General features: G+C 36.5%; 211 protein-coding genes, 2 tRNA genes, 1 pseudogene and 2 riboswitches (1 of these 216 cut by a window edge). Of the genes and pseudogenes, 117 read left to right on the plus strand and 97 right to left on the minus strand.

The genetic code is table 11. The annotated features are described in order from the left end of the window. Positions 1-580 precede the first annotated feature (580 nt). Both ACQ76T_RS21920 and ACQ76T_RS21925 read right to left on the minus strand, forming a co-directional pair. Complete coding sequence (locus ACQ76T_RS21920; protein WP_431345333.1) at positions 581-742, minus strand: bacteriocin-like protein; 162 nt, start codon at positions 740-742, stop codon at positions 581-583. Between the two features lie 298 nt (positions 743-1,040). Then, positions 1,041-1,991 carry an isopenicillin N synthase family dioxygenase gene (locus tag ACQ76T_RS21925; protein ID WP_431345334.1) on the minus strand — a complete coding sequence of 317 codons (951 nt, stop codon included), beginning with the start codon at positions 1,989-1,991 and terminating at the stop codon, positions 1,041-1,043. 84 nt (positions 1,992-2,075) lie between these two features. Here ACQ76T_RS21925 and menD point away from each other — a divergent pair, with 84 nt between their 5' ends. Further along, the gene (gene menD, locus ACQ76T_RS21930) at positions 2,076-3,752 is read left to right on the plus strand and encodes a 2-succinyl-5-enolpyruvyl-6-hydroxy-3-cyclohexene-1-carboxylic-acid synthase (protein WP_431345335.1); all 1,677 of its coding nucleotides are present in this window, start codon (positions 2,076-2,078) and stop codon (positions 3,750-3,752) included. On the opposite strand, the gene ACQ76T_RS21935 is transcribed toward menD, so the two are convergent. Next, complete coding sequence (locus ACQ76T_RS21935; protein WP_431345336.1) at positions 3,749-4,375, minus strand: aminotransferase class IV; 627 nt, start codon at positions 4,373-4,375, stop codon at positions 3,749-3,751. The two genes, menD and ACQ76T_RS21935, sit on opposite strands and share 4 nt — an antisense overlap. Beyond that, positions 4,359-5,336 (minus strand): aminodeoxychorismate synthase component I, encoded by a 978-nt coding sequence (locus ACQ76T_RS21940; protein ID WP_431345337.1) that lies wholly within the window; start codon positions 5,334-5,336, stop codon positions 4,359-4,361. Before ACQ76T_RS21940 ends, ACQ76T_RS21935 begins: the two co-directional genes overlap by 17 nt. A gap of 44 nt (positions 5,337-5,380) precedes the next feature. Here ACQ76T_RS21940 and ACQ76T_RS21945 point away from each other — a divergent pair, with 44 nt between their 5' ends. From ACQ76T_RS21945 to ACQ76T_RS21960, 4 genes are all read left to right on the plus strand, one after another. Continuing rightward, entirely contained in the window at positions 5,381-6,106 is a 726-nt protein-coding gene (locus ACQ76T_RS21945) for a hypothetical protein (RefSeq protein ID WP_431345338.1), read from the plus strand. A 72-nt stretch (positions 6,107-6,178) separates the two neighbouring features. After that, complete coding sequence (locus ACQ76T_RS21950) at positions 6,179-6,913, plus strand: beta-carotene 15,15'-monooxygenase (protein WP_431345339.1); 735 nt, start codon at positions 6,179-6,181, stop codon at positions 6,911-6,913. A gap of 9 nt (positions 6,914-6,922) precedes the next feature. Then, positions 6,923-7,999, plus strand: coding sequence for an AI-2E family transporter (locus ACQ76T_RS21955; RefSeq protein ID WP_431345340.1), 1,077 nt, complete (start codon positions 6,923-6,925; stop codon positions 7,997-7,999). Between the two features lie 11 nt (positions 8,000-8,010). Continuing rightward, positions 8,011-8,247 carry a DUF3820 family protein gene (locus ACQ76T_RS21960; RefSeq protein ID WP_431345341.1) on the plus strand — a complete coding sequence of 79 codons (237 nt, stop codon included), beginning with the start codon at positions 8,011-8,013 and terminating at the stop codon, positions 8,245-8,247. 72 nt (positions 8,248-8,319) lie between these two features. Here the strand turns inward: ACQ76T_RS21960 and uvrB are convergent, their stop codons facing one another. The 3 genes from uvrB to ACQ76T_RS21975 all read right to left on the minus strand — a co-directional run bounded on the left by uvrB (position 8,320) and on the right by ACQ76T_RS21975 (position 12,598). Then, on the minus strand, positions 8,320-10,311 hold the full coding sequence (uvrB, locus tag ACQ76T_RS21965) for an excinuclease ABC subunit UvrB (RefSeq protein WP_431345342.1): 1,992 nt from the start codon (positions 10,309-10,311) through the stop codon (positions 8,320-8,322). 143 nt (positions 10,312-10,454) lie between these two features. Then, positions 10,455-12,224: a M56 family metallopeptidase gene (locus ACQ76T_RS21970; protein ID WP_431345343.1), complete on the minus strand. Its 1,770-nt coding sequence runs from the start codon at positions 12,222-12,224 to the stop codon at positions 10,455-10,457. A 2-nt stretch (positions 12,225-12,226) separates the two neighbouring features. Then, a complete protein-coding gene (locus ACQ76T_RS21975) occupies positions 12,227-12,598 on the minus strand; it encodes a BlaI/MecI/CopY family transcriptional regulator (protein ID WP_422695039.1) in 372 nt (123 codons plus the stop codon). Between the two features lie 105 nt (positions 12,599-12,703). Between ACQ76T_RS21975 and ACQ76T_RS21980 the strand changes: the two genes are divergently transcribed. Then, positions 12,704-13,921, plus strand: a complete 1,218-nt coding sequence (locus ACQ76T_RS21980; protein WP_431345344.1) for a PQQ-dependent sugar dehydrogenase — start codon at positions 12,704-12,706, stop codon at positions 13,919-13,921. An 86-nt stretch (positions 13,922-14,007) separates the two neighbouring features. On the opposite strand, the gene ACQ76T_RS21985 is transcribed toward ACQ76T_RS21980, so the two are convergent. The 8 genes from ACQ76T_RS21985 to ACQ76T_RS22020 form a co-directional block, all read right to left on the minus strand. Further along, complete coding sequence (locus tag ACQ76T_RS21985) at positions 14,008-16,449, minus strand: TonB-dependent receptor plug domain-containing protein (RefSeq protein ID WP_431345345.1); 2,442 nt, start codon at positions 16,447-16,449, stop codon at positions 14,008-14,010. Positions 16,450-16,605: 156 nt separating this feature from the next. Beyond that, on the minus strand, positions 16,606-17,769 hold the full coding sequence (locus tag ACQ76T_RS21990) for a pyridoxal phosphate-dependent aminotransferase (RefSeq protein ID WP_431345346.1): 1,164 nt from the start codon (positions 17,767-17,769) through the stop codon (positions 16,606-16,608). 2 nt (positions 17,770-17,771) lie between these two features. After that, positions 17,772-18,848, minus strand: a complete 1,077-nt coding sequence (locus ACQ76T_RS21995; RefSeq protein ID WP_431345347.1) for an FAD-dependent monooxygenase — start codon at positions 18,846-18,848, stop codon at positions 17,772-17,774. A 281-nt stretch (positions 18,849-19,129) separates the two neighbouring features. Further along, complete coding sequence (locus ACQ76T_RS22000) at positions 19,130-20,506, minus strand: tryptophanase (protein WP_431345348.1); 1,377 nt, start codon at positions 20,504-20,506, stop codon at positions 19,130-19,132. Positions 20,507-20,601: 95 nt separating this feature from the next. Further along, positions 20,602-21,219 carry a DUF502 domain-containing protein gene (locus ACQ76T_RS22005; protein ID WP_422695045.1) on the minus strand — a complete coding sequence of 206 codons (618 nt, stop codon included), beginning with the start codon at positions 21,217-21,219 and terminating at the stop codon, positions 20,602-20,604. A 25-nt stretch (positions 21,220-21,244) separates the two neighbouring features. After that, a complete protein-coding gene (locus ACQ76T_RS22010) occupies positions 21,245-21,823 on the minus strand; it encodes a tRNA-(ms[2]io[6]A)-hydroxylase (protein WP_431345349.1) in 579 nt (192 codons plus the stop codon). A 74-nt stretch (positions 21,824-21,897) separates the two neighbouring features. Beyond that, positions 21,898-22,986 carry an acyltransferase family protein gene (locus tag ACQ76T_RS22015; protein WP_431345350.1) on the minus strand — a complete coding sequence of 363 codons (1,089 nt, stop codon included), beginning with the start codon at positions 22,984-22,986 and terminating at the stop codon, positions 21,898-21,900. A gap of 117 nt (positions 22,987-23,103) precedes the next feature. Then, positions 23,104-23,994, minus strand: coding sequence for a metalloprotease (locus ACQ76T_RS22020; protein ID WP_431345351.1), 891 nt, complete (start codon positions 23,992-23,994; stop codon positions 23,104-23,106). Positions 23,995-24,178: 184 nt separating this feature from the next. Between ACQ76T_RS22020 and rplU the strand changes: the two genes are divergently transcribed. From rplU to ACQ76T_RS22040, 4 genes are all read left to right on the plus strand, one after another. Beyond that, entirely contained in the window at positions 24,179-24,550 is a 372-nt protein-coding gene (gene rplU / locus ACQ76T_RS22025) for a 50S ribosomal protein L21 (protein WP_422695050.1), read from the plus strand. Between the two features lie 28 nt (positions 24,551-24,578). Next, entirely contained in the window at positions 24,579-24,836 is a 258-nt protein-coding gene (gene rpmA, locus ACQ76T_RS22030; RefSeq protein ID WP_431345352.1) for a 50S ribosomal protein L27, read from the plus strand. Between the two features lie 175 nt (positions 24,837-25,011). After that, entirely contained in the window at positions 25,012-25,179 is a 168-nt protein-coding gene (locus ACQ76T_RS22035) for a bacteriocin-like protein (RefSeq protein WP_431345353.1), read from the plus strand. A 190-nt stretch (positions 25,180-25,369) separates the two neighbouring features. Continuing rightward, positions 25,370-26,587: a T9SS type A sorting domain-containing protein gene (locus ACQ76T_RS22040; protein ID WP_431345354.1), complete on the plus strand. Its 1,218-nt coding sequence runs from the start codon at positions 25,370-25,372 to the stop codon at positions 26,585-26,587. A gap of 78 nt (positions 26,588-26,665) precedes the next feature. On the opposite strand, the gene ACQ76T_RS22045 is transcribed toward ACQ76T_RS22040, so the two are convergent. The 4 genes from ACQ76T_RS22045 to ACQ76T_RS22060 all read right to left on the minus strand — a co-directional run bounded on the left by ACQ76T_RS22045 (position 26,666) and on the right by ACQ76T_RS22060 (position 34,490). Further along, complete coding sequence (locus tag ACQ76T_RS22045) at positions 26,666-29,197, minus strand: DUF5686 family protein (RefSeq protein ID WP_431345355.1); 2,532 nt, start codon at positions 29,195-29,197, stop codon at positions 26,666-26,668. A 761-nt stretch (positions 29,198-29,958) separates the two neighbouring features. Continuing rightward, complete coding sequence (locus ACQ76T_RS22050; protein ID WP_431345356.1) at positions 29,959-30,759, minus strand: hypothetical protein; 801 nt, start codon at positions 30,757-30,759, stop codon at positions 29,959-29,961. Between the two features lie 175 nt (positions 30,760-30,934). Further along, positions 30,935-31,008: transfer RNA gene (locus ACQ76T_RS22055), tRNA-Asn, on the minus strand. 281 nt (positions 31,009-31,289) lie between these two features. Continuing rightward, positions 31,290-34,490, minus strand: coding sequence for a S41 family peptidase (locus ACQ76T_RS22060; protein WP_431345357.1), 3,201 nt, complete (start codon positions 34,488-34,490; stop codon positions 31,290-31,292). 397 nt (positions 34,491-34,887) lie between these two features. Here ACQ76T_RS22060 and ACQ76T_RS22065 point away from each other — a divergent pair, with 397 nt between their 5' ends. Next, entirely contained in the window at positions 34,888-35,145 is a 258-nt protein-coding gene (locus ACQ76T_RS22065) for a transposase (RefSeq protein WP_431345358.1), read from the plus strand. A gap of 77 nt (positions 35,146-35,222) precedes the next feature. On the opposite strand, the gene ACQ76T_RS22070 is transcribed toward ACQ76T_RS22065, so the two are convergent. The 3 genes from ACQ76T_RS22070 to ACQ76T_RS22080 all read right to left on the minus strand — a co-directional run bounded on the left by ACQ76T_RS22070 (position 35,223) and on the right by ACQ76T_RS22080 (position 37,415). Further along, positions 35,223-35,296: transfer RNA gene (locus ACQ76T_RS22070), tRNA-Asn, on the minus strand. 81 nt (positions 35,297-35,377) lie between these two features. Next, positions 35,378-36,868 (minus strand): RIP metalloprotease RseP, encoded by a 1,491-nt coding sequence (gene rseP / locus ACQ76T_RS22075; protein WP_431345359.1) that lies wholly within the window; start codon positions 36,866-36,868, stop codon positions 35,378-35,380. A 106-nt stretch (positions 36,869-36,974) separates the two neighbouring features. After that, positions 36,975-37,415 carry a DUF6646 family protein gene (locus tag ACQ76T_RS22080; protein ID WP_431345360.1) on the minus strand — a complete coding sequence of 147 codons (441 nt, stop codon included), beginning with the start codon at positions 37,413-37,415 and terminating at the stop codon, positions 36,975-36,977. Positions 37,416-37,648: 233 nt separating this feature from the next. Between ACQ76T_RS22080 and ACQ76T_RS22085 the strand changes: the two genes are divergently transcribed. Then, a complete protein-coding gene (locus ACQ76T_RS22085) occupies positions 37,649-38,401 on the plus strand; it encodes a nitrilase-related carbon-nitrogen hydrolase (RefSeq protein ID WP_431345361.1) in 753 nt (250 codons plus the stop codon). Between the two features lie 45 nt (positions 38,402-38,446). Here ACQ76T_RS22085 and ACQ76T_RS22090 read toward each other — a convergent pair whose 3' ends face one another. The 3 genes from ACQ76T_RS22090 to ACQ76T_RS22100 are packed head-to-tail and all read right to left on the minus strand — an operon-like array spanning position 38,447 to position 40,551. Next, positions 38,447-38,746, minus strand: a complete 300-nt coding sequence (locus ACQ76T_RS22090; protein ID WP_431345362.1) for a thioredoxin family protein — start codon at positions 38,744-38,746, stop codon at positions 38,447-38,449. A 13-nt stretch (positions 38,747-38,759) separates the two neighbouring features. Continuing rightward, positions 38,760-39,137, minus strand: a complete 378-nt coding sequence (locus ACQ76T_RS22095; protein WP_431345363.1) for a rhodanese-like domain-containing protein — start codon at positions 39,135-39,137, stop codon at positions 38,760-38,762. A 4-nt stretch (positions 39,138-39,141) separates the two neighbouring features. Then, positions 39,142-40,551, minus strand: coding sequence for an MBL fold metallo-hydrolase (locus ACQ76T_RS22100; RefSeq protein WP_431345364.1), 1,410 nt, complete (start codon positions 40,549-40,551; stop codon positions 39,142-39,144). Positions 40,552-40,898: 347 nt separating this feature from the next. Here ACQ76T_RS22100 and ACQ76T_RS22105 point away from each other — a divergent pair, with 347 nt between their 5' ends. From ACQ76T_RS22105 to ACQ76T_RS22165, 13 genes are all read left to right on the plus strand, one after another. Beyond that, positions 40,899-42,425: a helicase HerA-like domain-containing protein gene (locus tag ACQ76T_RS22105; protein WP_431345365.1), complete on the plus strand. Its 1,527-nt coding sequence runs from the start codon at positions 40,899-40,901 to the stop codon at positions 42,423-42,425. Between the two features lie 161 nt (positions 42,426-42,586). Beyond that, positions 42,587-43,810: a 3'-5' exonuclease gene (locus tag ACQ76T_RS22110; protein WP_431345366.1), complete on the plus strand. Its 1,224-nt coding sequence runs from the start codon at positions 42,587-42,589 to the stop codon at positions 43,808-43,810. A 260-nt stretch (positions 43,811-44,070) separates the two neighbouring features. Continuing rightward, on the plus strand, positions 44,071-45,273 hold the full coding sequence (lysA, locus tag ACQ76T_RS22115) for a diaminopimelate decarboxylase (protein WP_431345367.1): 1,203 nt from the start codon (positions 44,071-44,073) through the stop codon (positions 45,271-45,273). A gap of 310 nt (positions 45,274-45,583) precedes the next feature. Continuing rightward, a complete protein-coding gene (locus ACQ76T_RS22120; RefSeq protein WP_431345368.1) occupies positions 45,584-47,317 on the plus strand; it encodes a thiamine pyrophosphate-dependent enzyme in 1,734 nt (577 codons plus the stop codon). 131 nt (positions 47,318-47,448) lie between these two features. Further along, positions 47,449-47,931 (plus strand): hypothetical protein, encoded by a 483-nt coding sequence (locus ACQ76T_RS22125; RefSeq protein ID WP_431345369.1) that lies wholly within the window; start codon positions 47,449-47,451, stop codon positions 47,929-47,931. A gap of 3 nt (positions 47,932-47,934) precedes the next feature. Further along, positions 47,935-48,354 carry an energy transducer TonB gene (locus ACQ76T_RS22130; RefSeq protein WP_431345370.1) on the plus strand — a complete coding sequence of 140 codons (420 nt, stop codon included), beginning with the start codon at positions 47,935-47,937 and terminating at the stop codon, positions 48,352-48,354. Between the two features lie 115 nt (positions 48,355-48,469). After that, positions 48,470-49,195: an energy transducer TonB gene (locus ACQ76T_RS22135; RefSeq protein WP_431345371.1), complete on the plus strand. Its 726-nt coding sequence runs from the start codon at positions 48,470-48,472 to the stop codon at positions 49,193-49,195. Positions 49,196-49,306: 111 nt separating this feature from the next. Further along, positions 49,307-50,743, plus strand: a complete 1,437-nt coding sequence (miaB, locus tag ACQ76T_RS22140) for a tRNA (N6-isopentenyl adenosine(37)-C2)-methylthiotransferase MiaB (protein ID WP_431345372.1) — start codon at positions 49,307-49,309, stop codon at positions 50,741-50,743. Between the two features lie 9 nt (positions 50,744-50,752). Beyond that, on the plus strand, positions 50,753-51,268 hold the full coding sequence (locus ACQ76T_RS22145) for a hypothetical protein (RefSeq protein WP_431345373.1): 516 nt from the start codon (positions 50,753-50,755) through the stop codon (positions 51,266-51,268). Further along, complete coding sequence (locus ACQ76T_RS22150) at positions 51,240-52,037, plus strand: tetratricopeptide repeat protein (RefSeq protein ID WP_431345374.1); 798 nt, start codon at positions 51,240-51,242, stop codon at positions 52,035-52,037. The genes ACQ76T_RS22145 and ACQ76T_RS22150 overlap by 29 nt, the downstream gene beginning before the upstream one ends. A gap of 36 nt (positions 52,038-52,073) precedes the next feature. Further along, positions 52,074-53,363 (plus strand): sigma-54 interaction domain-containing protein, encoded by a 1,290-nt coding sequence (locus ACQ76T_RS22155; RefSeq protein WP_431345375.1) that lies wholly within the window; start codon positions 52,074-52,076, stop codon positions 53,361-53,363. Positions 53,364-53,415: 52 nt separating this feature from the next. Further along, a complete protein-coding gene (locus ACQ76T_RS22160; protein ID WP_431345376.1) occupies positions 53,416-53,970 on the plus strand; it encodes an LptE family protein in 555 nt (184 codons plus the stop codon). A gap of 1 nt (position 53,971) precedes the next feature. Continuing rightward, positions 53,972-55,981, plus strand: coding sequence for a hypothetical protein (locus ACQ76T_RS22165; protein WP_431345377.1), 2,010 nt, complete (start codon positions 53,972-53,974; stop codon positions 55,979-55,981). A gap of 45 nt (positions 55,982-56,026) precedes the next feature. Here ACQ76T_RS22165 and ACQ76T_RS22170 read toward each other — a convergent pair whose 3' ends face one another. The 4 genes from ACQ76T_RS22170 to ACQ76T_RS22185 form a co-directional block, all read right to left on the minus strand. Continuing rightward, positions 56,027-56,626, minus strand: coding sequence for a DUF4126 domain-containing protein (locus ACQ76T_RS22170; RefSeq protein ID WP_431345378.1), 600 nt, complete (start codon positions 56,624-56,626; stop codon positions 56,027-56,029). A 204-nt stretch (positions 56,627-56,830) separates the two neighbouring features. Continuing rightward, on the minus strand, positions 56,831-57,202 hold the full coding sequence (gene rnpA, locus ACQ76T_RS22175; RefSeq protein ID WP_431345379.1) for a ribonuclease P protein component: 372 nt from the start codon (positions 57,200-57,202) through the stop codon (positions 56,831-56,833). 17 nt (positions 57,203-57,219) lie between these two features. Further along, positions 57,220-57,945: a tRNA threonylcarbamoyladenosine dehydratase gene (locus ACQ76T_RS22180; protein ID WP_431345380.1), complete on the minus strand. Its 726-nt coding sequence runs from the start codon at positions 57,943-57,945 to the stop codon at positions 57,220-57,222. After that, on the minus strand, positions 57,938-58,564 hold the full coding sequence (locus ACQ76T_RS22185) for a TatD family hydrolase (RefSeq protein WP_431345381.1): 627 nt from the start codon (positions 58,562-58,564) through the stop codon (positions 57,938-57,940). The genes ACQ76T_RS22180 and ACQ76T_RS22185 overlap by 8 nt, the downstream gene beginning before the upstream one ends. A 96-nt stretch (positions 58,565-58,660) precedes the next feature. Between ACQ76T_RS22185 and ACQ76T_RS22190 the strand changes: the two genes are divergently transcribed. The 11 genes from ACQ76T_RS22190 to ACQ76T_RS22240 all read left to right on the plus strand — a co-directional run bounded on the left by ACQ76T_RS22190 (position 58,661) and on the right by ACQ76T_RS22240 (position 69,458). Beyond that, positions 58,661-59,290, plus strand: a complete 630-nt coding sequence (locus tag ACQ76T_RS22190; protein WP_431345382.1) for a TetR/AcrR family transcriptional regulator — start codon at positions 58,661-58,663, stop codon at positions 59,288-59,290. A 103-nt stretch (positions 59,291-59,393) separates the two neighbouring features. Next, entirely contained in the window at positions 59,394-60,389 is a 996-nt protein-coding gene (locus tag ACQ76T_RS22195) for an outer membrane protein assembly factor BamD (protein WP_431345383.1), read from the plus strand. Positions 60,390-60,431: 42 nt separating this feature from the next. Next, entirely contained in the window at positions 60,432-60,755 is a 324-nt protein-coding gene (locus tag ACQ76T_RS22200; RefSeq protein WP_027372958.1) for a DNA-directed RNA polymerase subunit omega, read from the plus strand. A gap of 122 nt (positions 60,756-60,877) precedes the next feature. Beyond that, the gene (gene coaBC, locus ACQ76T_RS22205) at positions 60,878-62,083 is read left to right on the plus strand and encodes a bifunctional phosphopantothenoylcysteine decarboxylase/phosphopantothenate--cysteine ligase CoaBC (RefSeq protein ID WP_431345384.1); all 1,206 of its coding nucleotides are present in this window, start codon (positions 60,878-60,880) and stop codon (positions 62,081-62,083) included. Between the two features lie 36 nt (positions 62,084-62,119). Next, positions 62,120-63,025 (plus strand): DUF4835 family protein, encoded by a 906-nt coding sequence (locus ACQ76T_RS22210; protein ID WP_431345385.1) that lies wholly within the window; start codon positions 62,120-62,122, stop codon positions 63,023-63,025. Between the two features lie 95 nt (positions 63,026-63,120). Next, positions 63,121-64,770: a DNA repair protein RecN gene (locus tag ACQ76T_RS22215; RefSeq protein ID WP_431345386.1), complete on the plus strand. Its 1,650-nt coding sequence runs from the start codon at positions 63,121-63,123 to the stop codon at positions 64,768-64,770. Between the two features lie 125 nt (positions 64,771-64,895). Continuing rightward, on the plus strand, positions 64,896-66,362 hold the full coding sequence (locus ACQ76T_RS22220) for a DUF5687 family protein (RefSeq protein ID WP_431345387.1): 1,467 nt from the start codon (positions 64,896-64,898) through the stop codon (positions 66,360-66,362). Between the two features lie 3 nt (positions 66,363-66,365). Beyond that, positions 66,366-67,091 carry an ABC transporter ATP-binding protein gene (locus ACQ76T_RS22225; protein ID WP_431345388.1) on the plus strand — a complete coding sequence of 242 codons (726 nt, stop codon included), beginning with the start codon at positions 66,366-66,368 and terminating at the stop codon, positions 67,089-67,091. A 133-nt stretch (positions 67,092-67,224) separates the two neighbouring features. Continuing rightward, positions 67,225-67,785: an RNA polymerase sigma factor gene (locus ACQ76T_RS22230; protein ID WP_431345389.1), complete on the plus strand. Its 561-nt coding sequence runs from the start codon at positions 67,225-67,227 to the stop codon at positions 67,783-67,785. Further along, positions 67,772-68,389 carry a hypothetical protein gene (locus tag ACQ76T_RS22235; protein ID WP_431345390.1) on the plus strand — a complete coding sequence of 206 codons (618 nt, stop codon included), beginning with the start codon at positions 67,772-67,774 and terminating at the stop codon, positions 68,387-68,389. The genes ACQ76T_RS22230 and ACQ76T_RS22235 overlap by 14 nt, the downstream gene beginning before the upstream one ends. A gap of 28 nt (positions 68,390-68,417) precedes the next feature. Then, complete coding sequence (locus ACQ76T_RS22240; protein ID WP_431345391.1) at positions 68,418-69,458, plus strand: outer membrane beta-barrel protein; 1,041 nt, start codon at positions 68,418-68,420, stop codon at positions 69,456-69,458. An 85-nt stretch (positions 69,459-69,543) separates the two neighbouring features. Here the strand turns inward: ACQ76T_RS22240 and fumC are convergent, their stop codons facing one another. Next, complete coding sequence (fumC, locus tag ACQ76T_RS22245; protein WP_422695092.1) at positions 69,544-70,938, minus strand: class II fumarate hydratase; 1,395 nt, start codon at positions 70,936-70,938, stop codon at positions 69,544-69,546. Positions 70,939-71,248: 310 nt separating this feature from the next. Between fumC and ACQ76T_RS22250 the strand changes: the two genes are divergently transcribed. Both ACQ76T_RS22250 and ACQ76T_RS22255 read left to right on the plus strand, forming a co-directional pair. Continuing rightward, a complete protein-coding gene (locus ACQ76T_RS22250; protein ID WP_431345392.1) occupies positions 71,249-72,856 on the plus strand; it encodes a fumarate hydratase in 1,608 nt (535 codons plus the stop codon). 93 nt (positions 72,857-72,949) lie between these two features. After that, positions 72,950-73,234, plus strand: coding sequence for a hypothetical protein (locus tag ACQ76T_RS22255; protein WP_185126878.1), 285 nt, complete (start codon positions 72,950-72,952; stop codon positions 73,232-73,234). A gap of 93 nt (positions 73,235-73,327) precedes the next feature. On the opposite strand, the gene ACQ76T_RS22260 is transcribed toward ACQ76T_RS22255, so the two are convergent. After that, positions 73,328-74,200 (minus strand): helix-turn-helix transcriptional regulator, encoded by an 873-nt coding sequence (locus ACQ76T_RS22260; RefSeq protein WP_431345393.1) that lies wholly within the window; start codon positions 74,198-74,200, stop codon positions 73,328-73,330. Positions 74,201-74,355: 155 nt separating this feature from the next. On the opposite strand from ACQ76T_RS22260, the gene ACQ76T_RS22265 reads away from it, so the two are divergent. The 17 genes from ACQ76T_RS22265 (at position 74,356) to ACQ76T_RS22345 (ending at position 100,941) form a co-directional block, all read left to right on the plus strand. Next, positions 74,356-76,440: a T9SS type A sorting domain-containing protein gene (locus ACQ76T_RS22265; protein WP_431345394.1), complete on the plus strand. Its 2,085-nt coding sequence runs from the start codon at positions 74,356-74,358 to the stop codon at positions 76,438-76,440. Between the two features lie 76 nt (positions 76,441-76,516). After that, positions 76,517-78,763 (plus strand): T9SS type B sorting domain-containing protein, encoded by a 2,247-nt coding sequence (locus ACQ76T_RS22270; protein ID WP_431345395.1) that lies wholly within the window; start codon positions 76,517-76,519, stop codon positions 78,761-78,763. A gap of 143 nt (positions 78,764-78,906) precedes the next feature. Continuing rightward, positions 78,907-81,741: an alpha-amylase family glycosyl hydrolase gene (locus ACQ76T_RS22275; protein WP_431345396.1), complete on the plus strand. Its 2,835-nt coding sequence runs from the start codon at positions 78,907-78,909 to the stop codon at positions 81,739-81,741. Positions 81,742-81,837: 96 nt separating this feature from the next. Continuing rightward, positions 81,838-81,943: riboswitch (SAM riboswitch) on the plus strand. Between the two features lie 92 nt (positions 81,944-82,035). Continuing rightward, the gene (locus ACQ76T_RS22280; protein ID WP_431345397.1) at positions 82,036-84,483 is read left to right on the plus strand and encodes a TonB-dependent receptor plug domain-containing protein; all 2,448 of its coding nucleotides are present in this window, start codon (positions 82,036-82,038) and stop codon (positions 84,481-84,483) included. A gap of 7 nt (positions 84,484-84,490) precedes the next feature. Beyond that, positions 84,491-85,789, plus strand: coding sequence for an APC family permease (locus ACQ76T_RS22285; protein WP_431345398.1), 1,299 nt, complete (start codon positions 84,491-84,493; stop codon positions 85,787-85,789). Between the two features lie 127 nt (positions 85,790-85,916). Then, positions 85,917-87,002 (plus strand): peptide chain release factor 1, encoded by a 1,086-nt coding sequence (gene prfA, locus ACQ76T_RS22290; RefSeq protein WP_422695101.1) that lies wholly within the window; start codon positions 85,917-85,919, stop codon positions 87,000-87,002. Positions 87,003-87,082: 80 nt separating this feature from the next. Then, complete coding sequence (locus ACQ76T_RS22295; RefSeq protein WP_431345399.1) at positions 87,083-87,754, plus strand: hypothetical protein; 672 nt, start codon at positions 87,083-87,085, stop codon at positions 87,752-87,754. Between the two features lie 88 nt (positions 87,755-87,842). Further along, entirely contained in the window at positions 87,843-89,945 is a 2,103-nt protein-coding gene (locus ACQ76T_RS22300) for a prolyl oligopeptidase family serine peptidase (protein ID WP_431345400.1), read from the plus strand. A 137-nt stretch (positions 89,946-90,082) separates the two neighbouring features. After that, positions 90,083-93,181: a reprolysin-like metallopeptidase gene (locus ACQ76T_RS22305; protein ID WP_431345401.1), complete on the plus strand. Its 3,099-nt coding sequence runs from the start codon at positions 90,083-90,085 to the stop codon at positions 93,179-93,181. A gap of 139 nt (positions 93,182-93,320) precedes the next feature. Further along, positions 93,321-95,441 carry a methylmalonyl-CoA mutase gene (scpA, locus tag ACQ76T_RS22310; RefSeq protein WP_431345402.1) on the plus strand — a complete coding sequence of 707 codons (2,121 nt, stop codon included), beginning with the start codon at positions 93,321-93,323 and terminating at the stop codon, positions 95,439-95,441. 44 nt (positions 95,442-95,485) lie between these two features. Next, on the plus strand, positions 95,486-95,881 hold the full coding sequence (locus ACQ76T_RS22315; RefSeq protein WP_431345403.1) for a hypothetical protein: 396 nt from the start codon (positions 95,486-95,488) through the stop codon (positions 95,879-95,881). After that, a complete protein-coding gene (locus tag ACQ76T_RS22320; RefSeq protein ID WP_431345404.1) occupies positions 95,847-96,464 on the plus strand; it encodes a M28 family peptidase in 618 nt (205 codons plus the stop codon). The genes ACQ76T_RS22315 and ACQ76T_RS22320 overlap by 35 nt, the downstream gene beginning before the upstream one ends. 408 nt (positions 96,465-96,872) lie before the next feature. Then, entirely contained in the window at positions 96,873-97,613 is a 741-nt protein-coding gene (locus tag ACQ76T_RS22325; protein WP_431345405.1) for a hypothetical protein, read from the plus strand. 27 nt (positions 97,614-97,640) lie between these two features. Beyond that, complete coding sequence (locus ACQ76T_RS22330) at positions 97,641-99,032, plus strand: RtcB family protein (protein WP_431345406.1); 1,392 nt, start codon at positions 97,641-97,643, stop codon at positions 99,030-99,032. A 170-nt stretch (positions 99,033-99,202) separates the two neighbouring features. Continuing rightward, positions 99,203-99,748, plus strand: coding sequence for a hypothetical protein (locus ACQ76T_RS22335; RefSeq protein WP_431345407.1), 546 nt, complete (start codon positions 99,203-99,205; stop codon positions 99,746-99,748). A 1-nt stretch (position 99,749) separates the two neighbouring features. Further along, the gene (prfH, locus tag ACQ76T_RS22340; protein WP_431345408.1) at positions 99,750-100,448 is read left to right on the plus strand and encodes a peptide chain release factor H; all 699 of its coding nucleotides are present in this window, start codon (positions 99,750-99,752) and stop codon (positions 100,446-100,448) included. Further along, positions 100,435-100,941 (plus strand): hypothetical protein, encoded by a 507-nt coding sequence (locus ACQ76T_RS22345; RefSeq protein ID WP_431345409.1) that lies wholly within the window; start codon positions 100,435-100,437, stop codon positions 100,939-100,941. The genes prfH and ACQ76T_RS22345 overlap by 14 nt, the downstream gene beginning before the upstream one ends. A gap of 49 nt (positions 100,942-100,990) precedes the next feature. On the opposite strand, the gene ACQ76T_RS22350 is transcribed toward ACQ76T_RS22345, so the two are convergent. Further along, positions 100,991-101,278, minus strand: a complete 288-nt coding sequence (locus ACQ76T_RS22350) for a c-type cytochrome (protein WP_431345410.1) — start codon at positions 101,276-101,278, stop codon at positions 100,991-100,993. A gap of 25 nt (positions 101,279-101,303) precedes the next feature. Next, positions 101,304-101,597 carry a c-type cytochrome gene (locus ACQ76T_RS22355; RefSeq protein WP_431345411.1) on the minus strand — a complete coding sequence of 98 codons (294 nt, stop codon included), beginning with the start codon at positions 101,595-101,597 and terminating at the stop codon, positions 101,304-101,306. A gap of 196 nt (positions 101,598-101,793) precedes the next feature. Here ACQ76T_RS22355 and meaB point away from each other — a divergent pair, with 196 nt between their 5' ends. Continuing rightward, positions 101,794-102,786, plus strand: coding sequence for a methylmalonyl Co-A mutase-associated GTPase MeaB (meaB, locus tag ACQ76T_RS22360; RefSeq protein ID WP_431345412.1), 993 nt, complete (start codon positions 101,794-101,796; stop codon positions 102,784-102,786). On the opposite strand, the gene ACQ76T_RS22365 is transcribed toward meaB, so the two are convergent. Continuing rightward, complete coding sequence (locus tag ACQ76T_RS22365; protein ID WP_431345413.1) at positions 102,783-103,331, minus strand: DUF4251 domain-containing protein; 549 nt, start codon at positions 103,329-103,331, stop codon at positions 102,783-102,785. The two genes, meaB and ACQ76T_RS22365, sit on opposite strands and share 4 nt — an antisense overlap. 107 nt (positions 103,332-103,438) lie before the next feature. Between ACQ76T_RS22365 and ACQ76T_RS22370 the strand changes: the two genes are divergently transcribed. Together ACQ76T_RS22370 and ACQ76T_RS22375 are read left to right on the plus strand one after the other, a co-directional pair. Continuing rightward, positions 103,439-104,245 carry a M48 family metallopeptidase gene (locus tag ACQ76T_RS22370; protein ID WP_431345414.1) on the plus strand — a complete coding sequence of 269 codons (807 nt, stop codon included), beginning with the start codon at positions 103,439-103,441 and terminating at the stop codon, positions 104,243-104,245. Between the two features lie 88 nt (positions 104,246-104,333). After that, on the plus strand, positions 104,334-104,645 hold the full coding sequence (locus ACQ76T_RS22375) for a hypothetical protein (RefSeq protein ID WP_431345415.1): 312 nt from the start codon (positions 104,334-104,336) through the stop codon (positions 104,643-104,645). 39 nt (positions 104,646-104,684) lie between these two features. On the opposite strand, the gene ACQ76T_RS22380 is transcribed toward ACQ76T_RS22375, so the two are convergent. The 11 genes from ACQ76T_RS22380 to ACQ76T_RS22430 all read right to left on the minus strand — a co-directional run bounded on the left by ACQ76T_RS22380 (position 104,685) and on the right by ACQ76T_RS22430 (position 114,850). Beyond that, positions 104,685-105,296, minus strand: a complete 612-nt coding sequence (locus ACQ76T_RS22380; RefSeq protein WP_431345416.1) for an outer membrane beta-barrel protein — start codon at positions 105,294-105,296, stop codon at positions 104,685-104,687. Beyond that, complete coding sequence (locus tag ACQ76T_RS22385; RefSeq protein ID WP_422695118.1) at positions 105,280-106,095, minus strand: ABC transporter ATP-binding protein; 816 nt, start codon at positions 106,093-106,095, stop codon at positions 105,280-105,282. Before ACQ76T_RS22385 ends, ACQ76T_RS22380 begins: the two co-directional genes overlap by 17 nt. Then, positions 106,095-106,847, minus strand: coding sequence for an MlaE family ABC transporter permease (locus tag ACQ76T_RS22390; protein ID WP_431345417.1), 753 nt, complete (start codon positions 106,845-106,847; stop codon positions 106,095-106,097). The genes ACQ76T_RS22385 and ACQ76T_RS22390 overlap by 1 nt, the downstream gene beginning before the upstream one ends. A gap of 106 nt (positions 106,848-106,953) precedes the next feature. After that, positions 106,954-108,324, minus strand: a complete 1,371-nt coding sequence (locus tag ACQ76T_RS22395) for an exopolysaccharide biosynthesis polyprenyl glycosylphosphotransferase (RefSeq protein WP_431345418.1) — start codon at positions 108,322-108,324, stop codon at positions 106,954-106,956. A gap of 42 nt (positions 108,325-108,366) precedes the next feature. Further along, on the minus strand, positions 108,367-108,996 hold the full coding sequence (locus ACQ76T_RS22400; protein WP_431345419.1) for a 7-carboxy-7-deazaguanine synthase QueE: 630 nt from the start codon (positions 108,994-108,996) through the stop codon (positions 108,367-108,369). Positions 108,997-109,003: 7 nt separating this feature from the next. Next, complete coding sequence (locus ACQ76T_RS22405; RefSeq protein WP_431345420.1) at positions 109,004-109,888, minus strand: bifunctional 5,10-methylenetetrahydrofolate dehydrogenase/5,10-methenyltetrahydrofolate cyclohydrolase; 885 nt, start codon at positions 109,886-109,888, stop codon at positions 109,004-109,006. A 52-nt stretch (positions 109,889-109,940) separates the two neighbouring features. Then, entirely contained in the window at positions 109,941-111,581 is a 1,641-nt protein-coding gene (gene pgi, locus ACQ76T_RS22410; RefSeq protein WP_431345421.1) for a glucose-6-phosphate isomerase, read from the minus strand. A gap of 199 nt (positions 111,582-111,780) precedes the next feature. Beyond that, entirely contained in the window at positions 111,781-112,386 is a 606-nt protein-coding gene (locus tag ACQ76T_RS22415) for a hypothetical protein (protein ID WP_431345422.1), read from the minus strand. Continuing rightward, positions 112,376-112,810 carry an RNA polymerase sigma factor gene (locus ACQ76T_RS22420; protein ID WP_431345549.1) on the minus strand — a complete coding sequence of 145 codons (435 nt, stop codon included), beginning with the start codon at positions 112,808-112,810 and terminating at the stop codon, positions 112,376-112,378. Before ACQ76T_RS22420 ends, ACQ76T_RS22415 begins: the two co-directional genes overlap by 11 nt. Positions 112,811-112,910: 100 nt before the next feature. Further along, positions 112,911-113,786 (minus strand): TraB/GumN family protein, encoded by an 876-nt coding sequence (locus ACQ76T_RS22425; protein ID WP_431345423.1) that lies wholly within the window; start codon positions 113,784-113,786, stop codon positions 112,911-112,913. A 152-nt stretch (positions 113,787-113,938) separates the two neighbouring features. Next, the gene (locus ACQ76T_RS22430) at positions 113,939-114,850 is read right to left on the minus strand and encodes a DUF4349 domain-containing protein (RefSeq protein WP_431345424.1); all 912 of its coding nucleotides are present in this window, start codon (positions 114,848-114,850) and stop codon (positions 113,939-113,941) included. A 207-nt stretch (positions 114,851-115,057) separates the two neighbouring features. On the opposite strand from ACQ76T_RS22430, the gene ACQ76T_RS22435 reads away from it, so the two are divergent. Continuing rightward, a complete protein-coding gene (locus ACQ76T_RS22435) occupies positions 115,058-116,416 on the plus strand; it encodes an acyl-CoA dehydrogenase family protein (RefSeq protein WP_431345425.1) in 1,359 nt (452 codons plus the stop codon). A gap of 62 nt (positions 116,417-116,478) precedes the next feature. Here the strand turns inward: ACQ76T_RS22435 and ACQ76T_RS22440 are convergent, their stop codons facing one another. Further along, positions 116,479-116,856 (minus strand): DoxX family protein, encoded by a 378-nt coding sequence (locus ACQ76T_RS22440; RefSeq protein ID WP_431345426.1) that lies wholly within the window; start codon positions 116,854-116,856, stop codon positions 116,479-116,481. A 154-nt stretch (positions 116,857-117,010) separates the two neighbouring features. Between ACQ76T_RS22440 and ACQ76T_RS22445 the strand changes: the two genes are divergently transcribed. Beyond that, positions 117,011-117,262, plus strand: coding sequence for a bacteriocin-like protein (locus ACQ76T_RS22445; RefSeq protein ID WP_431345427.1), 252 nt, complete (start codon positions 117,011-117,013; stop codon positions 117,260-117,262). 97 nt (positions 117,263-117,359) lie between these two features. On the opposite strand, the gene ACQ76T_RS22450 is transcribed toward ACQ76T_RS22445, so the two are convergent. Then, entirely contained in the window at positions 117,360-118,472 is a 1,113-nt protein-coding gene (locus tag ACQ76T_RS22450) for an AI-2E family transporter (RefSeq protein ID WP_431345428.1), read from the minus strand. 195 nt (positions 118,473-118,667) lie between these two features. Continuing rightward, positions 118,668-121,073 (minus strand): endopeptidase La, encoded by a 2,406-nt coding sequence (gene lon / locus ACQ76T_RS22455; RefSeq protein ID WP_431345429.1) that lies wholly within the window; start codon positions 121,071-121,073, stop codon positions 118,668-118,670. Between the two features lie 261 nt (positions 121,074-121,334). On the opposite strand from lon, the gene ACQ76T_RS22460 reads away from it, so the two are divergent. From ACQ76T_RS22460 to serS, 11 genes are all read left to right on the plus strand, one after another. Next, on the plus strand, positions 121,335-123,488 hold the full coding sequence (locus ACQ76T_RS22460; RefSeq protein WP_431345430.1) for a SurA N-terminal domain-containing protein: 2,154 nt from the start codon (positions 121,335-121,337) through the stop codon (positions 123,486-123,488). A 129-nt stretch (positions 123,489-123,617) separates the two neighbouring features. After that, the gene (locus tag ACQ76T_RS22465; RefSeq protein WP_431345431.1) at positions 123,618-124,568 is read left to right on the plus strand and encodes an MlaD family protein; all 951 of its coding nucleotides are present in this window, start codon (positions 123,618-123,620) and stop codon (positions 124,566-124,568) included. 8 nt (positions 124,569-124,576) lie between these two features. Beyond that, on the plus strand, positions 124,577-125,908 hold the full coding sequence (locus ACQ76T_RS22470) for a 4Fe-4S dicluster domain-containing protein (protein ID WP_431345432.1): 1,332 nt from the start codon (positions 124,577-124,579) through the stop codon (positions 125,906-125,908). Positions 125,909-125,997: 89 nt separating this feature from the next. Next, entirely contained in the window at positions 125,998-126,783 is a 786-nt protein-coding gene (locus ACQ76T_RS22475; RefSeq protein ID WP_422695135.1) for a (Fe-S)-binding protein, read from the plus strand. A gap of 18 nt (positions 126,784-126,801) precedes the next feature. Beyond that, positions 126,802-127,938, plus strand: coding sequence for a hypothetical protein (locus tag ACQ76T_RS22480; protein ID WP_431345433.1), 1,137 nt, complete (start codon positions 126,802-126,804; stop codon positions 127,936-127,938). Between the two features lie 108 nt (positions 127,939-128,046). After that, entirely contained in the window at positions 128,047-128,535 is a 489-nt protein-coding gene (locus ACQ76T_RS22485) for a hypothetical protein (RefSeq protein ID WP_431345434.1), read from the plus strand. A gap of 97 nt (positions 128,536-128,632) precedes the next feature. Continuing rightward, on the plus strand, positions 128,633-129,766 hold the full coding sequence (locus tag ACQ76T_RS22490; RefSeq protein ID WP_431345435.1) for a glycosyltransferase: 1,134 nt from the start codon (positions 128,633-128,635) through the stop codon (positions 129,764-129,766). 5 nt (positions 129,767-129,771) lie between these two features. Beyond that, positions 129,772-131,025: a polysaccharide biosynthesis C-terminal domain-containing protein gene (locus tag ACQ76T_RS22495; RefSeq protein WP_431345436.1), complete on the plus strand. Its 1,254-nt coding sequence runs from the start codon at positions 129,772-129,774 to the stop codon at positions 131,023-131,025. Positions 131,026-131,170: 145 nt separating this feature from the next. After that, entirely contained in the window at positions 131,171-133,069 is a 1,899-nt protein-coding gene (asnB, locus tag ACQ76T_RS22500) for an asparagine synthase (glutamine-hydrolyzing) (protein WP_431345437.1), read from the plus strand. A gap of 128 nt (positions 133,070-133,197) precedes the next feature. Then, positions 133,198-133,623, plus strand: a complete 426-nt coding sequence (locus ACQ76T_RS22505) for a hypothetical protein (protein WP_431345438.1) — start codon at positions 133,198-133,200, stop codon at positions 133,621-133,623. 65 nt (positions 133,624-133,688) lie between these two features. Then, positions 133,689-134,957, plus strand: a complete 1,269-nt coding sequence (gene serS, locus ACQ76T_RS22510; protein ID WP_431345439.1) for a serine--tRNA ligase — start codon at positions 133,689-133,691, stop codon at positions 134,955-134,957. A gap of 54 nt (positions 134,958-135,011) precedes the next feature. Here the strand turns inward: serS and ACQ76T_RS22515 are convergent, their stop codons facing one another. The 9 genes from ACQ76T_RS22515 to ACQ76T_RS22555 all read right to left on the minus strand — a co-directional run bounded on the left by ACQ76T_RS22515 (position 135,012) and on the right by ACQ76T_RS22555 (position 144,593). After that, positions 135,012-135,749: a hypothetical protein gene (locus tag ACQ76T_RS22515; RefSeq protein WP_431345440.1), complete on the minus strand. Its 738-nt coding sequence runs from the start codon at positions 135,747-135,749 to the stop codon at positions 135,012-135,014. A 21-nt stretch (positions 135,750-135,770) separates the two neighbouring features. Beyond that, on the minus strand, positions 135,771-136,496 hold the full coding sequence (locus ACQ76T_RS22520) for a sulfite exporter TauE/SafE family protein (RefSeq protein WP_431345441.1): 726 nt from the start codon (positions 136,494-136,496) through the stop codon (positions 135,771-135,773). Continuing rightward, positions 136,487-136,939 carry a FixH family protein gene (locus tag ACQ76T_RS22525; RefSeq protein WP_431345442.1) on the minus strand — a complete coding sequence of 151 codons (453 nt, stop codon included), beginning with the start codon at positions 136,937-136,939 and terminating at the stop codon, positions 136,487-136,489. The genes ACQ76T_RS22520 and ACQ76T_RS22525 overlap by 10 nt, the downstream gene beginning before the upstream one ends. An 11-nt stretch (positions 136,940-136,950) precedes the next feature. Continuing rightward, positions 136,951-138,405, minus strand: a complete 1,455-nt coding sequence (ccoG, locus tag ACQ76T_RS22530; protein ID WP_431345443.1) for a cytochrome c oxidase accessory protein CcoG — start codon at positions 138,403-138,405, stop codon at positions 136,951-136,953. A gap of 94 nt (positions 138,406-138,499) precedes the next feature. Beyond that, positions 138,500-139,381, minus strand: coding sequence for a cbb3-type cytochrome c oxidase N-terminal domain-containing protein (locus tag ACQ76T_RS22535; RefSeq protein WP_431345444.1), 882 nt, complete (start codon positions 139,379-139,381; stop codon positions 138,500-138,502). Positions 139,382-139,390: 9 nt separating this feature from the next. Continuing rightward, positions 139,391-139,591: a cbb3-type cytochrome oxidase subunit 3 gene (locus tag ACQ76T_RS22540; protein WP_422695152.1), complete on the minus strand. Its 201-nt coding sequence runs from the start codon at positions 139,589-139,591 to the stop codon at positions 139,391-139,393. Between the two features lie 18 nt (positions 139,592-139,609). Beyond that, positions 139,610-141,871 carry a cytochrome-c oxidase, cbb3-type subunit I gene (gene ccoN / locus ACQ76T_RS22545; RefSeq protein ID WP_431345445.1) on the minus strand — a complete coding sequence of 754 codons (2,262 nt, stop codon included), beginning with the start codon at positions 141,869-141,871 and terminating at the stop codon, positions 139,610-139,612. 21 nt (positions 141,872-141,892) lie between these two features. Beyond that, entirely contained in the window at positions 141,893-142,105 is a 213-nt protein-coding gene (gene ccoS, locus ACQ76T_RS22550; protein WP_431345446.1) for a cbb3-type cytochrome oxidase assembly protein CcoS, read from the minus strand. Between the two features lie 109 nt (positions 142,106-142,214). Continuing rightward, complete coding sequence (locus tag ACQ76T_RS22555; protein WP_431345447.1) at positions 142,215-144,593, minus strand: heavy metal translocating P-type ATPase; 2,379 nt, start codon at positions 144,591-144,593, stop codon at positions 142,215-142,217. 88 nt (positions 144,594-144,681) lie between these two features. On the opposite strand from ACQ76T_RS22555, the gene ACQ76T_RS22560 reads away from it, so the two are divergent. The 11 genes from ACQ76T_RS22560 (at position 144,682) to ACQ76T_RS22610 (ending at position 153,448) form a co-directional block, all read left to right on the plus strand. Then, complete coding sequence (locus ACQ76T_RS22560) at positions 144,682-145,395, plus strand: Crp/Fnr family transcriptional regulator (protein ID WP_065396420.1); 714 nt, start codon at positions 144,682-144,684, stop codon at positions 145,393-145,395. Positions 145,396-145,458: 63 nt separating this feature from the next. Next, a complete protein-coding gene (panB, locus tag ACQ76T_RS22565) occupies positions 145,459-146,274 on the plus strand; it encodes a 3-methyl-2-oxobutanoate hydroxymethyltransferase (protein WP_422695156.1) in 816 nt (271 codons plus the stop codon). Between the two features lie 3 nt (positions 146,275-146,277). Then, complete coding sequence (locus tag ACQ76T_RS22570; protein WP_431345448.1) at positions 146,278-146,595, plus strand: hypothetical protein; 318 nt, start codon at positions 146,278-146,280, stop codon at positions 146,593-146,595. A gap of 11 nt (positions 146,596-146,606) precedes the next feature. Continuing rightward, on the plus strand, positions 146,607-147,284 hold the full coding sequence (locus ACQ76T_RS22575; protein WP_431345449.1) for an RluA family pseudouridine synthase: 678 nt from the start codon (positions 146,607-146,609) through the stop codon (positions 147,282-147,284). 84 nt (positions 147,285-147,368) lie between these two features. After that, a riboswitch (TPP riboswitch) is annotated at positions 147,369-147,465 on the plus strand. A gap of 57 nt (positions 147,466-147,522) precedes the next feature. Continuing rightward, positions 147,523-147,729: a sulfur carrier protein ThiS gene (gene thiS, locus ACQ76T_RS22580; RefSeq protein WP_431345450.1), complete on the plus strand. Its 207-nt coding sequence runs from the start codon at positions 147,523-147,525 to the stop codon at positions 147,727-147,729. A gap of 24 nt (positions 147,730-147,753) precedes the next feature. Further along, positions 147,754-149,565, plus strand: a complete 1,812-nt coding sequence (gene thiC / locus ACQ76T_RS22585; protein WP_431345451.1) for a phosphomethylpyrimidine synthase ThiC — start codon at positions 147,754-147,756, stop codon at positions 149,563-149,565. Next, entirely contained in the window at positions 149,562-150,167 is a 606-nt protein-coding gene (locus ACQ76T_RS22590; protein WP_431345452.1) for a thiamine phosphate synthase, read from the plus strand. Before thiC ends, ACQ76T_RS22590 begins: the two co-directional genes overlap by 4 nt. A 39-nt stretch (positions 150,168-150,206) precedes the next feature. Next, on the plus strand, positions 150,207-150,821 hold the full coding sequence (locus ACQ76T_RS22595; protein ID WP_431345453.1) for a thiamine phosphate synthase: 615 nt from the start codon (positions 150,207-150,209) through the stop codon (positions 150,819-150,821). Further along, on the plus strand, positions 150,818-151,594 hold the full coding sequence (locus ACQ76T_RS22600) for a thiazole synthase (RefSeq protein WP_431345454.1): 777 nt from the start codon (positions 150,818-150,820) through the stop codon (positions 151,592-151,594). The genes ACQ76T_RS22595 and ACQ76T_RS22600 overlap by 4 nt, the downstream gene beginning before the upstream one ends. A 10-nt stretch (positions 151,595-151,604) precedes the next feature. Next, positions 151,605-152,723: a 2-iminoacetate synthase ThiH gene (thiH, locus tag ACQ76T_RS22605; RefSeq protein ID WP_431345455.1), complete on the plus strand. Its 1,119-nt coding sequence runs from the start codon at positions 151,605-151,607 to the stop codon at positions 152,721-152,723. Between the two features lie 14 nt (positions 152,724-152,737). After that, complete coding sequence (locus tag ACQ76T_RS22610) at positions 152,738-153,448, plus strand: HesA/MoeB/ThiF family protein (protein WP_431345456.1); 711 nt, start codon at positions 152,738-152,740, stop codon at positions 153,446-153,448. 217 nt (positions 153,449-153,665) lie between these two features. Here the strand turns inward: ACQ76T_RS22610 and ACQ76T_RS22615 are convergent, their stop codons facing one another. The 3 genes from ACQ76T_RS22615 to ACQ76T_RS22625 are packed head-to-tail and all read right to left on the minus strand — an operon-like array spanning position 153,666 to position 156,256. After that, positions 153,666-154,796 carry a pyridoxal phosphate-dependent aminotransferase gene (locus tag ACQ76T_RS22615; RefSeq protein WP_431345457.1) on the minus strand — a complete coding sequence of 377 codons (1,131 nt, stop codon included), beginning with the start codon at positions 154,794-154,796 and terminating at the stop codon, positions 153,666-153,668. Further along, a complete protein-coding gene (locus tag ACQ76T_RS22620; RefSeq protein ID WP_431345458.1) occupies positions 154,797-155,555 on the minus strand; it encodes an NTP transferase domain-containing protein in 759 nt (252 codons plus the stop codon). Beyond that, on the minus strand, positions 155,552-156,256 hold the full coding sequence (locus ACQ76T_RS22625; protein ID WP_431345459.1) for a LicD family protein: 705 nt from the start codon (positions 156,254-156,256) through the stop codon (positions 155,552-155,554). The genes ACQ76T_RS22620 and ACQ76T_RS22625 overlap by 4 nt, the downstream gene beginning before the upstream one ends. A 164-nt stretch (positions 156,257-156,420) precedes the next feature. On the opposite strand from ACQ76T_RS22625, the gene ACQ76T_RS22630 reads away from it, so the two are divergent. Both ACQ76T_RS22630 and ACQ76T_RS22635 read left to right on the plus strand, forming a co-directional pair. Beyond that, entirely contained in the window at positions 156,421-156,657 is a 237-nt protein-coding gene (locus ACQ76T_RS22630) for a hypothetical protein (protein WP_431345460.1), read from the plus strand. Between the two features lie 68 nt (positions 156,658-156,725). After that, positions 156,726-157,529, plus strand: coding sequence for a GLPGLI family protein (locus tag ACQ76T_RS22635; protein WP_431345461.1), 804 nt, complete (start codon positions 156,726-156,728; stop codon positions 157,527-157,529). Between the two features lie 134 nt (positions 157,530-157,663). On the opposite strand, the gene ACQ76T_RS22640 is transcribed toward ACQ76T_RS22635, so the two are convergent. Beyond that, positions 157,664-159,889, minus strand: coding sequence for a TonB-dependent receptor domain-containing protein (locus ACQ76T_RS22640; protein WP_431345462.1), 2,226 nt, complete (start codon positions 159,887-159,889; stop codon positions 157,664-157,666). A 67-nt stretch (positions 159,890-159,956) separates the two neighbouring features. Further along, a complete protein-coding gene (locus tag ACQ76T_RS22645) occupies positions 159,957-160,799 on the minus strand; it encodes a DUF5694 domain-containing protein (RefSeq protein ID WP_431345463.1) in 843 nt (280 codons plus the stop codon). Positions 160,800-160,990: 191 nt separating this feature from the next. On the opposite strand from ACQ76T_RS22645, the gene ACQ76T_RS22650 reads away from it, so the two are divergent. Continuing rightward, on the plus strand, positions 160,991-161,998 hold the full coding sequence (locus ACQ76T_RS22650) for a sensor histidine kinase (protein WP_431345464.1): 1,008 nt from the start codon (positions 160,991-160,993) through the stop codon (positions 161,996-161,998). Continuing rightward, complete coding sequence (locus ACQ76T_RS22655) at positions 161,991-162,668, plus strand: LytR/AlgR family response regulator transcription factor (protein WP_431345465.1); 678 nt, start codon at positions 161,991-161,993, stop codon at positions 162,666-162,668. The genes ACQ76T_RS22650 and ACQ76T_RS22655 overlap by 8 nt, the downstream gene beginning before the upstream one ends. A 102-nt stretch (positions 162,669-162,770) precedes the next feature. Here ACQ76T_RS22655 and ACQ76T_RS22660 read toward each other — a convergent pair whose 3' ends face one another. Further along, complete coding sequence (locus ACQ76T_RS22660; protein ID WP_431345466.1) at positions 162,771-165,038, minus strand: aconitate hydratase; 2,268 nt, start codon at positions 165,036-165,038, stop codon at positions 162,771-162,773. A 320-nt stretch (positions 165,039-165,358) separates the two neighbouring features. Then, complete coding sequence (locus ACQ76T_RS22665) at positions 165,359-168,142, minus strand: bifunctional aconitate hydratase 2/2-methylisocitrate dehydratase (RefSeq protein ID WP_431345467.1); 2,784 nt, start codon at positions 168,140-168,142, stop codon at positions 165,359-165,361. A 311-nt stretch (positions 168,143-168,453) separates the two neighbouring features. Between ACQ76T_RS22665 and ACQ76T_RS22670 the strand changes: the two genes are divergently transcribed. From ACQ76T_RS22670 to ACQ76T_RS22710, 9 genes and pseudogenes are all read left to right on the plus strand, one after another. Next, positions 168,454-169,224 carry a WG repeat-containing protein gene (locus ACQ76T_RS22670; RefSeq protein ID WP_431345468.1) on the plus strand — a complete coding sequence of 257 codons (771 nt, stop codon included), beginning with the start codon at positions 168,454-168,456 and terminating at the stop codon, positions 169,222-169,224. Positions 169,225-169,456: 232 nt separating this feature from the next. Further along, on the plus strand, positions 169,457-171,574 hold the full coding sequence (locus ACQ76T_RS22675; RefSeq protein WP_431345469.1) for a TonB-dependent receptor: 2,118 nt from the start codon (positions 169,457-169,459) through the stop codon (positions 171,572-171,574). Positions 171,575-171,795: 221 nt separating this feature from the next. Continuing rightward, positions 171,796-172,551 carry a hypothetical protein gene (locus tag ACQ76T_RS22680; protein ID WP_431345470.1) on the plus strand — a complete coding sequence of 252 codons (756 nt, stop codon included), beginning with the start codon at positions 171,796-171,798 and terminating at the stop codon, positions 172,549-172,551. Then, entirely contained in the window at positions 172,536-173,081 is a 546-nt protein-coding gene (locus tag ACQ76T_RS22685; RefSeq protein ID WP_431345471.1) for an acyl-CoA thioesterase, read from the plus strand. The genes ACQ76T_RS22680 and ACQ76T_RS22685 overlap by 16 nt, the downstream gene beginning before the upstream one ends. Before the next feature lie 74 nt (positions 173,082-173,155). Then, positions 173,156-173,542: pseudogene (locus ACQ76T_RS22690) on the plus strand (GxxExxY protein). A 45-nt stretch (positions 173,543-173,587) separates the two neighbouring features. Continuing rightward, positions 173,588-174,517: a 2-hydroxyacid dehydrogenase gene (locus ACQ76T_RS22695; RefSeq protein WP_431345472.1), complete on the plus strand. Its 930-nt coding sequence runs from the start codon at positions 173,588-173,590 to the stop codon at positions 174,515-174,517. Between the two features lie 254 nt (positions 174,518-174,771). Next, entirely contained in the window at positions 174,772-176,034 is a 1,263-nt protein-coding gene (locus ACQ76T_RS22700; RefSeq protein ID WP_431345473.1) for a serine hydrolase domain-containing protein, read from the plus strand. 25 nt (positions 176,035-176,059) lie between these two features. Continuing rightward, positions 176,060-177,832, plus strand: coding sequence for an Ig-like domain-containing protein (locus ACQ76T_RS22705; RefSeq protein WP_431345474.1), 1,773 nt, complete (start codon positions 176,060-176,062; stop codon positions 177,830-177,832). A 4-nt stretch (positions 177,833-177,836) separates the two neighbouring features. Further along, positions 177,837-178,295 (plus strand): heme-binding domain-containing protein, encoded by a 459-nt coding sequence (locus tag ACQ76T_RS22710; protein WP_431345475.1) that lies wholly within the window; start codon positions 177,837-177,839, stop codon positions 178,293-178,295. Positions 178,296-178,450: 155 nt separating this feature from the next. Here ACQ76T_RS22710 and ACQ76T_RS22715 read toward each other — a convergent pair whose 3' ends face one another. The 5 genes from ACQ76T_RS22715 to ACQ76T_RS22735 all read right to left on the minus strand — a co-directional run bounded on the left by ACQ76T_RS22715 (position 178,451) and on the right by ACQ76T_RS22735 (position 182,762). Beyond that, positions 178,451-178,963: an NUDIX hydrolase gene (locus ACQ76T_RS22715; RefSeq protein WP_431345476.1), complete on the minus strand. Its 513-nt coding sequence runs from the start codon at positions 178,961-178,963 to the stop codon at positions 178,451-178,453. 42 nt (positions 178,964-179,005) lie between these two features. After that, complete coding sequence (xerD, locus tag ACQ76T_RS22720) at positions 179,006-179,920, minus strand: site-specific tyrosine recombinase XerD (protein ID WP_431345477.1); 915 nt, start codon at positions 179,918-179,920, stop codon at positions 179,006-179,008. Positions 179,921-179,926: 6 nt separating this feature from the next. Next, positions 179,927-180,349 (minus strand): deoxycytidylate deaminase, encoded by a 423-nt coding sequence (locus ACQ76T_RS22725; protein ID WP_431345478.1) that lies wholly within the window; start codon positions 180,347-180,349, stop codon positions 179,927-179,929. A gap of 52 nt (positions 180,350-180,401) precedes the next feature. Then, positions 180,402-181,169, minus strand: a complete 768-nt coding sequence (locus tag ACQ76T_RS22730) for an enoyl-CoA hydratase/isomerase family protein (protein WP_431345479.1) — start codon at positions 181,167-181,169, stop codon at positions 180,402-180,404. Positions 181,170-181,274: 105 nt separating this feature from the next. Beyond that, entirely contained in the window at positions 181,275-182,762 is a 1,488-nt protein-coding gene (locus ACQ76T_RS22735) for a catalase (RefSeq protein WP_431345480.1), read from the minus strand. Between the two features lie 133 nt (positions 182,763-182,895). On the opposite strand from ACQ76T_RS22735, the gene ACQ76T_RS22740 reads away from it, so the two are divergent. From ACQ76T_RS22740 to ACQ76T_RS22785, 10 genes are all read left to right on the plus strand, one after another. Next, positions 182,896-183,846: a LysR substrate-binding domain-containing protein gene (locus ACQ76T_RS22740; RefSeq protein ID WP_422695185.1), complete on the plus strand. Its 951-nt coding sequence runs from the start codon at positions 182,896-182,898 to the stop codon at positions 183,844-183,846. Between the two features lie 234 nt (positions 183,847-184,080). Further along, on the plus strand, positions 184,081-185,361 hold the full coding sequence (gene metK / locus ACQ76T_RS22745; RefSeq protein ID WP_431345481.1) for a methionine adenosyltransferase: 1,281 nt from the start codon (positions 184,081-184,083) through the stop codon (positions 185,359-185,361). 82 nt (positions 185,362-185,443) lie between these two features. Further along, positions 185,444-185,935, plus strand: a complete 492-nt coding sequence (locus ACQ76T_RS22750; RefSeq protein ID WP_431345482.1) for a hypothetical protein — start codon at positions 185,444-185,446, stop codon at positions 185,933-185,935. A 189-nt stretch (positions 185,936-186,124) separates the two neighbouring features. Continuing rightward, on the plus strand, positions 186,125-186,715 hold the full coding sequence (locus ACQ76T_RS22755) for an RNA polymerase sigma factor (protein WP_431345483.1): 591 nt from the start codon (positions 186,125-186,127) through the stop codon (positions 186,713-186,715). A gap of 47 nt (positions 186,716-186,762) precedes the next feature. After that, positions 186,763-186,897 carry a hypothetical protein gene (locus ACQ76T_RS22760; RefSeq protein ID WP_431345484.1) on the plus strand — a complete coding sequence of 45 codons (135 nt, stop codon included), beginning with the start codon at positions 186,763-186,765 and terminating at the stop codon, positions 186,895-186,897. Between the two features lie 20 nt (positions 186,898-186,917). Further along, positions 186,918-187,613 (plus strand): YjjG family noncanonical pyrimidine nucleotidase, encoded by a 696-nt coding sequence (locus ACQ76T_RS22765; protein WP_431345485.1) that lies wholly within the window; start codon positions 186,918-186,920, stop codon positions 187,611-187,613. A 296-nt stretch (positions 187,614-187,909) separates the two neighbouring features. Continuing rightward, entirely contained in the window at positions 187,910-188,359 is a 450-nt protein-coding gene (locus tag ACQ76T_RS22770; RefSeq protein ID WP_431345486.1) for a PepSY-like domain-containing protein, read from the plus strand. A 49-nt stretch (positions 188,360-188,408) separates the two neighbouring features. Continuing rightward, on the plus strand, positions 188,409-188,618 hold the full coding sequence (locus tag ACQ76T_RS22775) for a hypothetical protein (RefSeq protein ID WP_431345487.1): 210 nt from the start codon (positions 188,409-188,411) through the stop codon (positions 188,616-188,618). 184 nt (positions 188,619-188,802) lie between these two features. After that, on the plus strand, positions 188,803-189,474 hold the full coding sequence (locus ACQ76T_RS22780; protein WP_431345488.1) for a response regulator transcription factor: 672 nt from the start codon (positions 188,803-188,805) through the stop codon (positions 189,472-189,474). Further along, the gene (locus ACQ76T_RS22785; RefSeq protein ID WP_431345489.1) at positions 189,474-190,757 is read left to right on the plus strand and encodes a sensor histidine kinase; all 1,284 of its coding nucleotides are present in this window, start codon (positions 189,474-189,476) and stop codon (positions 190,755-190,757) included. Before ACQ76T_RS22780 ends, ACQ76T_RS22785 begins: the two co-directional genes overlap by 1 nt. A gap of 82 nt (positions 190,758-190,839) precedes the next feature. Here the strand turns inward: ACQ76T_RS22785 and trpS are convergent, their stop codons facing one another. From trpS to ileS, 9 genes are all read right to left on the minus strand, one after another. Beyond that, on the minus strand, positions 190,840-191,808 hold the full coding sequence (trpS, locus tag ACQ76T_RS22790; protein ID WP_431345490.1) for a tryptophan--tRNA ligase: 969 nt from the start codon (positions 191,806-191,808) through the stop codon (positions 190,840-190,842). A gap of 110 nt (positions 191,809-191,918) precedes the next feature. Then, the gene (locus ACQ76T_RS22795) at positions 191,919-192,779 is read right to left on the minus strand and encodes a hypothetical protein (protein WP_431345491.1); all 861 of its coding nucleotides are present in this window, start codon (positions 192,777-192,779) and stop codon (positions 191,919-191,921) included. Between the two features lies 1 nt (position 192,780). Next, entirely contained in the window at positions 192,781-193,491 is a 711-nt protein-coding gene (locus ACQ76T_RS22800) for a hypothetical protein (protein WP_431345492.1), read from the minus strand. A 27-nt stretch (positions 193,492-193,518) separates the two neighbouring features. Next, positions 193,519-194,163, minus strand: coding sequence for a SanA/YdcF family protein (locus ACQ76T_RS22805; protein WP_431345493.1), 645 nt, complete (start codon positions 194,161-194,163; stop codon positions 193,519-193,521). A 14-nt stretch (positions 194,164-194,177) separates the two neighbouring features. Next, positions 194,178-194,816 carry a lipoprotein signal peptidase gene (locus ACQ76T_RS22810; RefSeq protein ID WP_431345494.1) on the minus strand — a complete coding sequence of 213 codons (639 nt, stop codon included), beginning with the start codon at positions 194,814-194,816 and terminating at the stop codon, positions 194,178-194,180. Continuing rightward, positions 194,816-195,007, minus strand: coding sequence for a DUF2683 family protein (locus tag ACQ76T_RS22815; protein WP_422695199.1), 192 nt, complete (start codon positions 195,005-195,007; stop codon positions 194,816-194,818). The genes ACQ76T_RS22810 and ACQ76T_RS22815 overlap by 1 nt, the downstream gene beginning before the upstream one ends. Positions 195,008-195,023: 16 nt before the next feature. Beyond that, the gene (locus ACQ76T_RS22820; protein WP_431345495.1) at positions 195,024-195,269 is read right to left on the minus strand and encodes a DUF6576 domain-containing protein; all 246 of its coding nucleotides are present in this window, start codon (positions 195,267-195,269) and stop codon (positions 195,024-195,026) included. Between the two features lie 79 nt (positions 195,270-195,348). Beyond that, complete coding sequence (locus ACQ76T_RS22825; RefSeq protein ID WP_045501318.1) at positions 195,349-195,729, minus strand: TraR/DksA family transcriptional regulator; 381 nt, start codon at positions 195,727-195,729, stop codon at positions 195,349-195,351. A gap of 58 nt (positions 195,730-195,787) precedes the next feature. Beyond that, positions 195,788-199,243, minus strand: coding sequence for an isoleucine--tRNA ligase (gene ileS, locus ACQ76T_RS22830; protein WP_431345496.1), 3,456 nt, complete (start codon positions 199,241-199,243; stop codon positions 195,788-195,790). 426 nt (positions 199,244-199,669) lie between these two features. On the opposite strand from ileS, the gene ACQ76T_RS22835 reads away from it, so the two are divergent. The 3 genes from ACQ76T_RS22835 to ACQ76T_RS22845 all read left to right on the plus strand — a co-directional run bounded on the left by ACQ76T_RS22835 (position 199,670) and on the right by ACQ76T_RS22845 (position 203,489). Continuing rightward, positions 199,670-201,355 carry a M23 family metallopeptidase gene (locus tag ACQ76T_RS22835; protein WP_431345497.1) on the plus strand — a complete coding sequence of 562 codons (1,686 nt, stop codon included), beginning with the start codon at positions 199,670-199,672 and terminating at the stop codon, positions 201,353-201,355. A 74-nt stretch (positions 201,356-201,429) separates the two neighbouring features. Continuing rightward, positions 201,430-202,722 (plus strand): phenylacetate--CoA ligase family protein, encoded by a 1,293-nt coding sequence (locus ACQ76T_RS22840; RefSeq protein ID WP_431345498.1) that lies wholly within the window; start codon positions 201,430-201,432, stop codon positions 202,720-202,722. A gap of 158 nt (positions 202,723-202,880) precedes the next feature. After that, the gene (locus tag ACQ76T_RS22845) at positions 202,881-203,489 is read left to right on the plus strand and encodes a hypothetical protein (RefSeq protein ID WP_431345499.1); all 609 of its coding nucleotides are present in this window, start codon (positions 202,881-202,883) and stop codon (positions 203,487-203,489) included. 41 nt (positions 203,490-203,530) lie between these two features. On the opposite strand, the gene ACQ76T_RS22850 is transcribed toward ACQ76T_RS22845, so the two are convergent. Continuing rightward, positions 203,531-204,781, minus strand: coding sequence for an NAD(P)/FAD-dependent oxidoreductase (locus ACQ76T_RS22850; RefSeq protein ID WP_431345500.1), 1,251 nt, complete (start codon positions 204,779-204,781; stop codon positions 203,531-203,533). A gap of 98 nt (positions 204,782-204,879) precedes the next feature. On the opposite strand from ACQ76T_RS22850, the gene ACQ76T_RS22855 reads away from it, so the two are divergent. The 8 genes from ACQ76T_RS22855 (at position 204,880) to ACQ76T_RS22890 (ending at position 213,444) form a co-directional block, all read left to right on the plus strand. Beyond that, complete coding sequence (locus ACQ76T_RS22855; protein WP_431345501.1) at positions 204,880-206,400, plus strand: HAL/PAL/TAL family ammonia-lyase; 1,521 nt, start codon at positions 204,880-204,882, stop codon at positions 206,398-206,400. 82 nt (positions 206,401-206,482) lie between these two features. Further along, a complete protein-coding gene (gene fabG, locus ACQ76T_RS22860) occupies positions 206,483-207,214 on the plus strand; it encodes a 3-oxoacyl-ACP reductase FabG (protein WP_431345502.1) in 732 nt (243 codons plus the stop codon). A 1-nt stretch (position 207,215) separates the two neighbouring features. Then, on the plus strand, positions 207,216-208,436 hold the full coding sequence (locus ACQ76T_RS22865) for a beta-ketoacyl-[acyl-carrier-protein] synthase family protein (RefSeq protein WP_431345503.1): 1,221 nt from the start codon (positions 207,216-207,218) through the stop codon (positions 208,434-208,436). A 4-nt stretch (positions 208,437-208,440) separates the two neighbouring features. Continuing rightward, positions 208,441-208,695, plus strand: a complete 255-nt coding sequence (locus tag ACQ76T_RS22870; protein WP_431345504.1) for an acyl carrier protein — start codon at positions 208,441-208,443, stop codon at positions 208,693-208,695. A 115-nt stretch (positions 208,696-208,810) separates the two neighbouring features. Continuing rightward, entirely contained in the window at positions 208,811-209,695 is an 885-nt protein-coding gene (locus ACQ76T_RS22875; protein WP_431345505.1) for a lipid A biosynthesis acyltransferase, read from the plus strand. A gap of 173 nt (positions 209,696-209,868) precedes the next feature. Continuing rightward, a complete protein-coding gene (locus ACQ76T_RS22880) occupies positions 209,869-211,386 on the plus strand; it encodes a phytoene desaturase family protein (protein ID WP_431345506.1) in 1,518 nt (505 codons plus the stop codon). A 10-nt stretch (positions 211,387-211,396) separates the two neighbouring features. Beyond that, on the plus strand, positions 211,397-213,082 hold the full coding sequence (locus ACQ76T_RS22885; protein WP_431345507.1) for a C45 family autoproteolytic acyltransferase/hydolase: 1,686 nt from the start codon (positions 211,397-211,399) through the stop codon (positions 213,080-213,082). Beyond that, the gene (locus ACQ76T_RS22890; protein WP_431345508.1) at positions 213,079-213,444 is read left to right on the plus strand and encodes a hypothetical protein; all 366 of its coding nucleotides are present in this window, start codon (positions 213,079-213,081) and stop codon (positions 213,442-213,444) included. Before ACQ76T_RS22885 ends, ACQ76T_RS22890 begins: the two co-directional genes overlap by 4 nt. Before the next feature lie 44 nt (positions 213,445-213,488). On the opposite strand, the gene ACQ76T_RS22895 is transcribed toward ACQ76T_RS22890, so the two are convergent. The 17 genes from ACQ76T_RS22895 to ACQ76T_RS22975 form a co-directional block, all read right to left on the minus strand. Continuing rightward, the gene (locus ACQ76T_RS22895) at positions 213,489-214,661 is read right to left on the minus strand and encodes a DUF2062 domain-containing protein (RefSeq protein ID WP_431345509.1); all 1,173 of its coding nucleotides are present in this window, start codon (positions 214,659-214,661) and stop codon (positions 213,489-213,491) included. Between the two features lie 4 nt (positions 214,662-214,665). Beyond that, positions 214,666-215,142, minus strand: a complete 477-nt coding sequence (locus ACQ76T_RS22900) for a hypothetical protein (RefSeq protein WP_431345510.1) — start codon at positions 215,140-215,142, stop codon at positions 214,666-214,668. Further along, entirely contained in the window at positions 215,139-215,519 is a 381-nt protein-coding gene (locus ACQ76T_RS22905) for a 3-hydroxyacyl-ACP dehydratase (protein ID WP_431345511.1), read from the minus strand. Before ACQ76T_RS22905 ends, ACQ76T_RS22900 begins: the two co-directional genes overlap by 4 nt. A gap of 4 nt (positions 215,520-215,523) precedes the next feature. Then, positions 215,524-216,123 (minus strand): porin family protein, encoded by a 600-nt coding sequence (locus ACQ76T_RS22910; RefSeq protein ID WP_431345512.1) that lies wholly within the window; start codon positions 216,121-216,123, stop codon positions 215,524-215,526. Between the two features lie 7 nt (positions 216,124-216,130). Beyond that, a complete protein-coding gene (locus tag ACQ76T_RS22915; protein WP_431345513.1) occupies positions 216,131-216,766 on the minus strand; it encodes a hypothetical protein in 636 nt (211 codons plus the stop codon). Then, entirely contained in the window at positions 216,732-217,358 is a 627-nt protein-coding gene (locus tag ACQ76T_RS22920) for a LolA family protein (protein WP_431345514.1), read from the minus strand. The genes ACQ76T_RS22915 and ACQ76T_RS22920 overlap by 35 nt, the downstream gene beginning before the upstream one ends. Beyond that, a complete protein-coding gene (locus tag ACQ76T_RS22925; protein ID WP_431345515.1) occupies positions 217,355-218,107 on the minus strand; it encodes a polysaccharide deacetylase family protein in 753 nt (250 codons plus the stop codon). The genes ACQ76T_RS22920 and ACQ76T_RS22925 overlap by 4 nt, the downstream gene beginning before the upstream one ends. Positions 218,108-218,257: 150 nt before the next feature. Beyond that, the gene (locus ACQ76T_RS22930; RefSeq protein ID WP_431345516.1) at positions 218,258-219,319 is read right to left on the minus strand and encodes a beta-ketoacyl synthase N-terminal-like domain-containing protein; all 1,062 of its coding nucleotides are present in this window, start codon (positions 219,317-219,319) and stop codon (positions 218,258-218,260) included. Beyond that, positions 219,316-220,515 carry a beta-ketoacyl-[acyl-carrier-protein] synthase family protein gene (locus tag ACQ76T_RS22935; protein ID WP_431345517.1) on the minus strand — a complete coding sequence of 400 codons (1,200 nt, stop codon included), beginning with the start codon at positions 220,513-220,515 and terminating at the stop codon, positions 219,316-219,318. Before ACQ76T_RS22935 ends, ACQ76T_RS22930 begins: the two co-directional genes overlap by 4 nt. Before the next feature lie 85 nt (positions 220,516-220,600). Further along, positions 220,601-220,858 carry a phosphopantetheine-binding protein gene (locus ACQ76T_RS22940; protein WP_034692439.1) on the minus strand — a complete coding sequence of 86 codons (258 nt, stop codon included), beginning with the start codon at positions 220,856-220,858 and terminating at the stop codon, positions 220,601-220,603. Between the two features lie 87 nt (positions 220,859-220,945). Then, on the minus strand, positions 220,946-221,485 hold the full coding sequence (locus tag ACQ76T_RS22945) for a 3-oxoacyl-ACP synthase (RefSeq protein WP_431345518.1): 540 nt from the start codon (positions 221,483-221,485) through the stop codon (positions 220,946-220,948). 10 nt (positions 221,486-221,495) lie between these two features. Continuing rightward, entirely contained in the window at positions 221,496-222,638 is a 1,143-nt protein-coding gene (locus tag ACQ76T_RS22950; RefSeq protein WP_431345519.1) for a beta-ketoacyl synthase N-terminal-like domain-containing protein, read from the minus strand. Then, positions 222,635-223,063, minus strand: a complete 429-nt coding sequence (locus tag ACQ76T_RS22955) for an acyl-CoA thioesterase (RefSeq protein ID WP_431345550.1) — start codon at positions 223,061-223,063, stop codon at positions 222,635-222,637. The genes ACQ76T_RS22950 and ACQ76T_RS22955 overlap by 4 nt, the downstream gene beginning before the upstream one ends. A 75-nt stretch (positions 223,064-223,138) precedes the next feature. Next, entirely contained in the window at positions 223,139-224,407 is a 1,269-nt protein-coding gene (locus tag ACQ76T_RS22960) for an ABC transporter permease (RefSeq protein WP_431345520.1), read from the minus strand. Then, entirely contained in the window at positions 224,394-225,152 is a 759-nt protein-coding gene (locus ACQ76T_RS22965) for an ABC transporter ATP-binding protein (RefSeq protein WP_431345521.1), read from the minus strand. Before ACQ76T_RS22965 ends, ACQ76T_RS22960 begins: the two co-directional genes overlap by 14 nt. Before the next feature lies 1 nt (position 225,153). Further along, on the minus strand, positions 225,154-226,149 hold the full coding sequence (locus tag ACQ76T_RS22970; RefSeq protein WP_431345522.1) for a BtrH N-terminal domain-containing protein: 996 nt from the start codon (positions 226,147-226,149) through the stop codon (positions 225,154-225,156). 62 nt (positions 226,150-226,211) lie between these two features. After that, entirely contained in the window at positions 226,212-226,616 is a 405-nt protein-coding gene (locus ACQ76T_RS22975) for a hypothetical protein (RefSeq protein ID WP_431345523.1), read from the minus strand. Positions 226,617-226,974: 358 nt separating this feature from the next. On the opposite strand from ACQ76T_RS22975, the gene ACQ76T_RS22980 reads away from it, so the two are divergent. Then, a complete protein-coding gene (locus ACQ76T_RS22980) occupies positions 226,975-229,887 on the plus strand; it encodes a M16 family metallopeptidase (RefSeq protein ID WP_431345524.1) in 2,913 nt (970 codons plus the stop codon). A 415-nt stretch (positions 229,888-230,302) separates the two neighbouring features. Here ACQ76T_RS22980 and ACQ76T_RS22985 read toward each other — a convergent pair whose 3' ends face one another. Next, positions 230,303-230,686 carry the 3' portion of an ABC transporter permease gene (locus tag ACQ76T_RS22985; protein WP_431345525.1) on the minus strand. 60 nt of this gene lie beyond the right edge of the window, so 384 of the gene's 444 nt are visible here — the last part of the coding sequence; its start codon lies off the right edge, out of view; it ends in the stop codon at positions 230,303-230,305.

Consider the following 230,686-nt stretch of genomic DNA (forward strand, 5'->3'; position numbering starts at 1 on the left):
CAGAAGTTAAGCCCACCAGCGCCGATGGTACTGCTAACGCGGGAGAGTAGGCCGCCGCCAGTTTTTATTTTATTTTTAAAAAATCCTTTATCTTAACGATAAAGGATTTTTTTGTTATATACAATACAATCCTCTCTTCCTTTCTTCTTTTCTATACTTAAACACTCCTATACCCATATACTCACATACTCCTATACCTATAGCTAAAGATCTCAATACTAAGGAATGTGTCGTTTATGATCTGACCTGTTCTTTTTCTTCCCGCTTCTTCTTTGTCTTTACCTTATTACTGATCGATCTTCCACCAAACTCTCACTCCGTAGGAGTTTAAACTAATATATTACTTAAACATTAAGGTTTTCTTCAACTAAGACATATTTATAGCTTCATATAAGCTTGAAAATACATCGATAGCACCTTTTCATTAGTCTTTGATCGGAAACTGAGTAACAAGCGTTAAATATAGCTTATTTAGACTACGTTAGTTTTATATAAAATCTTATTCAAATACCTCAAGGAATGCTCACAGAAAAACCGCTCCAAAAGAAGCGGCTTATCTATTACATTTTGATTTTCAATCTTACATATCATTGTTGGTATCCGGGCATTTGAAATCATCGCTACATCCAGCGCAGATGATTGTTCCATTGCAGTAGTACATGCAGAACTCTGGTTCAGGAAGTTTAGCTCCTCCGGAAATGTTTTTTAATTGGCCTTTTCTTAGTTTTTTTAAATTTTTCATATTGTTTTAATTAAAGTTTTGATAGTAAAGTAAAATTAGTTAAAATAATTTTAATTCAATGCATTATTTTATGTTAAAAAACATTTTTAATTAAATATTTTCTATGAATACTTGAATTTCATTGAGCAAGAATGTTCTTGGACCCTCAAAATTTTGAAGAATCTATTAATGAAAAGGTTTGAAAATACCAGGATCTGAAGTACCTGTATTAGTCATTGGAAAAGGTGATTGTGTAATCTTTTCTGTATAAGTAACAGAAAAATAAAAGCCAGTAATAATAAATTACCGGCTTTATTTTTTATTTCTTAATCAAGCCTAGCTCGATGAGTCTTTCATGTAAGAATTCTCCTGCTGTTGTATCTTCATATAACTTAGGGTTATTCTCGTCTACACAGTTTTCAAGTGCGTTTAAAGACATTGCACTGATGGGATGCATAAAGAAAGGAATTGAATACCTTGAGGTCGTCCACAGCTCTCTAGGTGGGTTTACCACTCTGTGAATGGTAGATTTCAGTTTGTTGTTGGTATGTCTTGAAAGCATATCTCCAACATTAATCATCAATTCATCCGCCTCTGCAATAGCATCAATCCATTCTCCGTTGTGATTCTGAACCTGAAGACCTTTACCCTGTGCTCCCATTAGGAGCGTAATAAGGTTAATATCTCCGTGTGCAGCTGCTCTTACAGCATCATCCGGTTCTTCTGTGATGGGTGGATAGTGAATGGGTCTTAAGATTGAATTTCCTTCTGCGATTTTATCATCAAAATAAAACTCATCTAAACCAAGGTGTAAGGCTAACGCTCTAAGGACATACTGCCCTGTTTTCTCAAGCATTTGGAAGGCCTCTTTACCTACCTCGTTGAATTTTGGAAGTTCATCAACGATGACATTGTCTGGATACTCAGCTTTGTATTTTGAATCATCAGACAGATACTGTCCAAAGTGCCAAAACTCTTTTAAGTCTCCTTTTTTGAAACCTTTAGCAGTCTCTTTACCGAATCCTACATATCCTCTTTGGCCACCAATTCCTGGAATCTCATACTTCTGTTTTGTTTCCACTGGTTGTTCAAAAAAGTTTTTCACCTCTCCATACAAATCATCTACTAGGTTGTCATCAAGAAAATGGCCTTTTAAAGCAACAAAACCAATTTCTTCATAAGCTTTTCCGATTTCATTTACAAATTTCTGTTTGCGTTCCGGGTTACCCGAAAGGAAATCACGCAGGTCTACACTAGGTATTTTATCCATTTTTAGAAATTTACGAACAGCAAAATTACATTTTTTTTAAATTAAATGATTTTAAAATCATTTTTTATAAGTTAAATTTGCTGTATGAAAAAATATTCTTCTAAGAAAAGTATCCAAATACTTGCACATCTTCTTCAGCAGTACGGAATTGCAGACATCGTAATTTCTCCAGGTTCAAGGAATGCTCCTTTGGCGATTCACTTTTCAGAAGTGGATAGTTTCAACTGTTATAGTATTGTAGACGAAAGAAGTGCTGCGTTTGTAGCAATAGGGATGGCAAAAAGTGAGAAAAAACCTGTTGCAGTAACTTGTACAAGTGGTTCGGCTGTAGTTAACTACTATCCTGCCGTTACAGAAGCTTTTTATCAGAATATTCCGCTTTTGGTGCTTACTGCGGATAGACCAACCGATTTTGTGGATATTTTTGATGGTCAGACGATCAGACAGAAGGACGTTTTTCATCAGCACTCTTATGGTGATTTCCAACTTGTGGAAGACAGAGAAGAGAATGCAGAAGATATTAATTTTGATACGATTAAAAAAGCAATAGAACTTTGTTTTGAAAAACAGGGACCAGTTCATATCAATATCCCTTTAGAGGAACCTTTATATGAACTGGTTTCGGAGCTTCCTACTTTTCCTACCGTTGAAAAGACAATCAAGCATAAAGAATATGAAATCCCATCCAATTTGGTGGCAGACTGGCATACGTCTCAAAGGATCATGGTGTTGGTAGGAACAAGAGAATATAGCCCCGAGTTGGAAAATCAACTGAGCCAATTGGTAAAAAACCATTCTGTGGTAGTGTTGAGTGAAGCCAATTCCAATTTATATCATGAGAAGTTTTTCAGACATATAGACCGCTATATTTTTAATTTCACTGAGGCAGATTTTAAAACATATGCTCCTGATCTTTTAATTACTGTGGGTCAGAATGTGGTTTCAAAAAAAGTGAAGCAATTCTTAAGAAGTGCAAGACCCAAGCAACATTGGCATTTGGATGAAGTTTGGCAGCCGGATACCTATTTTTCACTAACTGAAAAGATTGAAGTAAAACCGGAAGTTTTCTTTTCCAAGCTTTTAAAATATATCAACCTTGAGCCAAGACCTTATTATAATCTTTGGGATGTTTTAAGGGATAAAAAAGATGCAAGGCATGAGCAGTTCATCAATACGGTTGAGTTTTCAGACTTTTATTTTTTCAATAAAGCATCACAGACAGTACCGGAAAATTATAACATTCATTTTTCAAATTCTTCGGCTATCCGCTATGCGCAGCTCTTTGATTTTGGCAAAAGAAAAATGTACTGTAACAGAGGAACAAGCGGTATTGATGGGTCAACATCTACTGCGATGGGATTTGCCATTAAAAATGCTAACCCAACCTTACTTATTACAGGAGATCTGAGTTTTTTCTATGATATCAATGGTCTTTGGAACCAATACATTCCTCCGTTTGTAAGAATTATGATCTTCAATAACGGAGAAGGAAATATCTTTAAGATTATTCCAGGACCAGGAAATGCCAATCCAAATACACTGGATGAGTTCATTGCCACCAAGCACAGAAAAAATGCAGAACAGCTGGCTAAGCACTTTGGATTCTCTTACATCAAAGTAGAAGAGGAAGTAACTTTAGACAGGGTAATGGAGAACTTTTTCAAGCCGGATTCGCAGCCGAAAATTCTGGAAGTCAATACGCATGGTAAAAACAGCGCAGATATCCAGAAGGCTTATTTTAACTTCATGAAAGAAGGCTAAAGATCCAGATATTCATCGCTTCCCGGAAGGTTGATAATTCTGTCAATAGGATAAATAAACATATCATCGAAATCATTCAAAGCATTGATGATTTGGAAGTGCGTAAACTGCTTTATATTCTGTAGCGTGATCTCCGCTTCCTTGATCTTCTTTTGCTTCAAAAGATGCTGTCTCTGCACACCATTTAAAAGGTATGTGGTTGGGGTAAACCATTCCTTACCTTTTAGAAATAAAATATTGGAAAAAGACGTATCGGTGATATGATTGTTTTTTACAATGATAATTTCTTCAGATTTAGACTTCATTTTCATCTTATCAAGTTCCTTGCGGTCTTCAAATTTGAAAGAATAATCAAAACTGTTATTTTCTACCAGCTTAAAATCCTGAATCTCAGGAATAGCATAGGGAATCATCTGAGTACGGAATCTTTTGTCCAGATCGTAAGCAATTCTCAGTTTGAAAAGCCCATCTTCGTCATGTTGCAGATTTTTATAAATTTTGGACAGATCAATAGAACCTTCTTTCCCGAAGTTGGAGAATGTTTGGTTCACACGTTTCTGATGTAGGTCCAATAGAAAAATTTCCTGATCTTCTACTTTAATGCTTTCAATGAATTGGGACATAGATTTTATTTTTCATTTCCTGATATTCGTCTTCTAATTTACTCATGTGCGTTATTCCGCCTCCGCTCTTGAAATACAGTTGATCTCCTTCTTTTTCAATATAGCGTATCATTACACAGCTGTCTACGTTTTCACCATCGAACCAGCCGCAAACTCCTGTATAATATCCTCTTTCATAGCCTTCAGCATCCAGAATTATTTCCAGAGTTTTAGGTTTTGGTGCCCCTAAAATAGAGCCTGCAGGAAGCAATTTTTGCATAATACTTCCCAGTTTTCCTTCAAACTCAGGTTTTATATTTCCTGAAATTTCAGAACTCATTGCATAGAGATCTTTTTGACGGGTTTTGATAAAATCAATATGTTGAAACTTGTCAACCTTTACCTCGTCAGCAACCATACTCAGATCGTTTCGCAACAAATCTACGACAGTATAATGTTCAGCTTTTTCCTTTTTATCACTCTTCAGTATTTCTGCTGCATTTTCGAGAGAGGCATCAATCGTACCTTTCATGGGATAGGTCCGAATTTTACCGTCAACAATCTTCACAAAAGTTTCCGGAGAAAAAAATACAAAAAAATCTTTATAAAAAACTTTATACTTCGCATTTGAGTGATAAAAAATTTCCTCAAGGCTCAAATTGGTCTCAATTTTAGTTTTGCGGGTATAATTAACTAGGTAAGAATTTCCGAGACGAATATTTTTCTGAACTTTATCAAAACCATTTTTGAAGCTCTCCAAGCTCTCCGGAAAAGATTTCCATTCTACTTTTTTGTCTAGTTTGTGTTCTTTTTTTATGTTTGAAAATTCTTGAAAATCAATTAGTAAGCCTGATTTTTCAATTTCATTTTCCGTATAGGTTTCAACTTTCTCAGAGAGGAAGTCGATAACGAAGAAAAAGGGAACCTTCTGCAGAGAAAGCTCATCCATTTCCATAAATTTTTGATGATTCGTAGAAAACATTCGGCAAAAATAATTATTGATGTTTACTTTTGCATAAAATTTTTATGATGCAGCGCAAATATCCTCAGAAACCGGGAATAGATTTTATATTGAAGCAGGCTTTTTTTTACTGGAATAAAACACTGGTTTTTCAGTTGATGTTTTCAATTTTTTATTTTGGAGTCTTCCTTACCGTTATTTTTGTAGCGGACTTGAAGTATAATGTAATCAACGAATATATTGAGACTAGCAAATACATGAAAGATGGAATGGCAGCGTACGGATCACAATATTTGAAGATGGTTTCAACGGAAAATTTTCAACATTTTTCTCTTCTACTAGTAGGAACTACTATTTTTTTATATCCTCTTAATCTTGGATTTTATCAAATATACAGGAAAATTGACCTTAAGGAGAAACTTGAACTGAGAGATTTACTTGTTGGATATAACGGACTTAATTTTCTGAAATACATTGGATATTATATTTTCTGGTTTTTTATCTACAGATTTACAATTCCTACCGTTTTGCTGGCGGTTATTTGGGTGGCAGTGACCATATTTGTTGCTCCTCTGATGTTTTTTACCGATAAAAGGATTTTTGAAGCCATTTCTCTGAATTTTAAAGCACTTAGAATGTATTTTACAGAAATCATGGTGTGTATCATGGTTGCTTTGCTGTTTAAGTATTTGGGTTTCATGTTGTTTATTGTAGGTGGACTTTTCACATTTCCGTTCTGGAATGCCATGATTTATTCTTTATACAAGACCGTTTTTTCGGAGAAGGGCTAAAATTCAGTAAGGTTTAATATGTTTTGTTACCAAAAAAAAGTAAATTTGGTAAAATCATTAAATATTTAAACTATGTCTGAATTTAACGAATTTGATCAGCAGGGTTCTGTACCGAACAGGGAAACCGGATCAATTATTTCTCACGCTTTCGAAATGTATAAAGGGGTTTTTGGCTACGGTGTGGTTGCCATGATCGTTTATTTGCTGGGTGGATATGTCATCCAACTTATTTTCGGAGTAGATTCTGCTTCTATGGTAGAAGAAATGAGAAGTTCCGGAGGAAAATTTAACTATTGGAGTATGCCGGGTGTTCCCCTATACACAGGTACCTCATGGCTTTTTGGACTGTTGTTGAGTCCTTTGTATGTTGGATTGATTTATATGGTGAATAAGTACAATACCAAAACTCCTATTGAGTTCTCTGATTTGTTTATAGGGTACCGTCAGAATTTTGTCAATATTTTGATTTACAGTTTTCTATCTGGAATCATTTCATTAATAGCTCTGGCATTGTGTGTATTGCCTGTCATTTTTGTGTATCCTTTACTTTTAATAGGATACCCAATCCTTTTGTTTGAAAATGCCTCTGCAACTGATGCTTTAAAGAAGTCATTCAATATTGCAAAAGAAAACTATGGAATATTCCTGTTAACAGCTTTTCTGGGAATGCTGATTTCTGTAGCAGGTGTTATTCTTTGCGGAATTGGTATTATTCTTACCGCTCCATTCATGATGATTGTAATGTATTCTACTTATTGTGCATTCTTAGGAAAGCCAAGACAGATCATGTATAACAAAGAAATCTAAAAACAGAATATGAATAAAGAGAAACAGATAAGCAGTGTTGCGATCAAGCAAATTTCGTTGCTGGCTATTATTTTAATACTGGCAGGGTTGATCTGTTTTAATCTTGCATTATTCATCCCTTCGGTTTTGGGAGCCATTACCATTTATGTAGTCTGCAGGAAGTATAATTTTTATCTCCAGGAAGAAAAGAAATGGAAACCTTCACTTGCAGCATTTGCATTGATGTTTGCAAGCCTTATTGTTCTGATATTGCCCATTTATTTTATCACCGACCTTATTATTGATAAACTGGGAAATGCACAGGCATACATGGCTAAGTTCAATATTTTTTTAGATAAAATACACGATTATATTGATAAGAAAACAGGATTTGATATTCTGAGCAAAGAGAATATGAATAAACTGAAGGACTTTATAGGAAAGTTCTCCACTTCTGCACTCAGCGGAACCTTCAATACTCTTACCGTGGTAATGTCTATGTATTTTATTCTGTATTTTATGTTGGAAAGGCCAAGGCTGTTTGAAAAAATTCTCACTTCTTCTGCTCCATTAAAGAGATCCAACGTTTCTTTAATAGGTGAGAAAATGAGAAAACTGATCATGGCCAACGCTATCGGAATTCCTGTAGTCGCCATAGGTCAGGGAATAGTCGCTCTTATTGGATATCTCATATTTGGAGCTCCGGGGGCCGCTTTACTTTTTGCTTTGACGGCCGCGTCTTCAGTTATTCCTGTAGTAGGGACAGCGATTGTATATGTTCCGGTATGTATTTTTATGATTGCTGAAGGAAATACCGGCCAAGGAATTGGTTTGGCTATTTACTGTGTAGTAGTGGTTGGGCTTACAGATAATCTGCTTCGTTTCACGCTACTGAAAAAGCTGGAAAATATACATCCTTTAAATACCGTATTCGGAATTATCATGGGAATGAACCTTTTTGGCTTTATGGGACTTATTTTCGGGCCTATTCTGATCTCTCTTACCCTTCTTTTGATTCAGGTGTATAGAAATGAATTTTCGGACGAAGACGCACCTCCTGATTTGGAATTACCCAATCAAGATGATTTAAGTGAAAGATTAATTTAATTATAAAAAACGTGGAAGGAGTAAACCCGGAAATATTAAAAGAAATATGTGTTGTGAAAATGCCTTTTGGAAAACACGAAGGTACTGTGCTGGTGGATCTCCCTGTAAGCTATCTGGAATGGTTTAATCGTACCGGAATGCCGAAAGGAAAATTAGGAATGCAGCTTTCAACGGTCTATGAGATTAAGATTAATGGTCTGATGGATTTGCTGACACCTATTAGAGCAGCAATAAGAAACGGAAGATAGAAAAATATACCCGCTTAAAAAAAGACTCGGCGGCATCGAAGATGCCGCCGAGTCTTTTTTATATTCAATGAATTATGATTTCAACGCTGCAATTTCGTCTCTAAGTTTAGCTGCTTTTATAAAGTCGAGATTTTTCGCAGCCGCTTCCATTTCTTTCTGCTTTTGCTCAATCATTTTATCAATATCTTCACCGGTGTAGGAGGCTTTTGTTTCAGCCACTTTCTGCATGATTTCCTTTTGCGTGTATTTTTCATCAGGGAAATCTTTGCTTCTTCCTACCAGATTTTCAGAGATCTTTTTATTTAAGGCCTTTGGCTTTAATCCGTGATCTTCATTATACTGCATCTGTTTTGCACGGCGGTATTCTGTTTCATCCAAAGTTGCCTGCATAGATTTTGTAATCTTATCCGCATACATGATGGCTTTTCCGTTTACGTTTCTTGCTGCACGGCCAACAGTTTGGATCATAGATCTTCGGCTTCTCAACATGCCTTCCTTATCCGCATCTAGAATAGCTACAAGGGAAACTTCAGGTAAATCGAGACCTTCTCTTAAGAGATTGACTCCAATTAATACATCAAAAAGTCCCAAACGCAGATCCTGCATGATCTGAATACGCTCAAGAGTTTCTACATCAGAATGAATATATCGGGTTCTGATTCCGAATTTTGTGAAATATTTGGTCAGTTCCTCAGCCATTTTCTTAGTTAAGGTCGTTACCAGTACTCTTTCATCAGCATCAGCTCTTTTCTGAATTTCTTCCATTAAATCGTCAATCTGATTCAATGAAGGTCTTACTTCGATGATAGGATCTAAAAGTCCTGTAGGTCGGATGATCTGTTCAATATAAGCTCCTCCTGTTTTTTCCAGTTCATAGTCTGCTGGGGTTGCCGAAACATATATTACCTGATTCTGTATTGCTTCAAATTCTTCAAATTTTAAAGGTCTGTTGTCCATTGCAGCCGGAAGTCGGAATCCGTACTCTACCAAGGCTTCTTTTCGGCTTCGGTCACCACCATACATGGCATGAACCTGTGGAACTGTTACATGGCTTTCATCAATAACCATTAAGAAATCTTTAGGGAAATAATCAATCAGACAGAAAGGTCTTGTACCAGGCAATCTGCCGTCCAGATATCTTGAATAGTTTTCAATTCCTGAACAATACCCCAATTCTTTAATCATTTCAAGATCCAGCTCCGTTCTTTCCTGAAGTCTTTTAGCTTCCAGAGGTTTTCCGACTTCGCTAAAGAAATCTACCTGTTTTACCATATCGTCCTGAATCTCTTTAATGGCTCCATTTAAGGTTTCTTTGGAGGTAACGAAAAGATTAGCCGGATAGATCTGTATCTGGTCAAAATTATCTTCTACATTTCCTGAGACCGGATCAAAACTTTGAATTTTTTCAATCTCATCTCCAAAAAACTGAATTCTGATCGCATTATCAGCATAAGCAGGAAAAACATCAATGACATCTCCTTTTACCCGGAAAGTTCCTCTTTGAAATTCACTCAGAGTTCTGGCATATAATGCATTTACAAGAGAGTGAAGCAGTGCTGTTCTGGTTACTTTTTCACCAATGGCTATAGAGATGAGTGATTTGTGGAATTCGGTTGGATTTCCGATACCATAAATACAGGACACAGACGCTACAATTAAAACATCCCTTCTCCCGGAAAGAAGACTTGCCGTTGCGGAAAGACGCAATTTTTCAACTTCTTCATTGATGCTCAAGTCTTTTTCAATATAAGTTCCTGTTGTGGCAATATAAGCTTCCGGCTGATAGTAGTCGTAGTAACTCACAAAATATTCTACCGCATTTTCAGGGAAAAATTCTTTGAATTCCATAAAAAGCTGAGCAGCCAGGGTTTTGTTGTGTGCGAGAACAAGAGTAGGGCGCTGAACATTTTTTACAACATTGGCAACCGTAAATGTTTTTCCGGAACCTGTTACCCCAAGAAGCGTCTGGTATTTTTCACCAATTTCGATTCCGGCGGTAAGTTTATCAATAGCCTGAGGCTGATCTCCGGTAGGTTTATATTCTGATTGAAGCTTAAAATCCATAGGAAAGAATGTATACAACAAAAGTACGAAAGAAATTTTGAGACCGTATACAGTTTTGATAGTCAAAAACTATCATTCCTTGTTTGAGTGTTTCTTACTCTTATGATAAGAAAAAATAAAGCGCTGAAGAAGCGCTTTAACTGTTATGGACGAACAAAATTCATTGTTGCCGGAATTTTTAATACTGACGCAATGGGCTTGCCATCTTTTGTAGCGGGTTTCCATGTTGTTTCATTACTGATGGTGCTGATTGTTTTAAGGAATTCCTTGTTGAAAAGATCATTGTCACCGGAAGTTGTAATATGGGTCGCTTTACCTGTTTCATCTATGTGAACATAAGCAGTCGCCTTTATTTCTCCTTTCAGAGGATCAAGAGCGGTAACGTCCATATCTTTTCCTATTTTCTTACGAAGATCTGCCATTCCGTTTGGATATTCTGCATTGATAAAGCTTTTGTCTTCCTGTATATTTGTGTTTTTACCTTCATTGTTTTCACTTATGCTTTTCATCCTTGGAATTATTGTATCTGACTCCTTTTTTAATCCCTTTCTTTTGAAGCCCATTATAACAGATGATTTTCCTTCTTCTCTGCTTTTTTCAAAATAAGCAGGAGTCATTAAACCTACCTGATAGGATTGAGGATTTTTTGCTGTTCTGGCATTGGGATAGATTTTGCTGATATAAACATTCGAAAAATCATGGGGAGTATAATTTTTTAGATCTCTGTTTTCTATTTTTTTTGAATCAATCCAGACGGTATAATTTTTCTTGTCTAAAAATGACTTCAGTTCATTTTCTGTCGGAATTCTTTTTTTCAGTTCAGGGAGCGCAAAGAAAGTGATCTTCTGCTCATTTTTCTGATTTTCATTGAGTAATGAATACAGCTCACGAAGCCTTTTCTTGTCACTTTCGGTGACCTTATTTGAAAACTCTGTATATTTTTCCTGTTTCAAAAGGTCAGCATATTTTGCCAATATGTCTTTGAATTCCTGGTACGGATCCTGACCTGCAATTTGGGTAGGTATCTCTGCTATTCTTTCAGAAAGAAGAACTTTTGGAGAATTACCTGCGTAGGTTCTTTCGGAAAATAATGCAACTGCTGAAATTAAAACGGTGATTCCTGCTGTTTTCTTGAGCAGACTAAACTTCGATTTTTTTGCTTTCATCATAATAAATCTTTTTTTGGTGTTATTAAAATTAAATGAATGACTTAAGGATGGATTTTGTTGACTGATAATCTCTTCAAGAATCAGATTCTGATAGTCTGTAACATTGAACTGACCTTTAAGGACAGATTCATCAGCTAAAAACTCATGGTTGGTAACAATGGCTTTTCTGTACAAGAATAATGCAGGATTGAACCATGTGAATATTTTCAAGAGGTCTATCAACAGAAGATCGATGCTGTGCTTTTGATCGATATGGCTTTTCTCATGAAGAAAAATTCTCGGATCAATAGTATTGTTCTTCAGATAAATCTTTCCCATATAGATGGTATTCCAGAAACTGAAAGGAGAATGATTTTCCTCTGTAATGATGATATTACAGTTCTGATAGGTTTGTTTTTTACCTTTAATTTTTTTGATTGACAAAATGGCTAAAATGCTTTTAATCAGCAAGAAAAATGTTATTGTGACATAGATGATGCCTATTACATTCATCCAGTTAAAACTTTCCTGTACAACCGGTTGTACAAAGGTAATTTGCTCGGCAGCTTCTTCGATGACTAACTGAGGTTTTTCTTCTACCTGAGGAACACTGATCGTAATAAATGGAATGATATACGACAAAACGACAGATGACAGTAAATAAAACCGGTTGAATCTGTACATTTTCTCTTTTTCCAAAAACAGGTAATATACTGCAATGAAGATGGAAGAGCACAGAATGATTTTCAGAATTATAGCAAACATGATTATTCTTTTATCTGTTCATCGATAATATCACGAAGTTCTTTCAACTGTTTTTGGCTCAGCTTCGTATTGGACGTGAAAAATGAAGCAAACTGAGTGACAGAGCTGTTGAAAAAACGGTCAATCATAGAAGTCATTTCTTCCTTGAAATATTCCCCTTTTTCCACTTTTGGATAATATTCACGGGAATTTCCATAGAGTTTGTATCCTACCATCTCTTTGTTCTGCATTCTTTTCAATAAAGTTGCGATAGTAGTAGCAGCCGGTTTAGGTTCCGGATAGGCGTCTAGAATATCTTTCATGAAAATCTTTTTTTTCTCCCAAAGGATTTCCATTAGAATTTTCTCAGAGTCAGTGAGTTTAATCTCTTTCATTCTACAAGTTTGTAATTTGTTCTACAAATGTAGAATAAAAATTTAATTACACAAATTTTATGGCATTATTTTTCCATTCAATTTTTGTCACTTAATCATAATATTATGAAAATCAATCAATTTTACATTCCATTTCTAACCGTTTTTTTTATTTTGTCTTCATGCGAAAAGAATCCCGTAAACGCCCAAAAGATAGGTAAAGACGGAAGTGTGGAAACAGAGAAGCCTAATTCTGAATATGAGCCCGCTTTTAAAGGACAGACAAGAGCTAAAGCATTAAAAACCAATACCCCGTACAACATAGAGATTCTTAATACAGAACTCGGAAGGCCTTGGGGTATTATTAATTTGCCAGACGGAAAATTTCTTATAACGGATAAAAGAGGTTACATGAATGTTGTTTCAAAAGACGGTAAACAGGTTTCTAAAATAGAAGGCTTTCCGAAAGTAGATTCGAAAGGGCAGGGAGGAATGCTGGATGTAGCTCTCGATCCTGATTTTTCAAACAATACTATGATTTATTTCAGTTTTGCCGAGCCTTTTGGAAAGGGAAACTTAACCTCTGTAGCAAAAGGAAAATTATCTGAAGATCTAAAAAGTATTTCCGAAGTGAAAGTAATCTTCCGTGCAGAGCCTTCCTATGATGGAGATAAACATTACGGAAGCCGCCTGGCTTTCGATAAAGATGGAAATCTTTTCGTAAGTACGGGGGAAAGATCTGATAAAGTGACTAGAGTATACGCTCAGAAAACAGATAATTATTTAGGTAAAATTCTTAAAATAACAAAAGACGGCAAACCTGCTCCGGGAAATCCGTTTATAGGTAAACAAGGATATAAACCTGAAATCTATGCTTATGGTGTCCGAAATCCACAGGGGTTGGCCATAGATCCTCAAGGAAATCTTTGGGATGTGGAAATGGGGCCGAGAGGTGGAGATGAAATCAACCTGATTCAGCCGGGGAAAAATTATGGTTGGGGAGATGTTACCTATGGAATTGAGTATTCTGGTGATAAAGTAGGAAAAGGAATTACCCAAAAAGAAGGAACAGAACAGCCGGTTTATTATTGGGATCCTGTAATTTCTCCAAGCGGAGTTACTTTCTATACCGGAAATATAGAAGAATGGAAAGATAATCTGTTTATCGGATGTTTAAGCGGAGAACATATTGACCGCATCGTGATGAAAGATCGTAAAGTTGTAGGAGAAGAACGTCTTTTAGCAGATCAAAATGAACGTTTTAGGGATGTTTTGAATGGAATAGACGGAAATCTCTATGCTGTAACCGATAGTGGTAAGCTGTATAAGATTTCCAAAAAGTAAAACCCTACTACCTTAGTTATGTAGAATAAAAAAAGAGCAGCCCTGAAAAAAGAGCTGCTCTTTTTTATGAGGTATTGAGAAATAGATTAGAATTTAAAATTAAGCCTTGCAAAAACCTGTCTTCCTGCAAATCCCATTTGTACAGGGTCAAAGATTCCTCCGGCTTCTGTATTTCCTGAGGTTACATGAGCACTTTGTAAAGTAGGATATCTGTTGAACAGGTTTTTACTTCCGATGGTCAGATTTAATTTTTTTGAAAATTCATATCCGAAAGAAAGGTCGGTGGTTACTTTTGGGTTATATACCTGTTCAGAATCATCATAACCTATCAATGTTACCTTATCAAACCTTACAAGCTGTAAGTTCGCGTTGAACTTATTAATTTTATAATTGAGATTGAGGTTAATTTTAGTTTTCGGAGCCGAAGCCAGAATAAAAGCTTTTTCTCTTGCACTTAAATAAATATCTTCTTTTCCTTTCAGTTGCTCTGAAGTATTGACATTGGTGATCTCCATATCGTTGTAATTTCCTGCTAAAGTAGCGGTAAGCTTCCCAGGACCTATAATTTCATTATAACTCAAAATAAGGTCAATCCCTTTAGTTTTGGTATCTATAGCATTAGAGAAAAACTGCGCCTGATCGATATAGGAATACTGGCTTTGTATAGAAGCTGGAAAATCATCCTTGGTGAAATACCCCGTCAAAACAATTCTGTTTTTTACACGAATATAATATCCATCTACTGTTGCCGTGAATTTTCCGGTGTTGAAGGTAAATCCGGCACTTCCATTGACGGAGGTTTCCTGCTTTAGCTGAGGAATACCCAAACTGTTGGCCAGATCACTGTCATTAGAAGCCAGCTGAATGGTTACCAGTTGGCCTCCCTGGAAATTGGTAAACTGCTGACTATAATATTTCTGAGCCAAAGAAGGAGCCCTGAATCCTGTAGAAACAGATCCCCGGAATGCAAATTGAGGAGTGAAAGCATAACGGGTGGCAAATTTACCATTTAGTGTACTTCCGAAATCGTTATAATTTTCGAATCTTCCGGCAGCACTGATCATCCAGTTTTTGGTAATATCAAGCTCAGTATCTACATAAGCTGCAAAATTGTTTCTGCTTTTACCTATATCAGTAGAATAACCGGGAAAACCTTGTGAACCTCCCGGTCTGACGTCGCCGCTTAATGGATTGGTCACCAGCAAGTTTTGAGGAGTTGAAGGCGTTACAATATTTCCATTAACATCATACATCGCATAGGAAGCTTCTTCACCTTTAATAATATTGAATTTCTCATACCGGAACTCAGACCCAAAAGCGACATTAAGCCCTTCCAGTACTTTAAACTGTCTGGTTGCATTAAAGCCGGTTGTGTTCTGTAGCAGAGAATGCCCACCTGCATCAAAGCTTGTAGGTGACTTTGTGCCCAAAGTAGCATTGATCGTATTATTGATGTTATAAACAAATCTATTGTTTCCAAAGGCATTATAAACATCCACTTCCCAATTCGCTACTTTAAATTTTAAACCATTATCAAAAGTAAAATCTGTGATGTTGGTATCTTCAATCGGGTTGAATCCTGTTGGATAGACTTCAGGAATATTTCCGTCGGCATCTGCAGATCTTGTCCATGCATATGCTTTGGTGTTTCTGTGCGAAAACCCCTGACGTGAATAGAATTTTAATCCATCAGATAAAGGAAGTTCAATATTTCCGAAAAAATAGATATTCTGGGCTTTGGCATCTCCAAAACGTTGTCTTGGTGCCGGAGAAGGATCGTTGTAAATGGCAGGATTAGCATTTCTAATGGCGTATTCCTTATTAATAAACTCAGCCGTAAAGTTTCCAAAACCTCCTTTAGAACCTATTTTTGTACCCAGATTTCCGCTGAAGTCAAAAGTTCCGCCATCTATTTTATGATCAGAAACCACATCATTATTTCCGGGACTTTTGAAAAGATTCATTCCGTAGAATGCATTTCCTTCAAAACCTTTATCGCGATCATTGAGAATAACGTTGATTACTCCGGCAATAGCATCCGATCCATACTGGGCGGAAGCTCCATCACGAAGAACTTCAACTCTTTTTATAGCCCCAATCGGTATGGTGTTCATATCATATCCTGTATTTCCTCTTCCTTTGGTTCCGAAAAGATTGATCAAGGAAGATTGGTGATATCTTTTCCCATTGAGAAGCAGAAGGGTTTGGTCGGGTCCGAGACCTCTTAAAGTAGCTGGATCTACAGCATCCGCACCATCTGATCCCGATTGTTTGTTGGAGTTGAAAGAAGGCGCTGAGAACTGTAATAGCTGGTTTACTTCTACCTGTCCTGTAGCCTGGCTTACCTGTTTGATATCAATAATATCAATGGGAACCGGAGTATTGGTAACGGTTCTTTTTTTGTTCCTGCTTCCGGTGATGGCTACCTCATCGATCTTTGATTCTTTGGTGAGCGTATCCTTTACCTGTTGGGCATATGACATCGTAGAGGCCCCAAGAAAGATGATGCTAATGTGTTTTATCTTCATATTGATAAATTTGAGTGGTGATTTCGTCAAATTTATCAATATTTATTTTTAAATCGTTACTTAATTTAAATATTCGTTATTAATGTATCAATTGTTTTGGTATTATCGTAAATGATGAAAAAAAAATAATAAATTCATGAGAATCAGTGAAAAATTTTAATGCTGAAAACTGGTTATGATTCTGTTAATTCCTTCTTCTAAAATTTCCTTTGAAGTAGAAAAGCAGATTCTGATATGTCCTTCAGCTCCTTTTCCGAACCATCTTTCCGAACCCGGTACAATAGCAACTTTTCCATGTTGTAAGACATGTTGGGCAAATTCATCACTGGACATCCCGTTTTTGATTTTGGGGAAAAGAACAAAAGTAGCTTCAGGAAGACTTGGTTGAAGGATTTCAGAGGCACTCAGCAAATTGAAAGCAAGATCACGATTATTCTGTAAATGATTTAGAAAGTCCTTATACCAAGGTTTTGCTCTTTCTAACGCAACACTTCCTGCAATTTGTGATAGTGTAGAAACACCTTCTATAGTAGAATTAAAGTTTGATTTTTCTGTAAAGTCTTCCAGAATCTCCTGGTCATTACATAACACAGCTCCGATCCTTAAACCTGCAATTCCAAATGATTTTGAAAATCCATACACTGTGAAGCTTTTCTTTCTGGCTTCTTCGGAAACCGATGAATAGGTATAGAAATCTTTGTTGTCATAGATAATGTCACTCCAGATCTCATCACTCATCACCCACAGATCGTGAGCAGAGGCAATCTCAGATATTTTTTTCAGAGTTTCTTTAGAATAAACCTTTCCCAAAGGATTGTGAGGGTTACATATGCTAATCAGTTTGGTCTTAGAGCTGATAGATGAGGTGAGTTTTTCAAAGTCAATTGCTCCTGTTGTGGTATCTACCGGACAAAGTACAATTGTTCCCCCTGCGGTTTCCACCGATTTTTTAAACAGAAAATCAACAGGATCAAGAATTATAGCTTCATCACCGGGGTTCAGAACATACGATGCAATCAGGTACATTCCCTGAGCGGCACTGTTTACTGCAAGAACATTTTCAGGAACGAAATCTCCGTGTTTTTCTTTATTAAAATGCTCCGCAACACTTTTCTTAAATTCAGGGAGCCCTGAAAAAGGTCCATAGCTCAGATAACCGTCTTTTATATACTCTATAATGCCCTGTTCTATTTCAGGGGCTATTCTGAAATCCGGGTCTGCCGCTGTGAGAGGAATAATTCCGTCTTCCAGGGTAGCCCATCTTCCGTTATAGGCTTTTCTTTTTAATGCTTCAAAGTTGATATTGTTATTGGTAAACATTTTTATTTATATGATATGGGTAAAATATTAGGAGACTGTTGGTTAAGCGGGAGCAGAAATTGGTTGAGTAAAGTTCTGCCATTATGGATGTGAATCTCTACTTCCGGTTTTCTTTCTGCTTCATATTTACTGAAAGCTTCTGTTGTTATTTTTTCGTTAACTAAATGTTTAGTCAGAGCAGCAGAATCTTTTAAGGCTGAGGTAACTCCCTGGCTGGTAAAGGGAATGAGAGGGTGGGCAGCATCCCCAATGAAAACAATATTATCTTTATAAAAAGGATTTAGGTTTTCAAGTTCGTACACACACCACAAATGAATGTTTTCATAAGTTGATTTATTGAGAATGGAGGTCACTAAAGGATCCCACTCCGTAAAAATCTCCAGCATATAGGATCTTAAATCTTCCGTTGTGTATTCACCTATGTTATATTTTTCGTTGTCAAATTGTGAGTACCAAAGAATCGTATCATGAGAAAGCTTAAGGATTCCGAAAGTAAGGCCGCCTTCTTCATGGTGGAATTTCATGAAATCATTTTCAATAGAATCTGCAATTTCTTTATTGTGAATGATATTTACGACTTCATTTTCTCTTACCTGCCGCATTTTTTCATCTTTAAAAAGATCTCTTCTGATACGGCTTTTAGAACCATCCGAAATGATGGCTATATCTGCATCTATATAAGTTCCATCACTTTTTTTCAGCCTTCCTTTTTCTTTATCACATGGGGTAACAGTTTCTTCATATGAAATTTTCTCAGGAGAAATATTCTGCGTTAGAAGATTAATCAACGAATGCCTTGAGATGGCAAAAACATGATCCAGTTCCTTTTCTGCCAGTATCTTACCAGTATGGGAATATTGTATGTATTTTTTCAGAAAACTACCGTTTTCAAGCAGTTGTGAGCGGTCAATAATTTGGGAAAGATAATCCATTCCTTCATGAGGAATAAGGAAGCCATGTCCTGCAAGGTCTTCTTTTCTTCTTCTTTCGTAAATATGATAATCTATGGTATGTTTTTCTAAGTAATTCGCCATGCTTAAGCCGGATATACCAGCGCCCACGACAGCAATTTTGTTCATTTTCGGAATAATGGATTTTTCAGGTTGGTGTTTAAATACTTGGGTTATCCGTTTTATTGGATCCTTGTTCCTGCAAAAATAAATTAAAAAGCGGCATTATTTTAAAAAATGAATCAATTTAATTTTAGACTATTGATAATTAGAATAGAAGGTATAAGATGTATTCTTGTTCTGGGAAGTATATTACGTATAATAATTCGTATTTAGAATAGGAGAGTTATTTTCTGCCAAAGAAGAAGATAATGAATAAAAAAAACCGGAAAAAATTCCGGTTTTTTTTATTAAGCTTTTTCAAGCTGAACGGTAAAGTGTCTTAAAATTTCCGGTTCCCAGGTAATTTTGTATCCTTTTGCTACTTCTTCCCGTCTTTCATACACGTTTTTGATTGCAGCAGCAATATAATCCATATGATTATTGGTATACGTTCTTCTAGGGATTGCCAGACGTACCAGTTCTAGCTTAGGATAACGGTTCTGTCTTGTTTCAGGATCTCTGTCGGCCAATAATGTTCCGATTTCTACCGTTCTGATCCCTGCTTCTTTATAAATCTCAAGACCTAAAGTTTGTGCCGGATATTCTTCACGGGAAACATTTGGAAGGAAATTTAAAGAATCGATGAATACAGCGTGTCCTCCGATAGGTTTTTGAACAGGAATGCCGTATTCAATCAGTTTATTTCCAAGATATTCAACCTGAGAGATTCTGCTTTCAAGGTAAGCAAATTCTGTAGCTTCATCAAGACCAACAGCCAATGCAGCCATATCTCTTCCTGCCATTCCTCCATAGGTGATGAATCCTTCATAAATAATTGTGAAATTGGAGGCTTTTCTGAAAACTTCTTCGTTATTCAAAGCAATAAATCCTCCGATGTTTACCAGTCCATCTTTTTTAGAACTCATAGTCATCCCGTCTCCGTATGAGAAAATTTCTTTACAGATGTCCTTGATGCTTCTGTTTTCCTGTCCGGCTTCTCTTTTTTTGATGAAGTAAGCATTTTCTGCAAACCTTGCTGAATCAAAGAATACAGGAATTCCGTATTGATCAGAAAGGGCCTTTACAGCTTTCATATTCTCTAAAGATACAGGCTGACCTCCTGAAGAATTACAGGTAATAGTAATAAGACAGAATGGGATATTTTCTTTTGGATGACTTTTATAAACTTCTTCAAGTTTTTCAAGGTTGATATTTCCTTTGAATGGGTGAAGATCATTAATATCAAAAGCTTCATCTATTGTACAGTCGATAGCGTGAGCTTTTCTGAATTCAATATGGCCTTTTGTAGTATCGAAATGTGAGTTTCCGGGAACTACATCACCTTCTTTTACCAATACTGAGAAAAGAACGTTCTCTGCAGCTCTTCCCTGGTGAGTTGGTAATAAATATTTGAATCCCGTGATTCTTTCCACTGTTTTTTGTAATTGCTCGAAAGAGCGTGATCCGGCATAGCTTTCATCTCCCGTCATCAGCGCAGCCCACTGTTTGTCGGACATTGCTCCTGTTCCTGAATCGGTAAGCAGGTCGATGTATACCTGTGAAGATTTCAGATTGAAAAGGTTATAATTCGCTTCTTTAAGCCACTGTTCTCTTTCTTCTCTTGTAGATTGGTAGATTTCTTCCACCATTTTAATGCGGAAAGGTTCCGCGTACGGTAAATTCATGAGTTAAATTATGTTTTAAATTGTTGTATAAAGAAAATAGGTTTGAAAATAATTTTTCAAATTCATCAAAGTATATTCAGTAGGGGGAGAAGATGTTACTCCGGAGCCTTGAATATATTTTCATCAGAATGGAATCCGGCTACACCGCCGCTTACTGCAAACTTCATGGCAGAAGCAGCTGTCATTCCCACTACAGGTTTGATGTTTTTTTCTTCAGTAACAATTACCCAGCCCGAGATCGCGTAAGAATGGGGCAGGTATACCGCAACGTAATTATGCTTGTCAACGTCCGACATTTCTTTTTGAGTTAAAAAACCGATTCTCCATATTTCGGGATTTTCGTTGGTTTTTACCCATACAGGATCGTTGAATTTTTTCTTATCACCTACAAATGAAGACATTACGTCTTTAGTTGGAGTGTAGATATGTTTTACTCCCGGAGTTTTCTCCAGCAGGCTATCCATGGTGTCGAAAAAGAATCTTCCCACCACAAATTTGTTTCCAAGAAAGCCTAAAATAGCTGTAAATAATATAATTGAAACAAAGACAAGCCCTGGAAACTGTTGAGCCATGGAGGGGATAAGATTGTCGATAGCACTTACAACATACCAAATCACAAAAATGGTAAGTCCAATAGGACCAATAATCAATAACCCCTGAAAAAAGTTTTTCAGAAATAAATTGGCTATATTTTCAAAGCTGGACTTTTTCAATGTATATTCTTTACTGTTTTTTATTTTAACCGTGAATGGTTTCCTTATTTCCGAATGATTGGATAATACTGGCCTCATATTCCAGCCATTCTTCCCAGCGGTCATTTACTTTTTCCGGTTCTCCAAGCTGTCTTGCAAACCCAATGAAAGTGGTATAATGATTTGCTTCGGAAATCATAAGTTCTCTGTAAAAAACTTTCAGTTCTTCATCTTTAATGTTTTCAGTAAGAACTTTAAATCTCTCGCAGCTTCTGGCCTCAATCATTGCAGCAAAGAGCATTTTGTCTACGATGAGGTCTTCTCTGCTTCCCTGAATGATAAATTTAGCAAGCTGGTTGACATAGTCATCTTTTCGGGCTCTTCCAAAGGTATAGCCTCTTTTTTTGATGATCTCATGAACCTGATTGAAGTGATCAAGCTCTTCCTGCGCAATGGCAAGAAGTTCTGTAACGATCTCAGGATATTCCGGAAGCATTGTAATCAGGCCAATGGCGTTGGTAGCTGCTTTTTGCTCACACCATGCATGATCCGTTAAAATTTCTTCAATGTTTCCTTCTGCAATATTTGCCCACCTTGGATCGGTAGGAAGTTTCAACTTAAACATGTTGTAAAATTTTTGTAAATTTAAACAAATTGAAGCAAGAAAAATGACTTTATTTCAATTTGAGCCTTAAAGTCTTAAGAAGCGGTCTTTCTTCTTAGGAATTCCAAAATATTCCAACCCAGAGTATCTATTTTTTTCAGTCCGGCTGAGATAATGAAGGCTAGAAGAATATTAATACCATAAATGATAATCATTAAAAGCCACCATGGCATATGCTCTTTTAAAGGAACTACTATAAAATAAACCAGTGAAGAGCTGATTCCCTGTGCGAAATAGAAGAAAATAGCATTTTTGCCAATATGGGTTATAAAGCTTTCTTTGTTGATCTTTAATCTGTTATATAAGGTAAATAACGTTGCCAATGAGAACAGAGTCCAAATGATGTATGGGATTTGGGGTGGGAATTTATTTTTATTGATCTTGTAAAAGATTTCACTTCCGTAATACCAAAACATCCATACCAGAGCGAGGGTAACTATACTGTAGATTACAGGAATCATCTTAGTAGGGATTTTCTTTCCACGCATTCTGTTTCCTATTAAAAACACGGCAAGATAGAAAGCTACATATCCTACCTGACCGGATGGATAATATTCCGGGAAAATATTGAATAAAAGGGTTAAAGCAATGCACAGCACAATAAACCAATGGATATGTTTTGGGAAAAATCTTAAAATTAAAACACCGAATACTGTAAGGATAAAGTATACTTTTAGATACCAAAAGCTTCCCATTACTACTGGAAATGTGTCTGCATTGGTGTACTGATGAAGATACCAATTCCCCAAGTTTTGCCATTGAGGATATTCCGAAATACTTGTAGTGGAATATTTGGATCCAAAGGTTGAATAGAAACTCTGCAACCATTCCATAGAAAAAAAACTCAGCCCGAATACCTTAAAGAAGTAATCCATAAAGAATAGAAATGTTACAAAGATCATATAGGTAATCTGCAGTTTTAAAAGGCGGTACAATGTTTTCTCAATATTGGCACCTGAAGTGATCCCACTAAGAGCATAAAAAAGAGCCACATCAAAAACAAGAGAAAAAACTCTTACTTCAGCCGGAATATAAAATTGTCCGGACCAGAACGCCGTATGGATGAATATGATGGATAATGTTGCTAATCCTTTGGCAAAGTCAATATAAAGGTCTCTGTTCATTCGTATTGGAATATGGTTCAAAAGTAAATAAACTTCTCTTATTGTTCAAAACAAAAAAAGAGGTGGAACATTACTGCCCACCCCTTTCTTAAATATGCTAAAAATGAATGTTTACGTTTATTTAAGGTTTTTGAATTCCTCTGCAGAAATTTCTCCTGACTGAATTTTTCTTAATTCATCAATATATTGACTCATATAAGCATCAATTTCAGGACTTACCGTGTTCTTAGCCATTTTATAACTTCCATTCAGAACTCCCTGATAGTAATAGAAGAAATTGTAATCGAAATTGGAGGCATTAAGATCATACTGTCCTAAAAGAAATCCTAAACGAACTGCTGATCTCCTTTGTGCGGGAGTTCCATGGTGGTTCGGGCTTGAGGTCTGATAATCTCCGATACTTTGGGCAAACTCATAAGCGGCTGCGATTTCTGAGAAGTTGGTTTTGTTGTAACCGTTTGGTCTTCTCAGATAATATCCTGCGAAACCATCTGCTTCCAGTTCGTTCGGTCTTGCCGTATTTTCGTTGACAGAAGGAAGCCCGAAAATGTACTGCAACTGATGTCCGTATTCGTGGGCAAGGATCATTGCGTTTACAATATCTCCTCCTTTTGATTTTGCATCATAATAAATGGCGTATCCGTAGTAAATTTTTCCATTACCATATGAGATGGCATTGTAAGTGGAATTGAAGTTGGAAGGATCGTCTACATATTGTAGAACAGGATTGCTTCTTCCCCAAAGGCTTGCAATTTTGGTCATCTGACCATTCATAAAGTTGGTGTCTGCAGAATTTTGAAGTCCAGACTTCAAAATAGCTGAATTGCTCCAGTTGTTGTCTACATAATAGCAGACCTTTTCACGTTCTCCGGGTTGTTCGATTTTTGCATTCAGTGTTTCTTGCTGTGGAAGAACAGCTTCGTCCATTTTGTCATCGCTGCAGGCAGCCAGTGTTGTAACGGCCAATGCGCCTGCCAATAATAGACAGAAATTCAAGTTTTTTTTCATATAAATATTCAATTTGGTCAAACGAAGGTATGAAATAATCTCTTAACTGTGAATATTTTATTGTTAAAAATTATTCAAAGCATAGTGAGAAGATGGTTTATGAAAAAATATTGTTTTGATTGTAAGTTAATTAGAAATTAATTTGTATATTTGCACCTCGAAATAACTAAAAATTTTATAAACAATGTTTGCAATTGTAGAAATAGCAGGGCTTCAATACAAAGTTGAGAAAGACCAGAAGTTGTTTGTAAACCGTTTAAAAGGAGATAAAGGAGGAAAAGTTTCTTTCGATAAAGTTCTTCTTACTGTAAACGGTTCAATCACTGTAGGCGCCCCAGCTGTAAGCGGTATCACTGTAGATGCAGAGATCTTAGACCACGTAAAAGCTGATAAAGTAATCGTTTTCAAAAAGAAAAGAAGAAAAGGTTACAAAGTGAAAAATGGTCACAGACAATCTTTAACTCAAATCGTAATCACTGGTATTACAGGATTTGATGAAGCTAAAAAACCAGCTAAAAAAGCAACTAAGAAAGTTGAAGCTGAAGACGCAGAATAATTTATAAACCAAAAAACCTTAAAATAAAATGGCACACAAGAAAGGAGTTGGTAGTTCCAAGAACGGTAGAGAGTCTCACTCTAAAAGATTAGGTGTGAAGATTTTCGGAGGACAAGAAGCTATTGCCGGAAACATTATTGTTAGACAAAGAGGTACTCAGCACCACCCAGGTGATAACGTGGGAATCGGTAAAGACCACACTTTGTTTGCTCTAATTGATGGTAAAGTAGTTTTCAGAAAGAAAGCAAACAACAGATCTTTCGTATCTGTAGAAGCAAACGCATAATTAGAAGCGTTTTATAAAAATTAAAGTCTCAGCATTGCTGAGACTTTTTTGTTTTTAAGTTAATAAAAAAGTGAAATTCCCTCATTGATTATCTTTCTGTAGTGAAATATTTATATATTTGTCATAATTGAGTGCTGATTTGATTGAAAAAACTAAAAACTAAAACGAAATATCCATGAAAAATCTTAAAAAATTAAACAAAAGGAATTTGAAGCAAATCAGTGGTGGAGTAGCAGCCAGCTGCCCTTCGATGTTTCAGTCATGCGACGAATGGTGCAGATGGTCCCCGTGGCAGAAATCTCATTGTATATTGTCTGAGGCTTGTACAGAATGTTTAGAGTAAGTAATCTGTAGAAAAGATAGTCTGAATAATAACTGTTCAGATGTTCAATAATAAAGATAGATAATAGTTTGAAATGCTGTGACTTCTCTGAGGTTACGGCATTTTTGAATTTTAATTGAATTTTAATTTTTACCCGTTCAGTGAAGTCAAAAGTATTATAATTTTGTACCCCATTTTAAATAACTTGAACATGAAAGGTAAAATGATACTAATGCTTGGTTTGCTGGCTTCTGTAAGTTGGCAGGCGCAGCTAAAAGTTCTCTTTGATGCTACTAAAGCGGAATCTGCAGGAAATGCTGATTGGGTGATTGATGCAGATGTCCATAACCTTAACTTTAACGCTACCGGAGTTACAACTTCAGGATCGGAATCTAACCCACAGAGATTTCCGACTCCTGCACAAAATACAATTACAGCTACTACTCCCGAAACCTATTGGCAGGGAGCTTTGAGCAACTGGGGAATAGATCTTGTTAAACAAGGATATATTGTTGAAACATTGCCTTACAATGGCAGTATTACTTACGGGAATTCGTCTAATATTCAGGATCTGTCAAATTATAAGGTTTTTGTGATAGATGAGCCCAATATTAAATTCACCGATTCTGAAAAAACAGCTTTATTAAATTTTGTAGCCAATGGAGGAGGACTTTTTATTATTTCTGACCATAATCAAAGTGATCGAAATAATGACGGTTGGGATTCTCCTAATATCTGGAATGATTTTTTTACCAACAATGGGGTTGTTGCAAACCCATTTGGAGTCAGTTTTGATTTGAACAGTGTATCTCCGTCCACTTCGAATTTTGCTCCCATAAGTATGAATCCTGCAATTTTAGCAGGACCACAGGGAACTCCAACCCAAATGAAGTACTCCAGCGGAGCAACGATGACCCTTAATAAAAACAGTAATCCATCTGTGCAGGGACTGGTCTTTACTTCAAGTGCATCCAATACCGGAAGTACAAATGTAATGTTTGCTACAGCAACTTATGGAAATGGAAGAATTTGTGCTTTGGGAGACAGTTCTGTTCCCGATGACGGCACAGGGGATCCTAATGATACGCTCTATAATGGATATTCAAGTGATGCTAACGGAAATCACAGGCCGCTTCTGGTAAATGCAGTCATCTGGCTTGCAGGTTCAGGCTCATCTAACCTGAATGTTCAGAATGTGATAAAAGAGAAGAATGCAGAAGTGTATCCTAATCCTGTAACAGATTATATTTATATCAAAAATAATACATTCAGTACTTACAGATTAATGGATGAAACAGGTAAAACCCTTTCTTCAGAGTCATTACAGGAAAACAGTTCTATTAATGTTAAGAATCTTCCTGCAGGTATATACTACCTGTTGTTACAATCAGATAAAGAGGTGAAATCAATCAAAGTAATGAAAAAATAAAGATTGAATATATAGCTTTTTAATATAAGACCCGGCGGCTTCGAAGAAGCCGCCGGGTCTTATTAAATATTTTTTTTCTTAGAAACCTACCTGGAATCCTGCTTTCACACCAAATTTTGAAATATCAGGCCTGTCAAGATAATTTCCTCTCCAGTTAAAATCTACTCTGAAAATTCTCAGGTTACCGATTCCAATATTTTCAATACCGAAACCATATTCATAATAGATATGCTCGCTTGGAGCTGAATATCTGAAACCTTCCACATTGATAGCTTTAGAAGCGTCACTTAAAGTACCATATGCGCCTCGTATAAAAGCGACTTCCCTAAGCTTTAGCTTTTTGATTAATGGAATGTAAGAAAGTATCTTACCATTAAAATGATGCTCAAGGTGAAGTGTGGTATAAGCGTCTGCAACAAATTCATAATAGTTCAGCTGAGAAAAGGTATTAGGTGCTAAACCATATGATAAATTAGCTGGAATAATATTCTGTAATGCTAAAGGAACGGTATTAAAGTTTTTTCCTGCTTCAAAATTGACAATCATTTTTCCCAGGCTTCCAATTAAGAATGGTTTATACACCATAAATTGTAGCTTGTCATAATTAAAATCGGCATTGAAAAGCCCCTCAATTCCTCTTGTATATCTTAGAACAATGGTTGGAGCAAGATTTCTTGCCTGATATCTGTCTATTCCGGTTTGTGAGAATTTAGCTCCCGGCTTGGCAATTAAACTGATCGTTACGTGAGAATCATTTACCGTCTTTCTCAGATTTCCGTCCTGATAATACATAAGGTTGAATTTCTCAGGAATTGCAGATTTGATGCTTTGCATAACCCCGTCAATTCTTATCTGGAAATTTTTCCAGGGCTCAATAGCAGCAAAAACATTAGTTTGGTTTACAGAACTTAAAGAAATGTTTTCTCCTCTTGCAAAGAAAGTACTTGAAGACAGATTTCGCGAAGCAAGCCCGTCACCCGATGTAAGCTGTCCCCCCAGCTGAACAATATCTCTGCTGGTTCCTGCTCCGATCATAAAACGGTTAAGTCTGTTGAACATATATCGTGCATCCACACCATATTTTACCTGATGGTCTTTGAATCCGTATGCGGTATAAAACTGTACTCTCCAAGGGTCATTCAAACCAAAATAAGATCTTGCACCTAATCGGATTCTGTCTCCTTCTACCACATTCCTTCCGTATATCGAGAAGATGGGGCCGATATCGATCCCTCTAAAGGCATTATAATAACGGGAACCAAGCGTTTCAAACAATTTTACCATTCGGTTGAATTTCGGGGTCTGCTGTAGCTGATCAAGCATGTTGTAGACTCCTTGTTCGGCTTTAGATAAGGTGTCAGGTCTGGCTTTTGTCCAGTAAGCTTCATCTTTATCTGTAAACTTGTCTTCGTATTCTTCTTCTGTACGTTTAAATACTTTAGGATCAAGAGGTTTGTTGAATTGATAATCAGAATAATCTACCGATCTTTTCGCAATAATGCTTTTGGAGCCTTTCTTTTTTGAAAAGGGGCTCATTTCAAACTCTGTAATTAGCTTTTTAGGAAGAAATGTCGCATCGTCAGGATTATCGTATTCCACCTGGGTATACACACTGTTAACAAAATTGACATTGATTTTCTGCGTTGATCTTAATGTAGCTCCCAGAATAGCATAAGTGTCCGTATCAATATAAAGATTTCCCTGGAAGGCAAGGACGTCTTTTCTTTTGGGCTGATATCTGATCTGAAAAGCTTTTTCGCCACGAATACTAATAGTGTCTGTCAGGGTGTAGTCATAGGTTCCGAAACCATCACTTCCTGCCGGGCTTTGAAACCCTATGTCGAAATAATTCAGCGTATTATCGTAAATATTGATATCCCGGTATAAGTTTTTAGCTGAAACAGTGATTACCTGATTGTCCTGAAATCCCGAAGTTTTCTGGGCAATCAAAGTTCTTTTACTGTCTTTATCCGGTCTGTTTTTCCCGAAATTTTCATATACAGCTTCATTCAGGAAGATAGGAAGTCCAAGCTTTCCACTGGCTGTAGAATCAGCATAGCTGAAAATAAAGTCCAGTTTGTTGAAAATCTTCTTTTTCATGAAAGTACTGTCCAGATTGTTGAGATCAAACTGGGTTTTTTCATACTCTTTGAAGGAGTAGGTGTCAAATTTTTCTAACCCGTTATTTCTTTTCTGTGCCCACACTTTTTGCATGATGGCATAAGCGGGATTCTCTTTTTTATTTTTGTATTTCGTTTTTCCACTTTGAAGAACAATTTCCTGAATATCACTTACTTTCGCCTGGGAAAGCTGTACAAAAATGTTTTCTGTATTTTCAGGAGTTATGTCCAGGGTTTCAGGAGTATAGCTTTTTCTTGCGAACTTTAATTTGTGAATAATGCTGTCTGATTGAACAATGAAACTGCCGGATGTTGTGGTAAGAGAAGGCTTTGTACTGTTATTGACAAAAATATCAACTTTACTGAGTTCTTTATTGTTTTTTTCATCCACAATTCTACCGCTGACACGGTTTTGTGCATAGGCTGAGCTCGTAAGGATCAGGAGGAAAAATATAAAATAGTGCTTTTTAGGGTTATTATTTAACATCATTCGTTTCTTCAGGCAATTACCACAAACAAAAAGTATGCAGATTATTTAAAAAAATATATAAAAAAATAAAATATTTCTATTCTTACATATAAACGGCAAATGTAACGAAAATAATATAGTGTGTACTAAAATAAATAAGAAATTTTTACGCTTAAAATATAAAGTATCAATGCATTAATGCCCAATAAAAAGATTTCTTTTTGACGAGTTATCTTCTTATTAGACATTCATGAATGATGTAAGTTTTTGTGCTTGAGGATTACTTAAGATCTTGAATAAAAATCCTCCAAAGAAATACAGGAAAACGGATGTACCTTTTAATTTGATTTGATGATTTTATTCTTCAAATACAAGTATTTTCCGTTGGCAGTACCAAAAACCAGATCCGGATGACCGCTTTTTTAACGTATCTGATGCTTTAAGTTCCGAGGAAACAGGTTCTTTAAGCCACGTGAAATTGAAATCTTCTTTAGAATAATCAGAACGGTTAAAGTCTACAGTTTAGCCTATTTCCCAGATTTTATCCATTGTTTTTTCATCAAAATACAATAAGGCTTCCAAATAAGAATCTGAAGGACCGGTTGCTCTTCCTTCTGAATTGTCCACAAATCTGTATTTGAATTGAGCTTTTTCCGGTTTGAATTTTGACAAGTCAATAGGCAGATTCAAAAAACACAACATTTATTAAAAATTATATGTAATATTCAATAAAAAATATCTGGGAATTATCTGAGCATTAGTAGTATTAATAGAGTAATCATTTATGTCAATTTCGGTAATACTTCTTTTGTTGAGTAGTTTTTTGCAAAAAAAGATAGCTCCCAACTTCTATTAACTGCATATTTTATTGTACTATCAATAAATATATAATTTGTTTTCTTGTCAATATTTGGAAGGAAATAATCAATTCCAGAAATAAGAGAGACTTTTCTGAAAGGTTTTGCTATAATTTTAAAACTATTATTAAATGATTTCAAAATATTCTTTTCACCTGCCTCAACTTTGGTAGTATTGATGTTGTAAGTAAACTTATTTTCAAAGTTTATTTTTAAATCAAAAACTGTTCTCCATGAAAAATCGTTAATAACTGAATTGTTATTTATTTTTCTAATTTCGGAATTGTTAACAATATTTTCATAATTTGAAAATGAGACATTCGAACCCAATTTAATTACACTATCTAAAAAAGAAAAATATTTGTCATAAGAAAAATCCAATCCATAAGTATTTCTTGTATTAGGGGAATAAAAATACTTATAGCTTGTTAGATAAGGAGCAATATTTATTTCTGAAAAATAATTGCCTTTATCGTTAGTATAATATAACCCTAAATTAAAATTTAATTGCTTATATAAATCATTTATTACATAACTTAATCTGCTATTAAATGTTTTTTGAATTTCCAGAGGTGTTACGTTACTAATAACGTTTCTGTTACTTATAAATACAGGATTCATGATTAACTTATCCTCTGAAAAAGGTTTTTGACCATAACTAACTATCCCATTAATTAAGGATATATCATTAATTTTATATTTTAAGTATAGTTTTGGTTCAAACAAAAGCTTATTTTTTTCAAAACTTGTAGCGTTTATGTTTTGTTTTTGATAAGATTTTATTTTAAGATTTTTTAAACACTGATATTTTTTGTTAGAAACGGTGGAAAATTTTTGTCTACCTTGACCTTGATAAAAATAAAAAGCACCTACATTGCTGTAAGTGCTTGATTTTAAGTAGCTCCTCCTGCTGGGCTCGAACCAGCGACCCTCTGATTAACAGTCAGATGCTCTAACCAACTGAGCTAAGGAGGAATGTCCTTTGTTTTAAGTGGTGCAAATATAATAGGAATATTCGTTCGAAGCAAGTTTTTATCCTTTATTCTGGGGCTTTTTGTCTAAAAGTATTGAAATTCAATAAGAAATATTTTATTTTTTTTTATTCGAAGTCTGATGATCCTTGGTGTCACCCTGAAAATGGAGTCATGACATTTACAAAAAAACATTGACTATCATATATTCTTTAGATTCTAAAGGGATGATCCTAAAATAAAGGATAAGAAATAAGACCTGCATTTTTGCAGGTCTTATAATCATTATTTCTTCAAATCTTTCAGTATCTCCTGAATGGCACGGTTTAGCTGAGGGTCATTCCCTTGCTGTCGATCCATAAAGGTGTTTTTAATGTAAATATCAGGTTTTACTCCTGTCTTTTCCAGATTCTGGCCGTCCAGGGTATAAGTTCCCCAGGAAGGCAGCCTGTAGGAAGATCCGTCTACAAGTCCTTTTGCAGAAGTGAAAATAATCCATCGATAGGTATCCTGCCCGATAATTTTTCCTAATTTCAGCGCCTTGAAACCGGCAGCAGTCATTTCAGCATCACTTAATGAAGCTTCATTAATAAGCAGAACAATAGGTTTTCCGGAAGGAGCAAAATTAGGTTGAGTCGTCATTTTTCCTTCACGGTATTTCCATTGAAGGTAAGGTCTTTGAGAAAGGAAATTCAAAACTTTGTCATGAACGTTTCCTCCTGTATTGTAGCGCAAATCGAGAATAACGGCATCTTTCTGATTTTCCTGTTCTACCATATCTAACAGGAAGCGATCCAGCTCATCGGTAGACATGTTTTTCATGTATGAATAGGCTATTCTATTGTTGCTGAGTTGATTAACTTTTTGTTTGTTATTAAAGATCCAGTCGTCATAAAGCAGTCCTTTTAATTCTGCATTGGAAATCGGATGTACTTTTGTTGTTATGTTTTTACCAGAGCGGTTGAGTACAAGAATAAGCTCATCCTGTTTTTTAGGACTTGTAAAATAAATTTCGTTATTCTCCTGAATATCAATATTTTTCCCGTTTACAGAAACCAGTTGATCTCCCGGTTTGATGTCTACGCCAGATCGGAAGGCAGGAGATTTTCGTACAATGCTTTCTACGGTATAAGGCTGATCTTGTTTGAAGATAATTCCTGTTTCATTGGTGAAATAGTTCAAGTATCGGGTTTCCTCTTTTCCCATTGAAGAAAATCCGATATGAGAAGAGTTGAGCTCACCTAAAAGATCATTCAATAAAATCCTAAGATCATTTCTGTTGTGTACATAAGGAAGATATTTTGCGTACTGTTCTTTTTTGGTTTTCCAGTTGATGCCGTGGAAGTTCTCGTCATAGAAATTTTCTTCTACACCGGTCCAGGCTTCACTATACATTTGGGTGAATTCGGAGGCAAGATCTTTATCAAAGGTGTACTGAATATTTACTTTTTCAGGTTTTAGAGCGGCAAGGGTTGTTTTGTAGACGTTTCCTTCTATAAGCGCAAAAATGTTTTTTTCACTCTTGGTAATGTAATACGCTGCTTTGTCGAAAACCTTTTCGGATTTAGCAGGTTCAAAATCTGTGAAAACTTTTTTATAGAGCTGTCGCTTCCCATTATCCTGATTGGAATTGAACAATAAGATTTCTTTCTTGTCATCAACGAAAACAGCCGGATCTTCCTGATACCCATATCGGTCGGTAACAAGTTCTATTCTTTCCAGCGTGTATTCTGGATTAACTTTTATCTCTTTTACAACAGGCTCTTTATCTTTCTCTTCCTTTTTGTCTTTATCCTCTTCTTTATTTTCGCTTTCTTTTTTATCTTTTTTGGTTTTGTTGTCTTTTTCGGTTTCGGAAGGTTTGGTGTCCTTTTTTTCTTCCTTGAAAAGGCTGTCGAATTTTTCAGATTTGTAAGGTTCGTCAAACCAATCCAGAGCCATACGGTAAATGTTGGATTTCTGCATTCCTAAAGGATAAGACGGGTTGGTTCTGTCGCTTGCAAAATAGATATATTTCCCGTTTGGTGACCATACAGGATCTTCCTCCGAAACACCAGTATTGGTAAGGTTGATAGTCTGTTCTTTTTTGATATTGTAGATGAAAATATCCAGTTCGAAATTCCTTTTTGCGGAGAACAAAACATATTCATTATTCGGAGAGAACGAAGGAGTTGAGTTTTGGAACGCCCATATCTCGTCTTTTACAATGGTTTTGGAATCAAAGTTCTTTAAATCCATCAATCTTACTTCGTCACGTCCACTTAAGTAAACTGCCTTTGAGAGATCGCTGTTAAGAGTGATGTTGCGGTTATTTCGAGAATCATGAGTAAGCTGTTTCAATTGGCCTTTTCCGTCGGCAGAAATACTGAACCAGTTTTGATATCCTTTGTCAGTCTGATTGAAGATTAGCGTACGGTTGTCTTTCAGCCATTTCACTTCCATAGCGCGTTCTTGACCATCGGAAATCTGTTGGGTGAATTTTCCTTCGATGTCTGACACAAAAACGATCCCTCGGCTGATAAATGCTATCTTTTTACCATCAGGAGAAACGTTATAGTAAGAAATATTGTTTTCTACACTAAAATTTTGAGCCTTTTCCAGAGTTTTGTTGGCGTTAAGGCTGACGTTTAGAAGTTTTGTGTTCTTTGTTGCTGCGTCATAAATGTAAAGCTGATAATCTTTTTCAAAGATCACTTTAGAACCGTTCGCTGCAACGAAAGGTTTTTTTATAGAAGTATCAAACTGAGTTAAAGCTGTCTTTTTGCCGTTTTCAATTTTATAAAGATTGTATTCATTATTGTTCTCATCAGAAATGAAATAAATAATACCATTTTTATCTACAGTTGGGTTAAAATCCTTTCCTTCGTAATTGGTGTATTGTTTGAAAGAATTGCTTTTGGGATTATATCCTAAGATATCAGGATTGTTTTCTCCTTTATAGCGCTTACGGTGTACCTGGTTAGCACTCTCAGAAGAACTTGTAAAAAGGTATTCCCCTGTAGGAGTTTCTGCAAGGCCGTTGGTGTTATTAAAGTAGTTATTAAAAAGCTTTTGTGGAGTTTTTCCTTCAATAGTCGTTTTAAAACTTCCAAAGTTATTGTTTCTGCTGGAGGTAAAATAAATGGTTTTGCTGTCCCAACCCCAGCTTTCCATTTCGTCTTTTCCTGTATGAAAGGTTAACTGTTTGATGTTTCCTCCTTCTGCTGGCATTACAAAAACATCGTAATTCCCATATTGATTGGAACTGAATGCAAGCCATTTTCCGTCGGGAGAGATTCGGGGATTTATTTCCTCACCATCTAGAGCGGTAATTCTTGATGCGTTACCTCCATTGGAATCTGCTTTCCAAATGTCTCCATCGTAAGCAAAGTAAGCGGTTTTTCCATCCGGGCTTAAAGAAGGGCTTGATAAAAAATAAGATTTTTCCTGTGCGGAAGTTTGTATAATAGCAAAGGCTGTTAATAACGAAATAATAGTTTTCTTCATGAGATAGTTTGATAGTCTTGAATATCTATAGGAATACTTGCGGTGCAAAAGAATTCTTGTACTGTAAAAATAACAATAAAGTTGCAAATATTTTGCTTTACTTTTATTTAAAAGCGATGCGTATTATCTTATATAGTTGGAAAATGCTATAAATGTTGGATCAGCCTCAAAAGCTGGAGGAATATTGTATTCATGGAATTTTATTTAACGCAAAGTTTTTAGCCTTTTATCTCCTATTTTCAAAGGAGCAAAGGGTGGGATCAATGAAATTGATTCTTTCTAAGCAAATGTACATTCACTAAGCTTCTTCAGCGACAAAGTCGCCGTTCTTTGTTTCCTAAAATAAAACATTTGAATCATCATCTTTGCGATTAAAAAATAGATCAATCACAAAAATTTGGGAAGAAAATCTGTAGCGGTGACCACGCTGATGCATTGGTTCAGAAATGTGGAAGAAGCAGATTTAAAATCATTTCCCATTTTAAAGAAGACTATAATACATCATTACAGAGATATTCTAAATTATTTTGATGAAAGAAGCACTAATGCAGCGGCTGAATCTTTCAATGCTAAAATTAAAAACTTCAGGATGCAGCTCAGAGGCGTGAAAGACAGAACATTTTTTCTATTCAGATTAACCAAACTTTTTGCTTAGCCCTCAACTTTTAAACCTGATCCACGAAAGTCACATTAGGGCATAAAAAAAGACCTACATTTCTGTAAGTCTTTTTGCTCCTCCTGCTGGGCTCGAACCAGCGACCCTCTGATTAACAGTCAGATGCTCTAACCAACTGAGCTAAGGAGGAATGTCCTTTGTTTTAAGTGGTGCAAATATAGGACGAATATTTATACCCTACAAATATTTTTAAGAAAAATTTTCAAAAAAATTATAATTTCCCTGTGAATACCTTGAAGATATCGCTTCCGAAGATCAGTAACATCAAGCCTAACAGGAAGATAACTCCGATCATCTGTGCGTTTTCCAATACCTTTTGTGGAACTGGTTTTCCTACAATAATTTCATATAAAGTAAATAAAACGTGTCCACCATCAAGTCCCGGAATAGGAATCAGGTTAAGGAATGCCAACCATACAGAGAACATCGCTGTAAAACTCCAGAATGCAGTCCAGTTGATAGTAAAGCTTCCGTCAGCACTTTTATCTACAGGCATATTTTTTACAATAGCAATAGGACCTCCTACGTTTTTATACCCCTGAACTTTAGAGTTGAACATGATCTTGAATTGTTTAACCTGTGCAGTTAACGCTTCAATAGTTCTGGTAAACCCTCTCGGAATAGCTTCTCCGAAAGAATATTTCTTATTGGTTACAATATTTTTGGCGATGCTTTTAGTGTCAATAGCGATACCCAGTTTTCCGTTTTTATCAACAGAAACGTTAGGTAAGGTTTGTAAAGCACCGTTTCTTTCTACATCTACAGTAATCGTTTTTCCTTTGTTTTCAGCTAAAAGAGTGCTTACTTCATCAAAGAAAGCCGCTTTTTTTCCGTTGATACCCACAATTTTATCACCTTTTGCCAGACCTGAAGCCTGAGAAGAAGGAGTTGCCAATGAGTCAACCACCATTGAAACTCTCGGAGTTATATACAGTTTTGCCTCTTTTTGCTTAAGAACTTCTGCCACACCGTCAGCATTTACCGGGAAAGTAACTTCCTGTCCGTTTCTGTTTACAGTAACATGATCTCCTAACAGAATATTGATTGAAGTATTTTCTAATCTTTCTGCAGGTTTCCCGTCTACGCTGATGATTTTATCACCATTCTGGAAGCCCATTTTCTTTCCGGCTTCAGTTGCTTCAATACCGTTGCTAAATTTGGTAATATCCGTATAGGTTTCTCCTTTAAAGAAGGAAAGGCTGCTGTAAATTAACCAGGCAAGGAAAAAGTTAACCGTTACCCCACCCAGCATAATGATAAGTCTCTGCCAAGCTGGTTTTGATCTGAATTCCCATGGCTCTGCAGGTTTTTTCATCTGTGCAGTATCCATGCTTTCATCTACCATTCCGGCAATTTTTACATATCCTCCGAAAGGAAGCCATCCAATACCATATTTGGTTTGTTCAGGATGTTTTCTCCAGTCGTTATCCGGAAGTTTTGATATATCGATAGGAACTTCTTCCTTCTTTCCGTTCACCTCAATTACTTCAGAATCCGGAAGGTTCTTTGACAAAAATTTGTACTGCCATTTTCCGTTGATTTTCTTCATCGAGAATAGGGAGAAATATGGATCAAAAAACAGGAAAAACTTCTCTGCTCTGGTCTTGAACCATATTGCCGGTAAAAAGTGCCCAAGCTCATGAAGAAGCACAAGTATAGAGATGCTCAGAATGAACTGAAAGAGTTTGATTGCTATTTCCATTAATAAATTTTAGATTTTAATTTGCAAAGGTAACAATTATCAAAACTATGCCAAATAAAAAAGCCTCCCGAAACGAGAAGCTTTGTCATATTTAAAGACTATTTGATTATAAATTGAAGGAAACACCCAGACTTCCGTTATTACCCACCTCTGCAAATACTCCTATTTTCTCTGTAAAGAAGTAACGGGCTCCAATATGAGCGCCTATTCCAAAGTCTCTTCCCAGAACTCCAAGATCAACACCCGGGTAAATGTCCCATTTTGCCGGAAGATTAAGAGCATCCTGTAAATGGAAGTTCAGTCTTCCGAAAACAAAAACACGATTGTCTTTATCGTTATTCTTGTAATTATCAAAATAACCGTTGATTCCGGCTCCTACTGAAATGAGTTTGTTGAGTCCATAGTCATACGTTCCCGTTATTCCTGTTCCATATCCCCACGCACTCAGACCCAGCTGAATTTTCTGATCTCCCTTTCCTGTCCATGCCTGTGCATTGGCCGTTGCTCCGAAAAAGAATATCATCACCATAAAAAACAATTTCTTCATAAATTTTTTAATTTTTAATGATATTAATAAAGACTAGCATCATCAAAAATGAAACCGAAAGTTGCTGTGAACCGTAAAAATGAAGGACTTTAATACATATTAAGAATTTTATTTTCTCTGAGAAAGACGGCGTAGCTGAATATTTAATCCTGAGGATAAGCTTTCTTTAATCGAGAGAAAAGCCGTATTTTTATACTTCAGATTTGAAATAATTTTAAAAAAGAATAAAAAAGATGAAAGTTGTAGGACTTAATTTGGATATCATCTGGAAAAATAAAGCAGAGAATTTTAAACATATAGAAAATGAGCTTCAACATATTGAAGCAGATCTTTTTATACTGCCGGAGATGTTTTCAACAGGTTTCTGCATGGATGCTGCAGAAGTTTCAGACAGAAATGAGGAGTCTCTTGAATTCTTAAAAAAACTTTCGAAAGCAAAAAATGCTGCATTTTGTGGAAGTGCCCCTGTTGAGCAGGATGGTCACTTTTACAACAGAATGTTTTTTGTACAACCCAATGAAGATCTTTCTTCCTATAATAAAAGGCACTTGTTTTCTTTTTCAGGAGAAGATAAAGTGTATACTCCCGGAAATGAGAGGGTAATTGTGGAATATAAAGGAATCAGATTTTTACTGCAGGTTTGCTATGATCTTCGCTTTCCTGTTTTTGCAAGAAATAATGATGATTATGATGCGATCTTATACGTAGCCAACTGGCCGGAGAAAAGAGTAGGAGCCTGGGAACATCTTCTAAAAGCAAGAGCTATTGAAAATCTTGCTTTTGTATTTGGGCTAAACAGAATAGGTACAGATGGAAATAATCTCTTCTATCAGGAAAGTTCTCATTGCTTCTTTGCAGATGGAGCGGAAATATCCCGTAAGGATGGAAATCTCATATTTGCAGACCTGGATATGAACGAGTTAAAAGATTTTAGAAATCATTTTCAGTTCCTGAATGACAGAGATGATTTTTCTATTCAATTATAAATAAAAAAGGCTGAGATAGTAAAAACTCAGCCTTTTTTATTTTGATTACATATATTGTTGCAAAAGATGGGTAAGGGTATTAACATCATGCACACCACTTTCTTTCCATAGCAATTCTCCTTGTTTGAAAACAGCCAGAGTAGGTACTCCGCGCACTCCATACTCAGCTGCTATAGCCGGATACTGATCTACATCTATCTTAATAATTCTGGCACCTTCGCCAATATTTTCTTTTACGGTATTAAGAACCGAAGACTGTACTTTACAAGGTTGGCACCAGGTAGCGAAAAAGTCGATAAGTACCGGTCTTTCGGAATTAATGATTTCCTGAAATTTTTGTGACATTTTTTGTAGGGTATTAGTTTGTTTTTTTATCTGTTTCGTTCTGAATAGCCTTTACATTCTTCCAGGTTGTACCGTCATAAGCTTCTATTCCGTTTTTCTTTAAAATGATCACGGCCTGATCTGCCTGTATCCCTTTATTACAGAAAACAACAACTTTTTTGCCTTTAAGGGCTTCTATGTTATTCTGAATTTCGGACAATGGGATATTAACCGCATTGTTAGCTGTTCCCGCAGCATATTGTTCAGGAATTCTAACATCTACTAAAGTAACATCTGAGCTGTTTACAATCTCTCTAATGTTTGTCTGTGAAACATAAGTTGTCTGATTTGATTTACAGGAGGTTACCATAAATGTGGCCGCTAAAATAAGTCCGAAAAATTGAATTTTCATAGGGTTATGACGTTTTGGATTGGCATACAAAATCCGAAGTAGGCAATTTTTCTGTTTTTTTGATTCCGTTGAAGCCTCCTTCTATTTCAGTGAAATTTCTGATTCCGTGTGAGTTAAGTATGCTTGCTGCAATCATGCTTCTGTATCCTCCTGCACAATGAAGAAAGAAATGCTCAGAATCGTCAATCGTACGCGCCCAGTCGCTGATAGCGTCTAATGGTTTGTTATAAGCGTTGTCAATATGCTCTGCAGAATATTCGGTCAGTTTTCTTACATCTATTACTTTAGCATCTGGTGTAAATTCTTCTGCAAACTCGGCAGGAGTAATTCTTTTGATTTCGTCTGTTTCGTGACCCGTATTTTTCCAGGCTTCAAAGCTTCCCTGTAGATACCCTACAACATTATCAAAACCTACTCTGCTTAGTCGGGTGATTACCTCTTCTTCTGTTCCTTGGTCAGTTACCAATAATAACGGGTGCTTTACATCTACAATTAGAGTTCCTACCCATGGGGCAAAATCTCCTTTTAATCCGATATTAATAGAATTGGGCACGAACCCTTTGTGAAAGTCTGCAGCTCCTCTTGTATCTAAGATTAAAGCTCCGGTTTCTTCTGCCAATGCTTCGAAATCTTCAGGAGCAACAGGCTGTAGACCTTTATCCATTACAACGTCCAGACTTTCGTATCCTCCTTTGTTAAGGGCTACGTTCATTCCGAAATATTTTGGTGGAGCAGTCAGTCCGTCAAGAACCTCTCTGATAAAAGATTCCTTATCTGGCTGGTTCAGCGCGTAATTTGTTCTCTTCTGATTTCCTAAAATGTCTACCGTTTCCTTCTGCATATTTTTTCCACATGCAGAACCAGCACCGTGCGCTGGATATACCGTAACGCTGTCATTCAGCGGCATAATTTTATTTTGAAGACTGTCATACAAAATTCCGGCAAGATCTTCCTGAGTAAGATTGGTTGCTTTCTGAGCAAGATCCGGTCTTCCTACATCTCCTAAGAATAGAGTGTCACCTGTAAAAATAGCGGTTTCAATACCATTCTCGTCAATCAAAAGGTAAGTGCTGCTTTCCATAGTATGTCCCGGAGTGTGCATTACCTTAATTTTCACTTTTCCTACCTCAAAAATTTGGTCATCCTCTGCAATGATAGCTTCAAATTCAGGAGCCGCAGTAGGTCCATACACAATAGGAGCACCCGTTTTTTTGCTTAAATCCAGATGTCCGGAAACAAAATCGGCGTGAAAGTGAGTTTCAAAAATATATTTTAACGTGACATTGTCTTTTTCCAGACGATCAAGATAAGGTTTCACCTCTCTTAAGGGATCAATAATCACAGCTTCATTCTCTGATACAATATAATAGGCACCCTGAGCCAGACAGCCCGTATATATTTGTTCAATTTTCATTGGGGTCTTTTTTTAATTAGTTAAAGATACAAAGTATTAGATAAATTCTAAATGAAATGTTAAATTCCATTGATAGTTTCTTTCAATACTTTGTTAAACGTGCGTTTAATGCGCTTTATTTTTCAGCAAAAAGAATGCCTTACAGAATGCTAATTTGAAAATGCTGTTTTTTATCATGTTCATGCATGGAGGGCAATACGAATTATCAAAGAAAAATAGGGTGGTTTGAAATTTGCTTAAATTGCCGTCGATAGTTTTTCCAAAGGGCAGTACAAGAAGTTCCCTGGGAAATTGTATTCGATATTTTACAAAAACATTTATATTTATAAGTTTAAAAAAACGATCAGATGGCAGATAAAGCACAATTTATTGAAGAATTAAATGCAAGATACACTCCAAAAGGAGAACATATTATATTAGGAAAAGGAATGCTGGACGGTGAGGTGGTACCGGAGGTAAATGTGACCATTCCTTTGAAAACAATCAACCGCCATGGGCTTATTGCCGGAGCAACCGGAACAGGTAAGACCAAAACCCTGCAGGTATTTGCAGAACAACTTTCTCACGCAGGAATTCCCTCTCTTGTTCTAGATATCAAAGGTGATTTTTCTGGGATTGCGGAAGCTGGCCAGATGAATTCCATTATTGAAGAAAGGTACGCAAAAACACAGCTTCCTTATACTCCGCAAGGTTTTCCGGTAGAACTGATGAGTATTTCCGGAGGAGAAGGAGTGAAGTTGAGAGCTACTGTTACAGAATTTGGTCCTGTTTTGCTCAGTAAGATTTTAGAACTTAATGATACACAACAGAGTATTATGTCTATTGTCTTTAAATACTGTGATGATAAAGGCCTTCCTTTGATTGATCTGAATGATTTAAAGAAAGTGTTACAATATGTAACAGACAATGCACAAGGAAAAGCTGAGCTTGCAGCCAACTATGGATCGATTGCATCAGCTTCATTAGGCGCTATTTTAAGATCAATTGTTGCTTTAGAGCAGCAGGGAGCAACAGCGTTTTTTGGCGAATTAAGCTTTGATGTACAGGATTTATTAGAAAAAAGAGACGGAAAAGGCGTCGTTAATATTTTAAGAGTAGCAGATATACAGAATAAACCTCAGCTGTTCTCTACGTTTATGCTTTCACTTTTTGCGGAGATCTATATGACTTTTCCTGAAGAAGGAGACAGCGGAAGGCCAAAACTGGTATTATTTATAGATGAAGCTCACCTGCTCTTTGATGAAGCATCAAAAGCTCTTCTTTCACAGATTGAAACAATGGTGAAGCTAATCCGTTCCAAAGGAGTCGGGATCTATTTTATTACTCAGATTCCCGGAGATGTTCCTGAAAATATATTATCCCAGCTGGGATTAAAGATTCAGCACGCGTTGAGAGGATTTACGGCAAAAGATAAAAGAGAAATCACCAAAGCTGTAGAAAATTATCCTACCACAGAATTTTACAATGCTTCCAGTCTCATTCAGAATATGGGAATCGGAGAAGCTTTTGTAACAGCTTTGGATGAAAAGGGAATTCCAACACCTTTAGCACACACTTATCTGATCTCTCCGGAATCCAGAATGGATATTTTAAGTGCAGCAGAAGTTTCTGAGCTGACAGCAAAATCAGCAATGGTTGCTAAATATGAAAAAACGGTTGATCCAGAGTCTGCCTACGAAATATTAACAGCAAGAATGGAGCAGGCTGCCCAGAATCCCGCACCGACTCAAAAAACAAGACCGGTGAAAGAAGAGCCGGGAATGTTTGAGCAAGTACTGCAAAGTAAAGCTGGAAGAACTTTTACCAATACCTTAATGCGTGAAGGGGCAAGAGCAATCCTCGGAATGTTTGGTCTTGGAGGTCGTAGAAGGTAGTTTTAAAGTATATTATAAAGTTATCTGTTATGTTTTTGATATATTTTTTGTTAATTTAGCAGGTTATCTTTACTTTAATAGGATAAAATAGGACCTGATTTTATTGAAAAATAAAACAGTGTTTTGATAAACATGACAAAAAAGCAGTTAATAGAAATTCAATGTATTCAATTATAGACATAGAAAGTAATGGTGCAGGTTATAGAAATGAATGCATTATAGATATAGCCATCTACAAGTATGATGGTCAGAAAATTACGGATCAGTTTATATCACTTGTCAACCCCGAAAGTGATATCACTCCTTTTGTACAAAAACTGACCAGTATTACCCCGAAAATGGTTAAAACTGCCCCGAAATTTCATGAAATAGCCAAAAGAGTGATTGAAATTACAGAAAATACAACTCTTGTAGGACATAATATCGATTTTGATTATAGAATGCTTCGTCAATCATTCAAAAGGCTTGGTTATGATTTTAAGATCAATACATTAGATACAATTCCGCTGGCCAAAAAACTGATCCCGGATGAAGTAAGCTACTCATTGGGAAAACTGGTGAAATCATTGGGAATTCCTTTGACGAATCATCACAGAGCTGATGGAGATGCACGAGCTACTCTGGAGCTTTTCAAATTGCTGGTTTCGAAAGATATTCAGAACGAGATCATCCAAAAACAGCATGAGGAATCTAATGCCAAAACGTACATCAACAAAATTAAGGAACTTACACAGGATTTACCGAATGAAAAAGGTTTTGTGTATTTTCAGGATGGAGTGGGAAGAATTATTTTCTCTGATTATGTTCAGGATATCAACAAGTTTTCGAAGAAAGTTTTCAATTCCAAATCCAAAAAATGGGAACAGCTTCAGAAGGATGTCGAACAGGTCAATTTTGAACTGACAGGAACAGATATTATCGCCAAACTGATTCTAAATTCGAAAAACATTAAAAAGAAAGAAGTTTTACCTTTTGGATTATATTTCAGAAACACTAAATATGTTGTTGAAAAAAATAAACTGAATAAAACGGAAAAACCGGTGTTGAAATTCAGATCATTTACACAGGGCACAAAAGCCGTTCAGTTCATAGGTTCTCAGGAAGAATTTAATGATGTTTCTGCATTGATACAAAAGATAGAATTCCGAAAAAGAAATGAGCTTTGGTTGGGAACGGGACGAAAACTAGGTGAGAAATTATTCCTGATCATAGAAAACGGGAAAGTAGTTTCTTTCGGTTTTTACGAGCTGTTTACACAGATCCAGACTTTAAGCAAACTGGCAAAGCTGAAAATAGACCTTCCGTTATCTTCTGCAGATTTGAATAATGAATTACAGCTGGCGCTCCTTCGTGGTGATTTTGAGACATTACCATTGCCGAAATAATAGAAAAATCTTCACTTTTCCTACTAAGGCATAGTGAAGTACTTTTCAAATCAATTTTCAGGAAATAAAAAATAAATAGTATTTTTGCAAAAAATAAATAGAAGCAATGCAAAATTTTAAACAAATTAAAACTGGTAAAAAGGGAGCTGTAAGGTTCTCTAAGGTTTGGAATATTTAAAAGAGTTGTCTTGCATAAAAAATAATCAATGTGGCAGACTCTTTTTTTAAGAATCTGCCTTTTTTTATGTTAAAATGAAATTATGAATTCACAAGAATTATTAAAGATTGCCAATGAGTTTGGCACACCAGTGTACGTTTATGATGCGGAATCGATTAAAAATCAATACGAAAAACTGACATCATCTTTCCTAAAACACACAAAGTTCTTCTATGCGGCGAAGGCGTTGACAAACATCAACATCCTGAAATATGTCAAGAAACTGGGTGCATCTTTAGATTGTGTATCTATTAACGAGGTTAAACTTGGATTAAAAGCAGGGTTTGCAAAAGAAAAGATCTTGTTTACTCCCAATTGTGTTGACTTAGCAGAGATAGAAGAAGCAATGACTTTTGGGGTTCATATTAACATTGATAACATTTCTATTCTTGAGCAATTCGGGAATAAATATGGAAATACTTATCCTATCCTTGTAAGAATCAATCCGCATATTTTTGCAGGGGGGAACTATAAAATCTCAACTGGCCATATCGATAGTAAATTCGGTATTTCTATTCACCAGGTTCGTCACATCGAAAGAGTAATGAAAAGTACCAACCTGAATGTAGAAGGTCTTCATATGCATACGGGAAGTGAAATCAAAGATCCGGATGTTTTCCTTCAGGCCCTTGAAATTATGCTGGATCTTTCTGAGAATTTCCCTAATCTGAAGTATCTTGATATGGGAAGCGGTTTCAAAATTCCTTATCAGGACAGTGAAGAAGAAACAGATGTGAAAACATTAGGAAAAAAAGTAGAAAAAGTAATCTCTGAATTCTCAAAATCTACCGGGAAAAAATTTGAACTATGGTTCGAGCCAGGGAAATTCCTGGTTGGGAAAAGCGGATATCTATTGGTAAAAGCTAATGTTATCAAACAAACAACAGCTACTGTTTTTGTTGGAGTAAATTCAGGATTCAATCACCTTATTCGTCCGATGTTTTACGATTCTTACCATATGATTGAGAACCTTTCCAATCCAAAAGGAGCAGAAAGAATCTATACTGTAGTAGGAAACATTTGTGAAACAGATACATTCGCCTGGGACAGAAAATTAAACGAAGTAAGAGAAGGAGATATCCTTGCTTTCCATAATGCGGGAGCTTACGGTTTTGAAATGAGTTCTAACTTCAATTCAAGACTGAAACCTGCTGAGGTTCTATTCTTAGACGGAAAAGCTCACCTGATCCGTAAAAGAGATGAGTTTGAAGATTTATTAAGAAATCAGATTGAAGTAGTGATCTAAACTTACACCATAATAGATAAGCAGCCACCTTTTTCAGGTGGCTGTTTTGTTATAATGCTGATGGGTTGATAGAGGAATAAACCTATGAGGTTTAAAGAAAAAGTTGTAAACAGAGCAAAAAAATCCCTGGAATAATGTAAATTTTTTTGCTGCAAAAATATCGGGCGTTATGATAAAATTACAAAGTTTTAACATTGACATGGAGTGAGGATTTCAACTTTATTAGCTAAATTTGATAGAAATAGAAATGGTAAAGATCCTGTTTTTATCATTTTTCATCAGCAAACAATCACCAAAAAGATATTAAATTATGGCTAAAAATATAGCAGAGCAAATTGTTGAAATACTCGAAAATGCCAATGTGAAAAGAATTTACGCAGTAACAGGAGACAGCCTTAATCATCTCAATGTTGCAGTCAAAAAAAGCAGTATTCAATGGATTCATGTACGTCATGAAGAAGTGGGAGCTTATGCAGCAGCTGCAGAAGCTGAATTGGATGGGTTAGCTGTATGTGCAGGAAGTTGTGGTCCGGGGCACGTTCATCTCATTAACGGAGTTTACGAAGCCCATCGTTCTCATGTCCCTATGCTGGTTATCGCTTCCACCATTCCCAGCGACGAAATGGGGATGGATTATTTTCAGGAAACCAATACCATAAAATTATTTGACGATTGTAGCTATTATAATCAAATGATTACACGTCCGGAGCAGGTGCAGAGAACTGTTCAAACTGCTATTCAACATGCTATTTCTAAAAAAGGAGTGGCAGTAATAGGTCTTCCAGGTGATGTTTCAGAACTGGAGGCAGAAGAAACAACAACCTCTACCCAGATATTTAAAACCAATCCAGTGATTCGTCCATCAGATGAAGAACTGAAAAATTTAGCCTCTCTCATCAATGAAAGTAAAAAAGTAACCCTTTATTGTGGAATAGGAGCTGCTGGAGCAAGTGGGGAAGTGATCACTCTGGCTAAACTACTGAAAGCTCCGGTAGGGTATTCATTCCGAGGAAAAATGGATATCCAGCCTAATAATCCAAATGAAGTGGGTCTTACTGGTTTGCTGGGGTTTCCTTCAGCCTATCATGCCATGCATGAAGCAGATTTGGTGATTTTACTTGGGACAGACTTTCCGTATCAGAAGTTTATGCCGGTAAAAAATAAAATTGTTCAGATAGATGAAAGTCCTGAAAGATTGGGCCGAAGAGCGAAACTGGAACTGGGACTTACGGGAGATGTGAGAGAAACTATCATCGCTTTACTTCCTTTGCTGAGCGAAAAAACAGATGTGCATTTCTTAAATGAGCAACTGGCATTTTATGACAAAGTAAAAGAAAACCAGTTGGAATATGTGAAAGATTTTGGCAAAGAAAATGCTATTCAACCGGAATTTGTAGCCCATACACTGGATAGATTGGCTGATAGGAATGCCATTTTTACCGTCGATACAGGAATGTGCTGTGTTTGGGGAGCTAGATTCATAACAGGAACCGGTCAGCGAAAAATGCTGGGATCTTTCAACCATGGTTCAATGGCGAATGCAATGCCTATGGCTATTGGAGCTTCATTGTCCCATCCCGAAAGACAGGTGATTGCCATGTGCGGAGATGGTGGTTTGTCTATGCTTTTGGGAGATATGGCCACCATTTTTCAATATAAACTTCCTATAAAGCTGATCGTTTTTAATAACAGAACCCTTGGAATGGTAAAATTGGAAATGGAAGTGGGCGGTATGCCCGATAATGAAACGGATATGGTAAATCCTGATTTTGCAATGGTTGCCCACGCAATGGGATATCCGGGGAAAAATGTTCATTTACCGGAAGAGGTGGAAAGTTCTATAAGAGAATGTCTGGAGCATAACGGGCCTTATCTTCTTAATATCTTCACAAATCCTAATGCTTTAGCCCTTCCTCCGAAAATTGAATTTGATCAGATCATGGGAATGACAAAATCTATGGCTCAGCTGATGCTGGGTGGAAAAATGGATGAGGTCTTTGAAACCGTGAAGAGTAACTATAAGCATATCAAAGGTTTGTTGTGATAATCTTCACTTTTATAAAAGATAAAACAATTCTATTTTTGAAAACTTCATATTTTGTGTGAAGTTTTTCTTTTTTATACATGAAGTAAATATTTACCTTTGTTTTATTATTAAAACTAAAAAATAAAATTATGAAAACTATATTTTTCTTTTTAGCATTATGTGTAGGTACTTTTTCATTTGCACAGGATCAGGAAGATAGAGATGATTCTTTCATCAGAGATAGCAATAAAAACATTTTAAAAATAGATATCAAAGAACCCTTTATGCAGATTGCGGTAAAGTGTGCAGATTTCAAACCTGCAAGTTTTGATGGTGGAGTTGCTGCTTACAAAAATATATTGAACAAGTATATGTACGCTTATCTAAACTCAGATTTCTATTCGCTGACGGGAGATTTTAGTTTCACATTAAAAGTAGATTCTACTGGTAAAGTTATTGATGTAACCGGAATGCCAAAAGTGGAGAACAGTAAAGTCTTTTTTGATGATATGCAATATGTCGTAAGAAGAATTAAAAAGAACTGGACTCCGGCATCTTGTGGAGGACAGCCTGTCGCTTCTCAGATAAAAGTGAAAATGAGTTTCTCTTCCATTGCAACTGATATTGACTAATACATGAAAAAATACCTTTTAATTTTGCCTTTATTGCTTATCAGTGGTAAAGGCTTTTCTCAGGAAGCGAAAGCTCAAATACAGGTTGAGAAAGGTGAAGATTTCAAAAAGGCAGAATTTCCCGGTGGAGAAGAAGCTTTTAAAAAGGAATTCATGAATATGGTCTATGCTTATATTGATGTTGCTTTGTATGCTATTCAGGGAGAAGTTACTTTTCTGTTTAACATCAATTCAAAAGGGAAGATTGATAAAGTGGATATTATGCCCAGGTTCAAAAATGATGAATCATTTATTGATGATATGAAATTTGCCCTTAAAAAAGTAAAAGGCAAATGGCAACCTGCTACTAAAAATGGAACTCCTGTAGATTCTAAACTTATTATGAAAATCAGATTCCAGAATAACGTCTATGATCATGATTAAAAAATAATTTTTTTTGTTAAACAGGTGGAGTGAGTAAATTTTAACTGTATTACAAGGTTAATTTTATCCAAACCATCTGAAAACTATACACCATCTGAATAATTTGAATTGAATAATGAAGAATGTTTTTATTGCGCTATTTCTAGCTTTCGTTTCTGTTTGCCATGCACAAATATTGGATGAATATCCCGAAAAGCAGAGTTTTTATGAAGGGGGAACCGTTAATTTCTATAAAGACGTCCATGAATATCTTGTTAAGAATAGGTTTAAAGAATGTGATGAAAAGGAAATTTATCAGCCTAGAATCATAATAACAGATAAAGCGGAGGTTAAATTTATCAAAGACGCAGATACTGCAAACATTGCAAGAAACAAATGCGCATATGATCTTTCCAAAGAAATTCTTAAAAACCTAACCAAGTGGAAGCCGGCTGAGGTAAAGGGCTGGAAAGTTGGTGCCATCACAGAATTTATTCTATACCCTAAAGATGTAATGAGCAATTATCAGCCTGGCTATAACGCAGCTAGGTTTATAATACATGCTAAATATCCTGAAGGGGTCAAGGCTTTTGATACATTGTTTCATGACAATTTTATGACAATTTTTGCGGATTACCAGCTGAATGGAAAAGTAAATCTGGAGTTTTATATTGGTAAAGACGGGAATATTGTAAACCCGAGGATTTTTCCGGAAGTTGATAACAGGAAATTCATCAATGATTTTATGCGAACGCTATCGAGAATGAAAAAGCCTTGGATGCCAGCTTTTTATAAAGATCTTCCCATTCTTGAAAGAATTTCATTTCCCGTAAATTTTTCTGTAACATTTACTGAAAGATAATCCTGACATTCTGTCACAATATTTTGTATCTTTGCAGACTTATCTGTTCGTAGTTTAAAATTAACGAAGCAAATTCTTGTGTTTTAACCTCCGAATCTTAAATTGACTATCGTGCAAGAAAAATATATAGACGAAACCAAACAAGGTGAAGCGTTTGCTATTGCGGAAAGACCGGAGAACTCTAAAAAACTTTTTTTAGAAAGTTACGGTTGCCAGATGAACTTCTCAGATTCTGAAATTGTTGCCTCCATTCTTAATGAGCAGGGGTACAATACAACGATGAAAGTGGAAGAAGCAGATTTGATCTTGTTGAATACCTGTTCTATTCGTGAAAAAGCAGAGCAGACTGTAAGAATGCGTCTTTCTCAGTTTAAAAACCTAAAGAAAGAAAAACCGAATATGACGGTGGGGGTTCTGGGATGTATGGCTGAAAGATTAAAAACCAAATTCCTGGAAGAAGAGCAATTGGTTGATCTTGTTGTGGGGCCAGATGCGTACAGAGATTTACCCAATCTTCTGAAAGAAACTGAAGACGGTAGAGATGCCATCAACGTAATTCTTTCAAAAGAAGAAACCTATGCAGATATTAATCCTGTTCGTTTAGGCGGGAACGGAGTTACAGCTTTTGTAACCATTACCAGAGGTTGCGATAATATGTGCACATTCTGTGTAGTTCCTTTCACCAGAGGAAGAGAAAGAAGCCGTGATCCACATTCTATCCTTGAAGAATGTAAAGATCTTTGGAACAGCGGATATAAAGAAATTACCCTTTTGGGACAAAACGTTGATTCTTATCTTTGGTATGGAGGAGGTCCCAAAAAAGATTTTGCCAAAGCTTCTGAAATGCAGAAAGCTACTGCTGTAAACTTTGCTCAGTTACTAGATTTGGTAGCTAAAGCGGTTCCTGAAATAAGAATCCGATTCTCAACTTCCAATCCTCAGGATATGAGCCTGGATGTATTCAGAATGATGGCAAAGCATGATAATATCTGTAAATATGTACACCTTCCTGTACAGAGCGGAAGCAATAATATGCTTGAAGCTATGAACAGACAGCATACCCGTGAAGAATATTTAGACCTGATCAGAAAAGCAAAAGAAATTGTTCCTGAAGTAGCATTCTCTCAGGATATGATTGTTGGATTCTGTAACGAAAGTGAAGAAGATCACCAAGATACCCTTAGCCTGATGAAAGAAGTGGAATATGACTACGGTTATATGTTTGCTTACTCAGAAAGACCGGGAACTCCTGCTCACAAGAAAATGGAAGACAATATTCCGGCTGATGTGAAGCAAAGACGTCTTGCTGAGGTAATTGCTTTGCAGGGAGAACTTTCCAGACAAAGAATGAAGTCTTACGTTGGAAGAATGCACCAGATTTTGATCGAAGGAACTTCCAAGAAGAACGAAAATCAGTGGAAAGGAAGAAATTCTCAAAACGCAGTATGTGTCTTTGATAAGCTTGAAGGACAGAAAATAGGTGACATTGTGGATGTTTTTGTATATGACAACACGCAAGGCACACTTTTAGGGAAAATTGCAGAATAAAATAAAGTTTTGATCAAAGCGGTTTACTTCTTTACCCTGTTCTTTTCTGTTCTGATGTCCTGTCAGACAGAGAAAAAGGTGAGTAAATACCCAAATACCGTAGGCGATATTGCATTTGATGAAAAACTGGATGAACCGGGTTTTAAAAAATGTGGAGCAGGAAAAGATGCTCCTTTTAGCTTTCAATATTACCGCGGAAAAGGATTTGACTACAAGGGAGAAAAAATTGCGATTGTTGAAAAACTTGAAAAAGAAAATATATATTCCAAAAAAAAGATCAACGGTTTTGTTACCGTAAGATTTTTAGTAAATTGTGAAGGAAAAGCGGGCTTATTTAGACTGAAGTCTATGAATTCCGATCTAAAAGAAGAAATTTTAGATGAAGAATTGCAAAATAAGCTGCTGAATTTCACAAAATCATTGGATGGCTGGACATCGAAGGAGATCAAGGGTTTTAAAGTAGATTATTATCAGTATTTAACCTATAAAATTGAAAATGGAAAAGTTTCAGAGGTATTACCTTAGCTTTTTGTTACTTATCGTTTACACCAATACTATTGCACAGGTCAACTGTAACGCAATAGAGGGTGAGAACTGCAAAAAAGCTTGTGAATTATACAACTGGGCTTCAGATTTACAAGGCTCCGAAGAATCTCAGGAAGGTTTTGATAAAGCCATTGCGCTATGTCCCGATTTCTCCAATGCTTATATGGAAAAATCAGTTCCATATCTTAAAAACGGAGATTTTATAACATGGAGGATCCTCATAGATAAAGCTGTTGATCTGGATCCAAAACTCTATTTGGGATACAGAGGGTGGTGTAAGTTTCAGTTTCTGCGAGATTACAGTGGTGCAATTCAGGATTTAGAATCTCTAAAGCAATATTACCCTGAAGATGTAGGAAGATCTCAAAACGGAGACTATAACCTGGATGTGGTGAGAGCCATGTCTTACAGTGCTTTAGGGCAGAAGGAGAAAGCCACAGGAATCATAGAAAAGCTGCTGGCAACAAGAGGCTATGTCAAAGGCATGTTCGATCACTACCAGCTGGGAGTAACCTATTTCGAACAGGGAAAATATGACAAAGCCCTTGAGAATTTTGAAAAACAGAGCAAAGAATACAACTTTGCTGAAAACATATACTTTAAAAGTAAAGTTTCTAAAATCAGAAACAAAGATTATTTGGATTTAAAAACGTTGGCACTCAAGACGTATGATGAAGGCAAGACCATGAAAGATGTCTACACTCATCATTTTAACAAAGTCTACAGAAAACAGATAGAAGAACTGTAGATTATTAGTATTAAATCAATAATCAAAAATTTACTTATGAGCAACGAGCTTCAAAATATAAAAAACCGTTTCGGAATTATCGGGAATTTTCCGGCACTCAACAGGGCGTTGGAAAAATCAATCCAGGTAGCACCTACAGACATCTCCGTTCTTGTTATCGGAGAAAGTGGGGTGGGAAAAGAATTCATTCCGAAAATCATCCATTCAGAATCTAAAAGAAAGCATCAGCCATATATTGTGGTAAACTGTGGAGCGATACCTGAGGGAACAATAGACTCTGAATTATTTGGACACGAAAAAGGTGCTTTTACAGGCGCTACAGCTACCAGAAAAGGATACTTTGAGGTAGCAGACGGTGGAACGATCTTTCTCGATGAGGTGGGGGAACTTCCTCTACAGACTCAGGTTCGTCTTTTAAGAGTCCTGGAAAGCGGAGAATTTATGAAGGTAGGATCTTCTCAGGTACAGAAGACAAATGTAAGAATAGTGGCCGCTACCAATGTTAATATGATGAAAGCTATTCACGATGGAAGGTTCCGTGAGGATTTGTATTACCGTCTGAATACCGTTCAGATTGATATGCCGCCTTTGAGAGAAAGAAAAGGAGATATTCACTTATTATTCAGGAAGTTTGCTATAGATTTTGCGGAAAAATACAGAATGCCTGAGTTGGAGCTTGAGCAGAGTGCGGTTCATTATATAGAAAACTATTCTTTTCCGGGAAACGTCCGCCAATTAAGAAATCTTGTTGAGCAAATGACCGTTGTGGAGAGAAACCGAAATATCACCGCAGAAAAGCTTGCTGAGTATATTCCTATGGAAACTCATCTCCCAATGGTGGTAAACACACAAAGCGCTCCTAAGCAAAATGATTTCGGAAGCGAAAGAGAAATCATGTACAAGATTCTTTTCGATATGAGAAATGATATTAATGATTTAAAATCATTAACTTCGGAATTGATCAAAAACAGAGGAACTGCCGATCTAAGCAATCATGAAAAAAATCTGATCAATAGGATTTATACTCCTGAAACTCAGCCACAGGGAAACTCGGGATCTTTACTGTATTTTGAAAATAATAACGAAGCTCCAGCTGTTCAGACGCCGACTATTATTTCTACCCCTGAAGACAGTTACGAAGATATTGAAGATATTGAAATTGAAGAAAACAGACCGGAATCTCTCTCTCTTCAGAATAATGAAAAAGATTTAATTATCAAAGCTTTAGAGAAGCATAAAGGTCGCAGAAACAGAGCTGCAGATGAATTAGGTATCTCACAGAGAACATTATACAGAAAAATAAAACAGTATAATCTGGAAGATTAAAAAGTGAACACTTTATAGATTCTGGAAAGCAATTATACTTAATAAATACAAAATGAATAGTAATATCAAAAATATTAATCCGAGAAAGGCGATCGTCATAGTGATGCTTTTTGCATTGCTGGGAGTGTTGAATTCATGCTACAGTTTCACAGGAGGAGGATCTCTGACAGACGAAAAAACCATTCAGATTAATGAGTTTCCTAATAATGCATCCCTTGTAAACCCTGCATTATCACAGCAGTTTTCTACCGATATTCAAAATAGGTTTCTGCAGAGAACAACGTTGAAGGGAACGAAAGAGAACCCTGATATTCTGGTAGAAGGGGAAATTTCAGATTATTCCATCAGCCCTACCACTATCAGTTCCGGTACACAGACAAACTCTGCGGGAGGCGTTATACAGCAAGCTCAGAACAAACTTACGATTACCGTAAAAGTACATTATGAAAATAAAGTACGCCCGGAAGCAAGTTTTGATAAAACGTATACAGACGAAGCGACTTTCAACAGTAACTTGTCACAAAGTGATATTGAAACCTCACAGGTGAAAATTGTTACTGAAAGAATTATAAATAAGATATTTAACGACATTGTAGCGAATTGGTAAGATGAATCCCAGAATTTTAGAATTAATAAAAAATCCGAAAAATATTCAATCAGAAGACCTTACTCTTTTGAAAGAAGAGATTCATGCCTTCCCTTATATTCAGAATATCAGGGCACTTCACCTGTATGGAGTGCATCTGTATGAAAAAGAAAGCTATCAGAAAGAACTTTCTATTACTGCAGCTTATACTACAGATAAAAAGATTCTGTACCAACTGATTAACGGAAAGATTAGGCCGCAATCTAAACCGGAACCTGTTACAGAAAAACAACCTGAAAGAGCTGTTGAAAAACCTTCTCAGTATATCGCTAAAAGTAAAACTTTTCCTATTCAGAGAGAAACTGAAATTCCTGCTGAAACACCTGTTGAAAAAGAGGAAGATGCATGCTTATTGCCCGCTAAGACAGAGGTTGCTGCCATCTATATAAATGGAGAACGAAACCGAATCCTATTCGAAGGAGAAGAAAACTTTTTGGATGAGCAGAATGCTGAAACAATAGATCTTGAATCTACCTTGGAGTCAGGAACATTAGTTACTCAGAAAGCGGAACCTGTAAAAGAACCGGAACCCGTTCTTGAAGAAAAAGAAGAGGTACAGGAAACAGTACAAAAAAATGTAGGTGAAAACTTTACCCCGCAAATAATTATTGATGAAGAGGAAATTACTTCAGAATCTGAAGTAATAAAAGTTGAAGAAGAAGAAAATACAAGCTTTGAAGAAACGGAACCAATAATTGCTGAGGCTGCTATTGAAGAAAACAGTAGTGAAGAATCACAGGAACCGGAAAACGTTGAAATTCCACTTACAGAAACAGAACAACATCAGGATGAACCGGATGCCGAAGTAAGTTTCCATGGAACGGATGCTTTTCTGCCGGATGTGAAAATCCAGACGAATAACGAAGAAATTACAGAAACGGCTGAAGTTTCCCAACCGAATATCAATAAACATGAAGACGAAATGAGACGTCTTATTGAAGAAGTTGAGAAAAAGATGAAGGAGACAAAATCTGTTAATCCAGTAGAGGAAAAAACAGAAGCAGAATCTGTTCCCGATCACGAAATCAGCTTTGGAGAGACTCAAAGTTTCCATTTCTGGTCAACAAGTGATGAACCTTCAGTTCCGAAAGAAGAAGAAAAAGAAGAGCCAATACAGCACGAAATTGTAGAAACTCAGGAAGCTGCTGCAAAAGAGAATTCTTTAGTAGAAGATGTAGAAGAAATCATTCCTGAAACACCTTCTGCATGGAAGCCAATGAGCGTTGAATCCAATCTTCCAGACTCTTTAATAAGCAAATCTGTTCACGTTCCCGAACCTGCTGTAAAAGCAATTGTAGAAGAAACTAATTCAGTAGCACAAGAAGAGGAATCAGTACAAGAAATTCAAGAACCTGAAGTTCTAGAAGAAGAACTACCAGTACTGGAAGAGAGTGTAGAAAGAGAAACTTCGTTGGAAGTTGTTGAAGAGGAAGAAGACAAAACTGGAGATCCGGATTCAAAAGAAGAAGTTGCTGTGATGAATGTTTCCTTCTTTGGAACAGACATTTCGAGCCTTAGTGTTGAAGAAAAGGAAAAAGAGAAAGTAAAAGACAACAAAGAAGAACCTGAAGCAAAAGCAATACAGAGTACTGGGGTGAAAAAAACATCTCAATCTCTTGCAGACAGCAACGTTCCTGGCTTTATCAATACATGGCAAAGCTGGCTGAAAATAGGTAGAACAGACGAAGTTGAAAAGGAAAAGACCGAAGTTAAAGAAAAAGCAATTGAGATTTTCATTGAGAACAACCCTAGGATCAGTCAGTTAAAAGAAGAAAGCACCTATGTTGTTAAAGAAAAAAATGACGATATTTCCCATTTAATGACAGAAACGCTGGCGAATCTTTATTTTGAACAGAAACTTTATACTAAAGCAATAAAAGCATTTGAAATTTTGATCAAGAAAACTCCTGGAAAGAAAAAATACTTTGAATCCAAAATTCAGGAAATTAAAGATTTCAGAAGCAAGAACTAATAATATAAAAGGTACAGAAAAACGCTGTACCTTTTTATTTTTAAATTAAGAACTATTTTTATTCCGCCGTAATTTCCTCAACGCCTTTTTCCCGTAGGAAATAATAAGAATAAGTAAAATGGTCACTGCAATTACAGCAATCACAGGAGCTGCTATTGCAAGAACAGACATAAGCCCTGCTCCGGCTGTTTCAGTGGTCCCCACAACGGAATTCCCCAAACCTCCTGTCGTTGCTGTAGAAGCAGCACGTATTCCTGCAAAACCAGTGCTTATCGTTGCTGCCGTTCCGCCTCCGGCAATTAATGCCAGTGCCCACTGTGGAAAAGTCCCAAGGTCGGCAAACTGACTGGCAAATAATAAAGAACCTGCCACCGTTGCCAGCGGTATAGAAGCCGTATCCAATAAATGATCTATAAAAGGAATATAATACGCCAGAATCTCTGCAACCGTAGCAATCCCTGTCGTTATAAGTGTAGGTAAACCTGCAAGCCATTCAAACTGCTCATTCATTGGAATCCAGTTTAAATAAGAAGATAGGCTTACGATAAACATAGGAAGGAAAACTCTAAAGCCCGTTGCTGCGGCCAGTCCTATACCAATAAATGCACTGAGTATATAGGATAAATAGGGAATATTGTCTAACATATTAATTTTCAGATTTATTGTTTTCCTTAAAATTACAAAAAGCAGATGACATTTTAGGAAATCGTAAACATTATATCCACAATGTATATCCCCAAGCATCTGTGTAAATCTGCGGTAAAAAATTATAAACCTATAAATTCTGTTAGAAAATATCAACGCCCCCACAAATATCAATCTATGGTAAGCTGTTACTCAAAAAGGAAATTATTTTTTTTGTGACTCACACAGCTTAATAAACTGCGCTTCTACATCCTGATATTTTTGGGGCATTTCAGAAGAAACCCAAAACAGCATTGCCATTGTTTTCTCTCCAAAAGCCTCCTTAAAAATCCCTTTATTAAGCCGGTAACACTCCCTCAAAAGCCTTTTGATGCGATTTCTATGCACGGCTTTCTTAAAATACCTTTTAGAAACAGAAACCCCAAATTTAGAAGCTTCTACCGGAATATTGGGCTTGTCTTTCAGAACAATAATTCTTAAATTTCCGTTGGTTTTCCATTTACCTTTATCAAAAAGTAAACTGATTTCTATGTTTTTTTTGAGCTTTTCCGCTCGGGAATATTTGGAATTTGTCATGTACGGAGTGTGAAATTTTAATCCTGATTCAATAAGTGATTAATCACCTCTGAAGCCGTATACAGCCCGAAAATAGCTGGCATATAGCTTATTGTTCCGTAGAAAGATCTTTTATAATTGGTTCCGTCAGTCATTTTCAAACTTTCTTCATCCTGAATATCATTAGCAAATACACAACGGACTCCCTTGTCAATTTTTACTTTTTTAAGTCTTTTTCTTACCTGTCTTGCAAGGTGGCAATGTTCGGTTTTGCTGATGTCTCTTACCAATACTTTGCTCGGGTCGGTTTTTCCGCCGGCTCCCATTGAACTTACGATTTTGATTCTTCTTTTTTTCGCAGCAATGATCAGAGAAAGTTTTGGGGTAACACTGTCGATGCAGTCCAGAACATAATCAAACCTGGCAGAATCCAACACTTCATCCATTCTTTCCGGATTCAGAAATTCATTGATTTTCGTCAGATTAAGCTGCGGGTTGATATCAAGAAGTCGTTCCGCAACAACTTCTACCTTATGTTTTCCAACCGTAGAATGTAAAGCAGGAAGTTGTCTGTTGATGTTCGTGATATCTACCGTATCACCATCTACAATGGTCATGTTTCCCACGCCGGCTCTTGCAAGAAATTCAGCGGCAAAAGAACCTACTCCGCCAAGCCCTACAACAAGAACATTCGCTTTTATAAGCTTATCCAATCCCTCATCCTTTATCAATAGTTCAGTTCTTTCCAGCCAGTATTTATCCATTTTTAATCGTGTGTAAATTTTCTACAATTTGTTCGTTCAGTCGCTCCACAGAAATTTCTTTTATTTCTGAAACTTTAAGATACAATTCTTCGATGTTAAAATCATCATTGTCAGTTTCTAAAAATATTTTATCTAACGGAGTTGTTTTTAAAATATCCTGCAAAGATAAATTATACAAAACAGGTTTTCCAAAACTCAGATAAAAATTATTAGCCAGAAGATCCTCCGCAACTTGTCGTTTTTTATTGAAACCATGTATAATCATGGGCTGTTCGGCTTTCTTTTTAAAAGAAATCACCTCATAAAACTTTCTTACACAATGGATGATCATGGGTCTTTTTACCTCATTTGATATTTCTATCTGTCTTAAAAAAACTTCTTCCTGTATTTTGGGGTCAATGGGAACCAGAGAATCCAACCCACACTCTCCAATTGCAAAACAGGACTGAAACATCATGCTTCTCATCCAGTTGAACTGCATTTTAAGATTGTTTACATCAATATCTTTAGGATGAATTCCTATTGAATAAGGAAAGTCTGGCGGAATTCTTTCTATGTCAAGATTGTAAACTCCGTTTCTGATATATTTCTTATGATGGTGAAAATCAAAAAAATCCATTTCCAAAAATAGTGTTTTTCAGATTTAATTTAAAATTATTAAACGATCGTTTATAAATGTGTTAAAAATTTCTTAACTTTACTCAAAGTGCACTCTATGAAAAAAAAATTTACGGAAAAACAGATTCATATACTTGATATTGCAGAAGAACTCATCGCAAAGAAAGGATATGAAGGTACATCTGTAAGAGATATCTGTTCCAAGGCAAATATCAATGTCGCGATGATCTCTTATTATTTCGGTTCCAAAGAAAAAATGATGTCGTATCTCTATCAGTACAGAGTATTGAAGACCAGAGAGAATTTTTCTGAATTTGCAGACACCATCAAAGACGGTAAACCGGAAATGCAGATGCGTGAAATGATTAAATATATCGTTTCTCAGTTATTTAAATACAACTATTTCCACGGATTTGTTACCCAGGAGCTTCGTCATACTGAAAACCTTAAAGACGAACTGCTTGATTTCTATCAGCTATTCGTTAAAAAATTGGATGAAGTCATCAAAAAAGGGGTTGCATCCGGGGTTTTTACCTTTACTCCCAAACCTGAAGATATTCTTACTATGATCATTGGTTCTACCTTATTTGTGATCAGGAACAAGAATTTCTTTGAGCTTTATGTTCCAAGTAAAAATGATGAAACCTATACAAAAGAAGCAGAAAAAAAGGTGAGGATGAATCTTTTATTGAGTGTTTTTGCAATTTTAGGATACGCTGCAGACTAAAATTACGTTAAATATTCATAAAAAAAAATCTATTGGCAAAAAAGTTATATTTTTGCAAATTAGTAAATCGGCTGTATAATCCGTAAACTGTTGAATTTTTTATATGAAAAAATATATTTTAGGTCTTTTTGCTGTAGCGGTTATTTCATCTTGCGTAAGCCAGCAGGAAAGAGCAATGAGAAGTGCTGACAAAGAGTTTATCTTGAAAGCAGCTAATGAAAACTTCGCTAAGAAAAAGTGGAAAAATGCACTGGCTCTTTATGACAGACTTGCTAATCTTGTGGCAGGAACAGATGATTTTCCTAATGTAGGTTTCAATACTGCTTATGCTAACTACTATGACAAAAGCTATAAACTGGCTGGTCATCAGTTTAAAAATTTTGCAGTAAGTTTCCCAAAAGACCCGAGAGCAGAAGAAGCGGCTTATATGTCAGCTTTATGCTACTATGAAGGTTCTATGGATTATAACCTGGATCAGTCCAGTACAGAATTGGCGATTAACGAACTTCAGGACTTCCTGAATAACTACCCAAATTCTGAAAGATCAAAGAATATTACTCAGCTTATTGATGAGCTTTCTTATAAATTAGAATTTAAAGCTTATGAAAACGGACGTCAATACTTTAATATGGGGCAGTATAAAGCAGCAGGTGTTGCTTTAGAAAATGTTCTGGAAGATTTTCCAAGCACTAAACTTCGTTCGAAAATTTATGATTATATCATGAGAGCACGTTACGAACTGGCGATGAAATCTGTGTATAGCCTTAAAGAAGAGCGTATAGAAAGTGCTTTAACGTATACTAAAGTTGTGGAAAAAGAACTTCCTAATACAGAATATTCTAAAGCTGCCGTAGATCTTAGAGATAAACTGGAAAAAGAAAAACAGCACTTTGTTGTAGTAAAAAAAGAAACAGAAGCTAAAATTGCTGCTTTAACGGCAAGACAGAAAAAAGAAGCAGACAGACTGGCTGCTCAGAATAAAACTGAACAACAAATCAAAGATCAGATCAGTAACGAAAAGCAGGCAAAGCAGATCCAGAGGGATAGTGCAGCACTTCAGACCCCTCCACCTGCAGCGACTTTCAAAATTCAAAGATAATTCGTAAATTTGCCATCTTAAAATAAAAATAATTTTCTCAAAATGAGTGTAAAAGATACAAAAGCAGAAGTAAATACTATTACTTACGATAAAGATAAGATTGAAGATAAAGTAGGTTCAATCTATGAAGCTATTGTTATCATGGGAAAGAGAGCAGAGCAGATCAATGCGGAGATCCGTACGGAACTTCACAACAAATTGGATGAATTTGCCGTTCACAATTCTACATTAGAAGAGGTTTTCGAAAATAGAGAACAAATTGAGATCTCTAAACATTACGAAAAGCTTCCAAAGCCAACTTCAATTGCTATTGAAGAATGGTTAAACGAAGATATCTATTTCAGAAAAACAGAAGACAGAAAATAATTTCTGTGTTTTCTATAAACAAAAGGTCATAAAGGAAGTACGTTCTTTTATGACCTTTCTTGTTTTAAAGCCTGATTGTGGGAAAAAATAAGTAATTTAGTCTTTCAAAAAATTAAAACTCAATGAGTGTTTCCGGTAAAAAGATACTGATCGCCGTTTCTGGAGGAATTGCAGCTTATAAAATTCATTTTCTGATAAGAGATTTTGTGAAAAAAGGAGCTGATGTACAGGTTATTATGACCCCTGATGCTGAACAGTTTGTAACAAAGCTGAACTTATCAACATTATCCAAAAAACCTGTTTATTCAGACTTTTACGGTGAAAACGGAACATGGAACAGTCATGTAGAATTGGCGTTATGGGCAGATGTGATGATTGTAGCGCCATGTACTGCGAACACACTGTCTAAGATGGTTCACGGAATGTGTGATAACCTGGTTATTGCAACCTATATGTCCGCAAAATGTCCCGTATTTATTGCTCCGGCGATGGATTTGGATATGTATGTACACCCTTCTACGAAGAGAAATCTGGAACTTGCAGAAAGCTTTGGCCATATCATCATTCCCGCAGAAAGCGGAGAACTGGCAAGTGGCCTGGTCGGGCAGGGAAGAATGGCAGAACCATCAACCATTCATAATGTTGTAGAGAAACATTTTCAAGAGGAAGCGCACTCAAATAATTTTGAAGGCAAAACATTTTTAATTACAGCTGGTCCTACGTACGAAGCGATAGACCCCGTGAGATTCATTGGAAACCATTCGTCAGGTAAAATGGGCTTTTCCCTTGCTGAAGAGGCGGCTAAAAGGGGTGCTAAGGTTATTCTTATCTCAGGGCCAAGTGCTCAAACAATAAACGATCCCAATGTGGACTTGTACAAAGTGACTTCGGCGAAAGAAATGTTGGCAAAGGTATTTGAGTTTTATGATAAGATAGACATAGGAATTGCAAGCGCTGCAGTTGCGGATTACGCGCCTAAAGAAGTTGCTAAAGAAAAAATTAAGAAGAATGACGAAAATCTGACCATTGAGTTGGTGAAAAATCCGGACATCCTGAAAACTATGGGTGAAAAGAAAACCCACCAGTTTTTGGTAGGATTTGCTTTGGAAACTCAAAATGAAGAAGAAAATGCAAAAGGAAAACTGGCAAAGAAAAATCTCGATATGATTGTGCTGAACTCTCTGAGAGATGAAGGAGCCGGATTTAAAAATGATACCAATAAAATCAAAATATTTACCAAGACAGAAAAGGTAGAATTTGATCTTAAATCGAAAGATGATGTAGCCAGAGATATTCTTAATTTTGTTGAGTCTCAGCTTTTAAAATAATTTTAATAAATTTCCGTTCTCAATTTTTAATAGACAATGAAAAAAATTATAAGTTTATTTTTTCTGTTATTTCTATATACCCAAAGTTTTTCCCAGGAACTGCTGGCAACGGTTCAGGTAAATTCTCAACAGATAGGAGGGAGTAACCAGCAGGCTTTTAAAGCATTGGAAAAAAGTCTCAGAGATTTTATCAATAATACAAGCTGGACTGGGAAGAAGCTCCAGAATTTTGAAAAAATCAAATGTGGTTTTGCCATTGTTATTACAGAAAGAGACGTTAATAAATTCAAAGGATCTATTGTCGTTCAGGCAGTACGTCCTGTTTACAATACCACTTATGAAAGCCCTTTGTTAAATCTTCAGGATCAGAGATTTGCATTTGAGTATATTGAAAATGAAAATCTTATATTTAATGAGAGACAGTTTTCAGGGAAAAATCTTACAGACGTTATCAGTTATTACATTTACCTGATTCTGGGATATGATGCAGACAGTTTCCAGTCAATGGGAGGAAACCAATGGTTCTCAAAAGCTCAGCAAATTGCCCAAAACTCACAGAACAGAAGCTATGAAGGATGGAATACCATCAACGAACCAAGAAGCCGTACGATTCTGATTAATGAAATTTTAAATCCAAACTGGAGCCAGTTACGTTCCACTATTTATACTTATCACAGAGCTGGGTTAGACAATCTTTTCAATCAGGATCAGACCGCTGGTAAAAAAGTGATCTTCGACGCTCTGATGCAGCTGAAAATGTATGAAAATACTTTCCAGCAAGGATTTTTCTTTAACCTGTTTATGGATACAAAAAGTGACGAGATCTTCAATATCTTCAATTCAGGGAATAATGGAGGGTTGATTCTTAATGATTTAAAGCAGAACATGATCATCCTTTCTCCAAAAAACATTGAGAACAAATGGAATAAATGGAAAGTATAACAGAGAAAATTCTCCAAAAAACATTTTCTTTATTCATTAAAAAAAAACTTATTTTTACAGTTCAAACTCAAATTGGATCATAACCCGGATTATCAATGCTTTCCAGAATTTATATTAAAAACTTTGCCTTAATTGATACCCTCGAAGTATCATTGAAAAATGGTTTACAGGTAATAACCGGTGAAACAGGTGCAGGGAAATCTATTATTTTAGGAGCATTGCGACTTATCTTAGGGGAAAGAGCAGATGTAAAATCTATTGCCAAGACCGAAGAAAAAAGTGTGGTGGAAACCGAGTTCAATCTCAATAATCAGTTTAAGAAATTTTTCATCGAAAATGATCTTGATTATGAGCTTCAAACCATCATCAGAAGAGAAATTCTTCCTTCAGGAAAATCCAGAGCATTCATCAATGATGTTCCCGTAACACTTGATGTTCTCAGAGAACTTTCTTCGCAGCTTATTGATATTCACTCCCAGTTTGAAACATCTAATCTTTTTACTTCAGAATATCAGTTTAAAATTATTGACGGACTTTCTGAGAATAAAACAATAATTGAAGAATATCAACAGAATTTTTCAGACTTTCAAAATCTGAAACTACATCTGAAAAAACTGAGGACTCAACTTTCAGAATCCACTAAAGAAAGCGATTATAAAGAATTTTTGCTTAACGAGCTTACTGAACTGAAACTGGATGATGTAGATTATGAAGATATTCAGAACCAGCTTTCTATTCAGGAAAATGCAGGAATGATTTCCGAAAATGTAGGTCAGATATTGTCCCGTTTCCATCAGGAGGAGATCGGAATGTTATCTTTCTTTAATGAAGTCAAAAGTAAACTCTCAAAAATTTCAGAGATCTCAACCAGTTTTGCAGAACTCGACGAAAGATTTGAAACTTCTTTTGTAGAAATAAAAGACATCATTTCTGAACTTGAAAATGAAGCTGAGAGAGTAGAAATCAATCCGGAAAATCTATTATATCTTACTGACCTTAATAATAAAATCAACGCTTTATATCTTAAACATAACGTTTCAGATGTTAGCGAACTGATTGACATCAGAAACGAATTGGCAGGAGATCAGAAAGGAGCCTCAGATCTTGAAGAACAGATTGCTGAAACAGAAGAGAATATCGTTCAGAAAGAAAAAATACTTCAAAGCTTAGCGGGCAGGCTTTCAAAAAACCGTCATAAGAATGTTGCTGTTTTCGTAAAAAAAGCAGAAGGACTTCTTAAGCAACTGGGTCTTGAAAAAGCGAAAGTAGACATAGAATTGGAAGATGCCCAGGAATTTAATCCTTTCGGAAAGGAAACCATTCAGTTATTATTCCAGGCCAACTCAGGTTTTCCGCTAAAACCTATTCAGACTGCTATTTCCGGTGGGGAAAGATCCAGAGTAATGTTGGCTGTAAAGAAGATTATTGCAGAAAGTGATGAACTTCCTACCCTAATTTTGGACGAGATTGATACCGGAGTATCTGGTAAAGTAGCTGAAGAAATAGGAAATCTGATGAGAGAAATGTCTGTAGATATGCAGCTGATTGTTATTTCGCACTTAGCTCAGGTAGCCGCCAAGGGGAACAACAATTATAAAGTGGTGAAGCAGGATGTTTCAGGAAAAACACAATCCACCATCATTCCTCTGAATGATGCTGAAAAGCTTAACGAAATTGCTCAACTCCTTTCAGGAAGCAAGATCACAGAAGCAGCATTGGCCCAGGCCAAAGAATTGATTGGGTAATGGCAAAATTTCTATAATTCTTACATTGGTATTTATTTTTTTAATTTTCTAAATAAATATCATTTTTGTGTAAATTTTTCGTAACGTTTTTAATATAGTATCTACTAATATTAAAAACTAACAATATGTTTCTAAAGTTCCTTAAGTTGGAATTCAAAAGCTTCTTCCGAGGCACTTCTTTAGGAATCAATCTTACAATGAAGATTATGAGGATCTTCGGGATTGTTTACTTCATGATATGCCTTATTGCAGGAGCCGCAATTTCTTTCTTCTACGTACAGGAAGAAATACACCAGAATCCCGTAAAAGTGGTTTCTAAATTCCTGATTATTGCCTGGGTGATAGATTTGATGCTAAAATATTTATGGCAGGAAATTCCTACACAGAACATTAAACCTTTTCTTACCCTGAATATCAGAAAGAATACGCTGGTCAATTATATGCTGGCTAAAACCTTCTTATCTGCGTTCAGTTGGCTGAGCTCTTTGTTTTTTGTTACCTTTTCTATATTAGCATTGTTCAACGGATATAGTTTTCTGGGAATACTTCCTTGGTTTATAGGAATCTCAATGCTTCTGTATCTGAACAATTTTATCAATATCTTTTTCAATGGTAAAGAGACGCTGGCTCTTACTATCGGGATATGCTTTGCGGCTTTAGGAGCTTTAGGCTATTATAACATTATTCCGGTGCTGTCTTATTCGGAATCTGTTTTTTACAGCTTTTATGAAAAACCCTATGTTGTTCTGATACCTGTTGTATTATTTATAACCCTTTGGTTTTTATGCTTTAAATACCTGCGTAAAGAATTTTATCTTGATGAAGGTCTTGAGGCAAAGAAAACAATCGGGAAAACCGAAAATATTGCCTTCCTGAACAAATACGGGGTAACCGGAACATTTATCAATAATGATATTAAAATGCTGAGACGTAATAAAGTAACCAAAGGAATCCTTTTGGGGAGCTTTATGTTTCTTTTTTATGGGCTGCTGATGTATACTTCTGTGATGTATAAAACTCCTGCAATGATTATGTTCATGGGACTTTTTGTAACAGGAGGATTCCAGTTTCTTTTTGGACAGAGAGTTCCGGCATTTGACAGTTCCTATTATCCTTTAATGATGACCCTGAACGTTCCTTACAAAGAATATCTGAAAGCAAAATGGTGGCTGATGAATATCGTAACGGGAGTTTCAATCATCGTTGCGCTGTTCTATGTGTATTTTGGATGGGAGATTTATGTTACGTTCTTTGCCGCAGGACTATATAATATTGGAGTGAATTCTCAGTTTACCCTTTGGTCCGGAGCTTTTAATAAAACTCAGATTGATCTTAATTCAAAAGAAAAAAGATTGGGACAGAAAGGAAGCTTCAATATGATAGCACTCCTTCTTTTGATTCCTAAAATGCTTCTTCCAATGGCTGTATTTGCTATTGTAAAATACTTTGCGGGGATTACGGCAGCAGTCATCAGTATTGCTGTTTTAGGAGCAATAGGATTTATGTTCAGAGAAAAAATCTTTGATATTATTGTAAAACATTACAAAAAAGAAAAATACAGCACACTCGATGCATTTAAAAATAAAGGTTAAGCCATGATCAGTATAAATAATTTATCAAAAACATACGGAACGGCTACCGTTCTGAATATTGAACAACTAGAAATTCCTAACGGAGAAACATTTGGTCTGGTAGGAAATAACGGAGCCGGAAAAACAACACTTTTCAGCCTGATGCTGGATTTGATTCAGGCTACAACAGGTTTTGTAAGCATTGACGGGATTAAAGTAAATGAATCCGAGGCGTGGAAAAACAAAGTTTCAGCCTTTGTAGATGACACCTTTCTGATCGGTTACCTTACTCCCGAAGAATATTTTTATTTTATTGGTGAGTTGAGAGGCCAGAACAAAGCTTCTGTAGACGAATTTCTAAAACCCTTTCATGATTTTTTTAACGGAGAAATTCTTAAATCCGGAAAATATATCAGGGACCTTTCTAAAGGAAACCAGAAAAAAGTAGGAATCGTTGGAGCCATCATTGGAAACCCGGAAATTATCATTCTTGATGAACCCTTTGCCAATCTTGATCCATCCACACAGATCAAACTTAAAAATCTGATCAAAGAATTGTCAAAACAGGATGGTGTTACTTTTCTCATCTCCAGTCACGATCTTTCTCATACAACGGAAGTTTGTAACAGAATCGTAGTGGTGAATAAAGGTCAACTTGTAAAAGACATCCAGACAAATCCTGAAACGTTGAAAGACCTTGAGCAGTATTTTGCCGATCAGGTTTCAAGTTCCGAAGAATCAGTATTATAAACAAAACAGAATACAGGCAGAAGAGCTAATCTTCTGCCTTTTTTGTCACCCAAAAATATCATTAGAAAAAAAATATTTTTTTTGTGTAACCTTTTTCAATATTCACTGTCTTTATAATAGAAACAGCATTAGAATGAAATTTTTGTTCGGAAATAAAAAAGAAGATCTATTAAGCCGCCTGAAGAAACAGGACCCGGCCGCACAGAAATTTTTTTATGAACAGAATGCCAAGAGATTTCTGAGTGTGAGCCGAAGTTATATTAATGATCTCTATCAGGCAGAAGATTGTCTCATTAAAGCATTTTGTAAAATTTTTAAGCATATTGAAAGCTTCAGAGGAGAAGCTAATTTGGAAAGCTGGGCACGACGCATTGTGGTGAATGAGTGTCTGAACTTTATTAAAAGTCATAAAACAGTTTTCTATCTGGATGAGATCAATCACTCTTTTCAGGAAGATATTCACGATCCGGACATTGCTTTCGATTTTAATGCGCAGGAACTTTTGGATCAGCTTCCGGATGGGTATCGGATGGTTTTCAACCTTTACGTTATCGAAGGCTATTCTCATCAGGAAATTGCTGATACCTTACAAATTTCTTTGGCAGTGAGCAAAACACAATTGTTCAGAGCAAAAGAAAAATTGAGAAAGATCTACTTTCAACAACAAAAAAAAATGAAAAATGAACACGTCTAAAGATAATCTTGAGTGGCAGATCAAAAAGCAGATCGAGGAGAGAGAAATTGCCCCTTCCAGAGATCTATGGTCTGAAATAGAATGGCAAACCCAAAATAGCCATGTCTCAAAATCAAAAATGAACTGGGTGTTGGTGGCAGCATGTCTTATCCTGACCTTTAGTTTGGGCACTGTATTATTTTTTCTTAAGGAAGAACCTTCGGCAGAATCCCCGAAAATGGTGAGAGAAATAAAGCCGAAGAATACAACTGAGGAAACTGTAAGAGTAAATGAGGAGCCTTCTCAGCTGGCCTTTGAAAATACGACAAGAGAAACCAGTAAGAATAATGCTTCTCCTCAGAACAAAACAGAGAATATAACCGCTATTTCTCAACCGGATAAAAAAAATGATATTGCTAAAACAACTATTCCGGAGAGAAAGCTTGAACTGATGAAGTTATCCGATCCAAAAATTCTTGCAAAAGCTGATTCAGCAAAAATTCCGGCCAAAAAGAAAAAATATGTAGACCCTTCTACTTTGCTTTTCTCAGTAGAACATAAAGATGCCATTGAAAAAACCAAAGATGGAAGCAACGTTGCTACTATAGAACTCAATAGAAAATAATCCGTTTAAACTTAAAAAAATTAATACTATGATCAAGAATTTTTTCCTGATGGGATTGGTATGTCTTTTTTCCTCTTCAATGTACGGACAAAAGACTTTAAATATCAATCTTGCATCTAAAAAAGACACCGAAGTAAGCCCTATCGTAAAAGATAAAATAGAAGAATACGCCACGCAGATCAATGCTATTATCCAGGAAGAGAAAAAGCTCATGGAAACAGAACTGCTGTCGCTTCAAACTAAAAATTTAGACAAAGCGGAATTTGATAAACAAAAGGCTCAGATTGCTGACCGCTATTCGGAGAAAATAGATAAAAGAATAGAAGAGCTTGGGTTTGATCTTGATGGAGTTATCCAGAAACAGGTAAGATACTCTCTGCTTAATACTGATGCCACGTCTAAAGAAGAGCTGAAAGAGAAACTAATGAATAAGTTCCGTCCCACCAGAAATATTACAGGATATTTCTCTTATGGAATAATGACTTTAACCAACAATCTTTCAGATAATGATTTGGACAAAAATATAGGATATTCCAGTAACCTGGAATTTGGATTAAAATTGAACTACCAGCTTAGCAGAACCAGCCCGTGGGCTATTATTTCCGGATTGGGATTCTCCTGGAGAACGGTGCGTCTCGATAATAATATGGTTTTTGCAAAAAATGCAGATAATAATGTCTATTTGGAGCATTATAATGGTGACCTGAGTAAAAGCAAGCTGAGAACGGGTTATATTATGGTTCCTCTGGGAATTCAGTATAATTTCTCTAAGCTTAAAAATGCCGGCATGGACGTCCAGTACAGAAACTATTACAGAGGGTTGAAAATCGGAGCCAATGTATATGGTGGGGCCAAAATGTCTACCAATAATATCATAGATGGAAACAACGGAGAGCTCAGAAACAGAGATAATTATCAGGTAAATCCTTACGTATATGGCGGACAGCTTACTCTTTCTTATAACAGCGTGAGCATTTTTGTAAAGAAAGATTTCAGCAACTTCTTTAAAGATAACCGCTTCAATAATGATAAAGCATTGATCTTTGGAATCTCTATTGGATTAGAATAATAATTGATAATGATGACCAACTAAAAACTCCGGAGATGGTCTCCGGAGTTTCTATTTCAAGTCTATGAATAAAAATTAAATCTAATTATTTTAAACTTCCCACCATGTCTTCAGGTTTTACCCATTCGTCAAACTGCTCAGCAGTTAACAGACCAAGATTGATAGCTTCCTCTTTTAACGTTGTCCCGTTTTTGTGAGCTGTTTTGGCAATTTTTGCCGCGTTTTCATACCCAATGTGAGTATTTAAAGCCGTAACAAGCATTAGAGATTTGTCTACAAGCTCTTTAATTCTTTCATGGTTAGGCTCAATTCCTACCGCACAATGATCATTAAATGAAATACATGCATCAGCAATAAGTTGTGCAGATTGTAAGAAATTGTAAGCCATTACAGGTTTGAAAACATTCAGTTCATAATTCCCCTGAGTTCCTGCAAAAGAAATTGTAGTATCATTACCTAAAACCTGCGCGCAAACCATAGTCATTGCTTCATTTTGAGTAGGATTTACTTTCCCTGGCATGATGGAAGATCCCGGCTCATTCTCAGGAATATGAATTTCACCAATTCCGGAACGTGGACCAGAAGCCAGTAATCTTACATCCTGAGCAATTTTATATAAAGAGACTGCAAGCTGCTTCAATGCACCGTGGCTTTCTACAATAGCATCATGAGCGGCCAGTGCTTCAAACTTATTTTCGGCAGTAATGAAAGGATGATTGGTAAATTTAGAGATGTATTCTGCTACTTTTACATCATAACCATTTGGTGTATTTAATCCTGTACCTACAGCTGTTCCTCCTAATGCCAGTTCAGAAAGGTGAGGTAATGTATTTCTTAATGCTCTAAGCCCAAACTCAAGCTGCGCCACATATCCTGAAAATTCCTGACCAAGTGTAAGAGGAGTAGCATCCATCAAGTGGGTTCTTCCGATTTTTACCACATCTTTGAAAGCCTTAGATTTTTCTGCTAACGTATTTTTCAGTTTTTCAACCGCTGGAATGGTTACTTCAACTACCTTTTTATAAGCAGCAATGTGCATGGCAGTAGGATAAGTATCATTGGAAGACTGAGATTTATTAACGTCATCATTCGGGTGAATTTCCGATTTTTCTCCTAAAGTTCCTCCGTTATTAACGTGGGCTCTGTTGGAAACCACTTCGTTCACATTCATATTTGACTGAGTTCCGGAACCTGTCTGCCAGATCACTAAAGGAAACTGGTCGTTAAGTTTTCCTTCCAGAATTTCATCACATACTTTTGCGATCATATCTCTTTTTTCAGCTGAAAGCACTCCAAGATCTGTATTGGTGTAGGCTGCTGCCTTCTTCAGGTAAGCAAATGCGTCAATGATTTCATGGGGCATTGAACCTTCAGGACCGATTTTAAAATTGTTTCTCGAACGTTCTGTTTGGGCACCCCAAAATTTGTCTGCAGGCACCTGTACTTCACCCATGGTGTCTTTTTCTATTCTGTAATTCATTATGATTGATTTTTTATAATCAGTTTTTATACACAGCCATAAAAGATTTTCAACGCTTTGAGTAAAGGAAAGTCGTAAAAAGGATTTTGTGGCCTGATTTATTTATCTCGTATAAAGTTACTTATAAACTCAGAATCACGCAATTTATAATCATTATAAATATCATTGTAAAAGGGTGATATTGCTCATGTTTTTTCTGAGGAATTTATCCCGGAAAGGCTTCTGTACCGTAGGAATGACAATGAAAGAAGTCTTAATCTAAAATCATTCTAAGTACTATAATCCTTAATTTTGTAGAAACAAAAATTGAATGGATTTTAGATATCAGGATCCGTATCCTATTCAGAAAGATGATACGGTGTACAAAAAACTTACATCAGATTATGTAAAAGTGGAAAAACTGGGTGACCGGGAAATTTTAACCGTAGACCCGAAAGGATTGGAACTATTGGCTGAAGAAGCAATGGCAGACGTTTCTTTCATGCTTCGTTCTTCACACCTGGAAAGCCTTAGAAGAATCATTGATGATCCTGAAGCTACAGATAATGACAGATTTGTTGCTTATAACCTTTTGCAGAATGCAGCGGTGGCAGTAGAAGGAGCTCTTCCTTCATGTCAGGATACCGGAACTGCTATTGTAATGGGAAAAAAAGGTGAAAACGTATATACAGGAGTAGATGACGGAGAGTATTTGAGCAAAGGAATCTACAACACCTATCAAAAAAGAAACTTAAGATATTCTCAGGTAGTTCCTTTAACGATGTTTGAGGAAAAGAACTCAGGTTCAAACCTTCCTGCACAAATTGATCTTTATGCTAAAAAAGGAGATTATTATGAGTTCCTGTTTTTAACAAAAGGAGGGGGGTCTGCCAACAAAACATTCTTATATCAGAAAACAAAATCTTTACTGAACGAAAAATCTCTTGAAGAATTCGTTAAAGAAAGAATCTCAGACCTTGGAACAGCGGCTTGTCCACCATATCACCTGGCTTTGGTAATCGGAGGGACGTCTGCAGAAGCAAACCTTGCAGCCGTAAAGAAAGCATCCGCAAAATATTATGATAACCTTCCAACAGAAGGAAATGAAGCAGGTCAGGCTTTCAGAGATCTTGAGTGGGAAGCTAAAGTTCAGAAAATCTGCCAGGAAAGTGCAATTGGAGCTCAGTTTGGAGGAAAATACCTTACGCATGATGTAAGAGTGATCAGACTTCCAAGACATGCTGCTTCTTGCCCTGTAGGAATGGGAGTTTCCTGTTCTGCAGACAGAAACATCAAAGGAAAGATTACCAAAGAAGGTATTTTCCTTGAGCAGTTGGAACAGGATCCGAAAAGATTCTTACCAGATACTCCGCCACACCTTGAAGAAGCCATTGAAGTAAATTTGAATAAGCCAATGCCGGAAATTCTGGCTGAGCTTTCAAAATATCCAATCAAAACAAGATTGAAGCTTAACGGAACATTGATCGTAGCAAGAGACATCGCTCACGCAAAAATCAAAGAGATTATCGACAGCGGAAAACCAATGCCGGAATATTTCAAAAATCACCCAATTTACTATGCTGGACCAGCTAAAACTCCGGAAGGAATGGCTTCAGGAAGTTTCGGACCTACAACAGCAGGAAGAATGGATGTATATGTTGATGAGTTCCAGAGCCATGGAGGAAGTATGATTATGCTTGCAAAAGGAAACAGAAGTAAAGATGTAACCAATGCTTGTGGTAAATATGGAGGTTTCTATCTTGGTTCTATCGGGGGTCCTGCTGCGATTCTTGCAAAAGACAATATTGTCTCTGTAGATATAGTAGATTTCCCGGAATTAGGAATGGAAGCGGTAAGAAAAATCGAAGTAAAAGACTTCCCTGCATTCATCATTACTGATGATAAAGGAAATGATTTCTTCGCAGATCTTGCCCATTAAATAGTTTAAAATAAAAATAAATAATAAAATAGAACGCTGATCTTTTGTGTAAAAAAGAAAAAAGTTCTATTTTTGCCTAAAATCTTTAAGAGAATGATAACGATATTATCAGCATTTTGGCCGTTTTACCAGTTCCTATGGACTATTTTCTTCATTACTATGTTCTTAGTAGGATTCTGGTGTATTTTCATGTTCTTCGGATTGGTAATCCCAATGTGGTTAACTGAAGGTTTGAAAGAGTATTTCGGAAAAGTAAAACCTTTCGATCCTGAAGATATCAGAAGAAAGCTTGTTAGCGAGCAGGAAGGAGTAGAAGTGATTTACAGCCAGCCTAAAGGAAACGGACCTTTCATTCACGATCACGGACATCATCATTAATTGATTGTCATTGCTTTTTCACCTGAATTCTGAAAAAGTAATATCAAAGCAAAACAACATATATAAACCGCTTAATTTTTTTAGGCGGTTTTTCTATTTATTATTCCTTAAATTTTCAGGAGAAATCCCGAATTTTTTCTTGAATGCCCGGGTAAAGTTCTGAAGATATTCGTATCCGCATTCTATAGCAATTTCCTTGATCATGATCTCCTTGTCAGCAATCATTTTTTTTGCTTTCAGCATTCTGAGTTCTGAAATGTAATTTGAAATCGTAATCTGGTATTGTGCTTTGAACTCCTTTCTTATCGTGTTCTGATTCATTCCCATCAATTTTCCAATTTCTTCAATCTTTATATTTCTGTGATAATTTTCATCGATGAATTTTTTTATCATCTCCGGAGTTTTGGGCATTGATTCCTGAGTGTCTTTCTCATTGAACTGTTCAAAAATCAGAATGAGCAGTTTGATAATTTTTGCTTCTACAAATAATTTCTGCATAATTCCTTTCTTGGTATAGCCAATGATCTCTTTGACGATCATATGCATCTCAACCGTCATGTCCGGAGGTGTTTCTTTATGAAGGAATATGAAATTGTTGGAGATCATACTTTCCAGAATATCAGCATTCTCCCGGTTAAGTTCAGGATTGATGAGGTTGAAAATATACTGGTAGTTAATTTGAATCTGCAGGTATTTGAGAATTTCCTGATTCTCTGTCCATAGTTCAGCGATACTTTCCTGAGGAGAATAATGAAGGATATATTGGTTTTTTTTGAATAAAAACTTGGTTCCACAATCGTGCGCTTCCAGATTAACATTACTGCTTAGAAGGAAAAGAAGATTAAAACTTGATTTTCCCTCCAACATATGAGATTTGAAGGACTGATCAGGGCACAGGTCTTCCTGCATAGTGATTTTGATGTCTTCGGATCTGAACAAAAGTCCACTTTTAGATTGATTCCTCATACAACACATATTTACGGCCATGGTACAAATATCTTAAGGTAAAAGTACTGCGCAGGATAACCAAAAGTTTGAAAATGATAACTCGGGGTTAATTATGTGAGGTACTTTTGCGCAAAATTAAATTAAATTTAGAATAATTAAAAATAATATTTGATATGTTTAGAGATTTACATTTTGCAATAAAGAAAATCAGAACGGGAATCGCGTTGCTGACGATTGCAGGAAGTTATTTATACGCCCAGCAATGGGAGAATGTAGGAGGGGTTCAGAATGTATCAGCAGGAGGAAGCAGCTTCAATAATCTGGTTGTTGATAATGCGGGAAACTATTATCTGTCATATTATGATGTTTCCGTAGCCAAAGGATCAGTCCAGAAATTTGATGGGGCAACTTGGTCTTACCTTGGTGGAAGTGCAGGTGTTACAACAGGAACGGCGACATACAATTCACTATCTATAAGCCCTTCAGGAAGTAGTCTTTACTATACCAACCAACTTGGTTATCCAGGTACCGGTATGGAAGTTCGTTTGTACAGTGGTTCTTTATGGTCCCAACTTCCTAAAGCTACAGAAAGTTCTGTGAATTATCAGGCTTCTGCGGTGTCTCAGGATAATATTTTATTTACGTACGGATCTTATGGTTCCGGAACGGTTAAAAGATATATGAATGGTGGCTGGGAACAGGTTGGAAATGCAGGCTTCTCATCTGGAGCTGAGTTTGCAGAAATGGTGATTGGAACCAATAATATGGTATATACCTCCAATGTATCTGGTGGGATAAAAGTATACCAAAATTCTACGGGAGCAGATTCTTCTCAGAACTGGACCCTTGTAGGAGGAGCAGCTGTAGATGCAGCTTCATCAGGAGAACAGTATAATTCTGATATTGCACTGGATGGGTCAAATACAATTTACGTAGCCTATGTTTCAAACTCTGCAGGAGGAAGGCAGATAAATGTTAAAAAATTCGATGGAAACTCGTGGGTACAGGTTGGAAATGCCAATTTTTCAGGAGGAAGAGTTCAGCATGTTGCTTTAGCGGTAACGTCTTCAGGCACTCCTTATGTTGTAGCAAGCCGTTTCGAAGATGATAATTTCCTGAGAAATACAGTGTATAAATTGGATGCTTCTCAGAACTGGACTGCCTTCGGGGGAGATTTTGTTTCTGATGGTGAAGCTAAATATAATGATCTGGCGATTGATAAAGCTAATAATTACCTTGTGTTAGCCTACTCAGACGGGGCAACAAAAGTGAAAAGAATTTCTATTACCAATACTACCAATCCACAAACATGTAGCAATACAGATCCTGGAAACAATCCCGGAGATGTTGGTTGCGTTAGCTTTACATACCAAGGACAGCAGGTTGCTTATACAACGGTAAGAGGAGGTGATGGAAAAGTATGGCTTCAGCAGAACTTAGGAAGCTCTCAGGTAGCTACCTCTGTGGACGATGCTACTTCATATGGAGATCTTTTCCAATGGGGAAGATGGGATGACGGGCACCAGCTTAGAAACTCTTCTGTTACATTTGCGCCTACACCTAATAATCCTGAAGGTGTGGCTGCGGCTGCAGGTGCTTTTATTGCAGGATCACCAGCTTGGTGGGCAAGCCCTGCTGCTACAGATCAATGGAGTGCAGGATCGGCTTCTCAGGCAAGTCAAACCGTAGGAGTAGATCCATGTAAAGCAATTGGTGCAGACTGGAAGATGCCCTCTGTGGCAGATTGGACGGCTATCGTTGGAGCAGAAGGAATCAACAATCCTCCCAATGGTTTTGCAAGTCATTTGAAATTGCCTGCAGGAGGAAGCAGAAGCTCCAGTACAGGTGATTTTAGTTTCGTAGGTCAAAGAGGATATTACTGGAGTTCTGATACTTCAACTTCCGGAGGAAAGTATCTGTATGTGGGAACAACTATTGGTAATCCTTCCGCAGGAGCAATGAGAGGACAGGGATCAGCTGTGAGATGTGTTAAACCTTCTTCAGCGCTAAGCACATCAGAAGTAACGCTGAATAAAGTTTCAATAGGGATTTATCCAAACCCTACCAAAGGCCTTCTTTACATCAAAGCAGACGCCAACGTAGAAAATGTAAACGTTACAAACGCTGTCGGTCAAAGAATGAATGTGTCGTTCTCCAATAATCAGGTGGATATGACCGGCCTTTCTAACGGAGTCTATATTGTAGAACTCAAATTAAAAAATGGACAAATAATTTCTAAAAAGATAATTAAAAACTAGAACATAGATATTTGATTAAAGAACAAAGGCTTTTTAAGTCTTTGTTTTTTTTCGGTATACAACTCAAATTTTTTTTATGAAACAGATTTATATAATAAGTTTAATTGTTATACTGTCTGCCACTCAGTTTTTCCACGCTCAGACGTACCAGCTTTCCGGAAATCCGGTTAATACTACAGGTTGGAGTCTTGTGCCTTCTGCTTCTATTAACAATGATTTTATACAGCTTACAGCTGATCAGATCAGCCAGGTTGGAGGTATCAGGCTAAATGATCCTATCAACTTAAAATATTGTGATAAATGGAAGGTAGAGTTTGATTTTAGAATTGATGGAAACGGGACAACAAGTTATGGAAAGGGAGATGGTCTCGCCTTTTGGTATCTGGCCAATCCACCGGCATCTTATGTACAGGGAGGAGGTTTAGGAATTCCCGACAATGCGAGCGGGCTGATGGTCGCTTTTGATATTTTCAACAACAGTTCAGAAGCACAGATGAGCAAGGTTCATGTTCTGTACGGAACCAACCCAGCAGGATCCAATATTGAATTTAATAATACTGCCGGAAGTACTTTCCACACACCGGATCTTTTGTCAACCATTCCCTTTACCGGAAACAACTTCAGACATGTTGAGGTGAATGGGCAGATTAATCCTGCTAATCCCGCAGCGTGGTTTATTACAGTGAAAATAGATAATACTATCGTTGTAGATCAGTCTTTTACTCCCACAGGCGGAGCGGTTACCATGTCTCAGGGATATTTTGGATTTTCAGCTTCTACAGGAGCAGCGAGCGCGAGACACTCTATTAAAAATGTAAAAGTATACGTAGATAAAGTTGCGCTCCTTCAGAATACGATTTCTCCTTCAGACACGTGTCCTAATCCTATATCTGGAATGGTAACGGTTGACCTTACTTCGTATAATTCTCAGTTTGTGAACAATCAGGGAAATTATACTTTTACCTATTATGTTTTGGGAAGTTCTACACCTATTGCCAATCCTTCCAGCTTTCAGTTTTCTGCCAATACAACGATCAGTGTTGTGGTAAAAGACAACAATGGTGTTTTGTGTGATAACCCGGACGCAAGAATTGTTTTAACACCTCAGCAGATTGAGAAAAAGGACGCTGCTTTATTTGGATGTCCTGTAAACGGGCTTGCTATTTACGATCTTTTCCAGGCGAATGTTACAAGTTTAACAAACGTTACTAAAAAGTTTTACCCAAGTTTAGCAGATCTTAACGCAGGAATCAACGAAATACCAAATCCTTCAACATATGCTTCAGCTCAGGCGGCAATATACGTTCAGATTACGTCTTCATCAGGATGTACTGCTGTAGCGAAGATTACACTCTTGCATTATGCAACTCCGGTAGTTAAAGATACGAGCATGAGAGAATGTTTTAACCAGAACGATCTTTCAAAAGGAACATTCAACCTGACATTGGCAGATGTTACTTCAGAAGCAGGAACTGTAAAGAAATATTTCTCCAATTATAATGATGCTGTATCAGGGAATAACGAGATACAGACTCCTACAGCATATGTTTCAGCTTCAGGATATGCTTATATCAAGGTGATCAATTCCAATGGATGCGTAAGTATCGCCAAAGTGACACTTACAGTAATTTCACCAGTATATTCTGCAGTATTAAAAGATAAAACCATCTGTATTGAAGATAAAACCACTTTGGATGCAGGATCTGGTTTTAGCAGTTATCTTTGGAGTACCGGAGCAACTACTCAGACGATTACTCAGGTTGGCATTGGAAATTATTGGGTAGAGCTTAAGACAGGAGGATGTACGGTAAGACAGGAGGTGAAGGTATTACCTGCTGAAGCTCCAGTGATTAAAGCCGTTCAAATTGATGTAAGAACAGCAACTATTGAAGTAAAAGGAGGAAAACCCTCTTATCAGTATTCTTTGGATGGTGTACAGTGGCAGAACTCGAATGTATTTACCCATCTTATCAGAGGAGAAAATACGTTCTATGTAAGAGATTTTTATCAATGTGAACCTGTTAAAGTGACCGCTACAGTTCCAGCATTGGTCAACGCGATCACTCCGAATGGTGATGGGGTTAATGATGCAATCGATTACTCAGCTCTGAAGTATAAAGAAAATTTTACCTTTAAGATATATGACCGTTATGGTAAAGAGATCTTTACAGGAGCAAAATTTAATAATTATAACTGGGATGGGATGATTCAGGGAAGAAAAGTACCTACACAAACGTACTGGTATCATGTTTCCTGGAAAGAATCCAACAAAGAAAAAACAGAAGTTATATTTACAGGCTGGGTGCTTGTGAAAAACAGATAATAGTTCATTACAATTACTTTTAGTTGGAGGCTCATGAATTTTCATGAGTCTCTTTTTATTTATGAGAAAGAATTTGCCGGTTGCCAAGTAAAAATTGCTGCAACAAAAGGAAAATTTATCCTATATTCGATAAAAATAAAGACATGAAAAAGTTTTATTCTGTTGTTTTTCTGCTTATTGCAATGCTTTCTTTCGGGCAGATCAATTATAGCATTTCACCCAGTCCATTCAATGAAACCGATTTCATTACGCTCACCGTTCCAGGAAGTCAGATTGATGAAACGGCCTGGGGAATTTCAGACCATTCTGTGTATATCTGGTCGTGGTCTTTTGACACCAATTATCAGAACAGCCAGGATTGCCCCACCAATGGAAGTTGGAATAATTCCAATGACCTTAATAAACTCACTTACAATGTAGGAACAGATACTTATTCTTTAACATTTACCCCGACTGCTTTTTTCGGGAGGACAGGAATTGGAAGATTTGGATTTCTCCTGAAAGATAAAACCGGAAATCATCAAACTTCACCGGATATTTTTGTGAATGTGGGAGTTTTGGATCTTACTCTTACCCATCCGTTAGCAAACAGTCTTACCTCAGTTCCGGTAGGAAATTCTATCAATATCACCGCCACTACGAATGTAAATGCAACGTTTCAGTTAAAAGCCAATGGATCTGTGGTAAACACTACATCCACTCCATCACAATCATTTACTTATAGCTATACTGTATCCCAAGATGCCAATATGGAACTTATTGCCACTCAGGGTTCCAGTTCCAAAACTGTGTCATTTGTCCTTCAAACTCCTAGAAATGTCACCGCTGAAGCGATACCAACCTGGATAAAACAAGGAGTTAACTACCATCCTACGGATCAAACCAAAGTAGGGTTAGCGCTATACGCACCCGGTAAAAATTTTGTTCATGTAATCGGAAGTTTCAATAACTGGGCCGTGAACGATGCTTATTTAATGAAAAGAGATACGGCTAATCCTGATCTTTATTGGATTGAGCTTAATGGCTTGACTCCACAGCAGCTGTATACATTCCAGTACAGAACAAACGATTTGATAAAAGTAGCAGATCCTTATTCTCCTCAAATTTTATCTTCCTATGATGACCAGTGGATTTCAGCAACCACCTATCCGAATTTACCAACATTTCCTGCAGGGCAGGATTTTGAAGTATCTACTTTCAAACCAGGCCAGGCTTCATACAATTGGCAGGTAACCAGTTTTCAGAGACCAGCGAAAGAAGATCTTATTGTATATGAATTGCTATTAAGGGATTTCACTCAGGAAAAAAACTGGCAGTCATTAATTAACAAGATCTCTTATTTAAAAAACTTAAAGATCAACGCCATTGAACTTCTTCCCATCATGGAATTTGACGGAAACCTTTCCTGGGGATACAATACTTCATTCCATTATGCGCTGGATAAAGCCTATGGAACTCCTGAAAAGTTTAAAGAATTTGTAGATCTCTGTCATCAGAACGGAATTGCCGTTATTCTGGATGTTGCTTTCAATCATGCAACAGGAAGATCGCCTTTAGTAAGACTTTGGAATATTGATCCGGATGGTGACGGCTATGGAGATGTAGCTGCAGACAATCCTTATTTCAATCAGGTTCCGAAACATTCTTATAATGTCTTCAATGATTTTAACCATACCAGCCTTTCCACTCAATATTATGTTGAAAGATGTCTTCAGCAGTGGCTTACAGAGTATCATATAGACGGTTTCCGATGGGATCTTACAAAAGGATTTACCCAAAGCTGTTCTGAAAATGATGAAGCCTGTACCAACGCTTATCAACAGGACAGAGTAGACATTCTGAAACACTATGCAGATAGACAATGGGCTATAGACCCGAATTCGTATATGATTTTTGAACATTTAGGAACAGATGCCGAAGAGCAGCAATGGGCGAATTACAGAGTTTCAGAAGGAAAAGGTGTACTGCTTTGGAATAAACAGACCGATCCTTACAACCAAAATACCATGGGTTATAAAGAGAACAGCAATTATGACAGAATGAACAACAGCCTTCATGGGTTTACCAATATGCGTGCGGTAGGATATGGAGAAAGCCATGATGAAGAAAGACTCATGTTTAAAAATCTTGCTTACGGAGCAGTTAATGGAAGTTATAATGTTAAAAATCTCAATACAGCACTTGACAGAATGAAGACGTTCGGAGCTACATTCTTCACCATTCCCGGCCCAAAAATGATCTGGCAGTTTGGTGAACTTGGCTATGAATTCAGTATTAACAGATGTGTAAACGGAACAATTGACAACGGATGCCGAACAGATGAAAAACCTATTGCATTTAGCTTAGGATATGATACGGATGCTGCCCGAAAATCAGTGTACGATACTTGGGCTAAAATAATTGATATAAGAAGCACTCATCAGGTATTTAAATCTAAAACCTATACCATAGAATCTAACAACCTTACCAATGATCCTGATGGGTTGATTACAAGAATCTACGTATATGATGATACGCTTACTGGAATGAAAAATGTAGTGGTTTTGGCTAATTACAGTACTGCTGTACAAAATGTTGTTCCTTACTTTCCTTATACAGGGCAATGGCAGAACCTAATGGATAATACTGTTTCTAATATCGTTTCAACAACCACTCCTATAAGTCTGCAACCCGGAGAATTCAGAATCTTTGGAAATTATGCAGGAGCTTTATCAACAACAGACGTAAATGCTTCTCACAGACTTTCGCTTCAGATTGCCGATAATCCTATAAAGAATGGGCAGGTGAAACTGGTTTTTAACAAAGCTAAGAACGGAGAAATTATCATTTCCGATATGAGTGGTAAAAAATTAGACTCGTTTAAACTGAACCAGGAAAACGGAACTTACGAACAGAAAGTAAATTATCCTTCCGGGACGTATCTTGTTCAATTAAAATCATATACAGGAATTGTGATTCAAAAGATGGTGGTGAGATAAATTAATATTCACGATATCAAACAGATAAAAAGGCAAATTTGTAAATTAACAGATTTGCCTTTTTGCATATTAAAAAAATACTCTACCTTTGCAGTAGATTTATCAAGAAAGGTGGAGGGATTTGGCCCAGTGAAACCTTAGCAACCGACACATTTCCAAAGGTGTAAAGGTGCTAATTCCAACCCGTTGGGGGAGATAAGTGAAGTCAACATTTCTATATGAATTCCATTTCTTGAAGTCTTATACATCTGCGGAGCAATTTCGCAGGATTTATTTTTAATGGGCAAAACAAAAATGAAAAAATTAAGCATAGCCGTATTACTGCTTGGAACTATTGGAATAGCAGCTCAGGAGCAAGAGGAAAAAGGAAAACAGATCGAAGATATCATTATCGTCGGAAACCGTAATGCTAAAAGAACAAAACTGGAAACACCGGTTCCTGTAGATGTTATCAATATTGAAAAAATACAAAAAGCATCTCCTCAGATCACCGTTCAGGATTTACTGAATTACGTGATCCCTTCATTTAACTCCGTGAGACAATCTGCTTCAGACGGTACAGAACATATAGATCCTGTTACTTTAAGAGGGATGGGTCCTGATCAGGTTCTGGTTTTGGTGAACGGAAAAAGAAGACATACCACGTCTCTGGTCAATTATCAAAATACTGTAGGAAATGGTTCTGTAGGAACAGATTTGAGCACTATTCCTGTTATTGCTATTGAAAAAATAGAAGTTCTGAGAGACGGTGCTGCAGCACAATATGGGTCTGATGCCATTGCCGGAGTCATTAATATTATCCTTAAAAAAAATCCGGGGGCTTCTGCGAGTATCACCTATGGATTGAGTGGGAGAAATGATGGAGATACTTATCAGGCAGGTGCGAACTACGGAACTTCCCTTGGAAAGGAAGGAGGTTATGTCAACCTTTCATTACAGTTGAGCCACAGAGGGAAAACAACGAGAACGCAGAACCATGATCTGGATATTTTCGGAGATAATTTTGCGTATGAATTTGCTCCTAACTTTAACGATGCTAAAAACGCAGATGATGCTGAAATAAAAGCAAGAGGGTTAACCCGGGATGATTTCAACTTCCAGATTGGAGATGCTCAGATTAAACAGGGACAATTGTTTTTTAATTCAGAATATCCTTTAAATGACAGGTTGAAACTTTATTCTTTTGGAGGTTTTAGTATCAAAGAAGGTAAAGGGTTTGGGTTCAGAAGACTTCCCAGTGAAAAAAATAATATTGTTTCATCCATTTATCCTAATGGATTTCAGGCCGTATTAAACTCTCAGATTTATGATGTTTCCTATGCTTTAGGAGCAAAATATAATGTTAACAACTGGTTGATCGATCTAAGCAATACTTTTGGAAGCAATACCTTCAATTATAACGTAAGCAATACCAATAATGCTTCATTGGGGGCCAAATCTCCAACAAGTTTTTACGCGGGAGCCCATAGCTTTCTTCAGAATACCATCAATCTTGATGTTTCTAAAAATATAAACAGGTTCAATTTTGCCTTTGGAGGAGAATTCAGGTTTGAACAATATCAGATCAAGGCAGGAGATGAGGCTTCTTATGCTAAATATGATGTTAATGGTAACGTTGCGGTAGAAGGATCGGTAGTAACGGAAGCAGCAGGGGGCTCACAATCTTTTATTGGTTTTTCTCCCAAAAATGCACTTAAAAAAGACAGACATTCCACTGCAGTGTATGCTGATGTTTCCTACGATTTGGATAAAAAACTGAATATTGACGCTGCGGCAAGATTCGAAAACTATTCCGATTTTGGAAGTACCCTTAACGGAAAACTTGCCATACGCTATGAATTTGTTAAAAATTATGCCATAAGAGCAGCTGTGGGAACTGGTTTTAGAGCGCCTTCACTTCAGCAGCAGTACTTTAATAACTCTTATGCAGATATTTCAACCACAGGATCTAAAATTGTTACTAAAGGTATTTTTAGTAATGACAGTAAAGCAGCTGAGGTTCTTGGGTTTAATCATTTAAAGCAGGAAACTTCAGTGAACGGAAGTGCCGGATTTACGCTAAAACCTGCAAAAGGACTTTTCATCACCCTGGATGCATACCTTATTAAAGTAAAAGACAGAATTGTTATTACTGGAAACATTACCGATGAAAGATTATCCGATCCTGCCATTGTTGGTGTTGGAAATGAGGTAGAGAGTGGAAGGTTCTTTGCCAATGCTATTGATACGGAAACCAAAGGTGTTGACCTTGTAGTATCCTACGACTGGAAACTGGGAAAAGGAAACCTAAATATAAACCTTGCAGGAAATTATACGGAAACCAAAATTACGGACTTTCATTTCCCTGAAGGTATAAAAACTCCTCAGGAACAGTATTTCGGTCCAGATCAGATCAATATCATTGAAACATTATCTCCAAAAACCAAAGCTTCATTGGGACTTAATTATGGCATCGGGAAATTTAATTTTCTCGTGAGAAATACCTATTTTGGTAAAGTCATAAGAGACGGTTTCCCTTTTGGAGGAGTTCAGGAATTTTCACCAAAAGTTGTAACAGACGTAAGTGTGGGATATGATATTACAAAAAATGTAAACTTTACCGTAGGAGCCAATAACGTTTTTGATGTCTTTCCGGATCTTCAGATTTATAAAAACTCTTACTATGGAGTATTCAAATATGCACCGGTTCAAATGGGAACGTTGGGTAGTTATTTCTTTGGACGTCTTAATTTTAATTTTTAATTATTAAATGAGTACTGCATCACATCAGATCGGCTGGAAAACCGCTGCCGCAATCGTAGTTTCCAACATGATCGGAACAGGGGTTTTTACCACGCTGGGATTTCAGCTGTCCGATATTACCAATACCTACAGTATTTTTCTACTATGGATGATTGGTGGCGTTCTGGCTTTGTTTGGAGCTTTCTGCTATGCCGAGCTCGGCTCTCATTTTAAAGGAAACGGAGGCGATTTTATCTATCTTAAAGAAACTTACCATCCGCTATTTGGCTATCTTATCAGTTGGATTTCCTTAATTATCGGATTTTCATCCCCTGTGGCGCTGGCAGCTTTGGCAATGTCGAAATACCTCTCTGTATTTGATTACAGCTTTGGAAACGGTTTTGCCATTATCGCTATTCTTCTCGTCACGCTTTCTTTATCATTTAGTTTAAAAACATCAAGTAGGTTTCACAACTTCTTCACATTTATTAAGGTAGCTTTTATCATTATATTGGTTATTGTAGGAGTAACCTTATCAGGAAATTCTGAAATTGGAAATAGCCTCAATTTCAGTGACAGTTGGAAAGGGGAAATCATGCTTCCTGCCTTTGCAACGTCTTTAGTATTTGTTACCTATTCTTACGCCGGCTGGAACTCAGCGTCTTATATTGCCGGAGAAATTAAAGATGTTCAAAAGAATCTTCCAAAATCATTGATTATAGGGACTGTTTTCGTGACGGTCAGTTATATTTTAGTCAATTATATCATGCTGAAACATGCCCCTGTAAGCCAGTTAGAAGGAAAAGAAGATGTAATGGGAGAAGCAGCTGTTAATATGCTGGGAACCTCTTTTGGAAAAATAGTCAATATTTTTATTGCTTTGCAGCTTATAGCGACTATCAGCGGATATCTGTGGGTAGGATCAAGGCTTACACAGGCTTTTGCCCAAGACAGCACTCTCTGGAAACCTCTCTCAACAGGGAATAAAAAAGGAATTCCAGTGAAAGCCATCTTTGCTCATGCCGTTATAGCAGTCATTATAATTTTAACAGGAAGTTTTAAGGAAATATTTGTCTATACAGCATTTATTCTACAGCTTTTTGCAAGTCTGGCGATCTCCACCGTCTATTTTCTTAAAAAAGAAGACCGGAAAATCTTTAAATCTAATGCTTTTTACATTTTTCCGACAGTTTTTTTATTATTCAGTATATACATTCTCTATTTCACACTTATCCATAATCCCAGAGAAAGTATTATCGGATTAGGAATTGTGGCAGTAGGAATTATATTATTTTTAATAGATCGAAGGCTCTCAAAGAAAGCTTAAAATAACTTTTAAGGGCATAAAAAGGATATCTTGCTCTCTTTATTCCTCATGCTCAAAAATTTATGCTGAATAGTAATTTTAATTTTGAATTAATAATTCTTATCTTTGCACCCACAAAAATTCCACAATGTCTAAATCATTAATTCCAAAATTAGAAGCTATAAAACAAAGATATAATGAGGTTGCTGACCTTATTATACAGCCTGATGTTATTTCAGACCAAAAAAGATATTCTTCTTTGAACAAAGAATATAGTGATTTGGGAAAAATTGTAAGAGTTTACGATCAGTACAAAGGCGCTTTAGACAGTATCGAAGAATCTGACGAAATCATTGCAGATGGATCAGACAGAGATTTGGTAGATCTTGCTAAAGAAGAAAAGCTTGAAGCACAATCCAGAATTCCTGGGTTGGAAGAAGAGCTTAAAGTACTTCTGATCCCTAAAGATCCTGCAGATGACAAAAACGTTATCGTAGAATTACGTGCCGGAACCGGAGGAGACGAAGCGGCTATTTTCGTAGAAGATATCTACAGAATGTACACCATGTATTTCAAATCTAAAGGCTGGAGACATGAAGTAACCGATTCTAACGAAGCTGCAAAAGGCTACAAAGAATTGATTATGAAAGTAGAAGGTGAAGGAGTATACGGAATCATGAAATTTGAATCAGGAGTTCACCGTGTACAGCGTGTGCCAGAAACAGAATCTCAGGGAAGAGTTCACACATCTGCCATTACTATTGCCGTTTTACCTGAAGCAGAAGAAGTAGACTTCGAACTGAATCCTGCAGATATCGAAATGCAGACTTCGCGTTCAGGAGGAGCCGGAGGTCAGAACGTAAACAAGGTTGAAACCAAAGTACAGCTTACCCATAAACCTTCAGGACTTGTAGTGGTGTGTCAGCAGGCACGTTCACAGTTAGCAAACCGTGAGTTGGCGATGGAAATGCTTAGAACGAAGCTTTACGATATCGAACTTCAAAAAGTACAGGGTGATATTGCAGCGCAAAGAAAATCTATGGTATCTACCGGAGACCGTTCTGCAAAGATCAAAACGTACAACTATCCGCAAGGTAGAGTAACAGATCATAGAATCAACAAATCTATGTATAATCTGGATGCTTACATGAATGGAGATATTTCTGAAATGATTGATGCCGTTATCATGGCAGAAAATGCAGAAAAAATGAAAGGAGAAGAAGAAAACTACTAAAGTTTTTAAAAATATTAAGAGACCTCTGATTCTTTCAGGGGTCTTTCTTTTTTTAAGACAATGAAAATCAAATATAAACAATGAAAAACTACAAAATAATTTTACTCTTTTTACTCACGATGATGGGCCAGTATCTTACCGCTCAGACAGAAGTAAAGAAGCCGGCAGAAGCATTTGAAATGTTCTTTGGAACCTTTGTGAATAACGAAGACACGGCACTCAATAAACTTAATGAGTACCTGAAACCCACTGTAGATGGTCAGAATGCCTATCAGGTAAACTTTAAAGAAACCTCGGAAGAAATGATCAATAGCAGTGTAGAAAATTTTCTGGCAGCTTTTCCTAAAACCACGGCTGCAGCATGCAAAAAAGAGGCAGAAGAATATTTCATCGCGATGTTTGCCAACTTTAAAAAAGGAAAACTTACCGTTAAAAATGTAAAAGTAGTTCCTAACGAATATGTTGAAGGGCAGAAAATTGCAGAAATAAGCTATACCGTTAATTTCAAAGTACCATCAAAGCTTACATCGGGGCCGGAAGGAGATATTCAGAAAGTAAAACCTGAAGATCTTAAAAAATATCTGACTCAGGCCGCCCAGGATTTTAAAAATGCAGATAAAACAGTCACCACAGACCAGGAATTTAAACTCTACGAACTGAAAGAAGGAGGCAAAATCTACTATTGGAACGGAAGTCCTGATGAAATTGTCAGTAACCTGACCGATTTTTATTTTGAAAGTTTCGGATCATAAACAACGATCATTAAACATACAAAATCCTGATTTTTCAGGATTTTTTTTATTTCACATACTTTACGTATTTTTGAGAAAACCGTTCACTATGAATTTTAAACCAATGTTATTAACTGCTGGAGTTTTATTTTCAGCATCTTTTTATTCTCAAAAAATGAATTATCCTAAAGCCGTAAAGGGAAGTCAGACAGACACTTATTTTGGAAGTGCGGTTTCAGATCCTTACAGAGATCTTGAAAATGATTCTAAAGCCACCAAAAAATGGGTAGATGAAGAAGTGGCATACAGCCAGAATTATCTTTCGAAGATTCCGTTCAGAGATAAAATTAAAGATCAGCTGAAAGAGATCTGGAACTATGAAAAAATTTCTGCCCCTTTTAAAGAAGGAGATTATACCTATTATTATAAGAATGACGGTTTACAGGCGCAGTCTGTTTTATACAGAACCCATAATGCAACAAAAGCTACAGAAGTATTTTTAGATCCGAACAAGTTTTCAGAAAAAGGAACTACTTCACTTTCCAATCTTTCATTCAACAAAAAAGGAAATCTGGCTGCTTACTCCATCTCAGAAGGAGGAAGTGACTGGAATAAAATTATCATTATTGATGCCATCACAAAAAAACAGATCGACGAGACTATTTTAGATGTGAAATTCAGTGGAATTTCTTGGCAGGGAGATGAAGGATTTTATTACTCAAGCTATGATAAACCTAAAGAAGGAACGGTTCTTTCCGGAATGACGGATAAGCATAAAGTATATTTTCACAAACTGGGAACAAAACAGTCGGAGGATAAACTGATTTTTGGAGGAGACAAAACTCCAAGAAGATATCTGAGTGCAGGAGTTTCTGAAGATCAGAGATTTTTAATCATTTCTGCTGCAAATGCAACGAATGGAAATGAATTGTATATCAAAGATTTAAAGAATGGAGGTGACTTTGTACAGATTACCAAAGGCTTTGATGTGAATGCAGGTATCGTAGACACAGAAGGAGATACCCTTTTCATTTTCACAGATAAAGGAGCTCCGAATATGCGTCTTGTGAAAACAACCATTAGCAATCCGTCTCCTGATACCTGGAAAGACGTTATTCCTGAAACAAAAAATGTGTTGGGAATATCTTCAGGAGGTGGTTACTTCTTTGCAACTTATATGATTGATGCTATTGATCAGGTAAAGCAATTTGATAAAACCGGTAAATTGGTAAGAGAAATTTCTCTTCCTGGAAAAGGAAATATTTCCGGTTTTGGAGGAAAAGAAAAAGAGAAAGATGTTTATTACTCTTTCAGCAACTATATCACGCCGGGAACCACCTACAAATTTAATGTAGATTCCGGAAAATCAGAAGTGTACCAGAAACCTAAAGTGAAATTCAATCCGGACGATTATGTGTCAGAGCAGGTATTCTATACTTCAAAAGACGGTACAAAAGTTCCTATGATGATCAACTATAAAAAAGGAACTAAACTTGACGGAAAAAATCCTACCATTTTATATTCTTACGGAGGGTTTAACATCAGTTTACAGCCTTCGTTCTCTGTAGTGAACGCTATTTGGATGGAAAATGGAGGAATCTATGCTGTTCCAAACATCCGTGGTGGAGGTGAATATGGTAAAAAATGGCACGATGCAGGAACAAAAATGCAGAAAAGAAACGTATTCGAAGACTTTATCGCTGCAGGAGAATACTTGCAGAAAAAAGGATATACTTCTAAAGAATATATGGCGCTGTCCGGAAGATCAAACGGAGGACTTTTAGTAGGTGCAACAATGACGATTCGCCCTGATCTGGCAAGGGTAGCGTTCCCTGGAGTTGGAGTATTAGATATGCTAAGATACAACAAGTTTACTGCAGGCGCCGGCTGGTCATATGACTACGGAACAGCAGAAGACAGCAAAGAAATGTTCGAATACCTTAAGTCTTACTCTCCTGTACATAATGTGAAGGCAAAAACATGCTATCCATCTACAATGATCATTACAAGTGATCATGATGACAGAGTAGTTCCTGCCCATTCATTCAAATTTGGAGCAGAACTTCAGGAAAAACAGTCTTGTAAAAATCCTATTTTATTAAGAATTGAAAAAAATGCAGGACATGGAGCAGGAAGAGCAACCGATCAGGTAATTAGTGAAAATGCAGATCTTATATCATTTGCATTGTATGAAATGGGAATTAAGAAATAATATAAAAATATTAAAATATAACCTTAGCGACTGATTTGTTAGAATTAGTCGCTTTTTTGTGTTGCTTATTTAAATATAATTATTAATTTTAGCTCGGATATTTAAATTTTACTATTTTTTCACTCAATTAGGTAATTATGAAAAAAAGAATTTTACTAGTTTGTGCATTGGCGGCAGGGTTGTCCAGTGTTAATGCACAAAGGTGGGAGCCGGCCTCGCAAAAAACGTCTCAAATCAGAAAAGAAGTAGAAGTTCAGTACTCCTACAGAGTAGATTTACAATCTCTTAGAAATATTTTAAAAAATGCTGTAGAAACAGGAAAAGGAGCTCAGGCTGTTACCGTTTCTTTACCTACAGCAGAAGGGAAAATTGAAAGATTTGCCGTATACAGTGATCCTGTAATGGAAAAATCTTTGGCGGATAAATATCAACTAGGTTCTTATGTAGGGGTAGGAGTAGATGATCCTTCAAAATATTTAAGATTCAGTACCTCTCCAACAGAAATGCAGTCTATGATTATTAAAGACGGTGTATTTCAGTTTATAGAGCCAATTACAACAGATAAGCAAACTTACGGAGTTTTCTATAAAACTAATAGAACAGAAGGATTGCATGGGTTTGAGTGTTCTACAGATGAAAAAGGTATTGATATAAAATCACTAGAAAGTTACGGAAAAAAAAATCTTTCTAGTGTAGGCATTACGAATAGACCTGCAAGTACAAAATACAGAACCTATAGATTAGCACTATCAGTCACAGGAGAATATACACAATATTTCATGACTCAGGCTGGTGTACCTGCTACTGCTACTGATGATGAAAAAAGAGTTCCTGCACTTGTGGCTATTAACAATACAATGAGCCGTGTAAATGGTGTCTTTGAAAAAGATTTCGGAATAAAATTACTTATCCAGAATTTCCCTAATATTATTTACACAAACCCAGCTACAGATCCTTACTCTGCTGCTGCTGCTGGATCTGCTGGAGCATGGAATTTACAACTACAACAAGCTTTGACAGCACAGGTAACAAATGCTAACTACGATATCGGACACTTATTTGGAGCCTCAGGTGGAGGTGGTAATGCAGGATGTATCGGCTGTATCTGTACAGACCCAACTTCGGCTTCATCTAAAGCTAAGGGTTCAGGATTTACCTCTCCTGGAAATGCAATACCAAGTGGAGACGCTTTTGATATCGATTATGTAGCTCATGAAATGGGACACCAGCTAGGAGGAAACCACACCTTCTCACATGCTTCAGAAGGATCAGGGGTTAATATTGAGCCAGGTGGGGGTACTACCATCATGGGATATGCAGGAATTACACAGGATAATGTTCAGGCTAATTCTAATGCTTACTTCCATTATTCTTCCATTAATCAGATTCTGAATAATCTTGATGCTAAGACAACATGTGGAGTAGCAGAAAACATTACCAATAATAATGCTCCTGTTATTGCTGCTCTTACACCATACACTATTCCTAAAGGAACAGCTTATTATTTAGAGGCTTCAGCTACAGATGCTCAAGGTGATCCTATTAACTATACCTGGGAGCAATATGATAGTGTAACTAGTAAAGGTTCTATTTCAGGAGACAGTGGTTGGGGTTTCATTACAGAAGGTTCTATCGCAAGATCATTTACGGGGACGGCAAGTGGAAGAAGATATTTTCCTAGTTTACCTCTTGTAATGGCTGGAAAGCTTACCAATAAGGCAACTTGGGAAACGGTATCATACGTTCCTAGAGTTCTTAATTATGCAGTCACGGCAAGAGACGCAAATGCTCAAAGACCAATGCTTTCATCTCTAGAAACAACAGTTACGGTAGGGAATGATGGACCATTTAAATTTAATGGTATTACAATTTCTACCTTACTTTACAATAATGCTTCCAATACTATATCATGGGATGTTGCCAATACAAATGCAGCACCTTATAATGTATCTAATGTAAAGATTGAGTATACTACCGATCTTGTCAATGGATCATCATGGACAGAACTTGTTGCTTCTACTCCCAATACTGGAAGCTATACTGTACAGATGCCATCCGGATTAACTGGAAGTATAAAATTGAGAATATCTGCAGTGGGTAATATATTCTTTGCAGTATCTCCTCAAGTGACTGTTGGAGCAGCACCAACATCTTCTACAGCAGCACCTCTTGGAGTTTTTGTTCAGGATACTGAGATATTCAGAACTTCCGCGAGAATATCTTGGAATGGCGTACCGGGTGCTACTTATTCGATTAACTACAGAAAAGCAGGGGAGACGAACTGGCAGAATACAACAAGCTCTATAAATTCTGTATCACTCTCAGGTCTTGAAGACGAAACAACCTATGAAACACAAATTGCCGCTGTCGTAAACAGTATACCAGGTGCATTTTCTGCAATGTATGCCTTTAAAACAAAAGGGTTAAGAACCGGATATGATTACTGTCTAATGACTACGGGAGGAAATAATATGAATGGTGGGTTTTATAGTGGACTAATTGGATTAAACGTAGGAGGCTTAAACTATTCGGAAACTACTGTAGCTGGAGTAGCAAGAACTTATTTAGATTTTAGTGCAGATCCTACTAAAACAGTTAATTTAACAAAAGGAACTCAATATACTGGTACATTTAGAACTTTAGGTAACCCTAGTAATTATAATGACTGGCTTGAAGTATGGATCGATTTTAATAGAAATGGTATTTTTGAAGCTTCAGAAAAAGTAGGTTCTCATAGTGCAGTTCCGGTTAATGATCCAGTTAATGATCCAGGAGCTACTGGATACAAATATCATGATGGCTCATTTACATTTACAGTGCCAACCACTGCTTATGCAGGAGATAAAACTCTTAGAATGAGAGTGGCAACGACATTCTTTAATGCAGCATCAGGACCATGTGGATATCCTTCCGTTCCTGCAGGAGGAGGTAGTATTGTTTCAGGAGGGGGATTCAGAGACTTTAATGTGAAGATTTCAGAAACATTAGGAGTAGGTGAAGTAAAAAATCCAAAAGCATCAGAAGTATCTATCTATCCTAACCCTGCGGACACTTTCGTAGAAGTAAGAAACCTTAAAGGTAAAGCAGATTACAAAATCTATACTGCTGACGGAAGATTAGTTCAGGAAGGTAAAATTGATGGAAGAATTAACGTTGCTTCTTTAATCAAAGGAATGTATGTAGTGACAATCAAAGACGAGAAAGACACTTACAATACAAAGCTTATCAAAAAATAAGTAACCCTTATATAAATAAGAGAAGGCCGGGCATTTGCCCGGCCTTTTTCCTTTAATAAATATCAGAAAAACTGAATGTTAACAGATATTTTGTGTTTCGTTCAAAAAAATTAACTTTACGGGGACAAAAATAATTGGAATGCGAAAAACAATTTCTGTGAAAACCCCGGATTTTAAAGTGTTACCTCAAGAGAGAGAAATCTATAACTTTGAGAAAGACGGACTTGAACTCAAATCATCCTATGAAAAAAAAGATGTAAAAGACGAATCTTTAACACAGACTTCTCCAGGAATTGAACCTTATCTAAGAGGACCGTATTCTACGATGTATGTACAAAAACCATGGACGATCCGCCAGTATGCCGGTTTCTCTACAGCAGAAGAATCCAATGCCTTTTACAGAAGAAACCTTGCTGCAGGGCAAAAAGGACTTTCCGTCGCATTTGACCTCGCTACCCACAGAGGATATGACTCAGACCACGGAAGAGTTGTAGGAGACGTAGGAAAAGCCGGAGTAGCCATCGATTCTGTAGAAGATATGAAGATTCTTTTCAACGAGATTCCTTTAGATCAGATCTCAGTTTCTATGACGATGAATGGAGCCGTACTTCCTATTTTGTCTTTTTATATCGTTGCTGCTGAAGAGCAGGGAGTAAAGCAGGAACTTCTTTCAGGGACCATTCAAAATGATATTCTGAAGGAATTTATGGTAAGAAATACGTACATTTATCCACCAGCCCCATCCATGAAGATTATTGCCGATATTTTCGAATACACATCACAGAATATTCCGAAGTTCAACTCTATTTCTATCTCAGGATACCATATGCAGGAAGCTGGAGCCACCCCCGTACTGGAAATGGCCTATACATTAGCAGACGGTCTTGAATATGTAAGAACAGGAATTAAAGCAGGAATGAACGTTGACGATTTTGCTCCAAGATTATCATTCTTCTGGGCAATCGGAATGAATCATTTCATGGAAATCGCTAAAATGCGTGCTGCAAGATACATCTGGGCTAACCTTTTAAAACAGTTTAATCCGCAAAATCCAAAATCCCTTGCCTTAAGAACCCATTCACAAACTTCAGGATGGTCTTTGACAGAACAGGAACCTTTTAATAATATCACAAGAACAGCGATCGAAGCATTATCTTCCGCATTAGGAGGAACACAGTCGTTGCATACCAACGCTTTGGATGAAGCCATTGCCCTTCCAACAGACTATTCTGCAAAAATTGCAAGAAATACGCAGATCATTCTTCAGCAGGAAAGCGGAATCTGCGATGTGGTAGATCCAATGGGAGGAAGTAATCTTGTAGAAAGCCTTACTCAGCAGATGATTGAAGAAGCGATGAGGTATATTGATGAGGTAGAGCAAGAAGGAGGAATGACAAAAGCGATCGAAGCAGGAATTCCAAAGATGAGAATTGAAGAAGCCGCCGCAAAAAAGCAGGCAAAGATCGATAGTGGAGAAGAATTCATTATTGGGGTAAATTCTTTCAAATCTTCTTTAAAACAGGAAGCAATAGAAATCCTTGATATTGATAATACAGAAGTTCGCAGAAAACAGATCGAAAGACTGAATACAATAAAAGCAGAAAGAAATTCTGAAAGCGTAGTACAAATTCTAAACGAAATCCGTGAAAGTGCAAAAACAGGAAAAGGAAATCTTCTGGCACTGTGCATCGAAGCCGCAAGAAGAAGAGTGACTCTTGGTGAAATGAGCGATGCTATGGAAGAAACCTTTGGAAGATATAAAGCAAACATCAAAACAATCTCTGGAGTATACGCAATGAACGCAGGTAAAAATGAATACTTTGAAAAAGCCCTTAATCTCACTCAAAAGTTTGAAGAGGAAGAAGGACGCCGCCCAAGGATAATGGTGGCTAAAATGGGTCAGGATGGGCACGACAGAGGCGCAAAAGTAGTCGCTACTGCTTTTGCAGATATGGGATTTGACGTAGATGTTGCTCCTTTGTTTCAAACTCCGGAAGAAGTAGCCAAACAGGCTATTGAAAACGATATCCATATCTTAGGAGTATCTTCCCTGGCTGCAGGACATAAAACGCTGGTTCCCCAAGTCGTGGAAGAATTGAAAAAACTCGGTGCAGATGATATTACGATCGTTGTAGGAGGTGTTATTCCACAGCAGGATTATGAATTCCTCTACGCGAATGGAGCAGACTTTATTTTCGGCCCCGGTACCAACCTTCCTAAGTGTGCAGTAGAAATTCTGGAAAGATTTTTAGGAAAATAAAACTAAAAAGCTTTAATTTCAATCCAGAGAATAAAGCACAACCTATGAATTTTAAAAATAATATAAAGCCTACCAGGAAGATAATTTCTTTGGCAGGCTTATTTTTTATCATTGTTCTTGTATGGGGTTTAAATAAAAAAGAACAAAATATACAGTCTTCCAAAGTCACTGCTGATATAGAAAAAGTAAAAAAACATTTAACAGCCCTTACAAAAACACCCCGGTTTCGAAATCATAAAAATATAGATCAGCTCAATGCTGTTGCAGATTATATTCATGAGACTTTTAAAACATACAGTGATAGTACAAGGTTTCAGGAATACACTGTGGATGGAAAAGTATACAAAAATGTAATCTGTTCATTCGGGACAGAAAATAGCAAAAGAATAATCATAGGAGCCCATTATGACGTTTGTGGAGATCAGCAGGGCAGACGATAACGCGACGGGAGTTACCGCTATTTTAGAGCTTTCCAGGATGTTGAAAGAACAAAAGCTCAACTACAGAATAGATCTGGTAGCTTATACCTTAGAAGAGCCTCCTTATTTCAGAACTGAAAATATGGGAAGCTACATTCATGCAAAATATTTAAAAGACCAAAATATCAATGTCTATGGAATGGCAAGTGTTGAAATGATTGGGTATTTCCAAGATGAAAATGAGTCACAGCATTTTCCTGCAGGAATTCTCTCATGGATCTATGGTGACAGAGGTGATTTCATTACCTTGGTTAAAAAATTCAGTGGAGCAGGACCTTTCGTTAATGATTTTATTGATCATTTTAAAAATTCAAAGCAGATAAAAACAGAAACATTTGCAGCTCCAAAGTTTGTAGGTGGTGTAGATTACTCCGATCATTTGAACTACTGGAAATTTGACATCCCCGCACTCATGATTACCGATACTTCATTCTTTAGAAACAAAAATTATCACGAAGTAACAGACACTCTAGAAACCCTCGATATAGCTAGAATGACAAAAGTTATTGACGCTATTTTCCTCAGCATTATTCACCTTAAGTGAAAAAAATATTTTGATTATCAGAAAATTTTATATATTTGCATCTGAAAATCAAGTTTAACCATTTAAAAACAACGAAGCAATGTTCAGAAGCAATCAGAATTCTACAGTTGGATTACCACTTATGTTGGTAAGGCTTCGCGGTTTGGTACATTCTTAGAATAATAGTACAATACAATATCAAAACCCGAAGTCGTAGAGATTTCGGGTTTTTTATTGCGCAATATTTCAAAACTCGAATTTAGTTTCCCCCGAAATCTTTTTTAGTGTCTTTTAAGGACGATAGAGATGAGGTTGCATCCTCAGGCTCATGCTGTCCAATGTCAAACCATTCAACTAGTAACTTAGTTGAAATAAGATGCAGAACAAATCCATAATCCTGGATTTTGTACCTGATGTCTTGTGCCTTATATGGAAAATAATAACCTTTTGCCTTTCCGCCTTAGAAGCGTGAGAAGCAGAAAAAGAACTATAAAAAAAGATGTAATAAAGCAGATAAGAAAAAAGTATCGTCGTAATGAAGAGTTGAAGCAGATAAAAAGAAATATTCCGTGGATTCCTTTAGAAAACCCTTACCAAAGAGGATTTGTAAGATTCTTTGTAGTGTGGGAAGATGTAATGAGATCAAAAGACGGAGAATTCTTCAATGAGATTTTAACGAAGATCAATACGTACATGTATTCTGAAAGCCGACAGTTTCTGAAAAAGAAAAAAAGAAAATTGGGAAGAAGAATGTATGTAGAAAAAGAGCAGAAGCTTAAACGTATTTCTTTCACTTCCTGGACCGATCCAAAATTTGTACTTACAGCCAGAGAAAGGCAGTACTTTTTGAGAGAAGAAGAATACTGCCCTATCAGAAAGAGGGAGGAGACTTACTACAAGTTTATTGAACCATGGAGGTTTATCTTAAGAATAAGATCCAATATGATTACTCATTATAAACCTGTAGATTTTGAATTGGAAAAGGAAAATGCAGAGCTTGAGGCTTATTTAGGGCAACACAAAGTGAAAGGGATTATTCATAAAACTATTTATGGTAAATCCTATACATGGAAAACCAAAAGAGAAGATAATGATCTTATCAAAAGCATGAAGTATGCAACCTGCACAATGTCTGCAACAGAAATTGCAGAAAGCTTACAGGACGAATAAGTCCAAATGTTATTTAAAACAAAAACAATGGGAAATTTAAAACTAAAAGGAAAAGATATATTAAAATTAGGCTATCCAAACAATCAAAGTATCAATGTAGCATTGGAAGTCATGAAAAGAAATTTTGCAACCAAAAATATACATCACGTAAAATCTCTTTTGAAAGAAATTCTGCTGAATCCGGAGAATTTTGAACAAGACCTGACTTTCGGTCAGATTGCTGAAGCTTTACTCTCCTCTAAGAAAACAGAAAAGAGAATGCTGAATTCACAGCGTGCCTCATTTCAGATTTTTGGAAATAATATTTCAGAGGAAGCTAAAAATCAACTGTATACAGCTTTGAAACTTCCGATTTCTACACAGGGAGCATTAATGCCAGACGCACACAGCGGTTATGGACTTCCCATAGGAGGAGTACTCGCTGTAGAAAATGCAGTAATTCCTTATGGAGTAGGAATGGATATCGGCTGCAGAATGAGCCTCAGTATTTTGGATACACCCATTTCATATCTTGAAGGAGCAAGAGATAAATACGAAAAAGCGCTTGCAGAACATACAAAATTCGGAATGTATGAAACGCAAAAATCTCACATAGATCATGAGATTTTCGAGAGAGATACATTCGATATGATCCCGATCTTAAGAAGATTGAAGGGAAAAGCCATCAAACAGATGGGATCCTCAGGCGGAGGAAATCACTTTGTTGAATTCGGAGAAGTAGAAATCACCGAAGAAGATGAACAAATTGGCCTGCCAAAAGGAAAATATCTGGGTATTCTTTCACACAGTGGTTCAAGAGGGTTAGGAGCTGAAATTGCCCAATACTATTCGAGAATGGCTACCGAACAATGTCCGTTGCCTAAAGAAGCGCAAAATTTCGCGTGGCTGGATCTGAATACCCATCTCGGTCTGGAATATTGGACCGCAATGAATCTCGCAGGAGATTATGCTTCAGCCTGTCATGATGATATTCACAGAAGACTGGTAAAAGCAGTTGGTGGAAGAGTAAAAGCCAGAATAGAAAACCATCACAATTTTGCCTGGAAAGAAATTCATAACGGCAAAGAAGTGATTGTTCACCGAAAAGGAGCTACTCCTGCCAATGAAAATGAATTGGGAATGATCCCGGGATCTATGACGGCAAAAGGATTTATCGTTCGTGGTAAAGGAAATCCGGATTCATTGAACTCCGCTTCACATGGCGCAGGAAGAGCGCATTCAAGAGGAGAATGCAGAAGCCTTTTTACTCAGCATGATATCAAAAAAGAATTGAAATTGAAAAATGTCACGCTCATGGGCGGGAATGCAGAAGAAGCACCTATGGCCTATAAAGACATTAATGAAGTGATGAATGCACAGAGCGAATTGGTAGATATTCTGGGAACATTTCAACCGAGAATCGTAAGAATGGACCGATAAATTATTGATGGTTTGTAATTGAAAGCCAAAACTTTATTTTGATAGAATATAAAATTCTAGGTACCCAGCCTTATAGGTTTCAAAAACCTGTAACGCTTACCAAAGTCAAAAATAAAAATAATTAAAGGTGTTAATTATAAATCATTAATTATCAATTAAATTATCAAAAAATGGGAGCACCACATAATATAAAAAGATACGGAGAAGTCTGGCCGGAATTCAGAATCAGGCTAGGACTTGAAATTTTAAATCAATTAAAAGATAACGTCATCATATCAGGAGGTTGGGCGTGGCATTTTATGTCTGAGAAAGGACATGCTGAATATAAGCACGCTCATGATCATAAAGATATTGATGTTTTTGTAAAAAAAGAAAATGTAGCTGCGGTCGTGATGATCTTGCAGGAAGAAGGCTTTCAGAAAGTCTGGACGCGCTACGATCATCTGCCGAGTCAGGAGAACTTTCGCAGATATGAAAAAACAGTAGAATTGGAAAATGGTAAATTTCACAGAATCACAATCGATTTTTTTGAGAAAAATGATCTCGAAACCATCGAAGCAAACGGGTTTACCGTTGTAAAACCCGATGTTTTACTTTCATTCTACAGAAATATTCACTCCAGCGACAAGTGCTGGGCAGTAATGGCTGCAACAGAATTATTACAGAAGGGAATAGATCCGGTAGGAAATCCCTTATTAAACAAAATCCCCAAATAACATGGAAAAATTAATACAGATCACTTCAGGAAGAGGGCCTCTAGAATGCCAATGGGTTACAGCCAAAGTGCTGAAGACCTTTCTTGAAGAAGCGAAACACAATAATATAGAATACGAAATCATCCACCGTGAAAATGGTGATGAAAATCTAACGTTAAAATCAGTAACCCTGCTTTTAAAAGGAAAAGAAGTTCCAGATTTCTTAAAAAGCTGGCTGGGAAGTATTTGCTGGATAGGCAAAAGCACATTCAGAAAACTTCATAAAAGGAGCAACTGGTTTATTGGAGTCTTTGAACTTGAACATATTAAGAAAATTGAATTCAACGAAAAAGACATACAATTTCAGGCAGTCAGAAGTCAGGGAAGTGGCGGACAGAACGTTAATAAAGTGAATACTGCCGTCCGTGCGACTCATATTCCGAGTAAAGAATCTGTCTTTGTGCAGGATTCACGTTCACAATTGGAGAATAAGAGACTGTCTATTATCAGATTAAAAGAAAAGGTAATGGCAGGTTATATTCAAGCATTGGAAGAGAAGATGAAGGAAACCTGGAATCACCATTTGCGGGTGCAGCGGGGAAATCCTGTCCGAACATTTTCCGGAACAGATTTTAAAAAGAATTATGTTGACAAGTCTTTCAAAAAGCAAAGAAACGTCCTGAAAAATGAATTAAAAAACTACGAAAATGACCTTAACTAAAAGTAAATACTATTTTGAAGCGCTGGACTATTTCCCATTCAACCTTTCCGAATGTATGGATGCGCTCAACTATGCCTTGTCCTATGAACCCGAAGATGCAGACAGCCTTTGTCTCATGGGAAGAGTATATTCAGAGGAATTAAAGGATTATGAAACCGCAAAAAAATATTTCGATGAAGCCATGCAGAGCAATATCGGAAATGTCAATACCCCCAAATATTATATTGAGTGTCTTTTGAGTAACGAAGATTATAAAGAAGCAGAAAAATTAATTGAGTTTGCCCTAGAACTCAAAGGAATTGATAAGTCGGAAATCCTGAACTGCCTGTCTCTTCTGCAAGAAAGAAAATTTGAATACAAGCAGGCTTTGGCAACCCTTAAAGAAGCCAAAAAATTTGCTTACAACCGTACGGCACTTGATGTCATTGAAGACAGAGAAAAACTAGTTAAAGCAAAAACAACCAGAACAAGAACCGTAAAAAAGACTGAATAATCTGTCTTAACTTTTGGGAATTAAAAGAAATAAGCTTTCGTTAGAAAGCTTATTTTTTGTTCACAGAGATCAGGTAATCATAAACCATTTGATGCTGGTCATCATTAAGCTTAGCTTTAGGAGCCATTCTGCTTAAAGTGTTGATCCATCCCTGGTTGTCATGCTTGGTAGGCTCCGGTAATTTGTGGCATTTTGCACAGGAATTTTCAAAGATCGTTTTTCCCTGGGCCAGTTGCTCGGATGAGGTATACTTTGGCCCTGTTACTGCCGTACTTTTAGGCCCGCAGGATACCAGAAAGGCAGATGCTGCAAGACCGCTTAAGATTAATTTTTTCATACCCATATTTTTGTTTTGTTGATGATTATTTCTTTGCAGAAACAATGTAGTCGTAAACCCACTGATGCTGCTCATCTGTTAGTTTCGCTTTTGGAGCCATAGAATTCATAATTCCTACCCATTGTACAGGATTGTGAGAGGTTGGATCCGGTAATTTATGGCATCTTCCGCAAGAATTTTCAAAAATTGTTTTTCCCTGAGCAATTTGCTCTGCAGTAGATGTTGTAGTCCCTGGAGTTGTAGAAGACGTGCTTGCCTTCGGTGTACAGGATACCAACAGAATGGCTGTAAATGATGCCGCAGCGAAGAGTTTTTTCATGTTTCTTATTTTTGCTATATAACAAATGTAATAAATTCCCAAGGCCCTTGATACAGGCGGTTGTAGTTTTAATTTAGAAGAAATAAAATTAAAATTGCAGCTTGTAACAAAATGACAATTACCCATCTAAATATTTTATCCGCTCATTGAATTTTGGCTATTGATCATTCCCATTTTAATTATTACTTTTGAATCAATGAAATTTTCTACAGAAGAGCTAATAGAAGGAATACAATCAGGAAATAAACGTCTGATTGCAAAAGCCATTACATTGGTTGAAAGTAAAAAAGCAGAACATAGAATACAGGCAGAAGAACTTCTCAAAAAAATAATGCCTCTTACCGGAAATTCTGTAAGGGTAGGAGTGACAGGAGTTCCCGGAGCCGGAAAATCTACTTTTATAGAAAGTTTCGGGAGGCTGGCCATTAAAGAAGGTAAAAAAGTAGCTGTACTCGCCATTGATCCCAGCTCTTCCATCAATAAAGGAAGTATTCTAGGAGATAAAACCAGAATGGAGGAACTTGCAAAAGAGGAAAACGCTTTCATTCGCCCTTCTCCCAGCTCAGGGTTTTTAGGAGGAGTGGCCAATACGACCTTTGAAACAATGATGATCTGTGAAGCTGCAGGATACGACTATATTCTTATTGAGACAGTAGGAGTAGGGCAGTCGGAGGTCCTAGTAGCCGATATTACGGATGTTTTCCTGTTTCTTAAAATCATAGGAGGTGGTGATGAACTCCAAGGGATAAAAAGAGGCATAATGGAAATGGTAGATCTTATTTTTATCAATAAAGTTGATCAGGACAACCTCCAGAAAGCAAAAAATACAAGACTGGAACTAAAAAGAGCTTTGGATTTTATTCCTCCCAAAGAAAAAGAGTGGAAAATACCCGTTTTATTGGGATCAGCCTTACAAAATGAAGGGTTGAAAGATATTTATGATAAAATTTCAGAATTTATTGATCTTAAAAAGAAAATAGGCCGTTTTGAAGAAGTCCGCATTCAGCAGGCAGAGAAACGTTTTGAATACTGGGTGCAGGAATATATTCTCTCTTTAATGAAAAGAAATAATGAGGTAGAGGAAGCTTACTTTATGCACAAAAAAAATGCCTCAGAAATGGTTTCTAATCCCAGTACTGAAGCAAAATTATTTGTTGAAAAATTTTTATCTGATAAAAATGGAGGTTAAGGTTTTTCTTTGTCCTGTTTTACCTCACTTTTTGAAATATATCCATCATAGCTAATCGGTTGCCTGTCATTGCTTCTCATAGAAACAAGAGCTTTACCGTTTTTAAAGATTTCAATATTAATTTCATCTACATTTCTCACATCATTAGGCTTAATTTTTAAGGTCCATTTTCCTTTTTTATTTTGAGACTTATTGATGGTAAAATCTTTTGAAGTAAATCTGTAGCTGTTGTTAGATGTGTTTCCATACGTTGCATTGAACAATCTTCCGAAATAAGGCAAAGCTACATCCAGATTATTCTTGCTTACATCAATCGTATAGCTTCCGTCCAGATTCAGCATCCTTGTAGAGGTAGCGTTGGGCATAGAGCCCAATACATTGATCACGTCATAGTTGGTCGGGTTGGCTCTTTCCGCATGGAAGGTAAACTCCTGAGAATCTATTAACGCGTTCACTATCTTTGGATCTGCTGAGCTCTGAGAGGCACAGCTCTGAAAAAAGAACAGGAATCCAAAAAACATCAGAATGGGAATATACTTTTTCATAATTGAAATAATTAGTAAATTTAAATAGCAAAATGTATGCAAATATATCCTTTCTTGATTATTTTGGAATAAAAATTGTTAAAGTTGAATTATTAACACTCAAACGTATGAAATTTACACATCTATTAGGAATTGGGGCAATTGCCCTGTCGGTCTCTGCCTGTACTACCAACCCGATTACGGGAAGATCGTCATTACAGTTGGCCAACAATTCAGAAATTTTAACAATGTCTGCTCAGGAATATAAGACGACATTGTCTAAAGGTAAAGTGATTACCGGCACAGCAGATGCAAAGAGAGTGGTAAATGTAGGAAACAGAATTAAAAGTGCTGCAGAAAGATATTATCAGAATATCGGAAGATCTGCGGATCTTGCCAATTATAGCTGGGAATTTAATCTTCTGCAAAGCAATGAGCTGAATGCATGGTGTATGCCGGGAGGTAAAGTAGCCGTTTATACAGGAATATTGCCCGTTACGAAAGATGATAACGGACTTGCAGTAGTATTGGGACACGAGGTTTCTCATGCATTGGCAGGACATGGTAATGAAAGAATTTCTCAGGCGATGATGGCTCAGTATGGAGGAGCTTTGCTTGGAGGGGCTATTTCTAATGCGCAGTGGGCTAGTGTCTTCCAAAAAGTATACCCTATAGGATCTCAGGTTGCTTTATTAAAATATGGAAGAGGTCAGGAATCAGAAGCAGATGAAATGGGACTTTATCTAATGTCTATGGCAGGATATGACCCAAGAGCGGCAATTCCTTTCTGGAACAGAATGGAAGCTTCTTCTTCGGGATCAAGACAACCGGAGTTCCTGTCTACTCACCCGAACCCGGAAACGAGAATCTCTGATATTAACAAAGATTTACCGAAAGCATTAGAATATTATAAGGCTTCGGGAGGAAAAATATAATTAGAATTTTAATCTTGAGTAAGGCCTTATTAAATTTTTAGTAAATTTGGTAAGGCTTTTTTTTATATAATCACCTAAACACAATATTATGAAGAGTTTATCAATCACAGGACTTATTCTCTTAGCAGTTTCTGCTTTACTGTTTTATCTTACTACTGACTTTACCGTTGAAAAAATTACCATGTCTCATATTATGGGAGTGATGGCCGGAGTTGGAATTGGCCTTATCATTGGCGGAATGGTAGGGTATTTAAGTAAAGGAAGTGCGATAAAAGAAGAACAGAAAAGAAAAGAATTCAAACAACTGCAAAAAGACAAAGAAGAGCTTGAAAAGCAGGCTGCCGAAATTGCAAAACGCCAGGCAGAGCTTGAAAGTCAAAATAAAAACCCTCAGATCTAGATCTCAGGGTTTTATAGTTATTATTTTCGATAGTGTGGATTAGAATTTGTATCCCAAACCTACCATAAATAGGTTAGGTCTGTTGTCGTATCTGATTTCCGAACCGGAAACTCTGTTGATGAAATTTCTTTCATCTTTACTGAAGGCCCCTTCATATCTTGCATTAAGAATAAGCTTTTTAATTTCAAGCTGAGCCCCAAATTGGTAACCTACCGTAAAATTATTTTTAGCATTTTCTTTGAAATCATTGTAAGTATTGTCTTTGCTTAAGTTAAAACTTCCAACCGGACCTACAAAAACGCCCAACATATTGCCTAAAAGGTTATATCCTAATAAAACAGGAACATCAATACGATTGCTTTTAACATCGAAAGTTGTATTCTCTGTTGTGAACTCATTCTTAAAATGGGTATAATAGATTTCCGGCATTACAAACAGTGATGTAGGAAGACCAACTTTTAAGGAAAGTCCCACATTGAACCCTACATTATTTTTTCCTGATCCGTTAACGGCATCGTTCACAGTTCCTTTAATGTTGGACCATGAAGGAGAACCTGTCGGAAATATCAGATTCGCTTTACCTGCCAGTGAAATCTGGGCTGAAGCCCACATTGAAAACCCTATTAACGCTACACTAAGTACCTTTTTCATTATCGTCTATTTTTGTAATTGTATTTTCAATCGTTTTATTGTTCTCAAGTAAATATTCTCGCAGCTCTTTAAATAGTTCTGAAGAATAAACGAAATCAATCAGATTTTTATTGCCTGCAGTAATCAAAATGTCTTTGTTACCTTCCCATTCTTTGATTCCTAGTCTCAGGTATACAATTTTCTCGCCAATAGTCATCACGGAGTTCATATCGTGAGTATTGATGATGGTAGTCGTGTTATATTCTTTCGTGATTTCGTACAGAAGATCATCAATTACTTTAGAGGTGTACGGGTCAAGGCCTGAGTTGGGCTCGTCACAGAACAGATATTTGGGATTGTTGACAATGGCTCTTGCAATGGCAACCCTTTTTTGCATTCCTCCGGAGATTTCTGAAGGGTATTTTTTATCTGCTTTGTCTAGGTGAACTCTTCCGATTACCTCAAACACTCGTTTTTTCTTTTCTCTATAGGTAAGGTTGGTAAACATATCCAGCGGAAACATGATGTTTTCTTCCACTGTTAATGAATCAAATAAGGCACTTCCCTGGAATACCGTTCCGATTTCCGAACGGAGGTGCTGCTTCTCATCTCTGGTCATCGTATTGATATCCCTTCCGTCGAATAGGATTTCACCGGATGAGGGCATATAAACATTCAGGAGACTTTTTAGAAACACGGTTTTTCCCGAACCACTCTGCCCAATGATTAAGTTTACTTTTCCTTTATCAAATGATGTTGATATTCCCTTAAGTACTTCAACATCATCAAAACTTTTCTTAAGATCTTTTACCTCAATCATTAGCTTAATATTAATTGGGTTAGAATTAATTCAGAAATGATAATAAATACCATTGTCCATACTACAGCCTGCGTACTGGCTCTACCTACCTCAAGAGATCCTCCTTTTACAGAATATCCGAAATAAGAAGGAACCGTAGCAATAATAAATGCAAAAACGGTGGTTTTGGCAAATGCATAGTAAATAAATAAATTAGGCATATACATTTGAATACCAGTGATATAGTCGTTTGTAGTCCAGTTGCCGGTTAATATCCCTGCAATGTATCCTCCTGCAATACCAAACACAATACTGATGGCAATAAGGAGAGGATTAAAAAGCATACAGGCGATAATTTTGGGGAAAATCAGGAAGTTGGGAGAGTTTACCCCCATAATATCCAGGGCATCAATCTGTTCGGAAACTCTCATTGTTCCTATACTGGAAGCGATATAAGATCCTACTTTACCTGCTAAAATCAAGCTGATAATAGTAGGGGCAAATTCCAGTACAAGTACTGCCTTCGTTGCATATCCTACAAATGACGGAGGAATAGGAAACGAAGATGCATCAAAATTATTGAACATCTGGATAGCTACTACAGCCCCCACGAATATTGAAGTGAAGACTACAAGTCCGAAAGAATTTACTCCCAAATCATTAATTTCTCTCATGAACAGCTTCCAAAAAACCCTCATTTTTTGGGGCTTCTGCAGGGATTTTCCTAAAAGGATCATGTATTCCCCTACTGCTGTGAAAAACTTTTTTAACATACTGCTAAATTAGACTTTTTTATTGAATTAGGCTAAGGTTGAAGATGAGACTGACGGACAGAATAATGTTAAAATTATCTCATCTTTAATTTTTTGCCTTACGTTTTTATTTTGCGTTCTTATCTCCACCTATTACTAATAGAACGGTTTTTAAAATAATAACCAGATCCAGTACAAAACTCCAGTTCCTTACATAAAAGGCATCGGCCAGTACTCTTTTTTTCATTTCTACTTCCACATCTCCAAAATCACCACGAAGTCCGCTTACCTGTGCAAGCCCTGTTATACCCGGGCTTACCATACTTCTTAAGCTGTATCTTCCGATTTTCGGTTTGTAATAATTGTCAACGGCCAGCATATGAGGGCGAGGCCCCACTACAGACATTTGCCCTTTCAGGACATTGATAAACTGAGGAAGCTCATCGAGGCTGGTTTTTCTTAAAAATTTACCAATGTTGGTAATCCTTGAATCATTTTCTGAAGTGGTTTTTGTCGCAGATTCGTCATTTACCACCATAGTCCGGAATTTAATACAATTAAATACCTCTTCATGAAAACCATATCTTTTCTGAAGGAAGAAAACAGGTCCTTTAGAGGTCAGTTTAATACATAAAGCTATAATGGGAAATACCCACGAACAGATAAATACCAAAACAAAAATGGAGAAGAAAAGATCGAATGTTCTTTTCATCAGAAAGTTGGAATAATAATCCAGCGAATATCTGGCCTGGCTGAGAACAGGCTGTGTCTGTATGTAGCCGAGGTCATAAAGGAAAAAATCGCTCTGTGTAATACTCGGGATCAACGAGACATGAACTTTATTGTCTTCTGCCAGTTTGAATAATTCCGTTTCAGTTTTTTCGTCGTATGAATTCTCTGTGGATAAAAACAACGTATGAATTCCATTCTTTTTCCAAAAACTGACTAAGTCGGGTACTTTAATTTCCGGGTTTTCATATTCAAATATCCTGTATCCGTAATCTTTACGGTCTTTAAATATATTCTTCAGAATCTCCGTAGAATCGTTATCTCCAAGAAACATTACATTTCGATGGTTGATCCCGAGTGATCGCAAATATTTGATCGCAAAATAGATAAGTGACTTTGCGAGAAAAATAAAAACAAACAGATAAAAGGAAAGCCAGTAAATATCTGAATTGAAGAAAACGTTGTTACTCACCTTTCCGATAAGCAGCACTCCCAGTATAAAAAACAAGAAGTGGATTAAAAGCCGTTCCAGAAACAGGGTATAGGTAAGGTTTCTCGGGATATTGTATATTTTTGTCCTACCGCTGAGAAGCACCCAGAACAAAAACAGTAAAATCAGTGAGAAAATATTCTGATACCAGGTTTCTTTATGGTATTTTAAATTTTCATTTCTGCTTATAAAAAAGAATATAAAGATAGATGCAATAACCATAAGGTCAAGCAAAATAATGATCGATTTCAGGTATCTAGAGTATCGAATTCTCTGCATCTATCGGTGTTTTAAAGAAACAGCGAGCTAAGGTACATATTTTTATGGGATATTCAGATATTTATGGGTCTGAACTGAAGCCTGCCATTCAGGATGTTCCAGGATGAAGTCTGTAATTTTAGGATACATGTCATTTCTTTTGCTCCATTCACTTTGAAGGTAGAGTTTACAGTTTTCAGAAACTTTCGCTGCCTGCTCCTGAGCAAAGGTAAAATCATGCTGATTAAAGATGATCATCTTCAGCTCATTGGCCTTTTGGTAAATTTCTTCTTTAGGAAGTCCTGTCTTCTTCGGAGAAAGGGTGATCCAGTCCAATTGTCCGCTCATAGGATAAGCTCCTGATGTTTCGATATGAACGGTACATCCCAGCTCTTTCAATTTAGCGGTAAGGATATCCAGATTCCACATCAGAGGTTCGCCTCCTGTAAGAACGATGGTTTTACAGTGTTTGGCAGCGGTCTCTGCAATCTCTTCAGCATTCATCAGTGGGTGAAGTGCCGGGTCCCAGCTTTCTTTTACATCACACCAGTGGCATCCTACATCGCACCCTCCTAATCTGATAAAATAAGCGGCCTTTCCGGTGTGTGCTCCTTCTCCCTGTAAAGTGTAAAAATGCTCCATTACGGGGAGCATTTTACCTTCTTTTAATAAAATATCTTCTTCTTTATTCATTTTAAAATTAGTCGTTATAGACCGAAGTTTTGTAAGCGATGATGGTGTTTTTCATCAACATTGCTCTGGTCATTGGACCTACTCCTCCAGGTACCGGCGTGATCCAGCCTGCTTTTGCGGCACAGCTGTCGAAATCTACATCACCTGCAAGGTAATATCCTTTTGGAGAGTCATCGTCTACTCTAGTGATTCCTACGTCAACAATTACTGAGCCATCTTTGATCATGTCTCCTTTTAAGAAGTGAGGATCTCCCAATGCTGTAATCACGATGTCTGCCTTTTTTGTATATTCTTCGATGTCTTTTGTATACGAGTGTGTAAGAGTTACCGTAGAGTTTCCTGGGAAATCTTTTCTACCCATCAAAATACTCATTGGTCTTCCTACAATTTTACTTCTTCCGATAATTACACAGTCTTTTCCTTTGGTTTCGATGTTATATCTTTCTAATAACGTTAAGATTCCGAAAGGAGTAGCTGGTAAGAAAGTATCCATTTCCAATGCCATTTTTCCAAAGTTTTCAGGGTGGAAACCATCCACATCTTTTCTTGGGTCAATTGCATTGATGATTTTTTCCTGATCTATTTGGTCTGGTAGAGGTAACTGAACGATAAATCCGTCAACGGCTTTAGATTTGTTCAGTTCGTCAATTTTTTCCAACAATTCAGATTCTGAAACTGTACTTGGAAATTTAATTAAACTGGATTGAAATCCTACTTCCTCACAGTCTTTCACTTTAGCGTTTACATAAGCCTTGCTAGCTCCGTTGTTTCCAACAAGAATTGCTACCAAATGCGGAGCTCTTCTTTTGCTTTCGAGGATTTTTTCCACTTCCGCTTTGATTTCTGCTTTTATTTCCTTGGATACTTTAAGTCCGTCAAGAATTTCTGCCATTTTTACTTTTTATTACTTTTATTAGATTTACTTTTACTTTCTTTTTTACTTACTATTTAAACTCCTTATAGTAATTGATCAATCCGTTGGTAGAGCTGTCGTGAGAGCTTATTGCTTCATTGTTCTCCAATTCCGGAAGGATTTTATTGGCTAAAACTTTTCCTAATTCCACTCCAAACTGATCGAAGCTGAAAATATTCCAGATTACTCCCTGTACAAAGATTTTGTGCTCATATAGAGCGATAAGCTGGCCTAATGAGAATGGAGTTAATTCTTTGAATAATATAGAGTTAGTTGGGGTGTTTCCGTGGAAGACCTTGAAATTGATCAATCGGTCTATTTCTTCTTCAGATTTTCCGGAATTTCTAAGCTCTTCTTCTACTTCTTCTTCCTGTTTTCCAAAAGCAAGTGCTTCAGTTTGAGCGAAAAAGTTAGCGAGTAATTTATCCTGATGATCCGAAACTTTATTCGGACTTTTTGTATAAGCAATAAAGTCAGCAGGAATCAATTCTGTTCCTTGGTGAATCAATTGATAGAATGCGTGCTGCCCATTGGTACCTGGCTCTCCCCAGATGATTGGTCCTGTTTCGTATTCTACAAACTCTCCGTTTCTGTCTACACATTTTCCATTACTTTCCATATCTCCTTGCTGAAGATAAGCGGCAAATCTATCCAGATATTGAGAATAAGGTAAAATTGCATAGGTAGTGGCTGCATAGAAATTACGGTACCAAATTCCTAAAAGTCCCATTAATACAGGAATGTTTTCAGAGAAATCTGCAGTCTGGAAATGTTGGTCTGTATCAAATGCACCTCTTAGAAGCTGCTCGAAGTTTTCATATCCTACAGAAAGTACAATACTTAATCCGATCGCACTCCAGAGAGAATATCTTCCGCCTACCCAATCCCAGAATTCAAAAATGTTTTCTTCTGCGATTCCAAACTTTTTAACTTCTTGAATATTAGTAGATAAAGCTACGAAATGTTTGGCTACATCTTCTTGGTTTCCTGCTTTAAGGAACCAATCTTTTGCAGAATTAGCATTCGTCATTGTTTCCTGAGTGGTAAACGTTTTAGAAGCAATGATGAATAAAGTGGTTTCCGGATTTAAGTTTTTAACAACTTCTGCAATGTGATTTCCGTCTACATTGGAAACGAAATGAACATCTAATCTTGTTTTAAAATGCTTTAAAGCAGAGCACACCATTACTGGCCCCAGATCCGAACCTCCGATACCAATATTTACCACATCAGTAATCTCTTTTCCGCTGAAACCTTTATGTTCTCCTGAAATTACTTTTTCAGAAAAAGACTTCATATGGTTAAGAACTTTCTTAATCTGTGGTTTGATGTTTTCTCCATCCACGATAATTTCACGGTCGGAAAAATCTCTCAAAGCTGTATGAAGAACCGCTCTTCCTTCGGTTTCATTGATCTTATCACCGGAGAACATTTTAGTAATAGCATCTTTCAGTTGAGATTCTTCAGCCAGCTGCAATAGAAGCTCTCTTGTTCTACTATCAATTAAATTTTTAGAATAATCAAAAAGATAATTGTCCTTTTGTAAAGAAAATTCTTCAAAACGGTTCGGGTTATATTGGAAAAGGCTTCTAAGATCAAAGTCGTTTCCTGCAAAATGTTCATCAAGAGCTTTCCAGCTGTTGGTTTGTATAGGATTTATTTTTGATAGCATAGGGTAAGAATTTAAAAGATTCAGAAAATGATTATTCGTATCAGAATTTCAAAAAATCTATAACGATTTATTTCTGATTTGCAAATTTAAGGAAAAATAAAACCTCAGATAAATTTGAACGTGATAAATAACGTTTTTTTAAAAAACAAAACCTCAGATGTTCTCCGAGGCTTTATAATACATATAAAAAATGAATGATCTATTCTTCTATTTCGTCAAGGATCTTTTCAAGTTGTCTGGCACTGCGTCCGTAAAAGTACTTTGTCCATAGAACAATTCCTGCTACAACGGCAACTATTCCTACTACCACCAGCAATATCAGAACTATTTGTTTCGTGCTGGAAATATTGGTTAAGGATTCACCTTTTTTTCCTAACGTGTTATAAGCCGTTAAACCTAACGTAATCATGAGATGAGGCAATAACAAAAAACCAAAGGACTGATATCTTTCCATATTTAACGTAAGCTCATGATAGATTTTCCAGAGGCTGTTTCTTGTATTGCCGGTATAAAGTTCTGCTTGTTTATAGAACTTATAAAATTCAAATAAATAATAGCAGGAGACAATCACCAGGAATGTATAAGAGATATAATAAATAGTGTACTGAGAAGCTGGAAATTGTAATACCAGCGGGAAAAAGCCAATCATGATAACAGAAAATACCTGAGTAGGAAATTCACTTTTCATGTTTTTCTTAATTTTTTCTACCGGATGTTTGCTTTCTTTAAGTTGCTTTATGGTGTCTGGAACCTGAAGGTCATTGCCTTCTTTATTCCACTGTTCTTTTAATTGATCAAAATTCATAACCTGATTTTTTTATGATTACCTGTATTTTTTCTTTTGTTCTATTGAGTTTTACCCGGGCATTACCTTCACTAAGCCCTAGATTGTTTCCGATTTCTTTGTGTGACATGCCTTCCATGAAATAAAATATAACGGCTTTTTCCAAGGAATTCAGTTCCTGAACAGTATTATAGAATATTTCTAACTGACTGTCCTTGGTTGGATTATAATCCTCTTGTTGTACTTCAAAATGAGTGGGAGCACTGGTGTGATTATTAGATCTCTGCTTTTCTTTTTTCAAGTAGGTAATGGCCGTATTAATGGCCACCCGATACATCCAGGTAGAAAACTCGCTGTTCCCTTTGAAGTTCTGATAGGATTTCCAAAGCTGGATAAGAATCTCCTGCTGCAGGTCTTCGCGGTCTTCTACAGAATCTGCATAGATCCGCGAGGCTTTATATAAAATACCCTTGTGCTGGTTGACAAGCTTTAAAAAAGCAGTTTCAGTTGGATTACTCACAGTAGTTTCATGGTTTTGATTATGATTATAAACTTGTTACAGGTTTTACGGTGTAACCTTTTGCTCGAAGAAGAAGAATGATTCCGTTTTCACCCATAAGATGAGATCCTCCCACGGCAAAGAAAGAACCTTCCTTTTTCATCATTTCTGGCATTATTTTTACCCAGTTTTGATTTCTGTCGGTCAACATCGCTTTTTCCTGTTGGGCATTCATAAATCTTTCATCTTTGAAAAGACTGTAAAGCGACTGTGCATTTTCATTTTTGAAAGCGTCTATCATCTGTTTGAACAATATCTCATATTCCTTGCCCATTTTCAGCTGTGAGATGGTGCTTTTCAGATCATAAGCTGTATTAATCGCTTTCATCTGATCTTCAACTTTCTCCAGTCCTTTAATGCTCTTTTTATCTTTAATCGCTTTCTGCAGCAGTTCCATTTCGTAAAGCTTTATGTCAGTTTGAGGACAAGGAATTGCTTTGGTAGAAAGTAAAGCATAAAGAGCCTGAGGACTTGAAGAATCAACACTTTTCAGATCCGTTCCGTAATTGGCAAGAATGGTATTCAGTTCTTTAGCGTCTTCGGGAGACAGCTGATCCGATATCTTTTTATCAGTCTGAAACATTTTTTGTAATGACATCATCTCAGCAGGATCTGTATAATTGATTTCCATGACAAAGTTGTCAGATTTCTCAAGAGCTTTTAACACTTTTGGTTTGAGTTCAAAATCTTTGCTGCATAAGATATGGAAAGTTCCGGTAATGTAAGAGGGTTTAGTGAGACCGTTCCCGGACACTTCCCAAAGTAGGCTGTTGTTTTTTTCGGTGTTCATGTTTTGTGCTTTAGCGGTTATAGTATTCATTGATAATAATGCTCCGAATACAAATTTTATTAAATTTTTCATAGTATTAATTTTTTTGATTTTCTGTTCTTTAAACAGTAGGTAAAACAGGAGTTACAATCGTTACAGTTTTTTTCAAAAAAATAAAAACCTCCCATGAACAGGAGGTTGTAAAATCTAAAATTGTGATGATAACCAATTGGTTAGGATGGTTTTTATTCTTTGATATTAGAAGGTTTAGGTTTGGTTACTCTTCTTTTTCTCAGGAAATAAACAATTGCAGCAGCGATTAATAAAATTGGCCAGATGTTGATAAGAGCTACGATAATCCTCTGGATCAGGTAAAAACCATATACAAAGCCATCTTTTACATCATAGATGAAGTTGTATTTATACTTATTATCAATACTGGTTGTGTTAGTAACGGGAATTTCAGCAATACGTAGCTTTGGCTCTTTAATATAAATGTCAATCGTACTGTATTTAAGATCATCAGTCATGTTCATGCTTTGTAGTTTCTGAAGATTACTTTCTCCCATATTTTCATCATCCAGCTTTACTTTGTCTTTATTGGTCTTCAGCTTACTGATGTTTTCTGACGTTTTTTGGTTTCTTTTCCCCTCCAGTTCAGAATATTTGATATTCGCAGTTACGTCCTCAGCATTGATGGATCTTGAATTAAGAAATAATTTGTGGTTGTTGATCGCTGTAAGCAATTCTCCCAATTTTTCGGTGGGAATACGAACCTGCATGGCGTTTTCAGTCTGATATTTTTTGATCAGCATGGCTTCTTCATTGGAAGTATTGTAGGTATCTTCAGAAAGAACATTGCTTTTTAAGTTGCTGTTCGTAACAAAACCACCCAGTTCCTGCACCGATTTTTCAATAGCAATAGTCGCATTATACACATCCTTCACTTCCATATTGACGTCTGCAGTTTTAATAAATTGCTTGTCTTTCACTTTCATACTGGCAACAGAAGAAATACTGTCAGATACGACTGCAGCAGCAGAATCTGTAGTTGCATAATTTGCAAGTTCAGTAGATGAAACTTCTCCTTTTTTACATGAATAAATTCCTAGTAAAATAACTGCTGATAATGATAATTTAATGTAAGTGGTTTTCATAGCGTTGATTTTTTATTTTTGCTTGAACCAAAGTTCTGGCAGGATCTTTTGTAACGCTTGAATATTGGAAGTAAAAAACTTGTAAACGAAATTTTCTTTAGTATCGGTTTGAAATTGAGTGTTTTGTAAAATGGAGCTTCGGTTTCCTTTTTATTTTCGGAGTAATTTTTGCTTATCTTTTACAAACCAAAATCACAATATAGCATTATGTCAAATACTTTCTCCAAAATCAGAAACGCAATAGAATTATTCAGATCCATAGATTTTGATCAGCTGAGCTCCATTTCTTCAAAAGTTGACCTGCCCAAACTGATGCAGAATTTCTCAAAATTGGATGATAAACAACTCTCCGGACTTATGAAAATGCTTGATCCGGAAAAGAAAAAGAAAGAACTTCCTCCTATTGATGGAGATTTTTACGATATCTATCACACCCTTACTCCCGAACAGCGGGAAATTCAGCTGCAGGTAAGAGCCTTTATGGAAAAAGAAGTTAAACCTTTGGTAAACCATTACTGGCTTCGGGACGAATTTCCGTTCGAGCTGATCCCGAAATTTCAAAAACTTAATATCTGCGGAGTTACATATGAAGGATACGGATGCCCGGGAATGCCTTTTCTTATGGAAGGAGTTATTGCGATGGAAATGGCTAGAGTAGATGCATCTATTGCTACTTTTTTTGGAGTTCAGTCCGGGTTGGCAATGGGCTCTATTTATATTTGTGGCTCAGAAGAACAGAAACAAAAATGGTTGCCTCAGATGCAGAAATTTGAAAAAATAGGAGCTTTTGGTCTTACAGAACCCGAAGTAGGATCAGGAGCTGCAGGGGGCCTTACGGTAACCTGTAAAAAAACTCCGGAAGGATGGGTTCTTAACGGTCAGAAAAAATGGATTGGAAACGCCACGTTTGCAGATCTTATTATTGTTTGGGCAAGAGATTTAGATAGTGGGGAAGTGAAAGGCTTCATTGTAGAAAAAGATAATCCGGGATTCTCTGTGGAAAAAATAAAAGGAAAAATGGCGTTAAGAATTGTTCAAAATGGCCTTATTACTTTGAAAGACTGTGTTGTTACCGAGGAAAACCGTTTGCAGAATGCCAATTCCTTTAAAGATACCGGTAAGGTCCTTCGAATGACGCGGGCAGGGGTAGCGTGGATGGCCACCGGATGTGCAAGAGGAGCTTACGAAAGCGCTCTTAGTTATACCCGAAGCAGAGAACAGTTTGGAAGACCTATTGCTTCTTTTCAAATGATTCAGGGGCATCTGGTGGAAATGTTATCCAACTTAACAGCGATGCAGACTATGGTTTTCAGATTGTCTGAAATGCAGGATGAAGGGATCTTAAAAGATGAACACGCTTCTCTGGCTAAAGTATTTTGTACTTTAAGAACAAGAGATATTGTATCCAGAGCGAGGGAGGTGATGGGTGGAAACGGAATTTTATTGGAATATGACGTTGCCAGATTTGTTGCAGATGCCGAAGCAATTTATTCTTATGAAGGAACAAAAGAAATCAACTCGCTCATTGTAGGACGATCGATTACAGGATTCAGTGCCTTTGTGTAGAAAATAGCCAGCAGGTGATGGGTTGTAGAAACTGCAACCTGTCACCTGCTGCCTTATTGCCCTTATGAAACTAAATGTTTGTATTTCTCTCTATTGTCAATCAACATCCAAAGGTTAATAAGAAACATAACTCCGGCGATGCCCATTCCCATTGGAGATTTATCCATAGTGAGAACATGGGTGACAATTCCTACCATGACAGGTAAAATAACAATAGCCCCCAATCCTCTGGTTTTGGGAAAGATAAATAATAGTCCGCCAATTACCTCTACAGTACCCACCAGCGGCATTAGCCAGCTGATCTCGCTAAAAGCGGTGAACAGCTTCATCTGCTCCGGAGTGGGTTTTTCCATGGGCATATAATTAAAGAACTTGTTTAATCCGGCATTGATAAACATAAGTCCGAAAAGTAAGCATACAATGAATTTTACTATTTTCATGATTGATGATTTTATATCAAATGTAAAATAAAAATAGGATTCATTGGTTGATTTTTTATAAAAAATAGGTAATTAGTGTTAATGATAGGTTAATGTTGGTTTTTGAGTAATTTTTTTATTTACCTTAGAGAATCAAACTAAACTCATAGAAATTATGTTGAAAAATCTTAAAAAACTAGATCGCTCTAATTTAAGAGAGATCCAGGGAGGAGTAGGTATTGGCTTATGTGATATTGGCCCTATTGGCTGTCCATGTAAAATTCCTCCTGGCCACCCTTGTTTAGGAGGCGGAACTGGTGGTGGGAATCCTGGTCCTGATTTAGGATACTGCCCAGATAGCCAGTCTTATATTCTGTGTACAGAAACCTGTCCGAATGGAATGAGCCCTTATTGTGCCCTTCCTTAGTACATAATAAAAAAAGACCGTCCAGAAAAGGCGGTCTTTTTTTTGTAAATATATTAAATATTTGATTTTTAACTTGTTAAATAGTTTACGTTCCTACTTAATCCATTTCTTTTAAAGTGATATTCTTAGAAATTTTATAACTCTTTTTCTTTTTGTTGGGTTTTTGTTCTTCTCCGAGTAATCTTCCCCAAGGTTTGAGATCATCCACTCTTTCACAGATAATTTTGATGATTGCAATAGCCGGAATGCACAGAAACATTCCTGCAATTCCCCACAGATGTTCTCCTAAAAGAATCCCCACAAAGGAAAACAGGGCATTGATCTTTACTTTAGAACCTACAACAAACGGAAGAACAATATTTCCATCCACTGCGTGAACAGCAATATAGCCCATTGCCACATAAATGCACGTTGATGGACTGGATGTCGCAAATGCTATAAAACAGGAAATTAAAAGGGAAATAAAAATTCCCAGATAAGGAATAACATTTAGTAAACCTGTAAGTACAGCTAAAAGAATTGCATATTTTACCCCTAGAATGGTTAAAAGAATTGAAGTAAGGACAGATACAATAACCACCTGCAGAAAAAGTCCGAAAATGTATTTTTTGGTCATAATACGAATTTCATTTACCGCTTCCTGTACGCTTGCTTTATGTCTTTCATTGAAAACGGTGACGATAAAATTGTTCAAAAGTCTTCTGTAATTTAGAATGAAGATAAAAAACAGCGTAAAGAATATAATAAATCCAAATCCTGTTGAAAAAATTCCAAAAGTAAATCCTAAAATAGCACCCGAAGAAGACAGTAGCTTATTCAGTCCTTGGTTAATATAATCCACCTGTTCATCAACTTTAACATTGAATTTCTTTGAAACCCAGTGTTGTAGCCCGTCAAATACAGTAGTGAACTGATCTCTTAAATGAGGAAGATCTTTACTGAAATCAGAAAGCTGATTAGTAAAGAAATAAATGATTCCGCTTAAAATAACCAGCATGATGAAAACCGAAGTCATGGTAGACATGGACCTTGGAAATCTTAGAGTTCTTTCCATAAAAGTAGCGGCCGGTAAAAAAAGCATTGCCATAAGAAATGCAAGGAAAAACGGCGCCAGAATACTCTGTCCTAATGCCAGAAGGTAGCCAAGTCCAATGATGGAAATCACGACGAGCGTAAGCTTGACAAGGAAAGGAAGTCTAAGAAAATTCATAATTTAAATCTGTGGATGGAATAAAAATAAGAAAACCCATCGAATTGAGGAATTTTTTATTCCATCAGTGTTGAGTTTTATTTCAGCACATCAAATTTCATTCCATCCCTCCCGGAAGAGTGGGTATAAAACAGAAACACGTTCCGGTGACCAGAACGTGTTTCCTTATTGAGAAGTTAATATGTTATAAGCTGTTTATTTTTCGATGGCGATGTCAATCACTTCTTCCATTCTGTTGACGTAGTGTACTTTTAGATTTTTTAAATAATCTTTTTTAATTTCTTCTACATCTTTTCTGTTGGCCTCACAAAGAATAACATCTTTGATTCCAGCTCTGGTAGCCGCAAGAAGCTTTTCTTTAATACCTCCTACAGGAAGTACTTTTCCTCTTAATGTAATTTCTCCGGTCATCGCAAGATGTGGTTTTACTTTTTTATTTTTGAAAGAAGAAACCATTGAGGTAAGCATTGCAATACCAGCCGACGGTCCATCTTTAGGTGTTGCTCCTTCCGGTACATGGACGTGGATGTTTTTCTTATCCAGCTCTTCGTGTGGAATGCCCAATTCGTCGTGTCTTGCTTTAATATATTCCAAAGCAATTGTTGCTGACTCTTTCATTACAGTACCAAGGTTACCCGTCATGGTTAAAGCTCCTTTTCCATTGCTCAAAATACTTTCAATATAGAGGATGTCTCCTCCTACACTTGTCCACGCAAGACCTGTTACCACACCAGGAACTCCGGTGATCTCAGATAGACTTTTCGGTCTTGGAACTCCAAGAATTTCATCTACTTTTTCCAGAGAAATTTTAGAATCATATTCTTTTTCCAAAGCAGTTTGAAGGGCGACCCATCTTCCAATAGAAGCAATTCTTTTTTCAAGGGTTCTTACGCCGCTTTCCGAAGTGTGGGCTTCTATAATGTGTTTCAGCTCAGCATTTCCAAGTTTGAAAGATTTAGTGTCCAGACCATTCTCTTCCTGTTGCTTCTTGATTAAATGTCTTTTAGCTATCTCAATCTTTTCCTCCAAAGTATAGCCGGCAATCTGAATAATCTCAGTTCTGTCTAAAAGAGGGGTCTGTATTGTTGAAAGAGAGTTGGCAGTAGCAATGAACATCACTTTCGAAAGGTCGTAGCCCATCTCAAGGAAATTGTCGTAAAAGGATTTATTTTGTTCAGGATCAAGGACTTCTAAAAGTGCAGAGCTGGGGTCCCCATGAAGACCCTGTCCTATTTTGTCGATCTCATCCAATACAATGACAGGGTTAGATGTTCCTGATTTTTTGATGGATTGCAGAATTCTTCCGGCCATTGCACCAATGTACGTTTTTCTGTGCCCACGGATTTCGCTTTCGTCATGAAGACCTCCTAAAGATAATCTTACATATTTTCTTCCTAACGCATCTGCAATCGATTTTCCTAAAGAGGTTTTACCCACTCCCGGAGGCCCTACCAATAATAAGATAGGTGATTTCATGTTGTTTTTTAATTTTAAAACAGCCATATGCTCCAGAATTCTTTTCTTGATATCTTCAAGTCCGAAATGAGCTTTATCTAAAACTTTTTCGGCTCTGGCAATATCAAAAACATCTTTGGTATAGGTTTCCCATGGAAGGTCTGTAAAGAAATCCAGATAATTTCTCTGAACGTTATAATCCGGAGAATTAGGGTTTTGGCGTTGCAGTCTTCCTATTTCTTTCTGGAAATGATCTTCCACCTCCTGGCTCCATTGTTTTGCTTTCGCCTTATTAATAAGATCCTCTACATCTCCCTCAGGACCTCCGCCCAGCTCTTCCTGAATGGTTCTGATCTGTTGATTCAGAAAATACTCTCTCTGCTGTTTATCAAGATCTTTTGAAGTCTTCTGATGAATCTGGTTTCTCAATTCCAGCTTTCTGAAGTCCTCATGCATCATTTCATAACATTTGTTGGCTCTTTCCATCAGGCTTTTTTCCTCAAGAAGCCTTTGCTTAACCTCAGAAGAGAAGTTGGCGTTGGTGCAGATGAAGTTCAGCAGATCATCATTGTTGCTGATGTTCTTAATCGCGAAATTAGCAGCATTAGGAATATTAGGATCCAGCTCAATGATCTTTAATGCAAGATCTTTGATGTTATCCAGCAATGCTTCATACTCCTCTTGGTTTTTGGGTCTGCTGTCTTTTAACTTGGATATTTCCGCTCTGAAATAAGGTTTTATTTCAGTGATCTTTTTAATCTTGAATCTATGAAAGCCTTTCGTGATGGCTGTAATATTTCCTTCCGGTAACTTGATGATCTTGATGATTTTTGCAAGAGTTCCGGTAAGGTAAATGTCTTTTTCTGTAGGTTGTTCCAGATCTGAATTCTTCTGGCTTACAATTCCAATAAAATCGCCATTCTTTTGGGCTTCCTCAAGAAGTTGTATGGAAGTTTTTCTTCCCGCAGTAATGGGAATCACCACATTAGGGAACATTACCATATTTCTTACAGGAAGTATAGGGAATATTTTCTGTTCGGAATTTTTATCAGTTTCCGAGAAGTCCGAAAGATTGATTTCTTCAGCTACGATATCAAATCCGTCGCTGATCATTTCTTCTAAACTCATATCTTCAAATTCTGTCATAGTCAATCGGATGACAAATTGTCATTTTCGTTTTTAATCGTTAAAGTGATTTTCTATAAATATGCTCTGAAAACGTGTAGCATATTATGATATTATAAAACTCGCAATACTTATGCCATTTGTTTTTTAGTGAAAAATACGGTCAAAATTTCCTTTTTTGAATAATCTTTACGAATAAAAATTAAAATAAAGAACTTCTGCTTCTGTAATTTCTTAAAAATGTGTATTTTCGCAAACTGATAAAAAACTATAATTTATAAAATGGCAATTTTAGGACAGATTAGGAGTAAGCCTTGGCTTTTAATGGGAGTAATAGCCTTAGCGCTTTTGGCGTTCTTGGTGAACCCAGATAGTATCGACAAGGTTTTTGGTAAAAATCCTGACGTTTTAGGAAAAGTAAATGGTGAGAAAATCACCCGCGAAGAGTTCAATGATCAGCTTTTCGTGTTGCAGCAACAGGCTGAACAGCAAGGTCGTCCAAAAAACGGACTTGAGGAGCAGGCTTGGCAGTTACTTGTACAATCTAAACTTATCAAGCAGCAGTTTGAGAAACTGGGCTTTGAAATGACAGACGATTACTTCTGGAGTCAGATCCAGTACGATCAGATGTTTGCTCAAAATCAACAGTTCTTTGATGAGAAAGGTAATTTTAAAACTCAAGAGCTTAAAAAAGAAATTGAAACATTACAGAACACCAATCCTCAAGGATATGCTCAATGGTTGAAAACAAGAAAAACCGTAGAGTACAGACTAATGGCAAGACAGGTGTTTACCAATATTTCAGCAGGTATTACAACCGGTAAAAAAGAAGGGGAAGAATTGATGAAGCAGAGAGATCAGTTAGCTGATATCGACTTTGTGAAAGTGGATTATGCTGCTTATCTTCAGAAAACAAAGATCAATGTTACAACACAGGATCTTGCTGACTACATCAAAAAGCACCCTGTAACGTTCAAAGCGGAGCCTAGCAGAAACTTAGGAATTGTATTTTTCCCATCAAAACCTAGTGCAGCAGATGATGCATCAGCATTGAAAGAAATTACTAAACTATACTCAGGAGGTACAGACGCTAGCGGAGGTACAGAAAACTTCCAGAATACGAAAAACGATTCTATGTTTGTAACGGCAAATTCTGATATGCCGTTCAATCCTCAGTATATGACGCCTAATCAATTGCCGGCAACAATACAAGGTCAGATTGCTACTGCACCAATCGGGCAGACTTTCGGTCCTTACAAAGAACAAGATTTCTATGTAGTTTCTAAGCTTTTGAATAAAAAGACTTCTGACTCTACATTATCAAGACATATCCTTATCGCTTTCAAAGGAAGCCCTGCAGGACAAGGAGTAACAAGAACTAAAGAGCAGGCTAAGAAATTGGCAGACTCTATCGGAGCTATTGTAAAAGCTACTCCAGCTAAATTTACAGAATTCCTTAAGCTTTCTAACGATCCTAACTCTGCAGCGCAGGGAGGTAGCCTAGGTTGGACAACCCCGGAAACACCTTTTGTGCCGGAATTCCTTACTTATTTGGCAAACAATCCTAAAGGAGCCACAGGAGTAGTGGAAACTCAGTTTGGTTATCATATCATCAATATTGAAGATAAGAAATCAGGATCTATGGGATATAAAGTTGCTAACCTTGTGAAAGCAATCAAACCTTCAGATGCTACTGAAGCGGAAGTAGATAAAAAATCTAGAAAATTCATTCAGCAGGTTCAAGGGAAATCTTTCAACGATTTCGTGAATATTGCTAAGAAAGATAACTATCAGTTCACCAATCCTAAAGCGGCAAAAAGATTTGAAGGTCAGCTTCAGGGCTTAGGTACTGAAAAAGATGCTGAAATCTTAACTTGGGCTTTCGATAAGAAAAGATCAAAAGGAGATACAGAACTTTTCACTGTGGAAGGTACAGGAGATAAGATTGTAGTTTACATGAACGGAAAACAGGATGCAGGTCTTGCTGATCCGGAATCTGTAAGAGATCAGATTGAAGTTATTGTTAAAAATAAATTGGCTGCTAAACAGATCTCTGATAAAATTGCGGCAGCAAAAGCTTCAAGCTTAGATCAGGTTGCTACATTATTTGCATCAACAAAACAAACTGCTCAGGTTAACCTATTGAATCCTTCAGTAGCAGGATCTATGGAACCTAAAGTAGCTGGAGCTGCATTTGGAGTTGCGAAAGGAAAACTTTCTAACCCTATTGAAGGTGGAACAGGAGTTTATGTACTGATCAAAAAATCAGAAACAGTAAACAAACAACCTGGAGATCTTAAGCAGTTCACAGAGTCTATTACTCAAAGAAATGCAGGAATGTTCGGTCAGGCTTGGATGAAGAGTCTTCAGGACAATGCTGATATTGAGGATTTCAGAATTGAAATCTGGAATAAAATCGGAAACCAACAACAATAAGAAATCATTTCACTGATATAAAAAAGCGACAAATTTATTTGTCGCTTTTTTTTGTATTTAACGCAGAGTAATAAGGGAAAAGATTTATTTAAAATGTACTATATTTGCTTATTAGAAAAAATTTAGCAAGTGAAGTTCAGTAAAGAATTAAAAGCTGGTGTGATTGCACTGCTAGCTGTAGTAGGCTTTGTGGTATTGTTTCAATTCATGAAAGGGAAAAGCCTTTTTACTACCGACAATATATTTTACGCAAAATATGAGAATGTTGAGGGGCTGGCACAGTCTTCAGCCGTTTCTATTAATGGTCTCAAAGTAGGGCAGGTTGATAAGATCATCCCTCAAACGGCAAAAGACGGTAAAATCAGTTTCGTAGTGAAAATTACGGTTGACAATAAATTCGAATTTTCAAAAAATTCTACATTAGAAATTTTTGAACCAGGCCTAATGTCCGGAAAAGAGATGAGAGTAAATCTTACCTATGGTGGAGCGACCGCAAAAGACGGCGATACCTTGAAAGGTGCTTTTAAACTTGGAACATTAGGCAGCCTTTCTTCTCAGGTTGGACCCGTAAAAGATCAGTTACAGGTTGTTCTTCATAGAGTAGATTCCCTGATGACTAATGCCAATATGCTTGTAGACGCCCAAAACAGAGCCGAAATTAAAGCTTTGTTATCCAATCTTAATAAAACCGTTGGCGCATTACAGACAACTGCGGGAAGCGTAAATAATCTGGTAGGACACAATGATCCGAAACTTCAGAAAGTTTTAGATGATGCAAGTCTTACAATGCAAAGCGGAAAAGTTACTTTGGATAAATACGGGAATCTTGCACAAAGCATCGATACAAAGCAACTAAACGCAACGATTGCCAACCTTGATGCTACGGTAGGAAAACTGAATCAGGTAATTGGAGGTATTGATAAAGGAGAAGGAAGTTTAGGTAAACTAATGAAGGATGAGCAGCTTTATAACAATCTGAACTCAGCATCTTCTAACCTGAATTCCCTGATCGAAGATATGAAAGCCCACCCTAAGAGATATATCAATTTCTCTGTTTTCGGTAAAAACAATAAAGACTAATACCCCTTATGCAGTACATCGATAACATTATTTTCCTGATTTTATTAGTAGCCGGCTTTGGTCTGTTTGGCAAAAGCTTACTGAAAATTTACAGAAATATCAGACTGGGCCACGAAATAGATAGAAGCGACAGAAAGTCTGAACGCTGGAGCACCATGGCAAGAGTAGCTATGGGGCAGAGCAAAATGGTTAAACGTCCTGTTGCCGGTATTCTGCACGTATTTGTATATGTAGGGTTTGTTATTATCAATATAGAACTCGTTGAAATTATTGTTGATGGACTTTTCGGTACACACCGTTTTCTGGCGTCTGTCTTCGGAAAAAGCTTTTATAGCTTCTTTACCGCCACACTGGAGATTTTAGCACTTCTTGTGGTAATTGGAGTTGTTGTGTTTTTCATCAGAAGAAACTTTTATGGGGTTAAAAGATTAACCATGAAAGAACTTTTCGGATGGCCGAAGCATGATGCCAACTGGATTTTGATCATAGAGTTTGCCCTAATGATGGCTTTCTTTAAAATGAATGCTGCCGATTGGGTTCTACAGCAGAGAGGATTGCTTCATGAAGTTGGAAGCTTTCCGATCAGTTCTGCTGTTTTAGGTCCAATTTTCAATAATTTTGGAGACGGATTCCTTTTCTTTACTGAAAAAGGAGCTTGGTGGTTCCACTTTGTAGGAATTCTTTTCTTCATGAACTATCTTTATTACTCAAAACATTTGCATATTATTCTTGCATTTCCAAGTACCTGGTATGCGAATCTTGATAAAAAAGGGAAATTCAATAACCTTGATTCTGTAACCAAAGAAATCAAATTGATGATGGATCCTAATGCAGACCCTTACGCCGCTCCGGCTGAAGGTACAGAAGCTGATGTTCCTTCAAAATTTGGTGCAGAAGATATATTCGACCTGAATCAGGTGCAGTTGCTCAATGCCTATTCATGTACAGAATGTGGGCGTTGTACTTCTGTTTGTCCGGCTAATATTACCGGTAAAAAACTCTCTCCTAGATTGATTCTGATGAAAACCAGAGACAGACTTGAAGAAGTAGGAAGAAACATCGATAAGAACGGAAAATTTGTAGATGACGGCAAGAAACTGTTGAACGATTATATCACAAAAGAAGAACTTTGGGCATGTACAACCTGTAATGCGTGTACAGATGCCTGCCCGGTATTGCTAGACCCACTTTCCATTATTTTTGAAATGAGAAGATTCCTGGTGATGGAGCAATCTGCAGCGCCACAGGAACTGAATCTGATGATGACCAACGTGGAAAATAATGCTGCTCCTTGGCAGTACAACCAGGCGGACCGTCTGAACTGGGCAACGGAAAACTAGATAATTAATCGATTTGAAAATTTGAAATTGATTATCGTCTGTATCACTTTCAAATTTCCAAATTCTCACATTTTCAAATTGAAAAAGAAATGGATTTCAATATAAAAACAATGGCAGAGTACGCTGCCGAAGGAAAAGCTCCCGAAGTTTTATTTTGGGTTGGTTGTGCAGGAAGTTTTGACGACCGTGCTAAAAAAATTACAAAAGCATTTTGCAAGATATTAAATAAAATAGGTGTTGAATTTGCTGTTCTTGGACAGGAAGAAAGCTGTACAGGAGATCCTGCAAAAAGAGCCGGAAACGAGTTTGTTTTCCAGATGATGGCTCTTACCAATATAGAAGTTCTGAATGCTTATGAAGTAAAGAAAATTGTAACGGCTTGTCCTCACTGTTTCAATACTTTAAAAAATGAATATCCAAGCTTAGGAGGCCATTTTGATGTAGTACACCATACTCAGTTCCTTAAAACTCTTATGGAAGAAGGGAGACTGAAAATTGAAGGTGGTGCTTTCAAAGGAAAAAAAATTACTTTCCATGATCCTTGCTACCTCGGACGTGCCAATGATGAATACGAAGCTCCAAGAATGTTACTTGAAAAGCTTGATGCTGAGCTGGTAGAAATGAAACGTTGTAGAACCAACGGACTTTGTTGTGGAGCAGGAGGAGCACAGATGTTTAAAGAACCTGAAAAAGGAAACAAAGACATCAACATCGAAAGAACAGAAGAAGCCTTGTCTTTTGAGCCTAAAGTGATTGCAACCGGATGTCCTTTCTGTAATACAATGATGACAGATGGTGTAAAACACTTTAATAAAAATACAGAAGTTGCCGTAAAGGATATTGTTGAACTTCTTGCAGAAGCAGAAGATTTATAGATATAATCTTTACCCACTATGAAACTAAAATGGGGGATCTCCTTCTTCTTTGTATTATCTGTCCTTATATTTCTGACTTCGTGGAACTATAAGAATAGAATATACGATTGGGATATGCCCGGATATTTAGGAAGTATTTTCACTTCTGAATTTCCAGATTCCCCAGATAAAGTTCGCATACTTACCTACACTTCCATACAAAAAGAAGCATCTGCAGATCATTATGCAGATATTGTTGGGAAGAAGCCCTGGGATATTCCAAGGCAGTATTTCGAAAAAAATACTCAGGCTTTTACAGAACAATTGCCTTACTATCAGATAAAAATAGGCTATATCTTAACGATTACCGCTTTGTATAAGATGGGAATTACTCCTCCCATGTCAGTTTTACTGATCAGTCTTATTTCTTATTTCCTTTCAGGATTACTCATATTTTATACCGTTAAAACTATTTTCCCACAAAAATACTGGCTTGCCCCAATTATTACAATTGCAACCTTAGTTTTACCTCCTATAACGTATATGGCAAGAGTTTCTATGCCGGATATGTTTATTTTTATGTTTATTCTGATTCTCCTCTTAGGCTTACTAAAGAAATGGAGCCAATGGATGATGTTTTTGCTTTTATTGATGATTACTTTCATCCGTCCAGACTATATTACATTTACACTCACTTATCTTATTGCAGTATTTGCATTTCGATACTTTGAAGAAAAAAAAATCTCCTTTTACCTCATTGCACAGGGAGGCGTTCTTTTGTTGATGTATCTTGTAATCATTAAGTTCTATCATTATCCAGGCTGGAAAGATGTTTTTTATGATACTTTTATAGACAGAAGGCCTATTATTTCTGCTCATCCTGTGAAGATTACTTTGAATGATTATCTGCAGATTCTTTATCCAAAAATTCTTTACTTTAAAAAGGTAACCGTATCAGTTATAATAATGACAACTGTTATTTTCTGGAGTTCAAAAGATAAATGGACAAGGATGATTTCAGTTCTTTTTGTGGTAAACGTTTATATCAAATTCTTTTTCTTTCCGCAATCTGCGGTGTTAAGATTTTTTTTACCTTTTATTTTTCCCATTTTCATCATGATGCTTTATGCATTGAGTCAAAAATACAATGATCTCAAACTCGCGAAAATTGCGTAATTTTGTATTGTAAAGTATAAGGTCATACAATCATCATCAGGAAAATTTTGGATCATATACTGAAGAAAAAAATATTGTATAATACCTTGGTAAATAAATAATTACATTATGAAAATCGAAGAATCTAGTATTGTAGAAACCAGCGACTACAGAGTCATTATATATCCTGCTTCAAGACCTTTCGAAACTAAAGAAGCAAAAGCAATTACAGAAAAACTATTTGATTTCCTTGCAACCTGGGCGGCTCATGGGAAACCCCTTTCTTCCTCTTTTAAAATCGAAAAAAACCAGTTTATCGTGGTTTGTGTAGATGAAGAAAAAGAAATGGCTTCAGGATGCAGCATTGATGCTTTAGGTAAAATAATGAGAGAAATTGATGAAGAGTACCAACTGGGACTTTTCGACAGAATGAAAGCAAGCTTCGTAGAAAATGGAGAAGTGAAAACGTTGAAACTGATCGACTTTAAAACACAACTTAGAAACGGAGAAATCTCCAGAGATATTCAGGTTTTTGACTTTTCCAAAAATACCTATCTGGACTTCTTGAGCCACTTCCTTCTTCCTTTAGAGAAGAGTTGGGCGGCTTCTATAAAATAATTATAATAAGCTGATAAAGCTTATATATCATAAAGTGGAAACCTGTTTTCCACTTTTTTGTTTTAATGTATCTTTGTAAAGACTCGAATGAAAGCTAATGCCTAAAGTACTTTTTTTAACCACTTCCCATAATTATAATGATGACCGGATTTTCCATCATCAGGCGAAGGCTCTTAAGGAATTTGGGTATGATGTGAAAATTTGCAGTCTCTACGAGGAGTATAAAGGGAATATGGAAGGCATAGAGATTGAATCGTATGCCGTACTGGAAGAAAGTATACAAAAGAAAACGGAGACATTTCAAGACGTTTGTCTGAAATTTCTGCCTGATTGTATTATCTGTTCCGAACCGTTGGCTGTAGTAGCTGTAAAAGATTTCGTGAGAGATAAAAAAATAAGTTGTATCTATGATATTACAGAATGGTATCCTTCCATGTCGATGATAAGAGAATATCGTTTTCCCACTACCATTTTTCAGACAATAAAATTCTCACTGATTCAGATATATGCGGGCTTTCTAAGTACTCATTTTATTTTTGGTGAATCTACCAAGAAATTTCCTCTGGCTTACCTGTTTGGGTTAAAAAAACAAACGATTCTCCCTTACTATCCGGATCCGGTTTATATAAAAGAAAATATAAAAGAGCTGGAACCCGGAACTGTTTCCCTTTGCTATACGGGACAGATTTCAAAAGATAAAGGGATTGGAAATTTTTTTAATATTGTTCGTAAAATTCATGAAAAGGCTCCTGAGCTTAAGGTACAAACCATCATTATCGGCTCCACAAGACAGAAGAGCGATGAAGCCTATTTTTCAAAATTACTCAATGAAAATACCTTTGCAGATATTGAGCTCAGAAAACCTACTTCTTTTGAAAAATTTACAGAAGTTTTTGCAGATGCAGATTTTTGCTTTGACCTTAGGGAAATTAACTTTGAGAACAATCATTCACTGCCTATAAAACTGTTCTACTTTATGGGAGCAGGCAAACCTGTCATTTATTCCAATTTGAAGGGAATAAGACAGCATATGGGAAAACTTTCATTTGGAAGCCTTGTGGATCCCCGAAATTCAGATCAAATTGCTGAAATTGTGATCAACTACACAAGAAATCCAGATTTATACCGTTCTCATGCCATCAATGCCATAACAGAATTTAAAGAAAAGTACAATTGGACTATCATCAGGAATGCTTTTATTGATTTTGTCAAAAAATCTATTGATAAATAATCGTCATGCAGCTTACTATTATTAAAACTTTCATTTCACGTTTCCTCATCCTGATCTTAAGTTTCGGGTTGGTGATCTATACGACCAATATGTGGGGTAGTGAAGGGAAGGGGACGATCTCTATTGTGATAGCAAATGCTGCGGCAGTAAGCTTTTTCAGTAATATTTTTTCAGGGAGCAGTACTTCTTATTTTGCTTCAAGATTTAAAATTGAAAAAATAGTACTCTATTCCTATCTTTGGTCGCTTTTCATTGGGCTTTTAGTTCCTTTTTTATTCAGTTGGGCATCCATTCAGGGAGAATATCTGACCTACCTTATTGGGATCTCTGTTTTTTCGTCCCTCTTGTCTACTAATGTGAGTTTATTTATTGGAACACAGGATATTAAAAGGTTTAATCTTTATACAGTGTTACAACAGCTTGTCCATATTATTTTTATAGGAGTACTGGTGTATGTATTTAATCAAAAGGATGTTTCTGTATATTTTCTTGCTCAAATTGCTTGCCTGACCGTACTTTTTATAACGAGTTTTTTTCAGATTATTAAAAAATGTACTATTTCTGAGATCTCTTTTTCTAAAGAAGTTGCCCGGAATATGTTTGAATATGGCTGGAAAACTCAGTTAAGCGCATTTATCCAGTTCCTTAATTATAGGCTTTCGTTTTACTTCCTGGAACATTTTGAGGGAATTGCAAGTGTAGGCATTTTTTCTATTGGGGTTACTTTCTCTGAAGCTATTTGGACAATTACCAGAAGCATTGCTGTTGTTTTATATTCCGATGTAGTCAATAGCAAAAGCAGTGAAGAATCTGTAGAAAAAACTAAATCTTCACTTAAGCTTACGTTTTTTTTGATGATAGGATTTGTTTTGGGAATCATTATTATTCCTTCGCAGGTGTATGAAATGATCTTCGGTAGAGAATTTAGGGATACCAGAGCAATTATGCTCCTTCTGTCTCCCGGCATTTTTGCGATTGCAGTAAGTGATATGGTGGGTCATTATTTTTCAGGAATCCGGGAACTGAGAATTCTTAATGTAAAATCAATTGTGGGTCTTATTGTTACTGTTGGTTTCTCTTGTATTGCTATACCCCGATGGGGAATTTTAGGAGCGTGTCTTGCTACCACTTCCTCTTATCTGGTTTCAGCGTTCCTGTTATTTTATAAGTTTTATCGGTCTACGGCTTTTCATTTAAAAGATTTTATGGTTTCAAAGGAAGAAATTGAACTTCTGAAATCTAAATTTTTAAAGAAGTAGCCCGTTTGTTTCTATTTGAATGTCTTTTGTCAAAACACACATTTTATTTCACATTAAATAACAGAAGCTTTATTGAAGATAAAATTCCTGAACTTTTGCAATTGGCAGACTATTCCTTATTTTTACAGTTCTATTAATTTTTGTTATGTGCGGAATCAGCGGTTACTATTCATTTCATAAAAGTATTTCTTCCAACAATATTATAGAAATGAATTATGCCCTCAAGCACCGTGGCCCGGATGATGAAGGATTTTGGCTCTGCAATAAAAATGATGGTGCTTCTTTTTCAGGTAACGATTCTACTGACAAGATTAAAGAACAATTTCCTGTGATAATAGACGAAGAGATAAAAATAGCTCTGGGATTCAGGAGATTATCAATTATTGAGCTTTCTGAAAAAGGACATCAGCCGATGCTTTCAGAAAACGAACAAATCATTATTACTTTCAATGGAGAAATTTATAATTTCAGGAAAATAAGAAAAGATCTGGAAGCATTAGGATATTCTTTTCGAGGAACTTCCGATACCGAAGTCATCCTAAAAGCCTATCAGGAATGGGGTAATGCTGTATTTTCAAAGCTAGATGGGATGTTTGCCATCTGTATTGTAGATCTTACTCAACAGAAAATTATTTTAAGTAGAGATAGAGTAGGGATGAAACCTCTTTTTTACCATCAGAGTGATGCAGGATTGGTTTGGGCTTCCGAAATAAAGGCCATTCTTAAAAATGAATGGGTAACGCCTGAGATTAATTGGAACGGCGTTTATACGAATTTCCTTTTCCAGACAACATTGGCTCCTTATACTTGCTTTCAGAATATATTTTCTTTGGAACCGGCATCTTTTATGACAGTTGATCTGAATGGTCATACAATAACAAAGGAAAAATTCTGGAACCTACCTGAAGAGAGTAAAGAAAGAATCTCTGAAGAAGATGCCGAAAAAAAAATTGATGAATTATTGGCAGAAAGCATATCAGAACAGCTTTATGCAGACGTTCCTGTTGCCATTATGATGAGTGGAGGGATTGATTCTACGCTTATTACCGCAAAAGCTACGCCTTTTAGTGAAAATGTAAATACATACACTATATCTTACCCTTTTTCGGAAGAAGAAGTTGAAAAAGCCTCTTTAGCAGCCAGATATTTTGGAGTAAAACACCAGATAAAAGAAGTGAATGATGATGAAGCTTTAGAAAATCTTAAAGAAAATATTCAACATTTTGAAGAACCTTACAGCAGTTTTGAAGTACTCATTAATGCCGCAAAATTTGCGCAGGATCATGAATTTAAAGTGGTGTTAAGTGGAAATGGAGCCGATGAACTTTTTGCCGGATATTCTCACACTTTAAAGTTGAAAAGATGGCTTTTGATGAGAAATTTTAACTTTTTAAAGCCTCTCATCTTTACGAAAGATCCATTTTCTCTGAGAGTTAAAAACTATTTTTCGCAAGATAATATGTTCGATTTTTTCCGTCAGAGCCAGATCAGTATGATGCCACTTCAGGTGAAAGATGTTCTGAAACCTGAAATTTATAAACAAATTACAACAGATCTTTCTCTCTATCATACTTCAGAAAATAAGAGTTATAGAGGATATTTTGAATATGATATGAAATATTCGCTCTCTTCTCACCATGTGTTCAGGGATGATTTGAGTGCAATGAAGTATGGAGTAGAGTTCCGCTACCCTTATTTAAGCAATAAACTTATTGATTATGTGGCAGCTTTGCCTGAAAATATAAGATTTAACGGTGCTAAAAACAAACCTTTGCTGAGAAAAGCTGCTGAAAAATATCTTCCTGCAGAAATTTTAAATATGCCGAAAAGAGGGTTTTCGTTTCCTGTTCATCACTTTCTTAAAAATGAAAAAAAAGTCAGAGATTTTATAACGGTACATTTAGAAAGTTTAAAAAAGAGAGATTTTTTCAATTCCCAAACTATTGATGAATGGTGGAAGCACCAGGAACATGAGTACGACTGGGTGAAAATCTGGCAATTGGTTACTTTTGAATTGTGGTACCAGAAATATTTTGAGAAATAGAAGCGGTCTAAAGATTAATATTTTACCTTTGTAGTATGATGAGATATTTTTGGGGGTTACTTGTTATGTTTTCTGCAATTATCAGTTGCAAAAGTGAGGACGATTCTTTGCAGAGAATTGATCAGATTATGAACATTTATATAAGAAACAGTGCGGGCCAGGATCTTTTGAATCCTAAAAAAACAGGATCTTTTACAAGCTATTCTGTGAATGATATGTTTGGTACTAAAGATGTGTCTCCGGTTTCGATTCCTTTGAAAATAACATCAGACTCTCTGTATTACATGGAATATCTTGGGGGTGCCAAAAGAATAAGAATGGATTCTATTAGCCCTGATAATCCAGGTACTGGAACCTCTTATTTTTCCAGAATGCAGATCACTTTTGTAAAAAGTACCAATGCAAGTGATAATGTTACCGGTACACTGGAAATCCAGTATCGTAATACACCCACTTTATTTCAGGTTTCGAAAGTATTGTATGATGGAACTGCTGTATTTTCCAAAACAGCAGACCAACCAAATTCAATAAATGTAGTTACAATCACAAAATAATTTTAAATTTGTATAATTGTTAGTTTATTTGAAGCTAACTTTCTAATATTTAACATCTAAATAAAATGTTACAAGTCAATTTTTTGCGCGACAATAAGGAACGCGTTTTAGAAGGTCTTAAGAAAAGACAATTCAAAAATCTTGGGTTGGTAGACGAGGCAATCGCTGCTGACGAAGAAAGAAAAAGAATCCAGTTTGAACTAGATTCCCAGCTTTCCGAGATCAACAAAATCTCCAAAGAAATTGGACTTTTGATGAAAGAAGGAAAGAAAGAAGAAGCGGAATCTGCAAAATCTAAAACAGCACAGTACAAAGAGTCGAGTTCAGAATTGAAATCTCAACTAGAAGTTAAAGAAAATGATTTGCTGAATATTCTGTATCAACTTCCAAACATCCCCAACGAGCTGGTGAAAAGTGGTGCTTCTGCAGAAGATAATGAGACTATTTTTCAGTCTCATACCGTAGAAGGTCTTGGTGAAGGAGCAATTCCTCACTGGGAGCTGGCAAAAAAATATAACCTGATCGATTTTGAACTTGGAGTAAAGATTGCCGGGGCTGGTTTCCCTGTTTATTTAGGAAAAGGAGCAAGACTTCAGAGAGCTTTGGTTCAGTATTTCCTGGATAAGAACGTAGAGAAAGGATATACAGAAGTAAACCCTCCTCACGTAGTGAATGAAGCTTCAGGATTTGGGACGGGACAGTTGCCTGATAAGGAAGGACAGATGTATTATATCAACGAAGATAAATTATATCTGATCCCTACTGCTGAAGTTCCTGTTACCAACCTTTACCGTGATGTATTATTGGAAGAAAGAGATCTTCCGATTAAGCATACCGCTTTTTCTCAATGCTACAGAAGAGAAGCGGGAAGTTATGGTGCTCACGTAAGAGGGTTGAATCGTCTTCACCAGTTTGAAAAAGTAGAAATTGTAAGAATTGAGAAGCCAGAAAATTCTTATGCTGTTTTGGAGGAAATGGTAGAACATATCAAAGAAATCCTTACAGATCTTGAGCTTCCTTTCAGAGTACTTAGACTTTGTGGTGGAGATACTGGTTTTGCATCTGCAATGACCTATGACTTTGAAGTATGGAGTGCTGCTCAGGAAATGTGGTTAGAAGTAAGCTCTGTATCTAACTTTGAAACTTTCCAGGCAAACAGATTGAAATGCCGTTACAAAGGTGATGGTAAATCTCAATTGGTTCATACATTAAATGGTTCTGCTATGGCATTACCAAGGATTATGGCAGCTTTGCTGGAGAACAATCAAACAGCAGAAGGAATTAAGCTTCCTAAAAAGATTGCAGAGTATGCAAGATTTGACGTAATCAACTAAATGAATCAGTTTAGTCTACAATAAAAAAACCACCGGATTCCGGTGGTTTTTGCTTTATTCTGTAACAATGGTAATCTTTTTGTCTGCGTTTCTTAGCTTTGTATCTTTATCATAAATGGCTTTCAGATCATAATCTATTCTTAGGGAATGATCATCAATCTGTTTCACCCAATCATGCTTCCCTGAAATTGATTTTATAGTGTTTTCAAACCTTACAGTAGTGCCAATGTTTTTAAAAAACATCATCATCATTCCAGCTATCTTTTCAGATTCTTCTTTTGAGATTTTGGCGCGGATAGCTTCTTCAATACTTTTAAGATTAAAATTATCCGTATCAATAGTTAGGGTTTTCCCGTCCCAATGGTTATAAATATTCTGATCCAAAGGTATTTTTTCAGTTTTTGTAAAACTTTTTAAGACGTTATAATCTTCCGGAGTGAAATGATCAATTTTAAAAGAAAAATCTGAAATTCTGTTATCTTCTTTTGTAGACTTCATAAAGATCTTTTTCATGATTCTGATTGAATCCGGATTTTCAGTCTTTAATTTTCCTTCCTTTTTGGCAAGATCATACATACTTGTCCATGTATTTGGAAGTTTGTCCATTTCTCCAAATTCTTTTTGTTTTAATGAGTCTGGAGTCATCGCCATCATTTCTGCCATAAATTCTCTTGTGTCAATATTGGTAACAGAGGTTGAGGCTGCATCTTTATGATAGACGACTTCAGAATTCACACTACAGGATTGCAGGATAAAAAGGCTTATCAGGAATAATAAGAGGGTTTTCTTCATGGTTTTATTTAAATACAAATTTTAATGACAGTTAACGGCCCCGTTTGGGTCTTTAATGACCGTCATCGCTTCTGCTTTCGGCGAAACATAAGGAATTCCAAGTTCAAGACCTCTCAGAATGAATAATCCACCTAAAATGATCATAATTACCGGAACTGCCTTCAAAATCTTTACTCTGAAAGCCTGATTCATTAGATTTCCAGCTAAAACGATGGCAAACATGAATGGAAGGGTTCCAAGGCCAAATAAGGCCATATATAAAGCTCCCTGCCATATTCCGCCTCCTGCAAGACTGGCAGTAAGAGCCATGTAAACCATTCCACATGGTAAAAAACCATTAAGAACTCCTGTAGAGAATCTTGAACGGTAATCTGCTTTCTGAAGCAGTCTTCCCAAGTTTGATTTCACAGAATATAGAAATTTGGAAAGGAAAGGAATTTTTGAGGCAAAATCTTTTCCGCCAAATGAAAATAGAGCCATGATAATCAGAAGAATTCCTGCCGTAATGGTAAGGTATTTCTGAAAGCCTGCCATTTCAAATCCCTGTCCTATAATCCCAAGAAGTGCACCCAATAATGAATAGGTGAAAATTCTCCCGAATTGATAAGTAAGATTCTGAAGATAGAAGTTGGCTGCCTGTTTTTTAGTCAATCCCATCGACAGGGCAATAGGGCCACACATTCCGATACAGTGAAAACCGGAAGCAAAGCCTAGAGCAATAGCCGATACAATAAGTCCTATTTCCATATCACATCGTAATCCATTCGGTAGTCTGTTTTATTTGTTGTCCAGCTAAGTCTTAATGTGTAGTTTCCTACTTTCAATACCTCTGCTGGTATTATAAAAGACTGGTTGGCATCAAGCTGTACAGATTTTTTGATATCTAAATTCTGGTCGTCGGTTCTGTTTAAAACAAATTTTACCGTAGTATTTGAGTTGTTATATTCTTTTGGAAAAGTAATTTTAATTCCTTTCGTATCCTGAATGTATACTGGTTTTTCCTGTAAGTCATCAGCTTTTTTCTTCGCATCAATCACATCCTGATACTTTAACTCTTCTTCGTAATAATTATCAGTTACCATTTCAGAATTCTTCTGCCCATTCGGGAAAAGAAACATCATGGATAATATAAAAACTATAAATGCTAATAATGCAATTACAACACCGTGTCCCCAACTAAAGTTCTTCATTTTTTTTCTAATTAAAATTGCAATTTAAATGGTCCTTCAAAATAAGTCTGATAGGAGTCAATCAGTTTACCCTTCATATCATAAACGCCGATCGTGATATTCTGTTTCGAGAGTTTCATTTCATCTTCAGGGAAGCTGATATTGATGGTTCCTTTTGAAATTTTATCTCTGTCTACCTGAATTTTGCTCGATGCACTATAAATAATTTCACCATGTGCCGGATCTATTACTTTGATGGTAACTATTTTCTTTTCGTTCGTTTTATTAAGGAAAGTATAATTATAAGTATTGGTAATTTTACCATCCCTTACAAAGAATGTGCTTCCTGCCGGTTTGATGAATTTAGCTTCCATTTCACCACGGCTATAAAGAAGATATCCTAAGAAACCTACAAGAAGTAACAGGAATATTGAAAAGCCTTTCATTCTTCCAGTAAACTTGAATTGAGTCTGTTGCTCAATTTCATTTTCAGAAGCATATCTTACCAGTCCTTTTGGAAGACCTACTTTTTCCATTACTTCATCACAGGCATCAATACATGCAGTACAGTTGATACATTCCAACTGCTGTCCGTCTCTAATGTCAATTCCGGTAGGGCATACCACTACGCACTGATGGCAGTCGATACAATCTCCTTTGCCAGCTGCTTTACGGTCTTCACCTTTTCTCCATTTTGATCTGTTTTCTCCTCTTTTAAAATCGTAGAAAACATTGATCGTATCTTTGTCAATAAGTACTCCCTGAAGTCTTCCGTAAGGGCATACCAGTGTACATACCTGTTCTCTGAACCACGCAAATACAAAGTAAAATGCTGCGGTAAGAAGAATCATAACAATAAAATTGGTAGGATGGGTGAATGGTCCTTCCCCAACGATTTTAAACACTTCTTCATATCCTACAATATACATGAACATGAAATGGGTGATGATTAAAGAAATGATGATGTAAACAGTCCATTTCAAACTTCTTTTCCAGATCTTCTCTGTATTCCACTCCTGTCTGTCCAGCTTCATTTGCTTATTTCGGTCACCTTCAATCAGATATTCTATTTTACGGAAGATAGATTCCATAAAAATTGTCTGAGGGCAGATCCACCCGCAGAAAATTCTTCCGAACGCAATCGTAAAAACAATAATAAAGATTAAAGATGCGATGGCACCTAAAGTGAGGATAAAAAAGTCCTGTGGATAGAAAGGCTGTCCAAAGATGAAGAATTCCCGGTCTATTACATTGAATAGTAATAAGGGGTTACCATTAATTTTGATGAATGGTAATGAAAAGTAAATAATAAGTAAAAGATAGCTTACAATGTTTCTATAGTTAGTGTACTTCCCTTTAGGTTTTCGGGGAAACACCCATCTTCTTTTTCCGGATTGCTCCATTGTCCCTATAGAATCTCTGTAAGTCTCAGGGTCCAGAACCTGTCCCTGTCCGCCGCGTACTTCTATTTCTTCTATGTCTGACATATGTAATAAGTTTTAAAAAAGAAAAAACATAATTCGTTACTATTTTTATCTAATAACAAATTATGTTTTTTTCATATGTTTCTAATTTTTTAAATTATTCTTTTTCCCAATGTGCTTCAGTTCCTTGAGGAGCTGCTCCTCCCTGAGCCGGAGTCACTGGTGGTTGTTCCTGATTGATGTGATATACATACGCTGCAATCTTTTCAATCTCTGCACCTGAAACTTCTCCGTTTTTACCGAACGGTCTCATCGCAGGGTTAGTAGGAGAACCATTCCAGTCCATATGGAATACGTTTTTAAATAACGTTTTTTCAGGCTGGTTGATCCAGTAGTTATCAGTAAGGTTTGGTCCGATACCTCCACTACCGTCCTCTTTGTGACAAGATGCACAGTTTGTTTTGAATAATTCTTTACCTTCTGCAATATTATCAGCTGAATATTTAGCCGTTTCAATGGTTACAGGAGGCTGAGATTTTTGGTATTCTTCAATACTCGCTAATTGCTCTTTGTATTCTTTATCATATTCGCTTAACGGGTGAGCGAAATCTGTAAAAGAGTATGCTGCAATATATACAATACAAAAAGCAGTCCCAAAATAGAATAAACCTACCCACCATTTTGGTAATTGGTTATCCAACTCCATGATTCCGTCGAAACCGTGGTCGATAAGGATATCTTTCTCCTCAGTTTCAGATTGCTTTTTGAATGCGGCATCATACATTCTTCTTAAGAAAGGAACTTTCTTTTCAGCCAAATAAGCGGCTTTTTCTTCCGGAGATAATTTTTTGAATTTGTTGTTTTCAATCAAATCTCCAATAGCACTGTGAATGTAAGCTAAGATACCAGCGATCACAACTGTTCCCCAGAAGTAAGGCGAACCTAGGAACGCGTAGCTCTGTACAAATAAATAATAAAAAACTATTAAAAGTCCTACTATTATTAAGATGTTTACGATAACAGGTGTTCTTTGTTTCATAAAAATAGTTTAATTTTTTAAATTAAAATTGTCATCTTCATCATCCCCAAGCGGTGCTTCTTCTTCCTCTTTGTAATATTTTTTAGGTCTGCTAAAAACATAGATCACTAGAGCGACGAAGAACAGCATAAAGAAAATTAGAGCCAGGGTCTGGTAAAGACCAGCATTTTCTGTATTGGATAATATATCTTTAAAGTTCTGAGGAATCATATGAACCTTTTAATGTTTTTAGTTATTACTTGCTGTTTTGATTTCAGTTGTCTTGATATCAGTTCCCAGTCTCTGAAGATAAGAAATAAGAGCTACAATTTCTTTTTTCTCTAGCTCTCCCTGAGGTTTTTTAGCATATGCTTCTTTTAAGTCATTTGCTTCAGAAAAGATATCTTTTACAATTTTCGCTGACTGGTTATTTGCCCACTTGTCTGCAGAATCAATTTGAGCCTTAGTGTAAGGTACATCAAATACATTCTTCATCAACTTCATTTTGTCTACCATTTTAGTTCTGTCCAAATCAGTAGCGATCAACCATGGGTAACGTGGCATAATAGAACCTGCAGAAGTAGATCTTGGGTTGTACATATGCTTATAGTGCCAAGAACTTGGGTTTTTACCTCCTTCTCTATGTAAATCCGGTCCAGTTCTTTTAGATCCCCATAGGAATGGTCTGTCATATACGAATTCTCCAGCTTTAGAGTATTGTCCGTTTTTACCGTTGAATCTTGTAATCTCATCTCTGAACGGTCTGATCATCTGAGAGTGACAAGCGTTACATCCTTCACGAATATAGATATCCCTACCTTCAAGTTCCAGTGGTGAATAAGGCTTCACTGCAGAAATGGTAGGTACACTTTTCTTAAGAGATAGTGTAGGGATAATTTCAATTGAACTACCGATAGATATTGTGAAGAAAGATAAAATACCTAGTAATACCGGAGTTCTTTCCAGCCAAAGGTGAGTACCTTCTCCTTCTTTTCTGTTTTTACTGATGTTTGCCAACGCAGGAGCTTCAGCAGGAACTTCTTTCTGGAATGATCCTTTTCTTACTGTAGCAATTACGTTTACAATCATTAGGATTGCTCCTGAGATATAGAATAAACCTCCTACGAATCTCATTTTGAAGTAAGGGATAATTGCCGTTACAGTATCCAACCAGTTTTTCCATAATAGGGTTCCGTCTGGGTTGAACTGCTTCCACATTAATCCTTGTGTGAATCCTGAAATATACATTGGTACTGCATAGAAAATGATTCCCAGAGTTCCTAACCAGAAGTGCCAGTTAGCTAATTTTACAGACCAAAGTTTTGTTCTCCACATAATTGGTATTAGGTAATAGATAACCCCGAATGCCATGAAACCATTCCATCCAAGAGCTCCTAAGTGTACGTGACCGATAACCCAGTCCGTAAAGTGACCAATTTTGTTGATGTTTTTTGTTGCTAAAAGCGGACCTTCAAATGTTGCCATACCATAACAGGTAACAGCTACTACGAAGAACTTAAGGATAGGATTTTCTCTTACTTTATCCCAAGCTCCTCTCAGTGTAAGAAGACCATTTAACATACCTCCCCAAGATGGTGCAATAAGCATGATAGAGAAACCTGTTCCTACCGCCTGAGCCCAAGCTGGAAGAGCTGTATACTGAAGGTGGTGAGGACCAGCCCAGATATATACGAAAATTAATGACCAGAAGTGAATAATAGACAGTTTATAAGAGAATACCGGTCTGTCTGCAGCCTTCGGAAGGAAGTAATACATTAAACCAAGAACCGGTGTTGTCAATACGAATGCAACCGCATTGTGTCCGTACCACCACTGTACAATAGCATCTTTTACCCCTGCATATGCTGAATAAGATTTCCAGCCTGTGAAAGATAAAGGTACTTCAAGGTTGTTGAAGATGTGAAGCATTGCTACTGCAATCCAGGTACCAATGTAGAACCAAATTGCTACATAAAGGTGTCTCACTCTTCTTTTTGAAATAGTCAGGAACATATTGATCCCGAAAATGATCCATGAGAAAGCAATCAATATGTCGATCGGCCACTCGTGTTCAGCATATTCTTTAGAGGTATTGATCCCCATGAAGAATGTAACGAACGTAGCAACGATCATAAACTGCCAAGTCCAGAAATGTAACCAAGATAATGTATCACTGTACATTCTTGTTTTTAATAATCTTTGTAATGAGTAATAAATACCCGTGTAAACGATGTTACAAACGAATGCAAAGATTACTGTATTGGTGTGCAACATTCTGATTCTACCAAAACCAAATGCACCATGAGTGTTTATTAACCCTTGAATATTACCAGATGCCAAACTTTTAATGGTTGTATCATCTGTCCCGAAGAAGAATTCAGGTAATTCCGGGTAGAAAAGCATTAATGCCGCCGTAAGCCCGAACGTAAATCCTATGAGACCGAAAACTAAGGTCGCATAAAGGAACGCACGGACAATACTATTGTCATAACTAAACTTTTGTGTTTCCATATCAACTATTCACTATTTTTCTCAATTTTTATTATTTTCTCCTATTTCTTTTTCGTCTTTAATTTTGTCGCCGTTTTCATCTTTTTCTTTGATTTTTCCATCATCAAAAAGGATTCTGACAGCAGGAGATTCATCATCTTCAAACTGTCCTTTTCGGGCATACACTATAAATACGACCAAGAAAATCGCAGCTAAAGAAACACTGCAGAGGATCATTAAATATAGAATATCCATTGGACAACAAAATTAACCTATTTTCGGGGTTCAAATTTAGTGAAAAATAATGACATTCATCACGAAATGCCGATTTCAGCTAATTTAAAATCAGTCTAAATAAGGGCGTTTAAGCTTGTTTTTTGAAATATTTGCGTCCCAAAATCCAGGTTGAAACTGTCGTAAAGGTTACTACGGTAATTGAACTCGCAGGCATGATGATTGCCGCAAAAAGAGGGTGCATGTGTCCTGTAACAGCGTAACTTAACCCGATAATATTGTAAAGAAAACTGATTATAAATGTCATTTTCACAATAGTGATAGAGCCCTTACAGATATTCAGATAATTGTCCAGAGTCACTACTTTTTCTCCATTCATAATCACATCAGAAGATGGAGTAAAGCTGTTGGTGTCATCTGCAATCGCAATACCAACATTACTCTGTTTTAATGCTCCTGCATCATTTAGCCCATCACCAAGCATAGCAACTCTCATGTGCTGATCCTGAAGGTTTTTGATGTAATTCAGTTTATCTTCCGGGCTTTGATTGAAGGCCATTCCTTTATAGTTTGGAATAAGCTCCTTAAGCTGACTTTCTTCCGAAGAATTGTCTCCACTTAAAATGAAAACTTTATAGTTGGAAATCTTACTGAAAAGCTCTTTCAATTTCGGACGATACTCATTTTTAAAAATGAATTTACCTACAAACTGATCATTTTTGCTGATAAAAACAGCTGTTTCAAGATTCTTAGGTTCCTGTTTGTTGTAGCGTGCAGAACCTATTTTGTAGAGATTACCTCTAATCTCAGCTTCGTATCCTTTCCCAGAGGTCTCTACGAATTTCTCTACAGGGTAATAGTCATCACTCACCTCAATGAATTCATATAACGATTTTGAAAGCGGGTGGTTTGAGTTTTTTAATAACGTTTTGATATTCATTAAATCAAACTCATTTATTTCTGCCCCTTCGTATTTGATATTGGATTTTTTTCTATGGGTAATAGTCCCTGTTTTATCAAAAACAATTGTATCCAGCTTAGCGATTTTTTCAATCGTTAAAGTATCTTTTACGTAGAACTTATTTCGGCCTAAAATTCTCATAATGTGCCCAAAAGTAAATGGTGCAGACAATGCGAGCGCACATGGGCAGGCAATAATTAAAATGGCGGAAATAACCTGGAACATTTTCTGAAGATCAATAAATGACCAGTAAATTGCAGAAACTGCCGCAATACCTAAAATAATGAATGTGAAGTATTTGCTGATGTTGTTGGTCAGGGTGTCGAGCCCTGTTTCGTGTTTCTTGAAAGCTTCTTTGTTCCACAACTGGGTAAGGTAGCTTTGGTCTACATTTTTGATTACTTCCAGTTCCAGAGAAGAACCAATCTGCTTTCCGCCGGCAAATATTTTATCTCCAGGCTGCTTGCTGATGCTTTCACTTTCTCCGGTGATAAAACTATTATCAATATTTCCTTCTCCATTGATTAGGATGGCATCTACCGGAATGATTTCCTGGTTTCTTACCAGGATTCTGTCACCTATTTTTACCTCAGAAAGAAGAATATTGTCCTGCTTTCCTTCAAAGTCTACTTTGGTAACAGCAATAGGGTAGAATGATTTATAGTCTCTGTCATAGGAAAGAGCACTGTATGTTCTTTTTTGGAAAATTTTCCCGAGAAGCATGAAGAATAAAAGTCCACAAAGAGTATCAAAATATCCCGGACCGTAATCTGTTACCACCTCATAGATGCTTCTTCCGTACAGAACGAAAATTCCTAAGACAATCGGAACATCAATGTTGACAATCTTATTTTTTAAACCATACCATGCGGATTTGTAATAATCTGAAGCTGAGTATAATACAACCGGAGTTGCCAAAAGGAATATCAACGTTCTGAATAACCCTTTATAATGTTCCATCCAATAGTCTTCACCTCCAATATATTCAGGAAAGGCAAGAAACATTCCGTTACCAAAAGCAAAGGCCGCGATGGCAAATTTTACTAATAAAGATTTGTCAAGATGATCTTCATTTTTATCAGCGGTTTCAAGGCTGATGACCGGTTTATATCCTAAGTTAGTTAAAAATTTAGCGAGTTCACTTAATTTCAGATCATTATGATTGAATGAAACCTGTAAGGTCTTTCTTGTGAAGTTGACCTGAGAATATTTGATATGTTCATTCAGAGTATGCAGACTTTCTAATAGCCAGATGCAAGAAGAACAGTGAATTACAGGGATTTTAAAAGTGACAAGACTGGTGCTTCCTTCCGAGAAATCTGTGATCTTTTCGAAGATTTCCGGCGTGTCCAAATAATCAAACTGAGTAGAATTCTCATCACCCGGACGAATTCCGGCTCCTTTATTCAGTTCGTAAAAATTACTTAAATTATTTAAATTCAGAATCTCATAAACAGATTTACATCCGTTACAACAGAAAGTCTTTTCATCAAATAAAATTCTCTCTTTTTCGATACCTTGACCACAATGAAAACAGTTCTCACTCACCCCATAAAATATTGAACTACAAAATTATAACAAATTTTTTTGTTTATCGTGTTAAAAAGTTCTATTTTTGTGATAAATATCATATAAAATGCCGCAGGAACAACAGATAGCAATTGAAGAGAGGTTCGCCAGAGTTTTTAATGATAAATCATTTAAGGAAAGACTTTCTAGCGCAGATTTTGAAAAATATATTAACGGTAAAAAAAGATTGAGTTTTCAGAAACACGATACTATTTTTGAGGATGGAGAAACTCCGAAAGGAGTGTTTGTCATTGAAAAAGGAGCCGCTAAACTTTCGAAATCGGGTGCCTTCGGGAAAGATCAGATTTTAAGATTTATCAAAGAAGGGGATATCATCGGCTATCGTTCTTTGCTTTGCGGGGAGAATTTCCAGGCCAAAGCAGAAGCTATGACAGACATTGAATGTGTATTCTTGCCCGCAGATATATTCATGTATCTTTTGGAGGTAGATCCACAGTTATCTTTCGTAATGCTTCAGAAAATTTCATACGAATTGGGAGAATCTTCCAACACTATTACTTTCTTAGCTCAGAAAACAGTAAGAGAGAGACTGGCGGAAATACTTTTGCTTTTAGAACAGAAGCTGGGAGTAGATCCTGAAGGTTTCATTAAAATTTCTTTAACAAGAGAAGAAATTGCCAATATCATCGGCACTGCTACAGAAAGTGCTATTCGACTGATCTCGGAATTCAAACAGGATAGTCTGATTGAAGTAGATGGTAGAAATATCAAGATTCTAAATCACGATAAACTCATGAAACTCGGTCACGTAGTTTTATAAAAATCATATAAAAATTTAAGTCGGCTACAGGCCGACTTTTTAACTTTTAAAAATAGATAAATTATGTCTGTTCACTCTGAAATTAAAAAAGTTACGACTGAAACCTTGCGTAAAATGAAATTCGACAAGGAAAAAATTACAATGCTTACTGCTTATGATTTTACCACAGCAAAAATGGTAGATGCAGGTGGAGTAGATGCTATTTTGATTGGGGATTCTGCAGCAAATGTAATGGCAGGTTTTGAAACTACATTACCTATTACTTTGGACCAAATGATCTATCATGTTCAAAGTGTTGTAAGAGGTACCGACAGGGCCTTGGTTATAGCAGATTTACCTTTCGGGACCTATCAGAGTAATCCTGAAAAAGCTCTGGAATCTGCCGTAAGAATGATGAAAGAGGGAGGTGCACATGCCGTTAAGATTGAAGGAGGAAAAGAAATCTCCAAATCAATCAAAAAGATTATCAATGCAGGAATTCCGGTAATGGGACATTTAGGTTTAACGCCACAGTCAATTTATAAATTCGGAACGTATAAAGTAAGAGCGAAAGATGAAGCAGAAGCTGAAAAACTGATTGCTGATGCACAACTTTTAGAAGAACTAGGTTGTTTTTCTGTTGTTTTAGAGAAAATTCCGGCGGAATTGGCTAAAAAAGTAACGGAAAGCATCTCTATTCCAACTATCGGAATTGGAGCGGGTGCAGACTGTGATGGACAGGTTTTAGTGTATCACGATATGGTAGGAATGAATAAAGGTTTCAGTCCGAAATTTTTGAGAAGATATCTTGATCTTTACACAGAAATTACAGGAGCTGTTGCTCAATATGTAAAAGACGTGAAGAGCGTGGAATTTCCAAACGAGAACGAAAGTTATTAATCAATGCAAAATCAACAACAATCTATCCAGGGAATTTTATCCATTGCCGCATTAATTTGTCTTGCGGTGGGGTGGTTTAATTTATTTTCCGAGGATATCAATCATTTACTTTCAAGAAAAGTTTTCTATATTCTAATAGGAGCGAGTTTCTTCATTCAGGCCCCTTTGCTTACCAATAGAAATTTTGTGTATGCCATGTATGCTGCCGCCGCCGTTTGTGTGTTTGGAGCTTTTTTACCTGAAGATTCCAAGCTTTCATCTGTGAAAACAATTGGTCTTCTGGGTGGGATTATCCTCTCCATGTCAAATAGAAAAAGATAGGCAGACAGCGTATGAAGGAGCAGATCATATATGAAGACAACCATCTTATGGTGATTAATAAAAAGGTTGGTCAGCTTGTACAGGGCGATAAAACCGGTGATGAATCACTATTAGAATCGATCAAAAACTTTATTAAAATAAGAGATGCTAAGCCGGGAAATGTTTTTCTCGGCTTGGTTCATCGTATAGACCGCCCGACTTCCGGGCTGGTTATCTATGCTAAAACATCAAAAGCGCTTTCCCGACTTACTCAAATGGTAAAAAACCGTGAAGTAAAGAAAACTTATTGGGCGGTTGTAGGGAAAGAGATGATTCCACAAACTCAAAGACTGGTTCATTACCTGAGGAAAAATGAAAAGAACAATAAAGCAATCGTTTTTCCTAAAGCCACAGAAGGAGCAAAAGAAGCAATTCTTACCTATCATGTGATTAAAACACTTGATAATTATCTTCTTCTCGAAATAGATCTTGAAACAGGAAGGCACCATCAGATTCGTGCACAGCTATCTAAAACAGGAGTGCCCATTAAAGGAGATCTGAAATATGGAGCTCCAAGGTCCAATCCGGACGGAGGAATCAATCTTCATGCAAGAAAACTGGAATTTATTCACCCCGTTACCAAAGAGAAAATTGAAATTATTGCTCCCGTTCCGCAAAATGATGCCATTTGGAGAGCATGTGAAGAATAAAAATAAACCACCTCAAATTCCGGGGTGGTTTTTTATTGATCAAAAATTCTATTTTGCCCATTCTGAAAAAATGTCTAACTTCGTCCCAGACTTTAGGGGTGTCTGTTACCAACAGACTGAGACTTTACCCTTTGAACCTGATCTGGATCATACCAGCGTAGGGAAAAGCAGATGACTTTTGCTGTGCATTCTATTGTACAATAATGGCCATTCCTAAAGTGTATATAAATAATTAGGAATGGAACTTATAATCAACCACACCCGAAAAACATTTGATGTACTTCCCGAAAACCTGGAAGCATTATTGGCTATTGAGCTTCCCGGAAAGAAGAAGGGAATTGCTGTAGCTCTCAACAATCGTATTATTCCGCTGTCTGCCTGGGCAGAAACCATCCTTACCGACAAAGATTCAGTTTTAATCATTACTGCCACTCAGGGCGGTTAATTCTCATACTTAATACCAATATCTATGGCTCATTCAATTACATGTTCGCCATTTCCGAACTCAAAGAAAATCTATGTTGAAGGAAAAATTCATCCTATCAATGTAGCAATGCGTGAAATACAGCTTAGCCCAACCAAGCTTACCAATGGAAGTCTTGAAGATAATGCTCCCGTAACCATTTATGACACATCAGGACCTTATACGGATATAAATGCAGAAATTGATATCCAGAGAGGACTTCCAAGAATCAGAGAGCAATGGATTCTTGACAGAAATGACGTCAATATACTGGAAGGAATCACTTCAGAATATGGAAAGGCCCGTTTGGCAGATCCCCGTCTTGATGAGCTGCGTTTTTCTTATGATCACCAACCCAAAGTGGCCAAGGAAGGTAAAGAACTTACGCAGCTTTATTATGCAAAACAGGGAATCATTACCCCTGAGATGGAATACGTGGCCATCAGAGAAAATCAGAAAATAGAACAGCTTGATTCTGTTTCAAAAGAAATGGCATTCCAACATGCCGGGCACAGCTTTGGTGCTAACACTCCAAAAGGAAAAATCACTCCGGAGTTTGTAAGAGATGAAATTGCTGCCGGAAGAGCGATTATTCCAAACAATATCAATCACCCGGAAAGCGAACCCATGATTATCGGGCGAAACTTCTTAGTAAAAATTAATGCCAATATCGGAAACAGTGCCGTTTCATCCAGTATAGAAGAAGAAGTTGAGAAAGCAGTATGGGCCTGCAGATGGGGAGCAGATACTATTATGGATCTTTCAACCGGAAAGAATATTCATGAAACAAGAGAATGGATCATCAGAAACAGTCCGGTTCCCATTGGTACCGTTCCTATTTATCAGGCTTTGGAAAAAGTAAAAGGGGTTCCTGAAGATCTTACATGGGAAATATTCAGAGATACGCTGATTGAACAGGCGGAGCAGGGAGTGTCTTATTTTACAATCCATGCCGGTGTTTTATTGCGTTACATTCATCTGACTGCCAATAGAGTAACCGGAATTGTATCAAGAGGAGGATCTATTATGGCAAAATGGTGCTTATTCCATCATAAAGAAAGCTTTTTGTACACCCATTTCGAGGAAATCTGTGAGATCATGAAAAAATATGACGTGGCTTTCTCGTTAGGAGACGGTCTTCGTCCCGGATCTATTGCAGATGCTAATGATGCGGCTCAATTTGCAGAACTGGAAACTTTAGGTGAACTGACAAAAATTGCATGGAAACACAACGTACAGGTGATGATCGAAGGTCCGGGGCACGTTCCCATGCATATGATCAAAGAAAATATGGAAAAGCAATTGAAGGAATGCCATGAAGCTCCCTTCTATACGTTGGGTCCTTTGACTACAGATATCGCCCCGGGATATGATCATATTACCTCCGGAATTGGAGCGGCCATGATCGGATGGTTCGGATGTGCGATGCTTTGCTATGTAACCCCAAAGGAACATTTAGGACTTCCAAATAAAGATGATGTAAAAGTTGGAGTCATTACTTATAAACTGGCAGCCCATGCCGCAGATTTGGCAAAAGGACATCCGGGAGCACAGTACAGAGACAATGCATTGAGTAAAGCAAGATTTGAATTCCGATGGGAAGATCAGTTTAATCTTTCCTTAGATCCAGATACCGCAAGATCTTACCATGATGAAACGCTTCCTGCCGACGGGGCTAAAATTGCACATTTCTGCTCAATGTGCGGTCCTAAATTCTGCTCAATGAAAATTACACAGGAAATTCGAGAATCTGCAGAAAAAGGAATGCTGGATAAGTCACAGGAGTTCATTGAAAAAGGAAAAGAAATCTATATATGATCCTTGTCATCACTCCAGAATTGGTTATTCCCAATGAAACTGAGATTATTAATCATCTGTTTCAGGAAGGTCTGGATCTGCTTCATATCAGGAAACCTCAAATCAGCCAACATGAAATGATTCGTTTTATTGATAAAATTGATTCTTCATTCCATGCTCAATTGGTTCTTCATCGCCATTATGAACTGGGGGAAAAGTATGGTATTTCAAGACTTCATTTTAGAGAAGCTGACCGACAGGAGGAAAGACACAGAAGTTTTGCAGGAAGAGATATCCTTTCAACTTCTGTACATGATATTACAACTTATAATACTTTGGGAAAAGAATGGGGATATGCTTTTATAAGCCCGTTCTTTCCCAGTATTTCTAAAAAAGGATACGGAGAAAGCTCAACAGTTATGGAGAGTGTAAAGTATAAAGAAAATCCTGATGTAAAATTAATAGCATTAGGAGGGATTACTCCGGATAATATGAAAACGGTTGTAGATGCAGGAGCTGATGGAGTCGCTTTACTTGGGACCATCTGGGAAAGTGAAGATCCCTTAAAGGCTTTTAAAGAATGTAGGAAGATTATTCTTTGTAGATCAGTAGAAAAAGATTGAAATAAAAATTAAAAAAAGTAATTCTACATTCATAGGTATATGGAAAAATTACAATACATATCACAGGGACGCACAAAACAGGAACAAGAAATGAATATCCGCAAGGCGTTAGACCATGGAATACAATGGATACAGGTCCGCTGGAAAAATGCGCCTGAGTATGAACTTGCCACTCTTTGTGAAACGTCAAAAAAACTTTGTACAGAATATCACTCTGTCTGTATCATCAACGATCATGTTCAGTTGGCAAAAAATGTAGATGCGGATGGTGTTCACCTCGGCCTGGATGATATTTCTGTTGAACAGGCAAAAATGATCTTGAGTGAAAACAAAATTATCGGGGGGACGGCCAATACGCTTTGTGATGTTATTCAGAGGATCAACGAATCCTGCGACTATATCGGGCTTGGACCATTGAGATTTACCAGTACCAAAGAAAAATTAAGCCCTGTTTTAGGATTTGAAGGGTATCGGTCTATTATTGCGAGCTTAAAAGAACGTTCAATAGAGATTCCCAACATTTTTGCAATAGGCAGCGTTACCCTTGAAGATCTTCACATTTTACAAGAAATCGGGATCTATGGAGCTTCTATTTCCGGAGAAATAACAAAGAAGCCATCTATTATTAATGATTTAAAGAAAGCAATGATATGAATAATCAACAATTAGTTATAGCAGGAAGAACTTTTGAATCCAGACTGTTTTTGGGAACAGGAAAATTCGGGAGTCTCAGAGATATGACCTCGGCTGTTATCGCTTCAGGAACAGATATGGTCACAATGGCACTCAAAAGAATTGATGCACAATCAGCAGAAGATGATTTACTGGATTCCTTAAGAGAAACAAACGTTCACCTTTTACCCAATACTTCGGGAGCAAGAACCGCAAAAGAAGCAGTATTGGCAGCACAACTGGCCAGAGAAGCCCTTGAAACCAACTGGGTAAAACTGGAAATTCATCCCGACCCTAAATATTTACTTCCCGATCCTATAGAAACCCTGTACGCAACAGAAGAGCTTGCCAAATTAGGATTTGTGGTGATGCCTTACATTCATGCAGATCCTGTCCTGTGCAAACGTCTTGAAGATGCTGGAACAGCTGTGGTAATGCCATTAGGAGCTCCCATCGGAACAAATAAAGGATTGAGAACTTTAGACTTTTTAGAAATAATTATTAGCCAGAGTAACGTGCCTGTAGTGGTAGATGCAGGGATTGGAGCCCCATCGGATGCTGCTAAAGCAATGGAGATGGGAGCCGATGCAGTTCTTGTTAATACCGCGATTGCTGTTGCCGGGAATCCTGTTAATATGGCTGTGGCTTTTAAAGAAGGAGTTGTTGCCGGAAGAAGAGCCTTCGAATCGGGATTGGGAGCAACTGCTAATCATGCCGAAGCATCCAGTCCGCTTACTTCATTTTTATTCGAATAAAACAAGAAAAATGAACAGTTTTAAAGACGTTTTTGAAAAATACGACTGGAATGAAATAAAAAACAGGGTCGACAGGGTAGGTTTATCAGAAGTTCATAGCAGTCTTCAGAAAAAGAATAAAACAATTGATGACTTTTTGAACCTGCTCTCTCCAGCCGCTTCACAGGAACTGGAACTGATGGCAAAAATGACCCGGTCTCTGACCCAAAAACGTTTCGGAAAGACCATTCAGTTGTATGCTCCTTTATATCTCAGCAATGAATGTCAGAATATCTGTACTTATTGTGGATTTAGCCTGGATAATCATTTAAAGAGGAAAACACTTTCTGATACAGAGCTTATGATTGAAGCTTCAGTCCTGAAATCAATGGGAGTGAACCATGTTCTGCTGGTAAGTGGAGAAGCTAATAAAATAGTAGGAGTTCCTTACTTTCAAAATGCTGTTCGGATGCTTAGGCCTCACTTTTCCAATATTTCCATAGAAGTACAACCTTTAACGGAAGAGGAATACAGCCTTCTTCATCATGAAGGAGTACATTCTGTTTTGGTGTATCAGGAAACTTATCATGAGGACGTTTATAAAGAATATCATCCGAAAGGAAAGAAATCTAATTTTCACTTCCGTTTGGATACGCCGGATAGGATAGGAAAAGCAGGCATCCATAAGATAGGACTGGGTGTTTTGCTTGGGCTGGAAGATTGGCGTGTAGACAGCTTTTTTAATGCTCTTCATATTGATTACCTTCAAAAACACTATTGGAAAAGTAAATTTTCGGTTTCGTTTCCAAGACTGAGACCTGCAGAAGGTATCATTGAACCCAATTTCATTATGGAGGATAAAGATCTGCTTCAACTGATCTGTGCTTACAGAATCTGGAATGAAGACCTTGAGATATCAATCTCTACCAGAGAAAATGAAGTGTTCAGAAATAATATAGTGTCTTTAGGTGCTACTGCAATGAGTGCCGGATCCAAGACCAACCCCGGAGGATACGCTGTAGATAAAGAATCTCTGGAGCAGTTTGAAACAAGTGACGAACGAAGTATGGAAGAGATAAAGATAATGATCAGAAAATCAGGATATGACCCTGTAATGAAAGATTGGGATTCTATTTATAGTGGTTTTTAAATCCAAAAGAGAGAATGAAAAAAGCAGATGATTTTTCAAGGTATAGCCGGCAGATATTTATTGAAGAAATAGGATTGGAGGGCCAAAAGAAAATAATAGCATCAAAAGTGCTGGTTATAGGAGCCGGTGGGCTGGGAAGTCCTGTTATACAATATTTAACTGCAGCCGGAGTAGGCACATTAGGAGTTGCCGATTTCGACCATGTAGAACTTCATAATCTGAACCGTCAGATTATCCATACTGAAAATAGCATAGGAATATCAAAAGTGAAAAGCGCTGAGAATTTTGTGAAAAAACTCAATCATCAGGTAAGATTTATGGCTTTTGAAGAGAAAATAAATGAATTGAATATTGAAGATATACTGTCTTATTATGATATTATAATTGATGGGTCTGATAATTTTTCAACAAGATATTTGGTGAACGATACCTGTGTGAAACTGAAAAAAACCTTGGTGTACGGAAGTATTCTGGGATTTTCAGGGCAGGTAGCTGTTTTCAATCATAAAGGAAGTAAAAATCTCAGAGATATATTCCCGGAACCTCCTTTTGATGAAGTTGTACCAGATTGTGACAGTCTTGGTGTTTTAGGTGCCCTGCCGGGAATAATAGGAAGTATGATGGCTTTACAAACATTGAAAATTATTACAGATCTTCCGGTAAATTTAGATCAGATGACATTAGTGGATACTATGAACTGGAGATTTCAGATTGTGGGCTTCTAAAAAATCATACTATTTTAAATCGTTGGCCAATTATTTCAAATGATCTTCTTGCTACTTAAAATCCATATGAAGAATCGTATCACTTATATTTCAAATAGGAAATACAGGTGATATGATTCTTGTCTTTTTAGTATAAACATATTAATTTATATTATCCCTTTTTTACTATAATCTGTTTATGAGGTATTTAAATGTAGGTGGTGAGGTTTGGTAAATATTATTTCGCAGTCTGAAGCAGCTCAGATTTTAATGCATTGAAAATTTTCTGGTTCTCAATACTGTCTTTTGAGGCAACTCTTAAGTAATTGGCGTCAAGCCCTATTTTATCATTTAAAAGCCTGGTATATATACCGTGTTTATGAATAAGGCGAACAAACAGATTTTCAGCAGACATGTCTGGCTTGATTAAAAAAAAATTAGCAGAAGAGTTATAAACCTTAAAGGGTAATGCAGATAGTTTACGATAAAAATTCTGTTTATCTTCAATATATTTCGCTTTACATTCTTGATATTCTTCGATAAATTTCTTATTGCTTAAATAAGTGCAGAAAACAGAAGCTAGACCATTTATATTCCACAAAAAGGATGATGCAGACAGTTTGTTTTTGATCGTATGAGGTAAAAATGAGTAGCCTAGTCGTAAACCGGCAAGTCCAAAATCTTTTGATAATGATCTTATTATTGTTATATTATTATACAAAGCGGCATAACTTTCCAACGACATGTCACCGTCTGAAAAATCAATAAAACTTTCGTCAATAATGAGTATCTGGGTAGAGCTCATACTTTTATGGATGGTTTTCAGCTCTTCGGGATGTAATAATTGCCCGGTAGGATTAGATGGATTAATTAATATGACATAATGGGGCATTTCCTTTTGTATCAGTCTGATTATGACATCAATTTCTACAATATATTCATTATAGCTTTCCAGTTGATAATATATAATATCATTCTCTTTCTCAAGAAGTTCGTAATAGGTTGAAAATGATGGTATAGGGATGACTATTTTTTTATTTTTAATGGTATTTAAGATATGATAAATAAGTTCTGTCGCTCCATTACCAACAATAATTCTTGATGGGTCTAAATTTCTCCATTCTCCAATTTTTTTTGCAAGGAAAGAATGAGATGGCGGATAGTTTTTCAATTGCTTTTTTATATCTTTTTCTAGCCATTTATAAGCTAATTCTTGAGAATAAGGATTAGATAAAAAACAAGCATCAATGGTAATTTCACGTTTTATTAATAATTCTATTTCGTTTACAGATGCAGAATGTAATCCATTTTCACCTTTTAGAATTCTTAATTTATTCTTTATTTCTTCTTCAGATTCTGATAACTTCATTTAAAATAAATTGATTTTTGGATATATATTGGTTATCATGTGGTTGAGTTGTATATCATCATCCACTTCTCCCCAAATGTAATCTCGAAATTTACAGACATTATAATGGAAAGGTAAATTTTCAAAAATATCATCATATTCATATTGAACAGAGCCCATTTTTTCAAATATATTTTCACAATATTCTTTAATTGGATGTAGGGTTTCCGAAGATGTTTTAATGAGCCCTATATGTTCCCAGGTTACCGAACCACAATCTGAACTTATTATATTAATGTTTTTGGATATTTGTTGTAAAATATCGTTATTGTCCATTTTTATATAGCATGCATCATATCTTTCAGGAGGAACATTAGTAGCAAAAACAGCATTACGATGTGTATTTGTTATATAGTCATAAAATTCATCATAATTATAGAGAATATCTGAATCTAAAATAACAATATCAGTGGGCTTTTCATGCCTTACATTAAGTACATACTTTATTGCTAAATAAAGAGAATACAATGAACCTGATGAATTGAAAACGGGATTGAAAATTGATTCTATTGGAATACTATTATTAATTGTATTTATATAATTTTCATATTTAAGATGTTCATAGCCCGTAACTACATAAATGTATTCTACCTTTTTTGTTTTCAATAAATTGTGTATGGAATAGTGTAAGAGTGGATAGGGACCGATATTCAATAATCCTTTTGGTTTTTTTATATTCAGTCTTCTCCCAGAGCCTGCTGCAAGTATAATAGCTATCATAGTTTAGTTTTCCATATTAGACCTGCCGGATGGTTTGAGGAGTTGAATACGTCAACATAGGGCGCTATCTGATGCTCTGGTGGTGGAAGTTTCATATAATCATCGTAGTTTCTGCGCAAGTAGGTGTCAAACCCTATTGGAATTGGAAATTTGAAGCCATTAAATTCGCAATCAGTAGTATATTGTATTTCATCAAATTGCAGATGAATATTGCTGTTACTCATATGCCTTTCAAAAGCATTTGTTAGACAATTTTCAAATATAAGATCACGATCATAAACAAAAATGTCTATTTGTATTCCATTATGCCAATTCTTTGTTTCTGATGGCTGTTCATTATGAAGGTAATTACTGTACCGGTCTCTTATTTTTGCCTCTACAGCATTTCCATAAATATAGCTGGGATCTGTTTCCTCACACTGAAAAAATAAATCGTGAGGAAGTTCTGTCTCTATAATCTGCCGGAGTCTGATAAAATCTGATCTTAACATTCCAATATCTGCCTCAAAATCCCACGGAATAAATCCACTATGTCTCACTGCTCCTAAGAGAGTTCCGTAATCCATCCAATAATTAATTTTATTATTTTGACATATTGCATCAAAAATCCGAAGCATACGAAGCAGTACAGAATGTACTTGCTCAATATTTGAGGAGGAGTATTCTCTTATATCATCAATAGAGTAATTGTCTTTATTCATTTTCTTAATATGTGTTATAAAAATATGTATTCTACCACGGTTTACTGAATATTCTTCGTTAATTTAAATTAACACACTTTATGGTGTTTAATTTATAAGACATTTGTATCATTACAGAAATTTTACTTTAAAATTCTATAAGTAATCTTATTAAACAAATTATTATGAAAAAAATGAATTTAGAAAGTTTACCTTTCGCAAAAAAGCAAAAACTGACTAGAGAACAATTGAAAACGTTTGTTGGTGCTTCCGGAGCAGGCTCTACATTCTGCCATTTTTACTATACTGGTAAATTATGGGAATCCAGTATGAAAATTACAAAATGTGGAAAAGGCGGCTGTACTTCAAGTGGAGGTAGCTGCTATAGCTATTACCAAACTGGTAGTGATTGTAGCTGTTAATTATTTAGAGGCTGATCTGTTACAGGCAGCCTCTGTTAATATTGTTTCATATTTCATATATGTTGTATATGCTTTTAGTAAAAAAAACATTTCACTGTATCCTGGTTATTCTGGCATGCCTTCCTTGTCTTAAAGCTCAGGATATAAGGATTGTATATGAGTATAAAGTGCAGAAAGACAGTCTTAAAGAAGACATACAAACAAGTGATATGTATCTGGATATTTCTGCCATGAATTCGTACTTCTACAATCCATCCCTTACCAATAGATTTATAGAAAACAAAAGTAAAGCAGAACAAAATAAAATTGCAGACATGCATATTATTATTAAAAACCGGAAAAACAATGAAATAATAGATATCACAGATCTCGATGGAGATACTTACAAAGTGTTTGACGATCGAAAGATCATCTGGACTCTCACCAAAGAAAGAGATACAATATTAGGATATGAATCTCAAAAAGCAATTACGTCATTTGGAGGAAGACAATGGAATGCCTGGTTTACTATGGCCATTCCTTCTCAGGAAGGTCCCTATAAATTTCATGGACTACCCGGAACGATTATTAAAATGGAAGATGATAAAAAGCAACACAGCTTTACTATACAATCATTACAAACATTAAATGACTTTGAGATAGAAGGTATTGAAGATAAATTCAATTCAATTAAAATCACACAGGCTCAGTATAAAAAAATCTATACAAATTATAGGAAAAATCCTGTTAGAAAATGGCGGGAAAAAGGTATTGTAAAAGGTTTGTCTGATCACGGAAAAGAAGAAAATGCATCAGAAGTGCTTAAAAACATGGAAAAGTATCTTAAAATGAATTTGCCTAATAATGTTTTGGAGGCCGATCTTCTAAAATAACTTTTTCATAAACAATAGATTTAACCCCTTTTAGAAAATCTATCCGTTACCTGACAGTATCCGATTAAAAGAATAAAACCGACAGTAAAGATATTCTTACTGTCGGTTTTATTAATAATGATAAGCTTGTTGCATTATTGTCCCTGTTGCATTACTCCTCCATTATCCTCTTTTTTAGTCTGGTTTAGGATATTGGTATCCTCTTTTGCCAGTTTATTCTTCGTTGGGATTTTATAGTTGATAGAAAGCCCGAAGTTTCTCGTGTCATATTTACTGTAGATCATCACCGGCTCTCCTGATGGTGGATTAGAACGTACCTGCATTACCTGACCGTTGAAAATATCATTCGCAAAAACGGAAAGCGTCAGACGGTTGTTCATAAACTTCTTCGTTAAGGTAAGATCAAACGAGTTGTTGAACGGCTTCTCTGCAGTGAAGTAGAAATAACCTGCCTTTGGAGTCAAATAACTGTAGTTGGCCGTTAGTTTTATATCTTTAGGTAAAATAATCTGAGTCATAATATTAAAGATCCAGAAACCTTTATTATTCAGATTGTCAATTTCATGTTTCTGATAACCTGCATATAAATACATGAAATTAATCTTATCAGGATTGAAATTAAACTTCATGATCTCACTTAAAGGCTTGCTGAAAACCATAAAAGGAATCGGTAATCCAACGTTGAAATTGTGAATTTTCATATTGGAGATGTTCACCTGCTCATTGAAGAGTTTTCTACCGTCTTTTCTGATAATTTGCGCTACCTGATTGCTTGCTGAGCTCACACTGTACCCAATAAATGCATAATCAAAAGCAGAAATTTTTACTTCATAATTATCAAAAATTGTAGGTTGTAGATTAGGGTTACCGTTTACTTCCGTACTCGGCCCGGAGAATGTTACGTTATTCGGGTTTAAGGCAGAAATACTTGGCAAACTGATTTTTCGGTTATAATTCGCAGAAACATTAACCTGACTCATCATGTTATACTGTATACTTGCGTTCGGGAAAAGCTTAAACTTATTGAAAGGAATTAAATCAGCCTCTACCACTTTTTTATCCTTAATAAATCTTGTTATTCCTGAGATATCATAGTTTTCGGCCCGGGAACCTAATGTGAAATCAAACTTTTTCAGCTTAGCCTGAAACTCCAAATAAGTAGAAGCGGTTTGTCTCTGATACTTAAGGTTCGTTAACCCAAAACTTTCTGTATTATAATCCTGTTTTTCATATAATCCTCCAAAACTTACTTTACCTCCATCAAGAATCTTAACAGGCTGCGCATAATCTACTTTGAAATTGGCAATATTCATCACCGATTTATTGTTCAGGATATCTTTTAAACCATTCTGTACGCTATTGATCGGCAGATATGGGCTTTGTGCAAAATTACCATCCTGAAAGAAATTATCCTGGGAAAATTTACTGTCAGACCTTGTATATCCAAATTGAAAATCCAGTTTTTGTGATTTGTCAGCAAAACGTTTCTGATAGGTCACAACAGCCTCCTGTCTTAAATTATTGGTATGAGCCACATCCGAAGAAGTATAAAAAGCCTCTCTTAAATCTGCAGGATCGTTATTAAAAGGTAAGTCTCCATGACCGTTACTTAGTGTATAGTTGTCATTATTGTTGTGATAAATATCGTAGTTCAATAACAATCTATCCTGCCCCAAATCAAAAGTTAATCCCGATTTTGCAAAATATCCGCGCCCATATCTGTTGGTATGGCTCGTTAGAAGCTCATCCTGTTGTCCGTTGAGCATACTTTCACGATAATTTTGCCCTACGTTCAGCTGCCATCCGAAATATTTATTCCTTGCATTTAAATTCACAGAATTGGTGGTCCTGCTTCTGTATTTATCATAATTTGTGAATGAATAATTTCCGGAATAGGTAGCCGTTAAATATTTATTGGCATTTTTATTCGTTATAATGTTCATGATCGCACCTCCGGATGTAGCTGGAAATTCAGCCCCCGGCTGAGTGATCACTTCTATTCTTTCTACAGAATTGGCAGGCATCCCTTCAAGAAATGAATTCAGATCGTTAGACGTGATGTTTAAAGGTCTTCCGTTAAGGTATACTTCCAGCACTTTTCCCTGATACATCATTCCTGCGATATCTGTGGCCACAAGTCCCGGAAGTTTTTTGATTCCTTCAAGAACGTTCCCGTTATTCAGTTGAGGTTGTTCAGAAAAATCGAAAATGGTACGGTCTGCCTTTTGTTCAACGGCTTTTTTAGTTTTGGTGATGACAACACCTTCAATTTGTTTCTCTTTAGGAGCGTTGTTCTGCTTCTCCTGAGAAAAAGCGAAAACGGAACTTAAGAGTGATAAAGCGAATATAGTTTTTCTCATAATGTTTTTTTTACTTCTCTTTAGTTAGACACCCAAAATTGAATTTTGTTACAGTGTCTCTATCACTTTATTCTTTCAAAGATGAAAATTCTATAAAATCATATTCTGCTGAATAAGTAAAAAGTTGTCGTAATACTGCGGCATGGCCATTTCCGGCAATCACAAGGATTCTGTCTTCCGCAGTGTGAGGAATATTCTGGATATTGCGGAACATTCTGAGATTTCTGTCATACCAGTACAGCGCAAGCATATCTGCACCATCATGTGCTCTTAGTTTAAAATCTCCGCTTAGGTATGCTCCGTTGCCATAAAGGTGACTTTCTTTACTGTTCATATACTGAAATGTTTTCAGGAGTGAAGAGAAGTTTTTGCGATCGGAATTTTTAAAGAAACTAACAAATTGCTGGGCCACCGGATCTTCACTTTTAAAGTCATAATCTTGCGTAATTTTTTTGAAAAATGAAGAATCTGTTTTACCAAATCTTTCCTGAAGATCTTCCAAAATAGATCCTGCATCAATACTTGAGATTTCATTGATCTTCATTTCACTGGCAATACGCATAGCCAGTTGATAACGCTCATCCCTCTGATCTCTGTATTTCCCTTTATTGTATTCCTGGAGCTTCTCATTGGCATTCCATTCTGGCCATGCTTCTATAGCAATTTTTGTGGGCTTGAATTTTTTGATGTATTCTACAAGCTCCGTCACTTCCTGAGCTGTTTCAGGAGATAAAACATCAATTTGATCTTCCTTTTTTATTTTGATAGCATCCATATTAGGATAATCAAAATGGAAAGACCCTACCACCAATACCTTGGTTTTGGGATTTTTGAAATACTCTGAAGGTTGTTTTTGCGCTAAAATAAAGGTTGGAAGGCAAAGTAAGAAAGTATAAATAATGGTTTTCATTGTTTTTTGTTTTAATGAATTATTGTGATTGTTGATTTGTTTTCTGAAGCAAAGGTATTGTTGATCGCTTTTTCTCGAAATAGCCTTTAGACAAAGTAGATTATTTACCCTTTGAATTATTTTCATCGATAAAATCGCCGGGTTTATCGAAAATAGAGTATTGAATGCACCGGAAAAATTATTTTTGTGTTATGAAACAAAAACAACTGATTTTCCTCCATATTTTCTACTGGGCCATGTTTTTGGTAGGGACGATTATTGTTCCTCATTTTGTGTACGATATACGGCATATTGAGTTTAAATTCACTTATCTGCTGACCAGTTTAGTTTGTTTTTATTTTAACTTTTTCATTATTGTTCCCCGTTTTTTTGATATCAACAAACTTTATAAAACCATTATAGGCTTCTCTATAAGCGTAACCTGTTTTGTGGTGATACGGTATTTTACAGATGAGGTTTTGCTGCCCTATTTTGGAGGGTTAAGCAATTATCCTGCGGGAACAAATTTTGGATATTACTTTTTTGATAATATTTACAACAGTGTAACTTCTATATTCATAAGTACTGTTTTCTGTTTATTCAGCATATATTCTTCTTTGTATGAAGAAAGGCTACAATTGGTTGAAGAGAAGAAGAATGCTGAACTAAAGGCATTGAAAACGCAGATCAATCCTCACTTTATTTTTAATACGCTCAATAACATTTATTCGCTTGTTTATCAAAAATCTGATAAAGCATTGCCTGCTATTGAAGAATTGAGTCAGCTGCTGAGGTACAGTACAAAAGATCTGGAACGGGATATGATTCCATTGGAAAAGGAAATTGGATATATTGACAGCTTAATAGGTCTTGAGAAACTTCGAATCAGGGAACCTGAACTGTTGATTATTGAGAAAAAGATCAATTACCCGCACCTTAGTATTTCTCCTATGATTCTGGTTCCATTTGTAGAGAATGCCTTTAAGCATGGTGATTTTCGGGGTAAAGGTTTTAAAATGATGATTTCTGATGAGAGTAAAATTCTGCATTTTTATCTTTTAAATTTTAAAAAGAACAGAGAAAAAGATGTTGTTTCTGGGATTGGTATTCGGAATGTTAAAAAGCGTCTGGAAATATTGTATCCAAAGCATGAGCTTACTATAACAGACTCTGAAACTGAATTTATTGTAGATTTGAAAATTGATTTAAGGGATGAATAAAATTAAATGCATTATTGTTGACGATGAGCCGCTTGCCCTATCTCTTCTTGAGCATTATGTGGAGAAGATCCCTTTTTTGGAATTGGTTTTTTCTACAGAGAATCCCATTGAGGCTGTAGAATACATTCAGAATAATGAATCGGATCTGATCTTTCTGGATATTCAGATGCCGGAACTTACAGGAATCAATTTTATGAAGATTGTAGGCGCTAAGCAGAAATATATTTTAACAACAGCTTATTCAGAATATGCACTAGAAGGCTATGAGCATAATGTTATTGATTATCTGCTGAAACCCATCTCTTTTGAACGCTTCCAGAAAAGTACATTAAAGGCTCAGGAACGGTTTTCTTTTCAGGAAGAGGAAAATACCCACTTTTTTGTTAAATCTTCCGGCCAGCAGCATCGTATAGGCTTTAATGACATTCTTTATATTGAAAGCATCAAAGATTATGTGAATATCCGGACTGCAGCAGAAGAATATATTGTTTTAGATACACTGAAATCAATGGAGAATCAGCTTTCCGATCAATTTGTAAGAATTCATAAATCTTTTATTGTCAATCTTGGTAAAATTAAGAGTGTCAGCCCCAAAAAAGTTATACTTCCTGAACATGAAGTTCCAATAGGAGACAGTTATAGAGCTAATCTTTTGGGAAGACTAAAATAGAAATAGGAGTGGCTTTTATGTAATTAGGGAGTACTATTCCAACAAAAAAAGACGACTTCTACTGAAGCCGCCTTTATGTATTAATCGATCTAACAATTAATCTTATTTTTCCTGTTGTTTAATCAGGTTCAGAGCAGAACCAGCCTTAAACCAATCGATCTGCTGATCGTTGTAAGTATGGTTTGCTATGATGATATCTTTAGTTCCGTCTGCGTGAACGAATTCTAATGTCAATTGTTTTCCTGGAGCAAACTGATCAAGATCTAAGAAGTTAACAGTGTCATCTTCCTGAATTTTGTCATAATCTGCTTCATTAGCAAAAGTGATCCCCAACATCCCTTGTTTTTTAAGGTTGGTTTCATGGATTCTTGCAAATGATTTCACCAATACAGCTTTTACCCCAAGGTGTCTAGGCTCCATTGCAGCGTGCTCTCTTGAAGAACCTTCACCATAGTTCTGGTCTCCTACAACAATAGTTGGAACGCCTGCCGCTTTGTAAGCTCTCTGTACAGCCGGAACTTCACCGTATTCACCAGTAAGTTCATTTTTCACCTTATTGGTTTCCATATTGTAAGCATTAACAGCTCCAATCAACATATTGTTGGAAATATTATCAAGGTGACCTCTGTATTTCAACCAAGGACCAGCCATAGAGATGTGGTCAGTAGTACATTTTCCGAACGCTTTGATCAAGACCTTAGCTCCTTCAATGTTTTTACCATCCCAAGCCGGGAACTCTTCCAGTAACTGAAGTCTGTCTGAAGTAGGGCTTACGTTTACCACAACGCTGGAACCATCTTCAGATGGAGCCTGGTATCCGTTATCATCTACTGCAAAACCTTTAGAAGGAAGCTCGAAACCTCTGGGTTCGTCAAGTTTTACCTGCTCACCAGCTTCGTTTGTTAAAGTATCTGTAATAGGGTTGAAGTCTAATCTTCCTGAGATAGCCACAGCGGCTACCATCTCAGGAGAAGCTACAAATGCATGGGTGTTGGGGTTACCGTCAGCTCTTTTTGCAAAGTTTCTGTTGAAAGAGTGAATAATAGAGTTTTTCTCTCCTTTTTCAGCGCCTTCTCTGTCCCATTGTCCAATACAAGGTCCACAGGCATTGGTAAAGATTCTTGCGTTTTCAAATTTTCTGAAAGAATCAAGGAAGCCATCTCTTTCTGCTGTGAATTTCACCTGCTCAGAACCAGGGTTGATTCCTAGTATTGCTTTTGGTTTTACCCCTTTTGCAACAGCGTCTTCCACAATAGAAGCCGCTCTTGATAAGTCTTCGTAAGAAGAGTTGGTACAAGAACCAATGAGAGCCCATTCAACTTCCAGCGGCCATCCGTTAGCTTCAGCTTTAGCTCTGAATTCAGCAACCGGTGTTGCCAAGTCCGGAGTGAAAGGTCCGTTTAAGTGAGGCGTTAGTTCAGAAAGGTTGATCTCAATTAATTGATCGAAATATTGTTCAGGGTTTGCGTATACTTCAGCATCACCTGTTAAGTGTTCAGCAATTGTATCAGCAGCATCTACTACATCCTGTCTTCCGGTAGCTGAAAGATATCTTCTCATAGAATCATCATATCCGAAGGTAGAAGTAGTAGCCCCAATTTCGGCGCCCATGTTACAGATTGTACCTTTTCCGGTTGCAGAAAGAGATTCTGCTCCTTCTCCGAAATATTCAACGATACATCCTGTACCTCCTTTTACGGTAAGAATTCCTGCTACTTTTAAGATCACGTCTTTTGCAGAAGTCCATCCGTTCATTTTACCGGTTAATTTTACTCCGATAAGTTTAGGCATTTTAAGTTCCCATGCCATTCCGGCCATTACGTCTACTGCATCAGCACCTCCTACACCAATGGCAACCATTCCAAGACCTCCTGCATTTACCGTGTGAGAGTCTGTTCCAATCATCATTCCTCCTGGGAAGGCATAATTTTCCAATACAACCTGGTGAATGATACCCGCTCCCGGTTTCCAGAATCCGATTCCGTATTTATCACATACGGAGCTTAGAAAGTTGAATACCTCAGAGTTTTTGTTGATACCTTCCTGTAAATCTTTGTCTGCTCCTACTTTCGCCTGAATCAGGTGATCTGCGTGAGCGGTTGACGGAACAGCTACTTTTGTTTTTCCTGCCTGCATAAATTGTAATAACGCCATTTGCGCTGTTGCATCCTGCATCGCTACTCTGTCTGGAGCAAAGTCTACATAAGAATTTCCTCTTTCATGTGCTTGCGTAGCATTCCCTTCCCAAAGGTGGGTGTAAAGAATTTTTTCTGAAAGTGTAAGCGGTTTTCCCACGATTTGTCTTGCAGCTGCAATTCTTTCTGGGTAACGTTCATACACCTTTTTGATCATATCAATATCAAAAGTCATATTTTATTTTAGTTTAGTTCTTTTTTCCGTTAATATACCTCTCTCTTTGAATTTCATAAAGAGAAGAACCATTTATATACATCAAAAAACGTTCCTATAATCTATTAATAGGGCTTATTTTGATTAGAAAATCAAGAGATTTTATAACTTTCAATTTAAGAAAAAATAGATTCTTTTTTTGTGATTTTATCGAAAAAAAATCGTATTTCACTTAAAATAGAAACATTCTAAACAAAAAAAGAAAGATTTTAAATCCTAAAGGACTAAAATCTTTCAATTATATAATTTTCAAAAGTCTTGCGACTTATTTATGAATTGTATTAGTGAGCGCTTGTGCTTGTCAACTCTTTAATAGAAGGTACAAAAGTTGTCAGATCAATCCCTTCAACAGCCGCTTTATATTCGTCAATATTAGGAATACGTCCGATAATCGCTGAAAGTACAACAACCGGAGTTGAAGCCAATAGAGATTCTCCTTTTTTACGTTCTGAATCTTCTACTACTCTTCCCTGGAAAAGACGGGTAGAAGTAGCCAATACAGTGTCTCCTTTTGCCGCTTTTTCCTGGTTACCCATACATAGGTTACATCCAGGGCGCTCAAGGTACATTACGTTTTGGTATTCTGTACGAGCTTCACCTTTAGGAGCGTTATCATTGAATTCAAATGCTGAATATTTTTCTAACAGTTCCCAATCACCCTCAGCTTTTAGTTCGTCGATGATGTTATAAGTGGGTGCAGCTACTACCAACGGTGCGCTAAATTCTACTTTACCATTTTGCTTTTCAAGGTTTCTAAGCATTTGAGAAACGATCTTAAGGTCACCTTTGTGAACCATACAAGATCCTACAAAACCAAGGTCTACTTTTTTCTCTCCTCCATAGTAGGAAAGATCTCTGATAGTGTCGTGAGTATATCTTTTAGAGACATCGTCGTTGTTTACATCCGGGTCAGCAATCATCGGTTCTACGATGATGTCAAGGTCTACAACTACTTCAGCATAATATTTAGCATTAGCATCCGGAGTTAAACCTGGTTTTTCACCTGATCTGATTTCAGCAATTCTCTTATCAGCTTTATCAATTAATCCCTGAAGAACTTTATTGTGGTTATCCATCCCTTTATCAATCATAATCTGGATTCTGCTTTTTGCAATTTCCAATGATTCGATTAACGTATTGTCTTCTGAAATATTGATAGAAGCTTTTGCTTTCATTTCGGCAGTCCAGTCTGTAAATGTGAAGGCCTGGTCAGCAGGAAGTGTTCCGATGTGAACCTCAATGATTCTTCCCTGGAATACGTTCTCTCCTCCAAACTGCTTCAACATCTGAGCTTGGGTAGCGTGTACAACATCACGGAAATCCATGTGTTCTTTCATTTCTCCTTTGAAAGTTACCTTTACAGATTCAGGGATTGGCATAGAAGCTTCACCTGTAGCTAATGCAAGAGCAACCGTTCCGGAATCGGCACCGAAAGCAACCCCTTTAGACATTCTTGTGTGAGAGTCACCACCAATGATGATTGCCCACTCGTCTACGGTAATATCGTTAAGAACTTTGTGAATAACGTCTGTCATTGCATGATATTCCCCTTTAGGGTCACGGGCGGTGATCAGACCGAATTCGTTCATGAATTTCATAAGCTTAGGAATGTTAGCCTGAGCTTTTTTATCCCAAACAGAAGCCGTGTGACATCCTGACTGGTATGCACCGTCAACGATAGGTGAAATCACAGTAGCAGCCATAGATTCAAGTTCCTGAGAAGTCATAAGACCTGTCGTATCCTGTGAACCTACAATATTAACCTGTACACGAACGTCTGATCCAGCGTGTAATACTTTTCCTGGAGTGGTTCCAACAGCATTTCTGTTAAAGATTTTTTCTACAGCCGTAAGACCTTGTCCTTCGTGAGAAATTTCTTTTGACGGAGCAAATACAACTGGTGCTTCAACGCCCAATACCTGAGCAGCAAAAGTCTGTAATTTTTTACCAAATACGATCGCGTAAGATCCACCCGCTTTGATGAATTCCATCTTTTGAGGAGTGAAAGACTTCGCAAGGTCGATTAATTCCTGGTCTCCGTTATATAATTTTTTTTCTTTTGTATTGATTGTTAATACCGTTCCTGTAGCTACAGAATAAGCTTCTTCAAGAATTACTTCTCCAGCTTCGTTACGAACAGCGTTTCCGTTTTCATCCACTTTCTTAACCCAGTTTTTAAGGTCGATACCAATACCTCCGGTAACGTCAACTGTAGTAAGGAAGATTGGAGAAATACCGTTTGTTCCCCCTACGATTGGAGCAAAGTTTACGAATGGTACATATGGGCTCGCTTGTCTACCTGTCCAAAGAGCAACGTTGTTTACTCCTGACATTCTTGATGATCCCACTCCCATTGTTCCTTTTTCAGCAATCAGCATAACGCTTGCATCCGGGTATTGAGCCTGTAAAGCTTTGATTTCTTCCTGAGCTTCAGGAGTAATCATACACTTCCCGTGAAGTTCACGGTCGGATCTTGAGTGAGCCTGGTTACCCGGAGAAAGTAAATCGGTGGAGATATCACCTTCACCAGCGATGAAAGTAACCACTTTTATTTCTTCTGCAACCTCAGGAAGCTTAGTGAAAAACTCAGCCTGTGCATAGCTTTCAAGAATTTCTTTTGCAATTTCACTACCGCTTTCGTATGCTTCTTTAAGACGGTTGGTATCTGCTTCATAAAGGAAAACCTGAGTTTTAAGGACATTTGCTGCTTCTTTTGCAATAGCAACGTCATTTCCTAAAGCCAGATCAAGAAGAACTCCAATAGAAGGTCCTCCTTTCATGTGAGATAATAATTCAAACGCAAAAGCAGGAGAAATTTCTTCTACTACGGATTCACCAAGGATAATTTCTTTTAAAAATGTAGCCTTTACTCCCGCAGCACTTGTCGTTCCCGGCAGCGTGTTGTAAATAAAAAAGTTAAGAGAATCTGCTCGATGTTCATTACCGGCATCTTTGATCTGCGTAATGATTTCGCTTAGTAATTCAGCACCATCGATTGGCTTTGGATGTAGCCCTTGGGTTTTTCTTTCCTCAATTTCCTTGATGTAATCCTTATAAATATTCATAATAGAAGTCTTTCAATTTTAAAGGTAGATTAAAATAAGTTATCGTATGGCGACTTCTTTACCGGTATGAATAAAATACAATTTAATAACATTTTGAGTTTTCGTATTTTAATTGGCAACATGAACCGGAGTAAAGCCAGGATAATCTACACTTTATTTAAAAGTATTTTTAAATTATTAAACAATTCAAAATGTTTCCCCAAATTTACGAAATTTTACTATTTTATAAGAATGAAATTATTTAGATTGTTTATAAATATGAATTTGATAATTTCTATTTTTGGCTGTAATTTTGCAGACAAATGGTGAATATGAAAAATATCCTGAATGTTTTATGTGTTTTTATTTCGATTTTCGTTTTCTCGCAGACAAAAGCGGTGAAAAAAAATCCGTCTAAGGGCACCGCTAAAACTACAGTGCGAAAAGTAACAGACGTTGTAAAACCTAACCCGGATCTTGTAATAATCAATAAAGATCTCCCTTTACTTATTCCCAAAAAGAAAGGAGATGACTTCGGCTATGTCAGCCAAAACGGAAAATTCATCATCCAACCGGAGTATCATATAGCGGTATTTTTTTATGAAGACTGTAATTTGCTGAACTCTCCCAATGAAAAAGTCAGAAAATTCGGAACAGCCGATTATGCTACTGTAGAAAAGAACATGATTTCCTATAGAGTAGATCAATCCGGAAAAAGAGTATATCAGTTTAAAGACGCAGACCTTGGAAAATGTAAGTTTGAAGAATACAAGCAACAGTTATTTCAGGCTTATATTTTAAATGGTTTTTACGGTATCATCGAGAAAGCCACCTTTGTAAATGCCGCCGACTATAGACAGTTTAAAATTTATCCTCAGTACCAATATCTTTATATTATGGAAGGTGACGATGTGAGTAATCCTATGATTGTAGCTTCCAATAATGACCGTTTTGGAGTGATTGATGTGAACAACAAGATTATCATTCCTTTTGAATATGCCAATATTAAAAGAAATTTCAGCTGGAAGCTCGGAAGGATGTTTGAAGTTACCAAAGATGGTAAAAACTACTATTATATTGATGCCAATAACAAAACATACTAAGGTATTGAAAAGCAGATTTCCTGATCCTGATCAGCTTTTAAACCAGAAGCTTACATTTGATATATTTTTTGTAATTTTGCGCCTGAAATAAAGGGGTGCTTTAACAGGCTGAGATTATACCCAATGAACCTGGAACAGGTAATGCTGTTTAGGGACGTGGTTCCATGAGAGCCAACACTGTATAATATCTTATCGATCCCCTTTTATTCATTAAATGTCAAAGATTTATAGAATGAAAGGATTATTTTTTTTAGGGCTTAGTGTAGGCTCTGTAGCCTTTATCCAGGCTCAAAATAAAGATTCTCTGAAAATCAGAGAAATTGAAGCAGTCAGCTTTACCAAACGACTTCCTGTTGCCAAGGAAATTATCAATGTTCAGAAAGATTTAGATGGGAAAAACCTGGGTCAGGACCTTCCTATTCTTTTGAAAAATCAAACCTCCATTATTTCTACTTCAGATGCCGGAAACGGAGTTGGATATACGGGATTCCGAATTCGTGGTGTTTCGGGGTCATCCATTAATGTTATGATGAATGGAGTACCGTATAACGATTCAGAAAGCCAGGGTACATTTTTTGTGAATGTTCCGGATTTAACGAGTTCAGCGTCTCAGATTGTCATTCAGAGAGGGGTCGGAACATCCAATAATGGAGTTTCTGCTTTTGGAGCAAGTGTCAATGTTATTTCCAAAGATCCGGAGGATAAATTCTATTTCAAAACAGATGACAGCTACGGCTCTTTTAATACTTATAAATATGCTGCTGAAATAGGTTCTGGAAAATTCTGGAAAAACCGTCTTTCTGTAATGGGAAGATATACAAGAATTCACTCTGATGGTTATATAGACAGAGCTTCCTCAGATCTTCATTCTTATAATTTTACCGCGTTGTTCGAAGAAGGGAAAACGAAGTTGAGATTAATGGCTTTTGGAGGAAAAGAGAAAACGTATCAGGCCTGGGGTGGTGTTACAAAGGAAAGATGGGAAACCGATCCTAAGTTTAATGACTCAGGAGTTATTTATGATGCCAACTGGGAGAATGTTGTCGGGTTTTATAATAATGAAACGGATAATTACAGACAGAATCACTATCAGTTGTTATGGGAGCAGAAGTTCAATGACCGATGGAATCTGGAGACAACTTTCCATTACACCAAAGGAAAAGGATATTATGAAAACTATAAACAGGATAATGCTTTTTCAAGATATAACCTTCCCGATGTTGTTGAGAACGGGCAAACCATCAAATCTTCAGACTTTATCCGAAAAAAATGGCTGAATAATGATTTCTATGGGGTAGTTTCAACTTTATACGGAAAATTTGAAAATCTGGACATCAATATCGGAGCAGTTGCCAACCAATATTACGGTAGGCATTACGGAAACGTTACCGGAGTGTTCTATCCACAAATTGACGAAAGCGAATACTACAGAAACCGTTCTGTGAAAAATGAGGTTTCAGGTTTTGCAAAGGCTTTATTGAGAGTGAATAATTTTGAATTTTTCGGAGATTTGCAGCTTAGAAATATTACCTACAACACCAAAATCCTGATGGCTGGTGATAAAGAAGGTGCTAATCTGGATAAAAACTGGTTGTTTTTTAATCCAAAAGCAGGGGTAAACTACAGAATCGATGGAGGTAAAGTATTCTTGTCCTATGCTCACGCCCATCGCGAGCCCAACAGGGAAGATATCATGTCTAATAATGACGTTAAGCCAGAGAAACTTCATGACTTTGAAGCAGGATTGGAAAAACAATTCGGAATCGTATCTGTAACGGCAAACCTTTACTATATGTATTATGTTAATCAGTTGGTTTTAAATGGTACCCTTAGCAACGTTGGAGCATTCATCAGAACAAACTCAGGAAAAAGCTACAGAAGAGGAATTGAAATTGGCGCATTAGCAAAGCTTTCAAAACAATGGGAAGTGTCTGGGAACTTGACACTAAGCCAGAACAGAAACCAGGACTTTAATATTCAGAATGGAACCGTTCCTCAGAGCTTAGGAAATACACAGATCTCATTCTCGCCCAATGTAATTGCTAATCTGAGTGTGAAATATAATCCAACCAAGAACTTCCAGTTTGCCCTGATGAACCAATATGTTGGGAAACAGTATCTGGACAATACAGAAGATAAAAATCTCCAGCTTAAAGATTACTTCCTGACCGATTTTAATGCACAGTATCAGTTTAAAATTGCTAATAATGACATCGCTCTGAAACTGTTGGTAAACAATATTTTTAACAGGAAATATGTGAATAATGGAGCGGTAGACGGAAGCCAGGCCTATTATTTTGCTCAGGCCGGAACCAACTTTATGGTGGGAGTAAGCTGGAAAATTCAATAGTGGTGAACTGTGAAATTTTGAAAGAAATATAAAAGAATTCACCCTTTTACTTTTTCATAATTTTACCCATCGCCTTACTAAGAGTTAAGCTCAAAAAAAGAAGTTTAAATAACTGTATTCGTGTTTTAGTACATAATAATCAAAAGACTGCTCTGGCGGTCTTTTTTTATATCCGTTAAATATCTTAAAAAGTCATGAAAAAGTTATAAATTTGCCACCAAATGAATATTTCAGCATACATTTTAGAATATTTAAAACAATTTGGAACAGCCACTGTTCCAGGCTTTGGTGTGTTTTCTCTGAAAAATTCTAAGGCAATTATCAATTCCGAAAACGGAAGTATCCTGCCACCGGCAAGTCAGATTGAATTTTCTATAGACTATGAGGTACAGGCGGAAGACCTTGCAGCTTTTATTGCTGCCCAAAAACAAATGTCTTTAGAAGCTTCCAAGAGTGATCTGAAGATTCAGACCGATTTTTGGAAGAAAAAACTTCAGGCAGAACAGGTTCTTGAAATTCAAAATCTGGGAACCGTTTATATCGAAGAAGGAAATACCAACTTTAAAGGTAAAAGAATAGAATCCGGAGGTCCCGACTTTTATGGTTTGGAAGAAATCAGATTCTCGGATATCAATAACGGAGAAAGGGTAAATGCCTCTGCAAACCGCGAGAAAGATTATAAATTCAAGAAGATCATTCTTTGGGTTTTCTTACTGCTTATACCGGTTTTAGGAATTTTATACCTTGCTTTTACCCAACAGGACCTTCTTTTCGGAAAAAAATCTTTCGATAAGGTTTCTGTTCAGACTTCTACTCACAGAATTATAAAAGATACGGTAAAACTAATGGTTCATACACCGGCCGCTCCCGTTTCAGACTCTCTGAAAAAAGATTCACTTGTAAAACCTGTCGGAAAAGAAGTTAAAACAACACCGGCCACTCCAATCAACACTAAGACTCAATGGCAAAAAAAATAAAAACGGCGTCAGAATCTCTGACTATTATGACGAATATCGTTCTTCCGAACGAAACCAATTCTTTAAGAAACCTTTTTGGAGGTGAACTTTTAGCAAAAATGGATCGTTGTGCTTCTATTTCTGCAGCAAGACACTGTGAAAGAAGAGTGGTAACAGCTTCTGTAAACCACGTTTCCTTCAATCATCCAATTCCGGAAGGTGGAGTAGTGGTATTGGAATCGAAAGTTTCCAGAGCGTTCTCTACTTCTATGGAAGTCTATGTAGATGTATGGTTGGATGATCCTATCAATCAGAAGAAAATTCATACCAATGCAGGAATTTATACCTTCGTTGCAGTAGATGAATTTAACCGCCCGATTCCTATTCCGGAAATGATTCCAGAAACAGACGAAGAAAAAGAAAGATTTGCAGCGGCTTTCCGTAGAAAAGAACTTTCATTAATTCTTTCAGGAAGAATGAAACCTTTAGAATCTGTAGAGCTTAAAAAACTATTCCAGGAGCCGCAGGAGTCTAAGAAAGACAAGAAATAAAACACAAAAAACACAAATGCTTGGCACAAATTTTCACAAATGATTTGTGTCTTATTAAATGAAAAGAAATAAAAATGGGTATTTCAGAAAATGATATATCAAAAATTGTTTACGAAGCAGGATATGCTGTTCATAAAATATTGGGCCCCGGACTTTTAGAAAGTGCTTATGAAGAATGTCTCTTTTATGAATTAAATAAACATGATATTCTTGTAGAAAGACAAAAACCGATGCCCTTGATGTATGAAGAGGTAAAATTAGATGTTGGGTACAGACTTGATTTTCTAATTGAGAAAAAGTTTGTGTTGGAAATAAAATCTGTAGAAACATTACATGATATTCACTTAGCGTAAATACTCACCTATCTTCGTTTAAGTAATTGCAAACTTGGAATGTTGATTAACTTTAATACGACCCAGTTTAAAAATGGAGTAAAAAGAGTAATTGACGGAAAATTATAATTTGTGTTATTTGTGAAATTAATTCGTGTCATTTGTGTTTAAACTATGAAAATACTTCTTTTAGATAAAAATCATCCTCTTATTACCGAACAGCTTTTAGCTAAAAACTTCATATTGGAAGAAGATTTTACTTCCACTTATGATGAGGTTTGTGATAAAATCAAAAATTACGATGGGATTATCATCAGAAGCCGTATTCCTTTAGATAAAAACTTTCTTGAAAAAGCAGAGGATTTGAAGTTTATTGCCAGAGTAGGCGCCGGAATGGAAAATATTGACATTCCTGTTGCTGAAAAATTAGGAATTCAGCTGATCAACTCTCCGGAAGGAAATAGAGATTCTGTGGCAGAGCACGTTGTAGGAATGTTACTGATCGTAATGAACAGGCTTTTTATTGCCTCTCAGGAAGTAAAAAACGGAATCTGGAAACGTGAAGAAAACAGAGGTGACGAATTGCTTGGGAAGACTGTCGGGCTGATAGGATATGGGAACATGGGAAAAGCTACTGCTAAAAGGCTTTCTGGCTTTGGATGTAAAGTGATCTTCCATGATCTTCTTCCTGATCTTTCAGACGAATTTGCTTCACAGGTTACTTTAGAAGAACTTAAGCAGTCTGCGGAAATCCTTAGTCTTCATATCCCTTTAACTGCAGAAACGCATTATCTTGTTGATGAAACCTTTATTAAAGAAATGAAGAATAACTTCTATTTCGTGAATACAGCAAGAGGAAAAAATGTGAAAACTAAAAGTTTAGTGGAGGCAATGAAATCCGGGAAGGTAAAAGCAGCCTGTCTGGATGTTTTAGAATACGAAAAGTCTTCTTTTGAAAATATAGAAACCGAAAATGAGGATCTGAATTATCTTCTTCAGTCGGAAAATGCTATTGTTACTCCTCATATTGCGGGCTGGACACATCAGAGTAAGGAAAAACTGGCTCAGTTTATTGTAGATAAAATCATAGCATCCTATTGTTAAATATAATAGAAACAAATTGATAACCTAAATCTGTCGAGATTTAGAAGTTAAAGTATAAAGAGACAAATTAACTTTAGGGCAGTTTGTCTCTCTTTGTTTTTTATAAAGAGTTACATATTTCTTGAGATTTTGAATCTTTTATCTTTTTATTATTTCGCTTTTTCAAATTTTTATGTTAAATAATTCATAATATCCCCCTCATATTTACTATTTATTTTTGAGTTTTACTAAATTGCCACTCATTTTTGAATCTCATGAAGACGAGCAACCTGGTACTTATTTTAACTGTAATTTTATCCCTGTTTTCCTGCAAAAAAAAGTCTGAAGCCAAAGAAGTTTCAGCCGAAAATACGACCAATCTTCCCAATTATGGAAACGTAGATTTGGGAAATGTATTTACCAAGGCTGATGGCGAGCTTTTGAATAGGCAGGCAACAGTTAATTATATAGATCAGTATTACAAAAAGATCTGGGATGCAGGAGATCTGAGTGGAGGTATTCTTGTGGCGAAAGGAGATGAGATTCTGTATGAAAATTACAGGGGATTCGGAAGAGAGGGCAATCAGATGCCAATAAATAAGAATACTCCATTGCATGTTGCGTCAGTTTCAAAGACACTTACGGCAATGGCGATGATGAAGTTGGTTGAAGCTGGCAAAATAAAGATGTCTGATCATCTTACTCAGTATTTTCCAGGATTTCCTTATCCTAATGTTACTGTTCAAACATTACTGGATCAAAGAAGTGGTCTTCCTAAATATGAATATTTCATCACAAAAATTCAGCCCGCTCCGGCGGAACTTTCAAAACCGTTTCTGACCAATGAGGATATCCTGAATATGATTGTTAAATACAAACCGGATTTGGCAAGAGATACAGATACAGGTTTTATGTATTGTAATACAAACTTTGCTCTATTGGCTTTATTGATTGAGAAGGTTACTAAAACCCCTTTTCCTCAGGCGATGAAAGAAATGGTTTTTGCACCATTGAAAATGAACAATACTTACATTTTCCAGGAAAAAGATATTCCAACCGCTGCACAGTCATTCTATTATGGAGGAAGCAAATTGTATCCGCTGGATAGATTAGATCTTATTTATGGTGATAAAAACGTTTATACTACACCAAGAGATTTGTATAATTTTTCAAAGGCGATGTTCTCCAAGAATTTCTTAAAGCCAGAGCTGATGCAGATGGTATTTGCACCATACAGCAATGAAAAAATGGGGATGAATAATTATGGATTAGGATTCAGAATGAAGATCTTTGATAATGGTGAAAAGCTAACGTACCACAATGGTTGGTGGCATGGTACAAACTCTGTATTTGCTCATCTTCTGAAATCAAAAGTTACCATTGTTGCTATTGGAAATAAGTATTCAAACAAAGTATATACAGCACTTGCATTATCAGGATTATTTGAAAATTTCCCTTTACAGAAAGATAAACTTCATACGGTGATGAATGATAATAAAGATACTTTAAATTCTGGACAGGAAGTTTTTGGAGAATAATGTTTATTTTTGCTTAAACATTTTCATGAAAAGGTTTCTTTTATTATTCGTTATCTGCTTTCTTGTACACTCATGTGCAAGAGTAGGATCACCTGTGGGTGGGCCAAAAGATACATTAGCACCAAGGTTTTTAAGTTCAAACATTGATACCACAAGAATTAATGTAAAAAGAGATATTCACGAGCTCCGTCTGGATTTTGATGAATATATTACATTGAAAGATATCAACAAAAACCTGATCATTTCTCCGCCCATCAAGAATATCAAGAGAATTCTTCCGTCGAATATTGCCAATAAATTTATTTTGATCCAATGGGCAGATACGCTTCAGGCCAATACGACCTATAACTTCAATTTCGGAAATTCAATTGTGGATAACAACGAATCTAATATTCTTCGTTATTTCAATTTTGCTTTTTCTACAGGGGGTAAACTTGATGATCTTTATGTAAGTGGTGAGGTAAAAGATGCCATGGAGATCAAAAAGAAGAGTGGGAGTAATGAAAATAAACTGGTAGTAGGCTTATATCAGGTGAAAGATACCATCAACTACAGACAGAAGCCTTATTACATTACAAAAGTAGATGAAGATGGATACTACGAACTGAATTATCTGTCGCCGGGAAAATATAAAATCATCGCTTTTGATGATGAAAACGGTAACTCTGTATATGATCCGGGTAAAGAAAAAGTCGGATTTCAAAAAGAAGCTATCAATATTGAAAAATCTATTTCAGGACTCAATTTAAAGGTGTATCCTTCTAAAAAAGCTGTAAAGTATTCAGAAATGAAAGAAATTGCAGGAGGGGTTTTAATGTTGTTTGAAGGACATCCTGAAGATGTAAAAGTTCAATCACTGAACGATAAAATCAAAGATGTTAAAATTACGCATACTCCGAAATCAGACTCGGTAAGAATCTGGTTTGATGCAGTAAAAAGTGATGTAGGGCAAACCGTGAATGAGAAGCTTGTATTCAGTCACAATCTCGGTCTTAAAAAAGACAGTATTTATAATGTTTCCCTGCAGTACAAATACAATAAGAAAAACGTAATGGACATCGTAAGTGATAATGACGGTGCTTCATTGGCTCCCAATGCTGAGTTTAGAATTTCTTCCGACTATATGATTGATAAAATTGATCCTTTTAAATGGACTTTGAACATTAAAGGTGACAGTATCAGTACAATACCGTTTAAAGCAAGAATTTCTGAAACCAATCCATACAAGATTTTAGTTCAGTCCGATTTTGTAAGCGGAAAAGCTTATCAGCTTACTATTCCTAAAGAAACGGTGTCTTCTTTCTTTACGAAAAATACCCAGTCGAAACGTTTTGATTTTGACGTGGCGAAGATAGACCAGTTCGGAAGCCTTGAATTTACATTAACGAACGCGCCTACTTCCAGCTATTGGATTCAGCTGCTTGATTCTTCTGAGAAAGTAGCTTACCAAAAGTATACGAAAGGTAATAAAGTAAAATTTGATATTCTGAAACCCCAGGAATATGTAGTAAGAATATTAGTGGATAATAATGAAAATAAGTATTGGGATGAAGCAGATTTTGCCAATGAAGTTTTTGCTGAAGATGCTTACGTTTTCTATAAAAAAGTTATCATAAGAGGATTATGGGAAACCAGAGAAGAATGGGACTTAAAAGATACAAGAAGCCTTGATAATCCTAAAGGAACAAACCCTTCCCCTGTACCCCCAGCTAAGGCTCCTGCAGAATCTGAGACCGTGAAGCAGACCGTGAAAACGGAAATAAAATCCAATACCGCTGTTCTCACCCCAGTAAAATAAAAGTATGAAGACGGCTAAAAAAATAATATTCTGGACTTTAGTGGCTTTTGCTATCATTCAGTTTATTCCTATTGACCGGGTGAATAAACCTGTTGATTCTTCTGTGAATTTTGTAGATTCAAAGAAAACCCCAGAGAAGATCAGAACAATGCTTAAAAACGCTTGTTATGACTGCCATTCCAATGAAACTGTATATCCTAAATATGCTTTTATTGCTCCAATTTCCTGGTCTGTAAAAAGCCATGTGAATGAAGGGCGTGAGCATCTTAACTTTTCTATCTGGGGAACCTATAATAAAGAATTAAAAGAGAATATACTCGATAGGTCTATTGAGGCTCTTAAACATAAAACAATGCCTTTACCAGGCTATATTGTTTATCATGATGAAGCTAAACTTACAGAAGCAGAAAGAACGCTTCTGGCTCAATATCTTGAAGAAATGCTGAAATCTAAAACATACTAAGTTTAAAAATAGAGTTTCCCACAAGTTTCACCAATTGTATAGAACGGTTTTATAAAACTCTATAATGATCTGTGAAAGTTGTGGGAAAATTGTTTTCTGATCATAAAAAAACTCCCGCAAAATCTTCAGATCTGCGGGAGTATTTATTACAAAAATTATTTTTTTAAATAGTGTTCAAAAAATTTTTTCTGAGAATCAAAAGCGATGTCTTCCAGGTTGAGTTCCTGTAAAGGAATCCATACGGCCTCTGAAATCTCTGAAAGTTCAAGATTTACCTCAAATTTTTCCGAAACAGTATACTCATAAAAAAGATCAATCGTATTATAATCAATCTCCTTGTATTGATAAATGTTGGGAAGGCTTGTAAGGTATTTCAGATTGGAAATATTGATATTCAGCTGTAGTTCTTCAAAAAGCTCTCTTCTGCAGGTTTCTTCTGCACTTTCTTTAGGATCAACAAAACCTCCGGCCAGATCGAGTTTTCCTTTTTTAGGATCTCTGTTTCTTCTGGTAAGATAAATTTCATCTCCACATCTGATGACAACCGCTACAGCGCCTGCCACGTTGTTGTACAGTGTAAATCCGCATTCGGGGCAGTTCCATTTTTTTTCGCCGTCCCAATGTAAAGTTTCTTTGCCACAGCTTGGGCAATATTTCAACAATTTCATCTGTTTATAATTATTTTGTGAAAGGTCAGATGGAACTTATGCTCACTGAGCAATATTAAAGTTCCTCGGATGATAACTCAAAATAACATCCCGCAATTCTTCTGTTTTAAGATGGGTGTAGATTTCCGTTGTTGTAATACTGGAATGTCCCAACATTTCCTGAATATAACGAAGATCTGCCCCATTCTGCAATAAATGCGTGGCAAAAGAATGCCTGAATGTATGTGGAGATATTTTCTTGTTGACCCCTGCCTTATCTGTAAGTTCTTTAATGATAAGAAATACGATTACTCTGGACATAGAAGTTCCACGGCTGTTCAAGAACAGTGTATCTTCATATTTCTTATTGATTTTTCCCTTAGAACGTACTTCTTTGATATAGCTTTCCAGTAAGTCAGCAGTATAATCTGCCAAAGGAACAAAACGGGTTTTGTTTCCTTTTCCGTGCACCTTGATGTATTGCTCTTTGAAATTGATATTGGATATCTTCAGATCGATAAGTTCAGACACACGGAGTCCGCAACCATAAAGCACTTCAATAATGCTTTGATTCCTTTTTCCGAGATCTGTATCAACCTCAATAGCAGCAATAATTTTATTGATATCTGGAAGGCTTAGAGTATCAGGTAAGTATAATCCTAATTTAGGGCCTTCAAGTAGTGCCGCAGGATTGTCTTCACGATATTCATCTTCAAGCAGAAATTTAAAAAATGCTTTAATGGAAGATATCCATCTTGCTTGTGATCTCTCACTGAATTTCTGTTTGGAAAGATTGAAAATGTATTCCTGCAGGTTTTCGTAACCAATAGAGTCTGGACCGACGTTCTCCAGATCCTCTTTTGCATAATCTTTTAATTTTTTAATGTCCCGAACGTAGGCGTCGAGAGTGTTTTCTGAAAAATTTCTTTCGAAACGAAGAAATATTTCAAAATCTTTGATCTTTTCATCCCAAGTCATTTGTGCTTATTTTTTTAGTTCACAGTCCGATATTTGTTCTATCTCAATATTATGGTTTCTAAGGAACGATATTCCGTCATCGTCCGAATACTCATTAATGTACACCAGTCTTGCAATACCTGCCTGTAGAATCAGCTTGCTGCATTCTTTACATGGCGATAACGTTAAATATAACGTTGCGCCTTCTGCAGATTGTGTGGAAGCCGCCAGCTTTAATATGGCATTGGCTTCAGCATGTAATACATACCAGTGCGTTTTCCCGTCTTCATCTTCACAGCAGTTTTCGAATCCCGAAGGAGTTCCGTTGTAACCATCTGAAATAATCATCCTATCTTTTACGATAAGAGCTCCTACCTGTTTTCTCTTACAGTAGGAAAGTTTTGCCCATTCCTGAGCCATTTTTAGATAAGCTTTGTCAAACTTATTCATACCGCAGCATTAGTTTTTCGAAATAATTTGGATTAAAATCTTTTTTGAAAGATTAGAAGTTGGGCTTTCTCTTCTCTAGAAACGCAGAAACTCCTTCTTTCTTATCTTCCATTTCAAAAAGTTCTCCGAAATAGGTAATTTCAGTCTCAAAACCTTTATCCGTGTCAGATAAATTCACAGCGTTAATCGCTTTGGATATTGCCATTGGTGAATTGTAGGCAATAGTGTTCGCTAATTCTTTCGTTTTTGTTAATAATTCTTCTATAGGGTATACTTCATTTACCAAACCGATCTCTTTTGCTTTTTGAGCGGGGATCATTTTGGCCGAGAAGATCATTTCGTTGGCAATACCTTTACCGACAAGCTTAGGAAGCCTTTGTGTACCTCCGTATCCAGGGATTAATCCCAAGGTTACTTCCGGAAGCCCTAATCTGGCATTCTCTGATGCATATCTGATATGGCATGCCATAGCAAGCTCTAAACCTCCTCCTAATGCAAAACCGTTTACGGCTGCAATAACAGGTTTAGAAAGTGTTTCAATTTTGTTGAACAACGTATTTTGTCCGTTTCTGGCTAGTTCTTCAGCTCTTTCTTGTCCGAAATCGCTGAATTCTTTGATATCAGCTCCGGCTACAAAAGATTTTTCTCCACTACCTGTAAGGATAATTACTCTGCATGAAGGATCTGAATTAAGTTCGTCCAATGCGGTGCTGATTTCCTGAATGGTTTTGGCATTTAGGGCGTTTAAGCTTTCAGGCCTGTTGATGGTAATGATAGATAATTTATCTTCTTTATTTAATAATATGTTGTCGTAACTCATTTTTCCACTTTAAAATATCATCCTTTGCAAATTATGAATTTTTTACAAAAAAAAGGAAAAAATATTATTTTTTTTTCCTTTTTTTTTATTTATCGTTCAATATGATTATTTAGAATGGTTCATCATATTTGCATCAATATTCACATTTAATTGAGATGCTACTTTCATGCCAAGCTCAATATTGGCGCGGAAAAAGTGGCATAGCTGTCGGTTGATAATCTCATCCTTTTTAGGCCCGGTGATGCCCTTCATGCTTCCTACAATATTTTGAATAAGGCGGTTTCTGTCTTCAGCATTCATTGCTTTAGAATAAAGAAGCCCTGGCTGAGTATAATGATCACTGTCGTTATCATTTCTATTATAGCTTGCTACGTGAGCGCTGTCCAGCTCATATTCGTAGTTTTTGTAAGAAGAATCAGTTTTGATGTCATCAAAACTATTCGGATGATAGTTAGGTTTATCCTGATAGGAGCTTGAATCTGCCATAAAACCGTCTCTTTGGTAGTTATTAACAGCAAAAGGACATCTGTTTACTTCCAGGTGGTGAGCATTCACTCCCACTCTGTATCGGTGTGCATCTGGATAGGAGAATAGTCTTCCCTGCAGCATTTTATCAGGAGAAAAACTGATTCCGTTGATCAGATTGCTTGGTGAGAAAGTAGATTGTTCAACATGGGCAAAGTAGTTAACAGGAACTTCATTCAGTTCCATTTCTCCTACTTCAATTAATGGGAAATCATCGTGGAACCATACTTTCGTTACATCAAAAGGATTCCATCTGAAATCTTTTGCCTGCTCTTCGGTCATTACCTGAATATAAAGAGTCCATTTTGGGAAATCTCCGTTTTCGATGGCATTGCAAAGATCTTCCTGTGCAAAATCAGGATTTTCTCCTGCCATTTTTACGGCTTCTTCATCGGTGAAGTTTTTCACTCCCTGTTTTGTTTTAAAATGAAACTTCACCCATACTCTTTCATTTTTATCATTGATCATAGAGAAGGTATGAGATCCGAAGCCATGCATATGTCTGTAGCCATAAGGAGTTCCTCTGTCTGACATTAATATAAGAACCTGATGAAGAGATTCAGGATTTAAACTCCAGAAATCCCACATCATGGTAGCACTTTTTAAATTGGTTTTCGGCACTCTTTTCTGAGTGTGGATAAAATCCGGGAATTTTTTTGCATCCTTAATAAAGAATACGGGAGTATTGTTTCCTACAAGATCCCAATTTCCGTCCTCTGTGTAGAATTTTAAAGCAAAACCTCTTGGGTCTCTTGCAGTATCTGCACTTCCTTTTTCACCTCCTACTGTAGAGAATCTTGCAAACATTCTGCATGAATTTCCAACGTTGGAAAAAAGCTTGGCTTTTGTATATTGGCTGATATCATGCGTTACGGTAAAAGTTCCGTAAGCGCCACTTCCTTTGGCATGCACAATTCTTTCAGGAATTCTTTCCCTAACGAAATGGGCAAGGTTTTCCTGAAGAATAAAGTCCTGCAACAATACCGGGCCTCTAGGTCCTACCGTCTGAGAATCCTGGTGCTCATAATAAGGTGCGCCGTTACTTAACGTTAATTTTTTAGAATCCATATCGTTGATGATTTGTATAAATATTTTTGTTTTTCTAAATCCAAGTGTAAAGGTAATGAATATCAAATTTACTTGAATTTTTAATTGGTAATAGCAAAAACGTTATATCTTTGTAATAGATAATATTAATCAAATGAACATTCAGCAACTGGAGTATCTTATCGCTGTTGATAAGTATAAACATTTTGGTAAAGCAGCTCAGGCGTGCTTCATTACACAACCTACGTTAAGTGCCATGATACAGAAATTTGAGGATGAACTGGATGTGAAGGTATTCGACAGAACAACGCACCCTATTCGTACCACAGATGTGGGGCTTCAGATCATTGATCAGGCCAAGGTGATCATCGAATCTGTCAATGAGTTGAAAAACAAAGCGAACCTATTGAATAATATTCTGGGGGGAACTCTGAACTTAGGTATCATCCCAACTGTTTCGTCTTTCATTCTGCCTACTGAGATTTTCAAATTCCTGGAGGAAAATCCGAAGATTCAGATGAATGTAAAAGAAATGACAACAGATAATATTATTAAGGCCTTAAAAGCCGGAGAACTGGATGCGGGAATTATCTCTACACCTTATGATACTGCAGACGAGTTTTATCAGGACTTCTTATTTAACGAAGAATTGATGATCTATAGTTCTAATACTGAGGCTAATAAAAAAAATGCTTACATTATTCCTGAAGAACTGAACGTAGAAAAAGTGTGGTTGCTTGAAGAAGGGAACTGTCTTAGAAACCAGTTTGAGAATATCTGCCACCTGAAAGAAAACACATTGAAACCTAAAAACTTAGATTTCCTTGCTTCCAATATTCAGACATTGGTGCATATGGTGGATAAAGTAGGAGGAATCAGTATTCTGCCGGAGCTTGCACTAAGCCAGCTATCTGAAGAGCAGAAGAAGAATGTTTTCCGATTCAAAAAGCCTTTTCCTTACCGAGAGATCAGTATTATTTATTATAAACCAACCTTTAAACAGAAAATCATTGATGAATTGTCTCATTCCATCAAAAATTCTTTAGAGCTTAAACTGAATTATCATGTAAGTCCGAAAGAATTTGTGAGCATAAAACCTCAATAGTAAAGAGACTTTAAAATGATAGAAATCATTAATTTAAATAATATTATAATTAATAAACAAAATTTTTGAGTATTAAAAAAATAGTACTTAAATTTGCTGCGTTTATTACGAGGAAAAATTTGACCTGATTGCAACCTCTATAAAAAAATGCTAAAACAGTATTCTTTTTTCTGGGCAATTTTTATTCATATTTTTTCTTCAACATTAATTTTCTAAATCTAAACAAAGAATAATATGTCTTATTTATTTACATCTGAATCCGTTTCAGAAGGACATCCGGATAAAATTGCCGATCAGATTTCCGATGCATTAATTGATCATTTTTTAGCGTACGATAAGGATTCAAAAGTTGCTTGTGAAACATTGGTAACGACAGGACAGGTTGTATTGGCTGGAGAGGTAAAGTCTGATGCTTACCTTGATGTACAGACCATTGCCAGAGAAGTAATCAATGGGATAGGGTATACAAAAGGAGAGTACATGTTCAACGGAGATTCGTGTGGAGTAATCTCTGCAATCCATGAGCAGTCTCCTGATATCAACCAAGGGGTGGACAGAGCAGTAAATGATGAGTCTTTTGAAGCAAAAGCGAATGCACAGGGAGCAGGAGACCAGGGGATGATGTTCGGATACGCTACTAATGAAACGGCGAACTATATGCCATTGGCTTTAGATCTTGCTCATACAATTCTTAAAGAACTTTCTGCAATAAGAAGAGAAAATAAGGAAATACTTTATCTTCGTCCTGATGCAAAAAGCCAGGTGACTATCGAGTACTCTGATGATCACAAACCTATCAGAATAGACTCTATCGTAGTTTCTACTCAGCATGATGATTTTGGAACAGAAGAAGAGATGCTTAACAAAATTCGTGAGGACATTAAAAACATTCTTGTTCCTAGAGTTGTGGCACAGCAGACAGAGGAGATCAAAGCTTTATTCAATGATCAGATCAAATACCATATCAACCCTACAGGTAAATTCGTAATTGGAGGACCTCACGGAGATACAGGTCTTACCGGTAGAAAAATTATCGTGGATACTTACGGTGGTAAAGGAGCTCACGGTGGTGGTGCTTTCTCTGGAAAAGACCCTTCAAAAGTAGACAGAAGTGCTGCTTATGCAACGAGACACATTGCTAAAAATCTTGTTGCGGCAGGAGTTGCTGATGAAGTTTTGGTACAGGTTTCTTATGCAATCGGAGTAGCAGAACCTTGTGGTTTATATATCAATACTTACGGAACTGCAAAAGTGGATCTTCATGATGGAGATATTGCTAAAAAAGTTTCTTCAATTTTCGATTTAAGACCTTATGCTATTGAGCAGAATTTGAAATTAAGAAATCCTATCTATCAGGAAACAGCTTCTTATGGACACATGGGTAAAGAGCATTATATTGCTGATAAAACCTTCAATAAAGGCCATAAAAAGGAATTAACGTTAAAAGACCTTGAGTTCTTCACATGGGAGAAACTAGACAAAGTAGAGGAAATTAAAGCCGCTTTCGGAATTTAATTTTTTCTTTTAAGAATAAATGGACTGCTTTATCTTCTGATAAGGCAGTTTTTTTTAATTTTACACGATAATAAATTAAAAGATGATGAATTTTAGAACTGCAGTGGCTATCCTTATCTTAGTTTTTCTGAGTATTGCAACAAAAGCTCAGTATACAATGCATAAAATGATCAGCGTAGGGTATACTTATCAGAATCAAAGTTTTGGTGAAGTGGGAGGGAAATTGCTTTTTCTTAAAAATGACGATGTTATTTACAGAGTAGGAGCTTCCGCTTTAATGGGAGCAACAGATTCTAAGTTTGCTATTATGCCTAAATTACAGGCAGATATCCTTCTGAATTTTCAGAAAGATGTAGACTTCTACCATTCTTACTATTTTCTGGCAGGAGCAGAAGGAACCAATAAATATATCGCTCCGAAAATAGGGGTTACCCTTTTTGGAATGCTTGACCTCACAGGAGGGTATGCTTTCCCTATCGGAGACACCCGTTTGAACGGAAAAGAAATGAAAGGTTTAAATATTAATTTTACATTAAATATCCCTACTGTGTTCATTCACGATATGTTTAAATGATTTTCTTTAAATTTTTCTTGTGAAAATTTAATAATCGGTTAACAGTTATTAAAAAATTATTATATTTACATCATAATAATTGTACCGCCTATTGAAGTAACTCTACTTTGAACTGTTTTGTTTATACAGCAGGCCCAGATAGAATATCTGGTAGAAGGGCTGTCTACAAATGTTATATTGAAAAGAGTTATGAAATCAAAATCGGATAGTTTACTAATTTCCCTTTACCAAAAAGGAGACGAGGGCGCATTATCAACCCTCATTCACCGACACCAGAGAGAACTGTTTACATTCATTTTTTACAAAATTAATGATGAAGACCTAGCCAACGATATCTTTCAGGACACTTTCATGAAGATTATTGTAATGCTGAAAGAAGGCCGTTATAACGAAGAAGGAAAGTTTATTCTTTGGGCGAAAAGAATTTCCCACAATTTAATCATTGACCATTTCAGATCCAAAGCCAAAAATGTCAAAGTTTCAGAAACCACTTTTGAAACCAATGAATATTCCATTTTTGATTTGATCAGAGAACCTTCAGAAAATATCGAAGATCAGCTTGTATCCAACCAGATTCAGGAAGACCTTTTGAAGATGTTACAATTTTTGCCACAAAATCAACAGGAGGTGATTAAACTTAGGTTTTTTGACGGGTTAAGCTTCAAAGAGATTGCAGATCATACAGATATGAGTATCAATACCACACTGGGTAGAGTACGATATGCACTCATTAACCTGAGAAAAATCATGGACGAAAATAATATAATCTTAACGAGATAAATAATATTTCGTAAAATTTCACGTTTTAAGGAAAACATACTTCGCCTATGAAAAAAAATGATTCTTTAAAAGTGAAAGCTTTGAAACCTAAGAAACAAACAATTGATTTTTTGCTGAATTTTTCCAAAAGCCTTGAGGTTGTGAAAAGCAAAAGCAAAAATTATCCTATTTTAAAAAATTAAAATTATTAACTTTGTGCTGTATGAAGATGCAGCACATTTTTTTTGATCTCGACAATACGCTTTGGGATCACCGCAGAAATGCTTACCTTACCATTAAAGAACTTTTCGAAAAAAAGGACATCACTTCGACGTATAATATTGACTTTGAAGAATTTCATTCTGTCTATCATGATATCAACGAAGAACTTTGGGAGAAAATCAGAGATGGAATTATCGGAAAAGAATATCTGAGGGAACACCGTTTTTATGACACTTTTCAACATTTTGGAATAGATAATAAAGAACTGTCTCTTTACTTTGAAGAAAACTTCCTGGATAATATCGTAAGCCATAACGAGCTTGTAGAAGGAGCAGAAGATGTTTTGGAATATTTAAAAGCCAAAAACTATACGCTTCATATTATTTCCAACGGTTTTCAGGAAGTAACAGAAAGAAAATGTACACTTTCAGGTATTGCTCCATATTTTAAAACCATAACCAGTGCAGATGCAGTTGGTGTAAGAAAACCCAACCCGCAAATTTTTGAATATTCCCTTGGTCTTTCTGATGCCAAAAAAGAAGAAAGTATCCTCATTGGTGATGATTGGATTGCTGATGCTATGGGAGCTACAGATTTCGGGATGGACGCCATTTTTTTTGACGTCTATAAAGAAGATAAACAGAAGGAAGGATTGAAAGCCATTACTCATCTTCAGCAAATTAAAGAATATTTATAACATTCGATTATAAGAAATACACAAGCCATTAAGACAATCTTAATGGCTTTTTTTGTTTATTATATCTTTCAAAAATTAACGCAAATATCCGTGCCTATCTGCTTGAATCTGATGTTAAATTACAAGTCATTACGACGTATAATACTTCTCAAAAATCAACGCAAACCTCCGTGTTCATCTGTGTGAATCTGCGGTTAAATTAACCTTTATCTCTTTTTATAAAATCCTTTTTCCCAATTCTTTCCCAAATTGGTTCTCAACTTTGCTTCATAATAACAACCGAAAAATAGAATAGTATGAAAAATGTAAAGAAGATCACCGGAGTATTAATGATTATGTTTTTATTGATTAGTGGGTTTATTACCGCTCAGGATAGAGCAATTAATCCTAATCAGCTTCCCAAAAACGTTAAAAACTTCCTTGCTTTCCATTTTAAAGGAATTCCTGTTGCTTCAGCCATTGAAGACAGAGAAATCTATGGTATCGACGAATATAAAGTCTATCTGAGCAACGGAATGAAAATGGAGTTTGACAGCAGTGGAAACTGGAAAGAAGTGGATGGTAAACATCAGAAATTACCATATGGCTTTATTCCCGTATCCATCAAAAACTACAGCACAAGAAATTTTCCCAATACTTACATCATCAAAGTAGAAAAAAAGAGATGGTCTTACAAAGCAGAACTTTCCAACGGATTGGAGCTGGAGTTTGACAGAAACGGAAATTTTAAAAAAATTGATGACTAATAAATCAATCATAATCAATCATAATCAATTAACACCAAATAATAATAGTATGGTCAACTGGAATTTAATAAAAAATAGCGGAGGTAAAAGATCCTCCACAGAGATTAGAAAGAATATTGTGTCTTTTATCACAAAACATCATCCATGCAGTGTGGTTGAATCTATTGAAAAGAAATACAATGCTTATAAAATTTCTTTGATGAATGGGATTTGCTTCATTTTTGATGTCAATGGTCATCATATGAAAACGATAGAGTAGTATGAAAAGAATTGAAACGGCAAACGCAGAAGGATACTTACGGATTATTGATGTATTAGGTGCGATGTATCATATCACTCTCTTACTGATACTGTTTTCGTAAGTATTTCCTTCTTTTTTCCTTCTTATTATTCCTATATTTGATAGGAGGTTAAGCATTCAGTACAGTTATAATACCAGAAATATGAAGATTTTAATAGTAGAAGATGAACCAGAATTAAAAGACACTGTACAGAAATTCCTGGAAGCAGAACATTTTATTGTAGAATATGCCCTGGATTATAACACTGGACTTGATAAGGTTATTTCCTATGAATATGACTGTATTCTTCTAGATATTATGCTGCCAGACGGTAATGGAATAGATCTACTTAGAGAAATTAAAAAGATGCACAAAAAAGATCCTGTCATTATTCTTTCCGCAAAAGATTCTGTGGATGATAAAGTGGCCGGCCTGGAAATTGGTGCAGATGATTATCTTGCGAAACCTTTTCATCTGGCAGAACTTATGGCCAGGATAAAATCTGTGATTAGAAGAAACCATCAGGATGGAGAAAATATTCTTAAGTACAAAAACATAAGCATTGATCCGGATCATAGAAAAGTGATGGTAGGAAAAGAAGAGCTTGTTCTCAACCGCAAAGAATATGATCTCTTATATTATTTTGTGATCCATCCCGAAAAAACGCTGCAGAAAACCACTCTCGCAGAAGCCATCTGGGGAGATTACATCGATCAGGCAGACAGTCTGGATTTTATTTACTCACAAATCAAAAATCTCCGTAAAAAATTGAAAACACTCAATGCAGAAGCCGACTTTCAGGCGGTATACGGAATAGGATATAAATTTGTCTGATGAAAGTTTCCTTAAAATATTACACCATAAAGTACCTGATCATGATCCTTCTGCTCATTATTGCAGTGTGGGCCGGGTTATTTTATGCCTATATTCTGGATGAAGTGCACGATAATGTGGACGATGGCCTCAGAGATAGAAAAATACAGATTATAAAAGCCGTTTACCTGAACCCTCAACTGCTGAAAAATAATGATTTTGGGTTTAATGAATTTAAAATCAATCCTATTACAGAAAAAGAATACCAAAATAAAAGCAGGCTTTACGACAAGATGTTTTATATGGAATATGACGATAAAGACCAGCCATACAGAGTTCTCGAGGCCGACTTTATCGATCAGTATAAAAACCCCCAGAGACTGGTAATAAGAACTTCAACTGTAGAGGAAGATGAGCTGATCTATGACCTTACAACAGCTTTGGTTGTTCTTTACATTCTTTTAGTAATAAGCATTATTGCTGTGAATGGCTATCTTCTAAACAAAGCCATGAGGCCGTTCTATTTAATCCTTAAAAAACTTAAAAAATATCAGTTTGGAATCCCTTTTTCACAGGAAGAGCAAAAATATTCTATAACCGAATTTGAAGAGCTAAATAAAGAAATCAACGAAATGATCGAGCGTAATGAGCTTGTTTTTTATCAGCAGAAACAGTTTATAGAAAATGCATCTCATGAACTTCAAACCCCATTGGCAATTGTCATTAATAAAATTGATCTTCTTATTCAGAATGATAATCTTGACAAAAAGAATCTGAACTTCCTTACTGAAGTAAAAAATGATCTGCGAAGAATGGTAGGGCTCAACAAATCTCTGCTGATGCTTTCCAAAATAGAAAACAGTCAGTTCAATAAAACCTCAGGAATTGATTTTAATACATTGGTTACTCATTTGGTTCAAAACTATGCTGATTTCATTGAATTCAAAAAAGTAAAGGTGAATATCCTAGAAAAAGGGATGTTTATCGCAGACTTTAATCAGGATTTGGCAGATATTCTTCTCTCTAACCTTCTTAAGAACGCAATCAAATACAATAATGAAGAAGGAACTTTAAACATTATGATAGAGAATAACAGAATAACTTTCCAAAATAGTGGAATACCTGTTTCTCTGGATGAATCTAAAATCTTTACCCGTTTTTATAAACATACCTCGGATCATACTTCTACAGGTCTTGGATTGTCGATCATTAAAACGATTATTAAACAATATCCAGGTTGGGAAGTTACTTATAAGTTTGAAGATAAAATGCATTACTTCATGATACAAAAAAATAGAATCTGAATAGAAAGCATTAATACTTTGTAAAACGAACCGGCTGTCTCCATGTGGAGACAGCCGGTTCGTTTATATCTGAAGTTTAGAATTAAAATCCTAAACTTGTTCTTACTCTTTTAAGAGTTTCCAAAGCAATAGGTCTGGTTTTTTCAGCGCCTTCCTGTAGCTTTGCTTCCAGCTCATCAAGATTGTTCATATAATAAGAGAATGTTTCTCTTTCTTTAGTAAAACGGGTCAGGATAAGATCCAGCAATTCCTTTTTAGCGTGTCCGTATCCGAAGTTTCCGGCAAGATATTTTGCTCTTAACTCTTCTGTTTGTTCCGGTGTTGCAATCAGTTCAAAGATCTTAAATGTTTTATCCGTTTCAGGATCCTTTGGCTCTTCTAAAGACTTAGAATCCGATTCTATGCTCATTACCTGTTTTTTCAGCTCCTTTTCCGGTAAGAAAATATTAATGATATTTCCTCTGGATTTAGACATCTTCTGACCATCTGTTCCAGGTACATATTTCGTGTCTTCCTGAAGTTCAGACTGTGGCAGTACAAGAATTTCACCCATCTGATTATTGAATCGTGAAGCAACATCTCTTGCAAATTCCAAATGCTGAAGCTGATCTTTTCCTACAGGCACAATCTCTGCGTCATACAGTAAAATATCTGCAGCCATTAAGATGGGATAAGTGAATAATCCTGCATTTACATCCTGAAGACGGTCTGCTTTATCTTTAAATGAATGCGCCAGTGTTAATCTTTGATAAGGAAAAAAACATGATAAATGCCAAGATAGTTCACAGGTTTCAGCGATATCACTTTGTCTGTAGAAGAATGTTTTTTCAGTATCTAATCCACAAGCAAGCCAAGCCGCAGCAATCTCGTAGGTATTTTGTCTTAACGTTTGCGCATCTTTAATCTGGGTAAGTGTATGAAGATTCGCTATAAATAAAAATGATTCATTTCCTTCCTGCTTAGAAAGTTCAATAGCAGGAATAATAGCCCCTAATAAATTTCCAAGATGGGGTGTTCCGGTGGCTTGAATGCCGGTAAGAATTCTTGACATTTAATAAAAATATTTCTGCAAAAATAGTGAAAATTTAGAACTTATCCCTTTCAAAAACCGGTGCCTGTTCATATAAATTTTCTTTAATGAAGAATTTTACATCAATACATCTATTTCTTTAACTCAATTGTATAGATAAAGGTAAGAACCTTGAAACGCCACAGTGTTAAAGTTTGCTCTGCTGATATAATATCATTTTCGGAACCAATGATGAGACAATCACGAAAAGAACGTATAAATTGTGACCAATATTCACCTTTAGAATCTTTAAGTAAAAAATAAAAACCAGCATCGCCAAATTTTTTTCCTGAAGAATCTAAAACCAGCTCCCCATTTTTTCCGACACTAGGAATCATCAAAACTGTTGCATTCCCATTGGGTAAGGGAAATACGGCCTTTACGCAAGTTTTGCCTGACGGTAAATTGCTGATGCCGTAAACTCCGGAATAGATAACTTGCCCTGTCGATTCAATAGAACGATACCAAAACGTGTATTGTGTTTCATTGGTATTGGGGTCGGTGAGGTTGATGATTTTGCTTTTCAGAGATTCTGAACTGTCAATATTTTTAGTAGGAATATTCAGTTGGTTAATTCTATTACTGAATAATTTATTAATTAAAATTCCAAAAAATTTGAAATATGGATTCCATTTTACAGAAAAATTTAAGGTATAATTTGAGGTGTTTTCATAGAAGTCAATTACACTTTTGGATAAATTTGAGAACTCATTTTCAGATAAGTTAAGTTTTAGCATCGAAGGAATAATACCTTTTACTCTTGGGTCTTTTTCTACAATTAGGTTTTCTTTTTCTGCAAATTGATGAATAAAATTCTCACTCATTGCATTCAAACTTCCAAAAGGCCCCATCAACCAGAGAGAGTCTTCGGGCTTAATTTTTCTTCCACGCTGAATTACCCATTGCTGAGTAAGCCAATCCTGGAACTTCTGTATTGGATAAGCAAATCCCATTTTAGGTGTTTTTGAGATATGGAATAAGATTGCGTTGCCCATTCCATTCCCCAAATTCTGAAATAGGTTTAAAGCGCAAAGTGGTAAATTCGAAATGAAAATCTTTTCGCTCCCTTTCTTTCATTGCATTGGTGTGCCTTTCCGGATTGGGAACTTTGCTATGTCCATGAACCATATCAGTCATTTCTTTTTGATTTTTCCAAATTGAAAAAGTGGAAACGGTATTAGGGAATTTGATGGAGGCCAAAGACAAAGTTGTTGCCGGATGGTCTCGAACCAATTTTTCAACCGGTCTTCCCCAACGAATAAATCTGGGAATTTCTAAAAATTTCATTCTGGCAATGGTAACTGCAACGACTGGCGAATTCGGATTTTCAGATTCTGAGGTTTCATCAGGAATTTCAAACTTGTTGAATTTCCCCCATTTTCTCATAAAAGTTAATCTTGTGTGCCAGCCTTGAGATAAAATTTTTCCTAAGCTGTCTTTAGCTAAAAAATTTTCGAGATCACTTTCATCCTCCCATTGTGCGAATACAGCGATTTGTCTTATTAACATTCGAGAAGGTGAAAAAATAGGAGAGCCTAAAGTCATCATCGTCATAATTTCTGAGTGAATTAGCCCTGCGATATTTCTTGACTTTGGTGAAGAATAAAGAATTCTTAGCGCAGAAAAGTAATCTGTTTTTATTAAATGATAGGAGAAGACACTCATGTTTTATGGTTGTATTTGTTTTTAATACTAAGGAATTAAAATCTTTTCCCCTCCAAATTTTGGCTGTACACCAAGGATAAGATCCCAGTATACTTTAGCCTTTGCAAGATACTCTCTCAAATTAGTCTTTAAACCTGCATATTTATTCACATCTTCCGCATTATACCCAAAGGCTTGTATTCCATTTTTCTGTGCAAGGAACACTGCTCTTTCGTTGTGGAATTTTTGAGAGATAATGATCAGTTTAGTTTGTCCGAAAATTTCCTTAGCTCTTACTACAGAATCCAAGGTACGGAATCCAGCATGATCCAAAATGATTTTATCCTGTGGAATGCCTTGCTGGACCAGTGCAGACTGCATATCTTCTGGTTCATTATAATCTTTGCTGCTGTTGTCACCGCTTACAATGATGTACTGTATCTTTCCGCTTTTAAAAAGATCTGTAGCTGCTTTTATTCTGTTATAGAAATAGGCATTGGGCATTCCGTTATTTAAGTTTTTCCCTGTTCCCAGCAATAATGCTGTTTTTGCTGTAGGTACTTCTGCAATATTATAAGATACAGAAGCTGCACTTTCCTTTTTAATGCTATAGTTGGCCCAGGCAATAAAAATAATTCCTGCAACAAAAAGAAGCAGGAAAAATTTAAAAATATTTTTGATTGTTTTTCTCATTAGAAATACATCTGTTAGAATTCAAGTCCGTTCGGGAAAGCTTTTTTTCTGAATATCAACAAGAAAGCAGCTCCCACTGTAATAGCAGAATCCGCTACATTGAAAATATATTTGAAGAATTCAATATGCTTTCCTCCAATTAAAGGCCAGCTTTCAGGAACATTCCAGTCTACAAGAGGAAAGTGAAGCATATCTACCACACATCCTTTCATAAAGGTAGAATATCCGTGTCCAAAAGGAACTATTTTAGAAATTCCTCCATAACCGAGCCATCGGTCAATACTTGGGTCATATACTGTTCCGCTGTCGAAGATCATTCCATAGAACATACCGTCAATAAGATTTCCGATAGCTCCTGCAAAAATAATTGCCATGGGAATCAAAAGATAGTTGGAAGCTCCTTCTTTTAGCCATTTTTTAAACATATAAACCATCCCTCCAATTAGGAAAACACGTAGGATAACAAGGAAATATTTTCCAATGATTCCCCCGAAATGAAACCCGTAAGCCATTCCTGGATTTTCTACAAAGGTCAGTTTAAAACCAGGAAAAACAGTAACACTGTCATCCAGATTGAAATGCGTTTTAATATAAATTTTTGAAGCCTGGTCAATTAACAATACCAAAAATGTGATGGCTAGAATCTTTTTCATTACTCTCCTTTAGGTTTTGAAGGTTTTGTCGCTCTTACATTTTTATTATCGGTTGCCTTCTTGATCACTTTCTGTCCGTTATACGAACTTTTTACATGAGCTTTTTCGAACTTAATATTCATTTCTTTCAAAACGCTTTTCAATGCGCTTAGCTCCATAGAATTTTTGGGATGTACTATGATAGATTCCATTTCTTATATTTAAAAATTACATTTTGGACAACTCGTCAAGTCTTTTTCTGTCTTTTTCAGAAAGATCGTTGATTCCGTTTTTGCCCATCTTACTCAAAAGTCGGTCTATTTCTTTCTCCCGGTCGCGTTTATCAGAATTAAACTTATCATCAATAGTATAATTCTTCTGTTTTTCAGGAAAAAACCTGTTTTTGAGGGCTTCTCTGTTGAAAAACAAAAGGATGGCTGCGATAATAAGTCCTAAGATTAATAATTCGCTCATGGGTATACATTAAAAATTAGGTTTATAAAGTATTCTTCAATACAATATAAACCCAATATTATTTTTACAAACCTTGCGGTTATTTCTGCATGTTTTTCGCTTCGATGCTTAGGGTAGCATGAGGAACGGCCAAAAGTCTTTCCTTTGGAATCAGTTTCCCGGTTACTCTACACACACCGTAAGTCTTGTTTTCAATTCTGATTAAAGCATTTTTCAGATCACGTACGAATTTTTCCTGTCTTCCGGCAAGAATGGAGTTCTGCTCTTTGCTCAAAGTTTCTGCACCTTCTTCAAATGCTTTAAAAGTAGGTGAAGTATCATCGGTCCCATTATTCTGGTCATTGATGAAACTTTCTCTGATCAGCTGAAGATCTTTCTCCGCTTTTTCTATTTTTTCTTTAATGATCGCTCTAAATTCCTGTAAATCAGCATCGCTGTATCTAACTCTTTCGTCTGACATATTCTTTCTCTTTTTTAATAAAATTATGAAATGGAATTTGAAATATAATAACTACATGTTAATTTTTTTCAACATTTATCTTAAAATTAACCTCATCTATTTCGATTTCGTTAAAATTTGAAAGTGAAGATACAATTTCTATTTTACTTGACAAGACTTCAGAAGAAATATATTCTTCATTTTTCTTAATATCTTCAATAAAAGGTGAGTTTTCTTCTATTGAGATATTGATCCTGTCTGTAAGTTCGAAATCCTTATCTTTTCTCAAGTTTTGAATCCTGTTGATAAACTCTCTGGCGATACCTTCAGATTTTAACTCATCGGTTAACGTCAAATCTAATGCCACAGTTGTTTTTCCGTCGGAAGTTACTGTCCATCCCGGGATATCTTTTGTAGAGATTTCCACATCGTCAAGTGTGATCTCATATCCCTGAATATCCAATTTTCCTTCTTTTTCAAGAGCGGAAATTTGTTCTGCACTCAGATTAGCAATCTCTGCACCTACAACCTTCATGTCTTTTCCTAATTTAGGACCAAGCGCTTTGAAGTTAGGCTTTATCTGCTTTACAATTAAATCGGATGCTTCTTCAGCATTAATTAATTGAATTTCTTTAACATTTACTTCTTGTTTGATTAATTCTGAAACTGCAGAAATTTGCTCCTCAGTTTTCTTATCCAAAACAGGAATTAATACTCTTTGAAGCGGCTGTCTTACCTTTAAGCTTTCCGCACGTCTGATAGATAGAACTAAACTTGTAATAGTTTGTGCTAAATGCGTTTTTTCAACCAAATCAGTATCAATTAAACTTTCATCTGCAACAGGGAAGTCTGTTAAGTGAATAGATTCAGCAGTTTCTTTTCCTGTTACTTTATTTAAGTCCTGATACAACTGATCCATAAAGAACGGAGCGATTGGTGCAGATAATTTAGCAACAGTTTCCAGACAGGTATATAAAGTCTGGTAAGCCGAGATCTTATCTTCCGAATAATCTCCCTTCCAGAAACGTCTTCTGCATAATCTTACGTACCAGTTTGATAAGTTGTCGTTCACAAAAGTGTTGATTACTCTTGCCACTCTTGTCGGTTCGTAATCTTCGTAGAATGCTTTAACTTCTTTAATTAATAAGTTTAATTCAGACAAAATCCATCTGTCGATTTCAGGTCTGTTTTCAACTTCTTTTTCAGAATAATTGAATCCGTCAACATTCGCATACAAAGCAAAGAATGAATACGTGTTATATAATGTTCCGAAGAATTTTCTTCTTGTTTCATCAATTCCTTCAATGTCGAATTTTAGGTTTTCCCAAGGATTCGCATTCGAAACCATATACCAACGTGTAGCATCCGGTCCGTAAACGGCTAATGTTTCAAAAGGATCAATTCCATTTCCTTTGGATTTCGACATTTTTACGCCATTTTTATCCAAAACAAGTCCGTTACTCATTACATTTTTATAAGCAACTGAATCAAAAACTGCCGTTCCGATGGCGTGAAGGGTATAGAACCAACCACGAGTCTGATCAACTCCTTCCGCAATGAAATCTGCCGGGAAAGCTTTATTGTTGTCGATTAATTCTTTATTCTCAAAAGGATAGTGCAGCTGCGCATATGGCATCGAACCTGAATCGAACCAAACGTCGATCAAGTCGCTTTCACGCTTCATTGCTTTTCCTGAATCTGAAACTAAAATTACTTGATCAACGATGTTTTTGTGAAGATCAACCAAAGCATAATTTTCTTCAGACATATTTCCGATTTCAAAATCTTTGAATGGGTTTTCTGCCATGAATCCTGCTGCAATGGACTTTTCAATTTCATTGTATATTTCTTCTACAGAACCGATGATTTTTTCTTCCTTCAAATCTTCTGTTCTCCAGATCGGCAACGGAATTCCCCAATATCTTGAACGGGAAAGATTCCAGTCGTTTACGTTTTCCAGCCAGTTAGCGAAACGTCCTTCTCCGGTTGATTTCGGTTTCCAGTTAATCGTATCATTCAGTTCTACCAAACGACTTCTCAGTGAAGTCATTTTCACAAACCAAGAATCTAACGGATAATATAATAACGGCTCATCTGTTCTCCAGCTGTGTGGATAACTGTGAACGTATTTTTCTACTTTAAAAGCTTTGTTTTCTTTTCTTAATTTTAAAGCAATTCTTTCGTCTACAGAAAGATAAGCTTTCAAATCTGCAATGATTGACTTTAAATTCTCTTTCTGAATATTTAATTCTGCATTTTTTTCGTCTTCGCTAAGGTATTCTCCTTTCACATATTCATTCGCAAAACCATAGATCTCGTCATTTACGATAGATAAAAATCTTCCCTGTAAATCTACCAACGGGATTGGATTTTCATTTTCATCTAAAACCAACATTGGCGGAACTTCCGGTTGAGCTTCTTTTGCTACTTTCGCATCATCAGCACCAAAAGTCGGCGCGGTATGAACGATACCTGTTCCGTCTTCCGTTGTCACGAAATCTCCGGAAATTACTCTGAAAGCATTCTCCGGGTTCTTATAAGGAAGAGCGTACTGTAATAACTGCTCATATTTAATTCCAACCAAATCAGCTCCTTTGAATTCAGCTAAGATTTTATAAGGAATTACTTTAGTTTCCGGAGTGAAGTTGGCAAAATCGTCATCTGTTCCCTCTCCGTATTTTTTACCAAATTGTTTTGAAAATAAAGCTTTAGCCAAAACAACATTTACCTGTTCAAAAGTATATTGGTTGAACGTTTTAACTAAAATATAATCGATTTTCGGACCTACCGTTAACGCTGTGTTAGAAGGCAACGTCCAAGGAGTTGTCGTCCAGGCTAAGAAATGTACCTCTCCGAAACCTTGTAAAAACGAAGGTAGAGTTTCCGGTAATGTTTTAAATTGAGCAACAACTGTTGTGTCTGAAACATCACGGTAAGCACCCGGCTGGTTGACTTCGTGTGAAGAAAGCCCTGTTCCGGCTTTTGGAGAATATGGCTGGATGGTATAGCCTTTATACAGCAAATCTTTGTTGTATAGTTGCTTCAATAACCACCAAACAGTCTCCATATATTTTGACTTATACGTGATATATGGATCATCAAGGTCTACCCAATATCCGATTTTCTCTGTAAGGTTGTTCCAAACATCAGTATAACGCATTACTGCTTCACGACAAGCTTTGTTATAATCTTCAATAGAAATTTTTTTGCCAATATCTTCTTTAGTGATTCCTAATTCTTTTTCTACGCCTAGCTCTACAGGAAGTCCGTGTGTATCCCAACCCGCTTTACGGAAAACCTGCTTCCCATTTTGGGTTTGATAACGACAGAAAATATCCTTCAATGCCCTGGCCATTACGTGGTGAATTCCGGGCATACCGTTTGCTGAAGGTGGACCTTCATAAAAAACAAACTCAGGTTGCCCCTCACGAATCTCAACACTCTTATTGAAAGTTTTATTCTGTTTCCAGAATTCCGCTACATTTTCTGCTACGTCAATAAGGTTGAGGTTTTTGTATTCTTTAAATTGGCTCATTGTAATATCTCAATATCGTTGATTAATTAAGTCTGCAAATTTACTAAAATTTGTCGGTTTATAATATATGTTTTTCTGTGGATATTTCTATTAAAAACTTCAATTTCAGAAATATAAACAGAGAAAATGTAAAAATGGGAGTGTAGAGTAGAGAATAAATGAGTTTTCTGTCTCTTTTTTATAACTGTTTTGATACTGTTTCCCGATTTATTCCCATTCAATAGAAGTGGGCTTTAGCCCGCTTAAAAAATAGATTTAAGTCCATTGGCTTTAGCCAAAACCTAAATATAACCTCTCGCAGATCTGACAGGTTTTTACAGGTTTCTTATCCACAATCATCCGTGGTTAAAAATAAAAACACAACCAATGACAGCAAATTAGCACGATCATTGCTAGAATTCTGTAGACATAAAACCCAAATGCTGTATGAAAATCTTCTCAAAACTGATGCTTGCTATCTGTTTGATCAATACCATTATCACACAGGCCCAAAATTATCCCCAGAACTACTTCCGCAACCCACTAAATATTCCCATGCAGCTGGCTGCCAATTTTGGTGTGGTAAGAACCAACCATTTTCACATGGGATTGGATCTGAGAACAAACAGTCAGGAAAATCTACCCGTTTTTGCGGCGGCAGAAGGCTATGTAAGCCGAATAAAAATAGAACGATATGGCTTTGGAAATGCGATTTACATTACGCATCCCAATGGGTATACTACTGTCTACGCCCACTTAAATAAATATTTTGATCAGCTGGATGAATATGTAAAAGAAAAACAATATAAAGATGAAAAATGGGAACAGGATATCATCTTTTCACCGAATCAGTTTCCTGTTTCGAAAGGACAGTTGATTGCTTTAAGTGGAAATACAGGAGGATCGGCCGGGCCACATCTTCATTTTGAAATAAGAGACACCAAAACTGAAGAATGTCTCAATCCGCTGCTTTTTGGGTTTACTATTCCTGATCATATTGCGCCGATTATCAGTGGATTGTATTGGTATGACAGACGTTTCAGTACCTATGAACCTGGAGCTAATGGAATTGCTGTGAAAAAAATGGGAAGTGTATATTCCGCTGATATTGTTAAAGTTAATTCGCCCATGGTAAGCTTTGCAATCAAAGCCGTAGATAAAGCTGACCAGGGATTTAACCTCGGGATTTATCATACAGAGTTATTGATGGACGGTAAGCTGATATATGGATTCTCTATTGATAAAGTAAGTTATGATGATACCCGCTACATCAATGGTTGTATCGATTATTCTAAATTCATTAGAGATAAGATGGGAATTCAGCATTTGTCAACATTGCCGGGAATGAAACTTCAGGGGTATAGCATTCCCAACTTATCAGGAATTATCAATCTTAATGACGAAGAAGTTCACAATATTGAAATCATTCTGAAAGATGTAAACGGAAATACGAGCCGTTTAACGACAAAAGTACAGCTCAGCAATGGGGTTAATAAAATCTCTTCTTCCAATAACACGGTAACTCCTAATGAGGCCAAAACGATGACTACTGAAAATGCAGAAATTAATTTAAGTAAAAATACAGTGTATGACGCTGTAAATTTCAACATGTATGAAAAAACAGATGCTGAAATGAACTCTGTATCCAACGCTATTGTTCTTGCCAGTCCGTATATTCCCGTACAAAATGAGTATACTTTAAAAATAAAACCCAATAGAAAACTGACTACTGATGAAAAAGGCAAAGTAGTGGTAGAGCTTAATTACGGAAGCGATGTTAACACTGTAAAAGGAAAATGGTCCGGAGATCGTGTAGAAGCTCAATTCAACAGATTGGGTACTGCAAAACTTCTTGTTGATAACACCTTGCCTTCTGTTTCTGCCAGTTGGAAAGAAAATGCACAGATTAACAGCAGCTCTATACGTCTTAAAGGGAGTACCAGAATAGGAGATATCGTGTCATTCCGTGCAGAACTCGATGGAAAGTGGCTTCGTTTTGCCCGCGTAAAAGACGATTTTGTATATCAGTTTGACGAAAAATGTCCAAAAAGCTCAGGTGCTCATACTTTAAAGGTCGTCACAGGGAATACAGCAGGAAATATCAATACCCAGATTTTTACATTTCAGCGATAAATCATTTTTAACATATGAATCTTTAAATCTTTTCATTTTAATTAAATAAATTTGTCCTTTAAAAATAAAAACCATTGGACTTTTATCCTTCAATTGAAAGATCAGATCTTCAGGAAATAAAAAAATTTCAGGAAATACAACTTCAGAAACTTTTGGTTTATCTTGAAAACAATTCACCTTTTTATCAAAAGCTTTTCCGGGAAAATAATATCCGCATTGAAGATATTCACACGCTGGAAGATCTGCATATGATACCTACAACCACAAAAAACGATTTACAGCAATACAATCATGACTTTTTCTGTATAACGCCGGATAAAATTGTAGATTACAGTACCACCTCCGGAACTTTGGGAGATCCGGTTACCTTCGGATTGTCTGACGATGATCTTGAAAGGCTTGCTTACAATGAAGCAATATCTTTTGCCTGTGCAGGAATTCAGAAAGGTGATGTGGTACAGATGATCACAACCATTGATAAAAGATTCATGGCAGGGCTTGCTTACTTCCTGGGCTTAAGGAAAATGGGGGCAAGTGTGGTAAGAATGGGACCGGGAATTCCCGAATTGCAATGGGATTCTATTTTCAGATACAAACCGAAATATCTGATTACCGTTCCATCTTTTCTCCTGAAAATGATTGATTATGCAGAGAAACATGGCCTGGACTATAAAAATTCCAGTGTTTACGGTGTGGTTTGCATTGGCGAAAGCATCAAGAATCAGGATTTTACAGATAATATTCTTTCACAGAAGATTAAAGAAAAATGGAATATCAAACTTTTTTCTACCTATGCTTCTACGGAGATGAGTACTGCATTTACAGAATGTGAGTTCCAAATCGGAGGCCATCATCATCCTGAATTAATCATTACAGAAATTCTTGACGATGACGGAAATGTAGTAAAAGAAGGAGAAAGCGGAGAATTAACAATCACAACATTAGGGGTAGAAGCGATTCCTTTACTAAGATTTAAAACCGGAGATTTGGTGAAAGCACACTACGAACCATGTTCATGTGGTAGAAATACGATGAGGTTGGGACCTGTGGTTGGTAGAAAGCAGCAGATGATCAAATACAAAGGTACAACGCTTTATCCACCGGCAATGAATGATATTTTGAATGACTTCAATACTATTTTGTGCTATCAGATCGTTATTCAGTCTAATGAGATAGGACTGGATGAAATTATTATTAAATTGAGTACCGAAAGTAAGAACGAAAACTTTGTCAATGAAGTAAGAGATCACTTCCGGGCAAAACTGAGAGTAAGTCCTAAAATTGAAATTATTGATTTTGATATTTTATCTAAAACCGTCTTTCATCGCAACAGCAGAAAGCCAATCACTTTTGTAGATTTGAGATAACTGATTTGCTGACAGAATTGTGGAATACTACGCAAAGAAAGCCAGTATGTTACCTTTAAAAGTAGCATATTATCATGAAAAATAGTTCCTGGGATCTCTGAAGAGAGGCTTTTCATCTATATTTGCAACTTTAAAATTTTTAAAAAAATACGACAACCATGAAGAAATTATTTTTGCTGGTATTTACAGCAATTACAACAGTAGCTTTTGCCCAGAATCAAATTAACCACGAATCCGGAAATTTTGATTTTCTGAAAGATCAGACCGAAGTAAACGTTCAGTTTATATTTGAGAATGCTACTTATCACGAGAAAAACCTTACAGAGGAACAGTATCTTGAAAACAGAAAAGAGGATATTATTAAAAAGAAAAGCCCTGCTGTTTGGGAAGATTGGAAATCTCAGTGGGGTAAATTCAAATCCTCAGAATTTGGAGATTATTTTTTGAAGGGAATCAATGAGAAAAATAAAAAAATTGTTTTCAAAAAAGATGTCCAAACGAAATATACACTTATTGTAGATGCGAAATGGATCTATGCCGGGTGGTATGGTGGAATGATAGGCTCTCAACCGGGGAAATTATCAGCAACCCTTACATTTGTAGAAACAGAAGATCCTTCAAAAGTAGTTGCAAAACTACAGGCTGACAAAGTGGAAGGAAACAAAGGAAATAAAGAATTTGGCTGGGAATACGGAAGAATAGCTGCCGCGTATGAAGTTACCGGGAAAAAGTTAGGAAAAGACATTAAAGATGCTTTGAAAAAATAAAACAAAAAACGGTCTGAAAATCTCAGACCGTTTTTTTATCATTAACTCTGTTGTTCCTGCTTTTCATGTTTAATCAGGTTAGCCAGATTTTTAATTACAGTATCATGTTTTTTCACAAAAGGATTGTCTTTATTCCAGACGTAGCCGGCCAAAACTGCACAGATCTTTTTCTTTACATCCGGATTTTCCGGTTGGTGGAAGAATAGTTCCTGAAGATTACCTGTATACCACTCTTTTACATACGTGGTGAAAACATCCACTCCGTACAAAATATAGTCTGTATACTCAGTCTGCCAGTCTATTTTTTCGCCGTTAAGTTGTCTTAAAGCCAGTTTTGCAGCCAGCATTCCCGATTCTGTGGCAAAAGCCATTCCCGAAGAAAATACAGGATCAAGAAACTCTGAAGCATTTCCTGTTAAAGCAAATCCGTCACCAAATAAGCTTTTTACAGAACACGAATAATCTTTAAGGTGCTTAGGCTCAAAAAGGAAATCTACATTCCCAAAACGCTTTACATAATAGTCGGAAAGAGAAATTGCTTTTCTTAGCGCTTCCGCTGTATCACCATTTTCTGATAACTTATCTATATATTCAGTTGGTCCTACAATTCCTAAGCTTGTATTGCCATTAGAAAAAGGAATTACCCAAAGCCAGACTTCAGTTTCTATGATATCAAAAGAAATCAAAGTTCCTTCTTCTCCAGGCTCTCTGTTAATATCATGTACATGAGAGAAAATAGCAGAGTGTGGAGACAGTTTTGAAGGTTTTTCAAGATCTAAAAGACGGGGTAAAACTCTACCATAGCCACTGGAATCTATCACAAACTTGGCATGGATTTCTTTCATTTCGCCATCTTTTGTTTTTACCTTTGTAATAGAGTCTGTACCTTCAAACCTGATCGCAACCACTTCGGTTTCAAATTCAAGATCTACTCCTTTATTGATGACTTCCTGAGCCAGTGTATTATCAAAATCAGCTCTAGGAACCTGCCAGGTCCAGTCCCAGCCTTCCCCGAATTTATTGCTGAAATCAAAAATGCAGACTTCATCGCCACGAAGGAAACGTGCTCCTAATTTTTTTTCAAAGCCCATTTTATCTAAAGCAGGAAAAAGCCCGGCCTCATCAAAGTGGTCCATTACTCTTGGAATTAAGCTTTCACCGACTACCAGTCTTGGAAATTTTGTCTTTTCGACAACTTTAACGCTGACATTATTCTTCTTTAAGTAGGAAGAAGACACGCATCCGGAAGGTCCAGCTCCGATTACAAGAACGTCAACAAATTCTTTGATCATCTTTGATTTTTTATTTTAATAATAACTTTTATCTTTGCCGCAAAATTAGTGACAAATAATTAATATTTTATAAAATTATCAACTATTACTTTTAATTGATGAAAATAAATAACTTTTTAGAGCTGAAAGACTTTCAGAAAATTATCATTGAGAATGAAAAAATAGAACTGGACGAATCACTTTTGTCAAGAGTGAATATAAGTTTTCAGTTTTTAAAGGAATTTTCAAAAAATAAAGTAATATATGGGGTGAACACCGGTTTTGGACCTATGGCCCAATTCAAGATCAGTGATGAAGATACCCATCAGCTTCAGTATAATCTGATCAGAAGCCATTCTTCAGGAATTGGAAATCCATTGCCTCCACAGGAAGTAAAAGCCTGTATGCTGGCAAGGCTGAATACCCTGTCATTAGGAAATTCAGGAGTTCATGAATCTGTTATCTACCTTTTAAGGGAACTTATCAACAGAGATATTACCCCCCTAATCTTTGAACATGGGGGAGTGGGAGCAAGCGGAGACCTTGTTCAGTTAGCACACCTTGCTTTAGTCCTGATTGGTGAAGGAGAGGTTTTCTATAAAGGAGAAAGAAAATCTACAAAAGAGGTTTTTGAAACCGAAGGACTTGAACCGATAAAAGTAGAAATCCGGGAAGGGCTTGCTTTAATGAATGGAACTTCGGTGATGTCAGGAATTGGGATTGTAAATGCTTATAAAGCGAATCAGCTGACAGATATTTCCATCAGACTTTCTTGTGCGATCAATGAAATCGTTCAGGCTTATGATGATCACTTATCAGAAGCTTTAAACGGAACTAAAAAACATTACGGTCAGCAGAAAGTAGCAGAAAGAATGCGTGCTCATCTGGCAGACAGTAAGCTGATCAGAAAAAGAGCAGACCATCTTTATACCCATTTTGAAGAACAGGAAAAAGTTTTCAAAGAAAAAGTACAGGAATATTATTCTTTAAGATGTGTTCCACAGATTTTGGGGCCGGTCCTGGATACATTGGAATACACAGAAAAAGTTCTTGAAAATGAGATCAATTCAGCCAATGATAATCCTATTATCAATGTGGAAGACCAACATGTTTACCACGGAGGAAATTTCCACGGAGACTACATCTCTTTAGAAATGGACAAACTTAAGATTGTGGTAACTAAACTAACGATGCTTGCGGAAAGACAGCTGAACTATCTTCTGAACGCTAAAATCAACGAGATCCTGCCGCCATTTGTGAATTTAGGTAAATTAGGTTTCAATTTCGGGATGCAGGGAGTACAGTTTACGGCAACTTCTACTACGGCAGAAAGCCAGATGCTGTCAAATCCAATGTACGTTCACAGTATTCCAAACAATAATGATAATCAGGATATCGTTAGTATGGGAACGAACGCTGCAGTAATTTGCAGAAAAGTAATAGAAAATGCTTTTGAAGTATTATCTATTGAGGCCATTACAATTATTCAGGCTATTGAATATCTTGGTTTTCAGGATAAGGTTTCATCATCTACCAAAGAGCTTTATGATGAGATCAGAAAAATTATTCCTGCCTTCTCAGATGATATGGTAATGTATCCCTATTTGGAGGAAGTGAAGAAATTTTTAAAAGCGTTGTAATTATTGACCGTAATAAATTGTCTATATAATAAAGAGGCAAACGCAAACTTAAAAAAACTAAAAACGATATAAACACTAACGCATGAAATGTGCAATTGTAACAGGTGGCTCCAGAGGAATCGGGAGGGCAATCTGTATAAAACTGGCTGAAGAGAAAAACTATCATATCCTCATCAACTACGCTTCAAATGAAACGGCAGCAAAAGAAACGTTGGCTAAAGTAGAAGAACTGGGCGCTACAGGAGAAATCCTTAAATTTGATGTAGGAAATACAGAAGAAACACAAGATGTTTTAACAGTATGGCAGGAAAATAACCCTGACGCAATAGTAGAAGTGATTGTTAATAACGCCGGAATCACAAGAGACGGTCTTTTTATGTGGATGCAGAAAGAAGACTGGAACAACGTAATTAATACGAGTCTTGACGGGTTCTTCAATGTAACCAACTTCTTTATCCAAAAGCTGCTTCGCAACAAATATGGAAGAATCATCAATATGGTTTCCGTTTCCGGAGTAAAAGGAACAGCAGGACAGACCAATTATTCTGCTGCAAAAGGAGCTTTGGTAGGGGCAACAAAAGCTCTTGCACAGGAAGTCGCCAAAAGAAATGTTACTGTAAATGCAGTGGCTCCAGGTTTCATTAAAACAGACATGACGCAGGATTTCAATGAAGAAGAACTGAAGGCAATGATTCCTGCCAACAGATTCGGAGAAGCAGAAGAAGTGGCAGATCTGGTAGCATTTTTAGCCTCTAGAAAATCGTCCTACATTACAGGGGAAGTGATCAATATTAACGGAGGAATTTATTCATAATATGGAAAATAGGGTTGTAATTACCGGAATGGGAATTTATTCCTGCATCGGGACGTCTTTAGAAGAGGTCAGGGAATCCCTATATCAAGGAAAATCCGGTATTGTTTTAGACGAGGAAAGAAAAGAATTTGGTTTCAGATCAGGTCTCACAGGAGTCGTTCCAAAACCGGATCTTAAAAATCTTTTAAACAGACGCCAACGCATCAGTATGGGTGAAGAAAGCGAATATGCTTATCTGGCAACCATCGATGCCTTAAAACAGGCTAATCTGGATGAAGAATTTTTAGATTCTCATGAAATAGGAATCTTATATGGAAATGACAGTGTTTCCAAAGCGGTAGTAGAATCTATTGATATAGCAAGAGAAAAGAAAGATACAACATTGATGGGATCAGGAGCGATCTTCAAGTCAATGAATTCAACAGTAACGATGAACCTTTCTACCATTTTTAAACTGAAAGGGATCAATCTTACGATTAGTGCTGCCTGCGCAAGTGGTTCACATTCCTTAGGGCTAGCTTATATGATGATCAGGAATGGTTTTCAGGATATGATTATCTGTGGTGGTGCTCAGGAAACCAATAAATATTCCATGGCAAGCTTTGACGGGTTAGGAGTATTCTCTGCTAGAGAAGATGAACCCACAAAGGCTTCAAGACCTTTTGATGCCGATAGAGACGGACTGATTCCCAGTGGTGGAGCAGCTACCCTGATCGTTGAAAGCTTAGAATCTGCCCAAAGAAGGGGAGTGCCTATCATTGCGGAAATTATCGGTTATGGTTTCTCTTCAAATGGTGGACATATTTCGACACCGAATGTGGATGGACCGGCATTGGCGATGAACAGAGCCTTGAAACAATCAGGACTAAAAGCTTCGGACATCGATTATATCAATGCTCACGCAACGTCTACCCCAATTGGAGATGCCAATGAAGCCAAAGCTATTTATGAGATCTTCGGAAGTGAAGTTCCGGTAAGTTCTACCAAATCTATGACAGGACATGAGTGCTGGATGGCTGGCGCAAGTGAAGTTATCTACTCTATTCTGATGATGCAGAACGATTTTGTAGCACCCAATATCAATTTAGAAAATCCTGATAATGAGGCACAAAAGATAAATTTAATCCCAAAAACAAAAAATCAAAAAATTGATGTATTTTTGTCGAATTCTTTTGGGTTTGGGGGAACCAATTCTGCATTAATAGTTAAAAAATTTGATTAAAAACATGGAAAGGCAAAAAATTGTGGCCATCGTTAACGATTTTCTGGTAAACGAATTCGAAGTAGACGGAGACGAAATCAGCAATGAGGCTAACCTTAAAAAAACATTAGGTTTAGACAGTCTGGACTATATCGACATGGTGGTGGTGATTGAATCCAATTTCGGAGTGAAATTAGGTGAAGCTGACTTCAAGAAGATGGTGACATTCGACGATTTCTACACAACGATTGAAAATAAGATTACTGAAAAAAACGCTTAGTTATTGAGTAAATCTTAATTCTATAAAATGTACCAATGTAATAATCATAACAGGTTCTGAGGATACCAAAAAAGATTGTTACATTGGTATACTCTTATATTGATAAATTGTATTTATGAACAAATGGAAAGGTAAATCTAAAGGGACGGTATTAGGATACAGAATATTCGTCTGGTGTATTAGAAATATCGGGATCAGAAGTTCATATGGCGTGCTTTACTTTGTAGCCGCCTATTACTCGCTGTTTCAGAAAAAGAGTAACCAGTATATCCTTTATTATTTCCGAAAAAGACTCAACTATAGCTACTGGAAAGCAAAAGCTTCTATCTTTAAAAGCTATTTTACCTTCGGAAAAGTCCTTATTGATAAAACCGCTATTTCTGCCGGATTGAGAGATAAATATACCTACGAATTTGATGGTATTGAAAATCTGAGAAACCTTTTGGCAGCCAAAAAAGGCGGGGTTCTCATCAGTGCTCACATCGGAAATTTTGAAGTGGCAGAACATTTTTTTGCCGATATCGATTTCGATTGCCAGATCAACCTGGTTACCACTGATCAGGAAGTAACCGTGATTAAAGAATACCTGGAAAGCGTATCCGTTAAAAAAAGCAATATCAAATTCATTTATGTGAAAGACGATATGTCCCATATTTTCGAGATCAATCAGGCTTTATCCAATAATGAGCTGATCTGCTTTACCGGAGATCGTTATTTTGAAGGATCTAAATACCTCGAAGCTGAGTTGTTAGGGAAAAGTGCAAAATTTCCTGCAGGACCTTTTCTGATCGCATCAAGATTAGGTGTTCCCGTAGTGTATGTATATGTGATGAAAGAAGATAATCTGCATTACCACTTATATGCGAGAGTAGCACAGAACATAAAGAACAGAGATTCGCAGGGATTGCTGCACTCTTATGTTCAGAATCTGGAAACCATGGTCAAAAAATATCCGCTTCAATGGTTTAATTATTTTGATTTTTGGGATGATATTGATTAATTTTTCTATTTTTACCTCGAAAAACTAACGAAAAAACTAAAAAACCATTAAGATTCCACAGAAGTGAAGAGAACCCAATAGCATTGCCCGAATAACATTTCTGTTGCGGTGGAGTCAGAATAATTATCAAATCTCTTAATTTCAGAATCTCTTAACTAAAAACACATCCTCTTTTGAAGAATGACTATGACATACTTGTAATCGGCAGCGGATTGGGAGGTCTTGTTTCGGCTCTCGTTTTGGCGAAAGAAGGCATGAAGGTGTGCGTGTTGGAAAAAAATAACCAGTATGGCGGTAACCTTCAGACCTTTTCCCGTGATAAACTTATTTTTGATACCGGAGTTCATTATTTGGGAGGCCTTTCAAAAGGACAGAACCTGAACCGTTTTTTCTCTTATCTGGAGATTATGGATGATCTGGAACTTCAGAAAATGGACGAAGACGGCTACGACAGGATAAGCTTTGAAGGAGATGAGGTAGAATATCCTCATGCACAGGGATATCAGAACTTTATAGAGCAGCTCACGAAATATTTCCCTGAAGAAAAAGAAAATCTTGAGAACTATTGCGAAGAAATTCAATACGTTTGCAGCCAGTTTCCACGATATAATGTGGTAGGAAATGATCATTACAACGAAGAAATTCTTCACCTCAATACCAAGCGATTCATAGAATCTGTTACTCACAATAAAAAACTGCAATCCGTTTTATTAGGATCCAATTTTTTATATGCCGGAGATTCGGAAAATATACCTTTCTACGTTCATGCTTTAACGGTGAACTCTTATATTCAAAGTGCTTACAAATGTGTAAAAGGAGGAAGTCAGATTTCCAAACTGCTGATCCGAAAACTTAGAAAATATGGAGCAGAAGTACACAAACATTCCGAAGTTTCAGAATTTATTTTTAATGAGAGTAATACACTGACCTCCGTAAAAACAAAGACTGGAAAAATATTTTCTGCCCAACAGTTTATTTCAAATATTGAGATCCGTTCCACGATCAAATTAATTGGAGAGGAAAGACTGAAAAAATCTTTTCTGAATCGAGTGATGAGTTGGAAGCCGGTTTCTTCGTGTTTCAGTATTTATTTGGTTTTAAAACCTCAGAGTTTACCCAATTTCAACTATAATATTTATCATTATTCATCTGAAGAATTGGTTTGGAATGCTTTCCAATACAATAAAAAGTCGTGGCCGGAAACTTATATGCTTTCTTCCACTGCATCAAAGCATCATCCTGGATATGCAGAAAGCCTTACCGCTATTTCTTATATGGATTTTGATGAGGTTAAAGAATGGGCAGATACATTCAATACGGTTTCTGATGATCATGAAAGAGGAGAAGCATATGAAAAATTTAAATTTGAGAAAACCGAAAAAATGATTGAGGCTCTAGAGAAAAGAATATCTAATCTCAGACATGCTATCAAGAATATTTATACATCCTCTCCACTGTCTTATCGGGATTATATCGGTAATTTTGAAGGAAATATGTACGGATACATGAAAAGTTCAGAAAATCCCCTCAAAACAATGGTTTCTCCGCGCACTAAAATTGATAATCTTTTCCTTACCGGGCAGTCTGTGAATATGCACGGAATTTTAGGGGTCACTATCGGGGCCTTCAATACCTGTGCAGAAATTATAGGAAAAGACACGATTGACAACCGCTTGCGAGAAATGATTTAACAGCATCCCAGTGAAAAAAACTAAAACCAATTATCTGCCTTATAAAAGACTTTTTCTTTACTCTCTTTTGTCTCTGACATTCATCTCGTGTGGAGTTTCGAAGTCTGTTCATCATATTCCTGAAGTAAAAAAATATCCCCTTGAGGTACCAACAGTCACCAAGGTTAATGACTCAACCTTTCGATACAGACAGAATTTTCTTACCAAGAATAAACAGCAGCTTTGGGAACTTTATATCAAAGGGAATCCCCTGCAGCTGGGATACAATAACGGAGCGCTTACACAAAGCCTGATGCAGAAACAGGAAGGAATCTTCTTTTCAAAAGTAGAAGGATTTGTTCCTTCAAAATTCAAGCAAAAGCTGTTAAGAGGCTTTTTAAAATGGTACAACAGAAAAATGTATCTGAATGTGAGGGAAGACTATCAGGCAGAATTATATGGTTTAGCACAATATTCATCTGATCAGTACGACTTTATTGCTCCTAAATATTTAAGAAATCTTTATCTGCATGGAGCTCATGATATTGGGCACGCCATGCAGGATCTGGCAATGGTAGGATGCTCTTCACTGGCCGTCTGGAACGAAAACACAGAAGATGGTGATCTTCTGATCGGACGAAATTTCGATTTTTATGTTGGTGACGATTTTGCACAGAATAAACTGGTTGAATTTGTAAAACCGGAAGACGGAATTCCGTATATGTCTGTAAGTTGGCCAGGAATGATTGGTGTAGTGTCAGGAATGAATAAAAAAGGAATCACGGTCACCATTAATGCCGGAAAATCAAAAATTCCTTTAACAGCCAAAACTCCTATTTCCCTTGTAACAAGAGAAATTTTACAATATGCAGGAACTATAGAAGAAGCTATTGCCATTGCTAAAAAAAGAAAAGTTTTTGTTTCGGAGTCTATTCTTGTAGGAAGTGCAGCAGATAAAATTGCGGTAATTATTGAAGTTTCACCTAAAAACCTCGGTGTGTATAAGGTGGAAAATACAAGCCGTGTACTTTGTACCAATCATTTCCAGTCTGAAGCCTATAAAGATGACAAACGAAATCAAAAACATAGAGAAGAAAGCCATTCCGAATATCGGTATGAAAAACTTCAGGAACTTTTGCAGCAAGAGCCAAAACTGAATCCTGAAAAAATGGCATCCATTTTAAGAAACAGGTCAGGATTAAAAGACGAAAAGATTGGTTATGGCAACGAAAAAGCACTGAACCAGCTTCTGGCTCATCATGCTGTTATTTTTTCTCCTCAGAAAAAGTTAGTTTGGGTTTCTTCAAACCCTTATCAATTAGGCGAATTTGTATGTTATGATCTCAATAAGATCTTTTCTGATGATGGTTTGCAACCTAATGACTTTTCAAAATCGGGACTGAATGTTGCCAGAGATCCTTTTGCAGACTCTCAGGAATTTAAAAATTATCAGGAATACCGAAATCTGAACATAACACTAGAGGATGCCATTGATAAAAATGAGATCCTTACCGATGATTTTCTTGCTCATTACAGGTCTTTAAATCCGGATTTTTGGAAAACCTATTATATGACAGGAAAATATTACTTTGATAAAAAAGAATATTCCAAAGCAAAAACTGAATTTGAAAAAGTCCTTACCAAAGAAATCACTACAGTTCCCGACAAAAAAAACGTAGAAAAATACCTGAAAAAAACCATAAATAAATTGAAATGATTCCTAAACATATAAAGCTGCTTTTCAGTATTCCTTTTGTTATTATTATCTGTTATTCTATATATCTGTGTACGGTATACAGTAATGTACCTGATATTATCCCTATCCACAGTTACGGAAACAATAAAGACAGCTATGGCAGCAAAATTTTTCTCTTTTTACCGATATTGCTTAATCTTATCGTTCTTATTTTTATCTGGCTCATTATAAGGAGGCCGGATACCATAAAATTTACCTTTGAAATAAAAGAAGAAGATCATGGAAAGATTTATCATATTACGCAGCTTGCTCTGGTAATTCTTGCCATATTTGTAACCATTTTAATGGGACCTTTATCTTTTGCTGATGTTGTCTATAAATAATCATCAGTTTAGATAATCTGGTTTAATTTATTTTTTATAAGATCTTAATTATTCTCAGGACTTACCTTATTCAGAAAAAGAAAGGTTGTAATACCGGATAATGCCGATAAGGTTGTGCTTAAAATAAAACTTCCTATAATATATTGCAGAAGATTGTTTTTGATCAGTTCAAAATTCAAATCCTGGCTGAGAATATTACTGTCCCCATGTACAAAGGGAGCTCCTAAAAATAAAGAAGCTGCAATAATAAAAGGAATAAAAGGGGGAAGGCTCACATTGGACGCCACAAATGAAAGTACTTTATTCAGCTTGAAAAGAACAGAAAGACTGATTACAAGAAGCGTCTGAAATCCCCAAAAAGGAGAAAGCCCGATAAAGACTCCTAAAGCAATAGAAAATGCTTTGGTACGATTGCTCCCGTCACTTTCCAGTACATCTTCCTTTATGAATCTTTTAAAGCTTTTTTTTTTGAAGTTATTCACGAAGTTTCTCGGAATAATGTACAATAATGTGATTGTTACTAAAATAGTATTCAGAATACTGATCCTTGTAAAATCTTTAAAAGGTCTGAAATGGGAAACCCGCTCTGTTGGATCATATAAAACCTTTATAGGAACATTCTTTACAGGAACATGTCTCCAGGCAGTTCTTACAATGATTTCTATCTCAAATTCAAATTTGGGTGTGAAATACTTCTTTGGTATTTTATGTAAAGGGTACAGTCTGTATCCGGATTGGGTATCTTCTAACCTGATTCCTGTTTCGAACCAGAACCAGAAATTGGAAAACCTGTTTCCAAAACTGCTTTTTTTCGGAATTCCGTCCTGAGACATATTTCTGTTACCGATCAGAAGTACATCTTCTGTTTCCTGCATCAGAGCTTCCACAAATACAGGAATATCGTCCGGATAGTGTTGCCCGTCAGAATCTATAGTAATGGCATAATCATATTCCAGCTCTTTTGCCTTTCTGAATCCCGTTTTAAGGCCATTTCCCTTTCCTCGGTTCTCCGGTATGGCAATGACTGTTATTTGCGGATATTGAGCAAGAATCTGAGGGGTAGAATCAGTTGAGCCATCATTCACCACAATAATACTTCCGGTGTAATCGAGAACACCGTCAATCACTCTTTTCAGAGTTTTCTCATTATTATAAGTAGGAATTAAAACACAGATTTTCTTTTCAGAAATTGCATTTTGTACTTCAGCAAGAGACATTGTTTTATTTTAAAGTGGCTCTTTCAGCCTCTGTAATAGTTTTGGATTGCATGGCAAACCTTTTAATATAACTTTTTAATGCTGCATTCTGTTTGCTGTAATTGTTCAGAAGGAATGCTTTGTCATCTTTGAGACTGCCACGGTAGCCTACAATTCTCGGAATATTTTCCTGAACACTTAATCTGATCAGACGAAGTTCAGCATTATTAGGATTACTTTTAATAATCCCTTCAAGACTTGTTGCTCCGGTTTTCACAAGAGATTTTCTATTGCTTTTGGCAATTTTGGCTTCCATGATTTTTGCCGCTGCTTTATATCCTAAAGTAACCGCATCAGAACCTGCTTGTTTTTCTGCTGTTTCAATAAAGTTTTCTGTATTGGCATTAGACTCATTGGCCTTAGCATAGCTGTTTCTCAGCGTTTCAATATCAGATTGAAATAAAAAAATAAATGCTGCTACGAATGATAAGATAAGTTTCATGATGGTATTTTTTTATAGCTTACAGACAATTTTAATGCAATAGTCTCGCCAAAAGATGTTGTATTTTTTACTTTAACATCTTCACCATTCTCATCAATATCAAGTTGAAGTACCAGATCAGGTGTTTCAAAAGGATTGATGATCGCCATGAATTTTACATTGGAAGCCGCTTTCAGAAACAGTTTTGTACCTAGGAATTCTTCCGTAAGCTCTTTAATGATCTGCATCATACAAACCCCTGGAGTAACAGGATTTCCAGGAAAGTGACCCTTGAAGATATCATGGTCTTTATTTAAATGAATATAAGCCGTAAACTTTCCGTTTTCAGCTTTTTCATGCGATGTTAAAGTGTAAAAATCTGTAAGAATGCTTTGCATGCTTTTATTTTTTTAGATTAAATGTATAATAAACCCCTGCCTGGAATGTTACATTCGTATGGTCATTGAAAATATGTACAAATCCTTTTTTGACTCTGGCTTCTACACCAATATTCTTTGTAATGTCATATCCAGCTCCGAATAATAACCCAAGATCTGCATCTGTAGGGTGATCTATTTCTTTATGGTCTGTCAACAGCTCCAAAGTGGGGCCGAAATGAAGGTTAAATTTATCAATATAAAATTTATTAACCACAGCTGCCCCTACATAAGAAAGACTTACTGTTTTAGGATCAACTCCCGGAGTTTTGCTTTCAAGCTTGCCGCCCTGACGGGTATAATAGACCTCTGGTTGAAGGGCATAGAATTTTGCAAAACGAATATTCGCCTGAAAACCTACATAAAAATCAACCTTTGATTTGATATCATATACATTGTTTATATAATGATATCCCTGGCTGTCATTATAATACCAATAATCCTGAGCAGGACCATCAGAAAGATGTGAAATATTAGCACCTACTCTGATTCCCGGATTGAATGTTACCTGTGCAAAAGACAAACCAGAGATGAGTGCGCAAAGCAAGAAATATATTTTCTTCATGTGGAATTTATTCCGTTTCGGTTATTTGAAATAGTTTTATATTGATCTTAAAATCCCTGTGCTGTAGGTTTAAGCTATCCGCGAAGATATGCTTTTTTGCATCAAAAGTAAAATCGATTTTTTCCTTATTATTTTTCGTATAAACAATCTGTTTCAGTAAATGATCTTCTTTGCTGAAGAATAAATAATATCCTTTTTTATCAATTTTTGAAAGATAAACTTTTGCGTTTTCATTCTCAAAACTTTCACTTACAGGGTATTGTCTTTTTAAAAGCTGCTGGAAGTCATTTTTAAGAAAATTGATGACAATTTTTTTATCCAGATCGGGAAGTACATAGTTCAGTTTAAAATCATGGTCTGAAACTTCAAAATCAATCAGTTTATTCCCAAAATCAGAGGTTAATGCAACCCGATGAGTTGTATCACTGATTTTTTTAATAATCAGAATACCACTTACATGATTGTTATAAATATCCATCTGACACTTATAAACATAATCTTCATTGGACGAAAAGTAAAGGTTTTCAACTGTTTTTTCAGTCGTTGAGACAGGTTTTACCCCTGTAAGCTGGTAACTTTTACAGGAAACTGCCAATACCAGTAGAAGGCTATAAAGTAAATTCTGACGCAGGAATTGACGCATTGATCTTGGTGTTTTTGAAAACAATATTGGTTGTATCTCCGGAAGCTTCCGTCATATTCACCTGCGAAACGGTGGATTGGTTTTTAGGAAAATACAACTCGATCTGTTGGATGTATTTCAACAGCTGAGAGGTCTTCGGGACAAATTTTGCCACGTTAAAATTTCCGGTTTTGAAATAGGTTACCGTAAACTCAGGATCATTGAACATGGTGCCGTTAGAGCTCCCTACAATCAGTTTATTGATCTTTTCAAACGTTTTGCTTTTAGCGTCTACTGATGACTTTTTACCCTGATCGTTGATGAATATTTTATTGCTTTTAAAAACAATACTGTATTGATAAGGTTTGGTGTATTTCCAACTTAGCATATTGGGTGTCTGCAAAGACATTTTGCCGTACGTCACGATGCTTTTATCCAGAAAATCCATTTTTTTGGTCTGGGTGAAATCACTTTGTAAGGTTTTGATTTCTTTGGTTTCTGAAGAAACTTTAGTGACAAAAGCTTTGGCTTCTGCTCCTGACATTGCTGTATTTTGGGCAAAAAGAAAGCCTGAAACTAATAAAAGAGCTCCGAAAGCAATATTTTTAATCATTTTTTCTTAGAATTTGTAATTGAATCAACGGTAAACGTTGAGTACTTTTGATCTTTCAAAAATACTAATAAATCTGCCAGTACATTATAGGTCTTTTGAGAGGTGTCGTGAAGAAGAACGATACTTCCTTTTTTCAGACCTGTGGTAATTCTTTTATAGATCCTTTTTTCATCATCTATAATGGTGTCTAAAGAGCGTACATTCCAGCCTATACTCTGCTTATGAGTATTCTTTATGGCTCTGGCAATATTGGGATTGGTGACTCCAAAAGGCGGACGGTACAGATCTGTTTTTATATTGCCTGTTTTCTGGATTATAGTATCACATTTCTCAATTTCTTCAGTCATTTTTGAAGCCGATAAAAAACCGGTTGAATTGGAATGAGAGAAAGTGTGGTTACCAATAATATGACCTTCTGCAATGATCCTTTGGAATATTTCAGGATACTTTTCAATTTGTTTTCCGATACAGAAAAAGGTGGCTTTTATCTGATGTTCTTTAAGCTGATCTAAAAATAAAGGAGTGAATTCAGTAGGTCCGTCATCAAAGGTAAGAGCGATTTCTTTAGTTTTCGTTCGTTTATGAGTGATACTGTTGACAAAATATCCCAATTCAATAGCAAAAGCGCCCCAAACTACAACTGCAGAAAAAGCAAAGAAACAAAAGAGATACACCCAGAAACTCCCCTGAAACGCATAAATAAAAACGTTACAGAAAAGATAAAACAGGATGAAGGGATAGTGTTTCATTGCTGACTATTTTTTATTGTTAAACTTCCTGGATTTATACCCATTTTTTCATTCTGAGTGTAGCGGAGCGAAATGAAGAATCTATAATAAAAGCAGAGATTCTTCCTTCGTCAGAATGACAGTAGCACTGTTTTTATTACTCCTCTTCAATTAAGCTTTTTCCAATAATACTAAACTGTGGTCATTTCCAGCCAGATGATTGTAAAGAAGTACATTTTTGACTTCACTTTTATTTTTAGCGTTAATCATCATAATTTCAGGAATTTGCTGATCTTTAAGAATATGACACGCCATAAAAGTAGAAAAACCGCTTGCAGTGTTAAATTCTCCACTTAAATGCTTGAAATACAAATGAGAAGAGCTAGGTAGCAATTCCATCGCGTGAGTATAATAAACATCCGATTCTGAATCTCCGCTGAATCCTAAGATAACGGCATCAATATCATTGGCTGTAAGATTATTTTTGGCTAAAAAATCCTGTATAAAACCTGTTGTTTCATCTACTTCCAACCTGTTGGTTATTTTGATATCAGTAAGTTGGGCGTAGGTATTTTCTGTTTTGTCTTTTCCTACCACAAAGAAACTTGCTCCTTCTCCCCAAACGACCCCTGCTGTTTCAGAGTTCAGATAATTAACAGGAAGGTTCCCTTCTTTTTTGATGGTATTATTTAACCTGTAAAGTTCCATTGTTCTGTCGGTTTGCTCATCTGTAGAACCTACAAGAACATTGTCTGCTTCTCCGTCATTGATCTGAAGCTGAGCATCCAGAAACGAGAATTCAAGAGAAGAGGATGTGTTTACATAAGTGAAATTATACGCATGGCACTGTAGTCCTAATGCAATCTGTCCAGCTACGGTATTGTGGGTAGACTGAATAAAATAAGTAGGCGTTAAAAACTCCTCATGATTATCAATCACATTTTTCAGAAATTTTTCAGAATCCTGAGAACACCCCATTCCGGTTCCTACAATAATGGCGTCCGGTTTTTCAATACCTGCTTCTTTTAAAGCATAAGCTGAAGCTACCGAACTCATTTTTACCGTTTTAGACATTCTTCTGATCATTGCAGGAGGAATGAATTCTTTATAATTGGGTTCTATAGCCTTTATGATTGATAAAGAGTTTTCAGGGGTAAGATTCTGAAGAATATTGTCATTTAAAGTGTCCTGTGCCGAGATACAGGCTGCACTGTTGATGTATACCGCACTCATGACTTTGAGAAAATTAAGGTTGAACAGTTCCCACCGAAACCAAATGAATTGGAAAGTACATGATTGATGTTCTTATCTTTCAGCTGGGTAACCGGTGTTAAATCAAATTCTGCCATTTTCGTTTTGAAATTCAAATTGGGGAAAATAAGACTGTTTTGCATCGCTAAAATTGAAAATACAGCTTCAATTCCGGCTGCTGCGGCAAGAGTATGTCCGGTGAATGCTTTTGTAGAGCTGAATTCAGGAACCTGATTTTCTCCAAAGATCCTGATCATGGCAATACCTTCTGATAAATCATTATTAGGAGTTGCCGTCCCATGAACGTTGATATAATCTATATCCTCTTTAGCCAATCCGGAGATTTTTAATGCCTGCTGCATCGCTAAAAACGCTCCCTGTCCGTTCTCGGAAGAGGCCGTTTGGTGGTGAGCATCATTCGCATTTCCATACCCGGAAAGATACGCTAAGACTTTTTTATTTTCTTTTTTTACGATCTCTTCAGATTCAAGTACCAGGAAAGCGGCTGCTTCACCAAGGTTGAGTCCTTTTCTGTCATTGTCGAAAGGCGTGTTGTAAGAATCTGTCAAAATCATCAGAGTATTGAACCCATTGAGCGTAAATTTTGAAAGAGAATCTGTTCCTCCAACAATAACACGGTCCAAAACTCCGTTTTTAATCAATTTGGCACCCATCATAATCGCATTAGCTGCAGAAGAGCAGGCGGTACTGATAGTAGAAACCATACCTTTTAATCCTAAATAATCGGCAATAGCCAATGAGGAATTTCCGGCATCGTGAGCGTCAATATATTTTTGCTTTTCAGGAAAGTCTTCGTAAGAGTAGAAATATTTTTCAGTGACATCCATCCCGCCTACACTGGTAGAAGAGATCAGACCGGTTCTGCAACTGTTGATATCAGAAATTCCGGCACTCTCTACGGCTTCTTTTGCGGCTGCCATTCCTAATAAAGAGGTTCTTGTGATATTGTTGTCTTCGTTAAGTTGAAGTTTTTGTACAAGCTCTTCATTAGATAATTTTATCTCACCTGTTTTAATCGCTCCGGCATGACGGGTTTCAAACATCTGAATATCTGAAATTCCGTGTTTTCCGGACTGGAGCGAGATAAAATTTTCTTCCACGTTGTTTCCGATGGAGGAAATGATGCCCATTCCTGTTATGGCAATTTTTTGACTCATTGTATTCGGATAATGTAACAATGTAGCAATCTAACAGTTTGCCAATCATTGTTGTATGTGCAAACTGCTAGATTGTTAAATTTATTTATTTCGTTCTGTTGTCTTCGATGAATTTAGCCATCGTGTCGATAGACTGGAAGATTTCCTTTCCTTTTTTAGGATCAGCTAATTTTATTCCGTAATCTTTGTCAAGAAGAACGATAAGCTCTAAAGCGTCAATAGAATCCAGTCCTAATCCTCCACCAAATAATGGGTCAGTATCTTTGATTTCTTCTACAGAAACGTCTTCAAGGTTTAGTACTTCAATAATTTTGTGCTTCAATTCTGTTTTTAAGTTTTCCATAATTTAATTAATTTACCAATGTATTGATGCCACAGTTTAGCAATATCGAAAATTGTTACATTTTTACATTGTTAGATCGTTACATTTTTATAAGGTTAGCAAATATACAAAAGCTTTGTAATTTTCCTGATATAATTCAACCCAGCCACACAACACTTGGTCTGCTTTTCCGGACTGGAGAATCTGCTCAGAATAATTGTTTAGAAATTCTTCATCAAATTCATCCAAAACGAAGAACGCATTTTCTGTCTGCATTTTATGTTTAATACTGATTTCTCCTACACAAATATTAGGTAATGTATAAACAAAGACCGCGGGACTTGGATAAAAGTTTTCCTGATCATTGATGCTTTCCTGGTATTTGAAATCGGTATCCAGGCTTGATGATTTATTGGCAAAAACAATAGCTGTTCTGCTGTGGTCATCATTTTTTAAAATCGTTTCAGCAGCAAGGAATGCCAGTTTGCTAAGGTTATCCATTTTATGAAATTTTGGATAATTGAGTTCTAAGCTTTTATAAGCTTCTTTAGCAAATTCCTGAAATGTTTCGCTTGGGCTTTCAAAAATAAAATCTCCATCGACTGTTATTCTTGAGTGTTCTATTGTAGTGTAGTTTGTTTTTTTCATAGCATTCATCTTAGCATTTTTCCAATACAATAGCAGCATTACATCCACCAAAGCCGGACGCTGTTTTCAGAATATATCTGATAGAAGCCGTTTGGTTTTCTGTAATGATATTCAAGGGTTGAGATACTCCTGCTTCTTCAAAATTTTTAGAAGGAAGCAAGGTGTTGCGAAGGGCACTTTCCATAGAAATAATGCTTTCAAGAAGGCCTGAAGCTCCCAGACAGTGTCCGTAGTATCCTTTCATACTGTTGAGAGGAACATGTTCGAGTTCCATTCTGTTGAATGCGATGGCTTCCATTTCGTCATTATACAGAGTAGCGGTTCCGTGAGCAGAAATAAAATCAATCTGTTCAGAAGAAACCTGAGCTTCAGTCATCGCATTTTTGATGCTGGCGTATAGTCCGTCTCCGGTTCTGGAAGGTCCGGAAATATGGTTGGCATCATTAATGGCTGAATCTCCCATAACTTTAAAAGTAATTTTTTCATCTTCAGAAGGTTCAGCAGTAATGTAAGCAGCAGCAGCAGCTTCACCAATATTGATTCCGTCTCTGTTTTTATCATAAGGCTGGCAAGGCCCTGATCCTATTGCCTGGAAGGAATTGAATCCTGAGATGACAAATTCGGAAAGCTCGTCTCCGGCAATAACAAAAGCATCTTTATATCTTCCTGCCTGAATCATATTCTTAGCCACAGCTATCGCCATTACTCCCGATACACAGGCATTGGAAACTACAATCGGTTTTGTTTTGAATCCAAAAAAATGGGCTATTTTCTCTGCTAGTTTTGATAAATAAACGCCTTCCGGTAATTCAGACTGTTTTTTTAACAGGCTGATATTTCCTTTTGTTGTTGAAAGGATAAAAGCCGTGTTTTCTGAAGGTGTATGTTTGTTGATCAAAGGCTGTAAGCTTAAAAGCAACATTTTTTCAAGTCTTGTAAAGCTCTCGTTATCGTTTTGAGTAAAGATTCTGTTGAATTCTTCATTCAGTTTTTCAGAATCAATCATAGAGGCATACAAAGCATCCTGATTGCCTATGATCTTATGTAAAGCAACTCCCGATTGGCCTTCTGAAAGAGCCTTCCAGTTGGCTTCAACATTGAAACCCAGCGGAGTTACACAATTATAGTCCGTGATAAAGATTTCTTTCTTCATGATAGTTCCATTTTATCTTTCCATTTTTGAAAAAATTCCGGATTGTAAAGGCACAGCCCGCCATTACTGTCAAGGAATACCTGAATGGTTTCACCGCTGCATACAAGTTTCCCTTCCTGATTGAAGAGTTCATATCTGTAGATCAGTTTTGCGGAAACCGAGTTCACAAAAGTGGTAACAATGTTAAAGGTTTCTCCATATTTTAAAGGAAGAAAATGTTCGCACGTACTTTTTACAATAGGCGTTACATAGCCGGCATTTTGAATATCAAGATACGTAAGACCATGCTGACGCCCAAAAGCTTCTCTACCATCTTCAAAATAAACAATATAATGTCCATGCCAGACAATTCCCAACGGATCTGTCTCATTGAATCGTACTCTTACTTCTTCAGTACAGGTTAATATATTCTCTTTAGACTGCATTTTGTTTTCTTCCGGAATTTTTATTGTTTTTTTTGTCGTCAGGAAACCCCCGGTAATATTTGACATAAAATTAAATTAAATATTTTGGAGTTTTCTCTCATAAAAAATGGAAATGGAAACGGTGGCAAGGTAAAATAATAGTAAGAATGCCAGTTCTTTAGCTATTCCTCCAATACTGCTATTTCTTAAAATAATATCATAGTAAGCATTCAACCCCCAGTTCATAGGAGAGAATTTTGCTACGGTTTGCATAAACTCCGGCATCAGGAATACAGGAACCCATATTCCTCCGATAGCTGCTAAAACAACTACGGAAGTTGCTCCAAATGGTGCAGACTGCTCCTGTGTGTCTGCAATAGTTCCTAATAATACTCCAAATCCTATGGCTGCCAATCCTGCAAATAAAGTTACGGTAATGAGCTGGAACATTTTTCCTGATACATCAAAAGCAGGAAGATCCATATAAGGGAAAAGATAAACTCCAACAGCAACCATCAGTAAAAACTGAATGATACAGATAATAAGATAGGTAAATGTTTTCCCCAAAATATGCACAAAATACGGAGTAGGACTGATTCTCGCTCTTACGCTTGTTCCCTGGCTTTTTTCTTTTACCAGATTAATAGAAAGCGGCACTACGATAAAGAATATTGCAAACAGCGTCCAGGCAGGAACATTATGCTGAACAGAATTCGGAATAACTTCCATTTCTCCTTTTTTGGGAGTGATCTCTTTAAAACTGATCAGGTTTTTATTTTGGTCAAGGTTTTCAGTAGTTCCCAGCTGATCCTGAAAAGCTTTGTAAATTTTTTTATTTTCGATTTGAAATACCATTTTATTAACCGAATTCATCACAGAATTTTTGAACCCTGCATTGGTAGCTGGATCAAAATATAAATGGATTTCCTTTGCTTTTGGAGCTTCTGTTTTTAGTTTTGTTGAATCTCCTTCCAATCCGAATGAACTTACAATGGTCTGAACTTTAGAATCAATATTGGAATTCAGATCTTTTGTAAGATTCTCAGGAATGACAATCGCCATCTGATAGTCTCCTGCAAAAACGGCTTCCTGCGCAGATTTTTCATTGAAATTAGTCAGCAGTTGAAATGTTTTGCTGTTTTCAAGCTCTGCTTTTATATTTTTTGAAACTTCGGATTTATCCTGATCAATAAAAATGATGGGAATTTTTGATCCTTCAAGATTTTTAAAGGTTGAATCCTGAATAAGGGTGATGGTGACAATCAGAAGCAAAGGCATAACAAAGATGATGACAATTCCCCCGATGTCCCTTTTTAGTAAAAGGATTTCTTTAATAAAACTTCTCCACAGTTTATACAACAACATCTCTTAATTCTTTTCCGGTTAATGAAATAAAAACATCTTCAAGGGTTTCGGCATTGGTAATCTGAGAAACAAGTTCTTCAGGAGTTCCCACAGCGTGAATTTTTCCTCTGTCGATAATAGCAATTTTGGTACAGAATTCTTCTGCTTCCGAAAGATGGTGAGACGTATAAATGATACAGGTTCCATTTTTGTTCAGTTCCAATAAGAAATCGATGATTACTTTTTTGGATTGAACATCCACTCCTACAGTAGGTTCGTCAAGAAAAAGTACTTTAGGATTGTGAAGAGTTCCTGCAATAAGGTTACATCGGCGCTTCATTCCTCCTGAAAATTGGGCAACCTGTTTATCGGCAAATTTCGAAAGTCCCATGATTTCAAGAGATTCGTCAATTGCTTTTTTAAGTTCACTATGTTTCAAGCCATACAAGCTGCCGAAAAACATAAGATTTTCTCTGGCGGTCAGGGTAGGGTAAAGGGCATATTCCTGTGGAACAATCCCAATAATCTGTCTGATTTTGAAACCATCTTTCTGCGGAGATAAACCATTGATGGTAAATTGTCCTGAGGTAGGTTTTATTAAGCCCGAAAGCATAGAAATAAGAGTTGTTTTTCCGGCTCCGTTGGGCCCAAGAATTCCGTAGATTTCGTTTTTGCTGATATTCAGAGAAATATCATTTACCGAAAAATCATCAGAATTTTTGTATTTCTTATATAGGTTTTTAATTTCAATCATATTCTCCGCCATATCAGATCGCTTTTCTCAGTTTTTTATAGAAAGCTTCTTCCAGGTCTGCAATGTGCAGCATTGTTTTTGAAAGTTCGTTATAGATATTGCTCTTTGAGTTCCTGTTTTTATACACTCTGGCAATGTCTACGGCAAAATCTCTCCAAAGGTCACCAATAGAGGTGATTTCTTTTGATAATTCTTTAAGCTCATCATTTTTAAGGATGACAGAAGCTTCCTGAAGAAATGCACCATAGATAAATCTGAACCCGCCACCGCCGGTTCCGATTTCTTCCTGCATTCTGATCAGCTGCCCAAGATAGTGGTTCGTAACCTTTGTCCCTTTCTTATCAGCCCATTTCGGGATGCTTTTGGCTACCCATCTCATGGCTTTTACCCCAATAAGAGGTACCGGAGCCAGCATATTTTTACAAGTGTCTTTGATGCCTTTTCTGATGGCCTCTTCAAGGTTAACATTTTCAGGGATATAAACAGGATAGTACATGTGACCTTTGGGAGGAAGTGCTCCTTTAGCATATCTTACTTTTTCCAGCTCGGCTTCCGTCAATGTCGTGGTATAATCCATTACAGGATCGCTGATAAGGAATTTTCCGTCTTCTTTACCATATACAACAAGATTATGGGCATTGAAGTGGAATTTATATTCTTCAGGAAAATAGGTGAGGTTAAAAACGCCAACCTGAAGTCCTGTAGGGATATTTTGTTCTAGATTTCTTTCAAGAGCCTTTTGGGCATCCTGAGGATTTGAGAATTTTTCTCTTTTGATTTTAATGCCTAATCTCTTGGCTGCTTTACTGAAAATAGCACCCGGCATCGGACGATAGCTGAAGCCCGGAGCAAAATTCACCTTCAAAAAAGGAAGATAGACAAAAAACAATCCTGAACCGATTCCGAAGATCATAGGTTCACTTAGCTTTAAGCCTTTATTAAGCAGTAGATTGGAAGCAACACCGTTTTCGCAATGCGCAGTCTGATGGTGTTCAAAGTTTAATTTCATTGGCAGCTTATATCTTTTTCATTGGTATAATGGGATTCGGCATGATGATATGCCTTATCAAATTATTTCCCGTCGAAGTTTTTTAATTCGTTGACTGAAACTCCGAATGCATCGGCATATTTTTTCAGTTGGGTTTCGCTTAGTGTTTTAAATATTGTGGGTTTGAAGTGTCTTTTTACCCTCCATTGCCACATTCCTACATAAGAAGCCAGTACGCCAAGATCCATTTTGTTCAGTTCCATAAAATAAACAATAGGGCTTACTTTGTTTTGGGCAACGTGGTTTTTTGCCTCCTCAATCCTTTCATAGATAAGTTCCATAGATTCATCCAGCGCAGCTTTTTTGGCATCCCAGCCCGTACTGTTAGCGGTGGTGTAGTTGTCATTTTCATCCGTTACATACAGAACTTCTGTCATATTGGCGGATTTTAGGTTGCTTTCGTCTTGGGGTAGGTCTTGCTTTTTCATCTAAATAATGGTTGTTTTTTTAGATTCCAGATGAAAAATAGTTCACCTGTGTTGATTCTTCTTAATCAGGTGGCTAAAATAGTGAAAATACATTATATGTAAATCATATTAAATATGAGGGAGTTATTATCGTGAGATAGAGAAGATACAGAATATATTTTTGAATTTGTAATACCTGATAGGATTTTATTTTCCCCATTTGTCGGGCATGGTTTAACTAATTGGAGTTAAAAGTATCTTAAAAAGCATCGTTAAGACTTATTATATCTGCTTGTAACAAAAGAGCTGTAACAAGTGTCTGTATTATAAGACTAATGGTTGAAAGAAATTGGATAAGAATAACTAACAAATAACAACTATGAAGAAGTTTTTTATTTCTGTTTCGCTTTTCTGTGCGGTAATGGCTATGGCTCAGAAATTTGAGACACAAAAACTGACTGATGCCCAAGGCTACACGTATGAAACGGTAAAGAATGACCAGACGGGAGTAAGAGTATACACATTGAAAAACGGACTGAAGGTTTATCTTGCTAAAAATGATGATGCTCCGAGAATTCAGACCTATATTCCGGTGAGAACGGGATCAAACAACGACCCTAGTGATAATACGGGATTAGCTCACTATCTGGAACACATGGTTTTCAAAGGAACTTCACATCTGGGAACTCAGGACTGGGCAAAAGAAAAAGTTTTACTAAAGCAGATCTCTGATCTTTATGAGCAGCATAAAGCAGAAAAAGATCCTGAAAAAAAGAAAGAACTTTACAAGAAAATTGATCAGGTTTCTCAGGAGGCGTCCCAATATGCTATTGCCAATGAATATGACAAGGCGATCTCTTCCTTAGGAGCTACAGGTACAAATGCTCATACCTCTTTGGATGAAACGGTTTATAAAAACAATATCCCTTCCAACGAATTAGAAAAATGGTTAAGAGTAGAGAAAGAGCGTTTTTCAGAACTGGTATTGCGTCTTTTCCATACAGAGCTTGAAGCGGTATATGAGGAATACAACAGAGCTCAGGACAATGACAGCCGTCTTGTATTCTATTCATTGATGCAGGCCCTTTTCCCAAAACATCCGAACGGACAGCAGACTACAATAGGTACTTCAGAACATTTGAAGAGCCCTTCTATGGAAGCGATTCACAAGTATTTTGATACGTATTATGTGCCTAATAACATGGCTGTTGTATTGGTTGGAGATCTTGATTATGACAAAACTATAAAACTAGTTGATCAGTATTTCGGTGCATTCAAATACAAAGAGCTTCCAATGAAAAAAATGGTTACGGAAGAGCCGATGACCAGCATTGTTACAAGAACTGTAAAAAGCCCGACTACGCCAAGAATGACAATTGCATGGAGAACAGATTCTTATGGAACTCAGGAAGCAAGACTGGCAGATATAGTATCCGAAATCTTAAGCAACAGAGGAGATGCAGGATTAATTGACCTTAACATCAACCAGAAGCAAAAAACGCTTGGAGCAGGAGCGTATGAGTCACCTTACAAAATGTACGGAACGTTTGGATTGGTAGTAACTCCTAAAGAAGGCCAAAGTTTTGATGAAGCTAAAAAACTTCTCATGGATCAGTTGGATCTTGTAAAAAAAGGACAGTTTCCGGACTGGATGCTGAAAGCTATCGTGAATGATAAAAAAGTTCAGCGTATGAAGAACTGGGAAACAGCTGACGGATTAGCGACTGAATTGTACGATTCTTATATCAATGTAAGAACATGGGAACAGGAGCTGGATGAGATCAATCAGTATGATAAGATCACGAAAGCTGATGTGGTGAAATTTGCCAACGATTTCTTTAAAGATAATTATGTTGTTATTTATAAAGAAAAAGGAGTGAATGATAAGCTTGTACGTGTACAGAACCCTGGAATTACCCCGATTAAACTGAATAGAGAAGCTCAGTCTCCTTTCCTTAAAGATATTCTGAATACAAAAGTGCCGGAAAGTAAACCTGAATTTATTGATTTTAAAACAGCCATTCAGACTTCAAAGATCAAAGATAAGACGGTAAGCTTTGTGAAGAACAAATATAATGAGGTTGCCCAGATCAGTTATATTTTCCCTTTCGGAACAGATAATGATAAAGAACTTTCTATTGCAGGAACTCTTTTTGAATATCTTGGAACCGATAAATATACTCCGGAACAGCTGAAAGAAGAATTCTTTAAACTTGGTATAAACTATAGCCTGAGAACTTCCAATGATCAAATGATTATTACGTTAAGTGGTCTTGAAAGTAATATGAAGAAAGCTGCAGAGCTGATGAACCACTGGATGACGAATGTAAAAGCTGATAAAGCGATTTATGCTCAAACGGTAAAAACAATTCTGGAATCAAGAGCTACTGCCAAGAAAGACAAAGTGAGAATTATGGCAGCACTTTCAAACTATGCTAAATACGGTAAAAACTCAAGAATGACAGACATCGTTTCCAAAGAACGTCTTGAGAGCATTGATGCCGTAGAATTGATGAAGAAAGTGAAAACGTTGAACCAGTATCCTTATCAGGTGCTTCTTTACGGACAGGATCAGTCAGGTTTGGAAAAAGCGGTAAAACCTTTTATCATCAATACAAGCCTTCAGCCGGCACAGGCAAAAGAATATGCAGAACCTGCTACTGAAGGAAAGGTATACTTCACAAATTATGACATGGTACAGATGGAAATGTCTAAAGTAGCAAAAGGAAGTACGGTAAACCTTAGTAACTTTGGAAAAGCGAATGTTTTCAATGAATATTTCGGAAGGGGATTATCTTCTATCGTTTTCCAGGAGATCAGAGAAAGTAAGTCATTGGCTTACACAGCCTATGTTTCTTATGGAAATGCTTCAGAAAAAGGGAAATCAAACTATGTGACGAACTACATTGGAACACAGTCAAATAAACTTCCTTTAGCTGTAAATGCGATGAATGACTTAATGGTATCTTTACCACAGATTCCAGCTCAGTTTGAAAATGCCAGAGGTTCTGCCTTAAAACAGATTGCTTCCAACAGAATCAACAGAACAAATATTTTCTTCAATCAGTTAGCATTGAAAAAGCTGGGAGTAGATTATGACATCAGAAAAGATATTTATTCTGAGATCCAGGGACTGACATTGCCACAGCTTACAGGATTCTACAATACAGAGGTTAAACCTGTACAGTATAATACAGCGATCATCGGTAAAAAAGAAAACCTGAATATGGAATCTATCAACAAGATGGGTGAATTCCAGGAAGTATCTCTTGAAGAGATCTTCGGATATTAATATTTTAATTTTAATAATAGGTAAAGCGGAGCAGAAATGTTCCGCTTTTTTGTTGTTGAATATATTTCTCTTTGATGATCATTGTTTCACACATTTTTTTAATGTTTCACGTGAAATAATTCATCTTGTGATGAGGTTTTCGAGTATGTAATATGTTGTTTATCAGCTGTTTTTGAAGGTTGTAATGAATGTGTAAATAAACAAAAAATGAATATTTCTATTGTAATGTTTTTGTAATCAATTCAATAGGAGTGGGCTTTAGCCCGCTTAAAAAAATGAAAAAATCAACTGGCTTTAGCCAAAACCTGATTCAACACAAAGGTCACTAATGGATTTCACAAATTATCACAAATCTGGAAATTAATAACAAAAAAGCTGTACGTTTTGTACAGCTTTTATAGTGATTTTTTTCAGTTTAGGATTTTACTTCCTGAATAAACAGGTTGATTTCTGCCCGGATCAATAATTCGTCATTATTGAAGGTTTCGCAGAAAATATGACAGATATTTTCAAACTGTGAGATCAACGAAGCTTTAGAAATGATCTTGTCATTCACTTTAGGAAGGCCAAAAACTTCAATCTTTTTGATATTGGTAATAAAGCCAATTACTTTGGTATCTGCTTCAGGGTTTTCGAAGAAGCTTTGTCCGAGGATAGAAGAGCAGGTTTGCGCGAGATTTTCAATTAATCCGGTTTCTGCAAACTCACCGTTATGAACAAAGATATTGTCTTCTTTTATTTCAAAGGAAGTCACCACTTTTTCCTGGGTCAGTTCCAGAATATAGTCTGCCATCAGCAT

This window comes from Chryseobacterium sp. JK1 (assembly GCF_050632815.1).
Classification (GTDB): domain Bacteria; phylum Bacteroidota; class Bacteroidia; order Flavobacteriales; family Weeksellaceae; genus Chryseobacterium.

Coding starts and splice junctions, on each gene's coding strand:
- ACQ76T_RS22735 (WP_431345480.1), bottom strand. CDS start 182,762: ATGGATTCTAAAAAATTAACGTTAAGTAACGGCGCACCTTATTATGAG.
- menD (WP_431345335.1), top strand. CDS start 2,076: ATGAAAAAATATTCTTCTAAGAAAAGTATCCAAATACTTGCACATCTT.
- ACQ76T_RS22080 (WP_431345360.1), bottom strand. CDS start 37,415: ATGAAGAAATTGTTTTTTATGGTGATGATATTCTTTTTCGGAGCAACG.
- ACQ76T_RS22520 (WP_431345441.1), bottom strand. CDS start 136,496: ATGGAAATAGGACTTATTGTATCGGCTATTGCTCTAGGCTTTGCTTCC.
- ACQ76T_RS22490 (WP_431345435.1), top strand. CDS start 128,633: ATGCCTAAAGTACTTTTTTTAACCACTTCCCATAATTATAATGATGAC.
- xerD (WP_431345477.1), bottom strand. CDS start 179,920: ATGACTTGGGATGAAAAGATCAAAGATTTTGAAATATTTCTTCGTTTC.
- ACQ76T_RS22855 (WP_431345501.1), top strand. CDS start 204,880: ATGAAAATAAATAACTTTTTAGAGCTGAAAGACTTTCAGAAAATTATC.
- ACQ76T_RS22795 (WP_431345491.1), bottom strand. CDS start 192,779: ATGGGATTTGCTTATCCAATACAGAAGTTCCAGGATTGGCTTACTCAG.
- ileS (WP_431345496.1), bottom strand. CDS start 199,243: ATGAGCCAATTTAAAGAATACAAAAACCTCAACCTTATTGACGTAGCA.
- ACQ76T_RS22535 (WP_431345444.1), bottom strand. CDS start 139,381: ATGAAACAAAGAACACCTGTTATCGTAAACATCTTAATAATAGTAGGA.
- ACQ76T_RS22235 (WP_431345390.1), top strand. CDS start 67,772: ATGAACACGTCTAAAGATAATCTTGAGTGGCAGATCAAAAAGCAGATC.
- ACQ76T_RS22225 (WP_431345388.1), top strand. CDS start 66,366: ATGATCAGTATAAATAATTTATCAAAAACATACGGAACGGCTACCGTT.
- ACQ76T_RS22640 (WP_431345462.1), bottom strand. CDS start 159,889: ATGAGAAAAACTATATTCGCTTTATCACTCTTAAGTTCCGTTTTCGCT.
- ACQ76T_RS22805 (WP_431345493.1), bottom strand. CDS start 194,163: ATGAGAAAAACAATCAAAAATATTTTTAAATTTTTCCTGCTTCTTTTT.
- ACQ76T_RS22980 (WP_431345524.1), top strand. CDS start 226,975: ATGAAGAAGTTTTTTATTTCTGTTTCGCTTTTCTGTGCGGTAATGGCT.
- ACQ76T_RS22195 (WP_431345383.1), top strand. CDS start 59,394: ATGAAAAAATATATTTTAGGTCTTTTTGCTGTAGCGGTTATTTCATCT.
- lon (WP_431345429.1), bottom strand. CDS start 121,073: ATGACAGAATTTGAAGATATGAGTTTAGAAGAAATGATCAGCGACGGA.
- ACQ76T_RS22440 (WP_431345426.1), bottom strand. CDS start 116,856: ATGAAAATAGTAAAATTCATTGTATGCTTACTTTTCGGACTTATGTTT.
- ACQ76T_RS21995 (WP_431345347.1), bottom strand. CDS start 18,848: ATGAACAAAATTGCTGTCGTGGGCGCTGGTATATCCGGCTTAAGCATG.
- ACQ76T_RS22730 (WP_431345479.1), bottom strand. CDS start 181,169: ATGAGTTACGACAACATATTATTAAATAAAGAAGATAAATTATCTATC.
- ACQ76T_RS22755 (WP_431345483.1), top strand. CDS start 186,125: ATGAAATCAAAATCGGATAGTTTACTAATTTCCCTTTACCAAAAAGGA.
- ACQ76T_RS22150 (WP_431345374.1), top strand. CDS start 51,240: ATGGAAAAGTTTCAGAGGTATTACCTTAGCTTTTTGTTACTTATCGTT.
- ACQ76T_RS22945 (WP_431345518.1), bottom strand. CDS start 221,485: ATGAAAAAAACAAACTACACTACAATAGAACACTCAAGAATAACAGTC.
- ACQ76T_RS22515 (WP_431345440.1), bottom strand. CDS start 135,749: ATGAAGAAAACCCTCTTATTATTCCTGATAAGCCTTTTTATCCTGCAA.
- rnpA (WP_431345379.1), bottom strand. CDS start 57,202: ATGACAAATTCCAAATATTCCCGAGCGGAAAAGCTCAAAAAAAACATA.
- ACQ76T_RS22600 (WP_431345454.1), top strand. CDS start 150,818: ATGAATAATCAACAATTAGTTATAGCAGGAAGAACTTTTGAATCCAGA.
- ACQ76T_RS22645 (WP_431345463.1), bottom strand. CDS start 160,799: ATGAAAACCATTATTTATACTTTCTTACTTTGCCTTCCAACCTTTATT.
- ACQ76T_RS22445 (WP_431345427.1), top strand. CDS start 117,011: ATGTTGAAAAATCTTAAAAAACTAGATCGCTCTAATTTAAGAGAGATC.
- asnB (WP_431345437.1), top strand. CDS start 131,171: ATGTGCGGAATCAGCGGTTACTATTCATTTCATAAAAGTATTTCTTCC.
- ACQ76T_RS22325 (WP_431345405.1), top strand. CDS start 96,873: ATGGAAAATAATAACCTTTTGCCTTTCCGCCTTAGAAGCGTGAGAAGC.
- ACQ76T_RS22475 (WP_422695135.1), top strand. CDS start 125,998: ATGGATTTCAATATAAAAACAATGGCAGAGTACGCTGCCGAAGGAAAA.
- ACQ76T_RS22825 (WP_045501318.1), bottom strand. CDS start 195,729: ATGTCAGACGAAAGAGTTAGATACAGCGATGCTGATTTACAGGAATTT.
- ACQ76T_RS22930 (WP_431345516.1), bottom strand. CDS start 219,319: ATGAGTGCGGTATACATCAACAGTGCAGCCTGTATCTCGGCACAGGAC.
- ACQ76T_RS22865 (WP_431345503.1), top strand. CDS start 207,216: ATGGAAAATAGGGTTGTAATTACCGGAATGGGAATTTATTCCTGCATC.
- ACQ76T_RS22120 (WP_431345368.1), top strand. CDS start 45,584: ATGGCTAAAAATATAGCAGAGCAAATTGTTGAAATACTCGAAAATGCC.
- ACQ76T_RS22385 (WP_422695118.1), bottom strand. CDS start 106,095: ATGATTGAGGTAAAAGATCTTAAGAAAAGTTTTGATGATGTTGAAGTA.
- ACQ76T_RS22165 (WP_431345377.1), top strand. CDS start 53,972: ATGAATCCCAGAATTTTAGAATTAATAAAAAATCCGAAAAATATTCAA.
- ACQ76T_RS22970 (WP_431345522.1), bottom strand. CDS start 226,149: ATGAAATTAAACTTTGAACACCATCAGACTGCGCATTGCGAAAACGGT.
- ACQ76T_RS22620 (WP_431345458.1), bottom strand. CDS start 155,555: ATGATAGCTATTATACTTGCAGCAGGCTCTGGGAGAAGACTGAATATA.
- ACQ76T_RS22460 (WP_431345430.1), top strand. CDS start 121,335: ATGGCAATTTTAGGACAGATTAGGAGTAAGCCTTGGCTTTTAATGGGA.
- ACQ76T_RS22975 (WP_431345523.1), bottom strand. CDS start 226,616: ATGAAAAAGCAAGACCTACCCCAAGACGAAAGCAACCTAAAATCCGCC.
- ACQ76T_RS22650 (WP_431345464.1), top strand. CDS start 160,991: ATGAAACAAAAACAACTGATTTTCCTCCATATTTTCTACTGGGCCATG.
- ACQ76T_RS22045 (WP_431345355.1), bottom strand. CDS start 29,197: ATGATGTTAAATAATAACCCTAAAAAGCACTATTTTATATTTTTCCTC.
- ACQ76T_RS22320 (WP_431345404.1), top strand. CDS start 95,847: ATGACGTTTGTGGAGATCAGCAGGGCAGACGATAACGCGACGGGAGTT.
- ACQ76T_RS21985 (WP_431345345.1), bottom strand. CDS start 16,449: ATGAAGATAAAACACATTAGCATCATCTTTCTTGGGGCCTCTACGATG.
- ACQ76T_RS22180 (WP_431345380.1), bottom strand. CDS start 57,945: ATGGATAAATACTGGCTGGAAAGAACTGAACTATTGATAAAGGATGAG.
- ACQ76T_RS22345 (WP_431345409.1), top strand. CDS start 100,435: ATGACCTTAACTAAAAGTAAATACTATTTTGAAGCGCTGGACTATTTC.
- ACQ76T_RS22355 (WP_431345411.1), bottom strand. CDS start 101,597: ATGAAAAAACTCTTCGCTGCGGCATCATTTACAGCCATTCTGTTGGTA.
- ACQ76T_RS22300 (WP_431345400.1), top strand. CDS start 87,843: ATGAATTTTAAACCAATGTTATTAACTGCTGGAGTTTTATTTTCAGCA.
- ACQ76T_RS22155 (WP_431345375.1), top strand. CDS start 52,074: ATGAGCAACGAGCTTCAAAATATAAAAAACCGTTTCGGAATTATCGGG.
- ACQ76T_RS22940 (WP_034692439.1), bottom strand. CDS start 220,858: ATGGAAAACTTAAAAACAGAATTGAAGCACAAAATTATTGAAGTACTA.
- ACQ76T_RS22595 (WP_431345453.1), top strand. CDS start 150,207: ATGGAAAAATTACAATACATATCACAGGGACGCACAAAACAGGAACAA.
- ACQ76T_RS22750 (WP_431345482.1), top strand. CDS start 185,444: ATGATGAATTTTAGAACTGCAGTGGCTATCCTTATCTTAGTTTTTCTG.
- ACQ76T_RS22905 (WP_431345511.1), bottom strand. CDS start 215,519: ATGCAAAGCATTCTTACAGATTTTTACACTTTAACATCGCATGAAAAA.
- ACQ76T_RS22305 (WP_431345401.1), top strand. CDS start 90,083: ATGAAAAAAAGAATTTTACTAGTTTGTGCATTGGCGGCAGGGTTGTCC.
- ACQ76T_RS22875 (WP_431345505.1), top strand. CDS start 208,811: ATGAACAAATGGAAAGGTAAATCTAAAGGGACGGTATTAGGATACAGA.
- ACQ76T_RS22525 (WP_431345442.1), bottom strand. CDS start 136,939: ATGAAGAACTTTAGTTGGGGACACGGTGTTGTAATTGCATTATTAGCA.
- ACQ76T_RS22480 (WP_431345433.1), top strand. CDS start 126,802: ATGAAACTAAAATGGGGGATCTCCTTCTTCTTTGTATTATCTGTCCTT.
- ACQ76T_RS22105 (WP_431345365.1), top strand. CDS start 40,899: ATGGCAGATAAAGCACAATTTATTGAAGAATTAAATGCAAGATACACT.
- ACQ76T_RS22090 (WP_431345362.1), bottom strand. CDS start 38,746: ATGTCACAAAAATTTCAGGAAATCATTAATTCCGAAAGACCGGTACTT.
- ACQ76T_RS22125 (WP_431345369.1), top strand. CDS start 47,449: ATGAAAACTATATTTTTCTTTTTAGCATTATGTGTAGGTACTTTTTCA.
- ACQ76T_RS22330 (WP_431345406.1), top strand. CDS start 97,641: ATGGGAAATTTAAAACTAAAAGGAAAAGATATATTAAAATTAGGCTAT.
- ACQ76T_RS22010 (WP_431345349.1), bottom strand. CDS start 21,823: ATGTTTAAGTTGAAACTTCCTACCGATCCAAGGTGGGCAAATATTGCA.
- ACQ76T_RS22630 (WP_431345460.1), top strand. CDS start 156,421: ATGAAAAAAATGAATTTAGAAAGTTTACCTTTCGCAAAAAAGCAAAAA.
- ACQ76T_RS22380 (WP_431345416.1), bottom strand. CDS start 105,296: ATGAAAAAGGTACTTAGTGTAGCGTTAATAGGGTTTTCAATGTGGGCT.
- ACQ76T_RS22020 (WP_431345351.1), bottom strand. CDS start 23,994: ATGAAAAAAAACTTGAATTTCTGTCTATTATTGGCAGGCGCATTGGCC.
- ACQ76T_RS22280 (WP_431345397.1), top strand. CDS start 82,036: ATGAAAAAATTAAGCATAGCCGTATTACTGCTTGGAACTATTGGAATA.
- ACQ76T_RS22190 (WP_431345382.1), top strand. CDS start 58,661: ATGAAAAAAAAATTTACGGAAAAACAGATTCATATACTTGATATTGCA.
- ACQ76T_RS22680 (WP_431345470.1), top strand. CDS start 171,796: ATGAATATTTCAGCATACATTTTAGAATATTTAAAACAATTTGGAACA.
- serS (WP_431345439.1), top strand. CDS start 133,689: ATGTTACAAGTCAATTTTTTGCGCGACAATAAGGAACGCGTTTTAGAA.
- ACQ76T_RS22775 (WP_431345487.1), top strand. CDS start 188,409: ATGGTCAACTGGAATTTAATAAAAAATAGCGGAGGTAAAAGATCCTCC.
- ACQ76T_RS22100 (WP_431345364.1), bottom strand. CDS start 40,551: ATGAAAATTGAACAAATATATACGGGCTGTCTGGCTCAGGGTGCCTAT.
- ACQ76T_RS21920 (WP_431345333.1), bottom strand. CDS start 742: ATGAAAAATTTAAAAAAACTAAGAAAAGGCCAATTAAAAAACATTTCC.
- ACQ76T_RS22110 (WP_431345366.1), top strand. CDS start 42,587: ATGTATTCAATTATAGACATAGAAAGTAATGGTGCAGGTTATAGAAAT.
- ACQ76T_RS22485 (WP_431345434.1), top strand. CDS start 128,047: ATGAAAATCGAAGAATCTAGTATTGTAGAAACCAGCGACTACAGAGTC.
- ACQ76T_RS22430 (WP_431345424.1), bottom strand. CDS start 114,850: ATGAAAACCACTTACATTAAATTATCATTATCAGCAGTTATTTTACTA.
- ACQ76T_RS22505 (WP_431345438.1), top strand. CDS start 133,198: ATGAACATTTATATAAGAAACAGTGCGGGCCAGGATCTTTTGAATCCT.
- ACQ76T_RS22655 (WP_431345465.1), top strand. CDS start 161,991: ATGAATAAAATTAAATGCATTATTGTTGACGATGAGCCGCTTGCCCTA.
- ACQ76T_RS22575 (WP_431345449.1), top strand. CDS start 146,607: ATGAAGGAGCAGATCATATATGAAGACAACCATCTTATGGTGATTAAT.
- ACQ76T_RS22230 (WP_431345389.1), top strand. CDS start 67,225: ATGAAATTTTTGTTCGGAAATAAAAAAGAAGATCTATTAAGCCGCCTG.
- ACQ76T_RS22210 (WP_431345385.1), top strand. CDS start 62,120: ATGAAAAAAATTATAAGTTTATTTTTTCTGTTATTTCTATATACCCAA.
- ACQ76T_RS22670 (WP_431345468.1), top strand. CDS start 168,454: ATGAAAAATATCCTGAATGTTTTATGTGTTTTTATTTCGATTTTCGTT.
- ACQ76T_RS22000 (WP_431345348.1), bottom strand. CDS start 20,506: ATGAATTTACCGTACGCGGAACCTTTCCGCATTAAAATGGTGGAAGAA.
- ACQ76T_RS22900 (WP_431345510.1), bottom strand. CDS start 215,142: ATGAAACTTATCTTATCATTCGTAGCAGCATTTATTTTTTTATTTCAA.
- ACQ76T_RS22215 (WP_431345386.1), top strand. CDS start 63,121: ATGCTTTCCAGAATTTATATTAAAAACTTTGCCTTAATTGATACCCTC.
- ccoS (WP_431345446.1), bottom strand. CDS start 142,105: ATGGATATTCTATATTTAATGATCCTCTGCAGTGTTTCTTTAGCTGCG.
- ACQ76T_RS22850 (WP_431345500.1), bottom strand. CDS start 204,781: ATGATCAAAGAATTTGTTGACGTTCTTGTAATCGGAGCTGGACCTTCC.
- ACQ76T_RS22740 (WP_422695185.1), top strand. CDS start 182,896: ATGAACATTCAGCAACTGGAGTATCTTATCGCTGTTGATAAGTATAAA.
- ACQ76T_RS22810 (WP_431345494.1), bottom strand. CDS start 194,816: ATGAAAAAGATTCTAGCCATCACATTTTTGGTATTGTTAATTGACCAG.
- ACQ76T_RS21980 (WP_431345344.1), top strand. CDS start 12,704: ATGAAAATCAATCAATTTTACATTCCATTTCTAACCGTTTTTTTTATT.
- ACQ76T_RS22965 (WP_431345521.1), bottom strand. CDS start 225,152: ATGGCGGAGAATATGATTGAAATTAAAAACCTATATAAGAAATACAAA.
- ACQ76T_RS22660 (WP_431345466.1), bottom strand. CDS start 165,038: ATGACTTTTGATATTGATATGATCAAAAAGGTGTATGAACGTTACCCA.
- thiC (WP_431345451.1), top strand. CDS start 147,754: ATGGCTCATTCAATTACATGTTCGCCATTTCCGAACTCAAAGAAAATC.
- ACQ76T_RS22715 (WP_431345476.1), bottom strand. CDS start 178,963: ATGAAATTGTTGAAATATTGCCCAAGCTGTGGCAAAGAAACTTTACAT.
- ACQ76T_RS22255 (WP_185126878.1), top strand. CDS start 72,950: ATGATAACGATATTATCAGCATTTTGGCCGTTTTACCAGTTCCTATGG.
- ACQ76T_RS22765 (WP_431345485.1), top strand. CDS start 186,918: ATGAAGATGCAGCACATTTTTTTTGATCTCGACAATACGCTTTGGGAT.
- ACQ76T_RS22415 (WP_431345422.1), bottom strand. CDS start 112,386: ATGAATTTTGATCAATTAAAAGAACAGTGGAATAAAGAAGGCAATGAC.
- ACQ76T_RS22890 (WP_431345508.1), top strand. CDS start 213,079: ATGATTCCTAAACATATAAAGCTGCTTTTCAGTATTCCTTTTGTTATT.
- ACQ76T_RS22820 (WP_431345495.1), bottom strand. CDS start 195,269: ATGAGCGAATTATTAATCTTAGGACTTATTATCGCAGCCATCCTTTTG.
- ccoN (WP_431345445.1), bottom strand. CDS start 141,871: ATGGAAACACAAAAGTTTAGTTATGACAATAGTATTGTCCGTGCGTTC.
- coaBC (WP_431345384.1), top strand. CDS start 60,878: ATGAGTGTTTCCGGTAAAAAGATACTGATCGCCGTTTCTGGAGGAATT.
- ACQ76T_RS22935 (WP_431345517.1), bottom strand. CDS start 220,515: ATGAGTCAAAAAATTGCCATAACAGGAATGGGCATCATTTCCTCCATC.
- ACQ76T_RS22350 (WP_431345410.1), bottom strand. CDS start 101,278: ATGAAAAAATTAATCTTAAGCGGTCTTGCAGCATCTGCCTTTCTGGTA.
- ACQ76T_RS22610 (WP_431345456.1), top strand. CDS start 152,738: ATGAAAAAAGCAGATGATTTTTCAAGGTATAGCCGGCAGATATTTATT.
- ACQ76T_RS22925 (WP_431345515.1), bottom strand. CDS start 218,107: ATGAAACACTATCCCTTCATCCTGTTTTATCTTTTCTGTAACGTTTTT.
- ACQ76T_RS22675 (WP_431345469.1), top strand. CDS start 169,457: ATGAAAGGATTATTTTTTTTAGGGCTTAGTGTAGGCTCTGTAGCCTTT.
- ACQ76T_RS22960 (WP_431345520.1), bottom strand. CDS start 224,407: ATGTTGTTGTATAAACTGTGGAGAAGTTTTATTAAAGAAATCCTTTTA.
- ACQ76T_RS22390 (WP_431345417.1), bottom strand. CDS start 106,847: ATGTTAAAAAAGTTTTTCACAGCAGTAGGGGAATACATGATCCTTTTA.
- ACQ76T_RS21940 (WP_431345337.1), bottom strand. CDS start 5,336: ATGTTTTCTACGAATCATCAAAAATTTATGGAAATGGATGAGCTTTCT.
- metK (WP_431345481.1), top strand. CDS start 184,081: ATGTCTTATTTATTTACATCTGAATCCGTTTCAGAAGGACATCCGGAT.
- ACQ76T_RS22815 (WP_422695199.1), bottom strand. CDS start 195,007: ATGGAATCTATCATAGTACATCCCAAAAATTCTATGGAGCTAAGCGCA.
- ACQ76T_RS22710 (WP_431345475.1), top strand. CDS start 177,837: ATGAAGACGGCTAAAAAAATAATATTCTGGACTTTAGTGGCTTTTGCT.
- ACQ76T_RS21975 (WP_422695039.1), bottom strand. CDS start 12,598: ATGAAAGAGATTAAACTCACTGACTCTGAGAAAATTCTAATGGAAATC.
- ACQ76T_RS21945 (WP_431345338.1), top strand. CDS start 5,381: ATGATGCAGCGCAAATATCCTCAGAAACCGGGAATAGATTTTATATTG.
- ACQ76T_RS22170 (WP_431345378.1), bottom strand. CDS start 56,626: ATGTTAGACAATATTCCCTATTTATCCTATATACTCAGTGCATTTATT.
- ACQ76T_RS22270 (WP_431345395.1), top strand. CDS start 76,517: ATGAAACAGATTTATATAATAAGTTTAATTGTTATACTGTCTGCCACT.
- ACQ76T_RS22920 (WP_431345514.1), bottom strand. CDS start 217,358: ATGATTAAAAATATTGCTTTCGGAGCTCTTTTATTAGTTTCAGGCTTT.
- ACQ76T_RS22260 (WP_431345393.1), bottom strand. CDS start 74,200: ATGAGGAATCAATCTAAAAGTGGACTTTTGTTCAGATCCGAAGACATC.
- ACQ76T_RS21925 (WP_431345334.1), bottom strand. CDS start 1,991: ATGGATAAAATACCTAGTGTAGACCTGCGTGATTTCCTTTCGGGTAAC.
- ACQ76T_RS22845 (WP_431345499.1), top strand. CDS start 202,881: ATGAAGAAATTATTTTTGCTGGTATTTACAGCAATTACAACAGTAGCT.
- ACQ76T_RS22910 (WP_431345512.1), bottom strand. CDS start 216,123: ATGAAGAAAATATATTTCTTGCTTTGCGCACTCATCTCTGGTTTGTCT.
- ACQ76T_RS22615 (WP_431345457.1), bottom strand. CDS start 154,796: ATGAAGTTATCAGAATCTGAAGAAGAAATAAAGAATAAATTAAGAATT.
- lysA (WP_431345367.1), top strand. CDS start 44,071: ATGAATTCACAAGAATTATTAAAGATTGCCAATGAGTTTGGCACACCA.
- ACQ76T_RS22370 (WP_431345414.1), top strand. CDS start 103,439: ATGAAATTTACACATCTATTAGGAATTGGGGCAATTGCCCTGTCGGTC.
- ACQ76T_RS22095 (WP_431345363.1), bottom strand. CDS start 39,137: ATGAAAATTCAATTTTTCGGACTTATTTTAGCGGCCACATTTATGGTA.
- ACQ76T_RS22425 (WP_431345423.1), bottom strand. CDS start 113,786: ATGAAAAATTTAATAAAATTTGTATTCGGAGCATTATTATCAATGAAT.
- ACQ76T_RS22130 (WP_431345370.1), top strand. CDS start 47,935: ATGAAAAAATACCTTTTAATTTTGCCTTTATTGCTTATCAGTGGTAAA.
- ACQ76T_RS22635 (WP_431345461.1), top strand. CDS start 156,726: ATGCTTTTAGTAAAAAAAACATTTCACTGTATCCTGGTTATTCTGGCA.
- ACQ76T_RS22540 (WP_422695152.1), bottom strand. CDS start 139,591: ATGATTCCTCAGAACTTTAAAGATATATTATCCAATACAGAAAATGCT.
- prfH (WP_431345408.1), top strand. CDS start 99,750: ATGGAAAAATTAATACAGATCACTTCAGGAAGAGGGCCTCTAGAATGC.
- ACQ76T_RS22495 (WP_431345436.1), top strand. CDS start 129,772: ATGCAGCTTACTATTATTAAAACTTTCATTTCACGTTTCCTCATCCTG.
- ACQ76T_RS22200 (WP_027372958.1), top strand. CDS start 60,432: ATGAGTGTAAAAGATACAAAAGCAGAAGTAAATACTATTACTTACGAT.
- ACQ76T_RS22135 (WP_431345371.1), top strand. CDS start 48,470: ATGAAGAATGTTTTTATTGCGCTATTTCTAGCTTTCGTTTCTGTTTGC.
- ACQ76T_RS22295 (WP_431345399.1), top strand. CDS start 87,083: ATGAAAAACTACAAAATAATTTTACTCTTTTTACTCACGATGATGGGC.
- ACQ76T_RS22625 (WP_431345459.1), bottom strand. CDS start 156,256: ATGAATAAAGACAATTACTCTATTGATGATATAAGAGAATACTCCTCC.
- ACQ76T_RS21950 (WP_431345339.1), top strand. CDS start 6,179: ATGTCTGAATTTAACGAATTTGATCAGCAGGGTTCTGTACCGAACAGG.
- ACQ76T_RS22560 (WP_065396420.1), top strand. CDS start 144,682: ATGCCGCAGGAACAACAGATAGCAATTGAAGAGAGGTTCGCCAGAGTT.
- ACQ76T_RS22435 (WP_431345425.1), top strand. CDS start 115,058: ATGTCAAATACTTTCTCCAAAATCAGAAACGCAATAGAATTATTCAGA.
- ACQ76T_RS22470 (WP_431345432.1), top strand. CDS start 124,577: ATGCAGTACATCGATAACATTATTTTCCTGATTTTATTAGTAGCCGGC.
- ACQ76T_RS22250 (WP_431345392.1), top strand. CDS start 71,249: ATGGATTTTAGATATCAGGATCCGTATCCTATTCAGAAAGATGATACG.
- trpS (WP_431345490.1), bottom strand. CDS start 191,808: ATGTCAAGAATTCTTACCGGCATTCAAGCCACCGGAACACCCCATCTT.
- ACQ76T_RS22590 (WP_431345452.1), top strand. CDS start 149,562: ATGATCCTTGTCATCACTCCAGAATTGGTTATTCCCAATGAAACTGAG.
- ACQ76T_RS21990 (WP_431345346.1), bottom strand. CDS start 17,769: ATGTTTACCAATAACAATATCAACTTTGAAGCATTAAAAAGAAAAGCC.
- ACQ76T_RS22315 (WP_431345403.1), top strand. CDS start 95,486: ATGAATTTTAAAAATAATATAAAGCCTACCAGGAAGATAATTTCTTTG.
- ACQ76T_RS22035 (WP_431345353.1), top strand. CDS start 25,012: ATGAAAAATCTTAAAAAATTAAACAAAAGGAATTTGAAGCAAATCAGT.
- ACQ76T_RS22060 (WP_431345357.1), bottom strand. CDS start 34,490: ATGAAGAAAACTATTATTTCGTTATTAACAGCCTTTGCTATTATACAA.
- ACQ76T_RS21935 (WP_431345336.1), bottom strand. CDS start 4,375: ATGTCCCAATTCATTGAAAGCATTAAAGTAGAAGATCAGGAAATTTTT.
- ACQ76T_RS22705 (WP_431345474.1), top strand. CDS start 176,060: ATGAAAAGGTTTCTTTTATTATTCGTTATCTGCTTTCTTGTACACTCA.
- ACQ76T_RS22365 (WP_431345413.1), bottom strand. CDS start 103,331: ATGAAAAAGTATATTCCCATTCTGATGTTTTTTGGATTCCTGTTCTTT.
- rpmA (WP_431345352.1), top strand. CDS start 24,579: ATGGCACACAAGAAAGGAGTTGGTAGTTCCAAGAACGGTAGAGAGTCT.
- ACQ76T_RS22375 (WP_431345415.1), top strand. CDS start 104,334: ATGAAGAGTTTATCAATCACAGGACTTATTCTCTTAGCAGTTTCTGCT.
- thiH (WP_431345455.1), top strand. CDS start 151,605: ATGAACAGTTTTAAAGACGTTTTTGAAAAATACGACTGGAATGAAATA.
- ACQ76T_RS22395 (WP_431345418.1), bottom strand. CDS start 108,324: ATGCAGAGAATTCGATACTCTAGATACCTGAAATCGATCATTATTTTG.
- ACQ76T_RS22015 (WP_431345350.1), bottom strand. CDS start 22,986: ATGAACAGAGACCTTTATATTGACTTTGCCAAAGGATTAGCAACATTA.
- ACQ76T_RS21970 (WP_431345343.1), bottom strand. CDS start 12,224: ATGTTTGCTATAATTCTGAAAATCATTCTGTGCTCTTCCATCTTCATT.
- rseP (WP_431345359.1), bottom strand. CDS start 36,868: ATGGAAATAGCAATCAAACTCTTTCAGTTCATTCTGAGCATCTCTATA.
- thiS (WP_431345450.1), top strand. CDS start 147,523: ATGGAACTTATAATCAACCACACCCGAAAAACATTTGATGTACTTCCC.
- fabG (WP_431345502.1), top strand. CDS start 206,483: ATGAAATGTGCAATTGTAACAGGTGGCTCCAGAGGAATCGGGAGGGCA.
- ACQ76T_RS22800 (WP_431345492.1), bottom strand. CDS start 193,491: ATGAGTGTCTTCTCCTATCATTTAATAAAAACAGATTACTTTTCTGCG.
- ACQ76T_RS22685 (WP_431345471.1), top strand. CDS start 172,536: ATGGCAAAAAAAATAAAAACGGCGTCAGAATCTCTGACTATTATGACG.
- ACQ76T_RS22240 (WP_431345391.1), top strand. CDS start 68,418: ATGATCAAGAATTTTTTCCTGATGGGATTGGTATGTCTTTTTTCCTCT.
- pgi (WP_431345421.1), bottom strand. CDS start 111,581: ATGCTATCAAAAATAAATCCTATACAAACCAACAGCTGGAAAGCTCTT.
- ACQ76T_RS22160 (WP_431345376.1), top strand. CDS start 53,416: ATGAATAGTAATATCAAAAATATTAATCCGAGAAAGGCGATCGTCATA.
- ACQ76T_RS22085 (WP_431345361.1), top strand. CDS start 37,649: ATGAAAGTTGTAGGACTTAATTTGGATATCATCTGGAAAAATAAAGCA.
- ACQ76T_RS22275 (WP_431345396.1), top strand. CDS start 78,907: ATGAAAAAGTTTTATTCTGTTGTTTTTCTGCTTATTGCAATGCTTTCT.
- ACQ76T_RS22040 (WP_431345354.1), top strand. CDS start 25,370: ATGAAAGGTAAAATGATACTAATGCTTGGTTTGCTGGCTTCTGTAAGT.
- ACQ76T_RS22915 (WP_431345513.1), bottom strand. CDS start 216,766: ATGCGTCAATTCCTGCGTCAGAATTTACTTTATAGCCTTCTACTGGTA.
- uvrB (WP_431345342.1), bottom strand. CDS start 10,311: ATGGATTTTAAGCTTCAATCAGAATATAAACCTACCGGAGATCAGCCT.
- ccoG (WP_431345443.1), bottom strand. CDS start 138,405: ATGTCAGACATAGAAGAAATAGAAGTACGCGGCGGACAGGGACAGGTT.
- ACQ76T_RS22570 (WP_431345448.1), top strand. CDS start 146,278: ATGCAAAATCAACAACAATCTATCCAGGGAATTTTATCCATTGCCGCA.
- ACQ76T_RS21955 (WP_431345340.1), top strand. CDS start 6,923: ATGAATAAAGAGAAACAGATAAGCAGTGTTGCGATCAAGCAAATTTCG.
- prfA (WP_422695101.1), top strand. CDS start 85,917: ATGTCTAAATCATTAATTCCAAAATTAGAAGCTATAAAACAAAGATAT.
- ACQ76T_RS22895 (WP_431345509.1), bottom strand. CDS start 214,661: ATGTCTCTTGCTGAAGTACAAAATGCAATTTCTGAAAAGAAAATCTGT.
- scpA (WP_431345402.1), top strand. CDS start 93,321: ATGCGAAAAACAATTTCTGTGAAAACCCCGGATTTTAAAGTGTTACCT.
- ACQ76T_RS22950 (WP_431345519.1), bottom strand. CDS start 222,638: ATGAAGAAAGAAATCTTTATCACGGACTATAATTGTGTAACTCCGCTG.
- panB (WP_422695156.1), top strand. CDS start 145,459: ATGTCTGTTCACTCTGAAATTAAAAAAGTTACGACTGAAACCTTGCGT.
- ACQ76T_RS22185 (WP_431345381.1), bottom strand. CDS start 58,564: ATGGATTTTTTTGATTTTCACCATCATAAGAAATATATCAGAAACGGA.
- ACQ76T_RS22780 (WP_431345488.1), top strand. CDS start 188,803: ATGAAGATTTTAATAGTAGAAGATGAACCAGAATTAAAAGACACTGTA.
- meaB (WP_431345412.1), top strand. CDS start 101,794: ATGAAATTTTCTACAGAAGAGCTAATAGAAGGAATACAATCAGGAAAT.
- fumC (WP_422695092.1), bottom strand. CDS start 70,938: ATGAATTACAGAATAGAAAAAGACACCATGGGTGAAGTACAGGTGCCT.
- ACQ76T_RS22770 (WP_431345486.1), top strand. CDS start 187,910: ATGAAAAATGTAAAGAAGATCACCGGAGTATTAATGATTATGTTTTTA.
- ACQ76T_RS22785 (WP_431345489.1), top strand. CDS start 189,474: ATGAAAGTTTCCTTAAAATATTACACCATAAAGTACCTGATCATGATC.
- ACQ76T_RS22665 (WP_431345467.1), bottom strand. CDS start 168,142: ATGAATATTTATAAGGATTACATCAAGGAAATTGAGGAAAGAAAAACC.
- ACQ76T_RS22870 (WP_431345504.1), top strand. CDS start 208,441: ATGGAAAGGCAAAAAATTGTGGCCATCGTTAACGATTTTCTGGTAAAC.
- ACQ76T_RS22725 (WP_431345478.1), bottom strand. CDS start 180,349: ATGAATAAGTTTGACAAAGCTTATCTAAAAATGGCTCAGGAATGGGCA.
- ACQ76T_RS22450 (WP_431345428.1), bottom strand. CDS start 118,472: ATGAATTTTCTTAGACTTCCTTTCCTTGTCAAGCTTACGCTCGTCGTG.
- ACQ76T_RS22400 (WP_431345419.1), bottom strand. CDS start 108,996: ATGAATAAAGAAGAAGATATTTTATTAAAAGAAGGTAAAATGCTCCCC.
- ACQ76T_RS22285 (WP_431345398.1), top strand. CDS start 84,491: ATGAGTACTGCATCACATCAGATCGGCTGGAAAACCGCTGCCGCAATC.
- ACQ76T_RS22760 (WP_431345484.1), top strand. CDS start 186,763: ATGAAAAAAAATGATTCTTTAAAAGTGAAAGCTTTGAAACCTAAGAAA.
- ACQ76T_RS22405 (WP_431345420.1), bottom strand. CDS start 109,888: ATGGCAGAAATTCTTGACGGACTTAAAGTATCCAAGGAAATAAAAGCA.
- ACQ76T_RS22700 (WP_431345473.1), top strand. CDS start 174,772: ATGAAGACGAGCAACCTGGTACTTATTTTAACTGTAATTTTATCCCTG.
- ACQ76T_RS22265 (WP_431345394.1), top strand. CDS start 74,356: ATGTTTAGAGATTTACATTTTGCAATAAAGAAAATCAGAACGGGAATC.
- ACQ76T_RS22695 (WP_431345472.1), top strand. CDS start 173,588: ATGAAAATACTTCTTTTAGATAAAAATCATCCTCTTATTACCGAACAG.
- ACQ76T_RS22955 (WP_431345550.1), bottom strand. CDS start 223,063: ATGCAGTCTAAAGAGAATATATTAACCTGTACTGAAGAAGTAAGAGTA.
- ACQ76T_RS22220 (WP_431345387.1), top strand. CDS start 64,896: ATGTTTCTAAAGTTCCTTAAGTTGGAATTCAAAAGCTTCTTCCGAGGC.
- ACQ76T_RS22335 (WP_431345407.1), top strand. CDS start 99,203: ATGGGAGCACCACATAATATAAAAAGATACGGAGAAGTCTGGCCGGAA.
- rplU (WP_422695050.1), top strand. CDS start 24,179: ATGTTTGCAATTGTAGAAATAGCAGGGCTTCAATACAAAGTTGAGAAA.
- ACQ76T_RS22835 (WP_431345497.1), top strand. CDS start 199,670: ATGAAAATCTTCTCAAAACTGATGCTTGCTATCTGTTTGATCAATACC.